Raw genomic sequence first — 227,786 nt, forward strand, 5'->3', positions numbered from 1 at the left:
CGGACCGCCGCACGACGACACGGTGCTGGTCCGCGCCCGCGTCGGACGGGCCGGCTGACCGGGCGGCCCACCGGCGCCCTCACCTCGACGACTTACCCGCGGAAACACCTTTCCCAGCCCGTCGCGCTGATCCACCATGGGCATTTGTTACCGGCAAGTGAACCGGCGCCCCCCTGCGGGGCGGGTCGGCCATGCCTCGGGGGACGAGGAGACGCAAGGGTGCCAGAGCTCCACAACGCACGTCCGCTGCGCGCACAGGGGCAGCAGGACGACTCCGCCCTGTCGGACGCGGAGCTCGGGGAGCGGATCCGGTCCGGTGCCCCGCGCGCCCATCCGGCGATCCAGGAGCTCAAGCGCCGGCACCTGCCCGCGGTCCTCGCCTACGCCCGGCTCTGCGGCCGGAACCAGACCGCCGGCAACCAGCTGGCCGCCGAGGCACTGCGGCTGGCCTCGGAGGAGGCCGGCCGCGGCATCGAGCCGCGCGGGCACTGGCGCCACCATCTGCTGGTGCTCGTCCGGCGCGTGGGCACGGACTGGGCCCGCGGCGGCCGCCGGGACAGGCTCTCGGCCGACTTCGCCGCCTGGATCGACCAGACCGACGCCGCCGGGACCGGTGCGGTCCCGGCGGCGGGGACGTCCGCAGCCACCGTCTCCGGCCGGCAGGCGGCCGGCGCCGCGCCCGAGGTCTCCGCCGCCGTGCTCACCGCCTTCTGTCGGCTGCCGGCCCTGACCCGGGGAGCGCTCTGGTACACCGTGGTGGACCAGGAGCCGGACTCCACGGCCGCCGGGTATCTGGGCGTCCGCGCCGATCTCGTCCCCGATCTGCGGCTCCGGGCGCCGGAGTCCATGCGCCGGGCCTTTCTCCAGGCGTTTCTGGAACGGGGCGACAAGCGGTGCCTGGGCTACCGCAGGATCATCGAGGCGGCGGCCCGGACCGTGGACCGGAGGCGGAGCGAGGATCTGACGCTGCATCTGGCCGAGTGCCCGCGCTGCACCCGGGCGGTCGCCGAGCTGACCCGGATGACCGACAACCCCCGGATGGTCTTCGCCGAGCATCTGCTGGGCTGGGGCGGCGCCGAGTACACCGCACGTCTGCCGGTGTCCGGAACGCAGGGGGTGGTGTCCGTGGTGCCCGGGGCGGTGCCCGCCGCCGGCATGCCAGGGCCCGGGTCCGACCAGGGCCCGCCAGGGCCCGCGCCGGCACCGGGCAGCGGGCCGGCGTTCGCGGCCGGCCAGACGACGGCGTCGGCCCCCGGGCGTCCCCCGCAGCCGCCCGCCGGCGCGGCGCCGGGGTGGCGCACGCGCCTTCCCTCCCGGACCGTCATGCTGATCGCCGCCGCCGTCGTGGTCCTGGGCTCCGCCGCCACGGGGACCGCCCTGGTGGCCTCGTCCGGGGACTCCGGCGGGTCGCGCGAGCCGGCGGCGTCGGCACCCACGGCGGAGGGCGCGTTCCCCACCGCCGCGGCTCCGCCGCCGGTCCCGACCCTGTCGACGAGCCCCAGCGCCCCGCCCGCGGCACGGCCCACGCCTTCTCCGACGCGCACACCGCCCCCGGCCGAACCCCCGGCACCCGCGCCGACGGGGAGCGCGGTGCCGATTCCGGCGCCGATCGTCCCCGGAGCGGGCTACCACCCGGTGGTCAACGCGGGCACGGGTCTGTGTCTCGACGTCGAGGACGGGGTGATGGCCAACCGGACCGACGTCATCACGACCGAGTGCAACGGCGCCACGACCCAGCGGTGGCGGCTCGAGCCGAACGGCCTGCTGCGCAACAGCGGGGATCCCGGCTTCTGCCTCGACTCTCGCGGGGACACCGACCGCGGCGCCGGGATCTGGTCGTGCTCGTCCGCCGACGGCCGCAACGGCCTCAATCTGCTGTTCGACGTCGACGGCGCGGGAGTGGTCAGCCCGCGGATCGACCCGGACTTCGCCCTCGAACCCCACGATGGTTCCCTGGGGTTCGACGGGCTGGACGGCGACGCAGACCAGCGGTGGAACGCCGGCACGTCACGGTAGGCGGGTCGCGGAGCATCCGCTCAGGCCGTGCGGACCCTCAGGGTGCCCGTGGCTCCGTGGCCCCGCCGAGGCCGCCGACGGCGGCCGTGCGGTCGTCACCCGGCTCCGCCCAGGCCAGGCTCCGTCCGGAGCCGGAGCCTTTCGGTCCTCCCCTCGGCGGCCGAGGTGGCGGTTCTTCAGGGGCCCCGCCCCGTCCGACGGGTGACGGCCATTCGGCCGTGTGCGGTTGCAGGCCCGGTGGCCCCGACGTCGTATCGGGACGAACGCTCCTGACGCAGACGACGCCCGGTGCCGCGGCGGCAAAGGATGACCATGCACATACCCCGATCCCCCGCCGGCCGCGGGCGCTTCGCCGCGGTCGCCGTCGCGGCCACGATCTGCGCCTGCGTGCTGAGTGCCCCTGCCCCCGCCCCGGTCGGCGCCCCTGCCCCCGCCCGTTCCCCCGTCCCGGGGCCGGCCGACGGGCCGGCCCCGGCGGACGCGGCTCCGGCCCTCGTCTGGAGCCCCTGCGCCGAGGCCCCCGGCTTCGACTGCGCCACAGCGAAGGCACCGCTCGACTATCGACGGCCCGCGGGGCGAGCGGTGGATCTCGCCGTCATCAGACACCGGGCGACGGGCCCCGCACCGCGCCTCGGCACCCTCTTCTTCAACCCCGGAGGCCCCGGCGGAGCGGGCACCCAGGCCCTGCCCCAGTGGTACGAGCTCTTCCCCGAGGAACTCCGGCAGCGCTTCGACATCGCCAGCTGGGACCCCCGCGGGGTCGGCGGGAGCACCGCGGTCCACTGTTTCCCCACCGCCGACGAGGCGTACGAGTGGCTGGAGCGCATACCCTTCGGGTTCCCCGTCGGCGAGAGCGAGACGGAGGCCTGGGTCGACGCCTACTCCGACCTCGGCCGGCTCTGCGAGCAGCGCGACCCGGAGTTGCTGCGGCACGTCTCCACCACCGACACGGCACGCGACCTGGACCGGCTCCGGCAGTCCGTGGGAGACGAGAAGCTCAGCTTCCTCGGGGTGTCGTACGGAACGTTCCTCGGTGCCACGTACGCCAATCTCTTCCCCGACAAGGTCCGGGCGATGGTCCTGGACAGCAACATCGACCCGCGGGCCTGGGTGGACGGGGCCGCCGGTGCGAACCCGCGGCTGACGACGTTCCTTCGGGAGGACGTCGACCTGGGGTCGGCCGCGACCCTGCGTCAGTTCCTCGACCACTGCGGGCGCACCGGTGCCGACCGTTGCGCCTTCTCCGCCGGGAGCCCAGAGGCGACCCGTGCGAAATTCGAACGGCTTATGACGCGCCTCCAGGAGCGCGCGCAGGGGTCGTGGACGTACGCCAGGACCGTCACCACGGTGCTCAGCGGCCTCTACGCCATCGACCCCGGCTGGTACGACCTGGCCTGGACGCTGGAGGACCTCTGGGCGTGGCGGCCCCCGCAGGAACCCGTCGCGCCGGAGGGCCCGTTGCCGTACCCGGCGTTCGAACAGATCGAGGCGATCCGGTGTTCCGAGAGCCCCAATCCGCGCGATCCACGGCGGTTCCCCGAACTGGCGGAGTTCAGCTACGGCCGCGCCGGTGACCTCGGCCGGGCCGTCGCCTGGGCGAGCGAGCCGTGTGCCACCTGGCCGGCGACGGCCGCCTCCCGTTACGCGGGCCCGTGGAACCGTCCCACGGCGAACCCCGTGCTCGTGGTGAACACCGTGTACGACCCTGCGACCCCGTACCAGGGCGCGCTCGCGATGACCCGGCAGCTCGCCAGCGCACGCCTGCTGACCGTCGAGGGGTACGGGCACTCGTCCGTCGTCAACCCGAGTCTGTGCGTGGACGACCACGAGCGCCGCTACCTCGTCGACGGCGTCCTCCCTCCGGCGGGGACCGTATGCCGGCAGGACGTGCGTCCGTTCAGCGAGTCACGCCCCCGGGGCGGCGTCGGCACCGGCGGTGGCGGAACGGCCGGCGGCACGAGGGCGGTCGCGCCCGGCGGGAACTGAGTTGACGGGCCGTGGGCCGGGCGGCTTCCATCGACCTGCTCCGGCCCCACGGCCCGGAGCCCGCCGCCCTCGCGACCCGCGCTGCGGTCGGGGCGTCTGCGAGGAGAGGAAGGCATGACCGTCAGGACGACGCGGGACGGAACGACGCGGATCGACGAGACGCTGGTACGACGGCTCCTGCACCGGCAGTTCCCGCAGTGGGCGGGCATGCCCGTCACCGCGGTGCCCTCCGCCGGCACGGCCAACGCCATGTTCCGCCTCGGACGGGACATGGTCGTGCGGCTGCCCTGCACCCCGGGGTCCGCCGACGACGTGGACAAGGAGCACCGGTGGCTCCCGCGGCTCGCCCCGAACCTCCCCACGGCCGTGCCGGCACCCCTCGGCAAGGGCGTGCCGGGCGGCGGATTCCCGTGGCCGTGGTCGGTCTACGGCTGGCTGGACGGCGAGAACCCGGTGCCCGGCCGGCTCGCCGCGCCGCTGCCGCTCGCCGGGGACCTGGCGGGCTTCGTCGCCGCGCTGCACCGGATCGACCCGGCGGACGCGCCCGCCTCGTACCGAGCGGAACCGCTCTCCGCACGGGACGCCGACACCCGCGCCGCGATCGGGGCCCTGGAGGGGATCGTCGACGCGGGCGCGGCGGTCGCAGCGTGGGAGGCATCGCTGCGGGCCCCCGGCCGGGACGGACCGCGCGTCTGGGTCCACGCGGATCTCCAGCCGGGGAATCTGTTGCTCGTGGGGGGACGTCTCGGCGCCGTCATCGACTTCGGCTGCCTGGGGCTGGGCGATCCGGCGGTCGATCTGATCGTGGCGTGGTACGTCCTGACCGCCGAAGCGCGCCGCCCGTTCCGCGCGGCTCTGGGCGTCGACGAGGCGGCGTGGACGAGGGGGCGGGGATGGGCGCTGTCGATCGCGCTGATGGAGCTGCGGCACTACCGGGACACGAATCCGAGGATGGCGGCCATCGCCCGGCACGTCGTCCGCGAGGTCGTCACGGACCACGGGGCACGACGGCCGGACGGGCGGGAGCCGGACGGGTAGCGCCCCGGGCGGGAACCGCGCCTTCCGGCAGTGGCCCGGACGGGGGCCGGAACCTCCCGTCCGGTCCGTTCGGATCCGGACGGAACGGGAGGGCCGGAGTCAGCACACTCGAGGCGGGCCGGGCCGGGGCCCGGCCCGCCTCGGGTGGACGGCACAGCGGCCGCGTCCGGGCGTCTCGGTGAGGCCGCGGCGGTGGGCCGGTGCCGCGACCGGCGATGGCCGCCCGTCGAGGGGGCGTCCGGTGCGTGCGACCGCAGGGAGGCCGGAAGCCTTGTGGCGAAGCTGCCGGGGCTTCCGGCCCGCGCTGCGAGGGACGCGTGCCGGACGGCGACGGCGCAGGCCCGCCGGGGAGACGCGCTAGCGGCGCGTCAGGCAAGGTTCGCCCGTCAAGGAGCGGCGTCCGGTGCACGGGGCCTCCCCCGGCCCTCGGGGCCGATGGGGTGGGGTCTCCCCAGGCCCTCCCGGGCCGATGGGGTGGGGTCTCCCCAGGCCCTCCCGGGCCGAGGGGGTGGGGTCTCCCCAGGCCCTCCCGGGCCGAGGGGGTGGGGTCTCCCCAGGCCCTCCCGGGCCGAGGGGGTGGGGTCTCCCCAGGCCCTCCGGCCGAGGGGGTGGGGTCTGCCCAGGCCCTCCGGCCGAGGGGAAGAACGCAAGGCCCCGGATCGACCCCGTAGTGGGCCTACTCGGTTGATCCGGCAACGCCGCGAGTCGCCGTGCCGGGCGCCGCGACGGGGCGAACGTCGCCTGACGCGGCACGTAGGGCGTGTTGCGCAAGTCCCTCCTGGCCCGCGACGCCTGGCACGCACGCTCGCTGCGTTGTCGGAGTCATCCAAGTACGTCCAGTACGAGGATGATCCTCCGCCTTGCGATCTTCCCCTCGGCCCGGAGGGCCTGGGGAGACCCCATGCACCAGACGCCGCAGGCCCCGGCCCTACGGGCGGACGGAGCTACTTACGCAACACGCCCTAGCGGCGCGGGAAGCCGCGTCCCCAGGACTCGAAGTCGACGACGCGGCCGCGGCCGTCGCGCAGCGTGGCCGTGTCCCGGCTGTCCCAGATGTGGTTCCGGCGGCCCTGGTAGACGTCGTGGCGGGTGTCGAAGCCGCGGCCCGTGTGGACACGGACGCTGGAACGGGCGGGCAGGCGCAGGTCGTCGAAGCGGTAGCGGTTGCCGTCGCTGTCCGACAGGGTCCATCCGTCGAGGTCGACGGCGCGGCGGCCGTTGTTCGTCACCTCGACCCACTCCGCGTTCAGGCTGCGGTTGGAGCGGAAGTCACGGCGCGGGCCGTTGTGCTGGACCTGGCCGATGGCGACCGGGGAACGCCGGTCCCGGCCGAACCGGTCACCGCCGAACCGGTCACCGCGCCGGTCACCGCCGAACCGGTCACCGTCGAATCTGTCGCGGTCGAAGCGGTTCCGGTCGTCGTGGTGGCGGCTGTGGCCGGCGTGACGGTCGCGCCCGTCGCGGCGGTCGTGCCCGTTGTCCGCGGAAGCCGGCACGGCCATCGCGCCGACGATCGCGCCGGACGCCAGGGCCGCCGCCACGAGACGACGGACGTTGCGGGAAGCAGACATGTGGATGCCCTTCACTTCAGTGCCCACCCGGCCTGCGGGGCCGGCGGGCGGACCATGCTCTCGGCCTGTGCCGAGGTCGCACACACTCGCCGGACAGAAACTCCCGTAAGCTCCCAAACCACCCTGTGTTACGAAATGCGGATATTTCCGTAACTCTCGGCTGCATACGGCATGAACCACGGCGACATGAGCCGACAAACCCTCTGCACCGTACAGCGACCCGTACAAGCATCAACAACAAGCGGTTGCCGCCCTCGCTCGCCACCCCGTACGCCACCCCACCCACCGGGCGGCACGGACGCGGCGGCGTGTAACAGACCACGTCCGCGGGCCGGGCGCTCCGGACCGCCCGGCCCGCGGTCCCGCTCGCTGGTCGAGTCCGACGGGCGGTGGCACCCTGAGAGGGGATCGGGCCCGAGGAGATACGGGAGGGCCGATGGGACGAGACGTCCCGGCGCTGGTGTTCACCCGTGACGACCGCCGTCGGTACCGGAACAAGATGCAGGACTGTCTCGACACCTTCGCACTGATGCTGAGCGAGTCACGGTTCGAGTCGGAGCGGCCGCAGGTCGGCCTGGAGATCGAGCTGAACCTCGTGGACGGCGCGGCCGAACCGGCGATGCGGAGCACCGACGTGCTCGAGGCGATCGCCGATCCCGCCTGGTCCAGCGAGCTGGGCCGGTTCAACCTGGAGATCAACATCCCACCGCGCCGGCTGACCGCCGGCGGCCCCGACGCCTGGGAGCAGGAGATCAGGGACGCGCTCAACCACGCCGAGGACCGGGCCGCGCAGGTCGGTGCGCACCTCGCGATGGTGGGGATCCTGCCGACGCTGCGACAGAAGGACGTGGGCGAGGCGGCACTGTCCGAGAACCCGCGCTACCGGCTGCTGAACGAGCAGGTGTTCGCCGCCCGCGGGGAGGACCTGCGGATCGTCGTGGACGGTGTGGACCGGCTGCAGACCTACGCGGACACGATCACACCAGAGGCCGCCTGCACGAGCACCCAGTTCCACCTGCAGGTCTCGCCCGACGAGTTCGCGGGGTACTGGAACGCGGCGCAGGCCGTCGCGGGCGTGCAGATCGCCCTGGCCGCGAACTCCCCCTTCCTGTTCGGCAAGGAGCTGTGGCGCGAGACCCGTATCCCGCTCTTCGAGCAGGCGACCGACACCCGCCCCGAGGAGATCAAGGTGCAGGGCGTGCGGCCGCGGGTGTGGTTCGGCGAGCGCTGGATCACGAGCGTCTTCGACCTCTTCGAGGAGAACCTGCGCTACTTCCCCGCGCTGCTGCCCCTGTGCGACGACCAGGACCCGGGGGAGACCCTGGAGGGCGGCGACATCCCGGAACTCGCCGAACTCACGCTGCACAACGGGACGATCTACCGCTGGAACCGCCCGGTGTACGCGGTGGCCAACGACCGGCCCCACCTCCGGGTCGAGAACCGGGTACTGCCCGCCGGGCCGACGGTCGCCGACGTCCTGGCCAACGGCGCGTTCTACTACGGGCTCACCCGCGCGCTGGTCGAGGAGGAGCGCCCGGTGTGGTCGCGCATGTCGTTCTCGGCCGCCGAGGACAATCTGCACACGGCCGCCCGCCACGGGATCGACGCCCGGCTGTACTGGCCGGGCATGGGGGAGGTACCGGTCGCCGAACTGGTGCTGCGGCGACTGCTGCCGCTGGCGCACCGGGGTCTGGAGCTGTCCGGCATGGACGCGCAGTGGCGGGAGCCCCTGCTGGGGATCATCGAGCAGCGCTGCGTCACGGGCCGCAACGGCGCGGTCTGGCAGGCGGAGATGTTCCACCACATCGACAGCACCACCCATATGACCCGCCACGAGGCACTCCGGCGGATGACGAGGCAGTACATCGACTACATGCACCTCAACGCGCCCGCGCACACCTGGCCGGTCGACTGAGCACCGTCGCGCGTACGGGGCGGCCGCGAAGGGGCGGCACGGACGGGCGGCGCACGGAGGGACGGCGCACGGAGGGACGGCGCACGGAGGGACGGCGCGGGAACAGACGATCGGTTACCGTCGTGGGGACGGCCGCGGTCCAGCAGCACCGCGGCCCGCCGCGTCCCCGCCACGGATCCGAATGCCCCCATGCACGCTTCCCGCGCCGTTCCCACCGCTCTCGCCGGAGCCCTCGTCGCCGTGCTGGCAGCCTGTTCCCCCGCGGCCGGCGGTGCCCGGACGTCCGACAAGCCCGCGGCCGCCCCGGGGGCCTCGCCCGCCGCGGCCGAGGCCCCGAGGTCACGCCCGTCGGCCTCCGCCCCGCCGGCAACGTCCTTCGCCCCCGCGTCCACCCCGTCCCCGAGCGGGACGCCGGAGCCGCCGGGCAGCGCACGCACCCGGCCGGCCACGCTGAGCATCCCGTCGATCGGCCTGGCGGACCTGCGCGTCGTCCCGTACGAGGGGACCACCGACGACTGGCCGGGAACGCGCATCCAGGACCGCGGGGTGGCCGCCAGCCCGTACGGTGAGCGGGGCGGGGCCGGGCCGGGAGAGGTCGGCAACTACCTCGTCACCGCGCACCGGCTGTCCGCCGGCGGGCCCCTGCGGGACCTGCCGTCCCTGGGGGTGGGCGAATCGGTCCTGGTGGCCTCGGGAGGCAAGATCTACAAGTACCGGATCACCGAGCACCGGACGACGTCCTTCCGGTCCGCCCGGTCACTGGCCGAGCAGCGGGCCGCCGTGCCCGGCTTCCCCGGCAGGACCGCCACACAGCCGATGATCACGATCTCCACCTGCGCCACCCCGGAGGACAACGCGGAGGGGAACTTCTGGCGCGACGACCGGAACAACCCGGAGCACCGGATCGACCGGGTCGGCGTAATCGCGGACGTGCACGACACCACGGGCTGACCGGCCGGAGCGGGCCGCGGACGCCGTCAAGCTGCTCGGTCGCGGGGCGTGTTGCGTCGATCTAGAGTTGGACATACCAGACAAAACCATCTGGTATCCCCTGCCCGGTCCCTGGGAGGGCCGATGAACCGTATCTCGGTGACCGTGGACGGCGTTGCCTACCAGGACGACGTGGAACCGCGTCTGCTGCTGGTCCACTACCTGCGGGACCGCCTGGGACTGACCGGCACCCCCGTCGGCTGCGACACCGGCAGCTGCGGCGCGTGCACCGTCGAGCTCGACGGGCGCAGCGTCAAGAGCTGCTCGGTGCTCACGGTGCAGGCCGACGGAGGCGAGGTGACCACCGTGCAGGGGCTCGGCACCCCCACCGGGGGCCTCGACTCCCTCCAGCGGGCCTTCCACGAGAAGCACGCGCTCCAGTGCGGCTACTGCACACCCGGGATGATCATGGCGGCCCGGGAACTGCTGAGGGACAATCCGGACCCCACTCCCGACGAGGTCCGCCACGCCCTCGAGGGCAACCTCTGCCGGTGCACGGGCTACCAGAACATCGTCCACGCGGTGCTGGCGGCCGCCCGCCACGAGCAGGAGGCCACCACATGACCGCGCAGCCCGCGGACCGGACGCAGCGGGAGGTCGGCCGCCCCCGGGCCCGCAAGGAGGACGCGCACCTGGTCACCGGTCAGACCACCTGGACCGACAACATCAGCGTGCCCGGCATGCTCCACATGGCCGTGCTCCGCAGTCCCATGGCCCATGCCCGGATCGACCGGGTGGACGTGTCCCCCGCCCTGGAGCGGCCCGGTGTCGTCGCGGCGTTCAGCGGACGCGACCTCGCCGACGGTCTCGCCTCGATGCCGTGCGTGTGGCCGGTGACCGAGGACATCGTGATGCCCGACCACCCGCCGGTCGCCGTGGACGAGGTGCGCTACGCGGGTGACCCGGTCGCCGTGGTGATCGCCCGTGACCGCTACGCGGCGGCCGACGCGCTCGAGGCGGTGGACGTCGACTACACCCCGCTCGAACCGGTGCTCGACCTGGAGGCGGCGCTCGCGGAGGGCGCACCACTCGTGCACGCGGACAAGGGCACGAACCGGTGCTACGTCTGGCCGCTGACGACCGGTGAGGACTGGGACTCCGCGCGGGCCCGGGCGGACGTGGTGGTCTCCCGTCGGTTCCTCCAGCAGCGGCTCATCCCCAACGCGATGGAACCGCGCGCCGTGGTCGTCATGCCGATCGCCGCGTCCGGCGAGTACACCATGTACTCCGCCACCCAGATCCCCCACATCGTGCGGGTGCTGATGGCCATGGTCACCGGCATCCCCGAGCAGAAGCTGCGGGTGATCGCCCCGGACGTGGGCGGCGGCTTCGGCTCCAAGCTCCAGGTGTACGCGGAGGAGGCGGTCGCCCTCGCCGTGGCGCGCACGCTCGGCCGTCCGGTGAAGTGGACCGAGTCGCGCTCCGAGGGCTATCTCGCCACCCACCACGGCCGGGGCCAGATCCAGGACGTCCAGATCGCGGCGACGCGCGAGGGGAAGCTACTCGGGCTGAAGGTCGACCTGCTCGCCGACCTCGGCGCGTACCTGATGCTGATCACACCGGGGACCCCGCTGCTCGGCGCGTTCATGTACCCGGCGATCTACAAGATGGACGCCTACGCCTTCACCTGCACCGGCGTCTTCACCACGCGGACACCCACCGACGCCTACCGGGGCGCGGGCCGCCCGGAGGCGACGTTCGCGATCGAGCGCATGATGGACGAACTCGCGGCGGAGCTGGGGATGGACCCGCTGGAGCTGCGCCGGCTCAACTGGATCGGCCACGACGAGTTCCCGTACACCTCGATCGCCGGGCTCACCTACGACAGCGGCGACTACGAGGCGGCGACGGAGAAGGCGCTGGCGCTGTTCGGCTACGAGGGGATGCGGGCCGAGCAGCAGGAGCGGGTGCGGCGCGGCGACCCGGTGCGCCTCGGCATCGGCATCTCGACGTACACCGAGATGTGCGGGGTCGCGCCGAGCCGGGTGCTGAGGGACCTGCGGTACGCGGCCGGCGGCTGGGAGACGGCGAACGTCCGCATGCTGCCGACGGGCAAGGTCGAGGTCGTCACGGGCACGAGCCCGCACGGTCAGGGCCATGTGACGTCCTGGAGCCAGATCGCGGCCGACGTGCTGGGGGTGCCGTTCGAGGACGTCGAGGTCGTGCACGGCGACACCCGGGCGGCGCCCCAGGGCATGGACACCTACGGCTCGCGCTCCCTCGTGGTCGGTGGCACGGCGGTGCACGAGGCGGCGCAGAAGGTCGTGGAGAAGGCACGGAAGATCGCGGCGCATCTGCTGGAGGCCAGCGAGGACGACCTCGACTTCGCGGAGGGCGTGTTCTCGGTGAAGGGCTCCCCGGACGCGCGGCGGACGATCCAGGAGATCGCGTTCGAGGCGTTCTCCTCGCACGACCTGCCCGAGGGCATGGAGCCGACGATCCACGCCGACCACGTCGTGGACCCCGACAACTTCTCCTACCCGCACGGCACGCACCTCTGCGCCGTGGACGTCGACACGGAGACGGGCCACACCCGGATCCGCTCCTATGTGTGCGTCGACGATGTAGGCCGGGTGGTCAACCCGGTGATCGTCGAGGGCCAGGTGCACGGCGGCCTCGCCCAGGGCATCGGCCAGGCGCTCTACGAGGAGGCCGTGTACGACGCCGAAGGGAACCTGACGTCCGGGACGATGGCGGACTATCTGGTGCCCTCGGCGGCCGACCTGCCCGAGTTCACGACCGAGCGCACCGAGACACCGGCCACCACCAACCCGCTGGGTGTGAAGGGCGTCGGGGAGGCGGGGACGATCGCCTCCACACCGGCGGTCGTCAACGCCATCGTGGACGCGCTGCGCCCCCTCGGGGTGACGGACGTGCCGATGCCGTGCACCCCCGAGCGGGTGTGGCGGGCCATCCGGCAGGCCCGGGGTGAGGAAGGCGCCGTGCCCGCCGGGGGACGGCCGGAGGGCACGGCACCGACGACGGGCCAGGCGCCCGCCCCGGGCGAGGAGGGGTTGGCATGATCCCCGCGGCGTTCGACTACAGGCGGCCGGAGTCGGTGGACGAGGCCGTGACCGCGCTGGCCGACGGCGGTGAGGAAGCGAAGGTCCTCGCCGGCGGCCAGAGCCTGCTCCCGATGCTGCGGCTGCGGCTCGCCTTCCCCGAACTGCTGGTGGACGTGGGCAGGATCGACGAACTGCGGGGGGTCCACGAGGAGGCGGACACCCTCGTCATCGGCGCCATGACCACGCATCACGACGTGCTGGCCGACCCGCTGGTGCGGCGGCACGCGGGCCTGCTCGCCGCGGCGACGGAGACGGTCGCCGACCCCGCCGTGCGCAACCGGGGGACACTGGGCGGCTCCCTCGCCCACGCGGACCCGGCCGCGGACCTGCCCGCGGTCGTCCTCGCGCTCGACGGCGAACTGGTCGCCGCCGGCCCCCGGGGCCGGCGCACCATCGCGGCACGCGACTTCTTCACCGACTACCTGCAGTCCGCGCTGGGCCCCGACGAGCTGCTGGTGGAGGTACGGCTCCCGAAGTCCGGGGACTGGGGATTCCGGTACGAGAAGTTCCACCGGACCGCGCAGGCGTGGGCGGCGGTCGGCGTCGCGGTCCTGGTCCGCTCGGACGGCGGGCGGATCGCAGAAGCCCGGATCGGGCTCACCAACATGGGGCCGACCCCGCTGCGGGCCGCCGCCGCCGAGGCGGCGCTCGCGGGAGCGGAGGGCCCCGAGGAGGTGGCACGTGCCGCGGAGGCCGCGGCCGAGGGCACCAGCCCCTCGACGGACCTGTGGGGTTCGTCCGAGTACCGCGAGCACATGGCCCGGGTACTCACCCGGCGGGCGGTGCTCGCCGCGGCCGGGCCGTCGTGACGGGTGTGCGGCACCGATGAGCGAGACGGCGACCGGGTCCGCGGGGGAGGCCGGCGACGGCGGGGCACGACGGGCCGCCGGAGCAACCGCCGTCCTTCCCCAGGGGCCGGACGAGGTGCGGCGGCGGCTGGAGGACGTCGGCTACCTCGTGGACGAGGGCCTCGCCACCGCCTGCTTCCTGGCGCTGAGGCTGCACCGCCCGGTGTTCTGCGAGGGTGACGCGGGCGTGGGAAAGACGTCGCTCGCCGGTGCGCTCGCCAGGATGCTGGAAGCGCCGCTGATCCGGTTGCAGTGCTATGAGGGGATCGACGCCTCGCAGGCCCTGTACGACTGGGACTTCCCGCGGCAACTGCTGCACCTGCGCGCGGCGGAGGCGGCCGGGGTCACCGACGTGGACCGGCTGGAGGCGGAACTGTACGACCGCTGTTTCCTCGTCGAACGGCCGCTGCTGCAGGCGCTGCGGACCCAGCCCTCGGTACTGCTCGTCGACGAGGTGGACCGGGCGGACGACGAGTTCGAGGCGTTCCTCCTGGAGCTGCTGTCGGAGTACTCGGTCACCGTTCCCGAACTGGGCACGCTGCGCGCCGAAACCCCTCCCGTGGTGGTGCTGACGTCGAACCGGACCCGAGAGGTGCACGACGCTCTCAAGCGGCGCTGTCTGTACCACTGGTTCGACCACCCCGCCTTCGCCCGGGAGCTGGCGATCGTCCGCAGCCGGCTGCCGGCGGTGTCGGCCAGACTGGCCGAGCAGGTCACCGCCCTCGTCCAGGCCCTGCGGTCGGAGGAACTGGTGAAACCGCCGGGAGTGGCCGAGACGATCGACTGGGCCGAGGCGCTGGACGCACTGGGTGCCACGGAGCTGGACGCGGAGCTGGCCGTGGCGACGCTCGGCTCGGTGCTGAAGTACCGCGAGGACACGGAGCGGGCCCGATCCATGGACCTGTCCGCGATCCTCGCCCTGCGGGCTACGGGGGCGTGAGGAGGATGGCGGCGGTGGACGGCGGTACCGCGGTGCTGGTGGGATTCGCGCGCGCGCTGCGCGCCGCGGGACTGGACGCCGGGCCGGACCGGGTGCAGACGTTCCTGCGGGCACTCGACGTCCTGGGGCCGCGGCGGCGGAACGACGTGTACTGGGCGGGGAGGCTCACGCTGTGCGGCGGCCAGGACGACCTCGACCGCTACGACCGCGTGTTCGGCGTCTACTTCGGGCCGCGCGACCGCCCCCCGGCGCCACGCGCCCGGCCGCTGCCGCCCGGGGCCCCTCCGCCGCGGCTCGCCGTACGGGAGACGGACCGCATCCCCCGCGGAGGCAGCGGGGAGGAGGACCGGCGGCCGGGCGCGGCGGCGGCCCTCGCCAGTCCGGTGGACGTGCTGCGGCATCGCGATGTCGCCGCGCTGACGGCCGCCGAACGCGAGCAGGTGCGGCGGCTGCTGGCCGCGTTCGCGCTGCGGGGCGAGCCGCGTCGCTCCGCGCGGCTGCGCCCGGCGCGGCGGGGTGTCGTCGACCCCCGGCGGACGGTGCGGGAGTGGCTGCGCCGCGGCGGGGAGCCGGCCCGGCTGCGCCGGCGGGCGCGTGCCGAACGACCCCGCCGGGTGGTGCTGCTGGTGGACGTGAGCGGGTCGATGGCCCCGTACGCGGACGCGTTGCTGCGGTTCGCGCACGCCGCGGCGCACGGCGGGCCCGCGGCGTCGAGGGCGGCCACGGAGGTGTTCACGATCGGCACCCGGCTGACGCGGGTGACCGCCGCGCTGGGGCACCGAGACCCGGACACCGCGCTGGCGGCGGTCGCCGCCGCCGTCCCCGACTGGCGCGGAGGCACCCGGCTCGGCGAGATGCTGAGGGCCTTCCTCGACCGGTGGGGCCAGCGCGGGATGGCGCGGGGCGCCGTCGTCGTGGTGCTGTCCGACGGCTGGGAGCGCGGCGATCCGGCCCTCCTCGCCGCCCAGATGCGGCGGCTGCACCGGCTGGCGCACCGGGTCGTGTGGGCCAATCCGCGCAAGGCCCGGCCCGGTTACGCGCCGTTGGCGGCCGGGATGGCGGCGGCCCTGCCCAGCGTCGACGCGTTCGTCGAGGGACACAGTCTGGCGGCGCTGGAGCACCTCGCCGCGGTGGTGAGAGGAGCCGAGGATGCGTGAGATCCTGCCCGCCCTGAGCCGCTGGTACGCCCGGGGCGAGCCGTTCGGACTGGCCACGGTCGTGTCGGTGAGCCGCAGCGCGCCGCGCGGGCCCGGCGCGGCGATGGCCGTCGGCCCGGACGACGAGGTCGTGGGCAGTGTGTCCGGCGGTTGTGTGGAGGGCGCGGTCTTCGAGATGGCGCAGGAGGTCCTCGCCGACGGTGCGGCGCGGCTGCACACCTTCGGGTACAGCGACGAGGACGCGTTCGCGGTCGGGCTGACCTGCGGTGGTGAGATCACGCTGCTGGTGCGGGCCGTCTCGCCGGGCACCGACGCGGTGTTCGGGGCGGTGGCCGACTCGGTCGCAGCGCACCGTCCGGTCACGGTCGCGACCGTGACCGACGGCCCCGCAGCGCGCGGCGCCACCCTGGCGGTGTGGGCGGACGAGGTGGCCGGGTCGCTCGGCTCCGAGGGGCTGGACGCCGCCGTCGTGGCCGACGCGCGCGGCGGGCTGGCGCAGGGCTCGACCGGTGTGCGGCACTACGGGCCGCGTGGACAGCGCCGCGAGGACGACGTCGCGGTCTTCCTGCACTCGTTCGCTCCGCCGCCGAGGATGCTGGTGTTCGGGGCCATCGACTACGCGGCCGCCGTCGCCAGGATCGGTGACTTCCTCGGCTACCGGGTGACGGTGTGCGACGCGCGTCCGGTGTTCGCCACGCCAAAGCGGTTCCCGGAGGGCGTCGAGGTCGTCGTGGACTGGCCGCACCGCTATCTGGACCGGACCGAGACCGATGGGCGCACGGTCATCTGCGTACTGACGCATGATCCGAAGTTCGACGTGCCACTGCTGGAGCAGGCCCTGCGCCGGCCGGCGGCGTACATCGGCGCCATGGGCAGCCGCCGCACCCACGACGACCGCGCCAAGCGGCTGCACGAGGCCGGGCTCGGCGAGGGGCAACTGGCCCGGCTGCGCTCGCCGGTGGGCCTTGACCTGGGGGCCCGTACTCCCGAGGAGGTCGCCGTGTCCGTGGCGGCGGAGATCGTGGCACTGCGGTGGGGTGGGAGCGGCGCGCCGCTGACGGAGACGGCCGGCGCGATCCATCCGGCCGGGCCGGTTCCCGGAGGCGGCGCGACGCGGGCGGGATCCGCCGGTGATGACGAGGAACGGAGCTGAGCATGGAACTGCGGCACGAGTTCACCGTCCCGGTACCGGTCGAGGAGGCGTGGCGGACGCTTCTCGACATCGAGCGGGTGGCGCCCTGCCTGCCGGGCACGACCGTCCAGGAGTTCGACGGCGAGAAGGTCACCGGCACCGTGAAGGTGAAAGTGGGCCCGGTCACGCTGACGTACCGGGGCACCGCCGTCTTCGAGGAGAAGGACGAGGCGGCACATCGGATGGTGCTGAAGGCGAACGGCAAGGAGCTGCGGGGGCAGGGTACGGCACGGGCGACCGTCACGGCCGGGCTCACCGCGTCGGACGAGGGAACGGCCGTGTCCGTGCGCACCGACTTCGCCGTGACCGGGCGGCCTGCCCAGATCGGGCGGGGCGTGATGGCCGAGGTGGGCGACAGGCTGGTGGGCCGGTTCGCGGACTGCCTGTCCGAGCAGCTCGCCGGGGCGCCCCGCGCGGACGCCGGGGCTGGCACGGCGGCCGGAGCGGGGGCGGCCGCGGCCGGGCCCGCGGTGCCGGGAGCCGGGGAGCCGCCCGCACCTGCCTCGGCCGCGGCGGAGCCCGGCGGCCCGGCCGTGCCCGGGGCGCGTGCGGAGGCAGGGCCGACCGAAGCCGCCGAGCCCATCGATCTCCTGCGGACCGCGGGCCTGCCGGTCACCAGGAGGATCGTCCCGGTGGCGCTGGCTGCGGGGGCGGCCGCCGCAGCGGTGGCCGTGGCCGTCCGGTGCCGGCGCCGGCGGTGCTGACCGTCAGTCCGTGCGGGTCGCGAGCAGGGCGAGGAGCAGCGGGATCCGGGGCGAGCCGTCGGGCAGCCGCCACCAGCCGCCGGGTGTGCGCACCATCTCCGGCCAGCGCGGCCAGGGGAGTTCGTCGCTTTCCCGCAGCCTGGTGATCCCGAAGCCGGCCCCGGTGAGGGCGTTGACGATCTCGTCGATCCCGTGCATCCACTCGAAGCTCTCGGTCGTCCCCCGCACGGCCGGCCCGTCGGTGTACGTGTACGTCGAGTCCCGGCGGATCGCGCCGCGTCCGCCCAGGTAGTCGTGGCGCAGCAGGAGTGCGGAGCCCTCACCCGGCGCGGGCTTGGGGCCGAGGGAGCCCAGCAGCGGGTGGAACTCGACGAGGTACAGCCGGCCGCCGGGACGCAGCAGTGCGGCGGCCGTGGCGGCCCAGCGGTCGAGGTCCGGCAGATAGCACAGCGCGCCCTTGCCGGTGTAGACGACGTCGAACCGCCGTTGGGTGCCGAGCGCTTCGGCCGCGTCGTAGACGTTGGCCTGGACGTAGTCGACCGCAAGACCTGCGTCGGAGGCGAGGCGGCGGGCCGCGGCGACCGACGCCCCGGAGATGTCGAGCCCGGTGGTGCGGGCACCGCGCCGGGCGAAGGCGAGCGTCTCGGTGCCGAGATGGCACTGCAGGTGCAGCACGTCACGGCCGCTCAGATCGCCGAGATCCGCCCATTCGAAGTCGCCGAACCAGCGGTCGGGGTCGGCGTCCCGCTGCCCATTCCCCGTGAGCCCGTAGAACGCGCTGGCCAGGTGCACGGGGGTGCGGGCGTCCCAGTTGGCTTCGTTGGTCCGCATCATCCGCCGCAGGGCGGGGTCCAGGGGTGCGTCGTGTTCGGCTGCTTCGGTCACGGGGACCATCCAACCGTCCGCGGCCGCCCCGACGGGCACGCCCGGGCGGCCTTTTCCGGACAGTCTCCACTTGACGAATCCGTTTGCCATGGCGGCAAATGGATCCATGGCGGAGAACGATTTCGACGAGGTGCTCACGGCCGTGGGACCGCGTCTGCGGGCCCTGCGGCAGGCGCGCGGCAGCACGCTGGCCCAGATCGCCGAGACTACCGGGATCTCGCTGAGCACCCTGTCACGACTGGAGTCCGGCGGGCGGAAGCCCACGCTCGAACTGCTGCTGCCGCTGGCCCAGGCGTACGGCGTGCCGCTGGACGAGTTGGTCGGCGCCCCCGCCGTCGGTGACGTGCGCATCCGGCAGCGCCCGTTCACCCGGAACGGGCAGACGTACGTGCCGCTGACGCGGTACCTCGGAGGTATGCACGCCTACAAGCACATCGTGCCACCGCGGACGAAGGACAAGAGCGCGCGCCCCGAGCAGAAGGTGCACGAGGGCTACGAATGGCTCTATGTGCTCACCGGACGGCTGTGGGTGGCACTCGGCGAGCACGACCTCGTGCTCGGCGCGGGCGAGGCCGCGGAGTTCGACACCCGCACGCCGCACGGCTTCGCCAACGCCGGGGACCGGCCCGTGGAGTTCCTGTCGCTGTTCGGGCCGCAGGGAGAGCGGATGCACGTACGGGCACGCCCGGCCCCGGGCTGATCCGCCCGTCAGGGCCGTCAGGGCCGTCAGGGCCGTCAGGGCCGTCAGGGCCGTCAGGGCCGTCAGGGCCGTCAGGGGAGGGTCGAGTCCCCCATCCGCCGTCGACCCTGACTGCTCCCCCGGTCGTCGCCGACGCATACTCCGCACTCAGGTGGACCGTCGGGTTGGCGAACCTCGGGTGGATGGATCAGCCGGCACGGCAGCGACCGGGGGCGGTGCGGGGCGCACGGGCTCGCGCTGCGCGGATCCGGCAGATGCCGGGCGAGGGCCAAGCTCTCCTCGGTTGAGTTCTCGCGGTATTCCGTTGCGCGAACAGTCCGGCATGGGTTCTGCTGGACGGCCACGACCGGTCGTTCTTCAAGAGCAGCGCGGAGACAGACGGCTTCCTGGCCGCTCGGGGGATCACCGTGACACGGGAGGACCGGGAGGAGACGGTGCGCGCACGAGGCGCGCACGGGAATCAGCGTCGGGCAGCCGTGTGTTGCCCGGGGCTCGGCTGACCGCCGGGCCCGCAACGGGCGAGGAGAAGGGTGCCGGAATGCTGGGAGTGGAGAATCTGCCGACCTATGCCGTGGGGGCGGTGCTGATCATTCTGCTGCCGGGGCCGAGCTCTCTGTTCACCCTGTCGGTCGCCGCACGGCTGGGGGTCAGGGCGGGCTGTCGCGCCGCGGCGGGGGTGTTCCTGGGCGAGACCCTGCTCATGGTGGCGACGGCCGCCGGGCTCGCTTCGCTGCTGCAGACCAACGCACTGCTGTTCGCCATCGTGAAGTACGCCGGCGCCGGCTACCTGACATGGATCGCGGTCGGCATGATCCGGGCGGCGTGGGCGATGTGGCGGCGCCGCAACGAGCAGACCGAGGAGACTGCCGCGGCCGCCCCGGACCCGTCGACGGGCGGAAGGCTGTTCCGGCGCTCGTTGGTGATCACCGTCCTGAACCCGAAGGCGATCTTGTTCTTCATCTCGTTCTTCGTGCAGTTCGTCGATCCCCGGTACCCGTACCCGGGGCTGTCCTTCGCGCTACTCGCGCTCGTCTACCAGGTCATCAGCATCGCGTACGTGACCGCGTTGATCCTCGGCGGTACGTACCTCGCCACGCAGTTCCGCCGCCGCCGGAAGCTGTCAGCGGGCCTCACGACGGGGGCTGGCGCGCTGTTCCTCGGTTTCGCGGCGAAGCTGGCCACGACGAGCAACTGAGCGTGGCCCCGGTGCCCGTACGCCCTGGCCGCTGCACTCGGCGGCCCGGGCGCAGCGGGCAGGCGAGGGCACCCGGCCTCTTGCGAGGTGCACGGCTTCACGGTTCGTCGTGTTCACGGTTCGTCGTGTTCCGGTTCGTCGTGTTCCGGTTCGTCGTGTTCCGGTTCGTCGTGTTCCGGTTCGTCGTGCGGCGAGTCCAGGCCGGAACAAGTCCAGGTCCACGGGTCTCGGACCAGGCGTACCGCACCGACCTGCTCGATCGTGACGCGGGCCGGCCACGACGAACCCCCGCCGCCCATCTCGTCCTCTGAATCGCGGCCGCCCAAGGCCAAGGCCATGAGGTTAGGGGCTGATCACCGCATCGCGCCCCGCACCGGCCTCGACGGCTGAGGGCACGCCGGAGGCGGCGGACGGGGCCGGGCTCTCGCGGTCTCCGCCGGTGGGGCGGCCGTGGCCGGGGCCGGCATCGGGCCGGGAGGCCGGAGGGCGGCCGGCGGAATGCCTGCCGAAGGTCAGACCGGTCCCCGTCAGGTCGGCCCGGATGCCCTCGCGTTCCACGGCGATGTCCTCGAGCCGGATGTCGCCGGCCGTCGTCCTCGGCAGTTCGAACGACAGCGAGAGCCGGTCGGAGAGCTGCGGTGGCCGGAGTTTCAGCAGGGCGCCGACCAGCCGGGGATCGATACCGGCCTTCTCCAGCAGCCAGGGATGGTCGACGACGACATCGACGAGGTTGACCTTCATCAGCCGCTGGAGGAAGCGCGGCGTTCCGGTGAGCCGGCTGAGTTCCTTCTCGCTGCGCAGCGCGCGTTCGATCTGGGACTCGGGAAGCCCCAGCCGCTTCACTACGGCCGGCAGGGCCAGCAGGGCCCTGACGCGGGCGGCCTCACGGCTGATGCGCGCTGCGGCCTCGCGGTGGAGGCGCAGGCCGGAGTGCCCGGGGTCCTTCCCCGGCCGGTAGCTGAACAGCCCGGGAACGTCGAGCCGCATGCCTTCGACGGTGGTCGACACGGCCCGCTGCCCGTCCCGCTCGATGCGGGCCTCCGCCCGGACCGTGATCTCCCTGCCGGCCACGGGCAGCGACCCGGCTATGTGGACCCCGCCCGGACCTGCACTGGTGAACTTCACCCGGGAGGCGCCGAGTTCACGGTTCAGGTCGTCGAAGGAGAGCAGGACGTCGCCGTCCATGCGGTCGACGACGGCGCCCCGCAGGGAACTCGGCAGATCGCCGACGATCCGGACGTCGCGCGCGGTGGCGTGGACCTCTGCGAGAGAGACCTTGTCGGCGGCCACGTCTGGCAGGGTGACGTCGACGCGGTCGATCCGCTGTCCGAGCACCTGGGTGAGGAAGGGGAAGCCGGCGATGTCGACGCCCGGGCGCGCGCCGAGACCGAGCGAGTCGCGGATCTTCTCCTCGGCCTTGTCCTCGGCGTAGGCGAGGGCCAGCCGGTCACCGGCGCAGAGGAGCGTGGCGCACACGACGGCGCCGACGGTGAGCTTCAGCGCCACCGGAAGTGCTCCGAACCGGCTCCTGCCGCGATGGTTGGGCGGCGACCATTCGCCGGGGGTCTCGTCCGACGGGATGCCGCGAGCGGGGGCACCACCGTGCGCGCGGGCCGTGGGATCACCGAGTTCGGCGAACTCCGGCTCCGGGTCGGCCAGTTGGGCAAGCTCCTCATACGGATTGCGGGAATGCGCGGTCATGCGTGTGGGGGGTCGCATCGACTCATCCCATCACGATCACCACCCTCGAACGCAAGTCCGGCCACCGTGGACCGCACCACAGTCCCCGGCCTCAGGCGCCCTTCCCCGGACGCGGACGGCGTCGGATCTCGGGTACGGCTCCCGGTGCCGGAGACCGTTCGAGGAACGGAGCCACGGGGAGAGCCGGGGCCGCAGGCCCGATCGGCTTTCGACGGAATTTCGAGGAACGCTCCAAGATGGTTTATCGTTCACATAGGCGTGGTCGCAGACCGCACCATCGGTGACGGTGCGCCCACCCCGTGAACGGCCCCGGCCGGCATCCCCCGACCGGCCGGGGCCATCTCCTCCTCGACGCGCCTCCCCCTGCTCCCGGTAGCACGTCTCAGCGCGTCAGCCCTCCGACGGAAGCACCACGGGCGTGGCCGCCAGGACGTCCTCGATCGCGGCGGCCTCCGCCGCCGGCTTGTCGGGACGGTGGCGCAGGACGCGGGCGAATCGCAGCGCGACGCCGGCGGGATAGCGCGAAGACCGCTGCAGACCGTCGTAGGCGATCTCGACGACGAGTTCGGGCCGGACCCGCACCTCGGAGCCGTCGTCCTCCACCGCCAGCTCCCGCAGCCACTCCGTCTGCCAGCGGAGCATCTCGTCGGTGAGCCCCTTGAACGTCTTGCCGAGCATCACGAGCCCCCCATCGGCGCCCCGTGCCGCCAGATGAAGGTTGGACAGCAGTCCGGTGCGGCGGCCGTGGCCCCACTCGGCGGCCAGCACGACCAGGTCGAGCGTGTGCACGGGCTTCACCTTGAGCCAGGAGCGGCCGCGGCGCCCCGCCACATAGGGCGCGTCGAGCCCCTTGACCATGACGCCCTCGTGGCCGCGGTCGAGCGTGGCGGCGAGGAAGCCCTCGGCACCTTCGAGCTGGGCGGGGGACGCGGGGTCCTCGACGACGTACCGCCGGACCCGCATGGCCTCGGGAACCAGCGCGGCCAGCTCCGCATGGCGCTCGCGCCCGGGCAGATCGAGGACGTCCCTGCCCTCGGCGGCGAGGATGTCGAAGAAGACGGGTGACAGCGGAACCGCCGCGGTGGCGGCGGCCACGTCCGTGCGGGAACCGACGCGGGAGGCGGTGTCCTGGAAGGGCAGCGGCCTGCCCGCCGGGTCGAGTGCGATCACCTCGCCGTCGAGGATGAAGCGGTCCCCCGGCAGCTCCCGCACCGTCTCCACCACGTCGGGCAGTCGGGCGGTGATGTCGTCGAGCGACCGCGTGTGGATACGCACCTCCCCGGCCGAGCGATGGACCTGGATACGGACCCCGTCGAGCTTCTCCTCCACGGAGCAGGCGCCCAGAGCCCGGACCGCGTCGGGCACCGACGCCGAGGTGTGGGCGAGCATGGGCTGTACGGGATGTCCCACACGGAGCCGGAAGGACGAGAGCGCCGTCGGCCCCTCCCCCAGTACCGCCTCGGCCACCCGGGGAAGTGAACCGTCGAGCATCACCGCCCGCCGGACCTCCCCCGCCGGTGCGCCTACCGCCTTGGCGACGCCCTCGAGTGCCACCGCGTCGAGGGCGCCCTGACGCACCTCGCCCGTCAGCAGCCTCAACAGGAACTCCTGTTCGGGCGGGGTCGCTGCGGCCATGAGACCAGCGACGAGCCGTCTGCGCTCCGCCTGGGCACCCGGCCCCGCGACGCCGGCGAGTGCCGAGAACGCAGCGTCGGTCTCCTCGACGGTCAGGACGGGCTCCCCGGCCGGCTCGGGCCGGTGGCCGAGGACGCTCCAGCCGACGCCGAGCCGCCCCTGAGGAAGCCGTCCGGCCAGATAGGAGATGACGAGCCCGGCCTCCTGCGGCCGGGCGTCGCGGAACAGGGACGCCAGGGCTTCGATCTTCCGGGTGCGTGACGGCTCGGCAGCGATCTGCCGGGACACATCGGCGAGGCGGGCCAGCAGCATGCGGCCATCGTGCCCGCCTCGGCCCCGGTCCGCACACCGGTGATCCCGGCCGGGGCCGGTGCGACCGGGACGGCGGGCGAAGTCGGCCTCGATCGGGCGACCGGGCCGAGTGGGCGCGGTACGCCACCGGCAAGCACGCGAACCCGAGCGCTCGTGCGGGCCGGACGAGCCCGGATCAGGGGCGGGGCCGCGCCTGCGCGGTCCTGGGGTTCCGGGGTTCCGGGGTTCCGGGGTTCCGGGGTTCTGCGGTCTGGACCGCTCGGGCGGGGCGCACGACCGGCGCAGGGACGCACCGGGCACGACGGGACTCCGGGCGGACGCTGCCCCTTGCGGCACGAGCCTCCTCCCCGTCAACCAACACCCGGTCGCCGCACCCGGTGGGCGTGCACGGCCGCGTCCGCCCACCGCGTGCGCTCCCAGCCGCCACACCGCCGCCACTCGCTCGCCCCCGGGAACCACGGGGAAGTTCCGGAAGGTTCCCTCTTCGCCGCTTGGATACCTCCCATCCTTCGCCCAACTCCCCTACTCTGCCGTGGATTTGCTTCACTTCCCACACAGGCAGGGGACCATGAGGAAGCTCTCGCGCATGACATCGGCATCAGTCGCCGCCGCCGCACTGGGGGTGGCCCTCGTACCGGCACAGGCACCCGCGGTGGCCGCGGCGGGCACCGAGGTGACGGCACCGGCGTACTCGTCGACGACCTCGGTCGGCGTCCACAACGCGTACGAGAAGTCGAAGTACCCCTATTTCGCCGACGCCTTGGACTCGGGTGCGGGAATGCTCGAAATCGACGTCTGGACCAATGTGTTCGGCAGATCCTTCCGGGTGGCCCACGACAATCCGGTGGGCAACGACAACAACTGTGTGAACGCCTCGACTGCCGCCGAGCTGCGCACCAAGTCCCGCAACAGGGATCTCAGCGGCTGCCTCTCCGACATCCGCGCCTGGCACGAGGCGAACCCCGGACACCGACCCATCCTGCTCAAGGTCGAGATGAAGGACGGTTTCCAGAACAAGTACGGCCGGGGCCCCGCCGCGCTGGACGCTCTGCTCACCGCCAGGCTCGGTGACGCGCTGTACCGGCCCGCCGAGCTGGCCGCGGGTCACCCGGACCTGGACACCGCCGTACGCGCGCGTGGCTGGCCCTCCCGCAGCGACCTCGCGGGGAAGTTCATCGTCGAACTCATCCCCGGCACGGTCGAGCAGGGGAACCCGTTCGACACACTGTGGACGGACCGGGAGTACGCCACCCATCTGCGGAACCTCGCCTCGGCCGGCCGGCTGCCCGAGGCCTCGGCCTTCCCCGCCGTACTCGGTGCGCAGGCCGGCGACCCGCGCGGCCGTTACTCGGACGCCTCCCTCCGCCCGTGGTTCGTCGTCTTCGACGGCGGCGCCTCCCTCTACGCGGGCGGCTCGATAGACACCGCGTGGTACGACCGGAACCACTATCTCGTCCTCATGACGAGCGCCCACAGCGTGCCGCCCGCGATCGACAGCACCAGCCCTACGGAGGCACAGGCCCGCGACCGCGTCGCTCTGCTGGCCGGCAGGCACGCGAGCGTGGTGTCGTCGGACTGGCACACTCTGCCCTCGGTCCTGTCGAGCGTCGTGCCCCGTGGTACCTCCGGCGGCACCCACCGGTCACAGCGGTAGGCGGGGACACCGACGGTCCTCCCCCCGGAGCAGACCGTTCGTGGCAGCCTTCAGCCGGCGTGCGACGGGACGGCCCGGCATCGCGGCGTCGTCCGGGCGGGTGCCCGAGGGCTGCCGGCCCGGTGGCACCGGCTCAGGGCCTCCCCGTCCCCGCCCGACGGGAGAGGGAGACTCCGGTCGGCCCCGGTCCGGGGCCGACCGGAGGGCGAACCCCGCACAGGTGCCAGGCGCGGCGCAGGGCCTTGAGATGCAAGCCTCAGAAGTCCGAGACCGTGATCCGACCCGGCTGCCGCGCGGCCACCGCCAGGTGTTCCCCCACCCGGTTCACCAGCAGCGTCATCTCGTAGGCGACCTGGCCGACGTCGGCCTCCGCGGCGCTGAGCACGCACAGGCAACTGCCGTCGCCCGCGGCGGTGACGAAAAGCATCGCGTCGTCGAACTCCACCATGGTCTGCCTCGCCCGGCCCGCGCGGAAGTGCCTGCCCGAGCCGCGCGCGAGACTGTGCAGTCCGGAGGAGACGGCGGCGAGGTGCTCCGCGTCCTCCCGGGCGAGTCCCGTGCTCGCCCCGGTCACCAGGCCGTCGTTGGACAGCACGAGCGCGTGCCGTATGTACGAGACCCTCTTGGTCAGGTCGTCCAGGAGCCAGTCGAGCCCCTTGTCCGCTGCCATGGCGTTCCTCCCCGTTCGTGTGTTCGCGTTCCCCCGCGTCGCCGGTAAGCCTCGCGCACTGTCCCCGTCCCGGCAAGGAGTCATCACGGGCGCACGGCAGCGGAGAGTTGGCTTTCCCTCACCACGGGTCGCGTCCGAGGATGGTTCCCATGGCGAGAAAGATGTCTCAGGACGAATGGCGGGCGTTCGTGTCCCAGGGCACGCGCACCGCGAAGCTGTCGACCGTCAGCGCGGACGGCGGCCCGCACATCGCACCGGTCTGGTTCCTCCTCGACGGTGACGACGTGGTCTTCAACACCGGGAAGGAGACGGTGAAGGGCCGGAACCTGACCCGCGACGGCAGGGTCGCCCTCTGTGTGGAGGACGACCGTCCGCCGTTCTCCTTCGTGGTCGTCCAGGGCCGTGCGGAACTGGGCGAGGACCCTGAGCAGTTGCGGCACTGGGCCACCCGGATCGCCGCACGCTACATGGGCGAGGAACGCGCCGAGGAGTACGGTGCGCGCAACGGGGTTCCCGGAGAACTGCTGGTCCGGGTACGTGTCGAGAAGGTCCGGGCCGTGGCGGACGTCGCCGGCTGACGACGTCTCACCCGACCGAGCCCGCCCACGGGCCCGCGGTCTCCACCGCCCGAACCCGCGCCTTCCTCACCCCACCGAGTCGAGCAGCCGGGCGGTGTGCATCCGCCCGGCGTACTCGACCAGCCGGACCAGCACCTCCTTCCCCGAATCACGGTCGCGCGCGTCGCACAGCACGACCGGCGTCCCCCGGTCGAGGTCCAGCGCGCGGGAGACCTCGTGCGCCCCGTAGGTCCGCGCGCCCGGGAAGCAGTTGACGGCGACGACGAACGGGATGCGCCGGTGCTCGAAGTAGTCGACGGCCGGGAAGCTGTCCTCGAGGCGACGGGTGTCCGCGAGGACCACCGCGCCGAGCGCGCCCTGCGAGAGCTCGTCCCACAGGAACCAGAAGCGGTCCTGACCGGGTGTGCCGAAGAGATAGAGGGACAGTCCCGAGCGGATCGTGATGCGCCCGAAGTCCATGGCGACGGTGGTGGTCGTCTTCTGGTCGACTCCGCCGGTGTCGTCGACGCTCTCGCCCGCCTCACTGAGCCGTTCCTCGGTGCGCAGTGGCCGGATTTCACTGACCGCTCCGACGAGGGTCGTCTTGCCGACGCCGAACCCGCCGGCGACCAGTATTTTCAGCGCGAGAGCGGCGGCGTCTCCGCCGATGCCGCCAGAGAGCTCGGGGGCCATCGATCACTTCTCTCAGTGGGTGTGCGCCGACAAGTGGCAGGAGAAACCCCAGGCCACGGTCGTTCCGGCCGCCTCGGGGAAGGCCGGCCGGGAGGGCCGACGCCAGCACATCTGTTCTGCGAACGTGAGCAGTATGGCAATCGGAACCACAGGTGGGGCGCGTGGATCGCTTTTTGCGCGATGTGACCGCTCCAGACCGAGAAGGTGTCCGAATCCATGCGGATTTCGTGTGGCCGCGACAGTTCGACGGGTGGAGGCTGGTTGTACGGACGCTATGGCGACGACGTTCTCCGACGACGCCGGCGGCGGCGTTTGGCACCGCCCCGGCAGGGCACCCGGAACGTCCCGTCCGTCGCATGCCCTACTTCCCCACGGGAGGCGATTCGCCGTGCAGGCCGACGACATCCGGGCCCCTCACGTGCAGGCCCCGCACACCACGCCCCGGCCGGGCCGGTCACGGCCACAGGCGGACGGCGTGACCAGGATCGTCATCGTCGGGGCCGGGTTCGCCGGCCACCGTACGGCCCGTGCTCTGTCCCGTTCCCTGGCCAGGGAACGGGTCGAGATCGTTCTGCTCAATCCCACCGACTACTTTCTGTATCTCCCCCTGCTGCCCCAGGTGGCCGCCGGGATCCTGGAGCCGCGGAGGGTCACCGTCTCCCTCGTGCACACCCTCCCGCGGGTGCGGCTCGTGCTGGGCGAGGCGACGCGGGTCGACCTCGCCGGGCGCCGCCTGCACTACACGGACCCGGAGGGCTCGCCCGGGGAGCTCGCGTACGACCGGCTCGTGCTCGCCGTCGGCAGCGTCAACAAGCTGCTGCCCGTCCCCGGCGTGAGCGAGTACGCGCACGGCTTCCGCGGACTGCCCGAAGCGCTCTACCTCCGCGACCACGTCGTCCGGCAGGTCGAGATGGCGGGCGCGGCGCCGCACGCCGACGAGTGCGCGGCGCGCTGCACCTTCGTCGTGGTCGGCGCCGGATACACGGGCACCGAGGTGGCGGCGCAGGGCAAGATCTTCACGGACGAGCTGCACGCCCAGATGTCACGGCCGAAGGAACCGTTCGGCCCGGCCTGGCGCTCTCCGGACACCCGGCCGCGGTGGCTGCTCCTCGACATCGCGCCCCGGGTGCTCCCCGAACTCGACCGGCGGCTGTCCGAGACCGCGGACCGGGTGCTCCGCGCCCGGGGCGTGGAGGTGCGCACCGGTACCTCCATCAAGGAGGCGACGCCGGACGGGGTGCTGCTGGACGACGGCGAGTTCGTCCCGACCCGGACCCTGGTGTGGTGCGTCGGTGTGCGGCCCGATCCGCTCGTGGCCGACGTCGGGCTGCCCGTCGACCGCGGCAGGCTGCGGGTGACGGCCGAGCTGAACGTGCCCGGGCACCCCGACGTGTTCGCCTGCGGGGACGCCGCCGCCGTACCGGATCTGACCCGCCCGCTGCCGGGCGGCGACGGCGCGGACGACGGGAACGGAACCGGCTACGAACTGACCCCGATGACCGCGCAGCACGCCACGCGGCAGGGCGATGTGGCGGCCGGCAACGTCGCGGCGTCGCTCGGATACGGCACCGCACGCGCCTACCGCCACCACGACCTGGGTTTCGCCGTCGACCTGGGCGGTGTCCAGGCGGCGGCGAACCCCCTCGGCGTCCCGCTGTCCGGACCGCTCGCGGGCGCGGTGACCCGCGGCTACCACCTGGCGGCGATGCCGGGCAACCGGGTACGGGTGGCCGCCGACTGGCTACTGGACGCCGCGCTGCCGCGCCAGGCGGTGCAGCTCGGCCTCGTCAGCTCCTGGTCGGTGCCGCTCGACACCTCGTCGCCCGAGCTGGCCCGGCTGCCCGGCCGGAACCGGAAGTGACGGCCTCACGACGGCACCCGAACCGGTCAACGGACCGCCTGTGAACGGAGTGACATGCGTAACGAAGAACTGACGGAACTGGCCCGGCAGTTGAGGGTGGATTCCGTACGGGCGGCCGATGCCGCGGGCTCGGGACATCCGACGTCCTCGATGTCGGCGGCGGATCTCGCCGCCGTGCTCCTCGCCCACCATCTGCGCTACGACTTCGCCGCCCCGGAGAACCCGGCCAACGACCGGCTGGTCTTCTCCAAGGGCCACGCCTCGCCGCTGCTGTACTCGCTCTACAAGGCAGCGGGCGCGATCGACGACGAGGAACTGCTGACGTTCCGCAAGCGGGGCAGCCGTCTCGAGGGCCATCCGACGCCGCGGCTGCCCTGGGTGGACGTCGCAACGGGCTCGCTCGGCCAAGGGCTGCCGGTCGGGGTGGGGATGGCCCTCGGCGGCAAGTACCTCGACCGCCTCCCGTACCGGGTCTGGGTGCTCTCCGGGGACAGCGAGATGGCGGAGGGCTCCGTCTGGGAGGCCGTCGAACACGCCGCCTTCGAGAAACTGGCCAATCTGAAGCTGATCATCGACGTCAACCGGCTCGGGCAACGCGGGCCGACCCGCCATCAGCACGACCTCGACGCCTACGCGCGGCGGCTCAGGGCGTTCGGCTGGCACACCGTCGAGGTCGACGGCCATGACGTCGCTGCCGTCGACAAGGCCCTCACCGAGGCGGTCGAGGTGGACGAACGGCCGACGGCCGTCATCGCCGCCACCCGCAAGGGCCGCGGCGTCGCCGCCGTCGAGGACCGGGAGGGCAAGCACGGCAAGCCGCTTCCCGACGCGGAGGCGGCGATCGAGGAACTCGGCGGCCCGCGGTTCGTCACGGTCCGGGTCCAGCCGCCGCCCGCGGCGGGCGCCCGGCGCGACCGGGACCTGGGACCGCTGGAACTCCCCCGGTTCGAGACCGGCACGGAGGAAGCCACCCGTACCGCCTACGGGCGCGCCCTGGCGGCGCTGGGTTCTGCGCGCGGCGACGTCGTCGCGCTCGACGCCGAGGTCGGGGACTCCACGCGCACGGAGTACTTCGGGAAGGAACACCCCGACCGGTACCTGGAGTTCTACATCGCCGAGCAGCAGCTCGTGGCCGGGGCGGTCGGCCTGCAGACGTGCGGCTGGGTGCCGTACGCCTCGACGTTCGCCGCGTTTCTGACCCGCGCCCACGACTTCGTCCGCATGGCCGCGGTGAGCCGTGCCGGCATCAATCTCGTCGGCTCGCACGCCGGCGTGTCGATCGGCGAGGACGGGCCCTCGCAGATGGGCCTCGAGGATCTGGCGATGCTCCGGTCCGTCCACGGGTCGACGGTGCTGTACCCGTGCGACGCCAACCAGACGGCGCGGCTGGTGGCGGCCATGGCGGATCTCGACGGGGTCCGCTACCTGCGCACCAGCCGAGGCGAGACGCCCGTCATCTACGGTCCCGACGAGGAGTTCCCGATCGGGGGCAGCAAGGTGCTGCGCGGCGGCGTGGGCGACAAGGCGACGATCGTCGCCGCGGGCGTGACGGTGCACGAGGCCCTGCGCGCGGCGGACGCGCTCGCGGCGGACGGCATTCCGGTCCGGGTCGTCGACCTGTACTCGGTGAAACCCGTGGACGTGGACACGCTCAACGATGCCGCCGGCGCCACAGGCTGCGTCCTCACGGTGGAGGACCACCGGCCTGAGGGCGGGATCGGCGACGCGGTCGCGGAGGCGTTCTCGGACGGGCGTCCCGCGCCCAGGCTCGCCCGCCTCGCCGTACGCGACATGCCCCTCTCCGCGACGCCGGAGGAGCAGCTGCACGCCGCCGGGATCGACGCGGAGTCCATCGCGGCGGCCGTGAAGCTGCTCGTGGAGAGGATCGTCGCCCACTGAGATGGGCCGGAGCGCTGCGACGCGGCAGTTCACTGGGCCCGGCGCGCCGCCGGCCGGACGGACTGCGCCGCGACGGGTCCGTCGGGGGAGCGCCCGCGTGTCCGCGACCCCGGGGGGCCGACGGGCGGCACCGCCACGGCAACGGCCGTGCGCCGGCGGCCGGTACACCGGCTCCTGCGGCGAGTCCACGTCCGGGCGCGTCCACCGTCGGCACTCGTCGCGCGGCCACCGCGAGGAGTTGTCGTGAACCGGGAGCACGGCGAGCGCGGGCACCGCTCGGACCGCAGGACCCGGCTGACCGTTCTCGTCGCGCTCGCCGCGAACCTCCTCATCGCGGCGGCCAAGACCGTCGGCGGTCTCCTGGCGTCGTCGCCCGCGCTGCTGTCGGAAGCGGCGCACTCGGTGGCCGACAGCCTCAACGAGATCTTCCTCCTCGCCGCCCTGCGCCGCAGCCGCCGGCCGGCCGACCGCCGGCACCCGTTCGGCTACGGCAAGGAGCGCTGGTTCTGGTCCCTGCTCGCGGCCGTCGGCATCTTCGTCATGGGCGGCTGTTTCTCGTTCTTCCAGACGTTCGAGGCACTGCGCGAGGGCGACCGGCCGGTGTCGGCCGGACACTACGCGGCAGGGCTCGCCGTGCTCGGCGTCGCGCTGCTCGCCGAGGGGACATCGCTCGTCCGCGCGCTCTACCAGTACCGCAGGGAGGGGGACGAGGCCCGGGACCCCGCGCACCGCACCGTGATCGCGGAGGACAGCGCCGCCGTGGTCGGGGTGCTGTTCGCCATGGCCGGCATGGGACTGCACCTGATCACCGGCAGGGTCGCGTGGGAGGCGGCGGCGTCCCTCGCGATCGGCCTGCTGCTGGTGTACGTCGCGTACCGGCTGGGGCGCGAGGCGCGGGACTTCCTCATCGGTGTCGCCGTCGACCCCGGCATGCGCCGCGCCGTCCGCGCCATGCTGGACGAGCAGCCGGAGATCGACAACGTGGCGGCCCTGCTGACGATGCGTCTGGGGGTCGACTCCGTGCTCCTCGCCGCCAGGGTCGATCTGGCGCCGGGGCTGGACAGCGAGGAGGTCGAACTCGTGAGCGAGAGGATCAAGGCGGCGGTCCTGGACCGCTGGCCGGAGGCGGACCAGGTCTTCCTCGACATCACGGAGGCGCCTCCGCACCCCGGCCGCTGAACCGGCGGGCGGCGCTCGCCGCGCGTGGTGGAAGCACGGTCGGGAGCCGCTGGTCCGGCGGCGGAACCCGGCGGCGATGCCGGGCAGGCGGACCCCGCCGGGCGAGCAGTGGGCCGGTCGCCCCGGACGCAAGCAGGGCGAGGGCCGAACGGAGGCAGGGCGCGGGCCGGACTCGATTGTCATACCCCTTCGCTACGGTGCGGGCATGGTGAACTTCGTATTGGTGGCGGGCGCTTGGCTCGGTGCGTGGGCGTGGGACGACGTCGTACCGGAGCTGCGTGCGGGCGGTCACGGCGTACGTCCGGTGACGTTGTCCGGCCTCGCGGAGAAGAGCGGTGTGCCGGCGGGCCAGCAGACCCACGTCCAGGACATCGTCGACGCGATCGAGCGGCACGACCTGCGGGATGTCGTGCTCGTCGGACACAGCTACTCGGGGATACCCGTCGGTCAGGCCGCCGAGCGGATCGGCGACCGGCTGCGGCGCGTGGTCTTCGTCGACTCGAACGTCCCGGTGGACGGCGAGTCGTTCGTGTCCTCATGGCCCGACGGCCGGGCGACGGTCGAGGCCTCGATAGCCGCGACCGGTGGCTTCTGGGCACCGCTGACCGCGGCCGACTGCACCGGGCAGGGGCTCGGTGACGAGCAGGCGGGGCGGCTCGTCGCAGGCGCGACTCCGCATCCCGGCGCGACGCTGACCGAACCGGCGGTGCTCGGGCGGGCGCTCGGCGAGCTGCCGGCGACGTACGTCAAGTGCCTGCTCGACGGGGAGGAACCGGGCCCCGATGTGGCCGAACTGCTGCGCGGCGAGCACTGGCGGCTGGTCGAGCTGGACACCGGGCACTGGCCGATGTTCTCCCGACCGCGCGAGCTGGCCCAGGTGCTCCTCGACGCAGCGGGCACATAGGACCCACGGCCGGGCGTCCAGGGTCCGACGAACCGCGCTCCCGCGTCGGAATCGGCGCGGGTGGCCCGCGCGGGCACGGCCTCGGGTCCCGGGACGGGCCGGGCGGGGGGTCCTGCGTGCCCTCCGGCGCGGGTCGTCCGCACCCGGACGGTCCGCGGGCCCGTTCAGGCTGTCCAGTGTGCGGGACGGTGGAGTCCGGACGGCAGCCGCGTCGCCGCGTCTCCCCTCGCCTGCTGGAGCTGCGGCTGGGTGAGGAAGATGCTGCCGGTGAGGTCGGCACCCGAGAGGTCGGTGTCCCTGAGGTCGGCGCCGAGGAGATCGGCCAGACGCAGATCGGCTCCGCCGAGGTCGGCGGCGATCAGGCAGGCGCCGCGCAGATCCGCGCCGTGGAGGTCGGCGCCCGCGAGCCCGGCCCCCAGGAGGTCAGCGCCCCTGCGGTTCTTCCCCCGGCCCGGCTCGGCCCCGGCCCTCGCCAGCGCGCTCGCCCCGAGCAGCAGTTCGCCCGTACGGCCGCGCAGCGCGGCGACGTCGGTGCCGAGCAGTTCCTCGGCGTCCCACAGTGTCACCGCCTCGATCTCATCGCGGAGGGCACGTGCGGCCGGGTGCACCGGACGGGCGGCCGGCAGCGCCAGAGCAGCGGTCAGGTACCACAGCAGTTCGTGCAGTTGGCGCATCACGGGGAAGACGTCGAACATCTGCCGGGCGCTGCCCGGGGCCGATCGCCAGCTCCGTCCCTCGAACGTCACCTGGGAGACCTTCTGGCCCGCGCCGAAGCAGTCGTACACGGTGCAGCCGGGGAATCCGCTGTCCCGGAGCCGGGTGTGGATGCCGCAGCGGAAATCGTCGCGAAGGTTGCCGCAGGGCCGGCCCGCGGGTTTGTCGACGGCGAAGTCGGCCGAGGCGGAGAAGGGCAGCACCACGCAGCAGAGGGCGAAGCAGTCACCGCAGTCGGCCCGCAGCGCCGAGGTGCCGGGAGGGGGTGCCGCGTCCTGGTGCGCTTCGGTCACTGAGCCCTGCCTCTTCCGTTTCCGTGGTGCGAACGGGATGCCACCGTCCAGTCTTCCCCATCCGGGAGGCCGTTCGTGTCCGGCCCCGCCCTTCTGCGGGCGTTTGCCGGGAGGGCCCCGGGCAGGCGCTCACACGTGCTTCGGAGCCCTTGCGTGCCCTGCGCGCCCCAGGCGCCTTCGGCTCCGGGCGACAGGCACCGTCAGCACCCCGCGAGGAGCTGAGAGTGAGCAAGCAGACGCACGAGCGCGGCAGGCGTCCCCACGACGACGCCCCGGACACGGCGGCCGCCTTCGCACGGCTGGCCCGGCTCGGCGACGGGCCGGAGCGAACCGCGCTGCGGGAGGAGCCGGTATGCGCCTGGCTGCCCATGGCTTGAGCTCTCACCCAGGTGGTCTCCGTGTGCTCGCGAGGGGGTGGCGGCGGGGCCGACCGGCATCCCATCCCGGGGCCTCCGCCCCGGCGCCCCGCCCCCGGCGAACCTCCGCACGGACGGCGGGTGACGGCGGGCGCCCCGCAGTTCATGCCGGGCCGTCCTCCGTGCGCGGGCCGTCCGGTCCCGCGCCCGCCGAGCCGGCCGCCCGCCGTCCGAGCCTGTCGACGGCACCGACGACGCGGTCCCAGAACCTCTCCTGGTCGAGGCCCACCGCGACACGGGCGTTGACCGGCCGGTCGAGGTAGCGGTGCAGATCCACGACGGTCGCCCCGCGCGTGAACTCCCCGCGGAGTTCGACGGCGACGCTCGCGTCGACACAGTCCACGATCTCCGGGTCGATGACCCGGGCCACCGCCACCGGATCGTGCAGGGGAGGCGCCGGAAACCCCCAAAGCCGCCGGTAGGCGGCGGCGAAGAACGTCATCAGCTCCGCGCAGATGCGTCCGAGGTCCGTGCCGAGACCCTCCAACCGTGCCAGCACGTCGGGGGTGACGAGTGCCTGATGGGAGACGTTGAGCCCGCACATGGTCACGGGCAGCCCGCTGCGGAAGACGATGTCGGCGGCCTCCGGGTCGACGTACATGTTGAACTCGGCGGCGGGGGTGCGGTTTCCACGTTCCGTCGAGCCGCCCATGAGCACGATCTCGCGGATGTGCTCCGCCGCGTCGGGATGGCGGGTGAGGAGCAGGGCGATATTGGTCAGCGGGGCGGTGGGGACGAGCGTGACGGGCTCCGGATGCCGGGTCAGCAGCCGGTGCATGAGGTCGACGGCGTGCTCGGGCACGGTGCCGACGGTCGGTTCGCGGAAGCTCGGCCCGTCCATGCCCGACTCGCCGTGGACGTCGTCCGCGACGTGGAGTTCCCGGACGAGGGGCCGGGCACAGCCGGCGGCGACGGGCACGTCGGTGATGCCCGCGGCGGTGCAGATGCGACGGGCGTTGAGCGTCGTCTTCTCCAGCACCTGGTTGCCGGCGACCGTGGTGATGGCGAGCAGGTCGATCGTGGGATCCCCGGCGGCGAGGAGGATGGCGACGGCGTCGTCGTGCCCGGGATCGCAGTCGAGGATGATCGGAACGGACACGTTGCTCCTCGGCGTCGGCGACGGCGCGGGAGTGCGCCGGCGGTAAGGGTGGCGCCGGTACCACGCCGGCCGGTACCGGCGCGGACACGGGGACGGACGGGCGGGCCTTGCGGGGAACGACGCCACCAGTGTGCCCCGGAGGGCGACACCCGGTGTGCTCCACCCGGACCTGCGGTCGGTCCTCGTTGCCTCCGCGGCCTCCGGCTCCCGGCCACACCGCTGCGATTCCCGGCCCCCACCCCCTCCCGATTCGCGGTCCGCACCCTCCCGACCTCCGGTCCGCGGTGGATGTCTCAGAGGGCTCTGAGGCCGTCGATCACCTCCCGCAGAATCCTTTCGTCCGGGAGTTGCGCGGGCGGAACGGGCATGGAGACCGTGACGTGCCCGCCCTCCAGCAGATCGCCGACGAGCACCCGCACGACTCCGACGGGCAGGTCGGCGTCCGCCGCGAGCTCCGCGACCGACTGGGTCTCGGTGCGGCAGAGGTCCAGGAGTGCCCGGTGCTCGGGCCCGAGCAGGCACTCCGCGGCCTTGTCCGCCGCCTCGGCGGCGGCGTCGACGAGCGCGATGAGGTCGAGGCGCCCGGAGTTCGGTCCCGGCTCCGTGCGGCCTCCGGTCATGGCGTACGGGCGGACGAGCGGGCCCGCCTCGGCGTCGTACCAGCGGCTGCCCCGGAGATCCGGGCCGCCGTCGGCGTCGTCGTTCATGTCGGTCGAGCCTCCCTGCGGGTCAGCCGGCGGCGGGCGGGGTCGCGGACATGCGCGGCGGGGTGCCGAGGTGCTCGCCGACGCGCTTCACGAGCCGCGCCATCTCGTAGGCGATCAGGCCCACGTCGGCGCTGACGGAGCTGAGGACGGCGAGGCAGGAGCCGTCCCCGGCGGCGGCGACGAAGAGGAACCCGTCGTCCATCTCGACCATCGTCTGCCGGACCCCTCCGGTGCGGAAGTGGCGTCCCGTGCCTTTGGCGAGGCTGTGGAATCCGGAGGACACGGCCGCGAGATGCTCGGCGTCCTCCCGGGTGAGGCCGCCGGACGCGCCCACGGCGAGACCGTCGCTGGAGAGCACGACCGCGTGGCGGACCTCGCCCACCCGCAGCACCAGGTCGTCGAGCAGCCAGTCGAGTTCTCCGGAGCGGGGGTGGAGGGTCCTCTCGTGGTCGATCATGCGTGGTCTCCTTCACTGCTGTGAGCGCTGCGGTGGGTGGGACTGCCCGGGGCGGCGCCACCACCGCGTGCCCAGCCGGCGCGGTAGGCGGTCATCCGGTCCCTGACCTGTTCCGGGGTGCGTTCCGGTGCCTCGTACGAGGCCTGTTCGGCCGGGTCCGGCTGTTCGGGCCGCGCCGCCTCGCGCAACTGCGGGACGAGGTTGGCCTGCCTCACGCGGCGCGGCAGGCCGCCCGCGTCCTCGGGAGTGGGGTGGTCTCCGCGGGCGGCGTCGCCCTGTGCCGGCGGCCGGACGCCGGGTCGTCCCGCGTGGGGGCCCTCGGGAGGTGGTGACGGGGCACGGTCGCGCAGCCGTAGGGCGATGACCCCGGGCGGCGGCGGGGCCGCTCCCCGGGACCGGGCTTCGGTGCCCTGCCGGCCGGGCCGGGCCGTCTGCGACTGGTCGTCGTGGGATGCCGGACGCGGTGCGGCGTCCGGCACGGCGAAGGGGGCGGAGTGCGTCACGGGCCGCGGCGTTGTGCCGGGTTCGGACTCGTGGCGCCCGGGCGACGGCGGGGCGGCGCCTGCCGGCCCACCCCTCTGCAGCAGGGCGGTGGGGAGCAGGACGACCGCGGTGGTCCCTCCGTACGGCGAGGTCCGCAGCTTCACCTTGATGTCGTGCCGCGCCGACAGCCGGCTGACGACGAAGAGGCCCAGCCGATCGCTGTCGAAGAGGTCGAGCGCCTCGGACTGCTCGATACGGCGGTTGGCATCCGCGAGGGCCTCCCTGCCCATGCCCAGTCCCCGGTCCTCGATCTCCAGTGCGTAGCCGTTCCCGACGGGCTCGCCGCTGACCCTGACCTTGGTGTGCGGGGGAGAGAACTGTGCCGCGTTCTCGACGAGTTCGGCGAGCAGGTGAGTGAGGTCGGCGACCGCCGCCCCGGCCACCGCGGCCTCGGGCAGCTGCCGTACCTCGACCCGCGCGTAGTCCTCGACCTCGGACACGGCGGCGCGGACGACGTTGGTGAGCGGCACGGGCACCCGCCAGGCCCGGCCCGGTGCCGCGCCGGACAGGATGATCAGGCTTTCCGCATGGCGGCGCATACGGGTCGTCAGATGGTCGAGGCGGAAGAGGTCTCCGAGCTCGCTCGGGTCCTCGGCCCGGCGTTCCATGCTGTCGAGCAGGGTGAGCTGCCGGTGGACCAGGACCTGGCTGCGGCGAGCCAGGTTGACGAACACACCGGAGATGCCGCGGCTGAGTTCGGCGCGCTCGACGGCAGCGCTGAGGGCGGCGCGGTGGACGGTCGACAGCGCCTCGCCGACCTCGGCGATCTCGTCCTGCGGCGGCGGCCCCGGCGGCGCCTCGGCCCGGACGTCGATGGCCTCGCCGGACCGGAGTCGGCGCATGGCGCGGGGCAGTTTGTGACGGGCGATCTCCAGGGCCGTGTTGCGGAGAGTGACGAGTTCGACGACGAGGGCGCGGCCGATGCGTACGGAGATGACGAGGGAGGCGGCCACCGCGGCCAGGCCGAGGAGGACCGCGGCGCCGGCGGCGGTGAACATGCCCTGTCCGACCGGGTCGGCCCGGTCCGCCGCGCCGCGCCGGGCGTTCGCCTCGATGTCCCGCATCCCGGCGCGGACCGCCTCGTGGGCGGTGTCCCAGGTGGTGACGGGCACGGCCGAGGCCGCGCGGCGTCCCGCAGGGGCGGCGGCGGTGGCGTCCTCGGCGGACAGGAGATCGCGGTAAGCGCTCCGCGCCGCGAGTTCGCGCCAGGCGGCCCGCTCACGCGGCCGCAGGTCGGCGACGGCGGACTCGGTGAGCGCACGACGGGTCTCCACGGCGCCGGTGAACCGCCGCAGCCTGTCGGCGGTGAACGACCTGGCGGACCGGGCGGCGGTGAGCAGTGCGTCCTCGCGGGCGAGCATCTCGCCGGCCCGGGCGAATTCGAGTCGCACCCGGGCGTCCGAGCCCGTGCCGGGGTCCTGGACGCCGGCGAGGGCGCCGACGACGCCGAAGCCGGTGCCGATGGCCGTCGTGTACTGCTGGTAGGCGCTGTCCCAGTCGGTGCTGCCGTCGAGCACCGATACGCGGAGGGCGGCGAGTCCGCGGCCCTGGGCGACGAACGCGGCCAGCCGCCCGGCGACGTCACGGGGCAGAACACCCCCGTCGGCGACGGTGTGGGACGGGTCGAGGGACAGATCGGCGAGCGCGGCGTCGGTGGCCCTGGCCTGCTGCCGGAGTTCGGCGGCGCGCGGGCCGTCGGGCGCGGCGATCTGCCGGAGGGCTGCACGCCGTTCGGCCTGGAGCGCGCCCACGGTCTCCGCGACGGGTGCGCGGACGCGGTCCTCGACGTCCTGGAGCTGCCGGAGCCGCGCGATGTCCTGCGCGGTGGTGACGGTGGCGAACCCCCAGAGGACCAGCAGGGAGACCACCGGGACCATCAGCAGGGAGATGATCTTGGCGCGTACGGTCCGGGGGCGCAGCCGTCGGCGCTCCCCCGGGCGCGGTGCCTGCCCGCGTGCGTCGGCCGGTCCGTGGGCGGAGCCGGGGCCGGCCCGCTCGTCCGCAGGCGGCCCTGCGTGGGCACGGCGCCCGCGGACGGGCAGAGCGCCGACTGCCGTCGCTGGTCGCGGGGGCGGCGTCTCGGCACCGGGCTTGCTGCGAGGTGTGCGCATGGCCTCCTCGTTCCGGGTACGGGGTGTGGGATGCGGTGCGACGGCCGTGCGGGGCGGGCGGTAGGTCCGCGACGGCGGACCGGCCCGGGACGTACCGGGGCGGGGGCGCCCTACGACATGGTCGGCGCCGGTGCGGCCACCTGGGGCTCGGTGGTCTCGGTGGGCTCTGTGGGCTCGGAGGTCCGCTCGGCCGAGGCGTAGGCGGCTCGTTCGTGTGCCGTCGGAGTCAGGGCGACGAAGGCGGAGGTGAGGAAGAGGTACGAGCCGAGGCCGACGGCCAGGGGGAAGATGAACTGCATCGTCGTGGCCCCGGGCAGCACCGCGGCCGAGGGCGCGACGTTCACGCTCACGGCGAGCATGCCGGTGTAGTGCATGCTGCTGACGGCCGCGCCCATGACGAGGGAGGCGACGGCGACCGCGCGCGGCGACCTGATGTTGAGCGCGGCCCACAGGGCGGCGGTCGCGGCGGCCACGGCGATGGCGACGGAGAGGGCGACGAGCAGCGGGTCATAGGTGACGTCGCCGTGCAGCCGGAGGGCCGCCATGCCGAGGTAGTGCATGCTGGCGACACCCAGTCCGGTGGTCAGCCCGCCCAGGAGCAGGGCGCGGACCCGGTCGCGGCTGTGGCCGACGGCGAAGACCCCCACGCCGACGACGGCCATGGCGACGGCCAGGCTGAGGATGGTGAGCGGGACGTTGTAGCGGATGTCGGTGCCGGTGACACCGAATCCGAGCATCGCGACGAAGTGCATCGTCCAGATGCCGGTGCCGATGGCGGAGGCCGCCGTGAGCAGCCAGTTGCGGCGGGAGCGGCCGGTCGCGTCGAGTGCGCGCACGGTGCACCGCAGCCCGAGGGCGGCGCCGATGCAGGCCATCGCGTACGACAGCACGGGGGTCAGCCAGCCGAGTGTGGCGTGGTCCAGGTGTCCCATGGCTCAGGGACGGTAGTCCCGATGGGAGCGTGTGGCGGTGGCGCATTTCGAAAGCTGCTGGAATATGACAGCCGATGTTTCAGGCACGATCGTGCCGAGGTCGAACGTGTGCACCACACGTCTGTTCCGGTGGTGATCGGCGAGTATGCCCGGGACTGCGGAATCATGGGCGCATGACCGACGACCACATGCATGTGCACGAGTTCTTCGGCGCCCGGGCCGCCGACCGGGAGGTCCGGTTTCCCGACGGCGGGCCCGCGTTCGTCGCGGGGGTCGCGGCACTGGATCCGGCCCCCGGCGACGCGGTCCTGGCCGCCGGCTGCGGCACGGGACGCGCGCTGCCCGTCCTGCGCGAGGCGGTGGGTCCGGCCGGTACGGTCATCGGCGCCGAGCTGACCCTCGAGATGCTGCAGGCGGCGGTCGGCGCCGGACGCGACCGCGATGCCACGCTGCTCCAGGCGGACGCGGCACGGCTGCCGCTGCGCACCGCGTCGATCGACGCGGTGTCCGCCTCCGGGCTGGTCGCGCACCTGCCGAATCCTGTCGGCGACCTGCGTGAACTGGCCAGGGTGGTGCGCCAGGGCGGTGCGGCAGGGCGGACGTCTCGCGCATCGGCCGGGCAGCACTGGCGGTCCGCCAGAAGCGCCGGCTGACGTCAGACGACCTGCGCGCCGAGTCCAACCTCCGCCCACTGCCGGCCGGTTCGGGCTGGCGGCTGGTCTCGCGCCGCGATGAGGAGGAGCGTTTCCTCGCGCTGGCGGTCAGGGAGGACTGACCCGGCACCCGAGTGGTCCGTCCACACACCGGGCGTGCGGTCCGTTCCGCCGCGGCAGCCGGCGATCCGGCGCAGCCGTCCTTCCGCAGGCGGCGGCAGCGACGGCGGTCGAGCGCAGCGGCCCGGTCCGCTCCGGGAAGCCGTCCACCCGTCCGTGGGAGGGCACCTGGTGCAGACGCCCCCGCAAGAGCGCAGGAAGACTTGTCATACCGGCGGGGTACACCGGAGGAGTGACGGTGCGGTGGAAGGGGGCCAGGGTGTTCGACAAGGTCATGAGCGGAATCCGCAGGCTCGCGGCGCGGAAGACGGGCGACGGCGCGGACGGTGCTGGTAGACCGCCGGCGAAGGTCGTCCGGCAGCGTCAGCCGAATCTCTTCGAGGCCGCGGCGGCGTACGTCTCCGCGTGCGCCGAGGACGACCAGCAGGGAATCGAGGAGGCGTCGGGCTGGGTGTCGCCCGAGGCGCTGTCGTTCGGGGTGAACGAGCTGGCCTGCCGGGCCGTGATCGCCCTGGCGCGCGAGCGCGACGAGTCGCCCCGGACGGTGGCCCGCAGTCTGCTCGGCCTGCCGGTCGCCTGACGGCACGGGCCCCGCCGCAGAGGGGCGGGGCCCGTGCCGGTTCGGCGGGACCCGCTCCCCGGGGGCCGGGGGCGGAAGGTGTCGCCCCAGTTTCCTGCCGCGAACCCTCGACGCCGGGGTTACCCAATGGTTAAGGTGCGCCGACGAACGATCCGATGGGGAGGATGCCGTGGCCGGGACAGACGAAGCGGCCGACGACGACGCGCTCTTTGTGCTGACTGCGCAGCTGCTCACACCCGCGCAGTTCCCCAGCGTCCTCGGCGACGACTACCCCGCGGCGTGCGCGGCCCTGGCGCTCGAACCCTGGGGCGGCGGCTACGGGCTGGTCCTCGGGCAGGACGCAGCGGGCGCCCGCTGGACGGTCGTGATCGACGACGTGTCCCTGGTGGCCGTGGCGATCGCGTCGTGGGACTGCGGGATGGAGTACGACCTCTCGCCCAGTGACCGCTCGGTGATCGCCGCGCTGCCCGGCTGGCCGCTGGCCGTCGCCACGGCCGCGCCGGGCGTGCCCGCGCCCCACGACCCCGGCGAGGAGGAGGCGGGAGGCCCGCCGCTGTGCCCGCCCGACACGAGTGGGTGGGGTCCCGCGCAGCGGCGGCTCGGCGCGGACGAGGTCGCGCTGCAGTGGGCCGTGTGGCGCGGGCAGGTGGCCGAGCAGATCACGTTCGCGCAGCCGGACGCCCCGGAGGAGGAGCGTGCGACGCCGCACGAGGGGGTGCGGCGGGTGCTCAAGGAGCTCCACGCCTATGTCGACGACGCGCCGCCGCTCGGGCGGGTGAGGTCGAGCTTCGCGCCGGACGGTGCGCGGATGCTGAGGGCGGACGGGCCCGGCTGGTCGCTGGTGGCCAGGACCGACGACATCGCCTTCGTGCTGCTGGACGAGGAGCCCGGAGAGGTACTGCCGGTGGGCCGTGGCGCCGAACTGCCCGGGCTGCTGGAGGCCCTGGACAGGATGGCGGTACGGCCGGCCTGAGGAGGGGCCGTACGGAAAGGCGGTCACGAGCCGGCCCACGGGCGGAGCTCCCGAGGAGCCGGCCCACACAGCCGAGGTGCCCGAGGTGTGGGCCGCGCCTATGGCCGGGCCACGATGCCGACCGCACGCCGGGGTGGCGCACCCACCCTTCCGCCGTCGGCTCGGAGGCCGCAGCCATGCGTCCGTCCCGTACGTCCAGGAGAGCACCGGTACTCGCCACGCTGCTCCTGGCACTCGCCTCGATGTCCATCGCCGGCGTCGGCCCGGCACGGGCCGGGACAGCGTCCGGCCACTGCGACGGTCAGGACCGGCTCGACGTGCCCGGCGCCGCGCACCAGCGATCGGACTGTCTCGGGGATCTGACGACGGCCGGGCTCGCGGGAACGCCGTACACCGACATGGCCGACCAGGCGGGACTGGCGGCGGCCGGAACACGTAACCCCTCAGGGGTGCCGCCCGCCCTGCAGCACCGGGGCCCGCCCGACATCGAGGCCGGTGGGCGCCGGTGCCCGGTCTCCCGCGCCGGCACGCGGCGAGCCCGGCCGTTCAGCGCCCGATCTGCTTGCGGTTGTTGATCCGGCGGAGCCGGCGGCGCTGCGAGGGGTCGAGCGCGAAGTACGCCACGGCGGGCACTCCGACGATCACCAGCAGCGACATCCAGAATCCGATCAGCGGGATCAGGAGAAGGCCGATGGCCACTCCCCCGACGGCGATCTTCGCACCTGTCGACATAGTCCTCGCAGCCTCCTTCGCGGCCCACGGGCCGCCGCTCCCTGATGTGACAACGCGTCCACGGCCCCGTCGGTTCCCTCGGGCGACCATGGCGTCCTCCGGGCCCCGGGAAGCCGCTCCTCCCCGTTCCGGAGCACGCGCCCCGGCCCTGGGGGGCAGCCGGGGCGGCGGGGGTGGTGGTGCAGGAACCAGCCCCGCCCCGAACCCGCGCGGCCGGCGAGACGACGTACTCGCGGCTGTCACCGAGGCCGTTCCCGATGCCGATCTCTCGGATCCCGCGTGGGGTGAGCTTTCCGGCCCCACGTGGTCCATCGAGCTCAGCATCGGCTCAGAAGACCCGGTGGACTCCGTCATGCTCCACATCCGGGGCTCCGGCGACGACGTGCTGACGCCCGTCCTCCGTCTTGCCGAGGCTCTGCGGTGCAAGGCGCTCGACTGCTCCGAAGGGGACCTGATCACTCCGGGGCAGACGTCGGGCCGGCACGCCTTCCAGCAGTTCCGCGATCGAGTGGTGGGACCCTCCCAGTGGCCCTGCGGCGTTCGTCGAGCGGCTCGAGAGCGGCGATCTTTCCCATTAGCTCGTCGATCCGGCCTCGTGAGATCAGCACTGCGGGCCAATGCGTCGGGCGCAGACCGGCGCGGCGGATGCTCGCTGGTGCGTCCTCAGCGACGGCGCGCGCCTGGACGCAGTGACGGCGTAGGAAGGTGCGATCCAACTGCCGAACTGGCCGCCGACCGCGATCTTGACGATCTTCTGGGCCTGGCCCTCATCGATGCCGTTGTAGGCGAGAAACCACCGGAGGGCTTGCATGCAATGCCCGTACCATCCGCTCTCGGCCTGGGTGCGGTCAGCCACCACGGTGACCAGGCGCGTGCACGCTCGCTCCCAGTACCAGAGGTCCGTCGAAGTCACCGGGGTATTGTCCGGTGGAGCCAAGGCCGCGAACCGCTCCGCCAGGTCCTCCAGCCAACCACGCCATTCCCGAAGGGCCTCAACGACCAGCGGGGCGGTCGCATCCGGGGTCGTCACAGAGTCGGACGCACAGCACCACACCTCGACGACGCCCCCGTCGACGTCACCCTCACCGACCGACCAGTTCCATCCGCAGGCCCATCGGCCGTACCGGCCCGTCAGGAACTCGGTGATGGGATACAACGAACGCCAGCGATCCTCGCGAGCGACTTCAGAGCTGGGCAGCAACGGCGCGACAAGGCCCACCAACTCCTCCGCAGCATCGGCGTCCATCTCGAACGGATGTCGAGCCGGATCCACATCTGCCCACGTCAGGGTGTGCGCCCACAGTTCACTCACCGTCCCACTCTGCCTTGCGCAGCCACCCTGACTCCACTCCATTCGAACGGCCGCGCCATCAGAGGGAAACGATCTTCGGGTAACCGAGAAACGATCTACGACCGCTTCTGTCCCTCCTGGTCGGGCCCACTCGTGAACACCCCTGCTCGGGAAACGAAAAGCCCAGCTCACGCAGACGGGGCGAGCACGCTGCGAGGCGTTGCTCCACCGAAGCGGCATCGGTTCGAACCAGGACGTCCTCACGCAACGGGGCCCCGCTGGCTACGAAGGTCCACGCCTTGCGCCTCTCCGCCATCCTCTCGGCGTCGGCCTTGACCAGCACCGTCACGCCCTGTTCAGCCAATGCTTCCACGATGGGCGGGGGCGCCGTTGTGGGAGCCCCCGCGCCTCGGTCAGTTCCAGGTCATGTTGATCTCGCGTTCGAAGTTGGCGTATCCAGCGCGCCGGAAGGCATTCGCCATCGGGACGTTGCCCAGGTCTGTGGACGCGCGGATGCGGGGGACGTCTTGCTCGGCAAGGACGCGGGTGCCCTCGGCGAGAAGGTCGTCGATGTAGCCATTGCCGCGGTGCGCGGGGAGGACCGCGATGTAGGCGATGATCGCGTTGTAGCCGTTGTGGGCCGGGACGACGAACCCCACTGGTTCTCCATGAGGCAGCGTTGCGATCCGCCACCAGTCTCGTGGGCTGGTGTAGCGCGCCAGTTCGTCCTCGTAATGCTTGACGGCCGCCTCTTGGGCGGACATCCGGGTCAGGTCGTCACGGCCATGTGCGTCCAGCGTCCCGTCCATAACCGAGGCCATCAGCGCCACGAGTTCCTTGGCATCGTGGACCGGCCGGAACGCGAGGCGCCCACCGGGATCAGGAACTGGCGATTCCGGACGCCATTCCAGACGCAGCCGTTCGACGAACAGCCGGGCACCAGTTCGTTCCAGTACCGTCATGCGATCCTCGATGACTTGCCTGGTTACCGCGTTCTCACGCCAGTCTGGCGGGACGAAACGGCTGTACTCAGGAGGACGCGAACCGTTGGGGAGGGTCGCGGCCATCGCTGTGCGCAGCAGTCGCACCCCGGTGTCCACGCGACCGGGAGCCGAGGCGCTGTCGTCGATGTCGAGGACATCCAGGATGAGCGGCGCGTCACTACCCGGCCGGCACCACCAGGCTGCCCTGGCCAGCAGGCGGTCACCGCGCAGGGCGACCCACATCCATTCCGGACGTCGACGGGCGGTGGCCAGGTCGTCGGCCAGTTCCTCGTCGAGGATGTAAGGCAGTTGGGAGAACAGGTCGAGTTCTTCGCGTCCGGTGATCGGACGCATGGTCAGGTTGTTCATTTTCACGGTCAAGGCACGCTCCGTTGAAGGCGCCCGTCCGCACCGGGGTCAGACGCGGTCCGCGCCCCGGGAGGACACAAGCGCGGTGATCATGGGGATCATGGGCTTATCCCTCCTCTCGCTGTCGTGGTCCCTCACCCTTGTGGTGGGGCTTCCGCCGTAACGTCTATCCAAGCGCGGCCCCGTCCGCAATCCCTTTTCGATCACCTTGCTTCCGACGGTGCCCAGGGCGTCCGGGGTCAGCGGTACGTTCCGATCACTGTGGTTCGTGGTGCGGGAAGACGGCTCACGCGGCCTGTCCCGGCGGCGGATTCGCGGAGTCGGACGCCTCGGCGCGAGCGGCAACGACGCCTGGCGCGTCGGACCGCTGACCGCCGAGGACATGGACCGGGACGCGGCCTCGCCGCATCGACGCCGCCGACCGCACACGCCGTCCCCGTCGACGCCGGCGCCTCACCGGTGCTGCCTCCCGGACCCGAGCGGCAGCTGCGGGCCTTCCTCGACGCCGTGGCGGACGCACTGCCGCGGACTCCCGCCGCCCCGCTCGCCGCAGGCTCCGGGGCGTTCGCCGCGGAGAAGCCGCAGCACCTGCCCGAGGCTCGTACCCGGGCGCAGGAGGTGGCGGCCGGTCATGACGCGGGCGCACGGCTGTCGTTGCCGACCCGGAGGCACTGGAGTTCCTGGCCGCGGACGCGGCCAGTACGGGCGCGGCGGATGCCGGCGGAGGCGCTGTCCGCGGGCCGTGGGCGGCGGGACCTCGGGACGGGCGCCCCGGCCGGTTCCGCGGTCGGCCCCACGGACGCGTACGCGGCTGCAACGGCGAGGGTCACGGCCGGACTCACCGCCGGGCTGTCGGTGGGGCAGGACGCGGTGATCCTGGCCGCGACGGTCTTCCGCAGGCGGTCGCCGAGCGGCTCGCGGCCGGGGTCGGGCGGGCTTCGAAGTCGCCGTACGTGCCTGGCGGTACGGCGGCGCGGCGGGACTGGCCGTACTGGACGGCGGGCCCGTCCCGGAAGACATCCTCGCGCGTGCGGCGGCGCACCTGCGCCGCGCCGAGGACCGGGCCCGCCTCGTGCGCAGGGGGCGCCGGGGAGCCGTGACGGTGCGCCGTCGGTGCGTGGCCCTTGTCGGGGGCGCCGGGCCGCACGACGATGGGCACGGACGCGGACCGGGAGGCCGAGTTGACGGACCCATGGGTGGCGCTGGAGCCCGGGGGCGACGCCGGGCGGCGCGTCGATGTGCTGCGCCGGGCGTACGAGCACTTCACGACGGCCGGCCGGGTGGAGGCGGGCGTACGGCCCGTGGTGGCCGAGTCGTGGCGGCGCTCCGCGCGGGCCAGGGTCGCCCCGGAGGGCCGGGCGAGCGTGGAACTGGGCGACGACGAACTGGCCGTCTACCGCGAGGGGCATCCGCTGTCGCGCGTGATGCCGGTGATCCGGGAGCTGACGGGTGCGTACGCCGTCGACGGCGAGCACCTGGTGGCGGTCTGCGACGCACAGGCCAGGCTGCTGTGGGTCGAGGGACACCGCGGGGCGCGGGAGCGGGCCGGGCGGATGAACTTCGTGGAAGGGGCGCGCTGGGCGGAGGCGGTGGCGGGGACGAACGCGCCGGGCACGGCACTCACGGTCGACCGGCCGGTGCAGGTGTTCTCGGCGGAGCACTTCCAGCGCCCGGTGCAGGAGTGGACGTGCGCAGCGGCCCCGGTCCACGACCCGCACAGCGGCCGGTTGCTGGGCGCGGTGGACATCACCGGCGGGAACCGTCTGGCGCATCCCCACAGCCTGGCGTTCGTCGGAGCGGTGGCGCGGGCCGCCGAGTCGCAGCTGGCGCTCCTGTCGCCGCGGCCCTCAGGCGACGCGGCGCAGTTGACGGCGCTGGGCCGGGACGAGGCCCTGCTGGTCGCGGAGGGCCGCAAGCTGCGGCTCAGCCGGCGGCACAGCGAGATCGTCGTGGTCCTCGCCCACCGCCCGGAGGGGCTGAGCGGCGACGAGCTGCTGCTGGAGCTCTACGAGGACGAGCACATCACCCCGGTCACGCTGCGGGCCGAGATGTCCCGGCTGCGCGCTCTGCTGGGCCCTCGGCTGCTGGGGTCCCGGCCGTACCGGCTGGCCGTGCCGGTCGACACCGACTTCGGCACGGTGGGGCGCCGGCTCGCGTCGGGCGCGGTCGCGGCGGCGCTCGGCGAGTACACCGGGCCGCTGCTGCCCGCTTCGCGGGCGCCGGGAGTCGCCCGGCTCCGCGAGCAGCTGCGGGACCAGCTGCGCACCGCCCTGATCGCCCGCGGCGACCCGGGCCTGCTGGCGGACTGGGCCTACAGCCCGTGGGGCGAGGGCGACCTCCCCGCGTGGCGGGCCCTGGCCGCCGTACTCCCCGAGGGCCGGCGCGCCGCGGCGCAAGCACGGGCCAGCGCTCTGGACCGCGAGTACGGGAACGGGGCGCGTGCCGGCTTCGGGGGGCGGTGGTGACGGCGTCGGGCACGGCCTCGTCCGTGGGCTCCACCGGCCGGCCGCGGCAGGGGGACGTACGCCCACGCCCTCCCGCGCGGCGATGCCCCCGTACCTGAAGAACCGGGCGCCGGTCGCCGGCGTCCGGGTCGAGTACAGCCTGGCCGGCGGAGCGCACGGCCGACCGTGAACTGCTGCCGATGACCGAGGCGCCGGACCTCGGCACCGCCCTGCGGTCGCCCCTGGGCGGAGGGCTCCTGCCCGGGAAGCACCGGCGGGGCACCGAGGACCGGCTCAGCGACTGACGACGCTCGTCCACACCGAGTCCAGCGACCGGAAGACGGCGGGCGCCGACACCGTCCTCGCGATCGCGGAGGAGACGGGGCCTCACCCGCTCAGGTGTCGGTCGCCTGACCGACGGAGCGCGCCGCCCGGGCGACGACCTCGTACGTCCCGACCACCGGGCTCCGGAACACCCGGCGGCTGGAGGACTGCCTCGGCGCCCGCGAGGTGGGCCCGGCCGAGGACGGTTACGACCGCCTCGCCGAGGTGAGCGCCGTTCCGCTCGGGGCCCGCACGAGGCGAGCGCCGGGGTCCGGGACGCGGTCCAGGGCGGGAACGCGCCTCCCTCGTCACCGCCCCGTGGTACCCGTGGCCTGACCTGCGGTTTCCGGCTCTCGGGCGAGGGCCGGACCACTCGAGGAGTGGTTCGTGAAAACAGTCACATTTAGGTCGTTTTTAGCCCGTTTTAGTGGATGGTGGTAAGTCCGACCACGTTCACCGGGCTGTACCGGCGGCCCGCCGGGGCACCGTTGCGACCGGCCGACGCCGAGAGGGAGTCTCATGGCACGCGGAACCCGCGCAACGGGCAACCGGCGGTTCGCTCTGCCCATCGCGGGCGGGGCGGTCGTCCTCGCCGCAGGCGGTCTGTACGCGGCGGGGCTGGCGGCCGGCGACGTCCCCGACGGCACCCGGGTGCGGGGCGTCGACATAGGCGGGATGAGCCGGCCGGAGGCCCGGCGGACCCTGGACCGCGAACTCGCGGGCACCTTCGCCGCCCCTCTCACGCTGAGGATCGGGGACCGGGTGGAGAAGGCCGATCCCGCCGCGCTCGGTCTGTCCGTCGACACGGCGGCGACCGCCGGGAGCGCCGTGAACGAGTCGCTCGACCCCGTCAGCGTCATCGGGAGGCTCTTCAGCGCGGAGAACCGCGACATCGAGCCCGTGGTGCGCGTCGACGAGGAGAAGAACCGGGACGCCGTCGCGCGCATGGGCGCGGCCGCCGAGCGGAAGGTGCGCGACGGCGCCATATCCTTCGAGAACGGCCAGGCGACGGCCGTCTCGCCGGTCACCGGCACATCCCTGGTGAAGGACCGTGCCCCGGACGCGCTCCGGGACGGCTACCTGCGCGCGGACCGCTCGCCCGTCGTGATGCCCGTGAAGCGGACGCCGCCGCGCACCGACCGCGCCGAGACCGAGCGGGCCATGAACGACTTCGCCCGGCCCGCGATGTCCGGCCCCGTCACGCTCACCCTCGACGGCAGGGCCGTCACCGTCGGTCCCTCGGCTCTCGGCCGCCATCTGACCGTGCAGCCCGGGGCCGGCGGCCGGCTCAACCCCGTCCTCGACGCCAAGGGGCTGCTCGGCGACCCCGAGGTCTCCGGTCAGGTGCGCCAGGCCGCGCAGGGTCCGCGGAACGCGGTACTCGGGCTCGACGGCGACCGGGTCGTCGTGACCGAGGAGGCCCGGGTCGGCCACGAGGTCGAGGAGCAGGCGCTCGGCAGGGCCGTGCTCCCCCTGCTGACCCGCGAGGGCGCGGCGCGCACCGCCGAGATCCCGGCGAAGGCCGTCCAGCCGGAGTTCACCGGCGAGTCGGCCGGCCGCCTCGGCATCAAGGAGAAGGTCTCCTCGTTCACCGTCGAGTTCCCCGCGGCGCCCTACCGGGTCACCAACATCGCCCGCGCCGTGGAACGCATCGACGGCTCCGTCGTCCTGCCGGGCAAGGAGTGGAGCTTCAACGGCACGGTCGGGGAGCGCACCAAGGAGAACGGCTTCGTCGACGGCATCATGATCAACGACGGTCGGTACGTGAAGTCCCCCGGCGGGGGCGTCTCCGCCGTCGCGACGACGATGTTCAACGCCGCCTTCTTCGCGGGCGTCAAGCCGGTGGAGTACGGGGCCCACTCGTTCTACATCGAGCGCTATCCGGAGGGCCGCGAGGCCACGGTGGCGTGGGGCACGCTCGACATGCGCTGGCTCAACGACTCGGGCAACGCCGTCTATGTGAAGGCCGAGTCCACGGACACCTCGGTCACCATCTCGTTCCTCGGCACCAAGAAGTACGACGAGGTACGCGCGACCAAGGGACCGCGAACCAACGTCAAGGAGCCGGGGACCCGCAAGGGCAGCGGCCCGGGGTGCGAGGTCCAGACGCAGCTCGAGGGCTTCGACGTCGCCGTGGGGCGCCACTTCGTCAAGGACGGCCGCGAGGTCGGCCGGGAGAACTTCACGACCCACTACACGCCGCGCGACGAGGTCGTCTGCACCCCGGAGGAGAACGCACCGGAGGCGGGCCGCCCGGAGGAGAAGACCGCCGCCGAGGCAGCCGGCGCCACCGAGCCCCACTGACCCGGGGCGGCACCCCTGGCAGGCCCTCCGCCGCCGGGCCGGAGGCCGTCGCCGGGGGGCCGGCGGGCCGAGGGGCCGAGGGGCCGAGGGGCGGGGGGCCGGACAGAGGGGACGAGCGCAACGGGGTTGCAACGTCCGTCTCCCTAGGTTCGGCGTCGAACGCGCCGTCCGACGGCGGACGGCGGCGACCCCGGGAGGCCTCCGAGATGACCCGCTACGCCGCGCCCGGCACCGAGGGCGCGATCGTCACGTACGCGTCCCGCTACGACCACTGGATCGGCGGCGAGTCCGTACCGCCCACCCGCGGCCAGTACTTCGAGAACCCGAGCCCCGTCAACGGCAAGGCGTTCACGGAGATCGCCCGCGGCACCGCCGAGGACGTCGAGCGCGCCCTGGACGCGGCGCACGCGGCGGCGCCCGCCTGGGGGCGCACGGCTCCGGACGTCCGGGCCAACATCCTGCTGAGGATCGCCGACCGGATGGAGACCCATCTGGAGGAGCTCGCGGTCGCGGAGACCTGGGAGAACGGCAAACCGGTCCGGGAGACCCTGGCGGCCGACATCCCGCTGGCCGTCGACCACTTCCGGTACTTCGCCGGTGTGCTGCGCGCCCAGGAGGGCTCGCTCAGCGAACTCGACGACGACACGGTCGCCTACCACTTCCACGAGCCGCTCGGCGTCGTCGCGCAGATCATCCCGTGGAACTTCCCCATCCTGATGGCCGTTTGGAAGCTCGCCCCGGCCCTGGCCGCCGGCAACGCGGTGGTGCTGAAGCCCGCCGAGCAGACGCCCGCGTCGATCCACTACTGGATGGGCCTCGTCGCCGACCTCCTGCCGCCGGGCGTCGTGAACATCGTCAACGGCTTCGGTGTGGAGGCGGGCAAGCCCCTCGCGTCGAGCCCGCGGGTGGCGAAGGTCGCGTTCACCGGCGAGACCACCACGGGGCGGCTGATCATGCAGTACGCCGCGGAGAACATCAGGCCCGTCACGCTGGAACTGGGCGGCAAGTCGCCGAACATCTTCTTCGACGACATCTGGTCGGCCGACGACGACCTCCGGGACAAGGCCCTGGAGGGCTTCACGATGTTCGCCCTCAACCAGGGCGAGGTGTGTACGTGCCCGTCGCGGGCGCTGATCCAGCGCGGCCACTACAGCGAGTTCCTGGACGCCGGCATCGCCCGTACCGAGGCGATCGTCCCGGGCCACCCCCTCGACACGGACACGATGATCGGCGCGCAGGCCTCCAACGACCAGTTGCAGAAGATCCTTTCGTACCTGGACATCGGCCAGCAGGAAGGCGCGAAGATCCTCACGGGCGGCCGGCGCATCGAGTACGACGGCGAACTGGCGGGCGGCTACTACGTACAGCCGACGATCTTCGAGGGCGACAACCGGATGCGTGTCTTCCAGGAGGAGATCTTCGGTCCGGTCGTCGCAGTCACCTCGTTCGCCGACTTCGACGACGCGATCAAGACGGCGAACGACACCCTGTACGGCCTCGGTGCCGGTGTCTGGACGCGCGACGTCAACCAGGCATACCGCGCCGGCCGGGCGATCCAGGCGGGCCGGGTCTGGACGAACTGCTACCACGCGTACCCGGCGCACGCGGCCTTCGGCGGCTACAAGCAGTCCGGCATCGGCCGTGAGACGCACAAGATGATGCTGGATCACTACCAGCAGACGAAGAACCTCCTCGTCTCATACTCGCCGAAGAAACTGGGCTTCTTCTAGACGCCAAAAAGGGCGCCTGACCAGGCACTTCACCTGTCAGGCGCCCTTCCCGGCGCGCATCTAAGTCACGGGGTGAAGTGCAGAGGCGGGCGCAGAGGCCAGGCCCCAGGTAATGCGACACGACCTGCGGGGGACACGGTCTGTGTAGCAACAAGGATGAGAAGACCAGATGGTCCACCTCCCTCTCGTGGACGTCATGTCGCTACATCGCGCCGCCTTGTGAGGCGTCCTCCTTCGGCAGGCCCTTCACGGTTACGTGCTGCTGTGCTGGTGCTGTTCGGGGAGCAGGCTCTCGGGGTGCACCCACAGCACCACGTTGTCCAGGCGCCCGTCGCCGGAACCCCTGCCCTCCCTCCCGAAGAAGTCGAGGATGTCCTGCTCCGAGTGGCGCAGGCTGAAATGGGTCAGGACGAACAGGGTCTCGGGATGCGCCTCGACCACGGGGCGGAGGCGGCTCCAGACGGTGTGCCCGACCCGATCCGCCCGCTCCAGCTCGCTGTCGTGGAGGAATGTGCACTCGGTGACGATCACCGGATACGTGAACAACCAGGGGTTCCGTTCGAACACGCTGACGTGGGTATCGCCGAGGAAAGCGAACAGCGGCCGCAGCACCTCCTGTTCGACCTCGGTACCTTCCCTGCGTCGCTGCGCCACGATCCGCCCGAACTCCCCGCCCCGCCCCTCCTCGACCAGCAAGCGGCGCAGCTCCTCGTACTCGGGCCGCAGCGCCTTGCCGACCTCGGAGACGGCGTACCCCACGCAGGGCACCTTGTGCTCGCACTCCACCACCCGCACACGATGTGCCCGCCGCCCGAAGGTGAACTCGTCGCCCTGCCGTACCCCGTGCAACCGGTAGCCGCCGGCAAGGTCCGGGTCGTACCCCGCCCCGTGGTTCAGCTCCGCCGACGCCCGCAGAAAGGACTCCACGTAGGGCACGGCTCCGGCCGGCAGGTAGATGTCGGTACCCGCCCGGGAGGCGAGGAAGTCCAGGTCTTTTACGTGGTCGTGGTGGGTGTGGGTGAGCAGTACCGTATCCACCTGGCGTCCTTCACAAAGCCCCGCGTCCAGACTGCACCGCAGCTCGGGGATGTGGAAGAACGTCTTGTCGTTCGCACGCGAATAGCCTGTGAGGGTGAACGTGGTACCGGGTATCTTCCAGGTCTTCCACTGACGGAACGGATGTCCCCGTTCGAGCCGCTCGGGATTGCCTGCCGACGGCTTCGGAGCCTGCCTCATGGATGCGCCCTTCCAATACCCGGAGTGAACCGGTCCGTCCCCTGGCGGACCACGGACGGCCGATCGTAGCGAGACCGCCAGAATGGACACCACGCATATCTGCACCAGCCGCCACCCACGTCGGGTCTCCCCGACGATGCCGCACGCACGCCATGTCAAGGGGCATGCTCATCTATCGACTGATTCACGAGCAAGATCGACAAGCGGCGGCGTGTGGCAGGATCGACTGTCAGTTTCCGAAGTTGCGTGCATGGGTGAGCGGGGGATTCGTTGCCGAGTGCAGGGAACTGCGGATGCCCTGACGCGTCGAAGTCGCCTGCGCTACGGTCGTTTTGGGCCGTAGTCGTGTGCGCGACGAGGGGGCTTCCGCATGGCAGATGGGCCGGGTTGAGCTGCCCCGCAAGTGCCTGCCTCACGGCCCTGGGGATCCTCACATCTGCGGCTGTGCTGTTCCTCTCGACCACGACGGGCAGAACTCCACATGGAATTGTCCCCATCCGCGGCTATCCAGATCTGGCCAGTGGTAGAGGCTCCGGCAGACGTGGTAGTTGCATCCGCCTGAAATATACAGCTCGGTCGCAGCAGCAGGCGGCCCGTCCTTCGTGACGGCGAATATATGCGGAGCGGCTTCCTTGAACGCCGCCGTGCTGCCGGTCAGAAACAGGGTCTCGGCGTGGACGTGCTGGTGTAGCAGGTTCCTGTGCTCCGGATTGCTGGGGGCCGCATAGTCGATCTCGGGGGTGTCGGCCGGCAGATCCCTCTCCGGCACGCTCGCTGTGCGCAGTTCGCGGGGAGCGTTCCCTGCACGAATGCGTGCCCGCAGCTTCTTCCATTGGGAGGGCCGGAACTGTACCGCCCGGTGGACCAACACAAGGTCGAGGGGCATCTCCTCCTCGTCGGCCCCCTCGAACTCCCCTGCCGGGGTGCGCGTCGGCAGGTAGACCAAGGACCGCGGGGATCGCGCCGCGAGCAGCCACAGAGCGCCGATACGTCGACCGTCTGCACGGTCCACATACATGTTGTATGAGTCTTTGAATTTGTAGAGTGCCCCGTTTCTCAGTGGTTTCGACGGACTGATCACTCTGTATTCCTCGTCCCCGAGTCGCACCTGCTGCACAGTGATCTTCAATCGCAGGCTGTCTCGTGTGAGGGCGGCCCTCGATGCAGTCATCCCATTGACTCCCTCTGTCGATTCGACCTCTCGCATCACTGTCCCAGCCGGAGACGAGGAAGGTCCCCGGGACGTAGATGGGGCCCGACATCTTCGCAACCCCCGCGGCCGACGCAGGAGGGGGCTCGTCCGGGGCCACCTTCTGCATCCCGCATCCGGGACGCGAGGAGTCGGGTCTCAGGCCGGATCGGGACCGGACCAGGCCTCTTGGGCCCTGAATGCCTCGACGAGTGACCGGCGGCTGCTCACGCCGAGCTTCCGATACACCTTCTGGAGTGTGTTGTCGACTGTTCTGCGCGACAGGAAGAGCTCATCCGCGATCTCGTTGCTGGAAAGCCTGCGTGCGGCGAGGAGGGCGATCTCCGACTCGCGCTCGGTCAGGGGGAGGCCGAACAGGGATTGCCCCTGGCGGTGTGCTCCGGGGAGGGTCCCCTGGACGCGGGTGGCGGCGGTCTGCGCCAGCCGATCGGCGTCGGCGGCAGCGCGATGCCTCTGGTCGTTCCGCAGCACCGCCGCGGCCTGGGAGGCGCTCTCGACGGCCAGCGCGTGGGCGCCGAGTCGGCTCAGCGTGGCGGAGACGGAAAGGAGACGGTCCGCATCCTCCGCTGCCACGGCCGCGGCGAACTCGGCACGTGCCGGGGCGAACGCTCCCTCCATCTGGGGGGAGAGCTCGCCCAGTTCGCGGGCCGCCTCGTCCGCGAGGCCGAATCGCGCGAGGTCGGTGAGCAGGAGGGTGCGCGAAGCGGTCTGGCCGGCGGCGTGGGCCGTCCGGACTGCCCTCCGCAGCACTTGTCGTGCTGCGGTCATATGGCCCCGCAGAGCCAGCAGCCACGCCTCGCCGAGCTGATCCTCCCCCGCGAGGAGGCCGCCGGGCGGGTGCTCCGCCGCTCTGGCCGCGGCGCGGGCCGCAGCCGGTTCGTCGCCAAGGGCCGCTGCGGCGGCCGCGATGCCGGAGTACGCCAGCCCGAGGACCTTGGTGTGCCCTGCCGACTCCGAACACGCGACGGCCTCGGCGAAGTACCTGCGCGCCTCGGCGGCCCGGCCCGCAGCCCAGGCGCACCTGCCGCGGTGGAAGGCGAGCCAGGTCGTGGTCAGCGGGGTCGATGCACCTGCGGCGGCCGTCACCTGTCCGGCGAGGGCCTCTGCCTCCTCCAACCGACCCAGCTCCACGAGGGCGTACACCCTCAGTACGTCCATCGCGTGCCGGTGCACCGAGAGGGCGCTTTGGTCCGCCGAGAGGAGGCTCCGCTCGCAGTGGTCAGCCGTGTCCAGCCCCTGGGCCGCCCGCCCCACGGCCGTCAGCGCCAGTACCCTCATGCTCAGGACCATGGTTGGAGAGCCGCTGCCGGTGGGTGAGTGGTCCGTCAGCGCGAGACCTGCCACGGGGTGCCCGGCCACGGCGATCAGGGCGCCCGCCACATCGCGCAGCACGGTGCGCTCGGCCGGGTCGACCAGGTGCGCACGGGCCTGCCGCCCGATCCGCAGCACCTCGGTGATCGGTTTGCCCGCCCAGAACAGGTTCAGCATCCTGGTACGTGTCGCGGTCGCGGTTTCGCCCCGGGGGGCCGAACAGGCCAGGCGTTTCAGTGTGGCTTCGGCCTGTCTCCAGTCGCCGAGCTGGAAGTGGCTCTCCGCCAGCATGTGGCGGGTCGCTGCCGAGTGCTGGTCCTCTGACAGGGAGGTCAGGAACGCGATGACCTGCTGGTAGTCGTGACAGCGACGGGCCAGCCCCGCCGCATGGGTCAGCAGGCCGGGTTCCGCGATGTCGACGGCCGCCTCCCAGACAGCGATCCGCAGCACGTCCCCCCTTCGTCGGAGGCCGCGACCTCTCACCCACTCGGCGTGCTCCCTGAGCAGCCTGCGGCGCCGCAACGCGCCCATCCGCGAACGCAGTACCTGTCCGTACACGGGGTGTGCCAGGGTGGCCTTCAGCCGTCGGCCGTCCTCATGGACCCGGATGGCGTTCGACGCTTCCAGTCTCTCCAGGACGTCGGCTCCCGCCAGCGCCCGCAACTCGCTCACTCCCACCGGCTCGGCGAGGGCGAGCAGGTCCAGAGCCGTGCGACCCGTCGGGCCCGCCACGGCGAGCCTGTCCTCCACGAGCCGGTCGAGTCGCGGTGTGCCGAACTCCTCAGGGCTCGTCGCCCGCCAGAGTTCCCCGTCGTGGGTGAGCCGCCCCCGGGCCAGAGCGCCGCAGACCAACTCGTAGAGGTAGAGCAGGTTGCCGCCGCTGGCCCCGTACAGGTACCGCACGGTCTGCTCCCCGACGGTGCCGGACAGTACGTGCTCCAGGACTGTACGGGTTCCGGCGCTGTCGAGATCGCCCAACTCGACCCGGACCAGTGTGCCGATCCGCTCCCGGACCGAGACGGAGCAGTTGCGGGGCACGCCGTCCTGGAACGTCGCGAGCAGAAAGGCGTCGCCGGCGTCGAGCAGGCGACCGATCACGAACATCGACGTCGCGTCGAGGAGATGGAGGTCGTCGACGAACAGCAGGTAGCGGCCCGGTCCGGAGCCGAGCGCCGCCCGGACGCTGCGGTAGGCGGAGACCGGATCGCAGGGTACGGCCTCCGCGGCCGTGAGGTGGGCGAGCGCGCCCAGCGGTATCTCGCGCGCATGCGCGGTGGCCAGGGCCCGACCGCCCCGGTGCCCCGCGCGCAGCGCGTCGGCATAGCACTCCTCCGCCAAACGGGACTTGCCGACACCGGACGGCCCCTCCACGACGAGTCCCCTCACGGTGGGATCGTCCAGCGCATCAAGGAGCGCCTTGCGGTGCGCCTCCCTGCCGACGAAAGGCCACACCGCTCCACCGGGCGCCACCGGGTCCCGTTCCTGCATGCCGTAGACAGCCATTCTGATCCTTTTTCCTGTCTTGCCGCAGCCTGCCACAGCCGTCCGCGACACGACCAGTGAGGCCCGAGGGGTGGAAGGAGTATCCGCCGGCCGACGCGGCGGAACGCGTCCCACCCGGACGCGCGGGTCGAGCAGAGTCGGCCGGCGTGGCCGTGGTGCGGGGCAGGACGGGTAATTGTTGCTCTCCCGCCGCCGTCGGAGCCCGCAGACCATGGCTTCAGCACCGGCTTCCACCGCGACGGAACGGCCGGCGCAGGTCGGCTTCCCGAACCCACGCGAGGCACGGCGACGCTCGCACCTGCGAGAGCGCCCACCAGGCGCTTCGCCGTCCGTTCCGCTCGCGCGCCTCGCGGGCTGGGATTCCGCGGGACGGCCGGCCTGGCGAGAAGCGGAACCGTTCGATGGAAAGCCCATGACGTTTGACGGGAGAACAGTGTGAGTCCACTGGACAGACGGCGATTCCTCCGAGGGGCGGGGGCTGCCGCCGCCGTGGGGGTGGCGGGGTTCGTGGGGACCGAAATCCTCCAGGGCTCCGCCTCCGCGGCGGTGATCGAGCCGACGTTCAACATCAACCCCTTCCAGTTCGGGGTGGCCAGCAGCCCCCTGAGGAACGTGATCTGGACGAGGCTCGCCATCCTCCCCCTGGCCCGCGACGGCAGAGCGGGCATGCCCGACGGGGACATCCCCGTCCGCTGGAAGGTCGCGCGGAACCGCGACGGCAGCGGCGTCCTCGCCGAGGGAACGGCGTACGCCCTGAGTGGGAACGGGCACAGCGCCCGCGTCGAGGTGGCCGCGCTCCCCCAGGCAACGGCGGTGTTCTACTGGTTCGAGTACGGCAACTGGCGGTCCACGGTGGGGCGGCTGAAGACTGCCCCCGCCGCCAACAGCAACCCGTCCGCGATGACGGCCGCCGTCATCTCGTGCGCGAACTTCGAGCACGGCTTCTTCCACTGCTACGAGCACATCGCCGACCACGAGGTCGATGTGGTCATCGCGACGGGCGACTTCACCTACGCGGACTCCTACAACCCCGGCTACGGCTCCAAGGCGAGGAGCCATCTGCCCGCCGGGGAGTGCTTCACGCTGGCCGACTACCGGCTGCGGCACTCCCAGTACCGTGCGGACCCCCAGGAGCAGGCGATGCGGGCTTCCGCGGGGATGGTCCTCACCCTGGACGACCACGAGGTGGACGACGACTGGGCCGGGAGCACGCCCGACTACTTGGAGGACGCGGCAGCCAACAGCGGCCCGGGCACCTTCTGGGAACGCCGGCACAACGCCCTGCAGGCCCACTGGGAGAACACCCCCCTGCCGTTCATGATGAGGCCGGTCCGCAGCCTCATGCCCAACAGCTACCAGACCCTGAACTGGGGGCGCCTCGCAGACCTCCACCTGCTCGACACCCGGCAGTTCCGCTCGCGTCAGGACAAGGGCCGGCGGTTCGAGGAGAACCGATACATGCTCGGGCCGGACCAGTTGGCCGCGCTGGGCGACAGCTACCGCGGGGCCCGGTGGGACCTGCTGGTCAACCAGGTCGTCATGGCCGGTTGGACCCACGGAGGGCCGGGGACGGAAAAGGCATCGGACTCGTGGGACGGCTATCGGGCAGAGCGCCGCCGGGTGATCAGGCAGTGGTCCGACAGGAGGGTGGCCAACCCTGTCGTGCTGACCGGTGATGTTCACTTCGGCGGCGCCGACAGCGTCTTCGATGACTTTGACGGACTGTCGACCAAAGCCCCCGAAATCATCAGCTCCTCCATCACCTCCGGTGGTGACCTGGAGGGGGACTGGGCAGGGAGTCGGGTCGTGCTCGACGCGCTGCCCCTGCACATGTACCACCGGCGCCGGGGCTGGACGAAACTCGACATCACTTCCCAGCGCATCCACATCCAGTGGCGGGGAACCGAGGTGGTCAGTGCCCGCGCCGCGCAACCGGACCGAATCTTCCAGTCCGCGGACATCAGCGCCGGCCAACACGACTTCTCCAACACGAGCTGGTGAGAGGAACCTTCCAGTGAACTCAGCAACGGAATCCACCCGCTGGCGGAAGACGGCCGGCCTGTCGGCTGCGGCTGCGCTCCTGTTGGGCCTGACTGCCGCCGGACCCGCGGCGGCGGACCCGATACCGCCGGAGAGCCGGAAGTACCTGTTCGAGATCGACTGGGTGAAGTGCATCGATCAGACCGGTGCCACCGACTGGTACGAGGACGAGATCTACGCGAAGGTCGTGGACACCGCACCGGGGGGCAACAACGTCATGTACACCGACACGGTCGGAGACCTGGATCCGGGCGACACCGCGATGTTCGACCACTACTCCCGGGTCATCGCACCCAAGAGAGTCCACGTCAACAGGTCCGGTGATCTGAATCCGCGGGACGGGGACGCCTGGTCGGAAAGCCGATGGGGAACCACGGCTCCGCTGAACTTCTCCGTGGCGCTGTACTCGGAGGACCCGGCGTTCGACAACCACATCCAGACCCGGCAGTTCGCCTTCACGGCGGCGGGCCTGGCGCGCGACATATCCGCCCCCGACGGGACCGCGGTCTACACGCGGACCTTCGTGGGCGAGGGGGGCGAGTTCCAGGTCCGCATCGCTGTACACCGCATGTGGTGAGGGGACCCGCGTGAGCGTTCCCCGCGGGGCCGCTCCGCCTGCGGTCCATCGGTCACCGACGGACCGCAGGCGGCGGGGCGTCGACCCGGGCGGCGGGTGAGAGGGACCGGCCACAGTCCCACCCGACCCGAGGGGCACCGGCGCGTGAGGCGGTCGGGCCACCCGAAATCCGCGGACACCGGCATCGCCGGCCCGCAACAGAGGTCTGGGGCGGATGCATGCGCCTCCACCAACCGCGCACCAGCAACGACCGCGTACACCAGGTGAGGCCGTGACCGGTCGTTCCCGAAGAGAAGGAAGCGTACACATGCAGGAGTGGGTTGTTCCCGGGTACTCGGAGTCGGGGGAGCTGGGGTCCGGGAGCAGCGGCCGCGTCGTGCGGGCCGTGCACGAACGCACCGGGACCCCGGTGGCGGTGAAGTACCTCAGCGACGCACTGCGTGCGGATCCCCGTTTCCTGCGCGAGTTCAGGAACGAGGCCGGGCTGCTGGCCGCCCTCGGTTCCCCATATGTGGTCGGCCTCCACGAGTACGTCGAGGGCCCGCAGGGCTCCGCCATCGTGATGGAGCTGGTGGACGGCATCTCCCTGCGCGCGCTGCTGCGCCGGAAGGGCGCGACCGCCCCGGAGGCCGCGCTCACCGTCCTCAAGGGATCGCTGCTCGGCCTCGCCGCCGCACACCGGACCGGTGTGATCCACCGCGACTACAAGCCGGAGAACGTTCTGGTGGCCGCGGACGGGACCTCCAAGCTGGTCGACTTCGGGATCGCGGTACGCGAGGGCACCGCCCCCGGCGTTGCCGGGACTCCCCTGTACATGGCACCTGAGCAGTGGAACGGCCTGGCAGCCTCCCCGGCGACCGATGTCTACGCCGCCACGGCCACCTTCTACGAGTGCCTGACGGGTGAGTATCCGTACGCCGGTGGGACGGCCATCGAGTTGGCGGTCCAGCACATGAGCGCGCAGATCCCGGCAGACATGGCCCCGGAGCCTGTCCGTACGCTGATCCGACGGGGTCTGGCCAAGCACCCGGAGCAGCGGCCTGAAACGGCGGAAGCCTTCCTCGCGGAGCTCGAGGAGGTGGCCGCGACGGTCTACGGCGCGGAATGGGAGGAGGAAGGACGGCTCAGGCTGGCGGCTCTGGCGGCCCTGCTGCTGCCGACTGGTCCTCCGGTTCCCCACCCGCCCACCGGAAGCACCACGCTGGCCACCACCGTGCTGTCCGGGCGGTCCGGTGGGCGGCTTGGCTCCGGTCTGCGGGGACCGCTGGCCGGTGCCGGGGTGGTGCTTGCGTCGGTGCTGGCCTTTCTGCTGCCGGACGGCGGCGACCAGCAGGCGGCTGCCGAGTCCGCCGCCACCACGCGGGCCCGCCCGGGAGTGGTCAGCAGTCCGATCACCGACCGACCCGTGCCGGGCTCCGGGTCGGGGATGCCATCGTCATCGCCGAGCGCCTCCACAACCGCGTCACCGTCCGGGACCGGTTCGCCTTCGGCCTCCGACCCCCCGCTGGTGGCCGGCGAATCACCTGGTGCCGCCGGGACCCCGGGCGCCGACACGACTCGGCCCATCGGGTCGGCGTCGATGTCGTCGTCCACGCCGGCGACGACCAAGACCGCGCCGCCGCCCGCCTCAAGCACCCTGCCCGCCCCACCGGCCGCAGAGGTGACCTCGTTGTCCGTCGCGACGCTGCGCCAGTCGGGCTTGACGACGGCGGACGCCTCCATCGTGGTCGGTACGAGCGGGACGGGACCCGTGACCCTGACCGTCGCCTGGCACGCCTCTTCCAAGGGTGGCACCCTGGGGGCTCAGGACGGCGCCTCGCAGACGTTCCGGCTGAGCGGCGAGGACTCCTACACCGTCACCGCCTCGCACGACTTCCGCGACAACGCCTGCTACTGGGGCGTCGCCGCCGCAAGCCCCGCGTCCGCTGCCGGCGACACCTCTCGGCAGATAGTGACGCAGAGGTGTGATGTCCGATGACGGTGTTCCCCGGCCCCGGGGCGGCTCGAGACCCGGGGGCGAAGGGCCGCGCGGGCACGGCGAGCGACGACGGTTACAGCGCGACGGCACTGGACGACGCCTGGTTCGAGGCACCGGATGCGCCGACCGTACCGACGGGGTCCGGAGACGGCGGCCAGGTGCACACGGTGCGGCTGCCGCACCCCGGCCAACCCGCGGTCACGGCCCCCTCGCCGCCTGCAGACCGTGCGGCGCCCCCGTACGGCCTCCCGAGTTCCCCGGACGGCGGCCAGCGGGGAACCACCGACCGTCGGTCGGGACCTCCACGGCCCGTGGCAGCCGCGCCTCGTCGAACGAACGCCGAAGTCCTCCGATTCGGACGGGAGCCCACGGGACCGGTGGCCACCGACGCGGGCGGAAACACCGTGCCCGCCGCGTGGCAGGAGCCCCTTCCCGGGCGCGCGCGGAGCTCACGGCACAGCACACCCCGCCGCCGACGCCTGCGCGGGTGCGCTCTGGTTCTCGTCCCGCTCGTCGCCGTGTCCGGCTACCTCCTGGCGCAGCGGCTCGAGCCGTCCCTCACCGTCGAGGAGGTGTCCGTGGAGACCGCGGCTACGGTGCCGGCCTGTGGCGGCACGGCGGACATCGTCGGTGTCGTGCGGACCGACGGGCATGCCGGAACCCTCGCCTACCACTGGCTGCGCAGCGACGGCACCACGTCGGGCACCCTGCTCGAGACGGTCACCCGAGGGCAGCGGGAGACGCGACTGCACCTGCTGTGGACCTTCCGTGGCCGAGGCCGCCACGAGGCCAGGGCGGAGCTCAGGATCGACTCGCCCTCGGGCGTGTCCCCGGCGGCCGTCGAGTTCACCTACACCTGCCCCTGAGCGCCGGAGTACCACTGCCGTCCGGTACATCGGCGCACGGACTGCCCGAGCACCGCATGCCGTCGCCGGCAAGAGCGGTCTGTCGACCCGCGGGCGCGAACGGCACCGCTGAGAGGAATCGAGAACGGAGATGGACGAAGGGATGGAACCCGCTGTGACTCGCAGCCGGCACTCGTACGGAGGGCGCAGGAAACGTCCACGTCAGGACACCGCTCCGATCGCGCCGGCTTCAGCGACGAGCCGGAGAGTCTGCTTCCTCGGCGACTCCATCGTCCTGGGAGTCGGTGACCCTACACATCGCGGATGGGTAGGGCATGTGCCACGGTTGGCGGCCGGGGCCGGAGTTGACCTCACCGCCTACAACCTGGGCATCCGGGGGCAGACAACACCGTTGATCGCGGAGAGGTTTCCCGAGGCTCTGGCGCGGCTGCCGCAGGGGCAAGGTCACCTCGTTGTCAGTGGCGGGATAAACGATACGGATCTTGCAGGGGGACGCGTGCGATCCACCACGGCTGAGTCCGTGGCGGCGTTGCGGAGGTTGCTGGGCGCGGCATCGAGCGCCGGGATCGACACACTGGTGGTTTCGCCGACTCCCGTCGCCGACGCCGGGCATCAACGGAGACTGGAAGGCCTGAGCGAGGCCTTCTCGGCACTGACGACCGCCATGGGTGTGCCCTATGTGGATGTCATGTCCATCCTCTCTTCGAGGCGGGAATGGGGCGAGGCAATGACCGTCGGTGACGGGTACCACCCGGCCGAGCGTGGATACAGGCATCTTGCCTCGACCATCTGGGCCGCCGGTATGTGCTGCTGGCTCGATCAAGACCTGCGCCATCCTCGATGAACTCGGCGGGATCGCCTTCCCCCACGCGAAACTCGCCGTCCGCGTCCACCGCCGCCGCAAGAAGACCAGCCGGCGCGAGAAGACCAGCCGGCGCGAGACGCGCGAGAATGTCCACGCCGTCACCAGCCTCGACGCCCACCAAGCCACGCCCGCCGACCTAGCCGCCGCGATCCGCGGGCACTGGGGCATCGAGAACTCCTCGCACCACATCCGAGATGTCACCTTCGTCGACGACGTCTCCACCGTGCACACCGGCACCGCACCCCGCGCCATGGCCACCCTCCGCAACCTCGCCATCGGCACGCTGAAACTCCTCGGAGCCGACAACATCGCCAAGACCACCCGAGCCATCCGCGACGAACCGGGGCGAGCACTCCCGATCCTGGGCATCTTCAACACCCCGGACCCTCACTGAACTTGATCAAGCCCTGACCTGGTTCCGGCGCCGGGGCATCGCCCACACCATCCCTGAACGAACCGACCACTGAGGAGAGCACGACATGCGACGACTTATCCGCCTGAGCCTGGCCACAGGGGCGGTCACTGCGCTCGGAGGCGGCCTGCTTGCGGTCGCCGAGACGGGGTCGGCTGCGGTGCCGGGATCGGCCCTGACCGCACCCGAATCCGCGCTGGCCCAGGCCGCGACCTCGGGGCCGACCCCGGCCCCGACCCCGACTCCGGCCGCCGCCAAGCCCGACTTCAACGGGGACGGCCGTGCGGACATCGCTGTGGGAAACCCCAACGCTACTGTTTCGGGGCAAACGAGGGCCGGGCAGATCACTGCGTTTTACGGGGGTGCTGATGGTCTGTCCTTCAGCCGCCGCCAGGTCATCACGCAGAACACCCCCGGTATGGCCGATGAGGCCGAGGAGGACGACCGCTTCGGCTACGCGCATGCGGTCGGGGACTTCAACGCCGACGGATACAGCGACCTCGCCGTATCCGCGCCGCATGAGGGAGGCTTCGTCGGCCGCGTCTTCGTCCTGTGGGGCTCGCCGGGCGGACTCACCGGTGGCACCGCCATCTCCCGGCCTTCTACAACGGTAAGTTCTTGGGGATACACGATGACCGCCGGCGACTTCGACGGCGACGGCCGGAGCGATCTCGTGGCGACCGGGCACAGCAACGTCGTCTTTACGTACGACAACCTGTCTCCGTCTCCCGGAAGCCGTAGCGTCAGCAGCCGACTGCTGCCGATCTCGACGGCGTTGGGCGGAGTGGAGGGGCTCACCGCGGGTGACGCAAACGGCGACGGTCGGGACGATCTGATTGCCAGAGGCATGTCCGCCGCCAACGAGGTGCGCGACACACACTTCTGGGTGCCGGGAACGGCTGCTGGCCTCGCCGTCCCCCCTCATACGCGGACGCTGCCTGCCGGCGAATCGGTCGCCATCGGCGACATCAACGGTGACAGTTACGGTGACATCGTCGTCGGTCTTCCCTGGGACGACAGCGACAACCCCGGGGTGCCTGGGCACTACCCCCCGGGCACAGTCCCGGGCGGCAAGGTCACGGTCCGCTACGGATCCGCCTCCGGCCCGTCGTACTACGGGAGGACAATCACTCAGGGGACAGACAACATCCCCAGCAGCGCATCACCGAACGGGGACCGGTTCGGATATTCGCTGAGTCTGGGGGACATCAACGGGGACGGCAAGGCGGACCTTGCGATCGGTACCCCGGGCAAGGACATCAACGGGGTGGAAGGAACCGGCGCCGTCACGGTGCTGTACGGCACCGCTGCCGGGCCCAACACCTCGTTCAAAATCCAGCAGTACGCCCAGAGCAGCCCGGGCGTCCCCGGCGACGACGAACCGGGCGACGGTTTCGGAGATTCCCTGGGTCTGACAGACGTCAACGGTGACGGCAAGGCCGACCTGACCATCCGCGCCCCCCAGAAGGGACAGAATTCCCTCACCACTCTTCGCTCCAACGGCCAGTCCATCACCACGGTCGGCGCCACGGTCTTCAATCCCCATGCACTCGGCGTCACACAGCAGTTGCCGGGGACCAACAGCTGATCACCCACGTACCTTCGGGCATCCGGTGCCCGGGGAGCCTATGGCCACCCCGGGCACCGGACTGCACCCGGGTCTGTTCGGCATATCTGGAAAGTCTGCCCGCTCATGTGGTCCAGAGGTGGGCATCCATGCACAGGGGGATGTTGTGGAAGCGACGGTATTTCAGGTGGGAGACACGGTCAGTCACTTCACCGAGGCCGGGCGCGTCGGCGTGGTGGTCCGCGTCCGGCGGCCCTGGTGGACCTTCTTCGGGCGCGTGTACTGGGTGGACTGGAGCAGGGGTGCCTGTCCCGAGCCGTATGCCTACGGCCTGTGGCACGCCCCACGGCGGGACAATTCGGCGTGAACGACGCCGAGTACCTGACGTGAACTACGACGTGCGGCGGGCGGCCCTCATCCGGGCCGTGCCGTGGTGCCCGCCGCGTATGTCACCGCGGTCGCGCAGCTCGGCGGCCCGATCACGCTCATCTGGGACAAACTCAACGTCCACAAAGCCGCCGACCTACAGGCATGCCCCGCGTCTCGGGACCGGCTCACCTCCGGGCGGGTGCGTTGATTCCTGAGGGATGGGGTAGGAGCCGCTTGGTCAGCTGCTGGAGCAGCCCGCCCTCGCCGGTCAGCTGCAGGCCCTCGGCCTGGGCGCGGCCGACCAGCTCATCGATGAGCTGGTCGTCCACCCCCTTCGCCGGCTGCGGCTCAGCCGCCTCGACGGACTCGGCTTCGGTCACGTTGTCGCTGGTCATCGATGCATCTTCCTTGATCAGGAGTTACACCGATCGTTTTACACTCCCCACTTGGACGCTCTGGCCGGCCCGGCGCGCACTCGTACTACAGCCTCAGATCTTGTGACTGGTGATCGGTGCCGATCGTTGTCCGGTCATGCTGATGGATGTGAGTGCGGAGCACGTTGAGGGTTTCGGCGGACCGTCGTCTCGCCCACCTTGGCGGCACGGGCGACGGCCCGGATCCCGCCATGCCCGAGCAGCCGGGCCTCCGTCGCACACATCAACCGGCGCTGCCGCTCGTTCAGATGCGGCAGCAACACCTCGAATGCACGGCGAGTTGACCGCGCACCCCTTCCGGAAACGCCATACCAGATCAACGACGCCAGCAGACGGAAGCGACACCTTGTTTCTCTACGGCTTCAATGAACGCGACAGCGCTGGTAGGCGGCACCGAGCATGACCTTGCGGACCGCCCTACCAGGCCGGAGTGGTGGTCGCCGATCACGAGGCGGATCCCGGTCAGACCGCGTTCGCGCAAGTGGCGCAGGAACTCGGTTCAGAACACCTCGGTCTCGCTGCCACCGACCATCACTCCCCAGCTGCTCCGGGCCGATCACGAGAACGACGGAGCTCTGGGGCTGACATCCCCCTCTGAGCACCCCACCGGACCTTCAGCCTGAGTGTGTCGCTTGCCAGGACAGGTGGAGACATCGAGGATACCCATGTGAAGTCGATGCCGGTGTCCGAAGTCGGCCTGTCGCTGGAGCTCCTGGAGGAGCTGGCCGCTGGCCCCGGAAGCCCGAGTACATGCTGACGATCAGCACCATTGCGGCGATCGCGACCGCACTGGTGATCGGCCTGGCTGCCAACCACTACCGGTGCCGACAAGCGCTGGAGGGCGGCGATGAGACATCCGTCCGCGACCCCCTGAAAACGCTCGCTGTCCTCCTGGTGGCCTTCGTCATGGTCATGGCCGCGCAGTCGTACGACACCGCCAGCCAGGCAGCGTCGTCCGAGGCCCACCGGGTCGACCAGCTCTATGAGGTGGCGGACTACGCCCCGGAGCCCCAGCGCGAACGGCTGCAGGCCGCCGCCGTCTGCTATGCGCGCGCCATCCTGGCGTACGAATGGCCGCAGATGGACAAGAGCCATCGGATGGACTCCGAGGCCTCCGTCTGGTCGTCGGACTTCCGCCGCCACTTCAAGGAGTTGGCCCACAAGAACGCCAATACCTTCGAAATACTGGTCGACGTCGACGACCAGCGTTCCGCCGCCCGCCAGACCCGGCTACACGAGGCCTCTCCGGCGATTCCGCCCACCCTCTTCTGGTTCATGACCATCGCACTCGCCGCAACGATCGGGGCCTTCGCCTTCGGATTGCCGTGCAGACGCAGGCCCTCGCACGTCATACTGCTGTGCGTCCTAGCCGCGCTCTTCACCGGCTCCCTGCTCATCGTCGAGGACATCGACCGGCCGTTCTCCGGATACATCCGCATCACCAGCGAAGCCATGGCGGACACGACCGGTGACATCAGCAGCGACTTCGCCCAGGACCACCCGGGCCGCCCCCTGCCGTGCGATATCCGGGGCGCCCGTACAGGGCAGACCGACTCTCCGGAACGGTAGACCGACTCTCCGGAACGTCGCAAGGCGGAGTGGCATTGCCGATCCGGGCTGTGGCCTGGCACCGGGCCCACGACCGGACGTCGATCCCGCGTGGGCGTCTGGTCAGCCGTCACCCAGCACACATGGGAAGGGCCCCACCCCGGGACGAACTGGCGGCTTCTAGGGGTCGTCGAAGTCCATCGCACCCCTCGAGCCGGGGTGTTGCAACGACTCCTAGAAACCGCCGACTGGGGTGGGGCCTTCCTGTTTGCGCTGCTCGTTCAGGCTACTCCTGGACGTTTCGGCGACGCCGCATCCACCACACCAGGGCCGCGCCGGTGGCGGCGATCGCCGCGGCGATGCCGGAGATCAGACCGATCGGGGTGCCCGATCCGGTGTCGCGAGGCCGCCGTCCGGGTCCGGCCGGTTCGCCGGAGGCGTCACGCCCCCACTGCCGCCGGTGTCACCGTTGCCGGGCTTGGTCGGGTCCGGGCCCGGCGACGTGGGCGGATCGCTCGGGTCGGTCGGCGTCGGGTCGGGCCCGTCATCTGTCAGGGCGGCGCCGTTGCCGCCCAGGAACGCGGTGTCGCTGTCGCGGGCGGAGGTCTCCGTGCGCACGGAGTCCTTCGTCGCGCGGGGCAGTTCACGGTGCTGGGCGGTGAACTCGACGCCGGTGATGTTCCGCTTGGGGACCTTTGCGAAGTCGATGCCGCCGACGAAGAACGTGTAGATCCGGCCGTCGCCGAGGGGCCATTCGTAGGTGAAGTCGCCCTTGGTGAAGGACTTCACCATCTCCTGCCACACGGTCCGCTTGTCCCAGTGGGCGTTCTCACGCGCAGCGGCCACCGCCGTCAACACCGCGCGTACAGCGCGTTGTTGACACTCCGTGTGATGACTCCGCGAAGATCCTGCGCGGGCAGCGCGGTTCGGTAGGTTCTGGCCATGACCACACTCCACTCCGACTACGACTCCACCCGCCACCCCGACCTCCTGGTCTGGCTCACCGAACGCCAGGCCGCCTTCGAACGCTGGGCTCGGGAAGCCGGCGGCGTCGACAGGTTCGACTTCTCCGACGCCTCCCTCGATGCCTTGGAAGGCCTGGTCAAGGAGAAATTCGCCGAGTCGGAGGAGATCACCGCACTGCGCCGCTCCCCCTTCATCCAGGGTGCCGTGTGGTACATCGGCGAGACCCTGCGCCGACGGCGCGAGGGCTGGGTATGGAAGTTCGAACCGGACGTCACCTTCGGCCTGCTCCCGGCGTTCTATCCGGCGGTCCCGGACTCCGCATATTTGGACACCCCCTGCGTCGGCGCACCCGACGCCAAGCCCGGCGAAGACTGGTACCCCCTGAACACGCTGCGCCGACTCCTCGCCACCGAAGACGAGTTCGACAACCCGATCGACGAACGACTCGTCGGCATGATCGAAGGCTGGTACGACGAAGACGAGGAAGACGACGAGTAACTGGCGCCCGCAGTGCGGGCGCCAGGCCGTGTCTGATGAATTGATCTCGTGGTGGGTCGTGGTGAGCTGACGGCTCGGCGTCGCCGAGGGGGACCTCCTGCCCGTCCGTACCGTGTACAAGTTCCTCACCGACGGGCGGCCCGTGCAGTTGTCGACGAGCTCGGAACCGTACGGCCTCAGAGGCGGCACCCTCGTCGTTCTGCCCGACGACGGGCCGCACGCTGGTGCCGGCGTCTCGAACCGCATGGCCGAGATCGGCATCATGGTCAGTCATGCCGTCGCACAGCCCGAGCCGACCTGTAGGCCCGCCCGTCGTTTGTGCGCCGACTCGCCGCTGCCACGGGGAAAAATCGGTCAGGGCCCCTGTGCCGACCAACAACCGTTCGATCTTCACGAGGAGCCTACGCACGAACTGCGGCGAGATGGGCACAGGCCGGGTTGCGGTTGCCGCGCGGCGCTTGAGCGAGTGCACCTCGTACGCCGCGCCGTCGTCCGTCCAGTCCTTTCCCGCGGTGACGACACCGCCCGACAGGTTGAGCACTCCCCATCCAGTCTTGGGTAGGTGGCACTGGTCGAGCCGGAGGTGAATGACCTCCGCCGGCCGCATGGCCGCGTAGGGCCTGCCGCCACTCCTCGCTCGGCTCTTGGGCCCACGCGTTCTTGTTGAACGCCCACGAGTACAAGGTGCGCCGGAGCACCCGCGGCTCCGGATACGTTGCGCCAGGGTGCACCAGGGCGGGCGTGATGGTGGCGAATGCGTCGGCCAGGGTCCGGCGGGTGTTTCCCGGCGTACGGTCCCACCGCTGATCGAGTCACGCGGTGTGCCGGGTAGGTCCAGGATCCGGGAGTTGGACCAGCCGCCGCACATCAGAGACGGCAGCAGGGTGTCCTCGAGTTCTTCCTGGGCCAGATCCACCAGCCCCAGCCACTTCACCCACCGGTTCCGGGCGGCCTACGGCGTCACTCCGCGCGAATGGCGTCGGCACCGTGTCCAGGACCCGCCACGCACCGCACCGGAAACGCCTGGCACGATCCGGTCGGCGGACTGAGGACCAACCCGGCCGACCGGGGATCAGGGGGCGTCGAGGACGCGCAGGGCGAGTCCGGCGGTCGGTTTGGGGCCGAATGAGGTGGTCTTGCGGGGCAGTAGTACGCCCGCAGCGGCGAGCGTGCGGACGGATTCCTCTCTGACCGCGGGTAGCAGGACGGCGATTCCGCTGCCTGGTGTCGCCGTGGAGGCAACGGCGTGACGCATGTCGTGCACGTGGTGTACGCCTCCGGGGAGGTCGAGTACCGACCAGGTCAGGTCCATCAAGAGGTGGTCCGACACGGCGGTGGGCACATCCCGCCATTCGGCGGGATGCCCCTCGAGTGCCGCGTCGAGGGATCGCGGGTCCGGGGCGGTGAGGCTCCAGGCCCTGCCTTCTGCGGTGATGAGAAGTTCGCCGGGCATCGGGTGCCGGGCTCCCTCGGGCAGTGGGCGTACGCGCATCGCCTCGGCGGCTGCGGCGATGGCCTTGTCGGGTTCCAGGCCGGGGACGACCCGGTGGATCGCCTTCAGCTGGAGCGGGTGGGCCGTCTGGTCCACCAGCAGTGCCAGGCTTCGTGCCCACGGTCCGCCCGGGTGCCGGTCGTTGAGCCGGAGGCAGGCCGCGTAGCGATGATGGCCGTCGGCGATGAGCGCGCCGGCGCCGGCCAGGTGACGGCTTACGGCGGCCTGTTCGCGGGGGTCGGTGCAGGCCCAGACGGTGTGCGTGATCAGGCCGATGCGGGCGGCGGCCAGTGGCGGGCGTCGGGTGATGTCGTCCATGGCGGCCGGCCCCGGGGCCCCCGGGGCACGGTAGGTGAGCAGCAGCGGTTCGAGCTGTGCTTGCAGACCTTGCATGTGGGCTGCTCGCTGCCCGACCACGTGGGCCTGGACGTCCTCGTGGGGGAGAACTGCGGCAGGGGTGGCAGTCGGCAGGTCGAGTTCGCCGATGACGCCGCGGAACAGGATCTTCGCGCCAAGGTGTTGCTGGTAGACGTAGAAGGCGGGGCGCTGGTCGCGGACGAGGATGCCGCGGTGCATCCAGCGCTCCAACCGCTGCCTGGCAGCGGTCCCGGGATCTGACGAGTACACGAGCCGCGCCAGGTGGTGGCGACGGTGGCGCGGTGCACGGGCACGGGAGGGGCCGACGTCGTCGTGGGGCGGGCAGAGGACGTGGGCCAGGTCCCCTGCGGTCGCGGGGTTGTAGCGGACGGCTCGGAATGGCCGGAGCCGTACGCCGGGGACGGACGGCTGGGCGGGAGTGGGCATGGGGGCTCCTGGGAGAAGCGGACGCGGCCGAGGAGGGGCGGGCATCGGGTGCCCGCCCCTCTCGGCAGGGCTGGTTCGTCAGGCTGTTGCCGGTTCGGTGTGCGCTTCGCGCACGGGAGGTGAGAGCCGACCGGTGCGGTGCAGCCCGTACAGGGCTGCGGCACAGACCAGACCGAGGGCGAGCAGGGAGATCCACGGCAGAGCCGGCATGCCGGCCGCGCGGGCCGCGTCCAGTGCGGCTCCCGTGAGCAGGTTGCCCAGCGTTATGCCGATACCGCAGATGGTGTTGTAGAGCCCGTAGTGGGTGGCGACGAGCCGGTCACCGGAGAGGCGGACGATGGTGTCCATCTCGAACGGATACGCGATCATCGTGCCGAGGGCGAGCAGCAGCGCGGCAAGGGTGGGAGGCACCGCGGCGAGCAACCACAGGGCCGGCCCGCCTTCGGGTACGGGCACGGCGGTGGCGAGCACCAGAGGGACGAACGCGGCGCCCATGGTGAGCAATCCATAGGTGAGTGCTTGGCCGGGTGCCATCCGGGCTTTGCACCATGCGGTCACCTTCGTCTGGAGGAGGATCGTGCTCAGGCCGGAGGCGGCGAAGAGCACCGCGACCGCGCCCGTACCGAACGTGCCCTGTCCGCCCAGCCGCCGCACTTCGAGGGGCAGCGCCAGATAGACCTGGAAGGACAGGACGTAGGAGCCGATCATGGCTGTGGAGAACAGCAGGAAGGGGCGGTTGGCCAGAATTCCACGCCACTGGGAGAGCACGCCCCGTCCGCCGCCCGTCCGTTTCGCCTCGTCTGCCCGGCGTGCGGGCAGACTACGGATCTGCACGGCACTGAGCAGCGCGAAGATTCCGGCCGCGACCAGGCATGTGACCCGGAAGTCGACGCCGGTCAGCACCATGCCGACGAGCGGGCCGAGCAGGATGCCCGCCTGGTAGAACACATTGAACAGGGCGAAGGCTTCGACACGCCGTTCCCCGGCGTCTGCGGCGAGGTAGGCGCGGACGGCCGGGTTGAACAGTGCCCCCGCCAGGCCGGTCGCTGCGGAGGCGGCCAGGAGGGCGGGCAGGGAGTCCACGAGACCGAGGGTGGCGAAACCGACGGTGCGCAGGACACAGCCGGCCACGATCAGCGGCTTGTAGCCGAACCGGTCGGCGAGGGTGCCGCCGACCAGGAACATGCCCTGCTGGCTGAAGTTCCGTACCCCCAGGACGAGGCCCACGATCCATCCGGCCAGCCCGAGCGTCCCGGAAAGGTGGGCGGCGAGGTACGGCATCAGCATGTAGAAGCCGAGGTTGATGGTGAACTGGTTCACCATCAGCAGCTGGACGCTCCGTTCGTAGGAACGGACCTGTGCGAGGGTGCCCTTCACCGCCGCTCGTCCTCTGCCTCGTCCTGCGAGGTGGACGCATCGGCCGGAAGGACGTCCTCCGTCTGCGCGGTGCCGGCCGGCAGCGTCAGGGGATCCACGACCGTCGTACAGCGGGTCCAGCGGGAGACTTCCTTCTCGTCCGCCCGCCCGACGACTTCCGGCTCCAGGGGTGGCGGGCCTTCAAGAAGGCCGTGCGCGGCGCAGTAGTCGTCGTCGTACACGGTGCCCAGGTAGCGCTGGGGGCCGTCGGGGAAGACGGCCGCGATCCGCGCGTCCCCCGGCAGCGTGCGTGCAAGCCATCCGGCCACCAGCGCGACCGCGCCCACGCTCCAGCCTCCGGTCGCGTAGTGGGAGGCGGCAAGCTGCCGGCAGGTCCACACCGCTTCCGCCGGAGCGACCCAGTGGATCTCGTCGAAGTTGCCGTAGGCGACGTTGCGGGGGTAGATGCTCGAGCCCAGGCCGCGCATCAGCCGTGGCCGGGCGGGCTGTCCGAAGATCGTCGATCCGACGGTGTCCACGCCGACGACCGTCAGTCCGGGGTACAGCTGGCGCAGGACGCGTGAGACGCCAGCGGAGTGACCGCCGGTGCCCACGCTGCACACGAGCACGTCGATGTGGCCGAGATCGGCGGCCAGTTCCAGGGCGAGTGGGGTGTAGGCGGTGGTGTTGTCCGGGTTGTTGTACTGGTCGGGGCACCAGGAGCCGGGGTGCTGGGCCGTCAGCTGTTTCACGCGCTCGCGTCGGGCTTCCTGCCAGCCCCCGGTGGGATGGGGCTCGGACACGAGATTGACCTGTGCCCCGTACGCGGCCAGCAGCCGCGTCATCGACATCTCCAGTCCGGGGTCGGTGACGAGGGTGACCGGGTGGCCGTGAACCATGCCGGCCAGTGCGAGCCCGAGACCGAGGGTGCCGCTGGTGGATTCGATGATCCTTGCACCCGGTCGCAGGTCGCCCCGGGCACGGGCGCGCTCGACCATGTGGAGCGCGGGACGGTCCTTGATGCCGCCGGGGTTGAAGCCTTCGAGCTTGGCCCAGAAGCCACGTCCGTCCTGGGTGAAGGGCTCCGCCACCCGGAGCAGGGGCGTGTTGCCGACGAGTCCGGACAGGGCGTTGCGCGTGGGGGGTGTGGTCGCAGCATGAGCGGGAGTGGACATCTGTGAGCTCTCGTTCGTAGATGGCTGATCGGGTCGCATCTCGCCTGCCGCGCTCCCGGGCAGAGTCCTGCTCGAGGAGGGCAGCGTCGGGCGGCGGCCGGTCGTCCCGGCCGCACGGACGAGTTCTAGATCCGCCAGCAGCACACGTCGGCGAGCGTGCGGCGCCCACTGGGTACGGCGTGCTGTCCGGACCGAGACCGCTGAGCAACCGGGGGCGCCGCGCCGAGGGGGTCGACGAAGGTCACGAGGGCAGGAGCGTCAGCTGCCGCCCTGAGCGAGGGCGTTTCCTGCCCCGCCCTCGATTTCGGGGCCGTTGCAAGGCACACTTCCGCGGAATGGGGCAGCGCCGGCCGGTTGTCGGTGAGTGCGTCGGCGGCAGGCGTTTTCGGCGTCAGTGTCGCGGTCGCAGTGTGGGCGTGGCCTTCTTCATGGGCGTGCGAATGGTCGGCGCAGGTGATGGCGACGATCGCCAGAGCGGCGAGAACGCAGGCGATGAGGACGGCGCGCATTCGAGCGCCAGTGGCGCCGAGGGTTTCGAGCGGGTGGAACGACACAGTTCCTCCGTGCGGGATCTTCCTTCTCTAAAAGGCTCTGGAGAGAAGGAAGCAGGGACAGAGATCGGTCACTCGGGGAATGCCGCCGGTGGCCCGTTCGAATTTCGTGGACCTTACGGGGACGGTCGGCCCGAATTACATCGGGCACACCGCGGGACCCCTATCGGCCACGTGGTTCAACGGTCTGCCGAACGGCTCGAGGGGAGATCCGAGTCCTAGGTCCGCAGGATCGCCGTCGTTCTCTCGCCTGCCGGGGGCAGGTCTCCTCCCCGGCCTTCGGCCAGGAGGGACCGGTACTGCGCGTGGTCCGCGAGTGCGGTGTCACCCGACACGCTCGCGCAGGGGGTGTGCAAGGGTGCGCCCTGCTGCGGCTGCACGGGCATGCAGTCCTCGGCCGGGTGGGGGGCGCTGTCATGCTCCTCGGCCGGGTGGGGGGCGCTGTCATGCTCCTCGCCCCCTGCCGTCGGCGATGGCTCCCCCAAGGGAGCAGCAGGACCGTCGAACGCGAGAGGCGACATCGACGCCGAGAAGGACGCGCCGTTGGAGAGGTGATGGGCGGCGCTCTCGGTGCTCACGCCGTGCGCGTACACCAGCCCCACGATGAGCAGGGCCAGCCAAAGCATGTGCAGCGGACCGCGGGAGTTCCCGGCCCGCGGCACACCGATGGGTGACCGCGCCGTAATCATGCCGTGATCCTAACGGGTGCCGTAGGCCCCATTGCAACTCCCCCGGAATAAACGGTAAGCCAAAGAGAACATATGGTGCACGCACGGCAATGGAGGAAAGTGACGTGCGTCGCACGGGCGTAGGCTCGAGATAAAAACTCAATGACCATTAAATGAAAAGTCGGGCAGTGTGTCCCCTCACACCGGCCGGACGTAGGTGACGAAGCGTCACATCTTGGGCCGCGGAGAGAGGGTGGTGCTCCTGGGCAGGACGACGGCGGCGTCCTTCCGCTGCCCGGTGCGGTTGCGGCGGCGAGCAGGTGGCGGTGTCCGTCGACGCCGATGTGGCCCCCGGCCCGGGTCGCGGCAGCGCGGGCCCTTCGCGCGGGTGTCTCCAGACGGGCGCCGAACTGCGTTTCCTGCCCCTGGACTTCGCCGCCGGTCACCCACGGTGCCTCACCGTCGCGGACGGCGGCGGCGTCATGTCCCCTGGCGTGGTGTAGTTGATCATTCGGAAGTGCCGGGCAGGCTGGTGGTGTTGTCCGGACAGGGGCTGTCCATGAGGCGGAGAGGACCGCCCACGGAGTCGCTCCGCTGCGCCGGCTGCTGAAGGCGGCCCGCTGCCGCATCGCGCGTTGCGATCGTGGAGCGCGAGTACAGCTCTGACGAACTCCCCCCGGAACTCAGCCACCGGTCGGCAGGGGCCCGAACCCGGGGAGTGGAACGCCGGCACGCGCCGCGTCTCTCCGGCGTGAGGCCCTGACCGCAGCACCCGTCCGCCGCCGTGGCGAGGAACCGGGCCGGGGGAGCGGCATCCGGGACCCTTCCCGGGTGACCACTTAAAGTGACACCACCTCACACCTGATCCCAGGAGCGTGATCCGTGCGCTGGAGACTCCCACTCGGACTGAGTCGCAACTTCCGGTTGCTCTGGTTCTCGGTGGTCGTCTCCGGCCTGGGCGACGGCATGCGCTACGTGGCCCTCCCCCTGCTCGCGTCGCACCTGACGTCGGACCCCCGCAAGATCGCCCTGGTGTTTCTGGCCGATCAGCTCCCCTGGCCCCTGGTCATGGTGGCCGCCGGGGTGACCGCGGACCGCTTCGACCGGCGCCGGATCATGGTGGCTCTGGACTCGGCGCGTGTCCTGGTCGCGGCATGGCTGGCCGTGATGGTGGGGCTGGAGCATGTGACACTGGCTGTGATCTGCGTCGCCACCGCGCTGTTGGATCTCGGGCAGAGGTTCTACCTCGGGGCGGCGGCCGGAATCGTCCCGATGACCGTGCGGCGGCTCGACCGGGACCGGGCGAACGCCGCGTTGGCCGGGGGGTCGGTGACCGCCACCCTCCTGCTGGGCAACCCCCTGGGCGCGCTCCTGTACGACATGCATCCGGTGCTGCCGTTCGGTGTCGACGCGCTGTCGTTCCTCTGCTCCGCGGCACTCGTCTTCTCGATCCGCGGACGCTTCCGCGCCGAGCGGCCCCCCGAGAGCACCGGCCCGGTCGGGCACCTGCTGCTGCGGCAGTTCACCGACGGACTGCGCGCCCTGTGGAAGCAGCTCCTGCTGCGAAGGATCACGCTGCTGAGCGCCCTCTACGACATGGTCGGCATGTCGCAGGTGGCGATCGGCATCCTGTTCGCCCGGACCGAGCTCGGCCTGAGCGACACCGGCTTCGGCCTGCTGGTGGCGACGTTCGGTCTGGGCGCGCTGATCGGCTCCGTGTTGGTGGGGCGCTGGGCGAACCGGTTCGGCAGGGGGCGCCTTCTGCTCGGGTCGCTGGTCATCGCTGCGGTGGCGTCACTGGGCCTCGGTCTGGTCGACGCATGGCTGCCGGCCGGGGTGTTCGTCCTGCTCTACGGTGCGTCGACGACCGCGTGGCGGGTCAACGCGACCACCGTGCGCCAGAACCTGGTGCCCAACCGTCTGCTGGGCCGGGTGACCATGACCCAGAAGCTGCTGGTGCGCTGCGGGGCGATCGTGGGCACGGTACTCGGCGGGCTGGTCGCCCACCACTTCGGCCTGCGTACCGTGTTCCACGTCGGTGCCGTGCTCCTCCTCGCGGGCGTGGTCGCGGGCGGACGCCGCCTGGTGGCGAGGGCATAGGCCCCGCCGACGGCCGGGCCGCGGCGGGCCTACCGGACCTCCGTGTCCCGGCCGGTGCACGACGGACCGGGGACGTAGTGTGTGACGGTGCGTCACAAAGAGAGGTCCACCAGGACACGGTGGACCAGGAGACAGACGATGACGGTCGCCACGACCGCGCTCGGCATCTCCATGGTCTTCCTCGACGCCCTGATCGCGAATGTGGCCCTGCCGGACATCCAGCGGGACTTCGGCGTCGGCGAGTCGGGCCTGCAGTGGGTGGTCGCCGCCTACTCCATCGGTATGGCGGCCTCCATCATGGCCGGGGCCACCGCGGCCGACCGGTTCGGCCGGAGGCGCCTGTTCGCCGGCAGCGTCACCGTGTTCACGGTGGCTTCCGTGGCCGCGGGACTGGCCCCCGGGCTCACCGCGCTGGCGATCGCGCGCACGATGCAGGGGATCGCCGCGGCCACCGTGACCGTGACCTCGTTGGCACTGGTGAGCGCCGCCTTCCGGAACGACGACGAGCGGGCTCAGGCCATCGGCTTGTGGATCGGTGTGGCGAACGTCGCGACCGCCTCGGGCCCCGTGATCGGCGGCGCACTGACCGAGACCTTCGGATGGCGTGCCGTCTTCATGGTCAACGTCCCGGTCGGGGCGCTCGTCCTGCTGTTGACCGGCTATGTCGCCGAGTCCCGTGAGCAGCGGGTCCGCGGGTTCGACATGGGCGGTCAGGTGCTGTTCGTCGTGGCGGTCGGCGCGCTCGCCTACGGGCTGATCCAGGGCCAGCAGCTCGGGTGGGGGTCGGTCGAGATCGTGACCCTGCTGACCGTGGGCGTGGGGGGATGCGCCGTCTTCGCCTGGTACGAGTACCACCGCCGGGACCCGATGATGGACGTCCGCCTCTTCAGCCGCCGTGCCTACGCCGTGGGCATCGTCACGCTGTTCTCGGTGTTCTTCAGTGTGTACGGAATGCTGCTGGTGATCACGCAGTACTTCCAGAACGTGGAGGGTTACTCCCCGCAACGCGCCGGCCTGCTGATCCTCCCGCTCGCCCTGACCATCATGCTGCTTTCGCCCGTCGCGGGCCGGTTGTCCGCACGGTCCGGGCCACTGGTGGTCGCCCGGACCGGCCAGCCGCTGCTGGTCGTCGGGCTCAGCGTCGTAGCAGTGGGGATGCCGGTCTCCGTGGGAGTCGTGATCGCGGGGTTGTTCCTCTCCGGCATCGGTGTCGCACTGGTCGCCACCCCGGTCACCGCCCTCGCCATGGAGTCGGTACCGGCGGACCGGTCCGGGATGGCCTCGGGCATCATCAGCGCCCAGCGGGCCGTCGGCTCGACGTTCGGCTTCGCGGTCCTCGGCAGCGTCCTGGCCGTCTGGCTGGGACACACGCTCAGCGACGATCTCCGCCAGGCGGTTCCGGATGCCTCGGCCCGCCGCGCGGTCGCCGACCGGATCGTCCAGGAGGCCAACCCCCATGCCTACGTCGCCGAGATCGGTCCCGGCCGGCCACTGCCCGCCCCCTCCCCCGGCATGCGTGAGGCCATCGCCGCGGCGGCGAAGCAGGACTTCGTGCAGGGGTGCCAGATCAGCGTCGGGGTCGGGGCGGCGATCTGCGCGGTACCCATGGTGCTGCTCTGGACGGGCGCCCGGCGGTACGGGGACCGTCGTGGGACACCGTGAGTGCCCGCGCGCCGGGCCGTTCCGCCGCGTCGGATCGCGGTCCGACACCCAACGCCGCCACCTCGCCCACGACATCCACGGCGATCCTGACGTCCATGAACGACACCGTCCAGCCGGGTGCTCGGGGGCCACTTCCGGCTGTACGCGTTGCGGTTCCGCTCCGCGGCGGGCCCCCTCGGCCACGACCCCGACGGCAACCGCACCTCGGCGAGCCTCGCCGGCACCCGGTCTGCGGCGGGACGAATGGGCCTTGTCGCCCCGAGAAGGTCAGGCCGGGCACGTGGCCTCGTTCCGCTTCGCAGAAGGAAGTGGTGTTCGGGACTTCGCCGTTGCGGCCGGGGCCCACAGCGCAGTGACGGATCAGCGTTGCAACCACTCGTCGAGAAGCGCGGCTTCGGCGTTGCTGAGATGGGGCAGTTCGGGGACGAGAGTGCGGAAGGCCACGACGACGGCCGCCGGATCCCGGGCGGGGACAGCGGGCTCGTCCACCAGGATGGCGCGGGTGATCGCGTCGAAGACGGCGTCGGCCAGGTGGGGGTCGCTCCGCCCCGGCGGCAGGGTGAGCAGGGTGTGGACGGCTCCGACGCCCGCCGAGCGGATGAGGTTGACGGCGCGCTCCTCGCTCACCCGAAGCCGTCCGGCGGCGGCGATTCGGTGGACACGCTCGGCGAGGACCCGCACACCCTCGGCCTGAGCCGGGGTGTCACGTGCACGGGCCGGGTCGAGCAACAGGCCGAAGACGTACGGATTGGCCAGCCCGAAGCTGATCTGCAGGTTCCATCCGGCGCGGAGGTCTTCCACGGGGTCGCCGGAGGGTGCGGTGGTCTGCTTGCCCGCCACGTGTTCGGCGAAGACGTGCTCCGCGGCGGCGTCCAGCAGATCGCCCTTGTCCTGGAAGATCCGGTAAAGCGCAGGAGGCTGCAGCCCGGCCTCATGAGCGACCCGGCGCGTGGTCACCGCGGCCGGCCCTTGCTCACGCAGCAGGCCGGCCGCAGCTTTCACGATGCGGTCCCGGGTGATGTCGCGCCGCTGCGTGTTCGATGCCATGGAGACGATGGTATCGCTTACGCGTGACAAGCGATGCTTCCACCGATACCACCATCTCTCCGCTACCCAGGTTCCCTCGACTCAACTGGTGGAACGGCCAGATCGTGGCCAGGTGGGTACGCGGCTTGCGTCCATCGGAATTATCATTGATAACGTAGATTCAGTTCCATTGGAAACGCATGAGATGGGAGCCACCAGTGCTGATCATCACGGGAGCCACCGGCCGCCTCGGGGCGCTGATCGTCAACCGCCTCCTGGAGCGGCTGCCGGCCGACAGGATCGGCGTCAGCGTCCGCGATGCGAGCAGGGCCGCCGAGTTCGCCGAGCGCGGCGTCCGCGTCCGGGCGGGGGACTTCACCGAACCCGACAGTCTGAAGCACGCCTTCGAAGGCGCCGAGCGTGTCCTGGTCGTCTCCGCGGCCATCCGGGGCGGCGCCGCGTTGGCCGCCAACAGCGCCGCCGTCGACGCGGCACGGGAAGCGGGCGCCCGAAGCATCCTCTACACCAGCCACCAGGCAGCCTCTCCCACGTCGCTCTTCCCGCCGCAGCAGGTCCACGCAGCCACCGAGGAGCACCTCGAGCGGCAAGGGGTCCCCTACACCGCCCTTCGCAACGGGTTCTACGCCTCCACCTTGGAGCCCTACATCGGCGCGGCACTGGAGACGGGCACCCTCGCCGTGCCGCAGGACGGCCCGGTGTCCTGGACGGCCCACGAGGACCTGGCGGAGGCGGCGGCCCTGGCGCTGGCCGAAGAGGGAGCACTCGAAGGGATCACCCGGCCGCTGACAGCCCGCCACGCGCTGGACTTCGCCGACGTCGCCGAAATGCTCGGACGCATCACCGGCCGGACGATCACGCGAGTCGTCATGGACGACGACGACTGGATATCCGCAGCAGTCGCCGGCGGGATGCCGCGGCCGGCTGCGGAGTTCGCCTTGACGATGTTCGCCGCGTCGCGCAACGGCGAGTTCAACGTCACCGACCCCACACTCGGAACCGCCATCGGCCGTCCCGCGAGGACCGTCCACGAGGCCCTGGAGGCCCTCGTACGCTCCCGGTGAACCCACCGGCCCCGGGGGCCGGGCGGGTCGGCATCGCCGCCGCGCCACCCGCCAGGCCCGGCGACGGCGGCCGGACCCGGCCCTGCGGGCGACACCGAAACATGCCGATTCCGACGGGACCGTCCCGGCCAACCTCCCCGACGGACGGTCCGCAGCGGCGGTGGACCCGGTGTGGCCGACGCGCCGTCCCGGCCGTGGTGTCGGCGGCATCGCGGATCGCGGCGGACGTGGACGGCCCTCCACCAGATCCTGGCCGAGGGCCGCCCACGGGCCCGCACCGGGCACGCCGACGGGCAGGCACCCTGCTTGGTTCAGGGCTTGGCCACGAAGACGTGCGCGGCGGTCGGCACGGGGAGTTCGGCGGTCACCCGGCCGTTGCCGACCGTCACGCCGCCGGGCGACGACGTCACGCTCACGACCGCGCCGGGCCGCAGTCCGGCGTACCGCACGGCGTGTATCAGCCGGGAGTCGGTCTGAACCGGTTCCCCGATGCGGTGTACGACCGCGCTGACGCCGTCCGGCCCGGTCTTCAGGTCGCTGAGGCTGACCGTGGTGCCGGCGTGGGGCGGATCGGCGGCGCCTTCCTCACCGAGCTCGGCGAGGCCCGGGATCGGGTTGCCGTACGGCGAGTGTGTCGGATGCCGCAGCAGTTTCAGGACGCGGCGTTCGACGGCCTCGCTCATCACATGCTCCCAACGGCATGCCTCGGCGTGGATCTGCTCCCACTCCAGCCCGAGCACGTCGAGGAGCAGGCACTCCGCGAGCCGGTGCTTGCGCATGACACGCACGGCGAGTCGGCGACCCTCGTCGCTCAGCTCGAGGTGCCGGTCGCCGGCGACGCGCAACAGGCCGTTGCGCTCCATGCGGGCGACGGTCTGGCTGACCGTCGGGCCGCTGTGCCGCAGGCGCTCGGCGATGCGGGCGCGCAGCGGGACCGCGCCTTCCTCCTCGAGCTCCAGGAGAGTGCGGAGGTACATCTCCGTGGTGTCGATGAGTCGGGACATGCCGGACGTCAGGCGGGCGTCTCGGCGGTGACGGTCAGCACCGCGCGGCCGAGGGTGTGACCGGCCATGGTGAAGCCGAGGACGGCCGGGGTGGCATCGGCGGGGACGCCTATGGAGGCGACGTCGAGGGCGTGCACCACGACGAAGTAGCGGTGCGGGCCGTGCCCGGCCGGCGGGGCGGCGCCGATGTAGCGGGCCAGGCGGGCGTCGTTGGGCAGTTGGAAGGCACCTTCCGGCAGGCCCGCGCCGGTGTCGTCGCCTGCGCCCTCGGGCAGCTCGGTGACCGTGGCGGGGATGTCGGCCACCGCCCAGTGCCAGAACCCGGACCCGGTGGGAGCGTCGGGGTCGTAGACGGTGACGGCATAGCCCTCGGTGCCGTCGGGAGCGCCACTCCAGGACAGCTGCGGGGAGATGTCCTTCCCGCCGGGCAGGGCGGAGGCGTGCTGCTCCGGCGGCCAGGCGGCCCCGTCGGTGACGGTGGCGCTGGTGACGGCGAAGGAGGCCGCTTCGGGGAGGCGGGCGAAGGGGTCGTTGGCGTGCATCGCGTCGGTTCCTCTCAGAGCTGTGTGCTGGGGGTGGCGGTACGGCCGGCCATCGGGCCCCGAGGGCGACGGAACGACACCCGTCGGCGCCCTACCGACCATCACCAAATCGACAGTAACACAGATAATCGATTATCTATCACATCGTCTATGCTGTGGACATGACTCGTACGGCTCCCAGCTCGGCCCCCGCCGGGAAGCAGATGCTCTCCGAACAGGTCTACGCACACCTGCGCGACGCGATCCTTCGCGGTGACCACGCCCCTGGCGACCCGCTGAAACCGCAGGACCTCGCCAAGGAACAGGGCGTAAGTCTGGCCGTCGTACGCGAGGCGCTCGTACGGGTGGTCGGCGAGGGCCTCGCCGACCGCCTGCCCAACCGCGGCTTCGCCGTCCCGGCCTGTTCCGACCGCCGCTGGCAGGAGATCGCGGAGGCCCGCCGGACCGTCGAACCCGTCGTACTGCGGATGTCCATCGAGCGCGGGGACGTCGACTGGGAGGCTCGTGTGCGCGCCGCCCACCACCGCCTGGCCCGCACCCCGGCGTACCTGCCGGAGGAGGGCGAGTACTACAGCAGCGCGTGGTCCGAGGCCCACCGGGTCTTCCACCGAACGCTGCTGGAGGGCTGCGGCAACCCCGTCCTGCTCCAGACGTTCGACCGGATGTGGACCGCGAGCGAACTGGCACGCCGCTGGTCGGCGCACCGCAACCCCGGCCGGGACGGGGCCCTGGAGCATCGCCGGCTGGAGGAGGCGGCACTGGCCCGCGACGCCGACGCCGCGTCCGAGCTCCTCATCCGGCACCTCACCCAGACCGCGGACGTCATGGCCGACCCCATGTGAAGGTCGGTCAGGAATCACCGAACAGATCGCGGTCACACAACGAACCCGGGCGGTCGACCGGGTCCACCGGGCCCGAACCGTTCACGCGTACGCCGACACCGAGGTGTCGGCGTACGCGTGAACGGTTCGTCGCGGTCCGCCGAGTTCCGGTCGGTAGGCGCCTGGGCTCACCGGGTCAGAGGCCTCGTCCTCTCACATCTCCGCATCGCGGGCGAGCTCGGCGATGTCATCTGCACCGGACGGCGCCGCCCGTGGCCTGCGCCCTCTGGCACCACTCCACGCGCGTAGCTCCGAGAAGGTCCCCGATGGAGCACGTGCGTTTCCCTCCTCTTCCTTCCGCAGGCCACCGTCGTCAGGAGGCACTCGCCACGGGGAGGGGCGACGCTCCGGCCGCCGCGACCGGCCGGGTCCCCCAGCGTTCGTCGCCCACCCCGGAACTCGCCTTGAGCACCAACGGCCGCACTTCGCCGGAGGAGGTGGCGACGGGAACGATGACCTGGTCGGACAGGGGCTTGGACTGGATCGCCCCGCTCTCACTGATGACGAAGGTCATCCGCGATCGCTTCTCCGGGTCGTCGGACGCGCAGGGCCGGATCCCGACGACCGCGCTGTCTCCGCCGACCTTGAGGCAGAAATCGGAGTCGGCCTCGTTGTGCAGGTGTCCGTCGGTGTCGAAGGTCCATCGTTGGGTCGCCCCGGAGCCACACGGCGCGGCGACGGCACTGACACGTTTGTCCACCACCTGGTTCTCCACGTCCAGGCACAGCCCGGTGGACGCATGGACGATCTGGGAGGGCTCGCCGACAGGTACCGGCGCGGGTGCCTTCCGGCCCGGACCCGGAGTCGGACCTCCCGCCGGCGATCCGTCGGCGGAACGGGAGGGCGTGGAGGACGGAGACGGGTCGGCCGGCTGGCTCGGCTGGGGGCGCACGAGACCGGTGACGTTCCAGCTCCCGGGCATGACGTCGTGAGCGGTCACCGCGGCCACCGCCGCCACCGCGACCACGGCGGCCATGCCGCCGGCGGCCTTGACGGTCCGGTGTCCCGGGACGGATCGACGAGCGGGCCCGGGACGGCCGGGACCGTTCGAGTCCTCACCGAGTGCGGCATGAACGTCGAGCCGGCTCTCCCGTCCGTCAGCGCCGGGCGCAGTGCTCTGCTCGAGCGGCTTCGGCTCGGGGGTGCCGCGCATCGGGACGCGCTCGGTGTAGGCGGCGCCGCCCCACATCAGCAGCCCCTCGGCCAGCAGGGTCCGTGGACTCCCGGACAGCCCGGTGAGTCCGGACAGCAGGACCTCGCAGTCGGTGCAGCGTGCCAGATGTGCGGCCAGATCCGGGTGCCGGTCGCCGCCGCGCGCCTGCGCGGCGGCTTCGATGATGCGCCTGAACCCACGGCACTCCGCGGTGCCGCGGCGCGACAGGTGCTCCTGCGCGTAGGCATCCCGCATGGCGACCTGCGCCTTGGCTGCGAGATCGGGGACGACACCCGAGGTGGTGCCCAGGTGCGTGGCGACTTCGGAGTACGGCTCGTCGTCGACGACCGCGTACCACAGGGCGGACCGCAACCGCTCCGGCAGCTGGTAGAAGGCCCTGATCATGGCGTTGGGCGCCCTGGATCCGCCGCCGACGTCCGCCGTGTGCACCCAGGCCAGGAAGTCGGGCCTCAGCCATTCCCGTCGGTCGTCCAAGGCCCAGACGAACGCGGCTTCGCCTACGTGCGTCAGCGCATGGTGGCGCCAGGTCCCTGACGGATCGACCCCTTCACAGACTTCCTCCACCGCCCGGAAGAACGCCTCGTCGGCGAGCTGCCTGCCGGCCTGGCCGCTGACGGTGTGGAGCTGCGCGTAGCCCACGACGGCGGGGAGGTGTCTCCGCCGCAGCTCCCGGACGGCCGGCCCTTCGCCTTCGGTACCGGAACGCAGGCGCTCGACGAGGTCGGCCTCCGAGAGGAGACCGGGGGTCGCCCTTTCCCGGGGAATGTGTTCATCTTCGGTGTCCGAACGCGTCATCGCAGGGCCTCGCTTCCTCGAATCTCCCACGCCGGTCGGGCAAGGGCCCACATGGCACGAGAACGTCCTGGCACGGCCGGGCCTGCACCCGGCCTGAGGGTGATCCCGCAGAGAAGGGCACAACCTTCATACGGAGCCGGCGTGCGCACTGTTCAGCGTCACCCGATCTGTCAACCGGACGCCCACGTCTCGCATGCGGTGGTAACGCCGCGCGACGACAGCCACGGCGCCTCGCCGCGTTGTCGAATCATCCGAATACACCCAGTATGAGGACGACGCTCCGCCTTGCGATGCACCGCATCCGACGCCGCGCGCCGGCCCCTCGGGGGGATGCGGGACAGCCCTGAGCGTCGTACGTGCGACAGGAACGGACGCGTGGAGAGGGTCGGGCTCATGGCGTGGATCGGTGCTCTGGGGGCGGTAACCGTGGCGGGCGCGGCAGGCGGGTACCTCGGGCTGGTGACCGGGGCACTGCCGCTGGACTTGGGCGTGGGCCGGCGCGCACGGCCGCTCGGACCGCAGACCGTCGATATCGCGGCATCGCGTGAGGTGGTCTTCGACGTCATCGCCCAGCCGTATCTGGGACGAGCTACCCGAGCGATGCGCGAGAAGGTCACGGTGCTGGAACGGGGCAGCGACATGGTGCTCGCCGCCCATCGCACCCCGGTCGCGGGCGGGCGGCTGACGGCGACGACGGTGGAGACCGTGCGGTTCACCCGCGCGGAGCGCGTCGACTTCCGTCTGGTGCGCGGGCCGGTGCCCGCCGTCACCGAATCGTTCACCCTCACCGGGCACGGGTCCGGCACGCGGCTGGTCTACGAGGGTGAACTCGCCACGGATCTGTGGCGGGCCGGGCAATGGTGGGGCGGCCTGGTCGCCCCACGGTGGGAGGCGACCGTCGCGGCCTCCCTGGGCACCGTCCGACGAGAGGCGGAGCGACGCTCGGCTCTGCGGTGAGCGGCCTCCGGTGCACGCGCCGGTCCGGAGGAGCGCCCCCGACCGTCCCGGCACCACCCGCCTCGCAGGCGGGGCGGAGAGCCTGATCGTGACGACACCCGATGAGTGGAGGAAGGCCTTTCATGGAGGAGTTCCGCGTGACCCGGGCACCCGCGCCTCCGCACAAGTCGGACCGCGACGAGGTGTTCGTGGAGTTCACCAAGTCCATCTGCCCGCTGTGCAAGACACCCGTCGATGCGCAGGTCAACATCCGCGAGGACAAGGTCTATCTGCGGAAGCGGTGTGGTGCACACGGTGAGTTCGAGGCTCTGGTCTACGGGGATGCCGAGGAGTACCTGTCGTCGGCCCGGTTCAACAAGCCCGGCACCATCCCCCTCGCCTTCCAGACCGAGGTGAAGGACGGCTGCCCCAGCGACTGCGGGCTCTGCCCGGAGCACAAGCAGCACGCCTGCCTGGGGATCATCGAGGTCAACACCGGCTGCAACCTGGACTGCCCGATCTGCTTCGCCGACTCCGGCCACCAGCCGGACGGCTACTCCATCACCCGCGAGCAGTGCGCCCGGATGCTCGACGCGTTCGTGGAATCCGAGGGGGAGGCTGAGGTGGTGATGTTCTCCGGCGGCGAGCCCACCGTCCACAAAAACATCCTCGACTTCATCGACCTGGCCCAGGCCCGCCCGATCAGGAACGTCAACCTCAACACCAACGGCATCCGCCTGGCCACCGACAAGGGCTTCGTCGCCGAGCTCGGCGGGCGCAATCAGGTGCCGGGCAAGTCGGTGAACGTCTACTTGCAGTTCGACGGCTTCGACGAGCGCACCCACCTGGAGATCCGGGGCCGTGACCTGCGTTCGTTCAAACAGCGTGCCCTGGACAACTGTGCTGAGGCGGGGCTGACCGTCACGCTCGTCGCCGCTGTGGAGCGTGGGCTGAACGAGCACGAGCTCGGGGCGATCATCGAGTACGGCATCGGCCATCCCGCCGTACGATCCGTGGCCTTCCAGCCGGTCACCCACTCCGGCCGGCACGTGGAGTTCGACCCGCTGCAACGGCTCACGAACCCCGACGTCATCCGCCTCATCAACGCCCAGCGCCCCAACTGGTTCCGGAAGGGCGACTTCTTCCCCGTGCCCTGCTGCTTCCCGACCTGCCGCTCCATCACCTATCTGCTGGTCGACGGTGAAGCGGGCAACCGAACGGTCGTCCCCATCCCGCGGCTGCTCAACATCGAGGACCACCTCGACTACGTCACCAACCGGGTGATGCCCGACGCCGGGATCCGCGAGGCCCTGGAGAAGCTGTGGTCGGCCTCCGCGTTCATGGGCACCCCCACGACCGGGGAGAAACTGCGGGCCACCGCCGAGGCCTTGGGCTGTGCTGGGGGCGCCTCCCGTGCCGAAGGCTACGGGGGAGCCTGCGGCATCGACCTCCCCGAGGCGGTGAAGGACCTCGACGAGAAGGCGTTCATGGTGGTCGTTCAGGACTTCCAGGACCCCTACACCCTCAACGTCAAGCAGCTGATGAAGTGCTGCGTCGAGGAGATCACCCCCGACGGACGCCTCATCCCCTTCTGCGCCTACAACTCCGTCGGCTACCGCGAACAGGTCCGCGCGCAGATGTCCGGCGTCCCCGTCGCCCCGGTCGCGCCGAACGCCCTGCCGCTCGCCGAACGCCTCACCACGACGCCGTACGGCTCCAAGACCGCGACCACCCCCGGCGCAGAAGGGACGCTCCCGTCATGACTCAGCCGCCCACCGGTGAGGAGCTGAAAGGGTGCTGCGCCGCCGCGTACTCCTCCGACGTCGTCGCCCTGCTCCTCGGCGAGTCGTACCATCCCGGCGGCACCACCCTGACCCGCCGCCTCGCCGACGGCCTCATCCTGACCTCGCGGGCACGGGTCCTCGACGTCGCCTCCGGCCGCGGCACCACCGCCCTGTTGCTGGCCGACGCCTACGGCGCCGACGTCGACGGTGTGGACTACGCGCCGGCGAACACCGCCCTCGCCCAAGGCGCCGCACAGGCAGCCGGCCTCGCCGACCGGGCACGGTTCACCACGGGGGACGCCGAGCACCTGCCGTACCCCGATGGCGTCTTCGACGCCGTGGTGTGCGAGTGCGCCCTGTGCACCTTCCCCGACAAGACGCGCGCGGCAACCGAGTTCGCTCGAGTCCTGCGGCCCGGTGGCCGCCTCGGCATCTCCGACGTCACGGTCGACACCACCCGGCTTCCGCCCGGGCTCACCGGCCTCGGCGCCCGGATCGCCTGCATCGCCGACGCCCGGCCGCTTGGGGAGTACACCGGGATCCTGGCCGGCGCGGGACTGCGCACGCTCCGTACCGAGCGCGTCGACCAGGCGCTGGTGCGGATGATCGACCAGATCGAGGCCCGGCTGAACCTGCTGCGCATGACCGCGCCGGCTCGCCTCGCTGCCGCGGGCGTCGATCTCGACGCTGCCCCTGCCGTCCTGGGGGCCGCCCGTTCGGCAATCGCGGACGGTGCCCTCGGCTACGCGCTGCTGATCGCCGAACGCACGCCGTGGTAGCGGCGGGACCGCGACGCCGTGACCGTCCTCATCCTCCCGTTCGGCGGCTCACCTGGCGTTGAAGGTCCTGGAGGTCCCTGACGAGTGACGAGCGCACCTCGCGCTCCATGATCGGCCCGGTAAGCCGGTAGAGCCCGGAGGCGTCACCGCGTACGCGGATGCGGGCGCGCGTGCCGCCGTCCGGGAGCGGGGCGAAGGCGTAGGTCACGTGCGTAGGTCACGTGCGTCGGCATCGGACCGGCGACCGAGACCATGTCCGGCAGCCGAGGCGGCTCGTATGCGGCGACCCCTGTCCGCTTGCCCCTGAGCAAGGGATCGTGCTGGTGAAGGTGCCGGTGCCGCGGGACGGCACTGTGCCACCGGCCCGTCGGGCGCCGCTTCTCTCGGCGGTCGAGGACACGGTCATCCGTCGGAGCTCCCGCGCGAAGATCCCCGGTCCGAGGACGCCGCCTGTCGACGTCACCGATTCGTAAGGCCCCGGCCCGCTGCCCGCTCGAGCCGCCACTACTACCATCGCCACCGGTCCCGACCCTTCAGGAGTCCTCCTTGCGCGCCCGCGTCCTCCTCCCCGCCGCCCTTGCCGCCGCCCTCCTCACCCTGACCGCATGCGGCTCGGACGAAGGTTCCGCGCCGGCCGGCGACACGGGTGTCCCACCTTCCAAGGCGTCCTCCCCCACGGGTTCGCCCGCCGGCTCCCCCGACAGCGGCAGCGGCTCGCTGGGCGCAGACGTCCCCGAGGCACTGGACTTCACCGCCACCACCGTGGACGGCAAGCCGTTCGACGCGAAGACCCTCGCGGGCAGGCCCACCGTGCTGTGGTTCTGGGCACCGTGGTGCCCGACGTGCAAGGGCCAGGCCGCCGAAACCGCCAAGGTCGCCGCCGCCAACCGGGGCAAGGCGAACGTCGTCGGCGTCGCGGGCCTGGACAAGGGCGCCGCCATGCGCGACTTCGTCTCCGACACCGGCACCGACACCATCCCCCACATCTCCGACGAGAAGGGCGAGGTGTGGAAACGGTTCGAAATCACCCAGCAGAGCTACTACGTGATCCTCGACCGGACGGGAAAGACCGTCTACGAGGGCGTACTCCCCGGCGGCAAGGGCCTGGCGGAGAAGCTCTCCGCCCTCACCGGCTGAACGCCTCATGGCCGACCTGCCCCTGGCCGTCGCCCTCGGCGCCGGAATACTCGCCGCCGTCAACCCGTGCGGCTTCGCCCTGCTCCCCGCCTACCTCTCCCTGCTCGTCATGGGCGACGACACCCCCAGCCGCACCGTCGCCGTCGGCCGGGCACTCGCCGCCACCACAGCGATGACCATCGGCTTCGCCGTCTTCTTCGGCACCTTCGGACTCGTCATCCAGCCCGTCGCCGGCCAGGTCCAGCAGCACCTGCCCTGGTTCACCATCGCCTTCGGCCTGTTCATCACCGCCGCCGGAGCGTGGCTCCTCGCAGGCCGCCAACTGCCCACCCCGGCCCCGAAACTCCGTCGCGCCCCCACCGTCACACGCTCCATGCCCTCCATGGCACTGTTCGGCATGGCGTATGCCACCGCCTCCCTCGGCTGCACCATCGCCCCCTTCCTCGCCATCGTCGTCTCCGCCTTCCGCAGCGGCTCCACGACGGAAGGCGTTGTCCTGTTCGCGGCCTACGCCGCCGGGATGGGCCTGATCGTCGGTGCGGCCTCCCTGGCCGTCGCCCTCACCCGCACCGCCGCCGTCACCCGACTGCGCCGCCTCGGCGCGATCGCCCCGCGCCTCGGCGGCGGGCTGCTCCTCCTTGTCGGCGCCTACGTCGCCTACTACGGCTGGTACGAGATCCGTGCCCTGGGCGACCCCACCACCACGGACCCGGTCATCGACGCGGCGACCGGCATCCAGCGGGCCGCAGCGGACGCCCTGGATTCAGCCGGGCCGGCCGTGCTCGCCGTGCTCTTCGCGCTCCTGCTCCTCACTCCCCTTCTGGTTCGGCGCCGCAACCGCACGAGCCGGGACACCGGCTCGCAATCGTGATCAGGGGCATTTCGACGAGCATCGCCGGCGCCCGGCCGTAGAGGCGGTACCCGTCGTCCTCGGCGGGGCGTGCCCGGAAACCCGCATCTGGTCGAGCCCGGCAGAACCGGCCCCTCCGCGTCCTGCGTCGGCAGGCGGATCGTCCTGAAGGTGGCGGCGCACCGGCCGGCCCACGGCAAGCAGGCTCCGGCCGATGACGGCCCGGAAGCGCGGCCTGTCCTGGATCCTGACCGGAACGCTCGAAGCGCAGGCCAGGGACGTTTCACCGCCGGCAAGGGCCGGGGAAGGGTGGTCGTCCACCGGACATCTCGCGCCCAGCGCCTTCCGTGTACCCGAAACATGTTCTAGTTTGCAGGCATGTGGATGACGTGGACACGTCGAACACTGGTCGGCTTGGGCCTCGCGGCCGTGTTGACACTGGGTGCGCCCCCGGGCGCGCAGGCGCACGAGGAGCGCGAAGTCGCGTTCCCCGACGGCTCGGGAAGCGTTCCCGCGTACCGCGAGGGCGAACCCGACCTCCTCGTCTGCAAGACCGACAGGACGGCCTTCGAGCGGCGCGTGTCCCGGTTCCCCGCTGCGCTGCGCGAGCGGAATCTCCGGCTCTACGAGCGGTGTCTCGGCGAGGGATTCCGGCATCTGCAGCAGGCGGTGGACGCCGTCGACAGGCCCGGCATGAACATCGCCGTCCTGCCCGGCCGCTACGAGGAGGAGCCCTCCCAGCCGGAGCCCGAGGGCGACTGCGCCCGGCTCAAGGCCCGCAAGTCGGCCCTGGGATATCAGATCCTGTCCTACGCACAGCAGCAGCAGTGCCCCCACAACCAGAATCTCGTGGCCGTCCTCGGCAAGCGGGACCTGCAGATCGAGGGAACGGGCGCGGGCCCGCTCGACGTGGTCGTGGACGCCGGCTACCGCAAGCTCAACGCGATCCGGGCCGACGGCTCCGACGGAGTCTACTTCCGCAACTTCACCGCCCAGCGCTCCACCTTCAACTCCCTGTACGTGCTCGGTGTGGACGGGTTCGTCATCGACCGGGTACTCACCCGCTGGAACGACGAGTACGGCTTTCTGACCTTCGCGAGCGATCACGGGCTGTACCGCGACTGCGAGTCGTACGGAAACGGTGACTCGGGGATCTACCCGGGCAGCGCGTCGGACATCAACAGCGGGCGCGGCCACGACGTGCCGCGCTACTCCATCGAGATCACCGGCTGCCGCAGTCATCACAACCTGCTCGGCTACTCGGGAACCGCGGGCGATTCGGTGTGGGCCCACGACAACGAGTTCGACCACAACATGGCCGGCGCGTCGATGGACAGCGTGTTTCCGGGCCATCCGGGCCTCCCCCAGAACCACGCCCGATTCGAGCGCAACCTCATCCACGACAACAACCAGGACTACTACCGGTACGTCAGGGACGGCACGTGCGCGAAGCCTCCCGCCGAACGCGGCTACGAACAGGGCGTCGTGTGCCCGCAGACCTCGGTCCCTCCCGGAACCGGAGTGCTCGTCGCCGGGGGCAACTGGAACGTGTTCGAGGGCAACTGGATCTACGGACACCAGCGCACCGCGTTCCATCTCAACGCCGTTCCCGCCTTCCTGCGCGGTGAGGACGCCTGGTCCCGTCAGGCCGACACCTCGCACCACAACCGGTTCCGTGACAACCACCTGGGCAGGGCGAGGAGCGGCGAGTCCAGACCCAACCGGACCGACGTCTGGTGGGACGGCCAGGGCACGGACAACTGCTGGCAGGACACGGGGGACAGCAGCCCGCGGGCCCTGCCCCGGTGCCGGGACGACACCGGGGCCGTCCTCGGCGGATCGCACCGGATCGTGGGCGAACCCATGAAGGTCGTCCAGTTGCTGGTCTGCTCCGACTACAGCGTCCAGGCTCGACGGCTCCCGGCGGGCTGCGACTGGTACGGGGCCCGGGGCTTCGCCCGTATCGAGGTGCAACTCGCGCTCGGCGTCGCCACCGTGCTCGCCGTGGTGGGAGGGGCCCTGTGGTGGCGCAGGCTGCGCGGGAACCGCCTGGTCACCGTTGCCACCGCGCTCGGCGCGGCGGGACTCGTCCTCGACGTCGCGAGCGAGACGACGGCACTCGCCCCGACGGTGGCGGGACCCCTGGCGCTGCTACTGATCGGGGTCTGGCTGACCGCCACCGGACTGGCGCTGCGGCACGGCAGCCGGGCCTTCGGGACGACGACCGTGGTGCTGGGTCTGCTGACGCTGCTGGACGCGTTCGAGCGGGCCTTCGTGATGATTCCGTGGACTCCCCTCGGTCCGGCGTGGCTGCGAGGTCTGCTGGGGCTCGTATGGGTCCTGTGGGCGGTGGCCGCCTCGGCACACACGGTGGCGCGGGACCGGTCCGCATCCTCGCCCGCGGACGACCCGGCGCGGGTCTCCCCGTGAAGGCCGGGGGTGCACGACGCGTCCCGGGAACGGCCGCGATGATCTGGGCGGCGGCCGCGACCCTCGCCCTGGGGGCGGCCTGTACGGAGCGGCCCACCACCCACCACGGCCCCGGAACGAACCACGATGTCGCCACAGACGGCGCCGGAACGCTCCTGGGCACCCCGGGCACGGGCCACCACGAGCGGCTTCGGCAGGTGCCCGCCGCGAACGCTCCCACCGTCTCCCTGACCGTCCGGGCTGACGCGGACGACGGATGGAACGTCCGCATCGACGCCGGGCGCTTCCGCTTCACCCCCGACAGCGTGGGCGGTGCGGCCGTCCTGGGCAGCGGACACGCCCACCTCTTCGCGGACGGCAAGAAGGTCGCACGCGCGTACGGCCGCTGGCACCATCTGTCCGCCGACGACGTGCCTCCCGGCACCAAGACGCTCTCCGTCCGCCTCTACGCGGACGACCACACGGCGTGGGCCGTGGGCGGGGTCCCCGTGCAGGCCACCGCGCGCCTGCCCGGGCCCCCTCCCGACGACCGTCCGGTAGCGGAACAGCCCGACAGAACGGCCGACTTCACCGTCGCCGCGGGCGTCGTCAGACCTGAGCCGGGCCGGATCGAGCTGAGAAGGGGCGACCTGCTCGCCATCCGTGTCACCAGCGACACGGACGACGAACTGCACGTGCACGGCGTGAACCGCACGGCGGAGGTCGAGGCCGGCCGCACCACCACACTCCGGGTCGTCCTGGACCGTTCGGGGCTGTTCGAGGTGGAGATGCACCGGTCCGGTCTGGTGCTGACGCAGCTGGCCGTCCGATGAGCAGTTGGACCGGCCTCGCCCACGGCGTCGGCGCCGGGCACGACCTGCCGATCCCCGCCTTCCACGCCTACGCGGGAGCGTTCGCCGCCCTGCTCGTCTCCTTCCTCGCACTGGGACTCCTCTGGCCCCGCTCGCGTTTCCGGGGCGACCGCGCCGGCCGTCCCCTGCCGGCCCGCGTGCAGCGCTGGGCGAGGGCACCCGCCCTCCGTGCCGGGCTGCGCGTACTGGGGCTCGCCGCCACCGCCGCGGTCCTCCTTCATCTTCTGCTCGGCCCGGACGACCCCGAACGCAATCCGGCCCCCGGCACGGTCTACGTCCTGTTCTGGGTGGGCCTGGTCCCCGCCTCGCTCCTGCTCGGCCCCGTGTGGCGGCTCCTCAACCCGCTGCGCACGCTGCACACACTGGGCTGCCGGGTGGTTCACCGCTCCCCGGCGGAGCCGTTCCGCCGGCTCCCGCAGCGAGTCGGCTACTGGCCCGCGGCAGCCGGACTGCTCGCTTTCACCTGGCTCGAACTCGCTTCTCCCGCCCCGGCCTCGGCCTCCGCCCTGCTCGCCTTTCTGCTCGCTTACGCGTCCGTGCAACTCGCCGGCGCCGCGGTCTTCGGCAGTGACTGGTTCGACCGGTGCGACGCGTTCGAGGCCTACTCCGGACTCCTCGCGCGGCTGGCCCCGATCGGCCGTCGCGCGGACGGGCAGCTCGTCGTGCGGGGCCCGCTGCACGGTCTCGACGGCACTCCCCCGGCACCGGGGCTCGTGGCCGTCATGTGCGTGCTGCTCGGCAGCACCGCCTACGACGGCGCGTCCGGCACACCATCATGGATCACCACACTGCAGACGTCGCCACTGGGCCGCACCGCCACGGCCACGCTCGGGCTTCTGGGCGGCACGGCCGCCGTCGCCGCCCTCTACGTCGTCGGTGCCGGTGCGGCCCGCCTCATGGCCGGGCCCGTGCGCCGACCGCTCACCACGTTCGCCCACTCCCTGCTGCCGATCGCCATCGGCTATCTGGTCGCCCACTACAGCTCGCTCCTCGCCACCGAGGGTCCGCGCACCGTACTGACCGCGATGGGTTCCGGGGCGGCCGGCCCGCCCGGGCCTGAACCTCCGTTCAGCCCCGGGGGCCTTGCCACGCTGCAGGTGACGTCCGTGGTCACCGGACATGTCCTGGGCGTCGTCGCGGCACATGACAGATCGGTACGCGTCCACCCTCCGGAGCGGGCCCTGGCGGGAGAGGTCCCCCTCCTGGTGCTGATGATCGTGTACACGCTCGGAGGCATCGGGCTGCTCATCAGCTGACCGGGGAGACCCCGGCGGAAAGCCGCCGGCCACCAACCCGCAGGGGCACCGACCGCCGCCCCGGACGGACCGGACCACTCGACGTCATCCAGGAGGTACGTGTGAAGCCCGTACTCAGACCCACCCGCACCCGACGGTTCAGCACCGTGGCATGGGTCACCGCAGTGCTCGTCGGGGCGACCTCGGTCGCCGTCCCCGCGCCCCGGGCCGACGCCGCGGTGGGCAGCGCCACCGTGCCCGCGGCCGCCACCGGGAGGGTTCTGGTGATCGGCCTGGACGGGGCGAACCTCGACCGCGTCAAGGCCGCCGACGCTCCGAACCTCCATTCCCTCATGGCACAGGGGATGACCGCCCCGAGCACCCTTCCCACCGTGCCCATGGCCCTCACGTCCTCCGGCCCCGGCTGGTCCACGGTCGCCACCGGCGTGTGGCCGGACAAGCACAAGGTGTGGGGCAACCTCTTCCTCCTCGCGGACTTCGACAGCCACCCGGACTTCCTGACCCGCATCGAGCGCTCCCGTCCCGCCCTCGCCACCTATGCCGCTGCGGGCTGGGAACCTCTGGCTTCGGCGCGCAAGGGCGGCCCCGTGTTCTCCTCCGCCGTCGACAAGCGGCTGAGCCTCGACGGCTCGACCAACGGCAACCGCACCGAGGACGGCAAGGTCGCCGTCGCGGCGGCCGAGGAGTTGCACGGGGGCGATCCCGACGCCGCATTCGTCTACTTCGGTGAGATCGACTCGGCGGGCCACGGCCACGGTGCCGCCAGCACGCAGTACCTGGACGCCATAGCCAGGACCGACCGGAACGTCGGGATGCTGCTGGGCGCCGTCACCACACGGCCGAAGTACCACGAGGAGAACTGGCAGATCCTGGTCACCACGGATCACGGTCACACCGACAAGGGCGGTCACGGCGGTTTCACCGTCAAGGAGCGAGGCACCTTCGTCATCGCCACGGGCCCCGGCATCTCCCCGGGCTCGGTACGGCACGACGTACGGCAGGTCGACGTCGCCGCCACGGCGCTCTCGCACGTCGGCGTGGCGGTCGACGGCCTCGACGGACGGCCCCTGGAGACAACGGGCGAGGACGCGTTCGACACCGTGCGCCCCCTGTTGCGCACCCGCGTCGACGAGTCCGGTGTTCCGGCGGGGACGCTCGGATTCACCCACACTCCCCCCGACGGCTGGCGGGTCGACAACTCGGCGATGGGCGGGGGTGGTGTGGCGGAATGGCGCGGATGGACTTTCGCCACGGACGAGTTCTGGTCGCAGACGCAGTGGGGCCAGTGCCGGGAGACGAACGTCCGCTCCCGCGACGTCTTCGCCGTCGCCGATTCCGACGAGTGGTCCGACCGGTCCACAAAAGGCTCCTTCGACTCCACTCTCATCAGCCCTCGTTGGGCCACGACCGGCGGTTCAGCGGTCACCCTGAGCTACCGATCGCACTACCGCCACTGGCCCGGACAGCGGGCCGAGGTCCGGGTCTCCTTCGACGGGGGGCCCTGGACGACGGCCAGGAGCCATACCCGTACCGCCCTGGCCTCCGGCGAATCGATTCACATCGACGTGCCCGCGGGCGCCACTGACATCCGGGTGGGCTTCCGCTACCGCGGAGGCAACGACTGGTACTGGGCGGTGGACGACGTCCGCGTCGGCCCGGCGCGCTGAACTGCCGCGTCGGAGGTCCGGCCCCGCCGAGGCGGGGCCGGACCTGACCGGTCAGGCGATGAAGTCCCGCACCTTCGTGTAGTTCCCGTGGTCGTCGTTCATGCTGTTGTGGGACTTGCACCCCACCGACGTGTTGGTCGCACCGCTCAGTTTCGCCGACTCGTCCGGGTTGATGGCGGCGTCACATGTGGACCAGAGGGTGGCGTAGTTGACGGCACCCGGGGTTTCGTCGTCGGCGTTGAGGCTCTTCAGGAAGCTGCTCCCGATGACCATTTCCTTGCACGAGGTGTAGAAGGAGCAGAACAGGCTGACGTCCGTCCCGTGGTTCACTCCGGCGACCGAGACGAAGTCGTCGACGTACGAGGTGCCGCCGTGGTACTTGAGGTACCAGCGGGAGTTCAGCGCACCCATCGAGTGGACGACGACGTCGACCTTCTCGGCGCCCGTGGCGGCGAGCACCTGCTGCACCTTCGCCGCCAGCTGCGACGCCGTGGTCTTGTTGGACTGCTTCCAGTCGTAGGACCAGGTGTGCAGCTCCGATGCCGCGTACCCGTCCGCCTTGAACTTGCCGATCCAGGTGTTCCAGGTGCTGGCCGAGCTGCTGAGGCCGTGCACGAACAGGACCGGGTTGCGCGTCGCCGCATGTGCGGTAGGCACGGCGACGAGGGGTGCCAGAACCGCAGCGGTGGCTGCGACAAGCATTGCGGTGCGTCTCATGTGTGACTCCGATGTCTGGCCATGACTGGTCCGTGTAAGACCTCGGGCATGGCGTGGAGGTGGGGGACACCGGCCGGTGGCATCGGGGAATCTGACACAACATCAGTAGTTACCGCAAGGTAACTGCACAGATTTTTTGGTCCGGGCGGCAAACGCGGTGCCCGAGGGGCAACGGCTGCGGCGGGGCAGGCAGGTACGGATCAGACGTGGGGGTGCCGGCGACGCAGCTCCCGCGGACTGGTCCCGAAGCGCTGGCGGAAGGCGGTGCTCAGGGCACTCGCGGAGGAGAACCCCATGGCGCATGCCAGTTCGCTGATCGTCATGTGCGCGTACTCGGCACATTGGAGACGATCACGGACCACGCGCAGGCGTTCCTCACGGATCAGCTCGCGCGGGGTGGTCCCGGCTCGCTGCAGGGCGAGTTGGACTTGGCGCAGCGACCAGCCGAGCGCTCGCGCCATGGAAGTACCGGTGAGTCCCGGATCGGCGGCATGGCCCCGTGCGTAACGGCGGACGACCGCCTCGACCTCGGCCAGGTGATCCGGAACGTCCGGGCGGTCGTCACCCGCGGCGAGCATGCACAGCAACTCGACCGCGCGGTCCGTGACGGCGTCGAACTGCGTGGCGTCGAGACGCGTGCGCTCGTCGTGGAGGCCGACCACCATGCCGTGCAGGACGCGTCCCAGCCCCGTGGACAGGTCGACTCCGGTGTCCAGGGGGGCCTTCCGGTTGAGCGGACCCTCGATCTCGCAGGCGGGTATGGACAGGATGACACCCCTCAGCGTCGAGTCGTGCAGCAACTCGAACGGGGCGTCCAACGTCATCAGTCTTCCGCGGCCCGGAGTCAGCCGGACCTGCCGGCCGTCCTGCCGAAGGGTCAGCTCGCCCTCGAGCGGGAACACGAACCGGTAGTCCGGAGCGGGCGCCTGGCGCACCAGCCGGGGCGTTCTTTCGTACTCGACCCGATCACTTCGCCAGGTGATGAGGTCGTACGTGTCGCTGCGCTGGCTGGTCATCTCGCCGCTGAAGCTGTCCGGGCGGGCGTACCTGAAGTCCAGCCGGGTGTGGTGGAAGTCGACCTGCTCGCTCCACGAGTCGGCCCGTTCCCGCGGCTCGACGTCGGCCGTTGTCTGTTCGACCACGGTGTACGTTCCGCCACGCAAAGCGCCCCTCCGCCGTCACGCGTCCTTGTCCGCACCGCCAGCCGATCCGACGGTTCCAGCGGCCATCCGCGCGGGCATCGTAGTGCAGACGGCCGGATTGTGTACCCATCGAGGCGCCGCCCGGGAACACCGGGGCAGTCCGCCGCCCGCCCCGGGCTCCTCCAGGCCCAATGCGTCTGACGGCAAGTTCTCTGCGCGTGAGAAGTAGTACACGCGTCCGACCGGAACTAACGTCAGGCGCTCCCGCAGGGTTCAAGCCGTCTTGAGGACTTCATGACTGAACAGATACCGGATGCGGTGGTGTGGTGCCTGGCCCTCGGCCTGCTCGCACTCACCGTGCTCCTGGTGCGGCAGCGCGGGATCAGCGCGCGGCGGAGGAAACGGAACGAGGAGCTGGCGGACGGCCTGCGAACCCGGGAAGAGGAGCTCCGCCACCTGATCACCGTACGGCTGCCGGCCCTGGAGGAGTCGGCGGGCCAGTCCGTACCCGCCGCCGGACTCCTCGACAGCCGACTGGCGGAGACGGACTTCGCGAAGTGCCTGGACGGCGTGCTCGAACGGTTCGCCGAGGCCGTGGAGAACGCACAGGCCCGGGCCGACCGGTCGGCGAAGGCGGCACTGAAGTCCTCGATGCGCTCGATCCAGGCCCTGGCCAGCGAACAGCAGGTGGCCATCTCGGAGATGCAGGACCGCCACGACCACCCCGACGTCCTGCGGGACCTTCTGGAAGTCGACCACGCCAACGCCCAGTTCGGCCGCCGTGCCCAAGCCATCGCCGTGCTGTGCGGATCCTGGCCCGGGCGGCAGCGGACGGCGTCCGGGCTGGTCGAGGTGGTACGCGGAGCCACGTCGCGGATCCGTGACTACCGGCGGATCCGTATCCGCGGCGAGGTCGACATCGCTGTCGAGAGCCGGGCCGTGGAGCCCGTGGTCCTGGCCGTCGCCGAGCTGCTGGACAACGCGGCGCGCCACTCACAACCCACCACCCAGGTGGAGGTGGGCATCCAGGCGGTGCACAACGGCGCCTGCGTCGTGATCGACGACGCGGGAGTCGGAATGGACGCGCAGGCATCGGAGCAGGCCTCGGTGCTGCTGTCCGGCAGGCGCACGGTGGACGTCACCCGGCTCGAGGACCCTCCGCAGTTCGGCTTCGCGGTCATCGGGGTCCTCGCCCGCCGGTACGGGTTCAGCGTCCACGTGGACACCCAGTCCCCGTACGGTGGCGTACGAGCCGTCGTGTTCCTCCCGAGCGTCCTGCTCACGCGTCCGGAGACCTCCGACGGGCTTTCCCATTCCCCCGCGCCCGTGGCTGCGGCCCGCGGCGCGGCCGGTCCCGCCTGGTCGGCCGAGCCGGCGGCCCCCGCGGCGACAACCGCGGGGGGACTGCCGAAGCGACGCCGCCGCGCCGCTCAGCATCCGGCGACGGCACAGCAGGCGCCGGGCCCCGCCGAGGAGGCGGAGGCCGACACCCGGTCCGCCGAGGAAACCGCCAGGCGGATCGGTGCGTTCGCACGCGGCACTCTGCACGGCCGTGCCACCGAGGCCGCGCTCCACGAAGACGAAGGGAACAACCGAGGATGATCGAGCCCAGGAACAGCGATGTGGGCTGGATGCTCGATGAGGTCCTGAAGGTGCCCGAGGCCCTGCACGCGATCCTGCTCTCGTCGGACGGCATGCTCCGGGCCCACTCCGCGGACATCGGCAGGGACGATGCCGAGCGGCTGGCGGCCGGACTCTCCGGCCTGCAGTCCATCAGCCGCAGTACGGCCGAGTTCTGCGGTCACGACGACAGCCCCTGGCGGCAGACCCTCATCGAGTTCGCCCACGGCTACGTGTTCCTCGTCGCCGCCGGCGAGGGCGCCTACCTCGCGGTCTCCACGACGGAGAACGTGGACATGGAGGCGGTCACGTACCGCATGCACAAACTGGTCGACCGGCTCGGCAAGGAGATGACCAGTCCGGCGCGGCATGGAACCGGCATCCGGGCATGACTCCCCCGAGGAGCCGCCCCGGCGGAAGGCTGGTACGGCCCTACGTGGTCACGGAGGGCCGCGCTCACCCGAGCCGCGGCACCCTTGACCTCGTCACCCTCCTGATCGCCGCCGTGGGGCCGTCCCTCGCCGGTCTGGGGCCCGAGAAGCGGCGTATCGCGGAGCTCTGCAGACCGGGGGCACTGTCGGTGGCGGAGGTGGCCGGGCATCTGTCGCTGCCGGTCAGCGTCACGAAGGTCCTGGTGGCCGACCTCCTGGACAGCGGACACATCGTCACCCTCGCGCCGGTCCCGGCCGCTCTGCCGTCCGATGCCCGAATCCTGCAGGAGGTGCTCGATGGGCTCCGCGCCCGCCTCTGAGTCCGAAGACGTCTATCTCCGACCGGGCGTGCAGACCGCGGTCAAGATCCTGGTGGTCGGCCACTTCGCGGTCGGCAAGACCACCTACGTGGGGACGTTGTCCGAGATCCGTCCGCTGCGCACCGAGGAGGTGATGACCGAGGCAGGCGCCCTGGTCGACGACCTCGCGGGCACCCATGACAAGACGACCACCACGGTGGCCCTCGACTTCGGCCGCCTCACGCTCAGCGACACTCTTGTGCTGTACCTCTTCGGCACCCCCGGGCAGCAGCGGTTCACCGAGCTCTGGCGTGACATGACCCGGGGCGCACTCGGGGCACTCGTCCTGGCAGACACCCGCCGCCTTCAGCATTCGTTCGACGTCATGGGCGTCCTGGAGGAACTCGGCCTGCCCTACGCGGTCGCCCTCAACGAGTTCGACGGTGGACCCCGGCACACGCTGAGCGAGGTGCGCGAGGCCCTCGATCTGCTGCCGGAAACCCCCCTCGTCCGCTGTGACGCCCGCGACCGCGACTCCTCGACCCGGGCACTGGTCTCCCTCGTCGAGCACCTGCTGACCCGCATGAGCGAACTGGAGCACGCATGACCCCTGAATCGACGCCCGACCCCGAGTCCGGCTGCCCCCGCCACGAGCTGCTGTACGGGCCCGGCTTCGCAGCGGATCCGGCCGCCGCCTACCGGCGCATGCGGCAGGCCGGACCGACCGCCCCGGTCGAGCTGTCACCCGGGGTGCGAGCCACCCTCGTCACCGGCTACGACGCCGCACTCCACGTGCTGCGCAGTCCCGAGAAGTTCTCGAAGGACTCCCGCCGCTGGCGCGACATGGCCGACGGCACCGTGCCTGCGGACAGCCCGGTCGCGCCGATGATGGCCTACCGGCCGAACGCCCTGCTGACCGACGGGCCGGAGCACCGGCGGTTGCGCGAGGCGATCACGGACAGCCTGGGGGGCGTGGAGCCCAGCGCCCTGCGCGGCTATGTCGGGCAGAGCGCCGACACGCTCATCGACCGAATCGCCCTGGACGGGGAGGCGGACCTGCTCGGCGCGTACGCCCGGCCCCTGCCGCTTCTGGTGCTCAACCAGCTCTTCGGCTGCCCGCCTGAGTACGGCGACCGCCTGGTCGAGGGAATGGCCGGCATCTTCGAACTCGTCGACGCCGAGAAGGCGAACGAGCTCCTCACCCGAACCGTCGGCGACCTGATCGCGCTCAAACGCGAGACTCCGGGGAAGGACGTGACCTCCCGGCTCATCGCCCATCCCGCGCGGCTGACGGACGAGGAACTCGTCCACACCCTGGTCCTGCTCATGGGCGCCGGCACCGAACCCGAGCAGAACCTGATCGCGAACAGCCTGCGCCTGCTGCTGTCGGACGACCGGTTCGCGGGCAGTCTGTCGGGCGGCAGCCTGCCCGTGGAGGACGCCCTCGACGAAGTGCTGTGGACCGACCCTCCCATGGCGAACTACGGCGTCCACTTCCCGGTGCACGACGTCGTGTACGAAGGGACCCTGCTCAAGGAGGGCCACCCTGTCGTCATCAGCTTCGCCGCCGCGAACACGGACCCCGCCCTGGTGGTCGATCAGCGCACCGGCAACCGCGCCCACCTGGCGTGGAGCGCAGGCCCGCATTCCTGTCCCGCACAGGGCGCGGCCCGGCTGATCGCCGCCGTGGCCATCGAGAAGCTCCTCGACCGGCTTCCCGACATGGAACTCGCCGTGCCGGTCGGGGATCTCGAGTGGCGGCAGGGCCCCTTCCACCGCGCGCTCGCCGCTCTGCCCGTGCGTTTCCAGCCCGTCGCCGTCACCCGCTCCGAAGAGGATGAGCGGCCTGCGGGTGACGGCGGGTCCACGGGGCCGGGCAGGCACGCCTCCGCACCGCCCGGAGGGCGCCGGAGTGCGCCGGTGGCCACTGCGCCCAAGAGCCGCTGGGCCCGGCTGCTGGCCTGGTGGTGGGGCGAGTGATCAGGTCAGGCGTACGGGGAGGGACTGGTGGCCGTTGGAGATGAACGACTCCACGGGCAGCAGTTCCTCCGAGGGCGCGGCGAGAGTGAGCCCGGGGAAGCGTCCGAACAGCGCGGGAAGTGCGATGCGGGCCTCCAGGCGGCCCAGCGGGGCGCCGAGGCAGTGGTGCACCCCGTACCCGAAGGCCAGGTGATCCTTGTCGACCCGGGTGACGTCGAACCGATCGGCGTCTTTCCCGTACCGCTCGGGATCGCGCCCCGCAGCAGCGTAGGCGGCGAGGATGGCCTCTCCCGCGCGGATCACCGTCCCTTGCGGGCCTCCGAGTTCACCGAGCTCGATGTCCTCCACGGCGTACCGCAACGGCAGACTGGCCACCGGCGCGTCCGCACGCAGGGTCTCTTCGACGGCGTCGTCCCACGTGGCCCGGCCCGCACGGATGTGCGCGAGCTGCTCGGGGTGGGTCAGCAGGGCGTGCACGGCGTTGTCGATGAGGTTGACCGTGGTCTCGTGGCCCGCACCGATCATGAGCACCAGGGTGTCGAGCAGTTCCTGTTCACTGAGCCCGGCGCTGCTCCCGTCGTCGCGGGCAGCGAGGAGGTGGGTGGTCAGGTCGTCACCGGGCGACTCCCGCTTGGCCTCGACGAGTTCCCCCATCACGGCGTAGAGACGCGCGTGGTTGGCGGTGACCTCGTCGGGCTCCGCGGAGGTGTGGAAGAGACTGTCCACGACCTCTCGCATGTCCACGGCCTTGTCGCGGGGCAGACCGAACAGCTCACTGATCACCTGGATCGGCAGCGGGTAGCAGAACTCCTCGCGCAGATCGACCACCTCACCGTGCCTCCCGACCTCGGCGACACGGTCCAGCAGCTTGCCGGTGATCTCCTCGATGCGCGGTCGCAGCGCGGCCGTCCGCCGCGCGGTGAAGGCGCTGGAGATCAGGGTGCGCAAGCGCTTGTGCTCACTGCCGTAGGCGGTGAACATGTTCTGCACGGCGACCCAGGTGAACAGCGGCCAGTCCGGCGAGATCTGTCCGTTGATCCAGAGCGGCCAGTGCCGGCGCGGATCCTTGGACACCCGCACGTCGGTGAGCAGCCGCTTGAGGAGTTCGGGACTGCTGACCGCGAACGCTCCCACCGCGTCGGGGAGTTCGACGCGCGCCACCGGCCCTCTCTCACGCATCCGAGAGCCTTCACCGTGGATGTCCCGGCCCGCCGGGTCTATCGCCATCGGGCACTGATCTGGCATGGAACGCCCCTCCGGTACTGGACTGTGAACACGTTCAGTGATGCTACTTCCGCGTAGAGCAGTCGTTCCCGGGTTGCTCGGGGGCATGCGCGCTGTGGCAAGTTCCCTGCGCACAGCGGAAAACGCCGAACCGGCCCGCCCTACGCGGAGGGCCCGTCCTACGCGGAGGTGGTGAAGCGGGCTCGCCACGGATCGCGCAGCAGTGCGATCTCCGCCATGTGGTGGATGAGTTCGAGATTGCCCCCCGCCATCACACTGACGAACGGTTCGTCCGGGTCGGAGCCGTACGGATACTGCGAGAAGCCGACCGTGTCGAGCTGCTCGTCGGTGAGGGCGGCGACGCTGTCGCGCCAGCGGTCGATCAGCGCCCAGAACCGTTCGAGCGCGAGGCCGGCGGAGGGGGTGAAGGCGACCAGCTGCTCCGGCATCCGACGCCGTTCACCGAAGGTCCACTCCCACTGGCCGGCGAAGCAGGAGTGCAGGTGCCCCAGCCGCCACGCGATGGTGGTGATCGGCGTCGCGTCGGGCTCCGGTGTGCCGGTGTGGGCGAGGACCTCTTCCACCCGCTCGATGCCGACGCTCCAGTCCTCGGCGATCCTGGCGATCGTCATGCCGCCGGCGGCCTGCCGCGCGACCTCGGCGTACTCGCTCGCCGGGATGTCCGGGGCACCCTTGTCGAGCACCCACTCCCCCGGCCCGTAGGCCCTGGGCGTCATCGCCTCGCCCCGACGGCGGATCGACCAGGAGCCGGGCACCGGCTCCCACAGGTACTCGTCGTCGCCGAGCCCCGTCAGCCGCACCCGGGCCATCTCCCTGGCCTGGTCGAACTGTGCGAGCAGCAGGCCCAAACGGTCGGTCCTTGCGCCCTCGGTCTCCATCCCGGGCTCCCCTTCGCGGTGGCTGTTCGTGACTCGTCGCGTCCAGCGTGAAGTTAACGGGCCGTCTCGCGTGGCGCGACCGAGTTCCCGGCCCAGGCAACAGTTCAGAGGCGGACGTCCCAGCCGACCGTGGACCTCAGCGTCCTCGCGATCTCCGGGTCGCGCACCGCGGCCGTCGGGTTCTCGACGGTGACCGACAGTTTGTGGGTCCGCAGGTCGAGCAGCCACAGGAACAGGTCGGACACCCGCACCCGGGTCCGCCCCGCGAGCGGTTCGTTCTCGCGGAGCACGAGCTGCGCACCGCGCGGGACATGCCGGCCGCCAAGCGGGCCGTTCTGTTCGCCGCGCAGGTGGAGGTCGAGCCGGCCGATGTGCTGCGGCGTCTCGGACGGCTCGACGAGGCCGCCGGACTGCTCACCGCGCTGCTCGAACCGGGCGACCGGCACGGCGCGGTGCACGCGGGCGGAGCGCACCGGCTGGTCGGGCTGCTCGGGCTGGTCGCGGAGGAACGCGGCGACGGCGATGCCGCCGAGGAGCACTACGTCCTCGCCCTGGGGCTGCTCGAACGCAGTGGGGCGAGTGGGGACCTCGCCGATCTGTGCCGGCTGCTCGGCGACCTGCTGCGCCGGGCCGGCCGCACCGAGACCGCGCTGGACGCGTACCGCACGGGTCTGGGCCATCGGGCGTCGCCGGGCACGACGCCCCTGGGCCCCGCCCCGGCGGCGCCGACGCTCCTTCAGCGGTAGCGGAACGTCCGCACCGGGTGCTCCAACGGCCGCCGTCGTTCGCCGAACCGGTCCAGCGTGGCCGACGCACCCGGCGGTGCCGACCGGATCGGGCACCGGAGATTGCGCGCGTTCGACGCCCGGGGACCGGAGTCGGTCCGGTGAACGCGCTCGGGAACCGGCCGGGGTCCGGGCTCAGCGTTCGTAACGGGTGGGCGGGAAGGGGTCACGGTCCTTCCTCGCGGCTTCGCCCGTGGGGATCTCACCCGCGCCGGCCTCACGGTCGACCTCGTCCTGCGCCGCCCGGTACTCGGCCTCCGGGTCCTCCGGCGCCCCGGCAGGCAGACCCGCTTCCGCCCGGTCGCGCGCCGTGCGCTGTTCGAGCGCGTCCTCGTCGGGCCGCCGGGGCATTCCCCTGCCGTGGCCGTGGTCCGGGTCGCCCTCGACCGCTCGGTTCGGCTTGTGGTGTGTCATGGGTGAGCCCTCCTTCCGGCGCGCACCCGGGCGTTCGTGCGTACGCGTGCGCCTGATCTGTCGTTCCTTCTCATCCTGCGCGCCTCCGGCCGGCTCGTCATCCGTACCGCCCGTGCCCCGGGAGCACGGGAACCGGGTGGTGCACGAGCGGGGCTCGCGCGGACACGAGGCGTGACGCGGCGGCATGCCCGGCGCGGGACGGCCGGGACGCTTCGGCGGCGGCCGGCCGTTCCGTACCCGCCCCGGCGCCGCGTCGGGACGCGTACGGCGCACGCGCGGGCGCCCGCGTCCTCGCCTCGCGACGGTGGCCACGACGGCGCTCGTGGGCTCGCGTTCGGTTCTCGCCGTCGGCGCAACCTGCGGTGGAACGTTGAACTTTCGACCCCTATCATGGCGTTTGTGTACCCGCGGCTCGGTCTCCGCAGCCTCGCTCCGGCCGCCGCCCTGATCGTCCTCGGCGGCGCGCCCGTGACCGGCGCGGCCGGACACCACTCCGGAACCCACGGCAGCCCGGGCGCCGCCGGCGCCCGGGACCCCTACTTCCCCACCCTGGGCAACGGCGGCTACGACGTCCGGCACTACACGCTCACCCTCGACTACGACCCGGGGTCGCACCGGCTCACCGGAACCGCCGAGATCACCGCCCGCGCCGCCCAGGACCTCAGCGCCTTCAATCTCGATCTCCACGGGATGGCCGTCCGCTCCGCCGCCGTCGACGGGACGCCCGCCGTCCACACCCGGGCCGGCGACGAACTGACCCTCCGGCCCGCCCACGACGTCCGCCGGGGCGACGTCTTCCGGGCCGTCGTCCGCTACGACGGCGCACCGGGCGAGCTCACCGACTCCGAGGGCACCCGCGAGGGCTGGCTGAGAACCGAGGACGGTGCGATCGCGCTCGGGCAGCCGCAGGGATCCATGACCTGGTTCCCGGGGAACCACCACCCCGGCGACAAGGCGACGTACGACATCTCCGTGACCGTCCCCGACGGCCTGACCGCCGTCTCCAACGGGGACCTGCGCTCCCAGCGGCCCACAGCCGACGGCCAGGGCACCACGTTCGCCTGGCACTCCGCACAGCCCATGGCCACATACCTCGCCACCGTCGGCGTCGGTGCGTACGAGATCACCAGATCCCGGCCCGGGACGGCCGGCATACCCGTGTACACCGCAGCGGACAGGACCGTCGCCGGGCGCGTCCGTGAGTTGCTGGACCGAGTCCCCGAGCTCACGAACTGGTCGGTCGACAAGTTCGGCCCCTATCCGTTCTCCTCCACCGGCGTGATCGTCGAACGCGAGGGCGATGCGGACTACGCGCTGGAGACGCAGAACCGGTCGGTCTTCACGGAGGACTCGTTCGACCCCGCGACGCTCGTGCACGAGCTGGCCCACCAGTGGTACGGCGACTCCGTCACCCCCAGGACCTGGCGGGACGTCTGGCTGAGCGAGGGCTTCGCGACATACGCGGAGTGGCTCTACCTGGAGGAGTTCGAGGACACTCCCGTCCGGGCGAGCTTCGAGGACGCCTTCGGCTCCGACGACAACTGGGCCTTCCCGCCCGCCGACCAGCCCGGGGCCGGTCAGCTCCTCGGGGACCCGGTGTACGAACGCGGCGCGATGACACTGCAGAAGGTCCGCGAGGCGGTCGGCGACACCGTGTTCTTCTCCGTTCTGCGCGGCTGGGCGGCGACCCACCGCCACGGCAACGCCTCCACACAGGACTTCACCGCGTATGTGGAGCGCATGTCGGGCAAGGACCTCGGCGCGCTGTGGGACGTCTGGCTCTACGGCGACGGCCGGCCGTCGAGGCCCTGACGCCGCACCCGCCGCGCCACCGGGGGCTGCGCCGGACGCCGGCACGCGGGGACCGGGCGTCGGCGTACCGACGCCGGGCGACCGCACCCGAGTGCCGGACGCCGGCACGCGGGCACCGCGCGGTCCCGCCGGAAAGGCCCGTGTCCCAGAAGGCGGGGAGTCCGCCTTCCGGGACGCGCGGCGAGACGTCCGCCGGCGCCGGACCGCCGGGGACCGACGACCGGGTACGGAACGACCGGGTCAGATCACGGTGGTCAGGCCACCGGCGCCGGGTAGGTCGGGTACTCCACCCCGGAGACATGCTGGACGACGCGGATCACCTGGCACGAGTAGCCGAACTCGTTGTCGTACCAGAGGTAGAGGATCGCGCTGTCGCCGTCGACCTTCGTGGCTCCGGCGTCGACGATCGACGCGTGGCGCGAGCCGATGAAGTCGTTGGAGACGGCGTCGGGCGCGGTGATGAAGTCGATCTGGCGCTTCAACGGCGAGGTCAGCGACACGTGGCGGAGGTAGTCCAGGACTTCCTCGCGCGTGGTCTCGCGGCCGAGCCGCAGGCTCAGGATCGCGATCGAGACGTCCGGGACGGGGACGCGGATCGAGCTGCCGGTGATCGGCGCCTTGAGGTCGGGCAGCGCCTTGGCCACGGCGGAGGCGGCGCCGGTCTCGGTGATGACCATGTTGAGCGGCGCGGAACGGCCACGACGGTCGGCCTTGTGGTAATTGTCCAGCAGGTTCTGGTCGTTGGTGAACGAGTGGACGGTCTCCACGTGACCCCGCAGGACACCGTACTCGTCCGCCATGGCCTTCAGCGGCGGGACGATCGCGTTGGTGGTGCAGGACGCGCAGGAGAGGATCTGCTCGTCCGGCTTGATCGTGTCGTGGTTGACGCCGTGCACGATGTTCGGGACGTCGCCCTTGCCCGGGGCGGTCAGGACGACCTTGTCGATACCGGGGCGGAGATGCGTCGACAGGCCCTCGCGGTCCCGCCACTTGCCCGTGTTGTCGATGAGGATGGCGTCCTTGATGCCGTAGGCCGTGTAGTCGACCTCCGACGGGTCGCCGGCGTAGATGACCTTGATCTCGTTGCCGTTGGCGACGATCGTGCTGTTCGCCTCGTCCACGGTGATCGTGCCCTGGAACTGGCCGTGGATCGAGTCCCGGCGCAGCAGCGACGCACGCTTGACGATGTCCTGGTCACCGCCCCGGCGGACGACGATCGCGCGCAGCCGGAGGCCGTTGCCGGAGCCGGCCTTCTCGATGAGCAGACGGGCGACGAGCCGGCCGATGCGGCCGAAGCCGTACAGCACCACGTCGCGCGGCTGACGGCGCTCGATCTTGTTGTCGCCCGTGGCACCGGCGACGGCCTCCGCGGTGAAGTCCTCCACCGAGAGACCACGGCCGTCGGTCCGGTACGTGGCGGCGAGCATGCCGATGTCGATCTGGGAAGGCCCGAGGTCGAGCTCGGTGAGGGCCTGCAGGAAGGGAAGCGTCTCGGTGACCGAGAGCTCCTCGCCGGCGATCTGGCGGGCGAATCGATGGGTCTTCAGGATGCTGACCACCGACTTGTTCACCAGGGAGCGGCTGTGCAGCAGGACGGTGACGTCCCGCTCACGGTGCAGCTTCCCGATGATCGGGATCATCGACTCCGCGATCTCCTCGCGATGCTTCCAGTTTGTGAACGAGTCCTCGTTGACAGTCACAGATTTATCTTTCGAGCTAGGCGGTGCTCATATGCTAACCCGCCCTTCATCTGGCCCTTCAGAGGGTCTCGTTCGAGAGTGCACGACCGCCGCACTTGCACGGAGCACAACACCTCACAACGGGCATATCGAAGGATCCGACCCCTCTCCGGTCGCAGAACGTGCCGGTTAGGCGACGCTCCGGGACGGACATCGCCGTCGGGCGGGACGTTACCTAGGCTTGCGCTTAGGGGCACGCGCAACCCACGGGGGTCCCGGGCGCGGGACGCGCAACGCGCACCGGGCCCGCGCAGCGGGACACAGGGCAGGCCACCGAGCCGTGAACGACGAGCAGGCGCTCTGACCGGAGTGCACGTCCTCCGCAGATCGGAGCTCCACGGAGCGAGAAGACGATCATGAGCGACAGCAGGGCGGACGACGTCTACCAGCCGACCGGTGACAACGAGGAACAGGGCGACGCGGCCCACTTGGACCTCGAGGACGTGCTGGACGAACCGGACTACGACCAGATACTCGACCAGGGCTACTCCCCGCCGGAGAGGCCGTTCGGCGTCAACAAGGTGGGTACGACCGCGGCGGAGCAGCGCGAGGGCGAGACGCTCGACCAGCGGCTGGCGGTGGAACTCCCCGATGTCGCCGCGTACGACTGGGACGGCATCGGCGACCTGCCGGGCGGCGAGGGCGAGCCGATCGACGACGAGGTCGGCTCCTGGCGCGCGGGGCGGCTCGTCGCCCCCGACGAGGGCACCCGGCCGGACACGGACAAGCAGCTCTTCGCCTCCGACGTGGGCATCGACGCGGGAGCCGCCGGCGCGGAGGAGGCGGCGGTGCACGTCGTGTTCGAGGAGGACGGCAGCGAACCCTACGACGACGGGCCGTGACCGGGTGCGGCGGCTCGGGGTGTTCCTCGCACGCCGCCAGGTGTGCCGTCCGGAAAGCGGGGCACGCGGATGACCGGGGACGGGAAAAGCGAGTTTCTTCCCGGAATTCCCGTCCGCCGCCGAGGAACACCCCGAGGTGAGGAGCACCGGTGAGTGAGCACATGTGGGCCTACGTACCGACCAGCGGGCACAACCGCGACGACGACCTGACGGGTTATCGGGTGGAGGCGACCGACGGGGACATCGGCAAGGTCGACAAACACTCCAACGAGGTCGGCTCCCAGTACGTCGTCGTCGACACCGGGGTGTGGATCTTCGGCAAGGAAGTACTCCTGCCGGCAGGCACGATCACGGTCGTCGACCACGACGAGAGGCGGATCATCGTGTCCCGCACGAAGGAGGAGATCAAGTCCGCGCCGGAGTTCGACAAGGACAAGCATCTCGGCGACCCGGCCTACCGCGACCAGCTCGGCGGGTACTACGGCTCCGGCCACTGAGCCGCCGGACCACGCCGTCCGCTGGGCACGTCCCGTACGCCGGGGCGTGCCCAGCGGGCTGTGCGCACCGGCCGACCGTAGGCGGTCCACCGGCCCCGGTCACAGGACCGACAGGACGCGCCAGGACGAGGAGGACGCGCCATGAGCAGGGAGAGCCCTCGAAACGGTCCATCGCGATGATCAGGAGCAGGAGCGCGGGCGGCATGAGCACGGCGGTGAGAATCATGGGCGTCTCCTCGGGGGCTGGTGCTCGCTTTGCCACTGGAGGACAGGGGGAACGCCCGTGTTCGTGAAGTTTCATTGACCGCTCACGGGCCGGGGCACCGACCCGGGCCGCACCGGCACGACGGGGCGGCTGGGCTGCCGAGTCCGTCCTCGTGGGCCTGTCCGCGCGGCGCACGCCGGGGCTGGAACCGCCGCCACCGGGGCGGCGACCTCACCGGCGCGGGTCTCGCTCACCCCCGGCCGGCCGGTGCGCCGGGCCATGGGATGCCACTGCGGTGAAGACCGTTCCGCCGTCGTGGGGTTGAGGTACCGAGCCGTCGCCGCGGCCTCGCGGGTGGGCCGAACCGCCCACGAGCCGCCGCAGTCGGCGGGTGGCCGGGCCATCAGGTCATCCGTCCCGGACTATTGACTCTTTGTGTGACAGTCGCGATCCTCGTCGCACCGCTTGCACGGGTCATGACAAGGGGATCTCGGCGGAAGGTCCCGGCTCCGGACGGACTCGGCCCCGGCCCGGTCGTCCGCTCACCGAAGGCTTGAGTGATGACGATGAAACGGCTCTCGCGTCGCCGCCGTGGACCCCTCGCGGTGGTGACCCTGCTCCTCACCGCGCTGGCACTTGTCCTCGGCACGGCCCCCGGGTCCTCGGCCGAGTCCGGCTGGTGGGTGCCGGCCGCCCGGCCCGCGCCCGACTCCGGGATCAATGTCACGGGCGAGCCCTTCAAGGGCACCGGCCCGGACGGGAAGGTGCGCGGCTTCGTCGACGCGCACAACCACATCATGTCGAACGAGGCGTTCGGCGGACGGCTCATCTGCGGCAGGGCCTTCTCGGAACAGGGCATCGCCGACGCCCTCAAGGACTGCCCGGAGCACTACCCCGACGGCTCCCTCGCCGTCTTCGACTTCATCACCAAGGGCGGGGACGGCCGGCACGACCCGAACGGCTGGCCGACGTTCAAGGACTGGCCCGCCCACGACTCGCTCACGCACCAGCAGAACTACTACGCCTGGATCGAGCGGGCCTGGCGCGGCGGCCAGCGCGTCCTCGTCAACGACCTGGTGACCAACGGCGTGATCTGCTCGGTGTACTTCTTCAAGGACCGCGGCTGCGACGAGATGACCTCCATCCGCCTGCAGGCTCGGAAGACCTACGAGATGCAGGCGTACATCGACAGAGTCTACGGCGGACCCGGCAAGGGCTTCTTCCGGATCGTCACCGACTCCGCGCAGGCCCGGCAGGTCATCGAGCAGGGCAAACTGGCCGTGGTCCTCGGGGTGGAGACCTCCGAGCCGTTCGGCTGCAAACAGATCCTGGACGTCCCGCAGTGCGGCCGGGACGACATCGACCGCGGTCTCGACGAACTCCACGAGCTCGGCGTACGAAGCATGTTCCTCTGCCACAAGTTCGACAACGCGCTGTGCGGCGTCCGGTTCGACTCGGGCACGCAGGGCACCGCGATCAACGTCGGCCAGTTCCTGTCCACCGGCACGTTCTGGAAGACGGAGAAGTGCGCGGGCCCGCAGCACGACAACCCCATCGGCCTCGCCGCCGCGCCCGGTGCCGAGAAGGAGCTCCCGCCGGGGGTGAAGGTGCCGTCGTACTCCGCGGACGCGCGGTGCAACACCCGCGGACTCACCGAACTCGGCGAGTACGCCGTGCGCGGCATGATGAAGCGCAAGATGATGCTCGAGATCGACCACATGAGCGTCAAGGCCACGGGACGGGTGCTCGACATCCTCGAGGCCGACGCGTACCCGGGTGTGCTCTCCTCGCACAGCTGGATGGACACCGACTGGACCGAGCGCGTGTACCGGCTCGGCGGTTTCATCGCCCAGTACATGCACGGTTCCGAGCACTTCAGCGCGGAGGCCGAGCGCACGGACGCGCTCCGCGAGAAGTACGGCGTCGGATACGGCTACGGCAGCGACATGAACGGCGTCGGAGGCTGGCCGGGGCCGCGGGGTGCCGACACCCCCAACCCCGTGCGCTACCCCTTCCGCAGCGCCGACGGCGGCTCCGTGCTCGACCGGCAGACCACCGGCCAGCGCACCTGGGACCTCAACACCGACGGCGCGGCGCACTACGGCCTCGTCCCGGACTGGCTGGAGGACGTACGGATCGTCGGCGGCCAGGGCGTCGTGGACGACCTCTTCCGGGGTGCGGAGTCCTACCTCGGCACCTGGGGCGCGTCCGAGCGGCACAGGGCCGGGGTGAACCTCGCCGCCGGCGCACCGGCCTCGGCCAGTTCCTCGGAGTGGAGCCTGTTCACCAGTTACGCCCCCGCCAGGGCCGTCGACGGCAACGCGAGGACCCGCTGGGCGAGCCACTGGAACGACGACCAGTGGCTCCGGATCGACCTCGGCGCACCGACCCTGGTCAAACGGGTCACTCTCGACTGGGAACGCGCCTACGGGAAGTCCTACCGCGTCGAGGTGTCGTCGGACGGGACGAACTGGCGGCCGGTGTGGTCCACGACGGCAGGTGACGGCGGCCTGGACACCGCCCGGTTCGACGGGACGACGGCCCGCCATGTGCGCATCCACGGGCTGGAACGCGGTACCAAGTGGGGCTACTCCCTGCACGAGGTCGGCGTCTACAGCGACTGAGCCGCGGACGGGGTGCGCACAGCGGCCGGGGCCGGCCGGATCGGCTGATCCGGCCGGCCCCGGCCGCTTCCCCGCAACGCGTCACGAGGCCCCGGGACGGGGCGCGCTGGGCACGGAACAGCACGGCAACCGAGCACAGCACAGGAACGAGGGAACCGCATGGCACGGATGCCGTCGGCCGCACGGCGCCGGCAGCTGATCGAGGCGGCGATCCGGGCGATGACCCGTGACGGCGTCCCCAGGACGACGACACGCTCGATCGCCGCCGAGGCGGATGTGTCGCTGAGCGTCTTCCACTACTGCTTCGACTCCAAGCAGGAACTGCTGGAGTCGGTCATCGAGGCGATCACCGAGCACTACGTCGCGGTGGTGCGGGAGGCGATCCGGCCCAAGGCGACCCTGCGTGAGACGGTCCGCGCGGGGTTCCAGGCCTACTGGGACCATGTCTGCGCCAACCCCGGTGAACACATGCTCACCTACGAGCTCACCCAGTACGCCCTGCGCCAGCCGGGGTTCGAGCAACTGGCACGCCGTCAGTACCAGCTGTACACCGACACGTTCACCGAGCTCATCGACCAGCTGCGGCACGACATGGGGCTCGAGCCGAGCGTCCCCGTCGCGGTCCTGGCGCACTACCTGGCCGTCATGACCGACGGGCTCACCCTGAACTTCCTGGTCCTCGGCGACGCGACCGCCGCCTCGGACGTCCTGGACACGATCGCCGACCAGGTCGTGCATCTCTTCCGCACCGAGAACCGGCCGACCGCCCCCGGGGCCACCTGACGGCCGGTCGGCACACCCCGCCTCGGCCCGCACACATTCCCCGATCGCGGCCGCACACGGACCGCACGGAACTGCGCCCGACGGGGCCGCCCCACCGGCTCGCCCGACAGCTCGTTTTCATGTTTTCCCATACATTGGGGAATATGCCGGTTCCACCTCGCCGCTCGCAGAGCCGCCGAGGCCGCGGCGGAAGGAGGCCGTGGACGCGCGGCGGTCCGGCCCGCGCCCTGGCCGCCGCCACGGCGGCCGCTGCGCTGGCCGGTCTCACGGCCTGCGGGACGGCCGGGGAGGCGGGCGAGGACGCGGGCGGCACCTCGGGCGCGGACGGCTTCACGATCGGGCTGCTGCTCCCGGACGTCCACACCGCACGCTGGGCGACCGCCGACAAGCCCCTCATCCAGGCGAAGGTCAAGGCGCTGTGCCCCGACTGCAGGCTGCTGCACGCCTACGCCTCCGCGGACGTGGCCACTCAGCAGCAGCAGATCGAGTCCATGATCGCGAAGGGGGCAAAGGTCCTGATCCTCGACCCCGTCGACGACAAGGCACTGCGGTCCTCGATCGCCCGGGCCCGGGACGCGAACGTGCCGGTGGTCTCGTACGACCGCCTCGCCCAAGGGCCCATCTCCGCCTACTCCAGCTACGACTCGGAGGAGATCGGCAGGATCCAGGCCCAGGAGCTCCTCAAGGCGATGGGACCCAAGGCCCGCGGCGGCCAGATCGTGATGATGAACGGCGACCCCACCGACCCCAACACCCGGGATCTGCGCCGGGGCGCACTGTCCGTGCTCCAGGGCAAGGTGAAGATCGCCAGGTCCTACTACACCGGCGGTTGGATACCGGAGAACGCCTTCCGGAACATGTCCGCCGCGATCGCCGAACTGGGCCCGGACCGCATCGACGGCGTGCTGTCGGCCAACGACGGGCTGGCGGGCGGTGTCGTCACGGCGCTCAAGGCGGCCGGGGTCAAACCGCTGCCGCCCGTCACCGGACAGGACGCCGACCTGTCCGCCGTCCGCAGGATCGTCAAGGGCGAGCAGTACATGACCGTCTACAAGTCCTTCGAGGCGGAAGCCGAGGCCGCCGCGGAGATGGCCGTCGCCCTGGGACGCGGCGAGAAGCTCGACGACGTCGCCCGGGACCGGGTGCGCAACGACACCGACGACGACATCCCCGCGGTCCTGGGGCCCCTGGTGCCCGTGACCGCGGACAACATCGAGGAGACGGTGGTCGAGAACGGCCTCTACACGGTCGACCAGATCTGCACCCCGGCGGTCGAGGCCGCCTGCCGGAAAGCGGGACTCACCGGATAGCCGGCCGGAGGCCGCTGTCCCCGGGGCGGCGTCCTGCCGGAGCGACGGACGGGACGGGCGAAGGAGATGGTTCACGTGCCGAGCGCCCCACTCCTGGCGATGCGGGGGATCAGCAAGCGGTACGGCGCCGTGTGGGCACTGACCGACATCGAGCTGGAGATCCACGCCGGCGAGGTCGTCGCCCTGGTCGGCGACAACGGGGCGGGCAAGTCCACGCTGGTCAAGGTGATCACCGGGGTCGGACCCGCCGACAAGGGCGTCATCGAGTGGAACGGCCGCCCCGTGAGGATCTCCCGCCCCCGTGACGCCCAGGCCCTGGGCATCACCAGCGTCTATCAGGACCTCGCCCTGTGCGAGACGCTCGACGTCGTCGGCAACATCTTCCTGGGGCACGAACTCGGCGGGAGCGGGATCCTCGACGAGGTGTCCATGGAGCGACGGGCCCAGGAGCTGGACGTCCTGGAGTCGCTGTCGACGCGCCTCCCCAGCTTCCGGGTGCCCGTCGCCTCGCTTTCGGCGGGGCAGCGGCAGACGGTCGCCATCGCCCGCGCGCTGCTCAGCGAACCCAGGCTGCTCATCCTGGACGAGCCCACCGCCGCGCTGGGGGTCAGACAGACCGCCCAGTTCCTGGACCTGATCGAACGGCTGCGGGACCGAGGGCTCGGAGTGCTCCTGGTGAGCCACAACCTCGGCGACGTCAAGGCGGTCGCGGACCAGGTCGCGGTGCTCCACCTCGGCCGCAACAACGGCTTCTTCAGCGTGCCGACCACCTCCCAGGAGCAGATCGTCTCCTCCATGACCGGCGCCACCAACAACGCCGTGACCCATCGCCGGGACCGGTGGGGGGAGGTGCTGTGGTGAAGCGGACCGGGGCGTCGGAGCGCACGGGGGCAACCGGCCCCGGCGAGGGCGCGCCCCGGGGCACCCCCGCGCGCGCCGACCGGGGCCGCGCGGACGCCGACAGGGGTTTCAGGAGCCACGCCGGGGACTTCGCCCGCCGGATGCGCAGCGGCGAGTTCGGCGCGGTCCCGGGAGTCGCCGCCGTCGCCCTGCTGTGGATCATCTTCCAGAGCCTGGACCAGCAGTTCCTCTCTCCGCGCAATCTTTCCAACCTCAGCATCGACATCGTCGGCACGGGCATGATCGCGCTCGGCCTGGTCTTCGTGCTGCTCCTCGGCGACGTGGATCTGTCCGTCGGCTCCGTCAGCGGGCTCACGGCCGCCGTATTCGCCGTGCTCAACGTGAACCAGGGCATGCCGGAGTGGGCGGCCGTACTCGCGGCCCTGGTGGTGGGCGCGGCGGTCGGCGCCGCCCAGGGCTTCTTCTCGGCCCGGCTCGGCGTCCCGGCCTTCGTCGTCACACTGGCGGGTCTGCTGGCCTGGAACGGGCTCATGCTGTACGTGCTGGGCGCCAGCGGCACCATCAACCTCCCCGAAGCGGGCTTCGTCCACGCCCTGACCAGCTACTACTTCCGGGAGACCGCGGTCGCCTACGGGCTGGCCGCCCTGAGCGTGGCCATGTTCTTCCTGGCGTCGTACCGGGACTCCCGCCGGCGCCGGTCCGTCGGTGTGATGTACCGGCCACTCGGCGTCGTCGTCGTGCGCACCGCCGCGGTGGCGGTGGTCGCGTTCGCCGCCGCGTACATGCTGAACCGCTTCCAGGGCCTGCCGCTCGCCCTGCTGATCTTCCTGGTCTTCGTCGTCGGCCTGGACTTCGTGTTGCGTCGCACCTTCTACGGCCGCAAGATCGTCGCCATCGGCGGCGGTCGCGAGGCGGCCCGCCGCGCCGGGATCAACGTGGTGTGGCTGCGGATCTCGGCGTTCATGGTGTCCGGGACGCTGGCCGCGGTCGGCGGGCTCTTCCTGGCCTCCAGGGTGGCCGCGGTCGGCCAGACGTCGGGCTCCAGCATCCTCCTGATCAACGCGATCGCCGCGGCCGTGATCGGCGGCGTCAGCCTGTTCGGCGGACGGGGGACGACATGGTCCGTGCTGCTGGGCATGCTCGTCATCCAGTCGATCGCGTCGGGCATGGTCCTGCTGGGCATCCCGACGCCGATGCAGTCGGTGATCACGGGATGTGTGCTGCTCGCCGCGGTGGTCCTCGACTCGTTGGCACGGCATTCGCAGAAGGCGCACGGCAGGGCGTGACCCGGCCGGTGGGGAGGCGCCGACCGCGGCACTCGGCGGCGGGCCGGACCGCGGGCCGGTGGCCGGGGAGCCGGACCGCGGAGGAGGTCCGGCGGCGCACGGGACCGCGGGCCCGTGGCCGGGGAGCCGGACCGCGGAGGAGGTCCGGCGGCGCACGGGCGTCATGGACGGTGCGGGGAGGTGCCCGGGAGGCGTCCGGCCCCTGCGGCTACTCGGCGGCTCGGGGGTACGCCGCGTGCTCGGCGTGCTCGGCGAGCGCCCGGTAGACGCCGGTGACGGACGGCCCTCGGCTTTGCGCCGGACGCGTCTCATGCCCGACTGTCGGGCGTACCCGATGCGGATGCCCGCGCCCGGAGCGTCCGCGTCGGCCGGGGGCGGGGAACCGGGCCGCCACGGCTGCCCCGGCCCACGGGCGGCCGGGGTGGGCACCGGCCGCGCGCCGGACAGAGGTCGAGGTGACGTCGCCCGCCCGGACGTCGCCCGCCCGGACGCCTCCCTCCGGGTTCCCCGGGGCGGCCGGGTGGGCGCGCGGCGGCCGACTGGACGTCAGGGCCTGACGTCCACCAGGACTTTGCCGACCGCGCGGCTCTCGACCGCTCGGTGCGCGTCGGCCGTGCGGTCGAGGGGAAAGCGGATCAGCGGCAGGCCGTGCTCCTCGCCGACCGGCAGCGCGCCGTCGCGCACTGCGGCGGCGACGTCCTGGGCGGCCGCGGCGCGTGGCTCCGGACCGGCCGTGTAGAGGACCAGGAACTGGAAGCGTGTGTTCAGCACCATGTTCTGCAGCACGTTCAGTTCGACCGGCTTGCCACCGTCGTTGGCGTAGGTCGAGATCGTGCCGCGGGTTCGCAGCACGGCCAGGTCCAGTGCGAGGTTCGCGCCCAGCGCCACCTCTGCGACGATGTCGACGCCGTCCGGGGCGATCTTGCGGATCTCGGCGGCCGGGTCGCCCTCGCGGTAGTTGATCACGTGGTGGGCTCCGGCGGCGGTGGCCAGCCGGGCTTTCTCCGGGCTGCTGATCGTGCTGATCACGGTGGCGCCGGCCCATCGGGCGAGCTGGATCACCGCGTGCCCGACCGCTCCGGCCCCGCCCGCGGCGAGCACCACCTCTCCATCGAGCGCACCGGGCCGCAGCCGACGCGGCCCGTCCTCGGCGACGGTGAGCGCGCGGTGCGCGGTCAACGCGGGGACTCCGAGTGCGGCGCCGATGTCGAAGCCGGCCTCGTCGGGCAGCGGCACGGCCTGGCCGGCGGGTACGACGGTGAACTCGGCGGCGGTGCCGGTGGGCCGCCCGGCGGCCGCCATGAACACCCAGACCCGCTGACCGACCCGGCTCCGGTCGACACCCTCACCGACGGCGTCGATCGTGCCGGCGCCGTCGAGGTGCGGGGTGACCTCGGAGAAGTGCTTGGGGTGGCCGGCGCCGGAGCGCGCCTGCCAGTCGGTCGGGTTGACCCCGGACACGGCGACCCGGACGCGAACCTCGCCGGGGCCCGGCGACGGCAGGTCACGGTCGACGAACTGGAGAACGTCGGGGGCGCCGTTGTCGCGGTAGATGATGGCCTTCATGATCCGTCCTTGGAGCCTGGTAGAGCGGGCTTTCCGGCGTGACCTGGCGGTTCGTCAGGGTGTCCGGCGTGGGGCGTGGTCGCGGCCCGGGCCGCGTTTGTTCCGGTCAGCCGATGGGGACTTCGTTGGAGCGGGACTCGATGGCACCGAGGGTGGCGAGGGTCGCGGCGTCGAAGGTGATCTCGCTGACCGCCATGTTGGCCTCCAGGTGGACGGCGTTGGCGGTGCCGGGGATGAGCAGCACGTTGGGAGCGTGGTGCAGCAGCCATGCGAGGCCGACTTGGGCAGGCGTGACGCCCAGGGACTCGGCCACGGCGAGCACCGCCGGCTCGTCGGTGACCTGGGGCAGGCCGGGGATGGCTCCGCCGAGCGGGAAGAACGGCACCCAGGCGATGCCCTCCGTCTCACACAGCCGCAGCACCTCCTCGTCACCGCGGGAGACGAGTCCATACGCGTTCTGCACGCAGACGATGCCCGCCGGCAGGGCACGGCGCAGGACGTCGAGGGTGATGCCGCTCAGACCGATCGCACCGATCTTGCCCTCGTCGCGCAGGGCGGTCATCACCGCGAGCTGGTCGTCGAGGTCGACGACCTGGTCGCCCTCGGGACGCAGCCCGGGGCCGGAGTCGAGGCGCCGCAGGTTGACGACAGCGAGCCGGTCGAGACCGAGACCGCGCAGGTTGTCCTCGACGCTGGCGCGCAGTTGCTCGGGCCGCTGCGCCAGACGCAACGGCAGATCCCCGCCCGGGTTGGGGTCGGCGCCGACCTTCGTGACGACCAGGACGCCGTCCTCGGGGTGCAGCACCTCGCGGAGCACGTCGTTGGCGAAACCGAAGCCGTAGAACTGGGCGGTGTCCACGTGGTCGACGCCCAGCTCGATCGCGCGGCGCAGCAACGCGACGGCCTCGCCGCGGCGGTCGTGCAGGCGCTCGAGCTGCAACGCGCCGTAGCCGATGCGGAAGACGGTGCGGGCGGCTAACGAAGCGGTCGCGGTAATCATGACGCTGTCTCCTCGGTCGGTGTTCGCAAGGCGGTGTACAGCAGTTCGGCCTGGTAGAGCGCCATGACCCGGTGGGCGATCGGGGTGGCGCGCTCCCGGGCTCGGGGCGGCTCGTGGTGCTCGACCTTGACGAGCCAGGCCGTGACGCAGTCGCGCAGCATCGCGCGCATCCGGTCGGTCATGTCGACGACGATGCCGTGGATGGCCGGGTCGGTGGTCGCCTCACCCCAGGTCTGCACGCCGACCCGGGCCTCGGCGGGGTCGATGGCGGCGATCAGGCGGGAGAGCAGTTCGTCGGGGCCGGGTGGGGCGTCGGCCGCGGCGTACTCACCGAGGACGTCGGCGCGCTTGGCGAGTACGTCGCGGGCGGCGGCCCGCACCAGGTCGGCCTTGTTGCGGTAGTGCGCATAGATCGAGCCGGCCGAGAGGCCGCACTCGGCGGTGATGTCGGCGATCGAGGTCCGCTCCAGCCCGTTGCGGCTGAAACAACGGACAGCGGCCTCGGCGATCTGAGTACGCCGGAGTTCCTTGCGCGCGTCGGTGAGCCGAGGCACCGCACCTCCCACAAAAAGAATCATGGTTCTTCTTGTGGAGGACGTTAGCAGAATCGCTGTTCTGTATGGGGTGGGTGCATCTCGTATGAGCAGACCCGGTCGTGACGGCCTAGTGCCGCGTCAGGCAAGGTTTGCCCGTCAAGGAGCGGCGTCCGGTGCGGTAAATCGCAAGGCGCCGGATCGACCTCGTAGTGGGCCTACTCGGTTGATCCGGCAACGCCGCGAGTCGCCGTGCCGGGCGCCGCGACGGGACGAACGTCGCCTGATGCGGCACTGGAAGCCGCTCGTGCGCGGCATCCCGCCCATCTGGCCCCGGCGCCGAAGGCTCGCGAAGCTGCACGCCGACAAGGAACGGCGGCGTCGATGCAGAGGCTGTTGAACACCACGAGCACCACGGCCACGACACTGACACTGGCGTTGCTCGTCCTGCCGGGCCGGTGGGTGCAACGTCGGTGGTGGGGGTACTACTCGGAGCCACAATGGCCATGGGGCGCGCGCTGCGCGTAGGAGGCTCGGCCGCCTTGTACCACTGGAGTATCAGGCTGGTGCTGGTCGCCCAAAAGCGTACTCCTCTGCGCTTGGTCCGTCTGCTCCACGAAGCGGAGAGCCATGTTCTGGTCTACCGCGTAGGAAGCGGCTTCTCCTTCCCGCACCGACTCCTGCAGGACCGTCTCGCCCAGCCTGGAGCCGATCTGCTGCTGTTGGAGACGATTGGCGCCCGTGAAGGCCGTGAGCCCGGCATGGCCCGCGCTAGATCAGTCAAGGGCCGCTGAGCGTCTTCAGCGCCGGCGAAGCGCGGCGTCCAACCCGTGACCACCCGACACCGGATCGCCCACGGCCCGGACGAGGCGAGTTCGGCGAGGCGCCCGGCCTGTTCGCTCTTCGGCCCGAGGGCGGTGAGCACCGTCGGCTCGGCGGCCGTCCGCTTCTCCCCGGCCAGCAGCTTGGCAGGGGGTCGCCCCAGCGGTCGCCGTCCCCAGCGAACACGTCCCGCCGGCGCAAGAAGCGATGCAGGTGCTCCAGGTGTGGCGAACCCACCGCAGCAGGCCTCTTACTCAGCGCTGACCAGGCAGAACAGGCACGTCACCGAACCGGAATCAAGATCGCTCCACTACCGCCGGTTCCCGCTCCGACACTCCCCGAGGGCCTACTCGAACCGTGCGGTGTCACCGGCGCCCCGGCGCACGATCTCCGGTTCGCCACCGGAGAAGTCGATGACGGTGGTCGGCTCGGTGCCGCAGTCGCCCGAGTCGAGCACGGCGTCCACGACGTGGTCGAGCCGTTCCTTGATCTCCCAGCCCTGCGTCATCGGCTCGTCCTCGCCCGGCAGGAGGAGGGTGCTGGACAGCAGGGGCTCGCCGAGCTCCTCGACGAGCGCCTGCGCGACGACGTGCTCGGGGATGCGGACGCCCACCGTCTTCTTCTTCGGGTGCAGCAGTTGGCGCGGCACCTCCTTGGTCGCCGGCAGGATGAACGTGTAGCTGCCGGGGGTGGCCGCCTTGACCGCCCGGAAGACGTCCTTGTCGACGTGCACGAACTGGCCGAGCTGGGCGAAGTCCCGGCACACGAGGGTGAAGTGGTGGCGGTCGTCGAGGTCGCGGATCGAGCGGATCCGGTTGATGCCCTCCCGGCTGCCGAGGCGGCAGCCCAGGGCGAAACAGGAGTCCGTCGGGTACACGACGAGGCCGTCGGACCGGATGGTGTCGGCCACGGTGTTGATGGTGCGGCGCTGGGGGTTCTCGGGATGGACGTCGAAGTACTTCGCCATCCGGCGAGTGTAGGTGATCAGGGCCGATCCTCCCCGGTCGGGCGGAGAAGTTCGGGAGCGCGGGCGGCCGGCCGCGGGTGGGACGGGGCAGGATTCCGGAGAATCGCCGGTGCGGGGCGCGTGCGCGGGAGCACGCTGGGCATGCCCGACTGCGGGTGCCCCCCCGGCACGTACGTGCGGAGGGGCAACCGGACGAGCGGCGACTGACGAGCGATCATGGCGAGTGCACTGATCGCGCCCACCGATGCGGAGGAGTGGAACGGATGCCGAACGAGCGCGCAGGACAGCCGGCGCGGCCTGAGGACCTCATCGATGTGCCTCGGCTGGTGACGGCGTACTACGCCCTGCACCCCGATCCGGCGGACCCCGCGCAGCGGGTCGCCTTCGGCACCTCGGGGCACCGCGGGTCCTCGCTCGCCACGGCCTTCAACGAGGACCACATCGCCGCGACCAGCCAGGCGATCTGCGAGTACCGGAGCCGGCAGGGCATCGACGGGCCGCTGTTCCTCGGTGCCGACACCCATGCACTGTCCGAACCCGCGAAGGTCACGGCGGTCGAGGTGTTCGCGGCCAACGGCGTCACCGTGCTGGTCGACGAGGCCGACGGCTACACCCCCACCCCGGCCGTCTCGCACGCCATCCTCGTCCGCAACCGCGGCCGCGCCTCCGGCCTGGCCGACGGCGTGGTGGTCACGCCGTCGCACAATCCCCCGTCGGACGGGGGCTTCAAGTACAACCCGCCGAACGGCGGCCCCGCCGGTTCCGAGGCGACCGGCTGGATCCAGGACCGCGCCAACGAGATCATCACCGGCGGGCTGAAGGACGTACGGCGCGTCCCCTGGGCCCGGGCGCTGGCAGCCGCGACGACCGGACGGTACGACTTCCTGGGTTCCTACGTGTCCGACCTGCCGTCCGTGCTCGACCTCGACGCGGTGCGCGCCGCGGGTGTGCGCATCGGGGCCGATCCGCTCGGCGGGGCTTCCGTGGCGTACTGGGGCCGCATCGCCGAGGAGCACCGCCTCGATCTGACCGTCGTCAACCCGCTCACGGACCCTGCGTGGCGCTTCATGACGCTGGACTGGGACGGCAGGATCCGCATGGACTGCTCCTCCCCGTACGCGATGGCGTCGTTGATCGAGCAGCGCGACCGGTTCCAGGTCGCCACGGGCAACGACGCCGACTCCGACCGGCACGGCATCGTCACCCCGGACAGCGGGCTCATGAACCCCAACCACTATCTGTCCACGGCGATCTCGTACCTCTACGGCCACCGCGCCCAGTGGCCGGCCGGAGCGGCGGTCGGCAAGACGCTGGTGTCGTCGAGCATGATCGACCGGGTGGCGGCCGACCTCGGCCGGGAGCTGCGCGAAGTACCGGTCGGTTTCAAGTGGTTCGTGGACGGGCTGCTCGACGGCTCACTCGGCTTCGGCGGTGAGGAGTCCGCCGGCGCCTCGTTCCTGCGGCGGGACGGCTCGGTGTGGACGACCGACAAGGACGGCATCGTGCTCGCCCTGCTCGCGTCCGAGATCCTGGCCGTGACGGGGGCGTCGCCCAGCCGCCACTACGCCTCGCTCACCGAGCGGTTCGGCGAACCGGCGTACGCCCGGGTCGACGCTCCCGCGACCCGTGAGGAGAAGGCCGTGCTGAGCCGGCTCTCCCCCGAGCAGGTGACCGCGGACACCCTGGCCGGGGAGCCGATCACCGCGGTGCTGACCCGTGCGCCGGGCAACGGCGCACCGATCGGCGGCATCAAGGTGACCACCGCCAACGCCTGGTTCGCGGCGCGGCCTTCGGGCACGGAGGACGTCTACAAGGTGTACGCCGAGTCGTTCCTCGGACCGGACCATCTGACGAGGGTGCAGGACGAGGCCCGGTCCGTGGTGGCCGCGGCTCTGCGCGGCTGAGCCGGGGCGGGCCTCCCCGCCGACCGGCGGGGAGGATCAGTGGAGGTGCCGCTCCCAGTCGGCGGGCACGGCGCCGGCGGGGCCGGGAACCGGTTGCGCGAGCGGGTGGGCGGTGGGCTCGGCGAGCGGCGGACCGCCCTCGTAGTACTGCTCGGTCCGGACGTTCCAGAACCAGTCCTCGCCCGGCTCGAAGCTCGTCAGGTACGGGTGTCCCGCGTCGACGGCGTGGCGCGTGCCGTGCTGCGAAGGGGACGAGTCGCAGCACCCGATGTGCCCGCACTCGGCGCACCGGCGCAGATGCATCCACCAGCCCGGACCGTCCCCGGCGAGGCACTCGGCACAGCCGGTGCCGCTGGGTCGTGCGGTCGGGTCGATCCCCGGAATCCGGTCGTCCGCCATGGCGCCGCTCCTCGGTCGTTCCACGGTGTCGCCGGCGCGGTCCGGCGGGCGCGGCCGGCGCTCGTTCCCCCCAGGCTCGCGCCGGGTGGGGGTGATCGCCAGTCGCGGGAACCAACCGGCGCCCCGATCCCTCCGAGGCGACCGGGCCGGGCTGTCAGAGCGGCGGTTCGTCGCCGGAGGGCCGGACGAGGGGCAGGCAGACCCGGAACCGGGTGTCGCCCGGGTGCGAGGCGACGCGGATGTCACCGCCGTGCTTGTTGACCACGATCCGGTACGAGATGTCGAGTCCGAGGCCCGTGCCCTCGCCGACCGGTTTCGTCGAGAAGAACGGTTCGAAGATGCGGGGGCGGATCCCGGGATCGATGCCCGTGCCCGTGTCCCGTACCTCGACGTACGCCTTGCCGTCCTCGTGCCAGGTGGCGAGGGTGAGGGTGCCGTCGCCGTCCATCGCGGAGAGGGCGTTGTCGATGAGGTTCGTCCACACCTGGTTGAGCTCCGCGCCATACCCGGGGACGAGCGGCATGTCCCCGGCGTACTCCTTCTCCACCCGCACCCCTGCGGGGATCTTCGCCTTGAGCATCACCAGGGTGGCGTCGAGGAGCTCATGGAGGTCGACGGGCTGCTGGGCGGCGCGGTCGAGTTGGGAGTACTGCCGGGCCGCTTCCACCAGTCCGGAGATGCGGCGGACCGCGTCCTCGATCTCGCCCATCAGCATCTCGGTGTCGACCGTGTAGTTCAGCCAGGCCACCGCCGACCGGCGGTTCCCGTCGGACAGTTCCGCGGTGGCGTCGGCGAGCCAGTCGGCGTCGATGCCGCCGGAGACCAGGGTGGGGGCGATGTCCCAGGCGTTCTCCAGCCCTGCCTCCTCCAGCCAGTCGCCCAGTTCGTCCTCGGCGTCGGCCGCCTCGATCGCCGTGAGCTGGCGGGCGTCCCGGGCACGCCGCACCGCGGCGTCCTGCATCTCCACCAGCTCGTGGAGGCGCTTGCCGTCGACGCGGCCGTCGGCGATCAGCGCCAGCTTGTGCCGCATGCGGGTCACCCGGTCACGCAGGGTGTCGGTGGCGCGGACCGCCGCTGCTGCGGGGTTGTTGAGCTCGTGGGTCAGGCCGGCGGTCAGCGAGCCGAGGGCGAGCAGCCGCTCGCGCTCCCCGACGATGATGTCGCTGGCCCGGAGCCCGAGGAACAGTCCTTCGAGCAGATGCAGGGCCATGGGGAACCAGGTCCCGACGGCGGCGGCGAACTCGGACGCGGGCAGGACGAACAGCTCCACGTCGGTCACCGCACGCATCGTGTTCGGGTACACCTGGTCCACGCGGTCGCCGAGGTAGGCCTGAGTGGCCCCGCCGTAGGCGCCGCGCTGCTCGCTGCGGGTGAGTTCGATCTCGTCGCCGTGGAGCTGACGGCTGATCGCGACGGTGCCGGAGAGCAGCACGAAGAAGCAGGTCGCGCTCTCCCCCTGGGCGTACACGGGTGTTCCCGCCTCGCGCACCTCCACGCGTCCGCGCTCGGAGAGCCAGGCCAGCTGGTCGTCGTCGAGCGCCTCGAAGAGGAACAGGGTGCGCAGTTCGTCCGGGGTGAGCGCCTCCCGTGGGACCGGGGCGGTCATTGGGCCTCCAGATAGCGGTGCACGAGCGTGACGGCCATCGCCCCTTCGCCGACCGCCGACGCCACGCGCTTGACCGACTCGGCGCGGACGTCCCCCGCCGCGAACACCCCGGGCACGCTGGTCTCGAGGTGGTACGGCGCCCGCGCCAGCGGCCAGCGGGGCGACCGTCCGCCCGCCTCGGGGAGGTCGGGGCCGGTCAGGACGAATCCCCGGTCGTCACGGGCGACCAGTCCGTCCAGCCACTGCGTCTGCGGTTCGGCCCCGATGAACACGAACAGCCAGGTGGCGTCGACCTCCCTGAGGGCCCCGGTGCGGTTGTCCCGCAGGGTCAGCCGCTCCAGGTGGCCCTTTCCGTCCCCGGCGGCCACCTCGGTGCACGGATGGATGTCGATGTTGGGCACGGCCTCGATCTGCTGGATCAGGTAGGCGGACATGGAGTGGGTCAGGTCCGGGCCGCGCAGCAGCACATGGACCCTCGCGGCGAAGCGCGAGAAGTACACCGCCGCCTGCCCTGCGGAGTTGGCGCCGCCGACGATGTACACGTCGTCGCCGCGGCAGCTGGCCGCCTCGAAGGCCGCCGAGCCGTAGAAGACGCCGGCGCCGCAGTAGCCGTCGAGCTGTGCGCCCGCGAGGCGCCGGTAGGTGACCCCCGTGGCGAGGACGACGGTGTGCGCGCCGACCGAGGTGCCGTCCGCGAACCTCAGGACGCGTCCGGACCCCGCGGCCTCCAGCGCCACCACCTCGGTGGCGCTGAGTATCTCTGCGCCGAACCGGGACGCCTGCCGTCGCGCCCGGTCGGTGAGCTGCGCGCCGGTGACCCCGTCGGGGAAGCCCAGGTAGTTCTCGATCCGGCTGCTCTGCCCCGCCTGGCCGCCGGTGGCACTGCGCTCGACGAGCACGGTGCGCAGCCCCTCGGAGGCGGCGTACACGGCGGCGCCCAGCCCGGCCGGGCCGGCGCCGATGACGACGACGTCGTAGAAGTCGGCCGCGGGGCTGGTGCGCAGGCCGACGTGGGCGGCGAGTTCCGCCTCCGTGGGTGCGTGCAGGACCCTGCCCTCGGCGGTGACGACGAGGGGGACGTCCGCCGGTGTGAGCCCGGCCGCCTCGAGCAGCTGAGCGCCCTCGGGCTCGTCGGCGGCTATCCACCGGTACGGCACGAGGTTGCGCGCGAGGAACTCCCGTACGGCGAAGGAGGGGGCGGACCAGCGATGACCCACCAGCCTCGTCTCGGGCGTCTCCGGGTCGGATGTCGCGTCCCAGATGTCGACCAGGGTGTCGAGCACGGGGTAGAGGTTCTCCTCCGGCGGGCTCCAGGGCTTCAGCAGATAGTGGTCGAGATCGACGACGTTGATCGCGTCGATCGCCGCGCCCGTGTCCGCGTACGCGGTGAGCAGCACCCGCCGCGCCCGGGGGAACAGGTCCATGGCGGCCTCCAGGAACTGGACGCCGTTCATGGTGGGCATGCGGTAGTCGGCGATCATCACGGCGACCGCCTCGCCCCGCAGCCTGACCTCGCGCAGGGCTTCGAGGCCCTCGTCGCCCGAGGTGGCGCGCAGCACGCGGAAGCGGCCGCCGTAATGGCGCCGCAGATCACGGGCGATGGCCCGGGAGACTCCTGGATCGTCGTCGACGGTCAGGATCGTCGCCTTAGCCATCTCCTCATGATGCGCCCGCGGTCCTGCGGGCGCCTGCCGGAACAGCGTCCCCTGGGCGTCCCCCCGGTGCGGGCGGATGCCGGGCGTGGGCTCTCCGCGGGCGCTCGGAGAGACGTACGGGCCGGGACAGGCGCCGGCGGGGCTCTGCGCCGGGGCGATCCGGCCGCCGGGGCGAGGCGTACGCGTTTACTGCCGCAGAGCCGGACGGACTGGGCTGCATGGTGATCGAGCTCGGGAGCGGGGGCGCCTTGCGTGCTGCCGGCCCGGTCCCGCCACGCCTCCGTCCGCTCCCTGGAGCGAGACGCACGCCCCGGCGTCGACGCGGTCACCCGGCACGTGGCCGAACGCGACCCCGCCGCGCGCCGCCGGCTGTGACACCCGCCGTTTGCGGCTGGTGACGGAGTTCCTACCGGCACCCCCACCCAGCCGAGGTTCCCTTCGGCCGACCGGGTTGGCTGAGGTGCGGCTGGGGGTTTCCCATCGCATGATCGAGAAGCTGCCCGTCGACAAGGCGGCCCGGCAGCGCATCCTCGGCGGCAACGCCGAGGCCCTCTTCGACCTCAGGAGCCGTCCGTGACCACGACGCACGACCCCGTCGCCGCAGCCGAGCGGTGCACCCCTGCGTACCGAAGGAACCCGCACCCGGTCTACTCGGCCCTTCGTGAAGCGGCGCCCGTCTGCCCGATGACACCGCCGCACGGCGTCAAGACGTACCTGATCACCCGGTACGAGGACGCCCGCGCGGCCCTGTCGGACCCCCGGCTGAGCAAGGACATGTACGGGGCCATGGACGCGTACCGGAGGATCTTCGGTGACTCGTCGGTGGCACTGGACGACAACATGCTCAACTCCGACGCGCCCAAGCACACCCGGCTGCGCAAACTCGTCAACTCCGAGTTCACCCCGCGCCGGGTCGAGGCCCTGCGGCCGAAGATCCAGGACATCGTGGACCGGCTACTCGACGCGTGCCCGACTGGGACACCGTTCGACCTGCTTCCGGCCTTCGCCTTCCCGCTGCCCATGACCGTGATCTGCGAGCTGCTCGGCGTGCCGCCGAAGGAGCGGTCGCTGATGCAGGAACTGTCCACGACGGTGGCCCAGACAGGCCTCAGCGAGGAGTCCAAGCGGGCCCAGCAACAGGCGGATGAGGATTTCCACGCCTACTTCACCGAGCTCATCGCACGCAAGCGCAGCAAGCCGGGTGACGACCTGCTCAGCGCGCTCGCCGCGACCAAGGACGGCGGGCTCACCGAGAACGAACTCGTCTCCACCGCGTTCGTCCTGATGTTCGCCGGCCACAAGACGACCGCGTACCTCATCGGCAACGCCGTGTACCACCTCCTCGCCAACCCCGCGCAACTCCGCACCGTGCAGAAGGACCCGGAGCTGATCGGCCCGGCGGTGGAGGAACTGATCCGCTATGACAGCTCGGTCGAGAGCTCGACCTTCCGGTACTCGACCGAGGACATGGAAATCGGCGGCACCCGCATCCCCAAGGGCGCCCTGGTCCAGATCTCGCTCCTCTCCGCCAACCGCGACCCGCTGAAGTTCGAGAACCCCGACGAGTTCGACGTGCACCGCCAGGGCACCGCCGCCCACATCGGCTTCGGCCACGGCAGCCACTACTGCATCGGAGCGCCGCTGGCCCGGCTGGAGACGCAACTCGCGCTCAGCAGCCTGTTCAGGCGGTTCCCGAAGATCACACTCGCCGACCCGCAGGCCGAACCGGCGTGGATGGAGGTCCCGTTCCCGGCCTTCCGCGGCCTCACGAACCTACCGGTCGTCCTCCAACCCGCCGCCTCCTGAACGCCGGCGGTCTGAACGAACAACGTCCGGCCCTGGTGCCACCCGGTACGGGTCGTCTTCCCAACACTTGGCGCCGTGTCGGCGCTGAGAGGGCGCGACACAGGTCGGGGGAGCGTCCGAGCCTCACATTCCGCACGAAAGAGAGTCACCGTCATGGCAGACGCACCCGAAGGCACACCGATCTGGGCCGACGCGATGTTCTCCGACCTGGAAGGGGCCAAGGCCTTCTACGGCGAGGTCCTGGGCTGGACGTTCGGCGAGCCGTCGTCGCAGTACGGCAACTACACGCAGGCGTACGCGGACGGCAAGGCCGTCGCCGCGGTGGCACCGCCCATGCCCGGGCAGGAGGGGCACTCCCAGTGGCGCCTCTACCTGGCGTCCCCGGACGCCGCCGCCACCGCCGGGAAGATCCGGCAGAACGGCGGCACCGTACTCATGGAGCCGATGCAGGTCGGCGACCTCGGGACGATGTGCCTCGCGCAGGACCCGAGCGGTGTCGCCTTCGGCGTCTGGCAACCGGGCACGCACAAGGGCTTCGAGGCGACGAACGTCCCCGGCTCGTTTTACTGGGCGGAGGTCTTCACCCGCGAGCCCGGGAAGTCCGACGCGTTCTTCCCCGCGGTCTTCGGCTACAGCGTGAAGGCAGTAGCCGAAGAGAGTGACGACCTCATCGCCTTCGAGCTGCGCGGACAGCCCGTTCTCGGACGCATGAACATGACCGACAAGGGAGGCTTTCAGCCCGGCACACCTCCGTACATCCAGGCTTGCTGGTCCGTCGCGGACTGCGACGTCGCGGTGAAGGCGGCCCAGAAGCTCGGGGGCAGAGTGGTGTTCGGGCCGAGGACCATGCCGTTCGGACGACTCGCGGCCGTCATGGACCCGCACGGCGCGCCGTTTGCCGTCATCGACACCACCACGACTGGCCGGTAGCCGGCCCTCTGCTGACCGGTGGAAGTCGCCGCCGAGCCCAGCGCCCTTCCAGCGGGATGACGCCGCGGTCAAGCGTGGCTGATGGTGACATGACGAAGCCCGTGCCGCGGGTGTGGTGAGTGCGATCACCACACCCGCGGCAGTGGTGAGAGTCGGCGCCGACGGATGGACTGACGATCTCGGTCGGACGCGGGGGAAGCCGGACACCCGTGCGTCGAGTGGGTGGAATCCAGCCGCCGTCCCAAGAGCAGGGGGGTCTTTGCGCGAAGTGATCTTGTCCGGTCCGGACTGATCCGCATCATGCAATGCCCCCTGGCCTCAAGAGGAGCAGAGGGTGAAAAGAGTCCTGCGGACAGGGTGGGCGGCTTTCAAATAGCCGCACCCAAACAAGAGACTAATTCATCCATTCGGCTCAGCATGGTTGCGCTGCTTGGGTGGCGGCGTGACAGTTGAGGCACCAGGCGCTGAGCGCCGCCCATAGCGGGCATGTGCGGCCATTGCGTTCCACCCCTCACACCTCGTCCACCAATAGCGAGGAAGCGAGTGGTGGATCCTGACCGCACAGAGAGGAGATGTCATGAGCAGCTCTTCCCGAATACGTGTCGTCCTTCGCGTCCAGCTTCACGAGGGCATGGGAGCGAAGTATGCGTCCGCTTACAACCTGGTCCGCGACGACATAGCAAAGGCTGATGGATACATCAGCAGCCAGCTGTGTCAGTCGGTATCCGAGCCAGACACGTGGATCCTCACCAGCGAATGGGCGTCGCCGGACGACTATCAGGCATTCGTGGAGGACGAGGGCTTTACGGCCCGTCGCGCTTCAATGCGCGCATGTGTTCGCGACGGGAAATCTTCGCAGTACGCGGTCGTATCTGAGTGAAGCCCGCAGCGAACAAGCGGCCGTCTCCCAGAGCGTTCGGGAGGCGGCCGCTCCCGTCACAACCACCGTGGCCGCCGACTCAAGGCGCGATATCACTTAGCCCCTGGCGTGGGATGATGCTACTTCGTACAGCCGAGGATGAAACTCGAGAACGTTCGCAGCGGCTTCTTCCAGGAGAGTCTGGATCTCCGGATCAGCCATCATGGCATGGAAGTCCTCCTCGGTCTCCCATTGGGAGTAGTTGACGACAGACTTGCCGTCCAGGCTGGCGTGAAAGTTCGCGCAAATGAAACCCGGCAAGTGCTTGATTGAGCCTTCCGTGGCCTCCGCCAGCAGGGCAAGCACCTCTTTCTGGTGCTCGGGCGAGACTTTGAGAACGTTGACGAGTGTGACTACTGGGCGACTGGAATCGATGTGAGCGATGGCCATGGATCATCGATTCCCCGAATGGCAAGCACTCTCGGCACCATCCAGAGAAATATCCCACGAACGAGTGACTTCACCTACCTCTAGAGCCGTCTGACTCGCCCCTCACTCGTTCGAGCTGACCTCACGCTCCGATCAGCCACCTGCGTCTTCCGCAACAAGCGCGTCCGGCGGCCGGGGGTCCGTGCCGAGGCGAACCATCCAGCCAAGTGGCCGACATCGCTTCGCCGGAGGAGCTCGAATCGCAGTGGTGAGTCCGATGTGTTCAGTGGTCGTAGGCGATCAGGGATCGTTTGATCTCGGTGTTGGTGGTCCAGTTGTGCCGGATGCCGACGGCGAGGGCGAGGAGTGGTTGTCCGGTGCGGGCGAAGACTCCGGCGGGGGTTCTGCCGCCGTGTTGTTCCAGGCTGAGCTGGCCTTTGAGGGTATCGATCAACCGCAGGTCGTCGTGCCGGGTGGACACCTGCCGGGCCAGCGCCTCGATGACATGGCTGATCAGCGGCCCGTCGGCGACCAGCCGCTTGTCCTCACGCTTCGCCAAGTCGTCCACGGCGCCGCATAGGGGCATGGTCCGCCACCTCCTGCGGAAGGTCCATGGCAGGCCGGACCTCGGTGTCGTCTCCCGTTGGCCGATGCCCCCCGGACGGGGCGCGGAATCCGCCCCTGGTCCGGGCCCCGACACCAATGGCCCAGCATTTCTATACGAGACGGTGCCGTATAGAAATACGCTGCGATCATGTCCACACCGCCGGGCGCACCCCCCGCCCCACCCCGGGTTCCGGAAGCCGTTCACCGACGCCGCTGGCTCATTCTGGCCGTATCGATGTTCACCGTTTTCGTCGTGGTGCTGGGCCACTCGGTCCTCAACGTGGCGGTCAAGACCATCGCCTCCCCGGCGCCCGTGGGTATCGGCGCCACACAGGGGGAGCTGGAATGGGCCATCAACTCCTACACCCTCGTCTTCGCCGCCCTGCTGTTCACGGCCGGTCTGATCGGCGACCGCGCGGGCCGCAGGAGGACCCTGCTGTTCGGCATGGCCGTGTTCGGCATCGGCTCGGCGCTGGCCGCGTTCTCCGGCTCGTCCGGCGAGCTCATCGCCTACCGCGCGGTGATGGGCCTCGGCGCCGCGTTCGTGATGCCGGCGACCCTCGCCGTCCTCATGAACGTCTTCGAACGGGACGAGCAGCCCAAGGCTCTGGGGATCTGGGCGGGCGGGGTGGGCATCGCCATCGCCCTCGGTCCGCTCACGGGCGGGCTGCTGCTGGAACACTTCTGGTGGGGTTCGATCTTCCTGGTGAACGTGCCGGTGGTGGTCGTCGGCTTCGTCGCGATGGCCCTGCTCGTCCCCGACTCCCGGGACCCCGAACCCGGCCGGATCGACCCCGTCGGCGTGCTGCTGTCCATCGTCGGGCTCGTCCTGCTCGTCTACGGGATCATCCACGGCGGTGAACTCGCCTCGCTCTCCGACCGGTCCGTGCTGCTGCCCCTGGTCGGCGGGCTCACCGTGCTGGCGGTGTTCGTGGTGTACGAGCACCGCATCGACCACCCGGCACTGGACTTCTCGTACTTCAGGAATCCCGCGTTCTCCGCCGCGATCACCGCGACCGCTCTCGCCTTCCTCTCGATGATGGGCGTCGCGTTCTTCTCGGTGTTCTACCTCCAGAGCGTGCTCGGCCACAGCCCGCTGCAGGCCGGTCTGCTGGTGCTGCCGCTCGCGGTGGCCCAGTCGCTGTCCGCACCGCGCGCCCGGCTGGCCGTCGCCCGGTTCGGGGCCAAGGCGACCTGCACGGCCGGAATGATGATGATCTCGACCGGGCTCGCCTGCTTCGCCTTCTTCGACACCTCGACCCCGCTGTGGGCGCTGGAGCTCGCCTTCTTCGTGCAGGGCGCCGGCATGGGGCTTGTCATGTCACCCGTCACGGTCACGGTCATGCAGGCGCTGCCGAGGGAGAAGGCGGGCGTGGCCTCCGCGATCAACAACACCTTCCGGCAGGTCGGCGGGGCGCTGGGCGTGGCCGTTCTCGGCTCCCTGCTGTCGGCCGCGTACCGGGGCGGGATCGAGAGCACCCTGGAGCGCGCCCCCGGCGTCCCGGACGAGGCGAAGCACGCGGCGGGCGAGTCGCTGGAGGCGACACTGGCCGTCGCCGAACGGCTCGGCCCCGCCGGACAGCTCCTGATCGCGCCCGCGCACCAGGCGTTCCTCGTCGCCATGCACCTGGCGGCGCTGTGCGCGGCGACGGTGACGCTCATCGGCGCGGTCGTCGTGGCCATGTATCTCCCCGGCCGGCGGAAGCCCGCGGACGCACCGGCCCTGCCGGACGAGCGCCCGGCGGCGGGGGTGGCCCGGGGATGACCGGCAGAGAACCTGCGGTGGACGACACGTCGAGATCAACGGAGACCACAGTGACCACTTCCACATGGGCGGATTTGCCGACCACGGTGCGCCTCCGCCTGGAGGACGACCTCAAGCCGATCGGGCCGCCCTCGCTCGTCGCTGACGACTTCACACCGGGCCTGCGGGTCCGGTTCCCGACCGACGACGGCACCGTGTTCGTCAAGGCGATCCGCTCGGACTCGGGGCCCGCGGCTTCCTACCGGACGGAGGCTGCCGTCAGTAAAGTGCTCCCCGCTGGGATCAGCCCCCAGCTACTGATCTCGCTCGAGTGTGACGGTTGGGTGGCCCTTGCCTTCCACTTCCACGCAGGACGCCACGCAGATCTGACCCCTGGCTCTCCCGACCTGCAACCAGTCGTCGACGCCGTTGGCAGGCTCCACGTACCGCTGACACCGAACCCGCTCCCCGGCGCCCCGCACATCACGACCAACCCCGTTCTCCAGGAAGCCGACCACAGGCGTTTCCCCGGCGATACGCTGCTCCACTGCGACCTGGGTGCCAAGAACCTCGTGATCGCCGAGGACGGCCAGATCAGGATCATCCGCTGGGCCCGCCCTCACCGAGGACCGGCGTGGATCGACACCGCATTCCTGATACCGCAACTCATTCTCGCCGGACACACCGCCCAGGAAGCCGAGAAATGGGTGGACCAGGTCCCGGCCTACCAACAAGCCGACAAAGCAGCGATCAACCTCTTCGCGGCCGCCCTGACCGGGTACTGGCTCAGCCGCGCGCCACAGCCCCCCTCGAACCGCGCTCACTCCCGTGACCGGATCATCGACGCCGCCCGCGCATGGGTCAGACACCGGTCGTTTGTCTGACCCAGGGCCGTCCATCGGCACCGCCCACGCGGAAGGGCCGCAGCTTCGCCCTGTCGGGTGCCTCCCGAACCTGCCGGCCGTACTCCGACCCGCAGCCTCCAGAACGCCGGCGGCCTGAACGCCGCCGGGCGAACCCGTACCCCCGAGCCGGGCTCGCGCCGCGGCTCCGTGCCACGGTGCCCCGGGGCGCGCCGGTGGGTACGGTCGGACCCATGCAACGGGTCGGCGCGGTACTGATCGACATCGACGGTGTGCTCACCGTCTCCTGGAAGCCCCTGCCGGGGGCGGTGGAGGCGATGAAGCGCCTGCGGGAGCGACGCGTCCCGCTGGCGCTGGTCACCAACACCACGTCGCGCACCCGCGAATCCGTCGCCAGCGCACTGGCCGGCGCCGGCTTCCCGGTGACCGCGGACGACATCGTCACCGCGCCCGCCGCGACCGCCGCGTATCTCGCCGCGCGGTTCCCCGGGGCGCGGTGCCTGCTGCTCAACAGCGGTGACATCGCCGGGGACCTCGAAGGGGTCACCGTCGTGGGCTTGGAGGACGAGGCCCCGGCGGACGTGGTCGTCGTCGGGGGCGCGGGTCCCGAGTTCGGCTACGCGGCGCTGAACCGCGCGTTCGCCCATCTCCAGCGCGGCGCACGCCTGGTCGCCATGCACCGCAATCTGTACTGGCGGACCGACGCGGGACTCCAGCTCGACTCGGGCGCGTTCCTGGCGGGCCTGGAACAGGCGGCCGGCACGGAGGCCGAGGTGCTCGGCAAGCCGTCGGGGGCGTTCTTCGCCGCGGCCCTGGCTCGTACCGGCGCCGATCCCGCCGGGACGCTCATGGTGGGCGACGACATCGAGTCCGACGTCCTCGCGGCACAGCGCCAGGGGCTCACCGGGGTCCTGGTCAGGACGGGCAAGTACCGCCCCGAGACCCACCGGGACGCGTCGGGGACGCCGGACCACGTCCTGGACTCCTTCGCCGATGTGCCGGGGCTGCTGGAGCGGCTGGAGCGGCTGGAGGGGCGGGACGGCTGAGCATCCCGGGGCGCCGTTCAGGAACGGCGCCGGGACGGGCGTGCCGCCGACTCCGCTCTCCGCGAACCCGCCTCCCGCACCGGAGGACGAGGTGTTTGGGTCTCCGCATGGAGATCCTGGTTCTGGGTGGAACGGCCTGGGTGGGCCGCGAGTTGTCGGCACGGGCGATCGAGCGCGGCCATCGGGTGACCTGCCTCGCCCGGGGCGAGAGCGGGGCCGTCGCCGACGGAGCCCGGCTGGTGGCCGCCGACCGGCGTGACCCCTCGGCGTACGAACCGCTGCTCGACCGCGAGTGGGACGCGGTGTTCGAGGTGTCGTGGCAGCCGGGCTTCGTCCGCGGCGCCCTGGACGCCCTGGCCCTCCGGGCCCGGCACTGGACGTACGTGTCCTCGGTCAGTGCCTACAGCTCGCACTCCGCCGCCGACGCGGACGAGTCCGCGGCACTGCTGCCTCCGACGGATCGCGACGAGGTGGACCGCGCGATGTACGGCGAGGCGAAAGCCGCCTGCGAGCAGGCCTCGCGGGCCGCCGTGGGCGACCGCCTCCTCATCGCGCGCGCCGGTCTGATCGGCGGCCCCGGTGATCACAGCGGGCGCTCCGGCTACTGGGTGGCCCGGGCAGCCCGCGCACCACGAGAGCCGCTGCTCGTTCCCGACGCGCTGGGCATGCCCACCCAGGCGGTCGACGTGCGGGACCTCACGGACTGGCTGCTCGACGCCGCGGAGAAGGGGACGACCGGCACCTACGATGCCGTCGGCCCGGTCGTTCCGTTCGGCGAGTGGATCGAGCTGTCCCGCGCCGTCGGCGGGCACACCGGGGGGTTGGTGCCCGCCGACGCGGCATGGCTGCTCGCCAACGACGTGGCCGGGTTCATGGGACACGAGTCCCTCCCGATGTGGCTGGACGAGCCGGGCTGGGAGGGCTTCTCGGCGCGGAGCGGCGCTGCGGCCCGGGCCGCGGGTCTGCGTCACCGGCCTCGGCAGGAGTTGCTGGCGGACCTGCTGGCCTGGGAGCGGGAGAAGGGCCTCGACCGGGAGCGCCGCGCCGGTCTCAGCGCCGCGCGGGAACGGGAGCTGATCGACGCCCTGCGCGCGGCCCGGGCGTCGGATGACGCGCGGGACACGAGCGGAACGCACGACACCGCGTGATCACGCAGGGCGCGCGGGTCACCGGGCCCTGCACGGAATGCGGGGCCGTGACGGTGTACGAGGTGGGTCAGTGGATCGACCGCGGGAGGGTGTGGTGGGGCAGCGAGGGCTGGTGCGAGCACTGCACCCACGCGTGGTGCGAGCGCGACCGCGGTCCGGTGACTCCCGATCGGGTCAGAACGGCGTTGCTGAGGGCGCACGGACCGGTGAGGCTCGGGCTGGCGGACGCCCGGAGCGGTCTGGTGCCGGTACTCAGGGCACTGCGCATGACGGGGGACCTGACCGTCGCGGAGGCACGCGCCCGAGCCGACGAACCGTCCGGTCCCGGCCTCTTCGGCACTCGGGTGGAGATGGAGTTCCTGGCACTCGCCCTTCGCGACCGCGGTGTGGCCGTGGTCGTCGAGTGCTCCGGCGGACTCGGGGCGACGTGACGGCCCGCCGTGCCGGCCCCGGCGCAACCCCGTCGCAACGTCGCCGGGGGTTGACTCGGCCACCACGCCGCGCCGGAGTGCCGCGGCGGGGAAGGGGCGGAACGTGTATCTGCGTCATACGGAGCGCCCGGTGCGCGGGTGGGCACCTCGGCCCCCGGATCCCGCGTCATGAGCGCCGGAGCGGATGCGCTCGCGCCCGTGGAGCTCACGCCCGCCGCGGCCGGCCTCGTACGCCGGCTGACCGCGGCCCACGGGCCCTTGATGTTCCACCAGTCGGGAGGCTGCTGCGACGGCAGCGCCCCCATGTGCTACCCGGCGGGCGAGTTCCGCACCGGCGGCTCGGACGTGCTGCTGGCCGAGCTCGTGGTCGAGGGCGTCGACGCACCGGTGCCCTTCTGGATGTCGGTGAGCCAGTACGAGGCGTGGCGCCACACACGTCTGATCGTCGACGTCGTCGAGGGGCGAGGCAGCGGGTTCTCGCTGGAGGCCCCCGAGGGTGTGCGGTTCCTGATCCGCTCCCGGATGCTCGGCACACCCTGACCCCCCTGGCCTGATCCTCGACTCCCCGGTGCGGCGGCGAGAGGGCGGGCCACGTGCCGGGAAGGGGGCTCCCCCGGACCGGGCGGCATCGGGGCTCGTGCGGTGGTGCCGCGCCGCGCCACCGCGCGGGACGGCGCGGCGGTGGCTAGCGTGACTCGCGGGGAGGAGCCCCCGACCCGCGACACTCCGCACAGCAAGTCCGCACAGAAGAGAGTCACCGTCATGGCAGACGCACCCGAAGGCACACCGATCTGGGCCGACGCGATGTTCTCCGACCTGGAGGGGGCCAAGGCCTTCTACGGCGAGGTCCTGGGCTGGACGTTCGGCGAGTCGTCGTCGGAGTACGGCAACTACACGCAGGCGTACGCGGACGGCAAGGCCGTCGCCGCGGTGGTACCGCCCATGCCCGGGCAGGAGGGGCACTCCCAGTGGTGCCTCTACCTGGCGTCCCCGGACGCCGCCGCCACCGCCGGGAAGATCCGGCAGAACGGCGGCACCGTACTCATGGAGCCGATGCAGGTCGGCGACTTCGGGACGATGTGCCTCGCGCAGGACCCGAGCGGTGTCGCCTTCGGCGTCTGGCAACCGGGCACGCACAAGGGCTTCGAGGCGACGAACGTCCCCGGCTCCTTCTGCTGGGCGGAGGTCTTCACCCGCGAGCCCGGGAAGTCCGACGCGTTCTTCCCCGCGGTCTTCGGCTACGGCGTGAAGGCCGTGGCGGACCCCGGGATGGACTTCAAGGTGTTCGACCTGGGCAGGGATCCCGTCCTCGGACGGATGAGCATGACGGACGAGGAGTTCCCGCCCGAGGTGCCCTCCTACGTCCAGGTCTACTGGACCGTCGCGGACTGCGACGCCGCGGTGGAGAAGGTCCAGGAGCTGGGCGGCAGGCTGGTGTTCGGGCCGATGTCGATGCCCTTCGGCCGGTTCGCGGCCGTGATCGACCCCCAGGGCGCGCCGTTCGCCGTCATCGACACCACCACGACCGCGGGCGAGATGCCGACGTTCACCTGACGCGCGGAGGGACGCCCGGCACCGCACCCCGACCGGTGCCGGTTGTCCGCGTGCGCCGGGATCCGGCCGGCTGTGCGCCGGCGCGGTCCGGTCCGGCGCGGGTGCCGTCGACGACGCCCGGCCGGCCGAGGGGCCTGTTCAGCGGCGTGTGAAGGTGCCCAGGCCTGTCTCGTCGAGGTACTCGACGCGCAGGGTCCGCGCCGCCGTGCTCCCTTCTCCGAAGGAGAAGGTGACGCCCGTCCGCCCCACGGCGTTCTCGCCGGCCGTCTCGAAGCTGAACGTGTCGCCGTCGTAGTGGCGCAGCGGGAAACGCTTCGGCTCCGGGCCGAGTTCGAGCACGAGACCGTCCGGACCGGTGGTGACGGTGGCATCGCCGTAGTAGGCGTTGCCGTACGTTCCGGTGTAGACGCCGTCGGGCCGGGCGGCCTTGGCGGCGGCGGGCGGATCGGCGTAGTCCGTGGGCGACACACCGGCGTCGTCCATCTCGGTGTAGAGCGCGGCGAACAGGGCGAGCCAGTCGCGCGTGGGCTTGCCGTACTGGGCGGTGTCGAAGAAGTCCTGGGCGACGGCGTCGGCCAGCCCGACGGGCTTGCCGTTGGTGAGCACGACGATCCCGAGCTGCTCACCGGGCAGCATGGTCACATTGGTGTTGGCGCCGAGCTCGAAGGCACCGGAGTGACTGAGCCGCAACCGGGCCTGGTTGTCGTAGTTCACGTTCCAGCCCAGCCCGTAGAAGCCGGTGCGGCCCGCGGGGGCCGTCGGCGGCTGGGAGACGATCTCGGGCAGATGTGTGTGCCGCAGGCTCGCCGCGTCGATCAGCTGCCTGCCGTCGAGCCTGCCTCCGGCGAGTTGGAGCCGCAGCCACCGCATCATGTCGGCCGCGGTGGAGCTGACCCCTCCGGCGGGTGCCTGGGCGTCCGCGTCGCGGACGTACTTGGCCTGCCAGGTGCCGTCGGGCCCGGGTACGTGGGTCACCGCCTTGTTCGCGGCCTTCTCGTAATCGGCGAAGGTGGTGCTGGTCGAGTCCATGCCGGCGGGCCGGAAGAGGGTGTCCTCGGCGAGCTTCTGCCAGCTGACGCCCTCCGCGCGGGCGACGGCCTCCGCACCGGCGGTGAAGCCGAAGTTCGTGTAGGCGTACGAGGCGCGGAAGGGGGCGAGCGGCTCGTCGCGGAGACGGCCCAGGATGTACGCCTGGTCGTAGCCCAGGTCCTCCAGCAGGTCTCCGGCGTGGTCGGGCAGGCCGCTGCGGTGGGACATGAGGTCGGTGACGGTGACATGCCCGGACACCCAGGGGTCCTTGAGGGCGAAGCCGGGCAGGTGGCGGGTGACCGGTTCGTCCCAGGCGGCTCCCCGGCCGTCCGCGTCCTTGTCGGCGACGGCCCCGGCGACGACGGTCGAGCCGATCGGCTTCGAGAGCGAGGCCAGCTGGAAGACGGTGTCGGGGTCCACGGCGGGGGGCTCATCGACGTGCCGCTTGCCGAAGCCCTTCAGATACAGCACGCGATCCTGGTGCACGACGCCCACCGCGACGCCGGGGACGCCGGTCTGCTTCATCATGTCCTGCACGACGCCGTCGAGCCGGGCCACGGCGCGGTCCACGTCGGCCCGGGTGAGCAGCGGCGGAGGCTGGTCCGTCGGCGGTTTCGGTACGGCTTGCGACGGCGGTGGTGTGGGGCTGGGCGAAGGGTCCTGACCGACGGCACCCGAGGTGAGGACCGTCGCCGCGAGGAGCAGTGCGGCCAGGCCCGATGCGGCGAGCCTGCGGCCGCGGCGCGGCCGCAGGCCCTTCGCGGCGTGCATGAACCCATTGAACGCCCGAAACGGGACCCTGTCGTCCGGAGACCGGCCGCCGCGGCATCCGGCCCTCCCACGGGTGGGGCACGCTGTGCGGTGTGCGGCGGGGACGGGAGGCGGAGCACGGGCCGCTGCGCCGGTCCCCGGCGGCATGGGGATCAGGCCCGGTTCAGCACTGGCCGAGTCCCCGGGCGGCCGGGTCCTCTTGCAGCGCGGTGGCCGTGACCCAGCCCAGGCCCCCGGACTTGAGCCCGAGCCGGACCCATAGCGCGCTTGTCGAGCCGTGAGCGGTGGTGGTTTCGCCGTGGCCGTAGCACGTTGCCGGGTACCGGTCTCCCGCCGCCACGGAGCTGATCCCGGGGCTGGTGGACGAGGGGGATTCGCGGACCGTCTCATCCGCGAGGGCGGTCATCACGGTTGCGTCCTTGTCTGTGAGGTCGGTCGGGGAGGAGGTCGGGGAGGGCGATTCCGTCCGCGCCGGGTCCGGGCCCGGCGCCACGGTGAGCGTCACGGTGGCACCATGGGGAACCTGCTCCTCCGCGGCCGGGTCCTGATCGAGGACCGTGCCGGGCGCGGCGCCGCCGGAAAGTCCGTCGTTCGTCTGTACCCGGAATCCCCGATCCTCGAGGATCTGCGTGGCCTCCTGGACCGGCCTGTCCGTCACCGCGGGGACGCGGGCTTCGGCATTCTCGGTGCCGGGGACCTTCTCGGCGCCGGGATCGTCCCGCAGCGGTTTGTCCTGCGCGCCGTCCGTCCCGGCTCGCCGTTCCAGACCCGCGTCCTCGTCCTCGATGTCGACCAGTTCGTACGCCGTGACCGGCCGTTCCTCGGCCACTGGTTCGATCTTGACGACCTTCTCGGGGTCGTATGCCCTCCACTTCTTGCCCTTGTCCTGGAACGTCACGTCGGCGCTGTCGACGTCGTGCTCGAAGGTACCGAGGGGGTTGCCGCAACTGCACTGCACGGCCGGTTTGCCGTAGGCGTCGACCAGGACGGCGATGCCCGCTTCCAGCAGGGCGTCGAAGCCGACCGCCTTGCCCTTCTTGTAGTCGTGGTTTCTCACCAGCGTGTCGTTGCGCAGCACCACGGGCGTGAGCTTCTTCACGAAGCCCTCGATCTCGTCGACGCCCATTCCCTGCGCGGTGGCCCACTGCACCGCCTTGCGGCGGTGTGCCGGGTCCTTGAGGAAGCGGACGAGCTTGTTCTTGTCGCAGCTCCTACTCCTCCGCGATCCTCCGTACAGGCCGGGCTGGTCGCCCTTCCTCGTCCCGCCCCCAAGGGCCAGGGTCTCGCCCACCAGGGCGTCCGTCCCCAGGCGGAGCGCCTCCTCGAAGAACGGCGCGGCGGTCGGAACGCCCCGGGCCACCGCCCGGACGGCGACCTTGGCGCCTTGGGCGGCGACCTTGCCGCCGATGCAGCCGGTGGTCATGACGGCGAGGCCGACCAGGATCGCCGCGAAGGCGACAGCCGTCCGCCTGATCCTCTGTGCACGTTTCATGTCCATTCCCTTTCAAACATGGTCGGTTCAACTCGTTGGTCGGGTCTGCCAGCCGCTGGCCGGGGTGCGGCGCGGGGTGTGTCCGGCGCGCCGTCGAGGAGGCGCGGGCGTTTCTCGCCGGCCGCGGGCAGTCCGATGCCCAGGCGCAGGCAGGCGTTGTGCCGCAGGTCGGTGCGGGAGGCCAAGGGGCCACCGCCGCCACGGCGGGCCGGGCGGGAGGCGCGGGAGGCGCGGGAGGCGCGGGAGAGGATGCGTGCGGTTGGCAGGCGGTGCCGGCCAGGACCGGGAGCACTGCGGCCGGGACGGCCACAGGACGTGGATGCGAGCGTGCATGCGGTTCTTCCCTTGACTGGTGCCCCCGTCGGTGACGGGATGGTCGTTCGCTCGGCCGGTCCGCGCCGCGCCCGGCCGGTGCTGCGGAGCGCGGGGCCGAGCGGCCGGTGCACGCCGATTGATGCACCCGGTGCGCGGCAGTTGGTGCCGGTTCGGTCAACACCACGGCGTTGCTGCTGGTGATGGGCTTATGGTGGGTTTTCCGGTCCGGTCCGGACCGGACACTGCGGTCTGCTGGAGGCGGGGTATGGGGGAGGCGGAGCCGACACCGCGGCGGGTGTTCGCCGGCCGGCTGAGCGAGTTGCTGGGACTGGCGGTGGATCTTCCGGTCAAGAGCGCGGTGGCCGAGGCCAACCGGCGCCGTCCCGCCGGGCGGGGTCGGCCGATCTCCGGGCGCCGGGTCAGCGACTGGAAGCAGGGCCGGCACCTGCCCGAATCCGAGGTGGCGTTCCTGGTCCTGGTCCGGGTGCTGCTCGAGCACTGCCGCGGCCGGCGGATCCCTGCCGACGAGGTCGGTGCAGGACTGCTGGACGAGGAGCAGTGGCGACGCTGGCTGCGGGCCGCCCGGGCCTCCCAGCCCGACGCCGCACCCCCGGCCCGGCAGGGCACCGCACAGGGCCGGCCGGCCGAGCAGCCGGCGCCCGCCCTGGGCGTGTCCGAAGCGCCCACCCGCAGTCGGGACGAGCGCCCGGTCCACCCACGTGCTGTCGACCGGATCGGCATCGGCCAGGGCCTGTCCGGCGAGGTGAGTGCCGGCAACGGCCCGCGCAGAACGTCCGGAGCATCAGTGCTTCCCCCGGACCGTGGTACGCGGGACCTCGTCGTGCGCGCCTGCGGGAGACCGGCGGAGCGGGAGGAGTTCGTCGGGCGTGCGGCCGAACTCGCGGCCCTCGCAGAGCGGATCGAGGCTGCGGCGCGCGGCACCGGGTCCGTGGTGCTGCTCGCGGGCCCGGCGGGCGTCGGCAAGAGCACCCTCGCGGCCGAGGCACTGCGCCGCCACACCGGTTCCGCAGGCTTCACGGTCGTACGAGGCCATTGCCCCAGAGACGCGGTAGCGCCACCACTGTGGCCCTGGCAGCGAGCACTGCGTCTTGCGGGAGTCGCCCCTGGGGTACCGGCGCCGCGAAACGCCGGGTCGCCGCCGGGAGCCGCCGGGGCCGCGACGGGGCAGCAGTCGTGGGGGGGCGACGGGGCCGGCCACCGCGGCAGCGGCGCGGTTCTTGGAACTGGCCGGGATGAGTGAGGCGCTGGCCGTGGCAGCCTCCGAACGCCCGCTGGTCGTTCTGCTGGAGGATCTGCACTGGGCCGACACCGCCAGCCTCGATCTGCTGCGGCACGTGACCGGTGAGGCGTCCGAGTGCGGGTTGTTCGTGCTCGGCACCTTCCGGGAGCCCGGGCCCGAGGAAGCCTCCGGAGCGCTCGCGGACCTGGGCCGCTACGGGGCCGCCGTGCTGCGGCTGGCGCCGTTCACCCAGGAAGAGGTCGCGCAGTGCGTCGGCGAGCCGAGCGCGGCGGAGTGGTACCGGCGTACCGGTGGGCTGCCGCTGCTCGTCGCGGCACTGCGCACGCACGCAACCGACCTCAGCACCATCGTCAGCGGGCTGCTGACCGGGCTCACCACCGAGCAACGGGACGTCGTGCGTGCCGCAGCCGTGCTCGGCGAACTGCTGAACCCAGCCCAGCTCGCCTCGGTCCTGCCGGAGTTGGGCGAGACCGTCGTCGCCCAGTCGCTGGCGGCGGCCTGGCACGCCGGTGTCCTCACCGCGGCAGAGACCACCGATACCGGACGCGCCTACCGCTTCACCCACGATCTGGTACGCGACGAGGTGCTCGGCCGAACCGCCCCCGGCGTCGCCCGCGCCCTGCATCGAGCCGCCGCGCGGGCACTGGAGCAGGCCGGGGACGGGGCCGAGGCGGCCCGCATCGCGGCGCACTGGCGACGGGCCGGCAAGGAGGCCGGCCACCGTGCCGCCGCCGCGCGCTGGTCCCGGATCGCCGCGGCCCAGGCCCGCGAACGGCACGCCTACGCCGATGCCGCCCGGCACCTGGCGGACGCCGCCGCCGTACTCGCACCGACGGACCCACAGCGCGCCCCGGCTCTCATCGAACTGGCCCGCGCCGAGTACCTTGCCGGGCGCTACGACGCCGGCCTGCGCCACTGCACCGAAGCGGCCGACGCGGCGAACGCAACCGGCCGGCCGGCGCTGCTCGCCGATGCCGCCCTGGTGCTGCAGGGCGTCACATTCCCGCAGGCCTCACGGACGATCAGCCGACTCTGCAGGGCGGCGCTGGCCGTCGAGGACCTGCCGAGCGCTGTGCGCGCCCGGCTGCTCGCCCAGCTCGCCACCGCTTCGGCCGATCTCGGTTCGCTCGAGGTGGCGGCCGAGCACGCCCGCGCCGCCCTCGCTCTGACCGAGGCCACTGGTGACCTGCGAGCCGAACTCGACGCGGCTCGAGCCATGGAGATGACCCTGGCCCATCCGGACGACGTCGCCGAACGCCTGCGCCTGGGCGAGCTGACCGTGTCCCACGCCGAGCAACTCGGCGACCCGCTCGCCTCGGTGCTGGGCCAAGAGTGGCGTATCCAAGCCGGATACCTGATGGGCCGGCTGGACCTGGTGGACGATGCGATCCGCGGCGTCGAGGCGATCGCGGCCCGTTCCGGGCTACCGCTGACCCGCTGGCATCTGCTCCGCGTCAGCGCCGCCCGCGCCGCGCAGGAAGGACGGTTCGCCGCTGCCCGCCGGTGCAACGAAGACGCCGCCGAACTCGCCCTGGCCAGCGGAGACCAGACCGCGATCGTCATGAACCACGTGCTGTGCCAGCAACTGGCCCTGCTTCGCGGCGACGCCGCGGAACTGCCCGAGGAGATGTGGCGTGACCTCGACCGGGCGCCGAGACAGCCGCTGATCCTGTCCGCGCGGGCGCGGGCACTGTTCCTCACCGGGCGGCTGGACGAGGCGCGGGAGGCCTACACCCAGCTCCGCCCACTGCTGCCGATCCCGATGACGAACCCGACGTGGCCGGCGGTGCTCCTGCATCTGGTCGACCTGATCGAGCTGATCGGCGATGGCGAGGCCGCGCGACTGGCGTATGACCAGCTCGCGCCGTTCCGGCCCTATCCGGGAGCGCTCGGGACGCCCACGGCCTACTTCTCCGGTACGGTCAGTCGCGAACTCGGACGTCTCGCCCTGGCCGCCGGCCGCCCGGCCGAAGCCGAGGCGCTGTTACGCGAGGCGCTGGTCCGCAACCGGGCCCTCGGCGCCCGGCCGTACGTGGCGCTGACCTGTCTGGAGCTCGCCGCCGTCCAACGCGACCGGGGTGCCCTGGCAGAGGCGGCAGCCCTCGCCGGGGAAGCGCTGGCCATCACCGATCAGCTCGACCAGCCCGGACCGTCCGCCGCTGCCGTACGCCTCATCAACGAGATCGCCGCCCTGCGAGCCGACGCCGACCCCATGGCTCCCCGCGAACGCGAGGTCGCGGACAACGAACCGGCCGAGTACCTCGCGGGCCGGACACCGGGCGGGGCGTGCCACTCCTGAATCGGTGTCCAGGCCGCCTGCCGTCCACAGCACCGCTTCACGGACGCCGCACTGACCGCCCTGGGGCCGATGGTTTCGACGCGGCGGACCGGGACGTCGCCCGGCTGTCCCCGTGCTCGCCACCACGTCGCCATGCCCGGCCGTTACCCCCTCCGGCACACCGGGACGCCCGGCGGGCTGCGACCGCTGGGCACCCCCGACACCGCCGGGCAGGATGGAAAGCACGGCCCGGACGGCCTGCTGTGGCGTCACGCCGCGGCGCGCGGTACCCCGGACCGTGCCCGTTGTCCGGTTCGCGGTGGCTTCACCCAAGGCGTGCCGAGGAGTAGACCCGAGCGTTTCTGCCTAGTGCCGCGTCAGGCGAGGTTCGCCCGTCAAGGAGCGGCGTCCGGTGCATGGGGTCTTCCCGGGCCCTCCGGCCGAGGGGGTGGGGTCTCCCCAGGCCCTCCGGCCGAGGGGGTGGGGCCTCCCCAGGCCCTCCGGCCGAGGGGGTGGGGCCTCCCCAGGCCCTCCGGGCCGAGGGGGTGGGGCCTCCCCAGGCCCTCCGGCCGAGGGGGTGGGGCCTCCCCAGGCCCTCCGGCCGAGGGGGTGGGGCCTCCCCAGGCCCTCCGGGCCGAGGGGAAGATCGCAAGGCCCCGGATCGACCTCGTAGGGGGCCTGCTCGGTTGATTCGGCAACGCCGCGAGTCGCCGTGCCGGGCGCCGCGACGGGGCGAACGTCGCCCGATGCGGCACTAGCCTGCGGGCATGACGGACCCTGACTTCGACGACGAGACGGACTTCGACAACGCCGACCGCGGCTTCATCGCCTCGCTGGCGAACCCGAGGATCACCGGCGCCGACGGCTCTCCGGTGTGGGACGCCGCCGCCTACGGCTTCCTGGCGGGGGACTGCCCGGACACCGCGCATCCGAGTCTGTGGCGACAGGGGCAACTGGTGGCCCGGCACGGCCTCTACGAGGTGACGGAGGGGATCTACCAGGTGCGCGGCCTGGATCTTTCGAACATGACGCTGGTCGAGGGCGACACCGGTGTGATCGTGATCGACCCGCTGATCTCGGTGGAGACCGCCGCCGCGGCGCTGGCACTTTACCGTGAGCACCGCGGCGACCGCCCGGTCACCGGGATGATCTACACCCACTCGCACGGCGATCACTTCGGCGGTTCCCGTGCGATCGTTCCGGACGGTTCGGTGCCGGTACTGGCGCCGTCCGGCTTCCTGGAGCACGCGGTCAGTGAGAACGTGTACGCCGGCACCGCGATGACGCGCCGCGCCGCGTTCATGTACGGCAGCGGGCTGCCCAAGGGCCCGGCGGGGCAGATCGGGTGCGGGCTGGGCACCACCACCTCCACCGGCACGATCAGCCTGGTGGCGCCGACCGTCGACATCACCCGTACCCGGCAGCGGGAGACCGTCGACGGGGTGGAGATCGTCTTCCAGCTCACCCCCGGTACCGAGGCGCCCTCGGAGATGAACTTCCTCTTCCCCCGGAGGCGGGCACTGTGCATGGCCGAGAACGCCACCCACACCCTGCACAACATCCTGACCCTGCGCGGCGCGGTCGTCCGCGACCCGCGGGTCTGGGCGCACTACCTCAGCGAGGCCGAGGAGCTGTTCGCCGACCGGGCCGACGTGGTCTTCGCCTCCCACCACTGGCCGACCTGGGGCCGCGAGGCGATCGGCGCCTTCCTCACCGCCCAGCGCGACCTGTACACCTACCTGCACGACCAGACCCTGCGCCTGCTCAACCAGGGGCTGACCGGCACGGAGATCGCGGAGGAGGTCACGCTTCCGCCGGAGCTGGAGCGGACCTGGTCCGCACGCGGCTACTACGGCTCGGTCAGCCACAACGTCAAGGCTATCTACCAGCGCTACATGGGCTGGTACGACGGCAATCCCGCCCACCTGTGGCAGCATCCGCCGGTGGAGCAGGCCCGCCGCTTCACCGCCGACTACGGCGGCATCGACGCGATCACCGCCAAGGGCCGTCAGTACGCCGCGGCCGGCGACCTCCGCTTCGCCGCCACCCTGCTCAACCACGCCGTCTTCGCCCACCCCGACCACACCCCGGCCCGCGAAGCCCTCGCCGAGGTCTACGACCGGCTCGGCCACGGCGCCGAGAACGGCACCTGGCGCAACTACTACCTCACCGCCGCCATGGAGCTGCGCGGCACCCTCGCCAAGGTGGCGGTCGACATCAACGACCCCGAGATGGCCATGGCCCTCACCATCGACCAGCTCATCGACTCCCTCGCCATCCGCGTCAACGGCCCCCGCGCCTGGGACACCCGCCTCACCCTGGACTGGCGGCTCACCGACCAGAGCCGGGCCTGGCGCCTCACCCTCTCCAACGGCGCCCTCACCTACCGCGCCCGCGACCTGAGCGCCGCGCCCGCCCGACCCGCCGACCTCACGCTGACCCTGACCAAGCCCCAGCTCCTCCGCGTCCTGGCCGGCCGCGGCCTGGACGGGGCAACCGTCGACGGTGACCCCGCCGTCCTGAACCGGCTCTTCTCCCTCCTCGACACCCCCGACCCCCAGTTCGCCGTCGTCACCCCCTGACACACCCGCGCTGGGAACGCCCACACCCACGATGCAGGGCACGCCGCGATCCGCTTCCCCGCGCGCCGCGGCCGGCCGGCCCGAGTGCGCGACACCTCGAGACGCGAGACCACCAGTCCCCGCCCCCGTCCCGGAACCGGTCGGGTCCGGCAAGTGCCGTCGTGCGCGGGGCCGCCCGTGAGCGGACGGAGGCCCGCCGTCGTGCGGCCGAACCGTCAGGGCTTGAGCTTGCCGACGACCTCGGCGGTCGCCGAGACGCCGTCGTGGATGGTGGGCGCCATGCTCGTACCCGCGAGGAAGAACCCGAGCAGGCCGCACACGAGTGCGTGCGAGAGCTTCAACCCCCCGTTGCGGAGGAAGATCACCGCGAGGACGAGCAACAGCAGCACCACTGAAACCGAAACGGCCATGGACCGGCCTCCCTCCGCCGCACCCGGTGTGCGGCATTCGGGCGCCAGTGTGGCGGAGCAGCGGCGCCGGACGGCCGACTGGCGTGTCCGCCGATCGGGTGGTCATCAAATCCGTTGTTGACTACGGGCGTTGTCGTGGACCAGCGGTCGCGGGCGAGGAGGAAGGGCCACAGACCGGCGGGGCCGTCGGTGTTGACGAGGCCGGCGCGCGCAGCGAGCGGTTCGTGCCACACGGCGTCGCGGGCGGCACCCGAAGCGTCGGGGTTGGCCCAGAAGCGGACGCGCCCTCGGGAATGCGCTGTGGAGACGCTGGAGTTCAGCCGGGCGCGGTCGGCTTGCGGGAACGACCCGTCGCCTGACGGGTGGAGCTCTGGGGCCAATTGCCGGACACCAGCGGGATGAAGCAGGCGGGAGCCGGTCCGGGACGGCGAGGTCGTCGAGGCGACCGTGGTAGAAGGCGTGGCGAACGCGCGGGACCTCCACGGGGCGCCGGCGCCGCAGGAGTGTGCGGTCGTGGCCGGCGGCGAGCAGCCCCGCGCCGGGCGCGGCGCCTTCGTCCTCCGTGACCGCGACCAGCGCCGCGGTCACGGAGGCGTCGAGCCCTGCGGTCAGCTCTCCGCAGACCGGCCGGCCGGGGCGGAGAGCGGACCGCTGCCCCTTGCTCGTGCGTACGGCCCGGCCGGGACGACTCCCGGCCGGGCCGTACACCTTGGAGCGTCGGTCTGCCGCGGTGGAGGCGACGGAGCCGATCGGAGTCCGTTGGTCCCGGTCCCGGGCCCGCGCGTCACCTCGGGCCGGGCAGCGAGACGAGTTCCGCCAGCGCCTCCTTGTGACGGCCCGGGGCGCCGAGGGCGATCTCGTCCGCCTTGGCCCGCTTGAGATACAGGTGCGCCGGGTGCTCCCAGGTCATACCGATGCCGGCGTGGAGCTGGACGCACTCCTCGGCGGCGCGCACCGCCACCCGGGAGCAGTGCGCCTGGGCGACGGAGACCGCGAGCGGCACCTCGGCGCTTCGGGTCGCGAGCGCGTCCGCCGCGTTGCGCGCCGCGGCGCGCGCTCCGGCGACATCGAGCCACAGTTGCGCCATCCGGTGCTTCAGTGCCTGGAACGAGCCCACGGGCCGGTTGAACTGGTAGCGGTCGCGCGTGTACCGGACCGTCTCCTCCAGGCACCACTCCGCGATCCCCAGCTGCTCCGAGGCGAGCAGCCCGGCGCCGGCGAGCAGTCCGCGGCGCACCGCGGCGCGGGCCTGCTCCACGTCCGCGAGCCGGGTGCCCGAGCCCTCCGCGGTGGTGACGGAGGCGAGGGGGCGGGTGAGATCGAGCGGAGTGAGCGGTTCGACCGTGGCGTCCCCCCGCCCCACGGCGTGGAGGCCGTCCGCCCGGAGCACGAGCAGCACATCGGCGGCCGCGGCGTCGGCGACACCCGTCACGGTCTTTCCGCTCGGGAGGCCGGCCCCTGCGGAGGCGGAGAGCGGGAGGGCGAGGACCGCGACGGTCCGGCCGGCGGCAAGCCCCTTCAGAAGCCCCGTCGCCTCGTCGTCCGCCCCACCGAGCGCGAGCAGCGTCTCGGTGGCGATGACCGAGCTGGTGAGGTACGGGGCGGGGGTGACCGCCCGGCCGAGCTCCTCGAGGACGACCGCGGCCTCTCGGTGACCGGCGCCCTGGCCGCCGAGCTCGTCGGGCACGAGGAGTCCGGCCGCGCCGATGCCTGCCGCGAGCGACTGCCACAGCCCGTCGTCGTAGGGCGACCCCGACTCGGCACGGGCGAGGGTGGCCGTGTGGTCGGAACGTCCGGTGAGCAGGGAGCGAACGGCGGCCCTCAGGTCGTCCTCGGTCTCGGAGTAGAGGAGGTCGGGCTGTGTGCTCATCGCGCGAGGTCCTTCCAGGGGACGTCCTTGTCGTTGCGGGGTTCGGCGGGCAGTCCGAGCACCCGTTCGGCGACGATGTTGAGCAGCACCTCGCTGGTGCCGCCCTCGATCGAGTTGCCCTTGGAGCGCAGATAGCGGTAGCCCGCGTCACGGCCGGTGAAGTCGACCAGCTCGGGGCGGCGCATGGTCCAGTCGTCGTACAGCAGGCCCTCGTCGCCGCGGAGTTCCACCTCGAGGCCGCTGATCTCCTGGTTCAGCCGGGCGAAGCCGAGCTTCATGCCCGATCCCTCGGGGCCGGGCTGGCCCGCGGCGAGCTGCTGGCGCAGTCGTTCGCCGGTGAGCCGGGAGACCTCGGCCTGCACCCACAGGGTGAGCAGCCGCTGGTGGAGGTCGTGGGTGCGCAGCTCGGGACGCTCGCGCCAGGTGCGGACGACGGGCCCGATCATTCCGCCTTCGCGCGGCAGGCGCATGCCGCCGATGGAGACGCGTTCGTTCATGAGGGTGGTCTGGGCGACCTTCCAGCCCTCGCCGACGGGGCCGAGCCGGCGGGCGTCGGGGATCCGCACGTCGGTGAGGAAGACCTCGTTGAACTCGGCCTCACCGGTGATCTGGCGCAGCGGCCGGACCTCGACGCCCGGGTCACTCATGTCGCAGAGGAAGTAGGTGATGCCCCGGTGCTTGGGAGCGTCCGGGTCGGTGCGGGCGATGAGGATGGCCCAGCGGGCGAGGTGCGCGCTGGAGGTCCACACCTTCTGCCCGTTGACCACCCAGTCGCCTTCGGCGCCGTCCCGGACGGCGCGGGTACCGAGCGCGGCCAGGTCGGAGCCGGCGCCGGGCTCGCTGAACAGCTGGCACCAGACCTCGTCGCCGACCCAGAGCGGCCTCAGGAACCGCCGCTTCTGCTCCTCGGTGCCGTACGCGAGGATCGTGGGCGCCGCCATGCCGAGGCCGATGCCGATCCGGCGGGGGTCGTTGTCGGGAGCGCCGGCGGCTTCCAGTTCGGCGTCGACGACGGCCTGCAGCGAGCGGGCCGCGCCGAGTCCGCCGAGTCCGGCCGGGTAGTGCACCCAGGCCAGACCCGCGTCGAAGCGGGCCTTGAGGAAGTCGGTCCGCCCGGTGGTGGCGGGCGGGTGTTCCGCGAGGAACTCGCGGGTGCGCAGACGCAGTTCGGCGGCGTCGGTCATGCGGCCGCTCCTTCCGGGAGGACGACGAGGCGTCCGGTGGTGGTGCCGTCGGCGACGCGCTGGACGGCGTCGGCGGCGCCCTTGAGGGCGACCCGGTCGCTGACGAGCGGCTTGATCAGTCCCCCGGCCGCCAGGTCGGTGAGCGTCTCGTGGCAGCGGAGCACGGCCCTGGGGTCCATCCGGTTGTAGAGGCCCCAGTGCAGTCCGACGATCGAGTAGTTCTTCACCAGCGCGTGGTTGAGCGCCGGGCTGGGGATACCGCCGCTCGCGAAGCCCACGACGAGGATGCGGCCCTCGAACGCGACGCACTTGGCGGACTTGGCGTACGCGTCGCCGCCGACCGGGTCGAAGACGACGTCGGCACCGCGGCCGCCGGTGGCGTCCTTCACCGCGGCGACGATGTCGTCCTCGCGCCGGTCGATGACGAGGTCGCAGCCGAGCTCGCGGGCCACGGCGGCCTTCTCAGGTCCGCCGACGACGCCGATGACACGGGCGCCGGCGGCCTTGCCGAGCTGTACCGCGGCGCTGCCGACGCCGCCGGACGCCGCGTGCACGAGCAGCGTCTCGCCCTCCCGGAGGTTCGCGCGGCGGTGCAGTCCGAACCAGCCCGTCTGGTAGCCGATGTGCAGTGCCGCGGCCTCGGCGTCGTCGAGGGCGTCGGGAGCGGGCAGCAGCGCGGCCTCGTCGGCGACGGCGTACTCGGCGAACCCTCCGTACGGCAGGGCCGGGGTGGCGATGACGCGGCGGCCGTCCTCGGTCTCACCGCAGATCTCCACCCCGGGGGTGAAGGGCAGCGGCGGCGTCACCTGGTAGTGGCCGCGGCAGAGCAGCGCGTCGGGGAAGTTGACGCTGGCGGCCCGCACCCTGAGCAGGACCTGCCCTTCGCCGGGCTGCGGGCGGCCGGCCTCCTCCAGGCGCATCACCTCGCCCGGCTCGCCGTTCCGGTGCACTCGCCATGCCTGCATTCGGGCCTCCGCGGTGTGTAGGGCGTACCACTGCTCTGCGCATACTAAGCGGTCGCTTGCCCTCCTGGGAACAGCTGCGTCCGGCCGGGGCACCCGGCCACCGGCCCCTCCCCCCGTTCCCGGCCGGACCACTCCCCGCTCCCGGCCCTTCCACTGCGCCGCGCCCCACGACCGCCACGCTCCGCCGGGAGCCCCGCCGCACGGCGGCGACCGTCCGCGCCTCCGCCCGTCCCCCGCCCCACGGCCGCACGCCCCGCCCGTGCGGCCCCGTCGCGGGACGGCGGGCGCGGGAGCACGCTGGAAAGGAGGCCGTCTCCCGGAGGACGTGTCCATGAACGCCATCACTGACACCGAGGCGGGGCGCCGTCTCGCCGCGTTCTTCGACAACCCCGTCGTCGGGATGCTCCCGTGGATCATGTTCTCGGTCCTGGCCGGCCCCGGCCGGTTCGAGTTCGCCGTGGGGGTCTCCCTGGCGATCGCCGTCTTCGTCCTCGTCGTGGACCGGCTGAGACGCCCCGGCGCCTCGGTCAAGATCCTCGAGGTCGCCGACGTCGTCTTCTTCGCGGCCCTCACGATCGTCGGCCTCTTCGCCTCGGTGGGAACGCTGCGCTGGCTGGAGACGTACTCCGGGGAGCTCTCCAACTTCGCCCTGGTGGCCATCGCCTTCGGCTCGATCGCGGTCCGCGAGCCCTTCACCGTGCAGTACGCCCGCGAACGGGTGGACCGCTCGCTGTGGAACACCCGCGGCTTCCTGCACACCAACTACGTGATCACCGCCGTGTGGGGGCTCGCGTTCCTGGTGGCGGCGGTGGCGGGGCTCATCGGTGACCTCGTGCTACGCCAACCGGACAACGTCTGGACCAACTGGGTCATCCAGATCGGGGCGATCATCGTCGCCCTGCGCTTCACCGAGTGGTACCCACCGGTCGTACGGGAGCGCATCCACGGCGGCAGGCCGTCCCGCGGCGGCCCGACGTCCGTGGGCTCCCTGTTCATGCCCTTCGCCGGCTATCTGGTGCCCGTGGGGATCGTCGTGCTGGCCCTCGGCTCCGGGCCGGCCTGGCTGGGCATCGCCCTGATCGTCCTCGGAGCCCTGCTCGTACGGGCGTTCAGGCTCGACGCGAACGGCGAGCGGGCCACGGAACCGCGCCACGACACCGAGTGAGCGCTGCGGCGGGAACCGCCCGGCACCCACGGCCGCCTCATCGCGAGACGGTGTGCCCGGTCGCCGGGGTGCGGCGACGCCCTCCCGGCGGGAGCCCGCCGAAGACCCGCCCGCCCGGGGCCCGGGCCGCTACCGGCCGAAGAGTTCGAAGGCCACCGCCGGCACCCCGCCGAACCGGGGGGCCACCGCCTGGGCGCTGCCCACCAGGAACTCCCGGCAGTACGCCTCCGGGTCCTCGTCCGTCAGAACCTCGATGTAACTGCGGTGTTGCAGCAGCGACCGCACCGAGCGCTCGAGCCCGGCCGTGGCGTCCACGGCGTGGGTCGGGGTCGACGAGCCGGCGATCGCCACCCATCGGACGCCGCTCCAGGGCTGCAGGCCCTGCTCGGTGAGGAGTTCGGGGAAGATCCAGCGGTTGCCCGCGTCACCGGCGGCGTCCAGCACGGCCCGGCCCACGGCACGATGGTCCGGCGAGTTCCAGGCTCCGCCGACGGCCGGGCCCCAGGTGTCGCGGTGGTTGAGGGTGACGACCAGCTCGGGGCGGTGCCGACGGATCGCGGCCGCGATGTCGCGGCGCAGCGCCGTGCCGTACTCGATGACGCCGTCCCGGTGGTCGAGGAACTCGACGGCGCTCACACCGACGACCGCGGCGCTCGCCCGCTGCTCCCGCTCGCGCAGCGGCCCGCACTCGGCGGGGTCGACGGTGTCGATCCCGGCCTCGCCCCGGGTGGCGAGGAGGTACGTCACCTCCTTGCCCGCGTCGGTCCAGCCGGCGACGGCCGCGGCGCAGCCGTACTCGAGGTCGTCCGGGTGGGCGACGACGGCGAGTGCCCGCTGCCAGTCGTCCGGTACCGGTACGAGCTGAGGTTCGGTCAGTTCGGTCATACGGGCAGCGTATCCGCAGTGGTCGCGCGTCCCGGAGTGGTTTCCGGGCAACGGTGGGGGTCGTGCCGCCGCCGTGCCCGCCCCGCCCGCCGGCGCCGGGGCACGGCACTCTCGTCACACCTCGTCGCGGACCAGGGCGAGCAGCCGGTCGAGCACACGGGAGCCGGACGCCCGCACGCCGTCGTGTTCGTACTCGTCGGTGACCCACGTGCGCAGTCCGCGGATGGCGCGGGCGGTCGCGAGGGAGTGGGCGGTGTCGACGTACATGTCGTCGTGGTAGACGGCCGCGGCCACCGGGACCTCGTTGGCCGCGAGGCGCTCGGTGTCGTACAGCGCGGGCCAGTCGGTGCGGGCGGCCAGGATCTCGGCGGCGTCGCGAAGGGGCCGCAGGGCGGGGTCGGTCTCGAAGTGCCAGGGGTGGACGGACTCGCCGGTGAAGAGCAGCGGTCCGTCCCCGGCCAGCGCCTTCTCCGCGTCGAACTGCGGGAACTCGGCGCGCACCCGCTCGGCCGCCCAGGCCGTGGGGGCCTGGCCCTGGGCGTAGATGGCCTCGTGCAGGACGGCGTACAGCGGATGGGCCGCGTACGACAGCGCGGCGAGGACGCCCTGCTGGAAGGCGTCGGAGAGTTCGTCGCCGCGGGCCGTGCGGACGAAGGCGTTCTCCAGCAGGTAGTGGAGCTGGTGGCTGCCGTCGCCGGTGCCGAGCTGGATTCCCAGCGACTGGAACGCCTCGGTGGTGAGCAGGTAACCGCCGGGCAGGACGGTCCGCCGGGCGGCGAGGTGCTCGGCGATGCGCCGGGCCCGCTCGACGTCCTGCGGGTAGCGGGCGTAGTGGGCGTCGTTCTTGCGCTGGATACGGGGGTACGCGGCGCGGTAGACGTCCTCGGCCCGGGCGTCCAGCGAGGGCAGGCCGCCGGTGATCAGGACGGCCTTCAGCCCTTCCGGTGCGGTCGAGAGGTAGTGGGTGGCGCAGAATCCGCCGAAACTCTGGCCGAGGACGGTCCAGCGCGCCCCGCCGGTCAGCCGTGCGCGGACCGCTTCGCAGTCGCGGACGATGCTGTCCGCCCGGAAGTGCGAGAGGTAGCGGGCCTGCTCCTCGGGGCCGCCGCACAGCGGCAGCGTCTGCCGGTTGGCGGGCGAGGACAGTCCGGTGCCGCGCTGGTCGAGGAGGAGCACGCGGAACTCCTGCACCGCGCGTGCCAGCCAGGCCTGCTTGCCGGGGAAGCGCCGCGCCCCGAAGCCTGGTCCGCCCTCCAGGTACACCAACCAGGGCAGGTCCGCTCCCGCCCGGCCGCTGGAGACGACCTCACGGCCGTAGAGGGCTATCTGCTCCCCCGAGGGGTCGGCGTGGTCGAGGGGAACGGTGAAGTGGCGGTCCGTGAGGACGAGGCCCGGCTGCCGGTAGCTGGTCACTGCGCGCTCCTGCCGTGTGGTCGCTGATGGTGCGTTCCCCGCCCGCCCAGTGCATCACACGGCCGGGCGGGGGTCGCACCGAGGATCGGCCGGCCGGGCCGCGAGGCCGGGGAGGATTGGAAGGAATGTCTACTGATCGAGGGGGCGGCACCGACCAGACCCCGCAAGGTCGGGGAGGGAGACGCTGTTCCGCATCGCCGACCACCCCGAGTGGGCCGCCCGCTTCGGCCGCGGCCCGTGTGCGCACCGCGCGCGGCGCGCCTTAGGGCTGTCCCGTAAGCCCCAGCGGGCGCACGACGACAGCTGCGGCACCTCGCTGCGTTGCCGGATCGCCCGAATACGCCCAGTATGAGGACGACCCTCCGCCTTGCGATGCACCGCATCCGACGCCGCGCGCTGATCCACCGGTGATGACGGGACAGCCCTTAGCGTGGACGCATGATCCGGTTCGAGGAGGTCGGCAAGGTCTATCCGGACGGGACGGCCGCCGTCGACGGGCTGTCCTTCGAGGTCGCCGAGGGCGAACTGGTCACGCTCGTCGGCCCGTCGGGTTGCGGCAAGACCACCACGATGATGATGGTCAACCGGCTGATCGAACCCACGTCCGGGCGGATCCTGGTGGGCGGCGAGGACATCTCCCGGGTCGACCCGGTCCGGCTGCGCCGCCGGATCGGCTACGTCATCCAGCAGGTCGGCCTCTTCCCGCACCGGACGGTCCTCGACAACACCGCGACCGTGCCGTCGCTGCTGGGCTGGAAGAGGCGCCGGGCCCGGGCCCGGGCCGCCGAACTCCTCGATCTGGTGGGCCTCGACCCGAAGACCTTCGGAGACCGCTACCCCGAGCAGCTCTCGGGTGGTCAGCGCCAGCGGGTCGGGGTTGCCCGGGCGCTGGCGGCGGACCCTCCCGTGCTGCTGATGGACGAGCCTTTCGGCGCAGTCGACCCGGTGGTGCGGGAGCGGCTGCAGAACGAGTTCCTGAACCTCCAGGCGACGGTCCGCAAGACCGTGCTGCTCGTCACCCACGACATCGAGGAGGCGGTGCGGATGGGCGATCGCATCGCCGTGTACGGGCAGGGGCGCATCGAGCAGTTCGACACGCCGGGCGCGGTGCTCGGCACGCCCGCGACCGACTACGTGGCCCGGTTCGTGGGCGCGGACCGGGGGCTGAAGCGGCTCTCGGTGACCGGGATCGAGGAGGACGGCCTGGAGCAGCCGCCGATCGCGCGCCTGGACGAGCCGGCCGATGCCGCGGCGGGCCGGCTGCGGGCGGCGGACGCTCGCTGGGCTGTCGTGCTCAACGCCGGGGGCGATCTGCACGGCTGGGTGTCCGCCGAGTCCCTGGCCCGGGCAGGTGGCCGAGGCACGGTCGGCGATCTGGCGCGCCGGATGGAGGCGTGGGTGCCGCTGGGGGCACCGCTGAAGCAGGCGTTCAGCGAGATGCTGCAGCACGACGCGGGATGGGTGGCGGTGGTGGACGGAACCCGTTTCGTGGGGGTGCTGACTCCGGCGAAGCTCCACGAGGCACTGCGCCGTTCGGTGGACGCCGAAGCCCGGGGAGTGGCCAGGGACCAGGTGGACTTCGACTCGGTGGCGGACGCCTGAGCCACTCCGGGGGTGTCCGTCCCGGCCGGCGGGGAGCGGCCTTCCGCGCCGCCCGGAAGAGGGGTGGGGCGCGGCTCACTGCGGGAGAAGGCCCTTGGACCGCAGGTACTGCCGGGCGACGTCCTCGGGCAGCCGGCGCCAGCTGTCCACCTGCTCGTTGAGCCGGGCGAGGTCCTCCGTGGTCAGGACCTCGTTCAGCTCGTCGAGCGCCTTGTCGACGCCGGGGCCGCCGGCGCGCGCCCGGTTGACGACGGGCACGATGTGGTCCGCGTTCTGGAGGTGCTTGTCGTCCTTGAGGATCACCAGGCCGAAGTCGTCGAGGGTGGCGTCCGTGGTGGTGGTCAGGACCATCTGGTCCTGGCCCGACTGGACGGCCTGTTTGGCCTGGGTGGTGCCGACGCCCTTGGGGTCGATGCCGCTGATGCGGATGCCGTACGTCCTCTCCAGCCCGGGCGCGCAGTACGGCCGCCGCACGCACTCGTCCCCGGCGGCGAGGCGCACGGGGATCCCGGATCTTCCGAGGTCGCTGAGGGTTCGGAGGTCGTGGGCGCGGGCGAACTCCTCGGTGACGGCGAAGGCGTTCTGGTCGACGGCGCGTCCCGGGTCGAGGACCTTCAGCCCGCGCGCGTCGGCCAGCGGGCGCAGCGCGCTCATGGTGGCGTCGAGGTCGGGCGAGCCGACGGCCGGCGCATCGGGGCCGTGGGCCCTGGCACCCAGCCAGTCGGCGAAGGTGGCGGCGTACTCGGGGACCACGTCGATCTGGCCGCTCTCCAGGGCGGGTTCGTAGATCTCCCGGTTGGTGACGGAGATGATCTTCGTCTGGTAGCCGGCGTGCTCGAGCAGCAGGGAGTACATCTGCGCCAGCAGGTCGCTCTCGGTGAAGCCGGCGGATCCGATCGTCAGATGCCTGCTGTCCCCGGGCGGGGCCGTCACCTGTCCGCGGTCCTCCAGGGACGGGCCCGTGGTGCAGGCGGCCGCCAGGGCCAGCAGGGACGTGCCGAGGTGCAAGGGGAGCCGCCTCATGACGACCGCCGCCCGGTCCAGTCCGGTGCGGACCGTTCCACGGCGACGAAGACCCCTTCCACCACCAGGGCGAGGGCGGCGACGAGAACCGCACCGGCGACCACCTGCGGGGTGGAGGCGAGATTGAAGCCCGCCGTGATGATGCGGCCCAGCCCGCCGCCGCCCGCCAGCGCCGCGACGGTCGCGGTGGCCACGAGCTGGACGGCCGCGATCCGTACGCCGGTGAGGACCAGCGGCGTCGCGAGCGGGAGTTCGACCCGGAACAGGGTCTGGCTGCCCGTCATGCCCATCCCCCGCGCGGCACGTACGACGTCCCGGTCGACACCGCGCATGCCGACGTAGGCGTTCGTCAGCAGCGGCGGCACGGCGAACAGCACCAGCGCGACGATGGTGGGCCAGTCGCCCCATGTGCCGATCGGGCTGAGCAGCAGCAGGACGAGGACCGCGAAGGTCGGCACGGCCCGGCCCACGTTGGAGATGTTGACGGCGAGTGCGCCGCCCTTGCCGAGGTGGCCCAGGACGAGGGCGACGGGCAGCGCGATCGCGCAGCTGATCACCAGACACACCGAGGTGAGGTAGAGGTGCTGGCCGAGCCGGCGCCACACACCGTTCTGGCCCGACCAGTTGGCGGCGCTGGTCAGCCAGTCCCAGGTCTGTGCGAGCGTGTTCACGCGGCGGTCCGCCGCGCGGGTCGCATCCACGGCGTGAGCATCCGCTGGACGCCCAGCAGGACGAGGTCGGCGGCCACGGCGATGAGTACGCAGAGCACCGAGGCCGTGAGCACCTGGGCCTTGAAGTAGGTGTTCATCCCCGAGTAGATGAGGTTTCCCAGCCCGCCGAAACCGACGATCGCGCCGATGGTGACCAGCGAGACGGCGGACACGGTCGCGATCCGCAGCCCGGCCATCGCGGCGGGCAGGGCCAGCGGCAGTTCGACGGCGAGAAGCTGCCGCGTCGGGCCGTAGCCCATGCCGCGTGCGGCCTGCCGGGTCTCCGCGGGGACGGAGCGGAGCCCCGCGAGGACGTTGCGGACCAGGAGGGTGAGGGAGTACAGCACGAGCCCTGCGACGACCAGTGACGCGGACAGCCCGTACACCGGGAGCAGCAGCGAGAACATCGCCAGGGACGGGATCGTGTAGAGGATCGTCGTCACCCCGAGCACGGGACCGACGGCCCAGCGCCACCGCCGGGCCGCGACGGCCAGCGGCACGGCGAGGAGCAGCGCCAGCGCCACGGAGGCGAACGTCAGCTGGAGGTGCTGGAGAGTGGCGTCCCAGAGGATCTCGCGGCGGGTGGAGAGATAGGCGCCGCAGACCCACTCGTTGCGTGCGAGGCAGTCGTCGGGAGTGGCCGTCACCCGTCCATTGCAGCCCGGGGACCCGGCTCGCGCGCGCTGTGCACAGCTGTCCGAGTGCGCGGCGGTGCTGCCGGGACGGCCACCGGTCCGGAGCGTGGGACCCCGCCCGTCCTCCGGGCGGACGGCGCCGGGGCGCGGACGCACCGGACGCACTGCCCGGCGGCGTCCCCGGACGGCGGGGCCGGGGTGACGACGTCGCCGGAGACGCAGGAGGACCGGACCGCGGCCGGTGCCGAGGCCGGCCCGGCCCGGCCCGGCCTAGTGCCGCGTCAGGCAAGGTTTGCCCGACAAGGAGCGGCGTCGGGTGCGGTGGATCGCAAGGCGCCGGGTCGACCTCGTAGTGGGCCTACTCGGTTGACTCGGCAACGCCGCGAGTCGCCGTGCCGGGCGCCGCGACGGGGCGAACGTTGCCTGACGCGGCACTAGCTAGGGCGTGTTGCGAATGTAGCTCCGTCCGCCCGCAGGGCGGGGCCTGCGGCGTCTGGTGCATGGGGTCTCCCCCGGGCCCTACGGGCCGAGGGGGTGGGGACTCCCCCCGGACCCTCCGGCCGAGGGAGTGGGGACTCCCCCCAGGCCCTCCGGCCGAGGGAGTGGGGACTCCCCCCGAGCCCTCCGGCCGAGGGGGTGGGGTCTCCCCAGGCCCTCCGGGCCGAGGGGAAGATCGCAAGGCGGAGGATCACCCTCGTACCGGACGTACTCGGATGACTCCGACAACGCGGCGAGCGTGCGTGCCAGGCGTCGCGGGCCAGGAGGGACTTTCGCCACACGCCCTAGCCGGCCGACGCCTGGGCCGCGCGGTCACGGGTGGCGGACTCACCGCGGGCGGGACCGCGGGCCCGCCCGAGGGCCCGCGGTCCCGCCCGGCGCGTCAGATCTTCTCCTCCTGCGACCGTCCCACGCACAGGGCCCAGATGATCGCGATGTAGAGGGCGATCGCGACCAGGGACCACAGCGGGTAGTACGGCAGGGAGAGGAAGTTGACGACCAGCAGCACTCCCGCGAGGGCGATGCCGAGGATCCGCGCCCACAGAGCGCCCTTGAAGAGGGCGAATCCGGCCGCGATGGCTACGATCCCGAAGATCAGATGCAGCCAGCCCCATGCGGTGAGGTCGAATCGGAAGACGTAGCCGGGCGTCGCCACGAAGACGTCGTCGTTCGCGATGCCCATGATTCCGCGGAAGAAATCGAGGAATCCGGCGATGATCAGGACCACTCCCGCGAACATCGTCAGGCCTCCGGCCCAGGCGAAGTAGCTCTTGGAGTGTCCGGTGGTCGGTTGGGTCATGATGTCCCCTCGTCCTCAACTCAGGAGCTTGTCCTTGGCTCGCTGGAACTCCTCCTCGCTCAGGTCACCCTTGGCCTTGAGCTCGGAGAGCCGGGCAAGCTCGTCCCCCGGGCCGGCACCCTTGGCGGTCTGCCGGATGTACGCGTTGAAGGCTTCCTGCTGCTCCTGCGCGTGCGTGATCTCGCGCTTGCCCATGTCCTTGCCGCGGACGATCACGTAGACCAGCACGCCGAGGAACGGAATCAGCAGCATGAAGATCAACCAGGCCGCCTTGGCCCAGCCGCTCATCTCGTGGTCACGGAAGATGTCCACGAAGACACGGAAGAGCAGCACCAGCCACACGACCCAGAGGAAGATCCACATCACGGTCCAGAACGCGCCCAGAACCGGATAGTCGTAAGCGAGGTAGACCGTGTCGTCCATCTCCGTCCTCCTGCCGTTCCCGTCGGACCTCGGGTGTCCGCTCGCCGTCAGTGTGGGGCGGCGGGCGAGCGGTTCCCTCACCCCGCACGGGTGAATCGGCGGCCCGGCAGGACCGCGCGGGGTGGCGGCCGCGCACCGTGTCGGTGCGTGGGCGGGACGGCCCCGTACCCGACGATGAACCGGTCCGTGTTGCCTGGTGACCGGGTGGGTGATGAGCGCGTGAGCGGCGGGAACGCCTTGACCGGGGTGGCCGTGGCGGTGGTCACCGCGGGGTATGCGCTGGTGTCGCGGCGCATCGCCGCCACCGCCGTCACCGCGCCCCTGTTCTTCACCGCCTGCGGTGTGCTCATCGGCCCCGCCGGACTCGGCCTCTTCGGCCTCGAGCACAGCGCGGGCCCGGTTCTGGTCCTGGTCGAAACGGCACTGGCGCTGGTCCTGTTCACCGACGCGATGAGCCTGCGCGGACGCCAGCTGCACCAAGGCCGCTTCCTGCCCGTGCGGCTGCTGGCGATCGGACTCCCGCTGACGATCGCGGCGGGCTGGCTGCTCGCCTGGCCGCTGCTGCCCGGGCCGACCGTGTGGGAACTGGCGCTGATCGCCACGATCCTCGCGCCCACCGACGCGGCGGTGTGCCGTACCGCCCTCTCCTCACCCCGGGTGCCGCCGCTGGTGCGCAGCGGTCTCAACGCGGAGTGCGGCGTCGGTGACGGCATCGTCCTCCCGGTCTTCGTCCTGCTGCTCGCGGCCCTGCCCGGCGCCGCCGAGGAGGACCACGTGGGTGTCTTCTGGCGCTCGCTGGTGCTCAGCGCGGCGCTCGGGGTCGCCTGCGGCGTCGCGGCGGGCCTGCTGCTGGGGCGGGCCCGTGCCGCCGGGTGGGTGAGCGGGGAGGGGAACCAGCTGATGATCCTGGCCACCGTCCTGGCGTCCTTCGCGCTCGCGCGGCTCGTCGACGGCAGCGGCTTCATCGCCGTCTGGGCGGCGGGTATCGCGTTCGCCGTACTGGTGCGCCGCGGCGGACCGGCGGACGACTCCCCGGACGGGGCGCGGAGCCGGAGATTCGCCGGGGGCCACGAGTTCACCGAGAACGTGGCCGCGCTGCTGGCGGCGATGAGCTTCCTGGTGTTCGGTGCCGTGCTGCTGGGGCCGGCGCTGGAGTACCTGGACTGGCGGACCGTCGTGTACGCGCTGCTCAGCCTCACGGTGGTGCGGATGGTGCCGGTCGCGCTCGCCCTGGCCGGCACCGGGCTGCGGCCGCCGACCGTGGCGTATGTGGGCTGGTTCGGGCCGCGGGGACTGGCGTCGCTGGTCCTGGCGCTGCTGGTGGTGAAGGAGTACGGCGCCGCGGCTGCCCTGCCCGGCCGGGTCGTGGCCGTCACCGTGGGGCTGAGCGTGCTGGCGCACGGGGTGACGTCGATCCTGCTGAGCGAGCGGTACGGATCCTGGTACGAGAAGGCGTCGCGACGCGATCCGGAGCTGCGGGAACGCGTGTCCGACGGCGAGCGGGGCGGTTGACGGTCCGGGCGCGGCGTCGCCCCCTGCGGGGGCCGGGCGGCGTCGGGCCCGCGCCGGGCACGGCAGGCGGCGGCCCGCGCGGAGCGGGCATCCCCCTGCGGGGGCCGGGCGGCGTACGCGGACCGGGCCGGGCGCATCCGGCCGAACACCGCCCGGAGCCGCGTCCCACGGGCCGTGCGGCGGTCTCAGTCGGGCAGCAGGCGCAGCTCCACCACGCGGAGGCCGAGGTCCTGGAAGCGTACGAGCAGCCCGTACAGATGTGCCTCGTCGGTGACGGGCCCGTACAGGACGGTCTCCTCAGGCACCGTCACTTCGTCGAGCTCGGGAAAAGCACCGGCGACGGCCGGTGACAGATGACCGGAGATGCGGAACTCGTATCGCATGCGAGCACTTCCCCGTGCGCTGAGGGCTCTTGCCGCATGGTCCCGCCGCGCGCGTCCTGACCGCATCACCCGGGCGAGGTGACCCGGCGCGCGAACTGGCCGCCCGACCGTGCGGCCTCAGAGCAGTCCGGCGTCCCTGGCGCGGCGTACCGCCTCGCTGCGGCGGGACACCGACAGCTTGCGGTAGACGCTCTTCAGATGCGTCTTGACGGTGTTGACGGACAGGAACAGCTCGGCGGCGATCTCGTCCGTCGACATCATCTCGGCGGCGCAGCGCAGGACGTCGCACTCCCGGGGACTGAGCTGCTCGACGAGCAGTGGAGCCCCGGCGGCCGAGTCCCCGGAACCCGATCCGCCGCCACCGGCCCTCTGCTCCGTCTCTCCGGACCGGCCCGTCAACCAGGCCCGCGCGTCGGCCAGTCCGGGAGCGCGGGCGAGGACGTGCCGCAGCCACGGGCCGGACTCCGTGAACGGGGCGCGAAGTCCGTGCGTCCGCGCGGTGCGCACGGCGCCGGCGACGAGCGTCGCCGCTCTCGCGGTGTCCCCCTCGACCGCCGCCAGCTGGGCCTCGAGCAGCTGCGCACGGACCCGGACCGCCGGGGGGACACAGTCGCCTGCGGGGAGCCCGGCGAGCAGCCGGCGCGCCTGTCCGCCGTCCCCGGCCGCGAGATGGGCGGCGGCCGACGCGGCGGTGAGGGCGGGGACGCCCGGAGGTGCCTCCTCCAGTGCGGCGAGCGCGGCCGCCGCGTCACCGCGCACCAGGTGGACGGAGCAGCGAGCCACGGCGATCCGGCCCGCCGCCGCTCCCCCGGCGACGGCGGGACCGTCGGCGGAGACGGGTGCGTCGTCGAGCGCCGACAGTGCCGCCGCCGCGCGCCCGTGGGCGAGTTCGAGGCGGGAGCGCAGCACCGCGGCCTCGGCGGCGGCCGGTACGTCACGGACGGGCGCGTGGGTGCGGGCGGCGGCGAGATACCGGCCGGCAGCCGTGAGGTCGCCGCGGTCGGCGGCGACCGAGGCGAGCGCGAGATGGCAGCGTGCCGTGCGGCGGTCGACGGGAATGCCGTGCTCCTCCGCGGCCTTGAGTCCGTCCCGGGCGTGTGCCTCGGCCTCTCGCAGCAGTCCGTCGGCGGCCTCGGCGAGGGCCAGCGCGCCGAGGCAGTGGTAGCGGACCGTCCAGGTGTGCTCGTCCGTGGCCGCGGCGAGTGCGGCGGCGAACGCCTCACGGGCCTCGGACCGGTGCCCGGTGGCCAGCAGGGCGCGGCCGCGGCCGTACCGCCGGAGTACCTCGATCTCCGGGTGCCGGGCGAGCACGTCGGGGTCCACCCGGTCCATCAGCGTCCGCACCTCGCGGTCGGGGTCCGGCGTGCCGTGGTCCGGGCCGGTCTCCTCCGCGGCCCGCTCGGCGTCGTCGCCGTCCCCGACCGAGGCGGGCGCCCGGAGGTTCGCGGTGCCGGTGTCCGCGCCGGTGAGAAGCAGCAGCAGAGCCCGGGTGAGCAGGCTCTCGGGTGTGTCGTCGCCGTGGGGACGGACCCCCGCGAGGTGTTTGCGGCCGGCGGCGGCGTCACCGCGGGCCAGTGCGCAGACGGCCGCGGTGAGGGCGGGCGCGGTGCCGGGCAGTCCGTCCGGCATCCCACTGAACAACCGTTCGAGACGGTGGCTGTCCGGTCCGGTGAGGAGGCGCCCGGCGGCGAGCCTGTCGACGAGGAGACCGGCGGCGTAGGGCCAGTCGTCCGCCGCTGCCGCGTGCTCGATCGCGTCGGTCACCCTGTCGTGTCCGTCGAGCCATCGTGCGGCCTCTCGGTGCAGGGGCCCGCCGAGGGCCGGGCTGCGGCTGCGCAGATGGGCCCGGAGCACTTCGGCGAACAGCGGGTGGCAGCGGTACCAGGAGGTGTCGCCGATCGGCTCGACGAAGGCGTTGTCGCGGACGAGCCTGCCGAGGATGTGCTCGCCGTCGTCCCGTCCGGTGAGGGCGTCGGCCAGTCCCGGGTGGACGTGGGAGAGGATGCTGGTCCGGATGAGCAGGTCCTGGGTCGCCGCGGGCTGGGCTGCCAGGACCTCGGCCGTCAGATAGTCGGCGACGGCGTTCTGCGAGGCGGCGAAGGACTGGGCGAAGTGCTCGGCGTCCTCCGCGCTTTGCATGGCCAGGGCGCACAGCCGCAGCCCGGCGGCCCAGCCCTGGGTGCGGTCGGTGAGGGCGCCGACGCTCTCCTGGGAGGGCGTGAGCCCGTGGCAGCGCAGCAGTTGCGCCGTCTCGCGCGGGGTGAAGGCCAGTTCGGACCGGCGGATCTCGCAGACCCGGGCCTCGGCGCGGTAGCGGTGGAGGGGCAGCGCGGGATCGACCCGCCCGATGAGGACCAGCCGCAGGGACGGCCCGGCATGGGCGAGGAGGAAGTCCAGCTCGGTGGAGACGCCGTGGACGCCCGCGTGTTCCAGGCCGTCGAGGACGAGCACGACCGGTTGGGGCAACTGGGTGAGGGCGGAGGCGAGCCGGACGATCAGCGAGTGGTCGACGTTGTCGGCGCTCGACGGGCTGCCGACACCGTCGGGCAGTGGCACCCGGTGGTAGCGGAAGGCGCCGAGCACGTAGGCCCAGAACACGCCCGGCGCGTTGTCGTCGCTCTCCACGGTGAGCCAGACGACCGGGCCGGGGGCGAGGTCGGCCTCGCGCCAGGAGGCGGCGAGGGTGGTCTTGCCCGCGCCGGCGGGGCCCGTGATCACGGTGAGGGGGCCCTGGGCGCCCTCGGTGAGCCGGTCCAGGAGACGCTGCCGGGCCACGAAGGCAGGCGGTACGGCGGGTACCGCGAACTTCGCGGCCAGCAGCGGGTCGCCGCTGGGGTGCAGTTGGGCGTCCTCGGCCATGGGTTCCACCGCCGTGCCGTCCGTTCGTCAGCCAGCCCTCATGATCCCAGCGGCCTTCCATGATCGCCAACGGCGGCGTCGGTGCCGCACTGAACGTGTCCCGCGGCCTGCGACCGGCCGGCGAGGCGGCAGGGGCCCGGGAGGAGGGGGACCTCGCGGCGCACGGACCCGGCGCGGACGGCCGCGGGACGAACGGGCCCCGAACCGGGCGCGAGCCCGACCGGGGCCTCGCAACGCACCGGCCCCGGAACGACCGCCGACGTCCGGAACCGGCCCGGGCAGGCCCCGCGGCGTCAGAAGAGGCGGCCGCCCCCGCGCGGTTGTGCAATGGCGGTAGGACGCACACGGACCGGAGGTGCCATGGACGACGACGGCAGGACGCGCGTGGTCCGGAGCCGGCGCTGGAGCGCGCGGCTGGCGATCCTCGCGGCCGCCGCGACCGTCGTGCTGCTCGTGGCCTCCGGACTCGGCGGCATCGCGATGGTGCTGCTGGTGCTCGCCGGGACGGTGGTGACGGCGGCGGCCCTGTGGTGGGCGCTGACCCGGCGCGGGCCCGTGCGGGTGCTGGCGGTCCTGCTGGCGCTGGCCGCCCCGCTGACCGTCATCTGGCTTCAGGCCCGTTCGGGGGTGCTGTGGGTCATGGTGCTGTGTCTCGTCCTGGGGGCGGTGGCCGCCTCGGCCGGCTGGGAAGCCCTCGCCCTGGACGCCCGGCGCAAGGCCCAGCCCACGGTGGCCGCGGAGCGTCCCGCACGCCCGTTCCTGATCATGAACCCGCGCTCGGGCGGCGGGAAGGTGGAGCGCTTCGGGCTGAAGGCGAAGGCGGAGCGTACGGGGGCGGAGGTCTTCATGCTGGATCCGGAACGTCCGAGCGACGTCGAGGCCGTGGCCCGGCAGGCGGTCGCCGCCGGCGCGGACCTGCTCGGGGTCGCCGGCGGGGACGGTACGCAGGCGCTGGTGGCGGGGGTGGCCGCGGAGCACGGGATGCCGTTCGTAGTGGTCCCCGCCGGAACCCGGAACCATTTCGCGCTGGACCTGGGACTCGACCGGGACGACCCCTCGCGGGCACTGGAGGCGCTGACCGACGGGGTCGAACTCGTCGTCGACCTGGGCATGGCCGGCGACCGGGTGTTCGTCAACAACGCCTCGTTCGGGGCGTATGCACTGGTCGTGCAGAGCGACGCCTACCGCGAAGACAAGGTCGGCACCGCCCTGCAGTTGTTCCCCGACGTGCTGACGCACCGGGCCGGACCGCGGCTCACCGTGCGGGCCGCGGGGACGACGCTCGACTCCCCGCAGGCGGTCCTGGTCAGCAACAACCCCTACCGCGCCGGGGACCGGACGGCTGTCGCGCGCCGCGACCGCCTCGACCGGGGCGTCCTGGGCGTCGTGAGTGTGACGGTGGAGAGTGCCGCCCAGGCCGCCGGGCTGCTGCGCGGCGAACGCTCGGCCGGGTTCACCACCCTCACCGCCCGCGAGGTCGTCGTGGCGGCCGACGCGCCGGAGGTGCAGGTCGGCGTGGACGGGGAGGCCCTGACGATGCCCGTGCCGGTGCGCTGCACCATCAGGCCCGGCGCACTGCGGGTGCGCGTCCCCCGCCACCGGCCCGGGGTCCCCCTCGCCCGGCCACGGCTGAACTGGCGCCGGCTGGCGATGCTGGCGCTGGCGCGCTGACGCGGCCACCGGGCGGGTCCGGGCCGTCGACGGCACCGCGGCGGACCGGGCCTCTCCGACCCCACGACGCCGCGCGAGGGCACGCCCCGGGCACGGTGGGACGCGGCACCAGGCACCCGAACCACGCACGGCCCGCCACCGGCGCCCCCCGGCAGGGCACACCCTGCTCGGTGACGCGTCCGAGATACCACGCACGCCCCGGGCACGGTGGGACGCGGCGCCACGCACCCGAACCACGCACGGCCCGCACCCGCACCCGCACCCGCAGGGCGGACGCGGCCCGGCCCGCACACCACGGACAAGGCACGACGCACCACCAGGCACGCAGACCACGCACGGCCCGCGTCCGCCCCCGTGGGGCGGACGCGGCACGGTGACGCGCCCCGCGACGCCGCGTACGCCTACGGCGCACGCTCCGGTTCACGCCTCCCGCGCGAACGCCTCCAGGATGCGCTCCGCCGCGAGGGTGGCGGTCAGTTCCCCGTCGCGGACCTGCTGTTCGAGGGCGGGGCCGAGGGCCCGTACGGCCGGGTGGCCGCGGAGACGGCCGAGGAGTTCGTCCCGGACCATCGCCCACGCCCACTGGACCTGCTGGTCGCGGCGCTTGGCGTCGAGGTGGCCGCCCGCGTCGAGCAGGGCGCGGTGCTGCTCCAGCCGTTCCCAGACCGTGTCGAGCCCGCTCGACTCCCGCGCGCTGCAGCTCAGCACCGGCGGGGTCCAGACGGCGTCGGCCGACGGGGTCTCCCCGGATCCGGCGGAGTGGTGGGCGGGGGGACGCATCAGCCGCAGCGCGCCGGCCAGTTCGCGCGCGGCGGTGCGGGCGTCGCGCTCGTGCGGCCCGTCGGCCTTGTTGACCGCGAGGACGTCGGCCAGTTCCAGGACGCCCTTCTTGATGCCCTGGAGCTGGTCGCCGGTCCGGGCGAGGGTGAGCAGCAGGAAGGAGTCGACCATCCCGGCGACGGCCGTCTCGGACTGGCCGACGCCGACGGTCTCCACCAGGACCACGTCGTAGCCGGCGGCCTCCATCACCACCATGGACTCGCGGGTCGCCTTGGCCACGCCGCCGAGCGTGCCGGCCGACGGCGACGGCCGGACGAAGGCCGCCGGGTCCACGGCCAGCCGCTCCATCCGCGTCTTGTCGCCGAGGATGGAGCCGCCGGTGCGGGTGGAGGACGGGTCGACGGCCAGCACCGCCACCCGGTGGCCGAGCCCGGTCAGCATCGTGCCGAAGGCGTCGATGAAGGTGGACTTCCCCACCCCCGGCACTCCGCTGACACCGATCCGCCGTGCGTTGCCGCTGTGCGGCAGCAGTTCGGTCAGCAGCCGCTGGGCCGCGGCGCGGTGGTCGGGCCGGGTGGACTCGACGAGGGTGATGGCGCGGGCCACGGCCGCCCGCTTCCCGTCGAGCACACCCTTGACGTAGGCGTCGATGTCGACTTCCCTGGCCATCCGCGGCTACAGCTCGTCGTGGCCCAGCGCCGCGGCCAGGCGCTCGACCAGGTCGTGGGCGGCGTCGGGGATGACCGTGCCCGGCGGGAAGACCGCCGTCGCCCCCATCTCCAGCAGGGTCGGCACGTCCTGCGGAGGGATCACCCCGCCCACGACGATCATGATGTCGTCGCGGCCCTCCTCCGCGAGCTGCTCGCGCAGCGCCGGGACGAGGGTGAGATGTCCGGCCGCGAGCGACGAGACGCCCACGACGTGCACGTCCGCTTCGACCGCCTGCCGGGCCACCTCGGCCGGGGTCTGGAACAGCGGGCCGACGTCCACGTCGAAGCCCAGGTCGGCGAACGCGGAGGCGATCACCTTCTGGCCGCGGTCGTGGCCGTCCTGGCCCATCTTGGCGACGAGGATGCGCGGACGGCGCCCCTCCGCCTCCTCGAAGCGGTCGACCAGTGCACGCGTGCGGTCCACGGAGGGGGACTCTCCTGCCTCGTTGCGGTACACGCCGGAGATCGTACGGATCTGGCCCGCGTGCCGTCCGTACACCTTTTCCAGTGCGTCGGAGATCTCGCCGACGGTGGCCTTCGCCCGGGCGGCGTTCACGGCGAGCGCGAGCAGGTTGCTCTCCAGGCCGGCCCCGGAGTCGCGTCCGGCGGCCTCGGTCAGGGCGCGCAGCGCGTCCTGGCAGACGGTCTCGTCGCGCTCCTCGCGGAGCCGGCGCAGCTTGGCGATCTGCTGGGCGCGCACCGAGGAGTTGTCGACCTTGAGGACGTCGATCTGCTCGTCGTTCTCGACGCGGTACTTGTTGACCCCGATGACGGGCTGCCGCCCGGAGTCGATACGGGCCTGGGTGCGGGCCGCGGCCTCCTCCACGCGCAGCTTGGGGATGCCGGCGTCGATGGCCTGCGCCATGCCGCCGGCGGCCTCGACCTCCTGGATGTGCTGCCAGGCCCGGTGCGCGAGGTCGTACGTCAGCCTCTCGACGTACGCGCTGCCGCCCCAGGGGTCGATGACGCGGCAGGTGCCGGACTCCTGCTGGAGCACGAGCTGGGTGTTGCGGGCGATGCGGGCGGAGAAGTCCGTCGGCAGGGCGAGCGCCTCGTCGAGGGCGTTGGTGTGCAGCGACTGGGTGTGGCCCTGGGTCGCCGCCATGGCCTCCACGCAGGTGCGGGTGACGTTGTTGAAGACGTCCTGCGCGGTGAGCGACCAGCCGGAGGTCTGCGAATGGGTGCGCAGTGACAGCGACTTGGCGTTCTTCGGCTCGAACTGCTTGACCAGCTTGGCCCAGAGGAGCCGGGCCGCGCGCATCTTGGCGATCTCCATGAAGAAGTTCATGCCGATCGCCCAGAAGAAGGACAGACGCGGCGCGAAGGCGTCCACGTCGAGGCCCGCGTCCCGCCCGGCGCGCAGGTACTCCACACCGTCGGCGAGGGTGTACGCCAGCTCCAGGTCGGCCGTCGCTCCGGCCTCCTGGATGTGGTAGCCGGAGATGGAGATGGAGTTGTAGCGCGGCATCCTCTGCGAGGTGTACGCGAAGATGTCGGAGATGATCCGCATCGAGGGCCGGGGCGGATAGATGTAGGTGTTGCGGACCATGAACTCCTTGAGGATGTCGTTCTGGATGGTCCCGGCCAGCTTCTCGGGCGGTACGCCCTGCTCCTCGGCCGCCACGATGTAGAGCGCGAGTACGGGCAGCACGGCGCCGTTCATCGTCATCGACACGGTCATCCTGTCCAGCGGGATGCCGTCGAAGAGCTGCCGCATGTCGTAGATGGAGTCGATGGCGACGCCCGCCATGCCGACGTCACCGGTCACGCGCGGGTGGTCGCTGTCGTAGCCGCGGTGCGTGGGCAGGTCGAAGGCGACCGACAGGCCCTTCTGGCCGGCGGCGAGGTTGCGCCGGTAGAAGGCGTTGGACTCCTCGGCCGTGGAGAAGCCCGCGTACTGGCGGACCGTCCACGGCTGGTTGACGTACATCGTCGGGTACGGGCCGCGCAGATACGGCGCCACGCCCGGGTAGGTGCCGAGGAAGTCCAGGCCCTCCAGGTCGCGGCCGGTGTAGAGGGGCTTGACGCCGATGCCCTCCGGCGTCTCCCACAGCAGGTCGTCGGCGCTGCTGCCGGTGGCCTCCTTCACGGCGGCGCGCCACTGCTCCTCCGCGGCCTCGGCGGGCGGGGTGCACTCGCCGAGGGCGACCTCGGAGAAGTCGGGGATCTGCGTCACGGGGCCACTCCCATGCGGTCGAGAACGGAGGACAGGACGCCGACGGCGTCGCAGCCCGCGAAGACGTAGGCGTCGACACCGGCGTGGCCGCCCGGCCGTCCGGCCAGGAAGACCTGCCGGGCACCGGCGGACCTGAGGGCCTTGGCGACTTCCTCGGCCTGCTCCTCGTACAGTGCGTCGCTGGAGCAGAGGCAGGCGACGGCGGCGCCGCTGCGCGCGAAGGCGTCAGCCGCCGTACCGGCGTCGACCGTCACGGGGTCGTGGACCGGTTCGACGCCGCCCGCCTGGAACAGGTTCGAGGCGAACGCGGCGCGCGCGGTGTGCGCGGAGGCGGGGCCGAGCGCGGCGAGGAAGACGCGGGGGCGGGCGCCGGTCGCGGCCAGGTGCGCGTCGGAGCGGGCGCGCAGGGCCTCGTAGTCCTCGTCGCGGCGGACACGGGGCAGGCCGCCCTCGTGGCGGGGCACCTCGGGCGCGGGCTCGCGCACGACGGGCTTCTCGGCGAGGAACGGGAACTCGCTGACGCCGGTGACGGGTTCACGGCGCTCGGCGAGCCTGCGCCTGCGCTCTTCCCAGGTGGCGGCGATGCGTTCGCCGACCAGGCCGGAGCGCAGGGCCTCGCCCTGACCGCCCGCGCGCTCCAGCTCCTGGAAGAACGCCCAGGCGGCGTGGGCGAGTTCGTCGGTGAGCCGCTCGACGTACCAGGAGCCGCCCGCGGGGTCGGCGACCCGGCCGAGGTGCGACTCCTCCAGGAGGATCGAGGAGGTGTTGCGCGCGATGCGGCGGGCGAACGCGTCCGGCAGGCCCAGTTCGTGGTCGAAGGGCAGCACGGTCACGGCGTCCGCACCGCCGACGCCCGCGCCGAGGCAGGCGATCGTGGTGCGCAGCATGTTCACGTACGGGTCTCGGCGGGTCATCATCACCGGAGACGTCACCGCGTGCTGGCGCTGGGCCGCGCCCGCGCCCCCGGAGACACCGGACACCTCGGCGACGCGGGCCCACAGCCTGCGGGCGGCGCGCATCTTGGCGACGGTGAGGAACTGGTCGGCGGTGGCGGCGTAGCGGAACTCCAGCTGCCGGAAGGCGGTCCCGGCCGCCAGTCCGGCCGCGGTGAGGGCCCGCAGGTAGGCGACGCCGGTCGCGAGCGAGGCGCCGAGCTCCTGGGCGGCCGAGGCGCCTGCCTCGTGGTAGGGCAGCGCGTCCACGGTGAGCGCGCGCAGTTGCGGGTACCTGTCGTGGACGCGGCGGGCGAGCTCCGCGGCCGGTTCGGTGTCCACGGGGTCGCCGGTACGGGCGGACAGGCCCAGCGGGTCGGCGCCGAGGTTGCCGCGCGCCTCCTCGCGCGGGACGCCGCGCTCCTCGTACAGCCGCAGCAGTTCGGCGGCGGCGGCCGCGGTGTCCGCGCCGGCGTCGAGGACGACCGGCGCGAGGTCGAGGTAGACGCCGTCCAGGGCCTGGGCGAGGCCCTGCACGGGCACGCCCGCGGCGCCGACGGTGAGCCAGAGCGAGGTGACGCCGTTCTCGAGGTCCGTGAGCACGGCCTCGTTGGTGCGGCCGGCCTCGGGCCGTCCGTGGCGCTGGCGCACGTCCCAGCCGCCGACGGGCCGGCCACCGCGCACATAGGGCGCGAAGCCCGGATAGCCGGCGTCGGGCGCGGAGTCCCGCGCGGTGTAGAGGGGGCTCGCCACGAGCCCGTCGTCCAGGGCTGTCGTCAGCGCCTCTTCGGCCGCCGCACCCGACACGTCCTTGCCCGATTTGCGCAGCACACCCTCGACGAGGCGCTGCCACTGCTCATGGGTGGCGTCGGGGAACTCGGCGGCGAGCGTAAGCCCGTCATCAGGCAGAACCGTCATGCTCGGATGCTAGGGCAGGGTTACGGATGAGCAGCAGAGGAGACGGCTGTGACCTTGCTCGCTGAATTGGCACTCAGTGCCGCCAAGGCAGCCCGACACGGGCGGGATGTCCGGTGTGCACCCGCGCGAACCGCACCTGATACCTCGTAAGCGGATATTCTGCGCGAATCGCCCTCAATGGCCCGCGAGCAGTTTCACCGCGATGACGCTGACCCCGATGACGGTGTCCACGATGCCGGAGAGGAGTGCGCTGAGCGGGCCGTTGCCCATGCGCAGTCCGGTCCGCCAGCCCCACAGGAACAAGGCGACGACCTCGACCGCCGCGCTCAGGAGCAGCGCGGTCCCCAGGTCGAGCGCGCCCAGCGCCGAGACGCCGATCAGCGCGAGGGGCCCCACCGCGGTGAGCAGCAGCGGGCTGGAGACGTACAGCGCGGCGCGGATCTCCTGGAGGGTCGCGGAGCGCCCGGTGAGCGCCCGGTGCGACTGCTCGTCGGCGACGAGGGTGGCCAGCCAGATCCCGAGCGCGGTCACGGTCACGGTGAGGGCGGACTCCAGGAGCTCAGGGTGTGCCGTTTCGGCGAGGGCGACCACGACGGCGGTGAGGGTGATGGTCGCGTAGATGCGTTCCTTGAGCCGCGCCGCAGCGGTGTCGCCCGCCCGCGCGGCGGTGGCCGCCGCCTCCGGAGCCGCCCCCGGGCCCTGCTGTCCCGACGCCACCATCGATCACCGGCCCTTTCCGATGGCACACCGTAGGGGCCGGTGGCAGGCTCGGGCGCGGCGCAGCGCGGTGGTTGGGCCGCTCGGGGGAAGCGCGCCGCGGCCCGGCGGCGGGGGACGGCCGTCGGGACGCCGGGGGACGGCACGCCGGGAGCCGTGTGCGGCGTGTCGCGCCCGGCACCAGCGCCCCGGCGCAGTGCAGCGACCAGTACCGCGCGGTGAAGCGATCAGCACGCTGACCCGCGTGGATCACCTGGAGGCACGGGCGGAAGGCGCGCGGTCGGGCGCGGGTGCAGCCGCCAGTACCCCGTGCGGGCGCCCCTCTCGCCGCCCGGCACCGATCCTCACGTCAGCGCCCCGTGCCGCGCGGCACGGCGACATCCGTGAGCAGGGAGCCCCCGGGGGCGGCCTCGGGCCAGGACTTCTGCTGGGTGAGCACCGCGATGGCCGCGGTCGGGAACTTCTCCTCGACCCGCTGGAGGGTGTCGCCGAGACCTTCCGACGCCATCAGCAGAACGAACTCCTCGAGGGCCGGGTTGTGGCCGACGAGGAGCAAGGTGGCCACGTCGTCCGGGGTCTCCCGAACGACGGCGAGCAGGTCCGCGGCGTCCGCGCCGTAGAGCCGGGGGTCATGGCGCGTCCGCGGACCGGCGGGGAGCTCCCCGGCCGCGAGGTCCCAGGTCTCGCGGGCCCGCACGGCGGGTGAGCACAGCACCAGGTCCGGGACGCAGTCGGCGTCCCTCAGCCAGCGGCCCGCGGCGGGTGCGTCGCGCTGCCCGCGCTCGGCCAGCGGCCGTCGCACATCGGCCACACCGGGCGGCCGGGCGGACTTCGCATGCCTGAGGACGACCAGTCGTCGGAGAGTCATGGGGCCTCCACCCGTCGGGCCTCCACCCGTCGGTGAGCGGCGACAGTCTGTGCGCCGCAAGCCTTCCACCCCCCGGCGGCCCGGGCCAGTGCACGCACGCGGTTGACGCTACCCCGCTGCGGGGAACGCGCGCGAGTGCTCCCCGGACGAGGGCCCGGGGGCCGGGACCCGGGGCCCGCACCACCAGCGAGCCCGGGGCCCTGGCGGGAGCCGGGGGAAGCCGGAGGGGCGGCTTCCCGGCCGGAGGGGCGGCTTCCCGGTGTGATCGAGCCCAGGACCCGCACCTCGCGCGCCCGGTGCACGCCGGCGCGTTGCCCGGCAGGCCGTGCGGGGAGCCTCCGTGTGACCGCGCCGTCGCATCGCCACCTTCTACCGCTGGGGAGCGCAGGGTCCCTCACGACGTCTCAGGCGGGCAGCGGCCTGCGATCGGCCCATGGGCGGGCCTTCTCCAGTTCGGCGGCGAGGGACAGCAGCGTCGTCTCGTCGTCACGACGACCGACGAGTTGTACGGCCAGGGGCAGTCCTCCGGCGGTGAACCCTGCCGGGACCGAGGCCGCGGGGTTACCGGTGACGTTCCACAGCGCGCAGTACGCGATCATCGGCATGGACCGCAGGGCCGCCCGCACCGTTCCCGTGCCCGTCAACCGGCCTTCCACGGGCGGGAGTCCGGCGATCGTCGGGGTGAGCAGCACGTCGACCCCGTCGAACACGCGGTTCGCCTTGACCGCCGTCCTCTCCCCCTGGCTCATGGCCCAGCGCGTGACACCGGGCCGAACCCAGGTGCCGAGACGGACGGTCTGGCGGGTACGGCGCTCGAGTCGGGCGTAGTCGTCCACCGCGGACGCCTCGGTGCGCAGACCGGCGAAGAACTGCGGCACGAAGGACGCGGTGGGGTCGGGGTAGTGGGGGTCGATCTCCTCGACGTGGTGGCCCAGTTCGGCCAGCAGACCGGCCGTCCCCGTCACGGCCTCGACGACCTCCGGCGCCGGCCGCACTCCTCGCGCGGCGGGCCGGGTCGACCAGCCGATCCGCAGCCGGGGCGGTTCGGCGGCCGCGGCCGCGGCGAAGGAGCCGGCCGGTTCGCGGGCGCGGAACAGGTCCCCGGGGAGGGAACCGCGGATCGCGTCGTGGACGAGGGCGGAGTCCTCGACCGAGCGCGTCAGCGGACCGAGTACCCCCAGCCCCCACCACAGGTGCGGCTGCGGCGCGGTGCTCACCCGCCCGCGGGTGGGCTTCAGGCCGAACAGACCGCAGCAGGCGGCCGGGATCCGGATGGAGCCGCCGCCGTCGCCACCGATGGCAGCCGGAACCAGTCCGGCCGCGACCGCCGCCGCCGAGCCGCCGCTGGATCCGCCGGGCGAGCGTTCCCCGGACCAGGGATTGCGGGTGCTGCCGTGCGCCGACGACTCGGTGAACGGGAACAGCCCGAACTCGGGCATGTTCGTCTTGCCGAGGACGACCGCACCCGCGGCGCGCAGCCGTCGCACGACCTCGGAATCCGCCGGCGCGGGGCGGGTGTTGGCGGCGGTGCCGAACGTCGTCACACGACCCTCGACGTCGTTCTCCTCCTTGATCGCCACCGGTACGCCGTGCAGCGGGCCGCGCTCGTCCGCGGCGGTGGCGTCCCTCCGGCCGGCCTCGGCCAGCGCCTCCTCGGCCATGACGGCGGTGAAGGCGTTGAGGGTGACGTCGTACCGTTCGATGCGGGCGAGCAGCAGTTCGGCGAGCTCCCTTGCCGACACCTCGCCCGAGCGGACGGCCGCCGCCTGTCCGGCGACGCCCGCGTACGCAAGATCGTCCGTCATGACCGGGAACGTACATCCCGGCGCCGCCCCCGAAGAAGCGCCCCTCACATGTGATGCCGATCACATCACGATGGCCGGGACGGCGAGGCGGGGGGCGCCGGGGTGGGGAAGGGACGTCGAGGGGAGCCGGGTGGTCGGGGCGGCCTGTGCACCGAGCCGCGCGGACGGCGCTCCGCCCCGCCCGCCCCCACTCCCTCCCGATTTCTCGGTCCCGGGCCCGACCAGGTACTCACGCCCAGGTCTGCGAGTAGTACTCCCGGTAGTTCCTGCGGCCCTGGGCCGTCTGGATCCAGCGGCTGACGACGAGCAGGACCAGGCTCGCGCCGATGACGCCGATGCCGGGGGCGACGGCGCCGAGGGGGCCGAGCTCGGCGGCGATGTCCGTGACGATCCCCGGCCCGGACCTACCGCCCCACGGTGGAGCCGCACCGCCCCCGGCGGCTCCCGCACCGGGCGCGGGGCTCTCGGGTGCCGGAGCCGACGGATCGGCCGGGGCGGCGGGCCGCCCGTCCGACCCCGCGCCGCCCTGCGCTCCGGGGGCCTGACCGATGAGTGCCACCCCGAGCGAAGCCATGGCGGTGGTGACCGGCTGGAAGTAGGTGGTGCCGCCGCTGTCGCAGTCGCCGGTGCCACCCGAGGTGACGCCGAGCGCGATGCCCTGGGCGAACAACGGGCCGCCGCTGTCCCCGGATTCGGCGCAGACCGTCGTCTCGATCAGCCCGCCGACCGTGCCCTCGGGGTAGTTGACGGTCGCGTTGAGCGCGGTCACCCGTCCCGAGCGCAGTCCCGTGGTGCTGCCGCTGCGGAAGACCTCCTGGCCGACGGAGGGGTCGGCGGCCCCGCTGATCCGCACGCCCCTGTTCTCCCCGATCGCCACTATGTCGGCACCCGCCGGGTCGGGCACGGAGCTCTCGTCGTACCGCACCAGGGAGAAGTCGCCGCCGGGGAAGCTCCCGGCGACCGTGCTGCCGACCCGGTCGTTCCGTCCGCGGTCGCCGAACCACGTGGTGCCCACGGGCCCGCAGTGGCCGGCCGTCAGAATGAACGACCGCTGCCCGTCCGTGACGTTGAAACCGGCGGAGCAGCGGCTGTTCCCGCCGAACATCGGCGCGGCGCCGTTCAGACGGGTGGTGAAGGTGCCCGGGTTGCGTTCCATGCGGACGAAGCCGCCGATGTCCTCGGCGAGTTCCGTGAGCCGTGACCAGTCGGAGGCGGAGACCGTGCGGTCGGCGCGCACCACGACCTCGTTGGTGCGGTAGTCCACCACCCATGCGGTGCCCGGCACCCGGGGGGCTCCGCGCAGGGTCTCGGTGGCCGAGTGGAGTTCGTCCATGCTGTGGCGCACGGTCTTGGGGTTCGCCCCGGCCCGGCGCACCTCGGCCGCCGCGCCGGGGTCGGTCACCGCGACGACCGGGCGGCCGTCGGCCCCGATCCAGCTCCCGGCGGTACGGGACGTGCCGAGCCGTTCGACCACTTCCCCACCGGGGTCGGCGGCCCGTGTGGTGGGTGCCGCGGCCGCGCCGGGAGGTCGTGTCTCCCCGGCCATGGCATCGGAGACCATCAGCGAGCCGCAGACCAGCCCGCCGACCGCCGCCAGCCGGGCGATCCGCTGAAGGTTTCGTCGTGCGTGCCTCATCCGCGGCCCCAAGGTCGTACCGACACGGTGTCACCAGGTGTACGGGGCCCAGGAAGCGGCCTGGACCCCACCGTCTATACGCGGCTCGGCGCGGCGTCGTTCAACCGGGGTGTCCACGGACTCGCGGAAGGGGCGCTCAAGGCCCCGCTTGACCAGGGAGAACCACTGACGCAGCAGCTCACCGGCGATGAATGGGACCGCAGCGCCCGATACAGCCACGAGTCGTGCTCCAACACAGCTGGCTGGACAGACGCACAGCAGCCGACGGCACACCCCTGCCTCGCCATGGAAACGACGCCCGAAGAAGCCCGTCTGACCCGGATCAGGGCCGGCCGGGGCCCGTCCGGCCGTCGGGGCCCGCCTTCCGGCGGTACCCGGAGGCGCGGTCAGACGCCCCTTGGCGAGCGGCGACCCGGCATACCTCCTGCGCGGCGCCCGGGGCCTCGAGGAGCATCGTCCCGGCCTCCCGCCCCTCGTGGTGAATGCGCAGCCGTGCGCCGTCGGCGATGACGCGCAGCTCGGGCCAGGGATGCCGCCACAAGAGGGCCGAGCGCTCCCACATCTGCACTCCGTGGTTGGTCACCAGGAGTTGGTACTGCGGGCCCTCATGAGCCGAGGGCGGAGAGTGCTCGGTGTACGGGGGCCGGACGGTATAGGTGCCGACAAGGCTCTCGCCGGGTTCCAGGGCCTCGTTCCGGATACCGCGCTGACGGCCGATCCGCGACCCGGTCCAGCCCCCGAGTCCCGCCGCCGCCAGAGCGGCACCCACCGTGGCCCAACCAGGCAGGTCGGCCCGGCTTCCGAAACCCAGGACCGCCAACGCCGCGACGAGTGCCGTCACGACGGCGCCCGACAGCCTGGCTCCTCGGACGCGCCGGTCCCCGCCCTGGTCCATGTGTGCGGCCCTTTCCGTGTGGTCTCGACAGTCCCGGTGCGGTCCTGGCGGCCGTGATCCTGGCTGTCGACTGTCTTGGCCGCCGGTGTTCTCGGCTCCCGGACGGGCTGCCGACGTCCTCGTGCACTTCGGGACACCGGGATGATACGCAGGGCCGAGGCGTGCCCGGTCGCAGGGCTCCGACCGTTGCTTCGAGCGCCGGATACCGGCGGCTGCCGACATGCCCGGCAGGACGGCCGTCAGGAGTCCCGGGGGACGCCCCCCTGCGTCTGACGGGACTGCCGGGCCCGGAGGACCGCGGCCGTCCGGGCGCACCACTCGGACGTCTCCTGTTCGAAGCGCAGGCCCCGCAGACAGGTCAGGTACGGGCCGACGCGGTCCGCGGTGGCGAGAAAGGCGTCCTCGTCGAGTTCGCCGCGCAGCCGTCGCAGGAAGCGCTCGAAGAAGTCGGTCTTGGCGGCGGCCGTGGCGGCTCGTTCGTCGAGCTGTTCGATCACGGGTGCCATGGGTGCGCTGTCCACGGCCTGCACCTTGACCAGGAGGTCGTCGCGGATGAAGGACGGTTTCGCGGCGGTCTCCGCGAAGCGCGCCAGTTCCTCAAGACCCTCTTCGGTGATGGTGAACAGCCGCTTCGGCGGACGGGACTCCTGGATCACCTGGCGGCCCTCGACCAGTCCGGCCCTCTCCAGTTTCGTCAGCTCGAGATACAGCTGCTGCGGAAGGGCGTGCCAGAAATTCGCCACCCCGAGGTCGAAGGACTTCGCGAGCTGGTACCCGCTGGACTCCCCGTCCAGCAGTGCCGCGAGCACCGCATGGCGCAGCGCCATGACTCCGCCTCCCGCTCCGTGTCGTTTCCCGGTCCGTGCCGTCGTCAGCGTACTCAACGGCATGAGTAGTCACTTCGTTGAGCGGACGGCTGGGCTGAGGTGCGTCGACGGACCGGCTCCACGCCGAGCCGTGCGCCCGTCGCCGGAACGCCCCGGGGTGGCGGGCGCGCGCCGGTCTCGCCGGGTGAACAGGTCAGCCGACGGGGCCGGTTCGGGCCGTGGCCCGTTCCCGCCGACACGCTCAGGGCCTTCACGGGTCCGTGCCGGGCGGGTACCCGTACTCGCCGTAGAGCCGTACGAAACGGGCCGGCACGATGGTCCGGCGCGGGGTGAGGCCCCGGGCCGTCCGCTCGTACAGCCGCACCTGTTCCCGCCCACCCGGACCGATCGGCTGGACAAGTCTGCCCCCGACGCGCAACTGCCCGACCAGTGGTTCCGGCACTTCCGGGAAGGCCGCCGAGACGACGACGGCGTCGTAGGGCGCCCGTTCCGGTGAGCCGAGCGTGCCGTCGGAGGCGGTGACCGAGACGTTGCCGACGCCCGCCCGGGACAGCCTGCGGCGGGCCTGGCCCGCCATGTCGGCCCAGCGCTCCAGACTGACGACCTCCCCGGCGAGGCGGGCCAGCACGGCGGCCTGGAAACCGTAGCCGGTACCGACCTCCAGGACTCGCTCGCCACCGGTCAGACCGAGCGCCTCCACCATCAGTGCCACGAGGCTCGGCTGGGTGGTCACCTGTCCGTGCGGAAGGGGAACGGGGATGTCGAGACAGGCGGAAACGGCCTCCGCACGGGGGACGAAGTCGGCCCGATGGACGCTTCGCAGGGCTTCGAGGACACGCTCGTCCCGCACGCCCGCGGCCCGGGAAGCCCGGACCAGGTCCTCGGGACCCGGCCCTTGGCCCCACCCGTGTCGGTCCTCTCGCTCCGGGGACGGCCCTGGCGACGCGCCCCATGAGGACTCCGACCGCGGCTCCGGCGACGACCCGGGAGACGGCTTCGGCCGCGGCCGCCGGGACATCACGGTGCCCCCTGTCCGGTGCGGTCACCGGGCCGCGGCCCAGGGGCTTCCGCATACGACAGCCTCATCGCCGCTCCTCGCCGCCCGGCTCCCCCGCCGTTTCTCTTCGATGATGTACCCGGGACACCCTGCCGCTCCAGGCGCACGGGCGTCCCGAGCGCCTCGGCAGGCACCGCGCGCCGGGCAGATGACGGACGCGGCGCACGCCGCGCCTTCGAGGTCACGCCTGCGGTCGGCCGCGGACGCCGCCTGAGCGGGTCCTGCCGCCGGGGCCGCTTCCGCCCAGTGCTTCAGCCCCGCGTGAGACCGAGTCCCACGGCCGGGTCCCACGACGGAAGGTCCGGCGGACGCCCGGCGCAGGGATCGGTGGGCATCATGTGCCGCGACTTGCTCCTCGAGGGGTCCGCATCATGTGCGGCGACTGGCCGCACAAGGGTTCCTTTCCCGCCATGTTGGCGCGTACTGTGCGCATCCCCGGCACCCGTCCGCCGGGGAACCGCGGTGCACCTCCCCCTTGCGCACCGCCGCGAGACCCCGCCCGCATACGCACGGCGGGGCCTCGCCGCGTCCCGCCCCGGCACCCGGCACCCGGCACTCCCCGGTCCGCTCCTTGGCCGCCCTCGGCGGACCCCTCGCGTCCCGCAGTCCGCCTCATTCCGGCCAGTCACCGCGTCGGGCCGGTGACAGCACGAGTGCGCCGATGTTCGGCCACCGGCCGAATCACCGCCGGGCGCGCACCGCCCGGCGGCGGCCCGACCGGTCCCTCACGGTCCGACGGGGGTCGCTACGCCGCCGGTGCCCGGCTCTGCGGGTGGGCGGGAGCCGGCCCGTACCCGTACCCGTACCCGTACCCGTGCCCATGCCCGTGCCCGTGCCCGAGAGCGTGCCCGTGCCCGGGAGCCGGCCCGTACCCGTGCCCGGCTGAGGCGGCCACGACGACACGGGACTCGGCCCGCGTCCCGTTCACCGTCACCGCGAGCATGACCGTCCCGGGGCGCAGTCCGGTGAGCAGGCCCGTCGACGGGTCGTACGCGGCGATGTACCGCGGTCCCGCCCGGCCGGGATCGCCCACGTACACGTTCGGTGAGCCACTCCAGTCGGCGCTCATCGGGAAGCGGGCCGGCACCTCGCGGACGGCCGCGCCCTGGCCCTGCCGGACGACGGCCGTGACGGGCTCGCCGGTGGCGACCGGCAAGGAGGCCGGGGCGTCGAGGGTCAGTCCGTCGACGTGCGCGCGGGTCTGGACGGTCAGCCAGTCCGGCCCCCCGGCCCACGGCGACTGCCGTGCCGCCGCCTGTTCGGCACGCGACACCCGGTCGACGCCGACAAGCGACCATCCGGTGAAGCCTCCCTCGTCCACCGGAGTGGAGGGCGCCTTCCCGGAGTTGCCGTTGATCAGGTATGGGACGCCGTCGACGCGCTCCGCGTGGAAGGTGCCGACATGGCCGCCGATGAAGGCCGCCCCCTTGCCGGTCGCCCGCCGGAAGGCGGTGAGCCAGCTCTCCAGCAGCGCGGCCTCCTTGCGGTCGCCGAGCTGGCTGGCCTGCTGCGGTGTGGGGTCGCGCGGCGGCACGTGCTGGACCACCATCACCGAACCGACGCGCGGATCGGCGGCCGCAGCGTCCAGTTGCTCGCGCAGCTCCCTGATCTGGGCGAAGCCACCACCACGCAGTGCGAGGCTGGAGGTGTCCAGGGTGACGAACCGGGTGCCCCGGTGGTCGAACGTCCGCTGCGCGGGCCCGAACTCGGCCACGAAGTTGTCGATCCTGCCACCCATGACCTCGTGGTTGCCCGGTATGTAGTACCAGGGCAGCGCGCCGCCGAGCTCCTCCTCGAGCACGGTGCGGGCGAACGCCAGGTCCTCGGGCGAGCCCTCGTCGACCAGGTCGCCGTTGACGACCACGAAGTCGGGCCGGGCCGCTCTGATCTCGCGCAGGGTGCGGCGGGCCTGGGCCACGACGGGGCTGTCGGGGCTGCGGGCCACGAACTGAGCGTCGGAGACGACCGCGAACCGCCAGTCCCGGCTCCGGGTCCCGGCCGCGGTTCCGACGAGCGGGTCCCGGTGCGGCGGCTCGGCGGGCAGCTCGACGGAGGGCGGGACCTCGGCGGTGAGGTCGTCGACGACGATCCTGCCCGTGTACGAGCGGTTGGCGGCGGTCTCGGCGAGGTAGAAGCGGTGGACCCGCAGGGGGTAGGAGACGCCGGCGGGTACCGCGAACTCGACGTGCCGCCAGCCGGTCCAGGTGATGTAGGGCCCGCGGAGCAGCTGGTCGGACCCGGCCGAGTCCTTCAGGTGCAGCGTCGGCCAGGCGCCGTTTCCGTCGCCGTTGACCCAGAGCCCGAACGACTGCGGCTGGCCGTCGACCGGAATATGTCCCGGCGGACTGGCGTAGGCGGCCCGGGTCGCGGTGGACCGGGTGAAGTCGTAGGCGATGTCCAGGCCGGTGCCGGTACGCCCGTCGGCCGTGGGTGCGACCGATCCTGAGGCACGGGCGGCGGTGAACGTCCAGCGCCCGGCGTCGTCGAACGACGCGACCTCCCGGGCGGCCAGGCCGACGGTCACGGCGATGACCGTGCTCCTGCCCGCCACCGTGGCCGTGACACGGCCGGCCGCGGGCTCCGCCGCGCGTGCCCTGACGGTGAACCCGCCCTCGGCGTCCGGGGCGACGTCGAAGAGGGTGCGGTCGTAGTCGAGCCGGACGTCGGCGGGTTCGACGGGGGCGCTGGTCCCGTGCGCGTCGAAGCCGAGGACGCCGAAACGCCCGGACGCCTCCGCGTCGGCGAGAGCCACGCGCGGCTCCGAGGCGCGAATGCGGTCCAGGTCGTCGAGGACGGTCAGCCGGATGGATCCGCGGGCGTTCCCGCGCCGCGCGGTGACGTGCGTGTCACCGCTGTGCCGGGCGGTGAACACCCCGTCGGCGCCGACCCGTCCGACCAGGGGGTGGTCCGTGTACCAGCGCGGGGTCCCGCCGGCGGGCCCGTACGTCTCGTCGTACCCGGCGGCGGTGAGGCGGCGGGTGAGTCCGGGGAAGACCCGTTCGGGGTGGCCGCCCCTGACGGGGTCGGCGGTGGGCGCGGTGCCGGGGTCCACCGCCGTCTCGACCCGGTAGCCCCTGAGCTCTCCGCTGCCGTCGGGCGCGGTGAGGGCGAGGCCGTTGGGCACGGTCCGTTCGGTGCCGTCGGAGGGGCTGTTCTCGACCTGCACGGTGTCACTGCCAGGCTCGCGGGCCACGAGGGTGGAGGAACCGCCGCCGTCGAGGTTGACGGCGTTGTGGGCGCCCGCGCGCCGCATCATCAGGGCGAGTTCGGTGAGGGTCACCCCGCCGCTGTCGGCCTGGCGGCCGTCGACGGTCAGTATCCGCATGATGCCGCCGTCCCGGGAGAAACCGACCGCGGTACGGGGCGCGGCGGTGTTGTTCCCACCACCCTCGTGGTCGACGGGTACGCCGTCGACCACGAGGAGTTCATTGGCGCCGATCGCGGTGCGCGGAACCTGCCCCGTGGCGGCGCGCGGGCGGTACTCCAGGGTGACCGGGTCGCCGACGGCGAGTGCGCCGAGCGCGTCCGCGCCGGCGTCCCGGCCGACGAGCACGGTCGTACCGGGCGGCACCGGCCCCTTGCCGGGTGGACCGGCAGGAGCGGTCACCCTGCCGTCCGTGACGGCGACTTCGGCGGTGCGCTGCGCGCCGTCGACGGTGAGGGCCCGGTCCGCCTCGCCCCACTGGGCGTTGTACGCGCCGACGCCGTTCGCGGGGACGTTCGCCGCGTTGAGCGCGGCGAGAGGGCGGGTACCGGCGGGCAGGGTCAGTGTGCCGTCGAAGTACAACCGGAGCACCCGGCCGACGTCACCGGGACCGAAGCCGAGGGCCCGGTGGTGGCCGGTGGAGGACGAGTTGAGCAGGCGGCCTTCCCGGAGGGCGATGCCGTCGGGGGCGCCGGTCTGGTTGATGTCGAAGAAGTCCCCGTTGATCGCGGCGACGGTACGGCGTCCGGGGCCGGCATCGTGCTCGGCGGCCATCTGGGACACCGTTCTCCGGGCGGCGACCTTGCCCGGGTGGAGATAGTCCACCCTCGTACCCCGGGTGAGGTCGACGGACAGGGAGTCGACGCGGAGCCACTTGTCGGACTCCAGCCGGTCGTACGAGTTCAGTTCGACGCCGGGGGCGAGCGGGCGACTGGTCCGGGCCGTCTCGAACCCGTCGCCGTCGGCGACGGTGAAGCTCTCGAGGCTCCTGCCGCCCGGGTCCGCGCCGGTACGGTCGGCGGCACTCGGGGCCGGCGGAGAGACGGGCCGCAGCATCCGGGCCGAGGTCCGCGGAAGGGGGCCGGGCGGGGATGCGGCCCCGGCTGCGGCCGGCCCTGCGGCTCCGACTGCCAGGGCCGAGCACACTGCCACGGCGGTCGCGCTTCTTCTCAGTCCAGGTGAAAGCACGGCGACTCCGGTGAAGGCTGGCGGCCACGCGCGCCCGGTGCGCACGTGACGGCGCTTCAGCATCGCGGCGCGAGTGACGCCTCACCAGAGGGCGTTGGAGACATCGGGGCGAACAAAAGGCCGCGGCGCCGGCGCCCGCGCCGCTCTCCGTGCAGGCGGAAGCCGCCGCCGGTTCACGGTTGGGGCCCCGGGGCCACCGCTCCTGACCGGCGTCTCGGGCCACACCGGCGCGGGACGGCCCCGTCGGAGCGAGGGCCGGTGCACCTTGCCGGAAGAGGGACGTGCGGAAAGGCAGAGGCGCCCCCGTCGCCGCCACGGTGGCGGGAACAGGGGCGCGCGTTCACGGTTCGGAGCCCGGCGGCGGGCACGGAGGCACCGGCCGCGCCGGGTGGGGGGAAGGGACCCGGGGCGGCGCCGGGCGGGGATCCGGCCCGCTCCGCGAGAGGCCCGGCGGCTCAGTAGGCGGAGTCGACGTTGTCGATGGAGCCGTAGCGGTCGGCGGCGTAGTTGGCGGCCGCGGTGAGGTTGGCGACCGGGTCGGTCACGTCGTGCTTGGTGCCCTTCACGTGGTAGGCGTCGAAGGTCGGCTGGATGACCTGGAGCAGCCCCTTGGACGGGGTGCCGTTCTTGGCGTTGACGTCCCAGTTGTTCTGCGCGTTCGGGTTGCCACCGGACTCGCGCATGATGTTGCGGTGCAGGCCCTCGTAGCTGCCCGGGATGTCCTCGGACTCCATGATGTCCAGGGCCTCACGGATCCAGCCGTCGAGGTTGTCCTTGTACTGCTTCTTTTCCTTCTTCGCCTTCTTCGCCGGAGCCTCGGCCACCACAGTCCTGCCGGAGGCGGCGCTCGCCGAAGCCTGCTCGGCGGCGTGCGCCGGCGACGGGGCCAGCGTGAGAGCCGCTGCCACGGCACCGGCGGTGGCGACGCCGGCGACGGAGAGCTTGCGGAGACGGGCGATGCGGCCGGTGGTGGACTGCGTGCGAGCGGTCATGCGGGAGGACTCCAATGATGGACTGCGTGGGGAGGAACCATGGGCGGTTCGGCAGGAGCTGAGCGATCGGCGCGGGTGGCGACCCGCTCGGCCCGGCACTCACTCCCCGGAACGTCAGCCATCGTGGAGGGCCCACCTGCCCGAACGCAAAGATGTGACGTACTACCGTTCTACGGAGAAATGTCTGATTTGACGTATCGAGCGCGTCTCCTGAAGGCCGCCCGGCCCTCAGTTCCACTACCGCCCTTAGGACGTGACGCGCCTCCTATGCCCGGCATCACACGGACGCGCCGTTCCCCACCGCCCGACACGACCCGGAGTGGCCGTGCGCTCACGCACCGCCGACCGCCGCCCACCGACCACCGACCACCGACCACCGGGGGGACGTCGACCACCGGGGGGACGTCGACCACCGGGGGCACGTTCCGGATGACGTTTCGGTTGCGACCGGGGCGGGTGTCGTTCCCCCTCGCCGGGGTCGGTCGTTTCCCAGGCATGAACGCAATCGGCAGGGAGACCGCACTCGCACCGGCCGCGTCCTGCGTCGACGCTTACTGGCTCGACTCCCACAGGCACGACCAGCTCAGCTGCCTCGTCCGGGTCCAGGCGCGGCAGGACGCCCGCGGCGGAGGCTCCTCGGACGCGCCCCGCCCCGAGGAGGACGGGGACCGGCCCTCACCCGGGTCCCCGTCGGCACACGAACGAAGACACCCCGCCGAGCCGTGGATCGTACCGCCCGGCCTTCCGCCCCGGCTTCCGTCACCGCCCCCGCCCCTCGGTGCCGACGGCTGACTCCGACCCGTGCCGTGCCGCGCCCCCGGAGCTTGGGGGCACGGCACAGCCCTGCTGCGGACAGCAGCACCACCGGCAGAGCCGGCGCTCGCCCCGGCCGCCTCCGTCGAGACTCGATCGGCGGGCCGAACCGCGACCCGGAGTGCCCCTCGATGGCGCCGGCCTCCTGGACGACGGCGTCAACGATGCGTCCCGGCAAGGGCCCCGCACCAGGGCCGATCATGTGACAGTACGACAGGTGCGGCAGGATGACTCGCGCGCCGGACGGATCCGAACGGGCCGGCGCGACGCACAACGGCATCCCGACACGCACAGGTGGCTCGTGACGACTCATCACATCCGACTCACTGCGGCAGGCGCACCCCGCCGCACCCTCCCGCATGCACCGGGGGGTACGAAGTGACCCGGGCCCTCACCCTCCACGACCTCATCGTCGCCGGCATCGCCCTGGCGGCCGGCACAGCGGCCGCCGTACTGCTCCGGGTGATCCTGAGATGGCTCGGGGTACGGGCCGGGAGAACGAAGTGGAGCGGCGACGACATCATCGTCGACGGTCTGCGGACGATCGTCCCCTGGGCCGCGGTGACCGGTGGCGCGGCGGTCGCCGCCTCGGCGCTCCCGCTGACGGCCCGGGTGGGGCGCAACGTCACCATGACGCTGACGGCGGTGCTGATCCTGGCGGCGACGGTCACCGTCGCGCGGGTCGTCGCCGGAATGGTGCAGGCCCTGGCGCAGTCCAGGTCCGGTGTCGCCGGTTCGGCCACCATCTTCGTGAACATCACCCGCGTCGTGGTCCTGGCCATGGGCTTCCTGGTGATGCTGGAGACTCTGGGTGTCTCCATCGCGCCACTGCTCACCGCGCTGGGGGTGGGTGGTCTGGCGGTGGCGCTGGCCCTGCAGGACACCCTGGCCAACCTCTTCGCGGGCGTGCACATCCTCGCCTCCCGCACGGTGCAGCCCGGTCACTACATCAAGCTCAGCAGCGGTGAGGAGGGCTACGTCGTCGACATCAACTGGCGCAACACCGTCGTGCGTACGCTCTCGCACAACCTCGTGATCATCCCCAACACGAAGCTGTCCGGCACCAACATGACCAACTACCACCGCCCCGAGCAGCACATGTCGCTCAACGTGCAGGTGGGCGTCGGCTACGACAGCGACCTCGAGCACGTCGAGCACGTGACCGTCGAGGTCGTGAAGAGCGTCATGGCCGATGTCGAGGGGGGTCTGCCCGACCATGAACCCCTCATCCGTTTCCACACGTTCGGCGACTCCCGGATCGGGTTCACGGTGATCCTCGGGGTCGGCGAGTTCAGCGACCAGTACCGGATCAAGCACGAGTTCATCAAGCGGCTGCACAAGCGCTACCGGTCGGAGGGCATCAGCGTGCCCGCCCCCCGGCGCATCGTCTCCGTCCACCAAGCGGAGATCCCGCAGCCCGAGTTGCCGATCCCCGGTCCGCGCGTCGCCACCGACGCGATGACCACGCCGGTGAGTCCGACGCCACCGGTCTGACGCGGCGAGGCGGTCCGCCCGCACTCCGCCGGCGCGACCCGGCGGTCCGCGTCGCCTGCCCGGGGGCGACGCGGCCACTCGGACGCCGCCGCGCCGTCTCGGACCGGCCGCAGCGGTGACCGGTCCGGGGCGACGCGACCGGGCACCACCGCAGGTCCGGGTCTTCGCCGGGCGCCACGTCCGGGGCGCGCTCCCGCCGCGCCGGACATGGCGCCTCCGTGTCCCGGACGCCCCGGCACGGGCGCGCCCCGCCGGACGGGCCGGTACGGGTTCCGGCCCCCTGGCAGCAGGCAACGGCCCCCGGCCGTTGCGTGGAACGGCGGCGGCGCTCAGGCGCGGTCCACCGCGTCCCGGTCCGACAGCAGCTTGCCGTCCCCCTCCACCGCCGTGTCGCCGACCGGACCGTCCGCCGCCGGTTCCGGGGTCTGCCGCACCACCGGAGCCGTCCCCGCCGGCCGGCCGCGACCGGTGAGACGGGTGGCGAGGGGTTCGGTGAAGCGGGCGGTGAGCGGACCCATGACGACGAGGATGAGGACGTACGCCGTGGCGAGCGGGCCCAGGGCCGGCTCGATGCCCGCGGTGACGGCGAGACCGGCGATGACGATCGAGAACTCACCGCGCGCCACCAGCGTGCCGCCGGCGCGCCAGCGCCCCTTGACACCGACCCCGGCCCGCTTGGCGGCCCAGTAGCCCGTCGCGACCTTCGTGCAGGCCGTGACGGCGGCGAGGGCGAGCGCGGGCAGAATGACCGGCGGAATGCTCGCCGGGTCGGTGTGCAGGCCGAAGAACACGAAGAAGACGGCCGCGAACAGGTCCCGCAGCGGGCTGAGGAGGGTGTGGGCGCCCTCCGCCACCTCGCCGGACAGGGCGATGCCCACGAGGAACGCGCCGACCGCCGCGGATACCTGCAGCTGCTGGGCGATGCCGGCGACCAGCAGCGTCAGCCCCAGCACGACCAGCAGCAGCTTCTCGGGGTCGTCGCTGGAGACGAAGCGCGAGATGACCCTGCCGTAGCGCAGGGCGACGAACAGCACCGCTCCGGCCGCGCCGAGGGCGATCGCGAGGGTGACGCTGCCCGTGGCGAGGCCGGCCCCGGCCAGCAGGGCCGTGACGATCGGCAGGTACACCGCCATCGCCAGGTCCTCCAGGACGAGGATGCTCAGGATGACCGGCGTCTCGCGGTTCCCGATCCGCCCGAGGTCGCCCATCACCTTGGCGATGACACCCGAGGACGAGATCCAGGTGACCCCGGCCAGGACCACCGCGGCCACCGGCCCCCAGCCGAGCAGCAGCGCCGCGACGGCGCCGGGCACGGCGTTCAGGGTGAAGTCGACCAGCCCGGCCGGATACTGGGTCTTGAGGTTGGACACCAGGTCGCTGGCCGTGTACTCCAGGCCCAGCATCAGCAGCAGCAGGATGACGCCGATCTCGGCGCCGATGGCGACGAACTCCTCGCTCGCGCCGAGCGGCAGGAGACCGCCCTCACCGAAGGCGAGACCGGCGAGCAGGTAGAGCGGGATCGGGGAGAACCGGAGGCGCCCGGCGACACGGCCCAGGAGGCCGAGGCCGAGGATGATCGCACCGAACTCGATCAGGAAGAGGGCGGAGTGCACGCGGGTCACTCCCGTCCGAGGATGGCCGCCGCCGCCTCGATGCCCTCACGGGTACCGATGACGATCAGGGTGTCGCCGCCGGCGAGCCGGAAGTCGGGCGTCGGCGACGGGGTCGCCTCCGCCCTGCGCAGCACCGCGACCACGGACGCGCCGGTCTCCGTCCGCATCCGCGTGTCCCCGAGTACGCGGCCGTTCCAGTGCGAGTGGGCGGACAGTTCGATGCGCTCGGCGACGAGGCCAAGGCCCGTGGTGTGGAGCACGTTGGGGCTGTGGTGGTCCGGCGTCAGCGCGTCGATGAGCGATGCGGTCTCCCCCGAAGAGAGGTGCAGGGACTGGGCGCAGGCGTCGGGGTCGTCCGCGCGGTAGACGTTCACCGTCCGGGTGCCGTCCCGGTGCGCGATCACCGACAGATGGCGGTGCTCACGCGTGGTGAGGTCGTACTGGACACCGATGCCGGGCAGTGGCGTGGTGCTCATCCGTGAGGCAGGCACGGCCCATCCCCTCTGGTCTTGCGGACAGATGTGCGGACCGCGGCACCCCGTTCGGGGACGCGCGCGGCGACGAGCAATGTTGCCACCTCGCCGCGGAGCTCGAACACGGGTGTCGGCACGTATGGACGCGGAGCCGCGCCGCAGCGAGGCTGGTCCGGGCGACACGGGACCCGCCGCGCCCCGGATCGCGCGGGGGAGGCCCGTCACCGGCGGGGAGACCGTAGTGGAGGTGGAAGCCCACCGAGAAGGGCGAGCGCATGTCGCCGTACCGGCGGATCCTCCTCCTCAAGGCCGCCGTTCGGGTCGTGGCGGTCCTGCTCCCGTCAAGCCGTTGCGGTCGAGCTCTTCTCGGATCCGGCCGAGCCACTCCGTGCCCAGTCGGCGCCCGTCGGGGAGTCGGTCGCCCCGATCCCACCGCCACGTTGTGACCATCGCCAGCACGAGGGTCCGGCACACGCGCAGCAAGTCCCGGTCGACACCCGGGTAGTGCTCGCCGACTTCCTCGGGCGCATGGGCGAGATCGAATTCGACCGGCCCACGGCAACACGTCTCGAGGTCGATGAACAGCAACCCGTTGCTCGTCGCGAGCACGTTGCCCGGGTGCGGCTCGCCGTGCAGCAGTTGCTCCGCGCCGCCGTGCCCGCCGACGACTCTCCTCAGGTTGCGCAACGTGTCGCCGAGCAGCCGCCGGTCCGCGTCGGCGAGCGCCGGGGTGTGGTCGCGGTCCGCCACGAGTTGCCGAGCCTGCTCGACCCGGTCCGTGAATCGCGGCGTCGGGACGTCGATCTCGCGCATGCCGGCGTGCAGCCGCTCGATCGCACTGGCGTAGGCGGCTGGTGAGAGCTCCCGAGGAGTCACGGGTTCGTAGTAGGTCCACAGCGTGACCACGAAGCGGCCCCGCTCATGGACGCGTGGCTCCACCCGAGGCTCGAGAGCGGCCACGGGGCATCCGGAATCGGTGAGCCGCTGGGCGAGTTCGACCTCGAACTGAGCGACCTGACGCGCTGCGGGTGCCACCCGGGCCAGGACGTCACAGGGCAGCAGGCGCAGAGTGAGCTTGTTCGAGTCATGAAGAACGATCGCGTCGTCGGCTGTCAGGCCGAGTGACGAGGCCGTCGAGACGGCCGCGGCCACCGCGTGCGGGAGCTCTGACGCCTGCATCGCCGCCTGGCTCCTCTCCCCCGGGCGCCGACCATGGCTGTGCGGGCTGCGAACCATACCGAGCGGGTGCCGCGTCAGCCAGGGCCCGCCCCGTCGCGACGCCCGCCCTGCGAGCCCCGGACGTCCTGCGCACCCGTGCACCCCGCGCGCCGGGTGGCGGCTACGCCGCCATCGCGCCGTCCCCGCCGAGCGCGTGCAGTTCGGGCAACAGCTTGTCCTCGGCCCATGCCAGAAAGTCGTGCTGGGTGCTGCCCCCGATCTGCACGAGGGCGACCTCGGTGAAACCCGCGTCGACGAAGCCGCGCACCGCCTCCACGACCGCCTCCGGGTCGTCTCCGCAAGGGATGGCCTCCGCCACGTCCTCGGGCCGCACGCACCGGGTGGCCGCTGCGAACGAGTCGGGGTGCGGAAGTTCCGCATTCACCTTCCAGCCCATGCCGAACGACTTGAACTGTTCGTGCGCGCGACGCACGGCGACGTCACGGTCGGTGTCGTAGCAGATGGCCATCTGCCCGACGCGGGGCTTGCCCGCTCCCCCGGCGCGCGCGAAGGACTCGGTGAGGGAACGCGCGGGCTCGACCGCGATCATGAGGTCGGCGAGCCGCCCCGCGAGTCCGCAGGAGCGGTCGCCCGAGACGGCGACGCCGATCGGCGGCGGTTCGTCCGGCAGGTCCCACAGTTTGGCGGAGTCCACGGTGAAGTAGCCGCCGCGCCTGCTGACGTGCTCCCCGCGGAACAGTTCCCTGATGATCCCGACCGCCTCGCCGAGCATCTCCAGGCGCATGTCGGCGGGCGGCCAGTCCCCGACGACGTGCTCGTTGAGGTTCTCCCCCGATCCCAGTCCGAGCCGGAACCGCCCCTCCGACAGGATCTGGAGCGTTGCCGCCTTCTGCGCCACGACCGCCGGGTGGTACCGCATCGTCGGGCACGTGACGAAGGTCATCAGCGGGATCTCGGAAGTGGCCTGCGCCGCCGCGCCGAGGACGCTCCACGCGTACGGCGAGTGCCCCTGGGCACGCAGCCGGGGAAAGGCGCGGTCGGAGGTCACGGAGAAGTCGAACCCGACGTCCTCCGCGTGCATCAGGTGATCGACCAGCTGTCGGGGGCCGGCCTGCTCGGTCATCATCGTGTATCCGATTTGCACCATATTGCCTGGTTGCCCCTCGCCAGTGCCGGGAAACTCCGCCGCCGGCCCCCATCGCGAAAGCCTTGGGGCAGTGGTGCGCCCCGATGGCATCGATGACCTCCGCCGCGATGAAGCGGCCCGGCCGACGACGGTGAAGGCATATGCTTTTGACATGTGCCCGAGAGCGGTTCAGCCGTCGCGGGGCAGCAGCGGGCCGAGGACCACCGGACGATGACCTCAGCGCGGGATGGAGTCGTTGCCTTCGGCGTGCTCCTGCTGGAGGCGGACGGCGTCGGCGACGACTGGTGCGGGCCGTCAGCCACCACCTTGCCACCCGCTCATACCGCTCCTCCCGGCGCTCCGTCGGCACCCGGCCCGTACGTACCGGAGCCGCCACGGTCCTCGAAGGGCGAGGCGACCACGGACCCGACCGAGCAGATCAGCGCGTTGAGGTCGATGCGTACGAGGTCGACGCCCGCGATCCGCAGGGTCAGGTCCCCCTTGATCACCACGCCGCCCGCGAGCAGCCGGTCCAGCAGGTCGACCAGCTCCCACTGCCGTTGTGCGAGCGGTCCGGCCTCCAGCGGTGGCGTCCGGGCGTCCCACGGCACGGCCGGTTCCGTCGAAGACGTCACTCCGCCCCACTCCCCTCGGCGTTGGGCACGGCCGTGGTGACGGCGAAGGAGTACGGCGTGCGTCCCCGAGGGACGGATACCGATACCGACGGGCTGGTATCCACAGGCGCTCGCGTACCCGGAGTCCTGTCGGCCACGCGCGCGGATGCGGCTCAGGGCCCGTGGGCATCCGAACTGCCTGCTCATGCCGCACGGCGGGGGCGTGGTTCCGCTGGGACGGCTCCGGTCCGGACGGCCGCCGTCCTCGTTCAGTCGGCGGGCGGCAGCAGGGTGCCCAGGGGGCCGAGGTCCAGGTTGAGGTCCTCCATGGTCAGCCCGTACTGGGCGCACAGATCCGTCATGCGGTCGTGGAGGATCATGAGCGTCGCCCCCAGCCGCTCCTCCTGCTCGTCGGTGAGGTCGCCCTGGTCCACCCGGTGCAGCGCCTGACGTTCCATCAACTGGCGGAGCAGTTCCACGAGCGTGAGGACGAGCCGCACGAGGTCCCGCTCCACCGTGTCGGGGTCGGCGCTGATCCTGCGGGCGGGTGACGGCGCGGCCCGGCCCGGCGCGGGCAGGTCCTGGGGAGCGGCGGGCAGCAGGCGGAAGGCCCGGGCCGCGGCTTCGGCGACCTCGTCGAAGCGGCGGCCCCGCTCCCCCTCCGGCTCAGGGGCCACCGTCACCGCCCCCTGGCGTGCCACCGCTCTCCGTCGCGCGCCCGGGGAAACCACCGCCCGCCGGGGCACCGAGCCCGGGGAATCCACCGCCCGCCGATGCACCGCCGCCCTCCGACGAGCGGATCGACATGATGAGGGCGCGGAGGGAGATGCGCACGAGATCGATGTCCGCGATGGACAGGACCACGTCCCCGGTCAGGACGACGCCCCCGCTGAGCAACCGGTCCAGCAGGTCGATGAGGGCGACCTGACGGTCCGGCAGGGAGGACCCGGCCTCCGAGGTCCGGGGAGACGTCGCCGGCAGCGGGCGGGGTTCCGTCACGTCTCCGCGCCCCGCTCGTTCCCGGCGGGCGAGTTCGAGCGCGCCGCAGCCTCTCCGGGCTCGCCCTTCGCCCGGACGGCGTTCCCCTTCGGCCGGGCCGCCTCACCTGACTCGCGCCCAGCCGGAGGGCCCTCGCCTCGTAGCGCCTGCGCCGGCCCGGCAGGCTCCGCTTCCACCGGCTCCGCCGTGTCCGGCGGGGTGGAGAACGAGTACGGCGCCCAGGGGCCGGTGAGTTCGACCCGTACCCCGTCCAGGCCCTCCGTCGCGCGGCTCACCTCGTCGCGGAACTCATCGGCCCGGTCCCGCGGCACGAGATAGGCGTCGTTGAGGACGTTCTCGCCCGGTGCGGCCGCGAGTTCGCCCTGCTGCACACGATGACGGGCCCGACCGGCGGCGTACCGGCGCCCCGTCTCCTCGATCCGCTCGGCCGCGGTCCGGGCCGCGCGGTGGGCGGTGTCCCGGACGGTGCGCTGGGCCTTGCGGGTACGCAGGTACGCCCGCCCCGGGCTGAGCTCCTCGGATCCCGCGGGTCCGGCGGGCTCGGAAACAGGCGAGGCCGACGGCTCGACGTAGATCTTGACGCCCCACTCCACATGGGCGGCGAGGTGGGACAGCCGTTCCGCGAGCGACTCCCCCTGCGCGTCCAGGGCGCTCCTCGCCCGCTCGTCGTCCAGGTACACGGTGGCCAGGCGCAGCGGGAGGACGGTGGTGCGGGCGGACAGCCGCTCGATCACGGCGTGGTGGGCGCGCGCGACGGACTCCAGCCATCGCAGGTCCTCCAGATGCCGCTTGAGGGCCTCCTCCTGGAAGTCCTCCGACGACACGGGGCTCACCGCGAGCAGCAGCCCGGCAACTCCGCTGAGGGGGAGCAGGCGTACGGGCCCACCGGCGACACCCGCGAGCCCGGCGACGGCCTCCCCCAGGCCGGGCGCCTCCCGCAGCACGGCGTAGACGTAGCTGACGCGGTCACTCATCGCGTGCCTTCCTGGTGCGCCGGGCCGGCCGGGACCGCCTCGGCGGCTCCTCCTCGACGAGTTCGGCCTCGGCGGGCTCCTCCTCCGCCTCCTCGTCGACGACGGACTGCTCCCCGGCGACGGGACGGCGCCCGCCCTCGGGCAGTGGCTCGCCCCGGCGCAGGGCCTCGACCTCGGCCCTCAGCCGCCGGTTCTCCTCGGCGAGCGAGCGCTCACCCCCGCGCGCCCGCGAGGACAGCGCGGGATCGTGCTCCCACCAGTCGATGCCCATTTCCTTGGCCTTGTCGACCGAGGCGACCAGCAGGCGGAGTTTGATGGTCAACAGTTCGATGTCGAGCAGATTGATCTGGATGTCGCCCGCGATGACGATGCCCTTGTCCAGGACCCGCTCCAGAATGTCCGCCAGATTGGCGGTGGAGCCCTGCCCGTACGGCGCGGCCCTGGACGGATAGGACCCCGTCCTGCCGGCCAGCGGATCGGTCACGGCAGACCCCGCTCCTGCCGGAACGCCCTGATCTCCTCCAGCCGGTCCAGCAGCTCGTCCTCGCGGCGGTCGAAAGTCTCCTCGTCGATCTCCCCGGCGCGCAGCTGCGCCTCCAGGGCCGCCAGCTCCCGCTGCACGGGCTCGGGGTCGTAGTACTCGTTCTCCGCCGCCTCCAGCACCCGGTCCATCACCCAGGCGACACCGCGCACCGGTGCCAGCGGAAGGGTCACGATCTGCGTGAGCAGGCCCATGGGATCACCCTCAGACGAAACTGTACGGGGGGAGCGGGCCGTTGAGCCGGAACTCGAAGTCGTCCCCCATCTGGTTCGCGACGCTCATCTCGGTGGCGAGGAAGAGTTCCTCCTGCTCCTCGGCCACCAGGAAGGAGACGCTCAGGAAGTCCTCGCCGGCGGGCTGGGAGGTCTGCTGGTCCCGGGCGAAGGGACGGAGCGCCTCGACGACTCCGGCGGCCAGGGACGCGTGGCGCGCTTCCACCTCCCGGGCGACCAGCTCGCCGAGCGCCAGGGAGACGTCGGGACCGGCCGTGCCGCCGCGGACCGCGTCGTTGAGTTCCCGCGCCTCGGACGAGTCCTCGAGGATCTGCCTCAGGAGGGATTCCTCGTCCTGCTTGACCTTCAGGTTGTACTCCGCACAGCCCTCCAGCGCGCCGAGGCGGTCCGCGTACTCCGTCGCCCGCTCCTCCAGGGCCTCCCTCACGGCGTCGTCGTCCGGCGCCGTGAGTCCGAACCGCAGGGGCAGCACCGTGCCGTCGGCGACGAGACGGTCCTGGACCGCCTGGTGCGCCGTGAGGTCACGGCGCTTGGGACGCAGGTCCTCGGGAGCGTCACTGACGACCGCCGTCAGTGATCCGGACGTCACGGTACGCAGTGGGGACGGCGGGTCGCCGACCCCGGTGACGCCGTCCAGCCGGAGCGGATGCCGTTTGCCGACGACGGAGTACACGTAGACGGCCATGGGTCACTCCTCCTCGCGTTCCCTCGAACGCCGGGGCCTGCGGGTCGCCGCGCGCCGCTTCCGTGCCACGGGCTCCCGTTCCTCCTCCTGATCGTCCCGCTCGTCCCGCTCGTCCGCGCCGCCGTCCCTGAGGCTGTCCGTCACGGCCTCCACGGCCCCGGAGAGCGCGCCCTTGGACTTGCCGTGGGCCCCCTTCTCGACGGTGTCCCCCACGAGGTCGGTCAGCTGCGACGGCTTCTTGCCAGCCTCCAGGTCGAGGCGGTTGCACGCCTCGGCGAAGCGGAGATACGTGTCCACGCTGGCCACGACGATGCGGGCGTCGATCCTCAGAATCTCGATACCGACGAGCGAGACCCGCACGAAGACGTCGATGACGAGTCCGCGATCCAGAATGAGTTCCAGGACGTCGTAGAGGCTGCTGCTGCCGCCCCTGGAGACACCGCCTCCGCCCTGCGGCACCACGGTCATGGCGCCTCCCTTCACCGGGCCGACCGCTCAGGGCCTGCGGTCGATCTGCCCTCTGGTGTATCTGCGCTTCCGTTCGTAGGCCACCAGGTCACCCTCCTTGTCCAGGGTCACCCGGTAGCTGGCCATCACGCTGGTCGTCTCGGGGATCCTCTCCAGTTCCACGACCTCCACATCGGCCTCCCAGCCGTCCTCGGTCGGTCTGAGGGCCGACACCGATTCGGGGGGCCGTCCAAGCAGCTGCGCCAGCTGCTGCGCCGCGGAGCGCATGGCCCAGGCGGCCTTGTCCTTGCGCTTCCGCTTCGCGGGCTGCTCTGCAGGGGCCATGTCGTTCTCCGGGGACGGAGCGGGCGCCACATTCCACATGTGAACCTACAATTTCACTATATACACATATGAGTTGTGTGTGGGGTGGTGTCCTGCGGGGGCTGCGATCTTCCCTGCCTTCCTCAACGCCCTTTGCGAAGGGATCAGTTCATGAACGACACGACCAAGATGGCTCTCGCGGCGGCGGTTGCGGGTGGATACCTGCTGGGGCGCGCGAAGAAGGGACGACTCGCCTTCGCCATGGCGACGTACATCGCGGGGCGCCGCTTCGGCCTGGATCCGCAGCAGCTGGCGGCGGAAGGGCTGCGCAGGCTGAGAGACGTGCCACAAGTGGCCGAGCTCAACGAGCAGATACGGGGCGAGCTGCTGGACGCCGGACGCAAGGCCATCACGGCGACGGCGGACCGCAAGCTCGCGGATCTGGCTGACTCGCTCCATGAGCGCACGCTCCACCTCGGGGAGAAGGGCGGGGAGGAGGAGTACGAGGAGGACGAATACGAGGACCAGGAGGACCAGTACGAGGAACCCGAGGAGGAGGAAGAACCCGAGGAGGAAGAGGAAGAAGCCGAGGAGCCCGAAGCAGAGGCGGAGGAGGAAGAGGAGGAAGAGGAACCGGAGGAGGAAGAGGAAGAGGAGCCGCCACGCCGCCGGAGGCCCGCGAGGGGACGGCAGCAGCCCGGCCCGCGCAGGACGGCCGCCAAGAAGGCCCCGGCCCGGCCCGAGAGGCGAGGTGCGGCGAAGAAGGCACCCGCCAAGAAGACCACCGCCAAGAAGGCGACACCCAAGAAGGCCGCCGCCAAGAAGACCGCGGCGAAGAAGACCGCGGCGAAGAAGGCACCCGCCAAGAAGACCGAGCCTAAGAAGGCACCGGCGAAAAGGACCACCGCCAAGAAGGCGACACCCAAAAAGGCCGCCGCGAAGAAGGCATCGCCCAGGAAGGCGCCCGCCAAGAAGACCGCGGCGAAGAAGGCGGCACCGCGCAGCACGTCGGCCAAGAAGACGGCCGGACGGCGGAGGTAGGGCCATGGCCAAGGCAGCACACAGCTCCAAGGGCGGCGAGGTCTCCGGCCTTGATCTGCTGCGCGACGAACTGGTCGACTTCCTCGGCGCCCAGGTCGAGAGTCTGGCGGACAGGGCCGGGGACAAACTCTCGGATCTCACGGACCAGTTGCTCGACGCGGCCGAGAACGGCGGCCCGCTGCCCGGCGGCATCATGAAGGCCGTCATCGGGAGCAAGGCCAAGGACGTCAAGGACAACGTCGTGGGCAAAGCCCAGGATCTGCTCGGCGGCGGCAAGGGCAAACGCAAATCCGGCGGTGGCAAGTCCACGGACATCCTCGAGGTCCACGACGTGGGCGTGCCGATCCGAACGGCGTACGACCACTGGACGCAGTACGAGGCGTTCAGCGACTTCACCAAGGGTGTGCGCAGCGTGTCGAAGGACGGCGACGACGTGCACAGCGACTGGAAGGTGAAGGTCGGGCCCTCGACCAGGGGCTGGAAGGCGACCGTTCAGGAGCAGATACCCGACGAGCGGATCATGTGGACGTCCGAGGGCGCCAAGGGCACCACACGCGGCTGCGTGAGCTTCCACTCCGTGACGCCGTCCCTCACCCGGATCGTGCTCATCGTCGAGTACTACCCGTCCGGGTTCTTCGAGAAGACGGGAAACCTCTGGCGCGCCCAAGGCCGACGGCTGCGGCTGGACTTCAAGAAGTTCGTCCGCCACGTCACCTTCGCCGAGGAGGAGCCCGAAGGATGGCGTGGCGAAATCCGTGACGGTGAAGTCGTGCGCAGTCACGAAGAGGCACTGGAGGACGAGGAACAGGAACAGGGCGAGTACGACGAGGAAGGCAACGGGGACGACGAGGAGGAGAACGAGTACGAGGACGAGGACCAGGAACCCGAGGACGACGAGTACGAGGACGAATACGACGAAGAGGCCGAGGACGAATACGCCAGATGAGGTTTGACGGCATTCGTCCGAGGTAGCAGCAATGGCGTAGCGGACGAACCGTTCGGACGCTCAAGGGGCTGATGTCACATGGCTGCACAGGGAAAGAAGATTCGCGGCAAAGCCCAGGAGACCGTCGGCAAGGCCAAGCAGAAGGCCGGCGAGGTCACGGGCAACGAGGATCTCCGCGCGAAGGGGACCTCCGACCGCTTGGCGGGTGAGAGCAAGGAGAAGGCCGCCGAGGCCGAGCAGACGGCCCGCGGCACCGCCGAAGAGCTGAAGGGCAAGGCTCGCAAGAACATGTGAGGGCCTGCCTGCACGGGACCGGAACCCGGGCGCCCGCAACCGGTGCCGTCCCGGGTACCGGTCGCGTTCGCCCAACGGACCTCCCCGCCGGGAGGTCCGCGACGCGTTCCGTCACCGGAGGCGGGCAAGACCTGCTCATCCCCCGCGCTCTCCCTGGCGGCGGCATCCAGAACGGCCGCCGAGACGGCGCGGGGCTCACCGCTCTCCGCGTCCACGAGGAGGAGCTCCTCCTCCACTCCCACGCTGCGCACGGCACGCGCTCCCTCGCCGGTACGGGCGGTCAGGAGGGCCCGGCGCCGAGCGCGTCCAGGGCCTCTCCGAGTGAGGTGACGGTACGGACCGACGTACGCGGGCCGGCTCTCTCGAGCAGCTCCCGCACGGGCGGCGAAGGAGCGGCCACGTAGAGTGACGCCTCTTCCTGGAGCTTCATCAGGAGGGCGAGCATGGCCGGGTCGGCGGAGGTCACCGACTTCGTGTCCACCACGATGGCCCGGCCCTCGCCGGCCACGTCGTCGAGCTGCCGCGATACGCCGGCCAGCGCGTCCGGCCCGAGATCACCGCCCAGGGTGACGACCCAGGCGTTTCCACGCCGGCCGCAGCTGAGGACGCCGAGCGCGGTGCCCGGGGCCGATGGAGTGTGGTCACGTTCATGCATCCCCCACGTCTAGCAAACTCGCCGGCCGACTTCCAGACGGACCGGCGTCCGCACATGCCCCGTCCGGCGGTCGCGTGGGCACATCGTCCACCAGAGCCCTTGACGGCACACCGGCTGCCCTCCCAACGGGGATTCCTTCGCCGTCCGTGCGCGCCCCGCGCCCACTTGCCGTGCGAGTGGCCCCGTCCCGGCCCCGCTCGGCCGCGGACCACGGCCGTCGCCCCGGCGGCCCACTGCGACACGGCTGATCCCTGTGGCGCCGGGGAACGAAACAGCACGTGTACGCGGTGCCGGAGGGGGCACGCGCCAGTCGGGGACCCGGATGACGCGGGCGTGGATACGCGTGCGCGTCCATTCGGAACGAGTCAGGTGTGCACTGCGCGAAACAGGTGAAGGGGGACGCATGGACAAGATGAAGCTGAAGAGGAAGGGCAAGGTCCCGCTCGTCTACAAGCCGGTCGGCTTCGCCCTGGGCTGGGGCGGCGGCGCGCTCGCCGGACTGGCCTTCCGGAAGGCGTGGAAGGCGTTGCGCCACGAGGACGACGCGCCCGACGCCCTTGACCCCGACCGGAAATGGGGCGAGATCCTGCTCGCGGCCGCCGTGCAGGGTGCCATTTTCGCCGTCGTGCGCAGCGTGGTCGACCGGTCCGGCGCCAAGGCCGTGCACCGGGCGACCGGCGTCTGGCCCAGCGGCGACAGGACCGGTAGGGACCACTGATCTTTTCGTAAGTTCGGTGGGCGTGGTGGGTGGATGGTCAGGCCTGTGTGGGCGAGGAAGGACCACGGCAGTCGTGGGTTGTGGTTGACGCGGTGGATGCCTTGTTCGGTGGCGTCGGCGACATCGGCGAGGTGGTCGCCGGCGAGGTTGGCGAGCTCACGCTTCTTGAGTGAGGACCACAACAACTCCATCGGGTTCAGCTCGGGAGCGTAGGCGGGTAATCGCTCCAGGGTCAGCCAGTCCTGCTCGCGCCGCCCATGCCTGCATCGCCCGGGTCCAGTGGGCGGACAGGCCGTCCCAGACCAGCACCATTTGCTCGCCGCGGTAGAACGCCTTCATCTGTTCCAGGACCTCAATGAGGGCGGTGGTGTCGTAGCTGCCGGGCTTGAGGTGGAAGCACAGGCGGACCCCGCGTTCGGGGTCGGTGGAGTGGTAGCCCAGGGCCCCGGCCATCGACGCGCGCTTCCAGTTCAGGCGGTGTCGCAGAAGAGGGGTTCGACCTAGATCGTGATCTTCATGTCTGGGATGCTGCTTGCCGCCGGTAGTCACTGGTGCGTGATCGTGACTGGTGGCGGCGGCGCCAGTCGGACCAGGCAAGCCGATGGGCCGCGTCGCGGAGAGCTGGACGACGAGCGCGATGAACAGACGGAAAAGATCAGCAACCGTTTCTACACGCGGTAGGCGAGCACCCCGATCATGCCGGCTCTCTCGTGATAGGCATTATGGCAATGCGTGACCCAGTGGCCGGGGTTGTCGGCGTCGAAGTAGCAATTGACCGTCTGGCCAGGCAGGACGATCACGGTGTCCTTGCGCGGGCCGGAGAGATCCCCGACGAAGAATGAATGGCCATGGAAGTGCATGGGATGCCACATGCCGGTCTTGTTGGTGTAGCTGATGCTCACGCGCCGACCCTCCGTCAGACCGGCTAGAGGAACGCGGGGATCGTACTTCTTCCCGTCCAGTGCCCATACATACGGGTCCATCTGGCCCGTCAGGGAGAGCCGGATGGTCTGATCGGCCTTCTGATCGTCGAGTCTCACGGCAGGGGTCGATCTGAGGTCGGACAGGTTTCCCCCTCCGACGAGTTTTCCGTCCAGTTCGGCCGGGCGCACTGAAGGCTTGGGCGCCTCCCCGGCGCCGGTCCTGACGAGAGAGAACGCGGACGCGCCCTTACCTTCCGCGAGGGCAACGAGTGGGAATACGCCGTCTTTCAGGGTGACCAGGACGTCGTACCGTTCACCCATACCCAGGAGAATGCGGTCTGCCTCCACCGGCTCGACGGGACTTCCGTCGGTGTGCGTCACCGTCATCCTGTGCCCGCCGAGGGCAACGAGGAAAGCGGTGTCGGCACCCGCATTGATGAGTCGGATCCTGGCACGCCGGCCAGGCTTGGAGGAGAACACCACCGGCGCGGACGGAACTCTCCCATTGATCAGGTAATAGGGATAGTTCAAGTCTCCGGGATCACCTCCCAGAAGCCGGCTATTCGCGTCCGAGGGAAGCGTCACGGCCTCCATGAGGGCTTGCGGTTCCCCCTTGGCGGCCATGCCTCGTTTCAACTGAGCGTACACACTCTCGGGTGTGAGTCCGTTGACACCGTCGATCCAGTCGTCGAATACCACGGTCCAGTCTTCGTCGTACGACCTCGGTTCGTCCGGGTCCTCGATGATCAGCGGTCCGTACAGGCCGTGGTCGAACTGAAGGCCGTCGTGGGGGTGGTAGTAGTAGGTTCCCGGTGTGGATGCTACGTACTCATAAAGGAATGAGTTTCCCATCCCGATCGGGTCCTGCGTCACATAGGGGACTCCGTCCATGTTGTTTCTGATGTCCAGGCCATGCCAATGCACGGTGGTGGGTGCTGGCAGGCGATTCGACACGTCGGCCCGTACGGTGTCGCCGGGCTGCAGCCTCATTTCCCGCCCTGGTACTCTGCCTTCATAGCTCCAGGCGTTCACGACGACGCCTCCGAGGTCCACGGGCCCGACGGTGGCAGCCATGGGAAACCGGTAGAATTTCCCGTTCCTGTAGCGCGCCTGATCGGCTCTCTGAACCTGGGGTCCGTCCGGCTGGACATAGTTCGTGGCCGATGGTGATGCGCCGCCCTCGCCCGGCTTGCCGCTCTGCGCACACCCCGCCAAGAAGGAAAATCCAGCTGCGCTCAAACCTGCCTTGAGCAGGGGTCTTCTACCGACAGCCGCCATAAGGGCATTTCCTTCGATCTCGGGACAACCGGTCGTCACGCTACTCGATCGAATGGTGTCCCGCCGTGGGACGCGGCCGACCTCAGTAGTGATCCTCACCGTCACTCCGCCGCAACGGGAATCCTCCGCATGTCCCTTTACTGATCTTTTCGTAAGTTCGGTGGGTGTGGTGGGTGGATGGTCAGGCCTGTGTGGGCGAGGAAGGACCACGGCAGTCGTGGGTTGTGGTTGACGCGGTGGATGCCTTGTTCGGTGGCGTCGGCGACATCGGCGAGGTGGTCGCCGGCGAGGTTGGCGAGCTCACGCTTCTTGAGTGAGGCGGCCCGCACGAACCGCCCGTCGAGCCGGTCTCTCACCCACATCGCCGTCGTACCGCCCGGGTTGCTCGCCCGCGCCATCTGCACGGTCAGAGACGGGATTTGCTCACCCAGAACGGGCACGGAGCGACAACGGGCACCTCGACAACTGCATCGGTCCTCGAACAGCCCCGAGCATGCCTGTTGATCACGCCGCCGTACCGGGAAACTCCAAGATCCCCGACAGAGTCAAGCTAGGGCGGGCCGGGTCCGACCTCGCCTGACGCGGCACTCGGCAGTCCTTGCGGAGCGTCCGGCCGGGCGGAACGAGCTTCCCCGCGGTTCCCCGGGTCTCCTGCCGCCGCGCCGGGGCCGACCTCGCCGACACGCACTCCCCGCACACGCGGAGGACGGCCCTTCGCACCGGCTCGACGTAGGCCGCGTCGGCGGCGGTGACCGCTGCCGTGCGGCGAAGCCGCACGGTGGGTGCGGCGGGAGGTCCCGGGGTGCGGAGCTCGGGCGACGCGTTCCGTGTGCGGGGGCCCACCCCGAGAGGGCCCGTCCCGCCCCCGCATGCCGGATCAGAGCACCCGGACGCCGATGAGGCAGGTGGCGTCGTCGGTGTCGGACTTGCTGTGGGTGAGCAGATGGTCCAGTCGCCGGTCCAGGGTCGCGGAGGCGGTCTGGGCGGTGCCGAGCAGCTGGGTCAGGGAGTCGTGGACGGAGGTGTCCCGGCGCTCGACGAGGCCGTCGGTGTACATCAGGAGGGTGTCGCCCGGATCCAGTTGGACGTCGGACTCCTCGTACTGGGCGTCGCCGAGGGCGCCCAGGAGCAGGCCGCCGGGCATGGGAAGGGTGGTGGCGCCGGCACCGCGTACGAGGACCGGGGGCAGATGTCCTGCCCTGGCCCAGCGCAGCATGCGGGACTCGGGGTCGTACAGGCCGCAGACGGCGGTGGCGGTGATGTGCTCGGTCAGATGGTGCGCCACGGTGTTGAGCCAGGACAGCAGTTGGGCCGGGCCGGCGCCGGTGACCGCGAGGCCGCGCACGGCGTTGCGGAGCACCACCATGCCGGTGGCCGCCTCGATGCCGTGGCCGGCGACGTCGCCGACGCACAGCAGGATGCGTTTGGACGGCAGCACGACCGCGTCGTACCAGTCGCCGCCGACGAGGGACTCCGATTCGGCCGGGCGGTAGCGGACGGCGACCTCGAGACCGGGGGCGTCGAGCGGTGCGCGGCGTGGCGGCATGATGGCGTGCTGGAGCTGGAGGGCGAGCCGGTTGCGCTCGGCGGACTCCTTCTCGGGGGGCGTGTTCGAGCAGCGACTCGGCGACCGCCTGGGTGTCGCCTGAGGCCAGTACGGCGCTCGGCCATGACCAGCTCGGCCACCACCGCCAGATCGCGATGGCCCTGCATCAGCCCGGAGATCCGGGCGAGGTTGGTCTTGAGCCAGTCCTGCTCCTCGTTGGCGCGGGTGGTGGCGCGCAGGGACTCCACCATCGCGTTGATGTTGTCCTTGAGGTCGCCCACCTCCCCCGGCGCCTCGACCGTGATCGACCGGGTGAGATCGCCCTCGGCGACGGCGCTGGTGACGCCGGCGATGGCGCGGACCTGGCGGGTGAGGTTCCCGGCCGGCTCGTTCACGTTCTCCGTGAGCCGCTTCCAAGTGCCGGAGACGCCCTCGACCTCGGCCTGGCCGCCCAGCCGCCCCTCGCTGCCCACCTCACGGGCGACCCGGGTCACCTCGGCGGCGAACGACGACAGCTGGTCGACCATCGTGTTGATGGTCTCCTTCAGCTCCAGGATCTCCCCCCGCGCGTCCGGCGTACCGTGCCGCGGTCCTTCGTGCGCACCGCGCCCGGCTTGTCGGAAGAGGGCCGAGCGGTGGCGGACCGGGGCTCGGGGCTGGGCCGGGGACGTCCTCCGGCCCCGCGGATTGAGCGCGGTCGCGGGAGGGTTGGGACGTCCTCCCGCCCCGCGGACTGAGCGCGGTCGCGGGAGGGTTGGGACGTCCTCCCGCCCCGCGGCAACCCGCACGGGCGGGAGGGGCCGCGGTCCGTCCGGCGGCCGTCAGGCTTCCGCGCGGTGGACAGCCGTAGGTGTCCTCGCGGCAGTCGGTTCGGCTCCGGTGGAGGAACGGGAACGGAGGGGGCCGCACCGACCGGTCTGGACCTGGTGGTTCCCGGTCCAGACCGGCGGAGGGGATGACGACGGCCGGCCGCGGCCGGCCGTCGTCGCCCCTTCCACGACCGATGAGCTCCCCCGCCGGTCTCACGACCGGGACTTCGTCTGCGCGTGACCGGCTGTGTGGCGGTTGCCGTGCCATTCGCAGATCAGGACGGTGGCGTCGTCCTTGAGCTTGCCGTGGTGGTGGTCGAGGACCGCGTGAATGAGCCGCCGCAGGGTCTCCGGCACGGGCAGTCCGTCCGCCTGACGCCTGATGACGAAGTCGACGAAGCGGCCGAGACCGAACTCCTCGCCGTCGGCATCGCGGGCTTCGGTGATGCCGTCCGTGTACAGCACGAACCGGTCACCGGGCTGCAACTGCTCACGGCACACCGTGAGCGGCATGCCCAGTTCGGTGCCCAGCGGGTGGCACGGCGGGCACTCCGGATGCGCGACCCAGCGGCCGTCGCGGATCAGTACCGGTGGCAGATGACCGCAGGTGACCCACGCCAGGCGGCCGGTGACCAGATCGAGGTCGGCCAGGAGGGCCGTGGTGTAGCAGGCATGGTCGAACTGCTGGACCAGCAGCTGCTCGACCGCCTGGCACACGTCCGCCAGAGAGGCGCCGTGACGCCGCCGGTTGCGGCACACGGCCATCGCCAGGTTCGCGGTCAGGCCTGCCGTCGTGTCGTGCCCCATGGCGTCGAAGACGGCGAGGTGCGCCACATCGGCGGCCAGAGCGTAGTCGAACGCGTCCCCGGCGGTCTCGTACGCCGGTTCCATCTGCGCGGCGATGGTGACCGTGCCGTTGGCGAAGGTCCGGGGCGGCATCAGGGTCCACTGCATCTCGGCCGAGACCGTCATGGGACGCACCCGGGTGAGTCGGGCGAAGGAATCACTGTTGGCACGTTTGGACACCAGCAGAAGACCCACCAGCGACGCCAGCGCCTCCATCGTCTCCGCGGCGTCGCCGCCCCCGTCCGGCCGGGCATCGGCGCGCAGCACCCCGAGGCGCTCGGTGCCGTCCAGAACCGGCAGCCAGTACTGCTCCCGGTCCCCGGTCACGGTGGACAGCGTGTGGGCGGTCATGAACGCCCTGCCCGCCATGGTGGCGTCGATACGCAGCTCCTGGCCGCCCAGGCCCGCGTCGATGCCACGCCCGGTGACCTCTCTCAGGAAGTCCTGTTGCAGATCGGCGACGAAGACACGGACGTCGCCCAGGCCTGCGCGCCGGGCACCCTCGGACACCAGGGCCGGCAGCTGCTCGAAGGTGGCCAGGTGGGAGGCCTTGAGCAACCCGCTCAGCATGCGGCTGGAGTCGTGCGTCGCCATGACGGGCCCATCGGGAGGGGAAGGCCCGCGTCCGCCCGTCGGCCTCGACGTACGAGAGGGCCACAGTCCTGCGGTGCGGCAGACGACGGCGAACAACGCGCCTGCGTCTTCAGCCTACGCTCGCCCACGGGGCGGGGACCGGCCCGGCGTCCGGGGGTTCGGAACGGGCCCGGGGCTCTCCGCGATCGCGGGCGGCGGCGGTGCCGGGCTCGGAGGTCCTGCGGCGTATCGCCGACGCCTCGGCCCGCGCCCCGACTCCGCGAGCCAGCACTCGGACCGCGAGGTCAGCGCGCTTCGGTGTCCGGGCCGGCGGCGCGGTCGGCCTCGTCCGCGACGAGCAGGGAGAGCAGTGCCGCCACCGTGAGTCCGGCCTCGGCCGGATGCCGCAGCACCTTCGCCTGCTCGATGCGGTAGTTGTTCGTGCGCCCCTCACGTGTGTGGGACAGATACCCCGCCTGCTCCAGGTCGGCGATGATCTTCTGGACGGCGCGCTCCGTGAGCCGGCAGTGCGCCGCGATGTCCCGGATGCGCACGCTCGAGTTGTCGGCGATGGCGGCGAGCACACGGGCGTGGTTGGTGATGAACGTCCACCCGTTGTGCGGTTCTGGCACTGCACCCATGGCTTGATCCTATGGCCGAGGAGGACGCAGGAGAAGACACGAACTGAGTTTCGTGTAACTCTTGACGGGTCACATGCTCGGGAGTGACTTTGGAGGGGGAAGACCGGTGGACTTGGGAGAGGCCGCCATGGCAGAGCACGAGTACGTACACGGATCCGGACGGTGGGGTGCGGCGACAGCGGCTGCCGCGATCCCGGCGGCCCCGCCGCCCTTCACGACGGACACCTACCCCGGGAGCGACGGGCGCCTGGTGGTGGTGCTCCGAGGCGAGCTGGACTTCGACACGGCTCCGGCGCTGAGGCTCGCCCTGGAGGAGGCACTGGGACGGTCGCGCACCGGCCTGGAGCTGGACCTTCAGGGTGTGCCCTTCCTGGACTGCTCGGGACTGAACGTGCTCCTGGGGATGCGGGACGACGCACGGGACCGGGGGAAATCCATGGCCCTCGGCGCCCGAAGCCCCGCTGTGGCACGGCTCCTCGACCTGAGCGGTACCGCCTCCCTGTTCCCCTCTCCGCGGTAGGGGTGATCGAGCCACCGAGCGCTCGGCGAACGCGCACGGGCGGGCACGCGCCGTGACCGCCGGTGCGGATCGCACCCGGCGGCGAGCCGGAGCGTACGCACGGCACGGGGCCCGGACCCGCCGTGCGGGAACCTGCTCGCCCTCCACGGGCGGCCCCCACCGGCGCGTGTGGCTGTGCTCGCCGCCGCACCGGCGCCCCGCGGTCCGCGGGCCGGACGGGGCCGCGCCGGACCGCGGCAGGGTCTCCGGCGGCGGTGCACGGCCCGGCAAATGGCCGACCGGATGCTAACCCCCGCCCACCCGAGGGCATACCGACGTGATGACGCAAGACCCCATGGACTCACCGGACGCCGCCCACCAGCGCCCCGAGCACATGAGCGACGAAACCGTGCATGCGCTTGGATCACTGTCCAAGGCGCTGGAGACCACGGAGCGGGCGCGAGGGCACCTCTACGCCTTCCACCAGTTGACCGGCAGCGCCGACCTGGAGCTGGACAACGCCGTCCGCCTGCTCCGCGAAGCCGGTCATTCCGGCCATGCCGACGTGGTCGAGCGGGAGATCCTGGGCCGCAACGTGATCCCGGGGCACTGGACGTTCCAGATCATCGAGGCCTACAACAGGACCTACTACCGGCCCTTCGCCGACGTGGAACGCGACGTGGTGCGCAATCTCGCCGACGGCCGTGACCATCTGTACGAAGCCGAGATGAAGGAAGCCCGCCGGTCCCGCGGCCACCCGGACCACACCGCGCGGCCGCCGACCACGAGGTGACGGTCTTCACGCCACCGGCGCGGGAATGTCATGAGCAACGGCACGGTTGCGCCTGTCGCTCCGGCGGAGACGTTCGGCCCGCCGGTCCGAATCGCCCGCCCCACCGCCGGAGCGCCCGGATCTCCCGCGAGAGGGGAAAGGGATGGCCCGCACCGACAGGCGCCCCGTCGTGACACTCCGGTCGTCGGCCGGCACCGGTCATACCTATGTGACCCGCAAGAGCCGGCTGAACGACCCCGATCGGCTCGTACTGCGCAAGTACGACCCCGCAGCCGGCCGGCACGTGCAGTACCGCGAAGTGCGCTGACGCCCCGCCCCCACGCGAAGGAAGGAAGAGCGATGAAGGTACGCAGGTCGCTGCGCGCGCTGAAGGCCAGGCCCGGCGCCCAGGTCGTCAGGCGCAGAGGGACGACGTTCGTCCTCAACAAGAAGGAGCCGCGTTTCAAGGTCCGGCAGGGCTGACGGCGTCTCCGGCACCCGGCCGCCGCGGACGTCGCGGACGTCGCGGCGGCCGTTCCCTCGTGGTCCGGAAAGCTCCCCCGTGGGGCACCCGGCTCGGCTGACCTCCGCCGGGGAGCCTCCTGGTCAGGCGCCGTCGGGAGCGAGGAGGAGGACGACCTCGACGGTCTTGCCGCCGAGGTCGGGGGTGACCGTGACACTGCGGCTGAGGCGCTGGACGAGGGGCCAGCCGAAGCCGCCCGGGGTGGTGACGCGGCGGCGCGCCGCGGTGCTGGGCGGCGTGGGCGAGCGGTCGGTCACCCTGATGCGGACGGTGCCGCCGTCGAGCTCCGCGTGGAAGGCCGCGATGCCGCCCCCGTGCCGCAACGCGTTGGTGACGAGTTCCGAGGTGACCAGCAGGATGTCGCCGACCACGTGCGGCGGCAGAGGCGCCCCGGCGTGTCCGTCGAGGAGCCTGCGCACCCGCTCACGGGCGGCGGCGGCCGTACCGGGTCGCTGCTCGTGCGTGACCGGCACGGGCGGGGGACGGTGTCCGTGGGTGCCGGGCCCCGGTGCGGAAGGGGCTGCACGCGTGCCCCTCGGCGTGCCGGGAGGCTGCTCATGGCCGTCGGCGGGCTCGATCGCCGCGCTTCCCCCTCGCGGCGTCGCCACGTCCGCCGCTTTCTGCTCGCGATGCACCGTGCGCCGCTCCGGTACGCCGTTCACCGGACGTTGTGACCGTTGCTGCGTGCTCTCCGGATCTCGTCCAGAGCGGCGGTCGTCGTGGGGGCGATGGTGAAGAAGCGGGCCGTGTCGGTCAGGTCCAGCAGCCGCTGGACCGTCGGGTGGGGCTGGGCGAGCACGAACGGGACACCGGCCGCCGTGTGGCACCGGTGCGCCTCGATGAGCGTGTGGAGGAACGAGGAGTCGGCGAAGGTGACCCGGGACAGGTCGGCGACGACGCCGAGGGCGGTGCCGTCGAAAGGCGTGACGAGCGCCTCAGCCAGCGTCCCGGCCTCGTCCGCGTCGAACTCACCGCCGGCCTGTACGACGCGTACGCCGTCGACCGAGGTCGCGGTCACTTCAAGGTCTTCGCTCATCAGGGCATTGTCCCAGTTCACGAGCGGCGTGCGAAGAGCGGGGTGTTTCCCCGGCCCGTACCGCACCGCCCGTCCCGCCCGTGGGCGGGACGGGCGGTGCGGTACGGGCCTTGCCCTGTGCGGCCGATTCCCCGGGCGCCAGGGCGGCGGCAGCGGGCCGCCGGCTCCGGTGAAGTGAGGTCGCCGTGATGCTCGCCTGCTCCGTGTACGGTCGAGGCACCCCGCTGCGAACGCTCCGCCGACGAGGTCCTGCCGGGCGGGCACGGGTGGCCGCTCGTCCAGCGGCTCTGCCGCTCCGTCGAGATCACGCCCTCCCCCCGGCGGCAAGACCATCGACCTCGATTCTTCGGTGGCGTGACGGCGTCGCCGTGTGCGGCTGGCTGCCCGGTATGTCCCGTGCCGTGTCGGGACTGGCCGTCGCGTGACGCTGCGGGGCGTCGGGTTCCACGGGCCCCGGGGGTGCTGCGGTCCTCTCCTCTCCGGTGTCGTCGGGGTGGTGGCCGGTCGTCAGGTACGGGCCGGGAGTTCGGTGGCGCGCTTCCAGGCGGCGGTGAACGCGCCGGCCCAGGGCCAGGTGCGGTCAAGGTGGAGGGTGCGGCGGCGGGCGTGGGAGGTGAGGCGGGCGGGCAGGTGGTAGAGCTTCCTGCGGATCGTCTCCGGTTCGGCGGCGGCGAGTTCGGGCTCGTCGTGCAGGAGGAGGAGCCGGGTCCAGGTGTCGAGGTCGGCGGCGAGCGTGGCGGCCAGCACCCAGGCGGCGTTGAACTGCCAGGATTTCGAGGGCAGCAGCCCGAGGCCGACCCGCTTGATCGCTTTGACGCGGTCCTCGACCTCGGCGTGATCGCGGTACAGGGCGTCGACGAACCAGACCTGGCCGGAGCCGGGTACCCCGGAAAGTCCCTGGTGGGAGGGGATGTTCGTGGCGACGATCTGGTAGCGCCAGCCGGTGCGTTTCTCGAAGGCGGTCAGCTTCTTCGCATCCCGGCGCGAGGGCTTGACCCGGCGCACGATCAACCGCATCCCCTGGGGCCAGCCGGTCAGGTCACGGACCCCGGTCAGCTCAGCGACCTGGTAGGACAGCCATTCGCCGTCGGGGCCCTTGATCTCGTGCAGTTGGCCGTCTTGCCGCAGCGCCGCCGTCCATACCTTCTCCGGCAGCCGGGCGATGGCCTTCTCGTCGGCGTCGTTGATGGCCCAGCCGGTCACCCAGCGCACCCGGCGCCGGCTGGTGGTCAGGCTCTGGAGGTGGCCGAGGACGTCGTGGCTGAAGGCCGCGCCGTCGATCCGTATCAGCAGCTTCGACCACAGCGGCAGCGGGAGCTGCCGAAACGCCGAGGCCAGGACACTCTTGTGGTCGTCGACATCGTTCGGCGGCGCGTTGCCGGGTCGCAGCAGCATGGCGACACACTCGCGGGTGTTGGCCACCCACGCTCCCAGCGGCATGTGGCCGAAGCTGCCCTTGAAGGTGCCGGCCGCACCCTCCTTCTTGCTGCTACAGGTCACGATGGTGGCGTCGAGGTCGAGGACGTACCAGCCGGTGAGTTCTCTGCCGCACACCGCGATCCAAGGGAAGCCGCCGGGGCGCAGGGCGAGCAGGGTCCACACCATGCGCCGGACCACGGCGCGCACGCGCTCGATCCGCGCCGCCACCGGACCGTCGATCGCCTCCAGAGTGCGGCGCAGGGTGCTGTCCGAGACCGGCCGCGGGAACAGGCTCTTCCAGTGGTGCTGCAGTTGCTCGGCTTCCAGGATGTTCGTCGCGCCGAGCACGATCGCGCAGGCCAGCTGGACCAGCGCCATGCCCCGGTCACGCCAGCCAGGCCCAGTGCCCTTCGGCAGCGCCGCGCTGAGCACGGTGGCCAGGCCGACGCGGTCGGCGACCTTCCGCAGCAGCACCACGCCCGCGTGGCCGGTCAGGTTCTTGCCATCGGCCCGCACGGCAAGCCGGTGATCCCATTCGGTAGCCTGCACCTGTTGGGTGTCTCTTCTCTGCGACGGTTTTGATCTAGGAAATCCAGATCATCGCAGGTGGCAGGCACCCTTCTTCTGTCGGGGCATCAAGTCACGGCCGTAGCTGAATACATGAGGTTGAGGGAGACGAGCTGGAAGTAGGTTCCCCCTACGCCTTCGACACGGACCGGATTGCCTCCGGTGAGACGGCATACCTTGCCCGTGTAGATCCGACCGTTGCAGTTGCCGCTCACCGGCGTCAGCGCACCGGTTCGGCGCGGGCGGCCGCCCGGTGGGCGCGGCGCTGTTCGCGTTCGATGCCCCCGTCAGGCATGAGCGGCTCGGGAGAGTGGGACACCGCGGACAGCAGAGGCCGCAGGTGGTCGTAGCCGGCCGCGCTGACCTCACCGGGATCCAGCCGCCCCAGAACGGTGCGCAAGGTCTTCTCGCTCGGGATCCGGTAGCGGCCGAGCAACGGATGGCAGGGCAGACCGAAACCCTCTCTGCCAGGTAGCGGTGTCCCTTGTACGACAGCGACACACTCTCCACCACAGGCCGACCAACCCGAAGATCACCTCACCCACCAGTCAACGTGACAGCACCCCAAAGAACGCCCGGAGGGCGGACACGGTCTCGTCGGGAGCCTCGACCTGTGGGTAGTGACCGGCAGCAGGCGGGCCGGCGAGTTCGGTCACGGTCGCGTGGGGCATGCGCTCACGGATGCGGGCCAGCACGTGGGCCCCGCTGACAGGATCGTCCGGTCCCCAGACGAACAAGGTGGGGCCCTGGTGCGTCTCCAGGGCCGAGATCCACCGGGCCTGGTGCATGCGTCGCTCGTCGATGTAGCGGAGCAGGCCCGGCGCCAGCAGATGACCCCGATCTTGCGCTACGCAGTTCCACATGGCGTGCAGGTCCAGGTCGGAGACAGGCCGGTTCAGGACGCGGCGCATTGACGCGCGGAAGCCGCGTTCGCTGATGAGAGGGGCGAGCAGTGGACCCAGGGGGCTGTGCAGGAGTCGTTGGATGCGGATCGGGCGATGGAGATCGGGATAGAGGCCGCCGTTCAGCCAGGCCATAGCGGTGATCCGTTGGGGGGTGCGGGCGAGAAGCTCCTGGGCGACGCTGACTCCGTAGTCGTGGGCGACCAGCGCGGTGTCGCCGATGCCGAGCAGCGACCAGAGGTCCTCCACCAGATCGGCCTGCTCCAGGAGCGAGTACATGTGCTTCCGAGGCTTGTCGCTGTGCCCGAAGCCGAGGAGGTCCAAGGTGGTGACCCGGTGCCCCGACTCCGCCAGTGCGGGCGCGGTGATGGACCAGTCGTGGGACGACGTCGGGAACCCGTGCAGGAGCGTGACGTGTGCCCCGCTGGGAGGGCCGTCCTGACGGACGAACAGTTCGTGGCTGCCTGCGCGGCCTTTGAGGGTGAGGCGTGTGCCGCCGGCGTACCACTGATCGGCGGTCTGCATGATTGTGTCGGCCATCAAAGGCTCCGTTCCTGGGCAGCGATGCCGTCGAGGAGGCACCGCAGGCCGAAGTCGAACTCCTCGTCACCGTCCGGGCCTCCGAGGAGCGCGGAGTGCGTGGTGACGAGTGGGTGCCGGCCTGCGGGAAGGGACGTGAACAGGTCGGCCATGGCCGCACGCTGCTCGGCGGTGCGGGCCGCGCCGCCGGTGTCCAGCACCACGGCACCGACGACGTAGTGGGTCACGGTGAGGTAGATCCGCACTGCCGGCGCGGGCGGCCATCCGGCCTGCGTCAGCAGCCTCAGGCCGTGTTCCCGGGCTCGCAGGGCGTTCGGGCCCAGGAGCTGGCCACGGGGTATCAGAGGGACGAGGGCCTTGTGCGCACGGATCACGCGACGGTACTCACGGGCCCCCGCTTCCGTGTCGGCCCGCCAGTCAGGGCCCGGCCCCGGGAGGCCGACTTCGCCGAGCATGTGGTCGACCAGCTCCACGAGCAGCTCATCGCGGCTGGCCACATGCCGGTACAGCGAGGTGTGCCGTACGTCCAAGCGGTCGGCGACGGCTCGCATCGTGAGGGCGTCCAGGCCCTCACGATCGGCGATCTCGAGAGCCACGTCCATGATCGATCCGAGAGTGAGGCCGCCTGCCCGGGGGCGCCGCCCGGCTCGTGCAGCGTAGCGCTGTTTCCACCAGCCGGCCGACCCCACTACCAGGTCCTGGCCACCCCCCTCGGCCTCCGGCGCGGACGCGCACGAGCCCGTCATCCGAAGAGGTCGGGGTCGGTGCGGACGATCTCGTCCCACAACGGCTGGAAGGAGAACCAGCCGGCGAGCGGGAAACCGGTCTGCTCCCGGGTGTGGCGCGCCGCCTCGGGGCTGATGAGCCTGGGGGTCCCGGCTGCCTCCGCCAGGAGTTGCGCCTGAGCGCTGCGTTCCATGCTGATGAACCACCAGGCGGCCTCGTCGACGCTCTCGCCTACGGTGAAGACGCCGTGGTTCTGGTGGATCGCCGCGCGCTTGTTTCCCAGCCCTTCGGCCAACAGCCTTCCGGAATCCTCCTCGATGACGACCGCACCCGCCCCGTCGCGCACCACCACGTGGTTCTCATAGAGGGCACAGGCGTCCTGGGTGATCGGGTCCAGGACCCTGCCGAGGCTCGACCAAGCCTTGCCGTGAACCGCGTGGGCGTGGCAGGCGGCGACGACGTCGGGCCGGGCATGGTGGATAGCGGAGTGGATGACGAACCCGGCCTTGTTCACCGGTCTCCGCCCGTGCCGGACGGTGCCCTCGTGGTCAACCAAGATCAGGTCGGAGACCTTCACGTGGCGGAAGGACATCCCGAAGGGGTTGACCCAGAACATATCGGGGAACTCCGGGTCGCGCACGGTGATGTGCCCGGCGACACCCTCGGCGAAGCCGAGCCTTCCGAAGACCCGGCAGGCCCCCGCAAGCCGCTGCTTGCGGTGCTCCCTCTCGTCCGCGGGATCGTCGAAGCGGAGTGGGAGGGCGAGCTCGAGGTCCTGCTGCTCCGGCCGGAACGCACTGGTGATGTCGGTCATGGCGAGCTTTTCCGCTCCTCGGAAGTACGAATGAAACGCGTCGGATGGACGCATATTATGCGTCCATCCGACGCGTAACAAGGGTGTGGAAGCTCGTGCGCGGTGAAGATGACCGGCGTCTCAGGGGCGGCCTACTTGAACTGGCGGGCCGGCGCGAGCATCTTCTCCAGCTCCTGCCTCACCCTGATGCGTGTGCTGATCGGCTCGGAGAGGAACTTGTGGCACTCCGCCCGGCGCGGGGCGAGCCGGCTCGCCCGCTCCTACCGACCGGTCGACGTCCTCTCGTACCCGATTCGGACGGGTCGCTCGGTGCGGGGCATGGGCAGGACCGCGAGCGCGGGGCTCTACTTCCATGCGCGGCCGGGACGCCGTTCGGCGGGACGGGGATCTCCGGTTCCTCGCGGAGTGTGGGAACGAGGACGAAGCGGGGGGTGTGGTACTTCGCGGTGGCCTTCCCACCCCGCATGCGGCAGGCGCTGCCAGCGGGCGCGTCACAGTTCGGGCAGTCGTGACCTTCCACCGCCTCGGTGATCAGCTCCAGGCGGGTCAGGTCGCGCACAGCGGCCCGCCTTGCCGGCCACGCCCGCCGCCGATGGCTACGGATCGAGCGTACCTGGCCCTGGGCGAACGCGTTCACCACCGCCTGGCGGCGACTGACCGGCTTCCCGGCCGCCACCTGACCCACCAGCACCCGCCCCAACGAGGACCGGAGAGGAGAAGACCGCACCATCCCGGGAGACGTGGAACCCCGGCGCACCCCGCAGCGTCACGCGACGGCCCACCCTCGAACAGCAGAGGACACTACGGGCGAACCGCCGAGCTGACCAACGACCAACCCCAACTGAGGGATCGAGGTCAACGGCGACGGCACCGGAGAGTTCCGCGTGTCAGGGTCGCAGCTGACCGGCTTCAACCATGGAGCGGAGAGTCTCGGTGAGACCTGAGTCGAAGGAGCGGGGGCTCCAGCCGAGCTCACGCTGTGCCCGGCTCGAATCAGGTCGAACCTCATGGCTGACGAAGGACAGTTGCCCTCTGGCAAGGAGCGGCGGCTTGTGGGTTACCTTTGCGACGGCCTCTCCCATCTCGGCTAGGACGTAGGCGAACCATCGGGGCATCACGCGCGGTAGTTTGGCGCTCGGCCACGCATCGTGCACGGCACGGGCGAGCTCGGCGAGACTCAGGTACCGCTCGCTGGCGATGTAGCGGCTCCCGGCCTCGGCTTTTTCGGCCGCGAGATGCAAGCGCGCGCAGTCGGCGGCATGCACTACGGGGAGCCCGCCCGGGAGAAGCATCGGGATCTTGTTTGTCGCGAGATCCACAAGGAGCCTGTTGAGCCCAGGAGTGATCACCGGTGCCGGGCCGTAGACGCCAGCCGGGTGGATGAAACGAGCCGGGAGGCCGACATCGAGCGCTTCGACGACGAGACGGTCTGCAGCCTGCTTCGAGCGCTCGTAGTGCGTATTCTTCGGATGCGCATCGATGCGCATCTCGTCGAACGTGCCGTGCCTGGGCCACTCGAAGACGTCAATGGTGCTGGTGTAGACAAACGTGTCGACGCCGACATCGAGCGCTGCCCTCACGGCGTTCCGTGTACCGCCCACATTGACCTGCTCAAAGACCTCTGTGTCACGCTGCCACTGCTCCGGAAGGCCTGCGGCATGGAAAACCGCTGTCGCGCCGGCGGTGGCCCGTCGGACGGCAGTCGGGTCGGTAATGTCGCCCTCCACCAGTTCGACCTCTGGCGGCAGGACCGCCCTCGCCTGGAAAGCCGACCGCACCAAGGCACGGACTGGACGATGCCGGGCGAGGAGCTCGGTGACGATGGCACTGCCCACAGTGCCGGTCGCACCCGTGACGAGCGTAGTCATCAATTTCTCCATCAAAGATATTGTTTGGCCGGGTTCTAAATATGGGAGATACCCGAAGGTGGCGAACCGAACCCGAAGGGTCGGTTCGCACAGGCAGGAGATCCGGTCGTTCGCAACCACGACGAAGGCGCTGCTGGAGCTTCGAGACTGGCTGCTGGCAGAGAAAGTCATCCTCGTGGTCTCGGAGGCCACAGGCGAATACTGGCACATGGCATTATACTTGCTATAACCTCGATTCTTCGGTGGCGTGACGGCGTCGCCGTGTGCGGCTGGCTGCCCGGTATGTCCCGTGCCGTATCGGGACTGGCCGTCGCGTGACGCTGCGGGGCGTCGGGTTCCACGGGCCCCGGGGGTGCTGCGGTCCTCTCCTCTCCGGTGTCGTCGGGGTGGTGGCCGGTCGTCAGGTACGGGCCGGGAGTTCGGTGGCTCGCTTCCAGGCGGCGGTGAACGCTGCCGCCCAGGGCCAGGTGCGGTCAAGGTGGAGGGTGCGGCGGCGGGCGTGGGAGGTGAGGCGGGCGGGCAGGTGGTAGAGCTTCCTGCGGATCGTCTCCGGTTCGGCGGCGGCGAGTTCGGGCTCGTCGTGCAGGAGGAGGAGCCGGGTCCAGGCGTCGAGGTCGGCGGCGAGCGTGGCGGCCAGCACCCAGGCGGCGTTGAACTGCCAGGATTTCGAGGGCAGCAGCCCGAGGCCGACCCGCTTGATCGCTTTGACGCGGTCCTCGACCTCGGCGTGATCGCGGTACAGGGCGTCGACGAACCAGACCTGGCCGGAGCCGGGTACCCCGGAAAGTCCCTGGTGGGAGGGGATGTTCGTGGCGACGATCTGGTAGCGCCAGCCGGTGCGTTTCTCGAAGGCGGTCAGCTTCTTCGCATCCCGGCGCGAGGGCTTGACCCGGCGCACGATCAACCGCATCCCCTCGGGCCAGCCGGTCAGGTCACGGACCCCGGTCAGCTCAGCGACCTGGTAGGACAGCCATTCGCCGTCGGGGCCCTTGATCTCGTGCAGTTGGCCGTCTTGCCGCAGCGCCGCCGTCCACACCTTCTCCGGCAGCCGGGCGATGGCCTTCTCGTCGGCGTCGTTGATGGCCCAGCCGGTCACCCAGCGCACCCGGCGCCGGCTGGTGGTCAGGCTCTGGAGGTGGCCGAGGACGTCGTGGCTGAAGGCCGCGCCGTCGATCCGTATCAGCAGCTTCGACCACAGCGGCAGCGGGAGCTGCCGAAACGCCGAGGCCAGGACACTCTTGTGGTCGTCGACATCGTTCGGCGGCGCGTTGCCGGGTCGCAGCAGCATGGCGACACACTCGCGGGTGTTGGCCACCCACGCTCCCAGCGGCATGTGGCCGAAGCTGCCCTTGAAGGTGCCGGCCGCACCCTCCTTCTTGCTGCTACAGGTCACGATGGTGGCGTCGAGGTCGAGGACGTACCAGCCGGTGAGTTCTCTGCCGCACACCGCGATCCAAGGGAAGCCGCCGGGGCGCAGGGCGAGCAGGGTCCACACCATGCGCCGGACCACGGCGCGCACGCGCTCGATCCGCGCCGCCACCGGACCGTCGATCGCCTCCAGAGTGCGGCGCAGGGTGCTGTCCGAGACCGGCCGCGGGAACAGGCTCTTCCAGTGGTGCTGCAGTTGCTCGGCTTCCAGGATGTTCGTCGCGCCGAGCACGATCGCGCAGGCCAGCTGGACCAGCGCCATGCCCCGGTCACGCCAGCCAGGCCCAGTGCCCTTCGGCAGCGCCGCGCTGAGCACGGTGGCCAGGCCGACGCGGTCGGCGACCTTCCGCAGCAGCACCACGCCCGCGTGGCCGGTCAGGTTCTTGCCATCGGCCCGCACGGCAAGCCGGTGATCCCATTCGGTAGCCTGCACCTGTTGGGTGTCTCTTCTCTGCGACGGTTTTGATCTAGGAAATCCAGATCATCGCAGGTGGCAGGCACCCTTCTTCTGTCGGGGCATCAAGTCACGGCCGTAGCTGAATACATGAGGTCCATGCCGGCCTGGGCGTCGTCTGAGACCGGCACGCCGCCGCCGAACCCGATGGCTCCGACCCAGGTGGTCCCGGGTTCTCGGTGCCGTCGCTTCCAGTGACGGCACCAAGAACCCGTCGCACCGGCGGTACGCCGCCATGCCGCCATCGCCCGGCCCGCGCCCCGCGCCTCCGCGTTCAGAACCCGGTGGTGCCGGTCCGTCACCGGCACCACCGGGGCCCGGTGGCGCCGAGCCCCCGTCCGGGTGCCCCGGCCTCGCTCGTCACGACCGGCATCGAGGCTCCGCGTTCCGGTGCAGACATCCGCCAGGTCGCAGGCCGCCGCTTTTACCCGCCCCTTCGGATTGCGTCAAGTCCCGATTGTTCGGAACGAGACCGGGCCCCCTTAGCTCCGGCCTACTTGTGGTGCGGGCCTCGCCGGACGGAGAGGCGCAGCACACCGCAGCGGAAACGAAGCACGCCGGGAATTCCCGGCGATCGTCCGCTCCGGAATTCCTCCCGGACCGACCGGGGAGGCCACTCATTCTCGGCACGAAGAGGAGTAGTTCGATGACACGTATCGTTCACAACCACAACGAGGAGCGTCCCAGGCGCCGAGGTTTCCGCCTGGCGGTGATTTTCGCCTCGGCTGCCGCCATTTCCGGTGCCGTGGCCCTCCCCGCGGCCGCCGCGACCCCGGCGACGGCCCACCCCGTGGCGCCCGCGGCGCTGGTCACCGACGGTGGTGCGGGCGGCGCCGGTGGTGCCGGTGGCGACAGCGTCTTCGGCGGCGGAGGTTCCGGCGGCTCCGGTGGTGCCGGTGGGGGCAGCGTCTTCGGTGACGGCGGCGAAGGGGGCGGCGGTGGTGACGGCGGAGACAGCGTCTTCGGCGGCGGCGGAGGCGGGGGCGGAGGCGGGGGCGGCGGAGAGAGCGTCTTCGGCGAGGGCGGCGACGGCGGAGACGGCGGTGACGGCGGAGACAGCGTCTTCGGTGACGGCGGCGAAGGGGGCGGCGGCGGCGACGGCGGAGACAGCGTCTTCGGCCCGGCCGGCGACGGCGGTGCGGGCGGCGACGGCGGCATCAGCATCTTCTGATCGCCCCCGCCCATGGCGACCCGCGGCCGCCACCCGGGGTGGAGGCCGGCCCGGCCTCCACCCCGGGTGTGAGCCGGTGCACGGAACGGGGGCGGCACCGCTTCTCTCGTCCTGAACTCTCCCACCCTCCCTCGTCTTGATCTGTCTTGGAATGGAGCATCCCCCAATGTCCAGGAAAATCTGGAAACGTTCGATCGTTCTGGCGGTGGCCTCGGTGGCAGTCGCGACCGGGGCCGCGTGCGCCGCTCAGGCGCCGCAGAGTCCCGCGCGGGGCACCGGCCTCTCCGTCGATGCCGCGGTCCTCGGCAGCGGGCCCGCCGAGGACTGCGGCAAGGGCGGGGAGGGCGGCAAGGGGGGCGAGCCCGGCAAGCCTGGTGAGCCGGGCAAGCCCGGCCGGCCCGGCTGTGCGGATCCCGAGGACCTCAAGGACCTGGAGGAACTCGGTGATCTCAAGGACCTGGAAGGCCTCGAGGACCTGAAGGACCTCAAGGACCTCAAGGACCTCAAGGACTTCGAGGAGTTCGGCGAACTGCCCGACAAATCGAAGGACGAGCTTTCGGTGGTGGACAAGGTGCGGATCGTGGTTGCTCTGCTGGCCGACGAGGCGACGACCGCCGAAGTCGCCGAGAAGTACGACGTCTCGAAGAAGGAGGTCGAATCCTGGAAGGAACAGGTCCTCGACGGTGACTGGGCGGCCCTGATGAAGTAGGCGGCCGGCCTCTGCCCCCCTACCGCACGGCGAGCGGTACCCGGTTCGGCGACCGGAGAGAACGAGCGCGCAGGGAGGGACGGTTCGGCCCCGGCCGGCCCGCCCGGGTCAAGTGGCCCGGGCGGGCCGGCCGTTGGCGTGGGGCCGCCCGCACCCCCGGTCCTGTCGGAACCGGCGCATCCGCGCGCCCGCAAGGGCCGCACACTCCCGCGCACGCCGGCGATTCGCTTCGATGCCCTGGCACGGCCCCCATTACCGCGGGTCGGGAAAAGCGTCAAGCTCCGAATTCTCGCGGCGTGACGGCACCGGGCACGGCACGGCCTACTTGATGCACACAACACAGCCGGCCCTTCCGATTCCTTCCGTCTTTCGCTCGCATCACTCGACGGGGAAAGACAGCGGCACGGAACCGTATGCGGGATCGAGGGTCGGCGTTTCTCCGGAGAAAGGGGATGTTCATGCGATTCGGAAGTGTGGGTTCTTGGGCCGGTCGGCTCGGTCTGGTGGTGGCGGCCGGGCTGCTCGGTGCCGGTGTGATGGCCCCTGCCGCGATGGCTGCACCGGCTGCCCCGCAGTCGGCGGTGCCGACGGCACCACAGGCTGCCGCACGTCTTCCCGCGGGCGACGGTGGCGGTCCCTTCGACATCGAACTGGGCGACGACGGCAATGTCCAGGTCGGCGACCGGGCGTGCGTGGGCAACTGCGACGACCGCGCCAACGGCTCGGAAGGCGAGGACGGTGGGTTCTGCGCGGGTCTGTGCAACGGCAGCGCCAACGGCGGCAACGGCACCACCGGCGACTCCGGCCAGGACGGTGGGGACGGTGGCGACGGCGGAATCTGCGCGGGCATCTGCCACGGCAGCGTCACCGGTGGCGACGGCGGGGGCGGAGGCGACGCGGCCGGTGAGGGCGACGGCGGCTCCGGCGGGACGGGGGGCGACGGCGGACTCTGTATCGGCATCGGCTGCGAGACCAGCGGCGCGGGCGGCCGTGGCGGCGACGGCGGTGAGGGCTGACGTCGCGGGCGGGACGTCAGCCCGATGCCGCGTACGCCCCGCGGAATCGCGCGGCCTCTCCCGGAGGTCCGGCCCCGGCCGACGGGGTCTGCGGGACCCCGGAGCCGTCGACGGGGCGCGCGGACGGCCTCTGCCCCGGCGGTGTCCTTGGGCCTCCGACCCGTTGGAGGTGCAGGAGCGAGACACCGGTGCGCCGGTCTCCGCCGACCCCGGTGGACCGGCGCACCCCGACGGCCGGGACGCTACGGGCGGCGCCTGTGCAGGTAGTAGCCCCCGGCCGCGCCGGCGAGCGCCAGGGCTGCGACCGCTCCCACGACCGTGGCGGGGAGTCCGCCGGGGGCTTCGGTGACCGGGGCCGTCCCGGGCGCCGCCGCGCTCCCCGAGGACGATGAGGCGGCGACCGCCGGCGACTTCTCATCCGTCGTCCCGGTGCCGGCGCCCGGTGTCGCCCGCCGGTCCTGGGGGGCCGGGGCGCCCGAGGCGTCCGACGCCGTGTCGTCGTCCTCTGCGCCTCCGCCGCTGCTGCCGGAGTCGCCGCCGGAACGGGCGCCGGTACCGGTACCTGTCAGGAGCACATCGGAGCAGGAGTAGTACGTGTCGGGGGTGTCGGAGTTCCGCCAGATCGTATAGAGCACGTGCCTGCCGGTCCGGGCGGCGGGAAGCGAGCCCTCGATACGGTAGGCGCCGTCCCGGAGCACCGGGTCGGTGGCCTTGAGGAACGGTTCGCGTTCCAGGTCGTCCCAGGTCAGCGCCGTACTCGGGTCATAACCCTCCTTGGTGAGGTACACGCTGAAGGTGCCGCGGTGCGGGATCGTAGACGCGTAGGTGAGGGTGAACCGGTCCCCCGTTTCCACACGGGTGACGGGCCAGTCGGCGCGTGGGGCGTCGAGACCCCGGTAGGCCCCGATGCCCGCGCTGCACAGCTGCCCGTCGGGGATCACCCGGCGGTCGTCGCCCGCCACGTCGGCCACGCGGATGTTGTCCCATTCTTCGAGCACCGCTCGCCCGCCCGCGTCCACCGCGGCGGCGCAGGCGGCCGACTCCGTACGGCCGCCCTCAGGGCCACAGGCGACCGCCCGACTGACGGGATCCGTGGGAGCGCCGTGGGCGGCGGCGGGGGCGGCGCCGACCGCGACGAGGACGAGCGGCGCGCCGACGAGAAGCGCGACCGCGGCCGCGGCTGTGCGGTGGATGAACGGCATCGCTGGGCGGACCTCCCGGGGATCGTGCCCGGGAGTACGGTCCCGGCGGGCTCGGCGTTCATCTCGGTCCGCGGCGGCGCCCGGCACGCGGCGAACGGACGGCGCGACGTCGAGGCCGGCGGTCGAGCGGACGGCTATGCGTCGTCGTCGGC

At 71.9% G+C, this 227,786-nt stretch carries 196 protein-coding genes and 14 pseudogenes (1 of these 210 running past the window's edge); 98 read left to right on the top strand and 112 right to left on the bottom strand.

The features are described from left to right. Positions 1–219 precede the first annotated feature (219 nt). From FEF34_RS01800 to FEF34_RS01810, 3 genes are all read left to right on the top strand, one after another. Positions 220–2,016: an RICIN domain-containing protein gene (locus FEF34_RS01800; RefSeq protein ID WP_138051550.1), complete on the top strand. Its 1,797-nt coding sequence runs from the start codon at positions 220–222 to the stop codon at positions 2,014–2,016. A 312-nt stretch (positions 2,017–2,328) separates the two neighbouring features. Continuing rightward, positions 2,329–4,002, top strand: coding sequence for an alpha/beta hydrolase (locus FEF34_RS01805; protein WP_138051551.1), 1,674 nt, complete (start codon positions 2,329–2,331; stop codon positions 4,000–4,002). Positions 4,003–4,116: 114 nt separating this feature from the next. After that, entirely contained in the window at positions 4,117–5,040 is a 924-nt protein-coding gene (locus FEF34_RS01810; protein ID WP_138051552.1) for an aminoglycoside phosphotransferase family protein, read from the top strand. Positions 5,041–6,002: 962 nt separating this feature from the next. Here the strand turns inward: FEF34_RS01810 and FEF34_RS43870 are convergent. Further along, the gene (locus tag FEF34_RS43870) at positions 6,003–6,611 is read right to left on the bottom strand and encodes a lamin tail domain-containing protein (protein WP_325063611.1); all 609 of its coding nucleotides are present in this window, start codon (positions 6,609–6,611) and stop codon (positions 6,003–6,005) included. A gap of 436 nt (positions 6,612–7,047) precedes the next feature. Between FEF34_RS43870 and FEF34_RS01820 the strand changes: the two genes are divergently transcribed. From FEF34_RS01820 to FEF34_RS01860, 9 genes are all read left to right on the top strand, one after another. Next, positions 7,048–8,526 carry a glutamate-cysteine ligase family protein gene (locus FEF34_RS01820; protein WP_138051553.1) on the top strand — a complete coding sequence of 493 codons (1,479 nt, stop codon included), beginning with the start codon at positions 7,048–7,050 and terminating at the stop codon, positions 8,524–8,526. A 189-nt stretch (positions 8,527–8,715) separates the two neighbouring features. Further along, positions 8,716–9,477, top strand: coding sequence for a class E sortase (locus tag FEF34_RS01825; RefSeq protein ID WP_138051554.1), 762 nt, complete (start codon positions 8,716–8,718; stop codon positions 9,475–9,477). A gap of 123 nt (positions 9,478–9,600) precedes the next feature. Then, on the top strand, positions 9,601–10,080 hold the full coding sequence (locus tag FEF34_RS01830; protein WP_138051555.1) for a (2Fe-2S)-binding protein: 480 nt from the start codon (positions 9,601–9,603) through the stop codon (positions 10,078–10,080). After that, entirely contained in the window at positions 10,077–12,539 is a 2,463-nt protein-coding gene (locus FEF34_RS01835; RefSeq protein WP_138051556.1) for a xanthine dehydrogenase family protein molybdopterin-binding subunit, read from the top strand. The genes FEF34_RS01830 and FEF34_RS01835 overlap by 4 nt, the downstream gene beginning before the upstream one ends. Beyond that, positions 12,536–13,390 (top strand): FAD binding domain-containing protein, encoded by an 855-nt coding sequence (locus tag FEF34_RS01840; protein WP_138051557.1) that lies wholly within the window; start codon positions 12,536–12,538, stop codon positions 13,388–13,390. Before FEF34_RS01835 ends, FEF34_RS01840 begins: the two co-directional genes overlap by 4 nt. A gap of 16 nt (positions 13,391–13,406) precedes the next feature. Continuing rightward, the gene (locus FEF34_RS01845; protein ID WP_234042218.1) at positions 13,407–14,369 is read left to right on the top strand and encodes an AAA family ATPase; all 963 of its coding nucleotides are present in this window, start codon (positions 13,407–13,409) and stop codon (positions 14,367–14,369) included. A 5-nt stretch (positions 14,370–14,374) separates the two neighbouring features. Next, positions 14,375–15,526 carry a vWA domain-containing protein gene (locus FEF34_RS01850; RefSeq protein WP_138051558.1) on the top strand — a complete coding sequence of 384 codons (1,152 nt, stop codon included), beginning with the start codon at positions 14,375–14,377 and terminating at the stop codon, positions 15,524–15,526. Then, complete coding sequence (locus FEF34_RS01855; protein WP_138051559.1) at positions 15,519–16,679, top strand: XdhC family protein; 1,161 nt, start codon at positions 15,519–15,521, stop codon at positions 16,677–16,679. Before FEF34_RS01850 ends, FEF34_RS01855 begins: the two co-directional genes overlap by 8 nt. 2 nt (positions 16,680–16,681) lie before the next feature. Continuing rightward, on the top strand, positions 16,682–17,422 hold the full coding sequence (locus tag FEF34_RS01860) for an SRPBCC family protein (RefSeq protein WP_138051560.1): 741 nt from the start codon (positions 16,682–16,684) through the stop codon (positions 17,420–17,422). Between the two features lie 3 nt (positions 17,423–17,425). On the opposite strand, the gene FEF34_RS01865 is transcribed toward FEF34_RS01860, so the two are convergent. Next, positions 17,426–18,256 (bottom strand): class I SAM-dependent methyltransferase, encoded by an 831-nt coding sequence (locus FEF34_RS01865; RefSeq protein WP_234043038.1) that lies wholly within the window; start codon positions 18,254–18,256, stop codon positions 17,426–17,428. A 157-nt stretch (positions 18,257–18,413) separates the two neighbouring features. Here FEF34_RS01865 and FEF34_RS01870 point away from each other — a divergent pair, with 157 nt between their 5' ends. Next, positions 18,414–19,007 carry a helix-turn-helix domain-containing protein gene (locus FEF34_RS01870; RefSeq protein ID WP_138051561.1) on the top strand — a complete coding sequence of 198 codons (594 nt, stop codon included), beginning with the start codon at positions 18,414–18,416 and terminating at the stop codon, positions 19,005–19,007. A gap of 91 nt (positions 19,008–19,098) precedes the next feature. On the opposite strand, the pseudogene FEF34_RS44100 reads toward FEF34_RS01870, so the two are convergent. After that, a pseudogene (locus FEF34_RS44100) lies at positions 19,099–19,225 on the bottom strand (oxidoreductase); the annotation flags it as partial. A gap of 320 nt (positions 19,226–19,545) precedes the next feature. Here FEF34_RS44100 and leuE point away from each other — a divergent pair. Further along, positions 19,546–20,202, top strand: a complete 657-nt coding sequence (gene leuE, locus FEF34_RS01875) for a leucine efflux protein LeuE (RefSeq protein WP_138051562.1) — start codon at positions 19,546–19,548, stop codon at positions 20,200–20,202. A 113-nt stretch (positions 20,203–20,315) separates the two neighbouring features. Here leuE and FEF34_RS40975 read toward each other — a convergent pair whose 3' ends face one another. From FEF34_RS40975 to FEF34_RS01890, 3 genes are all read right to left on the bottom strand, one after another. Beyond that, a complete protein-coding gene (locus FEF34_RS40975; RefSeq protein ID WP_234042219.1) occupies positions 20,316–20,540 on the bottom strand; it encodes a hypothetical protein in 225 nt (74 codons plus the stop codon). Between the two features lie 4 nt (positions 20,541–20,544). Next, complete coding sequence (locus FEF34_RS01885; RefSeq protein WP_234042220.1) at positions 20,545–21,903, bottom strand: LmeA family phospholipid-binding protein; 1,359 nt, start codon at positions 21,901–21,903, stop codon at positions 20,545–20,547. A 390-nt stretch (positions 21,904–22,293) separates the two neighbouring features. Continuing rightward, positions 22,294–23,850 (bottom strand): ATP-dependent DNA ligase, encoded by a 1,557-nt coding sequence (locus FEF34_RS01890; protein WP_138051564.1) that lies wholly within the window; start codon positions 23,848–23,850, stop codon positions 22,294–22,296. 568 nt (positions 23,851–24,418) lie between these two features. Here FEF34_RS01890 and FEF34_RS01895 point away from each other — a divergent pair. Further along, complete coding sequence (locus FEF34_RS01895; RefSeq protein WP_138051565.1) at positions 24,419–25,504, top strand: phosphatidylinositol-specific phospholipase C domain-containing protein; 1,086 nt, start codon at positions 24,419–24,421, stop codon at positions 25,502–25,504. Positions 25,505–25,760: 256 nt separating this feature from the next. Here FEF34_RS01895 and FEF34_RS01900 read toward each other — a convergent pair whose 3' ends face one another. Further along, positions 25,761–26,174, bottom strand: coding sequence for a roadblock/LC7 domain-containing protein (locus FEF34_RS01900; RefSeq protein WP_138051566.1), 414 nt, complete (start codon positions 26,172–26,174; stop codon positions 25,761–25,763). 149 nt (positions 26,175–26,323) lie between these two features. Between FEF34_RS01900 and FEF34_RS01905 the strand changes: the two genes are divergently transcribed. Next, a complete protein-coding gene (locus FEF34_RS01905) occupies positions 26,324–26,752 on the top strand; it encodes a PPOX class F420-dependent oxidoreductase (RefSeq protein WP_138051567.1) in 429 nt (142 codons plus the stop codon). A 66-nt stretch (positions 26,753–26,818) separates the two neighbouring features. Here the strand turns inward: FEF34_RS01905 and FEF34_RS01910 are convergent, their stop codons facing one another. Beyond that, on the bottom strand, positions 26,819–27,424 hold the full coding sequence (locus FEF34_RS01910) for a GTP-binding protein (RefSeq protein ID WP_138051568.1): 606 nt from the start codon (positions 27,422–27,424) through the stop codon (positions 26,819–26,821). 475 nt (positions 27,425–27,899) lie between these two features. On the opposite strand from FEF34_RS01910, the gene FEF34_RS01915 reads away from it, so the two are divergent. From FEF34_RS01915 to FEF34_RS01930, 4 genes are all read left to right on the top strand, one after another. Continuing rightward, positions 27,900–29,285 (top strand): NAD(P)/FAD-dependent oxidoreductase, encoded by a 1,386-nt coding sequence (locus tag FEF34_RS01915; protein ID WP_138051569.1) that lies wholly within the window; start codon positions 27,900–27,902, stop codon positions 29,283–29,285. Between the two features lie 54 nt (positions 29,286–29,339). Beyond that, on the top strand, positions 29,340–31,184 hold the full coding sequence (locus tag FEF34_RS01920) for a transketolase (RefSeq protein WP_138051570.1): 1,845 nt from the start codon (positions 29,340–29,342) through the stop codon (positions 31,182–31,184). A 243-nt stretch (positions 31,185–31,427) separates the two neighbouring features. Beyond that, positions 31,428–32,363: a cation diffusion facilitator family transporter gene (locus FEF34_RS01925; RefSeq protein ID WP_138051571.1), complete on the top strand. Its 936-nt coding sequence runs from the start codon at positions 31,428–31,430 to the stop codon at positions 32,361–32,363. 205 nt (positions 32,364–32,568) lie between these two features. Beyond that, on the top strand, positions 32,569–33,267 hold the full coding sequence (locus tag FEF34_RS01930) for an alpha/beta fold hydrolase (protein WP_138051572.1): 699 nt from the start codon (positions 32,569–32,571) through the stop codon (positions 33,265–33,267). Between the two features lie 164 nt (positions 33,268–33,431). On the opposite strand, the gene FEF34_RS01935 is transcribed toward FEF34_RS01930, so the two are convergent. Beyond that, the gene (locus tag FEF34_RS01935) at positions 33,432–34,274 is read right to left on the bottom strand and encodes a pentapeptide repeat-containing protein (RefSeq protein ID WP_138051573.1); all 843 of its coding nucleotides are present in this window, start codon (positions 34,272–34,274) and stop codon (positions 33,432–33,434) included. Positions 34,275–34,492: 218 nt separating this feature from the next. Here FEF34_RS01935 and FEF34_RS01940 point away from each other — a divergent pair. After that, positions 34,493–34,648 (top strand): annotated as a pseudogene (locus FEF34_RS01940) (B/F/G family RNA polymerase sigma-70 factor); the annotation flags it as partial. A gap of 145 nt (positions 34,649–34,793) precedes the next feature. Here FEF34_RS01940 and FEF34_RS01945 read toward each other — a convergent pair. The 5 genes from FEF34_RS01945 to FEF34_RS01965 form a co-directional block, all read right to left on the bottom strand. Continuing rightward, positions 34,794–35,789 (bottom strand): nucleoside hydrolase, encoded by a 996-nt coding sequence (locus FEF34_RS01945; RefSeq protein WP_138051574.1) that lies wholly within the window; start codon positions 35,787–35,789, stop codon positions 34,794–34,796. 293 nt (positions 35,790–36,082) lie between these two features. Further along, a complete protein-coding gene (locus FEF34_RS01950) occupies positions 36,083–36,496 on the bottom strand; it encodes a DUF742 domain-containing protein (RefSeq protein WP_138051575.1) in 414 nt (137 codons plus the stop codon). Between the two features lie 22 nt (positions 36,497–36,518). Then, on the bottom strand, positions 36,519–36,953 hold the full coding sequence (locus FEF34_RS01955) for a roadblock/LC7 domain-containing protein (RefSeq protein WP_138051576.1): 435 nt from the start codon (positions 36,951–36,953) through the stop codon (positions 36,519–36,521). Then, the gene (locus FEF34_RS01960) at positions 36,950–39,607 is read right to left on the bottom strand and encodes a sensor histidine kinase (RefSeq protein WP_138051577.1); all 2,658 of its coding nucleotides are present in this window, start codon (positions 39,605–39,607) and stop codon (positions 36,950–36,952) included. The genes FEF34_RS01955 and FEF34_RS01960 overlap by 4 nt, the downstream gene beginning before the upstream one ends. A 110-nt stretch (positions 39,608–39,717) precedes the next feature. After that, positions 39,718–40,539 carry an MHYT domain-containing protein gene (locus FEF34_RS01965; RefSeq protein ID WP_138051578.1) on the bottom strand — a complete coding sequence of 274 codons (822 nt, stop codon included), beginning with the start codon at positions 40,537–40,539 and terminating at the stop codon, positions 39,718–39,720. Between the two features lie 173 nt (positions 40,540–40,712). On the opposite strand from FEF34_RS01965, the pseudogene FEF34_RS01970 reads away from it, so the two are divergent. The 4 genes and pseudogenes from FEF34_RS01970 to FEF34_RS42420 form a co-directional block, all read left to right on the top strand. Continuing rightward, positions 40,713–41,314 (top strand): annotated as a pseudogene (locus tag FEF34_RS01970) (class I SAM-dependent methyltransferase). A gap of 257 nt (positions 41,315–41,571) precedes the next feature. After that, positions 41,572–41,892, top strand: coding sequence for a hypothetical protein (locus FEF34_RS01975; RefSeq protein ID WP_138057225.1), 321 nt, complete (start codon positions 41,572–41,574; stop codon positions 41,890–41,892). A 169-nt stretch (positions 41,893–42,061) separates the two neighbouring features. After that, entirely contained in the window at positions 42,062–42,865 is an 804-nt protein-coding gene (locus tag FEF34_RS01980) for a hypothetical protein (protein WP_138051579.1), read from the top strand. A 176-nt stretch (positions 42,866–43,041) separates the two neighbouring features. Next, positions 43,042–43,320 (top strand): annotated as a pseudogene (locus FEF34_RS42420) (tannase/feruloyl esterase family alpha/beta hydrolase); the annotation flags it as partial. A 91-nt stretch (positions 43,321–43,411) separates the two neighbouring features. Here the strand turns inward: FEF34_RS42420 and FEF34_RS01990 are convergent. The 4 genes from FEF34_RS01990 to FEF34_RS02015 form a co-directional block, all read right to left on the bottom strand. Beyond that, complete coding sequence (locus tag FEF34_RS01990) at positions 43,412–43,597, bottom strand: hypothetical protein (RefSeq protein WP_138051580.1); 186 nt, start codon at positions 43,595–43,597, stop codon at positions 43,412–43,414. 455 nt (positions 43,598–44,052) lie between these two features. Next, the gene (locus FEF34_RS42425; RefSeq protein ID WP_138051581.1) at positions 44,053–44,313 is read right to left on the bottom strand and encodes a DUF5958 family protein; all 261 of its coding nucleotides are present in this window, start codon (positions 44,311–44,313) and stop codon (positions 44,053–44,055) included. Continuing rightward, a complete protein-coding gene (locus FEF34_RS02005; protein WP_234042221.1) occupies positions 44,199–44,909 on the bottom strand; it encodes a hypothetical protein in 711 nt (236 codons plus the stop codon). Before FEF34_RS02005 ends, FEF34_RS42425 begins: the two co-directional genes overlap by 115 nt. A 392-nt stretch (positions 44,910–45,301) precedes the next feature. After that, complete coding sequence (locus FEF34_RS02015; protein ID WP_138057226.1) at positions 45,302–46,225, bottom strand: GNAT family N-acetyltransferase; 924 nt, start codon at positions 46,223–46,225, stop codon at positions 45,302–45,304. A gap of 1,196 nt (positions 46,226–47,421) precedes the next feature. Between FEF34_RS02015 and FEF34_RS02025 the strand changes: the two genes are divergently transcribed. The 3 genes from FEF34_RS02025 to exaC all read left to right on the top strand — a co-directional run bounded on the left by FEF34_RS02025 (position 47,422) and on the right by exaC (position 53,042). After that, positions 47,422–48,705 (top strand): GAF domain-containing protein, encoded by a 1,284-nt coding sequence (locus FEF34_RS02025; protein ID WP_234042222.1) that lies wholly within the window; start codon positions 47,422–47,424, stop codon positions 48,703–48,705. Between the two features lie 822 nt (positions 48,706–49,527). After that, positions 49,528–51,312 (top strand): VanW family protein, encoded by a 1,785-nt coding sequence (locus tag FEF34_RS02030; RefSeq protein WP_138051582.1) that lies wholly within the window; start codon positions 49,528–49,530, stop codon positions 51,310–51,312. Positions 51,313–51,518: 206 nt separating this feature from the next. Further along, positions 51,519–53,042: an acetaldehyde dehydrogenase ExaC gene (exaC, locus tag FEF34_RS02035; protein ID WP_138051583.1), complete on the top strand. Its 1,524-nt coding sequence runs from the start codon at positions 51,519–51,521 to the stop codon at positions 53,040–53,042. Between the two features lie 252 nt (positions 53,043–53,294). On the opposite strand, the gene FEF34_RS02040 is transcribed toward exaC, so the two are convergent. From FEF34_RS02040 to FEF34_RS02050, 3 genes are all read right to left on the bottom strand, one after another. Beyond that, positions 53,295–54,278 (bottom strand): MBL fold metallo-hydrolase, encoded by a 984-nt coding sequence (locus FEF34_RS02040; protein ID WP_138051584.1) that lies wholly within the window; start codon positions 54,276–54,278, stop codon positions 53,295–53,297. A gap of 430 nt (positions 54,279–54,708) precedes the next feature. After that, positions 54,709–55,449 (bottom strand): hypothetical protein, encoded by a 741-nt coding sequence (locus tag FEF34_RS02045; protein WP_138051585.1) that lies wholly within the window; start codon positions 55,447–55,449, stop codon positions 54,709–54,711. A gap of 177 nt (positions 55,450–55,626) precedes the next feature. Next, a complete protein-coding gene (locus FEF34_RS02050; RefSeq protein ID WP_171052782.1) occupies positions 55,627–58,302 on the bottom strand; it encodes a helix-turn-helix transcriptional regulator in 2,676 nt (891 codons plus the stop codon). 507 nt (positions 58,303–58,809) lie between these two features. On the opposite strand from FEF34_RS02050, the gene FEF34_RS02055 reads away from it, so the two are divergent. From FEF34_RS02055 to FEF34_RS02090, 8 genes are all read left to right on the top strand, one after another. Further along, positions 58,810–60,303: an alkaline phosphatase D family protein gene (locus FEF34_RS02055; protein ID WP_171052783.1), complete on the top strand. Its 1,494-nt coding sequence runs from the start codon at positions 58,810–58,812 to the stop codon at positions 60,301–60,303. Between the two features lie 13 nt (positions 60,304–60,316). Further along, a complete protein-coding gene (locus FEF34_RS02060; protein ID WP_138051588.1) occupies positions 60,317–60,919 on the top strand; it encodes a hypothetical protein in 603 nt (200 codons plus the stop codon). 307 nt (positions 60,920–61,226) lie between these two features. Continuing rightward, complete coding sequence (locus FEF34_RS02065; protein ID WP_138051589.1) at positions 61,227–62,897, top strand: serine/threonine-protein kinase; 1,671 nt, start codon at positions 61,227–61,229, stop codon at positions 62,895–62,897. Positions 62,898–63,415: 518 nt separating this feature from the next. Then, the gene (locus FEF34_RS02070; protein WP_138051590.1) at positions 63,416–63,763 is read left to right on the top strand and encodes a hypothetical protein; all 348 of its coding nucleotides are present in this window, start codon (positions 63,416–63,418) and stop codon (positions 63,761–63,763) included. A gap of 142 nt (positions 63,764–63,905) precedes the next feature. Continuing rightward, entirely contained in the window at positions 63,906–64,607 is a 702-nt protein-coding gene (locus FEF34_RS02075) for a GDSL-type esterase/lipase family protein (RefSeq protein WP_234043039.1), read from the top strand. Then, positions 64,540–65,022 (top strand): hypothetical protein, encoded by a 483-nt coding sequence (locus tag FEF34_RS02080; RefSeq protein ID WP_234042223.1) that lies wholly within the window; start codon positions 64,540–64,542, stop codon positions 65,020–65,022. Before FEF34_RS02075 ends, FEF34_RS02080 begins: the two co-directional genes overlap by 68 nt. A gap of 85 nt (positions 65,023–65,107) precedes the next feature. Further along, a complete protein-coding gene (locus FEF34_RS02085; RefSeq protein WP_138051592.1) occupies positions 65,108–66,628 on the top strand; it encodes an FG-GAP and VCBS repeat-containing protein in 1,521 nt (506 codons plus the stop codon). Between the two features lie 166 nt (positions 66,629–66,794). After that, positions 66,795–66,974, top strand: coding sequence for a hypothetical protein (locus FEF34_RS02090; RefSeq protein ID WP_138051593.1), 180 nt, complete (start codon positions 66,795–66,797; stop codon positions 66,972–66,974). Between the two features lie 226 nt (positions 66,975–67,200). Here the strand turns inward: FEF34_RS02090 and FEF34_RS02100 are convergent. From FEF34_RS02100 to FEF34_RS44455, 3 pseudogenes are all read right to left on the bottom strand, one after another. Beyond that, positions 67,201–67,371, bottom strand: a pseudogene (locus FEF34_RS02100) (transposase); the annotation flags it as partial. Between the two features lie 173 nt (positions 67,372–67,544). Beyond that, positions 67,545–67,720, bottom strand: a pseudogene (locus tag FEF34_RS44105) (ISAzo13 family transposase); the annotation flags it as partial. 55 nt (positions 67,721–67,775) lie between these two features. Then, a pseudogene (locus FEF34_RS44455) lies at positions 67,776–67,960 on the bottom strand (transposase); the annotation flags it as partial. A 200-nt stretch (positions 67,961–68,160) separates the two neighbouring features. Between FEF34_RS44455 and FEF34_RS02110 the strand changes: the two are divergent. Next, positions 68,161–68,979, top strand: a complete 819-nt coding sequence (locus tag FEF34_RS02110; protein WP_138051595.1) for a bestrophin-like domain — start codon at positions 68,161–68,163, stop codon at positions 68,977–68,979. A gap of 348 nt (positions 68,980–69,327) precedes the next feature. On the opposite strand, the gene FEF34_RS02120 is transcribed toward FEF34_RS02110, so the two are convergent. Further along, complete coding sequence (locus tag FEF34_RS02120) at positions 69,328–69,804, bottom strand: hypothetical protein (protein ID WP_138051596.1); 477 nt, start codon at positions 69,802–69,804, stop codon at positions 69,328–69,330. A 96-nt stretch (positions 69,805–69,900) separates the two neighbouring features. Between FEF34_RS02120 and FEF34_RS02125 the strand changes: the two genes are divergently transcribed. The 3 genes and pseudogenes from FEF34_RS02125 (at position 69,901) to FEF34_RS44110 (ending at position 71,471) form a co-directional block, all read left to right on the top strand. Continuing rightward, positions 69,901–70,422 (top strand): hypothetical protein, encoded by a 522-nt coding sequence (locus FEF34_RS02125; RefSeq protein WP_138051597.1) that lies wholly within the window; start codon positions 69,901–69,903, stop codon positions 70,420–70,422. A gap of 70 nt (positions 70,423–70,492) precedes the next feature. Further along, a pseudogene (locus FEF34_RS42435) lies at positions 70,493–70,717 on the top strand (hypothetical protein); the annotation flags it as partial. A 589-nt stretch (positions 70,718–71,306) separates the two neighbouring features. Beyond that, positions 71,307–71,471, top strand: coding sequence for a helix-turn-helix transcriptional regulator (locus FEF34_RS44110; protein ID WP_407698335.1), 165 nt, complete (start codon positions 71,307–71,309; stop codon positions 71,469–71,471). Between the two features lie 23 nt (positions 71,472–71,494). Here the strand turns inward: FEF34_RS44110 and FEF34_RS02145 are convergent, their stop codons facing one another. The 5 genes from FEF34_RS02145 to FEF34_RS02165 form a co-directional block, all read right to left on the bottom strand. After that, entirely contained in the window at positions 71,495–72,718 is a 1,224-nt protein-coding gene (locus tag FEF34_RS02145) for a DUF1015 family protein (protein WP_234042224.1), read from the bottom strand. A 78-nt stretch (positions 72,719–72,796) separates the two neighbouring features. Then, entirely contained in the window at positions 72,797–74,095 is a 1,299-nt protein-coding gene (locus FEF34_RS02150) for an MFS transporter (RefSeq protein WP_138051599.1), read from the bottom strand. Then, a complete protein-coding gene (locus FEF34_RS02155) occupies positions 74,092–75,249 on the bottom strand; it encodes a PLP-dependent cysteine synthase family protein (protein WP_171052784.1) in 1,158 nt (385 codons plus the stop codon). The genes FEF34_RS02150 and FEF34_RS02155 overlap by 4 nt, the downstream gene beginning before the upstream one ends. 125 nt (positions 75,250–75,374) lie before the next feature. Then, positions 75,375–75,803 (bottom strand): hypothetical protein, encoded by a 429-nt coding sequence (locus FEF34_RS02160; RefSeq protein ID WP_138051601.1) that lies wholly within the window; start codon positions 75,801–75,803, stop codon positions 75,375–75,377. Positions 75,804–76,018: 215 nt separating this feature from the next. Further along, positions 76,019–76,489, bottom strand: coding sequence for a hypothetical protein (locus tag FEF34_RS02165; protein ID WP_138051602.1), 471 nt, complete (start codon positions 76,487–76,489; stop codon positions 76,019–76,021). Positions 76,490–77,350: 861 nt separating this feature from the next. On the opposite strand from FEF34_RS02165, the gene FEF34_RS02170 reads away from it, so the two are divergent. Next, positions 77,351–78,568: an MFS transporter gene (locus FEF34_RS02170; RefSeq protein WP_138051603.1), complete on the top strand. Its 1,218-nt coding sequence runs from the start codon at positions 77,351–77,353 to the stop codon at positions 78,566–78,568. 138 nt (positions 78,569–78,706) lie between these two features. Further along, positions 78,707–80,230, top strand: a complete 1,524-nt coding sequence (locus tag FEF34_RS02175) for a DHA2 family efflux MFS transporter permease subunit (RefSeq protein ID WP_138051604.1) — start codon at positions 78,707–78,709, stop codon at positions 80,228–80,230. 360 nt (positions 80,231–80,590) lie between these two features. Here FEF34_RS02175 and FEF34_RS02180 read toward each other — a convergent pair whose 3' ends face one another. After that, entirely contained in the window at positions 80,591–81,277 is a 687-nt protein-coding gene (locus FEF34_RS02180; protein ID WP_138051605.1) for a TetR/AcrR family transcriptional regulator, read from the bottom strand. A 197-nt stretch (positions 81,278–81,474) separates the two neighbouring features. Here FEF34_RS02180 and FEF34_RS02185 point away from each other — a divergent pair, with 197 nt between their 5' ends. Beyond that, complete coding sequence (locus tag FEF34_RS02185; RefSeq protein ID WP_138051606.1) at positions 81,475–82,338, top strand: NmrA family NAD(P)-binding protein; 864 nt, start codon at positions 81,475–81,477, stop codon at positions 82,336–82,338. Between the two features lie 311 nt (positions 82,339–82,649). Here FEF34_RS02185 and FEF34_RS02190 read toward each other — a convergent pair whose 3' ends face one another. Continuing rightward, complete coding sequence (locus FEF34_RS02190) at positions 82,650–83,342, bottom strand: metal-dependent transcriptional regulator (RefSeq protein ID WP_138051607.1); 693 nt, start codon at positions 83,340–83,342, stop codon at positions 82,650–82,652. An 8-nt stretch (positions 83,343–83,350) separates the two neighbouring features. Then, positions 83,351–83,884 (bottom strand): YbhB/YbcL family Raf kinase inhibitor-like protein, encoded by a 534-nt coding sequence (locus FEF34_RS02195; protein WP_138051608.1) that lies wholly within the window; start codon positions 83,882–83,884, stop codon positions 83,351–83,353. Positions 83,885–84,045: 161 nt separating this feature from the next. Between FEF34_RS02195 and FEF34_RS02200 the strand changes: the two genes are divergently transcribed. After that, entirely contained in the window at positions 84,046–84,726 is a 681-nt protein-coding gene (locus FEF34_RS02200) for a GntR family transcriptional regulator (protein ID WP_138051609.1), read from the top strand. 352 nt (positions 84,727–85,078) lie between these two features. On the opposite strand, the gene FEF34_RS02205 is transcribed toward FEF34_RS02200, so the two are convergent. After that, positions 85,079–86,734: a ricin-type beta-trefoil lectin domain protein gene (locus tag FEF34_RS02205; protein WP_138051610.1), complete on the bottom strand. Its 1,656-nt coding sequence runs from the start codon at positions 86,732–86,734 to the stop codon at positions 85,079–85,081. Between the two features lie 375 nt (positions 86,735–87,109). Between FEF34_RS02205 and FEF34_RS02210 the strand changes: the two genes are divergently transcribed. The 3 genes from FEF34_RS02210 to FEF34_RS02220 all read left to right on the top strand — a co-directional run bounded on the left by FEF34_RS02210 (position 87,110) and on the right by FEF34_RS02220 (position 90,233). Further along, positions 87,110–87,691 carry an SRPBCC family protein gene (locus FEF34_RS02210; RefSeq protein ID WP_234042225.1) on the top strand — a complete coding sequence of 194 codons (582 nt, stop codon included), beginning with the start codon at positions 87,110–87,112 and terminating at the stop codon, positions 87,689–87,691. Positions 87,692–87,813: 122 nt separating this feature from the next. Continuing rightward, the gene (locus FEF34_RS02215) at positions 87,814–89,433 is read left to right on the top strand and encodes a radical SAM protein (protein WP_138051611.1); all 1,620 of its coding nucleotides are present in this window, start codon (positions 87,814–87,816) and stop codon (positions 89,431–89,433) included. Next, the gene (locus tag FEF34_RS02220; protein WP_138051612.1) at positions 89,430–90,233 is read left to right on the top strand and encodes a class I SAM-dependent methyltransferase; all 804 of its coding nucleotides are present in this window, start codon (positions 89,430–89,432) and stop codon (positions 90,231–90,233) included. The genes FEF34_RS02215 and FEF34_RS02220 overlap by 4 nt, the downstream gene beginning before the upstream one ends. Positions 90,234–90,261: 28 nt before the next feature. Here FEF34_RS02220 and FEF34_RS02225 read toward each other — a convergent pair whose 3' ends face one another. Next, positions 90,262–90,441: an SRPBCC family protein gene (locus FEF34_RS02225; protein WP_199800631.1), complete on the bottom strand. Its 180-nt coding sequence runs from the start codon at positions 90,439–90,441 to the stop codon at positions 90,262–90,264. Between the two features lie 338 nt (positions 90,442–90,779). On the opposite strand from FEF34_RS02225, the gene FEF34_RS02230 reads away from it, so the two are divergent. The 6 genes from FEF34_RS02230 (at position 90,780) to FEF34_RS02255 (ending at position 98,424) form a co-directional block, all read left to right on the top strand. Next, positions 90,780–91,370 (top strand): TlpA family protein disulfide reductase, encoded by a 591-nt coding sequence (locus FEF34_RS02230; RefSeq protein ID WP_138051613.1) that lies wholly within the window; start codon positions 90,780–90,782, stop codon positions 91,368–91,370. Positions 91,371–91,377: 7 nt separating this feature from the next. Beyond that, the gene (locus FEF34_RS02235; RefSeq protein WP_138051614.1) at positions 91,378–92,241 is read left to right on the top strand and encodes a cytochrome c biogenesis CcdA family protein; all 864 of its coding nucleotides are present in this window, start codon (positions 91,378–91,380) and stop codon (positions 92,239–92,241) included. A 363-nt stretch (positions 92,242–92,604) separates the two neighbouring features. Then, on the top strand, positions 92,605–94,650 hold the full coding sequence (locus tag FEF34_RS02240; RefSeq protein WP_138051615.1) for a right-handed parallel beta-helix repeat-containing protein: 2,046 nt from the start codon (positions 92,605–92,607) through the stop codon (positions 94,648–94,650). A gap of 38 nt (positions 94,651–94,688) precedes the next feature. Continuing rightward, on the top strand, positions 94,689–95,462 hold the full coding sequence (locus tag FEF34_RS02245) for a hypothetical protein (protein WP_138051616.1): 774 nt from the start codon (positions 94,689–94,691) through the stop codon (positions 95,460–95,462). Continuing rightward, complete coding sequence (locus tag FEF34_RS02250; RefSeq protein WP_138051617.1) at positions 95,459–96,757, top strand: hypothetical protein; 1,299 nt, start codon at positions 95,459–95,461, stop codon at positions 96,755–96,757. Before FEF34_RS02245 ends, FEF34_RS02250 begins: the two co-directional genes overlap by 4 nt. A 101-nt stretch (positions 96,758–96,858) precedes the next feature. Beyond that, a complete protein-coding gene (locus FEF34_RS02255; protein ID WP_234042226.1) occupies positions 96,859–98,424 on the top strand; it encodes an alkaline phosphatase family protein in 1,566 nt (521 codons plus the stop codon). A 51-nt stretch (positions 98,425–98,475) separates the two neighbouring features. Here FEF34_RS02255 and FEF34_RS02260 read toward each other — a convergent pair whose 3' ends face one another. After that, positions 98,476–99,141 carry an esterase/lipase family protein gene (locus tag FEF34_RS02260; RefSeq protein ID WP_138051618.1) on the bottom strand — a complete coding sequence of 222 codons (666 nt, stop codon included), beginning with the start codon at positions 99,139–99,141 and terminating at the stop codon, positions 98,476–98,478. Positions 99,142–99,341: 200 nt separating this feature from the next. Next, positions 99,342–100,283 carry an AraC-like ligand-binding domain-containing protein gene (locus FEF34_RS02265; RefSeq protein WP_138051619.1) on the bottom strand — a complete coding sequence of 314 codons (942 nt, stop codon included), beginning with the start codon at positions 100,281–100,283 and terminating at the stop codon, positions 99,342–99,344. 294 nt (positions 100,284–100,577) lie between these two features. On the opposite strand from FEF34_RS02265, the gene FEF34_RS02270 reads away from it, so the two are divergent. The 5 genes from FEF34_RS02270 to FEF34_RS02290 are packed head-to-tail and all read left to right on the top strand — an operon-like array spanning position 100,578 to position 104,613. Further along, entirely contained in the window at positions 100,578–101,885 is a 1,308-nt protein-coding gene (locus FEF34_RS02270; protein ID WP_138051620.1) for an ATP-binding protein, read from the top strand. Beyond that, positions 101,882–102,295, top strand: coding sequence for a roadblock/LC7 domain-containing protein (locus FEF34_RS02275; protein WP_138051621.1), 414 nt, complete (start codon positions 101,882–101,884; stop codon positions 102,293–102,295). Before FEF34_RS02270 ends, FEF34_RS02275 begins: the two co-directional genes overlap by 4 nt. Beyond that, on the top strand, positions 102,292–102,654 hold the full coding sequence (locus FEF34_RS02280) for a DUF742 domain-containing protein (RefSeq protein ID WP_138051622.1): 363 nt from the start codon (positions 102,292–102,294) through the stop codon (positions 102,652–102,654). Before FEF34_RS02275 ends, FEF34_RS02280 begins: the two co-directional genes overlap by 4 nt. After that, on the top strand, positions 102,632–103,240 hold the full coding sequence (locus FEF34_RS02285; protein WP_138051623.1) for a GTP-binding protein: 609 nt from the start codon (positions 102,632–102,634) through the stop codon (positions 103,238–103,240). Before FEF34_RS02280 ends, FEF34_RS02285 begins: the two co-directional genes overlap by 23 nt. Continuing rightward, positions 103,237–104,613 (top strand): cytochrome P450, encoded by a 1,377-nt coding sequence (locus FEF34_RS02290; RefSeq protein WP_138051624.1) that lies wholly within the window; start codon positions 103,237–103,239, stop codon positions 104,611–104,613. Before FEF34_RS02285 ends, FEF34_RS02290 begins: the two co-directional genes overlap by 4 nt. Here the strand turns inward: FEF34_RS02290 and FEF34_RS02295 are convergent, their stop codons facing one another. The 3 genes from FEF34_RS02295 to FEF34_RS40980 all read right to left on the bottom strand — a co-directional run bounded on the left by FEF34_RS02295 (position 104,614) and on the right by FEF34_RS40980 (position 107,026). Beyond that, on the bottom strand, positions 104,614–105,792 hold the full coding sequence (locus FEF34_RS02295; protein ID WP_234042227.1) for a cytochrome P450 family protein: 1,179 nt from the start codon (positions 105,790–105,792) through the stop codon (positions 104,614–104,616). Between the two features lie 224 nt (positions 105,793–106,016). After that, complete coding sequence (locus FEF34_RS02300) at positions 106,017–106,736, bottom strand: DinB family protein (RefSeq protein WP_138051625.1); 720 nt, start codon at positions 106,734–106,736, stop codon at positions 106,017–106,019. Positions 106,737–106,840: 104 nt separating this feature from the next. Further along, positions 106,841–107,026, bottom strand: a complete 186-nt coding sequence (locus FEF34_RS40980) for a hypothetical protein (protein WP_171052736.1) — start codon at positions 107,024–107,026, stop codon at positions 106,841–106,843. On the opposite strand from FEF34_RS40980, the pseudogene FEF34_RS02305 reads away from it, so the two are divergent. Then, positions 107,018–107,482: pseudogene (locus FEF34_RS02305) on the top strand (transcriptional regulator); the annotation flags it as partial. The gene FEF34_RS40980 and the pseudogene FEF34_RS02305 sit on opposite strands and share 9 nt — an antisense overlap. Positions 107,483–107,656: 174 nt before the next feature. Here the strand turns inward: FEF34_RS02305 and FEF34_RS02310 are convergent. Continuing rightward, positions 107,657–107,935: a hypothetical protein gene (locus FEF34_RS02310; protein WP_138051626.1), complete on the bottom strand. Its 279-nt coding sequence runs from the start codon at positions 107,933–107,935 to the stop codon at positions 107,657–107,659. 390 nt (positions 107,936–108,325) lie between these two features. Here FEF34_RS02310 and FEF34_RS02315 point away from each other — a divergent pair, with 390 nt between their 5' ends. After that, the gene (locus tag FEF34_RS02315) at positions 108,326–109,747 is read left to right on the top strand and encodes a M1 family metallopeptidase (protein ID WP_138051627.1); all 1,422 of its coding nucleotides are present in this window, start codon (positions 108,326–108,328) and stop codon (positions 109,745–109,747) included. Between the two features lie 254 nt (positions 109,748–110,001). On the opposite strand, the gene FEF34_RS02320 is transcribed toward FEF34_RS02315, so the two are convergent. Then, a complete protein-coding gene (locus FEF34_RS02320; protein WP_138051628.1) occupies positions 110,002–111,447 on the bottom strand; it encodes a glyceraldehyde-3-phosphate dehydrogenase in 1,446 nt (481 codons plus the stop codon). A 395-nt stretch (positions 111,448–111,842) separates the two neighbouring features. Here FEF34_RS02320 and FEF34_RS02325 point away from each other — a divergent pair, with 395 nt between their 5' ends. From FEF34_RS02325 to FEF34_RS02355, 7 genes are all read left to right on the top strand, one after another. Next, positions 111,843–112,328, top strand: a complete 486-nt coding sequence (locus FEF34_RS02325; RefSeq protein WP_138051629.1) for a DUF5709 domain-containing protein — start codon at positions 111,843–111,845, stop codon at positions 112,326–112,328. A 161-nt stretch (positions 112,329–112,489) separates the two neighbouring features. Then, on the top strand, positions 112,490–112,825 hold the full coding sequence (locus FEF34_RS02330; RefSeq protein WP_407698336.1) for a ribosome maturation factor RimM: 336 nt from the start codon (positions 112,490–112,492) through the stop codon (positions 112,823–112,825). 771 nt (positions 112,826–113,596) lie between these two features. Then, positions 113,597–115,654, top strand: a complete 2,058-nt coding sequence (locus tag FEF34_RS02335; RefSeq protein WP_407698337.1) for a discoidin domain-containing protein — start codon at positions 113,597–113,599, stop codon at positions 115,652–115,654. A gap of 159 nt (positions 115,655–115,813) precedes the next feature. Further along, complete coding sequence (locus FEF34_RS02340; protein ID WP_138051631.1) at positions 115,814–116,437, top strand: TetR/AcrR family transcriptional regulator; 624 nt, start codon at positions 115,814–115,816, stop codon at positions 116,435–116,437. Positions 116,438–116,580: 143 nt separating this feature from the next. Next, positions 116,581–117,747 carry a sugar ABC transporter substrate-binding protein gene (locus FEF34_RS02345; protein ID WP_138051632.1) on the top strand — a complete coding sequence of 389 codons (1,167 nt, stop codon included), beginning with the start codon at positions 116,581–116,583 and terminating at the stop codon, positions 117,745–117,747. A gap of 66 nt (positions 117,748–117,813) precedes the next feature. Beyond that, positions 117,814–118,608 (top strand): ATP-binding cassette domain-containing protein, encoded by a 795-nt coding sequence (locus tag FEF34_RS02350; protein WP_138051633.1) that lies wholly within the window; start codon positions 117,814–117,816, stop codon positions 118,606–118,608. Next, entirely contained in the window at positions 118,605–119,894 is a 1,290-nt protein-coding gene (locus FEF34_RS02355; RefSeq protein ID WP_138057234.1) for a sugar ABC transporter permease, read from the top strand. The genes FEF34_RS02350 and FEF34_RS02355 overlap by 4 nt, the downstream gene beginning before the upstream one ends. 546 nt (positions 119,895–120,440) lie before the next feature. Here FEF34_RS02355 and FEF34_RS02360 read toward each other — a convergent pair. From FEF34_RS02360 to FEF34_RS02375, 4 genes are all read right to left on the bottom strand, one after another. After that, positions 120,441–121,460 carry an NADPH:quinone reductase gene (locus tag FEF34_RS02360; protein ID WP_138051634.1) on the bottom strand — a complete coding sequence of 340 codons (1,020 nt, stop codon included), beginning with the start codon at positions 121,458–121,460 and terminating at the stop codon, positions 120,441–120,443. Positions 121,461–121,566: 106 nt separating this feature from the next. Next, on the bottom strand, positions 121,567–122,460 hold the full coding sequence (locus FEF34_RS02365) for an aldo/keto reductase (protein ID WP_138051635.1): 894 nt from the start codon (positions 122,458–122,460) through the stop codon (positions 121,567–121,569). Further along, the gene (locus FEF34_RS02370) at positions 122,457–123,014 is read right to left on the bottom strand and encodes a TetR/AcrR family transcriptional regulator (RefSeq protein WP_234042228.1); all 558 of its coding nucleotides are present in this window, start codon (positions 123,012–123,014) and stop codon (positions 122,457–122,459) included. Before FEF34_RS02370 ends, FEF34_RS02365 begins: the two co-directional genes overlap by 4 nt. 1,147 nt (positions 123,015–124,161) lie before the next feature. After that, positions 124,162–124,782 carry an L-threonylcarbamoyladenylate synthase gene (locus tag FEF34_RS02375; RefSeq protein ID WP_138051637.1) on the bottom strand — a complete coding sequence of 207 codons (621 nt, stop codon included), beginning with the start codon at positions 124,780–124,782 and terminating at the stop codon, positions 124,162–124,164. A gap of 263 nt (positions 124,783–125,045) precedes the next feature. Here FEF34_RS02375 and pgm point away from each other — a divergent pair, with 263 nt between their 5' ends. After that, positions 125,046–126,686 (top strand): phosphoglucomutase (alpha-D-glucose-1,6-bisphosphate-dependent), encoded by a 1,641-nt coding sequence (gene pgm, locus FEF34_RS02380; protein WP_138051638.1) that lies wholly within the window; start codon positions 125,046–125,048, stop codon positions 126,684–126,686. Between the two features lie 36 nt (positions 126,687–126,722). Here the strand turns inward: pgm and FEF34_RS02385 are convergent, their stop codons facing one another. From FEF34_RS02385 to FEF34_RS02395, 3 genes are all read right to left on the bottom strand, one after another. Next, positions 126,723–127,085 carry a UBP-type zinc finger domain-containing protein gene (locus FEF34_RS02385; protein WP_138051639.1) on the bottom strand — a complete coding sequence of 121 codons (363 nt, stop codon included), beginning with the start codon at positions 127,083–127,085 and terminating at the stop codon, positions 126,723–126,725. Between the two features lie 154 nt (positions 127,086–127,239). Further along, positions 127,240–128,691 carry an ATP-binding protein gene (locus FEF34_RS43880; RefSeq protein ID WP_138051640.1) on the bottom strand — a complete coding sequence of 484 codons (1,452 nt, stop codon included), beginning with the start codon at positions 128,689–128,691 and terminating at the stop codon, positions 127,240–127,242. Further along, the gene (locus tag FEF34_RS02395) at positions 128,688–130,346 is read right to left on the bottom strand and encodes an FAD-dependent oxidoreductase (protein WP_138051641.1); all 1,659 of its coding nucleotides are present in this window, start codon (positions 130,344–130,346) and stop codon (positions 128,688–128,690) included. The genes FEF34_RS43880 and FEF34_RS02395 overlap by 4 nt, the downstream gene beginning before the upstream one ends. 573 nt (positions 130,347–130,919) lie before the next feature. Between FEF34_RS02395 and FEF34_RS02405 the strand changes: the two genes are divergently transcribed. The 3 genes from FEF34_RS02405 to FEF34_RS02415 all read left to right on the top strand — a co-directional run bounded on the left by FEF34_RS02405 (position 130,920) and on the right by FEF34_RS02415 (position 133,962). Continuing rightward, positions 130,920–132,152 (top strand): cytochrome P450 family protein, encoded by a 1,233-nt coding sequence (locus tag FEF34_RS02405; RefSeq protein ID WP_138051644.1) that lies wholly within the window; start codon positions 130,920–130,922, stop codon positions 132,150–132,152. Positions 132,153–132,305: 153 nt separating this feature from the next. Continuing rightward, positions 132,306–133,082: a VOC family protein gene (locus FEF34_RS02410; protein ID WP_138051646.1), complete on the top strand. Its 777-nt coding sequence runs from the start codon at positions 132,306–132,308 to the stop codon at positions 133,080–133,082. Between the two features lie 577 nt (positions 133,083–133,659). Next, positions 133,660–133,962 carry an antibiotic biosynthesis monooxygenase family protein gene (locus FEF34_RS02415; protein WP_138051647.1) on the top strand — a complete coding sequence of 101 codons (303 nt, stop codon included), beginning with the start codon at positions 133,660–133,662 and terminating at the stop codon, positions 133,960–133,962. Positions 133,963–134,058: 96 nt separating this feature from the next. On the opposite strand, the gene FEF34_RS02420 is transcribed toward FEF34_RS02415, so the two are convergent. Together FEF34_RS02420 and FEF34_RS42450 are read right to left on the bottom strand one after the other, a co-directional pair. Further along, positions 134,059–134,391 (bottom strand): antibiotic biosynthesis monooxygenase family protein, encoded by a 333-nt coding sequence (locus tag FEF34_RS02420; protein WP_138051648.1) that lies wholly within the window; start codon positions 134,389–134,391, stop codon positions 134,059–134,061. A 262-nt stretch (positions 134,392–134,653) separates the two neighbouring features. Continuing rightward, positions 134,654–134,824: pseudogene (locus FEF34_RS42450) on the bottom strand (IS982 family transposase); the annotation flags it as partial. Positions 134,825–135,124: 300 nt separating this feature from the next. Between FEF34_RS42450 and FEF34_RS02430 the strand changes: the two are divergent. From FEF34_RS02430 to FEF34_RS02460, 7 genes are all read left to right on the top strand, one after another. Continuing rightward, positions 135,125–136,741, top strand: coding sequence for an MFS transporter (locus tag FEF34_RS02430; protein WP_171052787.1), 1,617 nt, complete (start codon positions 135,125–135,127; stop codon positions 136,739–136,741). Between the two features lie 50 nt (positions 136,742–136,791). After that, on the top strand, positions 136,792–137,604 hold the full coding sequence (locus FEF34_RS02435; protein ID WP_138051649.1) for a hypothetical protein: 813 nt from the start codon (positions 136,792–136,794) through the stop codon (positions 137,602–137,604). A 212-nt stretch (positions 137,605–137,816) separates the two neighbouring features. Beyond that, positions 137,817–138,629, top strand: a complete 813-nt coding sequence (locus tag FEF34_RS02440; protein ID WP_138051650.1) for an HAD-IIA family hydrolase — start codon at positions 137,817–137,819, stop codon at positions 138,627–138,629. Positions 138,630–138,736: 107 nt separating this feature from the next. After that, entirely contained in the window at positions 138,737–139,777 is a 1,041-nt protein-coding gene (locus FEF34_RS02445; RefSeq protein WP_138051651.1) for an NAD-dependent epimerase/dehydratase family protein, read from the top strand. A gap of 47 nt (positions 139,778–139,824) precedes the next feature. Next, a complete protein-coding gene (locus tag FEF34_RS02450) occupies positions 139,825–140,208 on the top strand; it encodes a hypothetical protein (protein ID WP_138051652.1) in 384 nt (127 codons plus the stop codon). A gap of 168 nt (positions 140,209–140,376) precedes the next feature. After that, complete coding sequence (locus FEF34_RS02455) at positions 140,377–140,748, top strand: DUF779 domain-containing protein (protein WP_138051653.1); 372 nt, start codon at positions 140,377–140,379, stop codon at positions 140,746–140,748. Between the two features lie 222 nt (positions 140,749–140,970). Continuing rightward, a complete protein-coding gene (locus FEF34_RS02460; protein ID WP_138051654.1) occupies positions 140,971–141,762 on the top strand; it encodes a VOC family protein in 792 nt (263 codons plus the stop codon). A 138-nt stretch (positions 141,763–141,900) separates the two neighbouring features. Here the strand turns inward: FEF34_RS02460 and FEF34_RS02465 are convergent, their stop codons facing one another. Continuing rightward, positions 141,901–143,562 (bottom strand): serine hydrolase, encoded by a 1,662-nt coding sequence (locus FEF34_RS02465; RefSeq protein WP_138051655.1) that lies wholly within the window; start codon positions 143,560–143,562, stop codon positions 141,901–141,903. Positions 143,563–143,725: 163 nt separating this feature from the next. Beyond that, entirely contained in the window at positions 143,726–145,054 is a 1,329-nt protein-coding gene (locus tag FEF34_RS02470) for a PASTA domain-containing protein (protein WP_171052788.1), read from the bottom strand. Positions 145,055–145,634: 580 nt separating this feature from the next. On the opposite strand from FEF34_RS02470, the gene FEF34_RS02475 reads away from it, so the two are divergent. The 3 genes from FEF34_RS02475 (at position 145,635) to FEF34_RS02485 (ending at position 151,490) form a co-directional block, all read left to right on the top strand. Continuing rightward, positions 145,635–146,630: an AAA family ATPase gene (locus tag FEF34_RS02475; RefSeq protein ID WP_138051657.1), complete on the top strand. Its 996-nt coding sequence runs from the start codon at positions 145,635–145,637 to the stop codon at positions 146,628–146,630. After that, the gene (locus FEF34_RS02480; RefSeq protein WP_138051658.1) at positions 146,623–148,929 is read left to right on the top strand and encodes an ATP-binding protein; all 2,307 of its coding nucleotides are present in this window, start codon (positions 146,623–146,625) and stop codon (positions 148,927–148,929) included. Before FEF34_RS02475 ends, FEF34_RS02480 begins: the two co-directional genes overlap by 8 nt. 746 nt (positions 148,930–149,675) lie before the next feature. Further along, positions 149,676–151,490 carry an alkyl/aryl-sulfatase gene (locus tag FEF34_RS02485; protein ID WP_138051659.1) on the top strand — a complete coding sequence of 605 codons (1,815 nt, stop codon included), beginning with the start codon at positions 149,676–149,678 and terminating at the stop codon, positions 151,488–151,490. Positions 151,491–151,705: 215 nt separating this feature from the next. Here FEF34_RS02485 and FEF34_RS02490 read toward each other — a convergent pair whose 3' ends face one another. The 4 genes from FEF34_RS02490 to FEF34_RS02510 form a co-directional block, all read right to left on the bottom strand. Then, positions 151,706–151,900, bottom strand: coding sequence for a hypothetical protein (locus FEF34_RS02490; protein WP_138051660.1), 195 nt, complete (start codon positions 151,898–151,900; stop codon positions 151,706–151,708). Between the two features lie 784 nt (positions 151,901–152,684). Continuing rightward, positions 152,685–153,770, bottom strand: coding sequence for an acyl-CoA dehydrogenase family protein (locus tag FEF34_RS02500; RefSeq protein ID WP_138051661.1), 1,086 nt, complete (start codon positions 153,768–153,770; stop codon positions 152,685–152,687). Then, the gene (locus FEF34_RS02505; protein WP_138051662.1) at positions 153,767–154,954 is read right to left on the bottom strand and encodes an acyl-CoA dehydrogenase family protein; all 1,188 of its coding nucleotides are present in this window, start codon (positions 154,952–154,954) and stop codon (positions 153,767–153,769) included. The genes FEF34_RS02500 and FEF34_RS02505 overlap by 4 nt, the downstream gene beginning before the upstream one ends. Further along, the gene (locus tag FEF34_RS02510) at positions 154,951–155,919 is read right to left on the bottom strand and encodes an NADPH:quinone oxidoreductase family protein (protein WP_138051663.1); all 969 of its coding nucleotides are present in this window, start codon (positions 155,917–155,919) and stop codon (positions 154,951–154,953) included. The genes FEF34_RS02505 and FEF34_RS02510 overlap by 4 nt, the downstream gene beginning before the upstream one ends. Positions 155,920–156,250: 331 nt before the next feature. On the opposite strand from FEF34_RS02510, the gene FEF34_RS02515 reads away from it, so the two are divergent. Beyond that, positions 156,251–157,084, top strand: coding sequence for a hypothetical protein (locus FEF34_RS02515; RefSeq protein WP_138051664.1), 834 nt, complete (start codon positions 156,251–156,253; stop codon positions 157,082–157,084). A gap of 129 nt (positions 157,085–157,213) precedes the next feature. On the opposite strand, the gene FEF34_RS02520 is transcribed toward FEF34_RS02515, so the two are convergent. Together FEF34_RS02520 and FEF34_RS02525 are read right to left on the bottom strand one after the other, a co-directional pair. Further along, positions 157,214–157,969, bottom strand: a complete 756-nt coding sequence (locus FEF34_RS02520) for a PIG-L deacetylase family protein (RefSeq protein ID WP_138051665.1) — start codon at positions 157,967–157,969, stop codon at positions 157,214–157,216. 114 nt (positions 157,970–158,083) lie between these two features. Further along, positions 158,084–159,382: an alpha/beta fold hydrolase gene (locus tag FEF34_RS02525; RefSeq protein ID WP_138051666.1), complete on the bottom strand. Its 1,299-nt coding sequence runs from the start codon at positions 159,380–159,382 to the stop codon at positions 158,084–158,086. A 438-nt stretch (positions 159,383–159,820) separates the two neighbouring features. On the opposite strand from FEF34_RS02525, the gene FEF34_RS02530 reads away from it, so the two are divergent. Then, positions 159,821–160,984, top strand: coding sequence for a betaine/proline/choline family ABC transporter ATP-binding protein (locus tag FEF34_RS02530; protein WP_138051667.1), 1,164 nt, complete (start codon positions 159,821–159,823; stop codon positions 160,982–160,984). 75 nt (positions 160,985–161,059) lie between these two features. Here FEF34_RS02530 and FEF34_RS02535 read toward each other — a convergent pair whose 3' ends face one another. The 5 genes from FEF34_RS02535 to FEF34_RS02560 all read right to left on the bottom strand — a co-directional run bounded on the left by FEF34_RS02535 (position 161,060) and on the right by FEF34_RS02560 (position 165,072). Then, positions 161,060–162,007 (bottom strand): ABC transporter substrate-binding protein, encoded by a 948-nt coding sequence (locus FEF34_RS02535; protein WP_138051668.1) that lies wholly within the window; start codon positions 162,005–162,007, stop codon positions 161,060–161,062. Beyond that, a complete protein-coding gene (locus FEF34_RS02540; RefSeq protein ID WP_138057236.1) occupies positions 162,004–162,678 on the bottom strand; it encodes an ABC transporter permease in 675 nt (224 codons plus the stop codon). The genes FEF34_RS02535 and FEF34_RS02540 overlap by 4 nt, the downstream gene beginning before the upstream one ends. Continuing rightward, positions 162,675–163,364 (bottom strand): ABC transporter permease, encoded by a 690-nt coding sequence (locus tag FEF34_RS02545; protein ID WP_138051669.1) that lies wholly within the window; start codon positions 163,362–163,364, stop codon positions 162,675–162,677. The genes FEF34_RS02540 and FEF34_RS02545 overlap by 4 nt, the downstream gene beginning before the upstream one ends. 868 nt (positions 163,365–164,232) lie before the next feature. Continuing rightward, a complete protein-coding gene (locus FEF34_RS02555) occupies positions 164,233–164,649 on the bottom strand; it encodes a DUF7144 family membrane protein (RefSeq protein ID WP_138051671.1) in 417 nt (138 codons plus the stop codon). 15 nt (positions 164,650–164,664) lie between these two features. Beyond that, positions 164,665–165,072 (bottom strand): SHOCT domain-containing protein, encoded by a 408-nt coding sequence (locus tag FEF34_RS02560; protein WP_138051672.1) that lies wholly within the window; start codon positions 165,070–165,072, stop codon positions 164,665–164,667. A gap of 204 nt (positions 165,073–165,276) precedes the next feature. Between FEF34_RS02560 and FEF34_RS02565 the strand changes: the two genes are divergently transcribed. After that, the gene (locus FEF34_RS02565) at positions 165,277–166,584 is read left to right on the top strand and encodes a cation:proton antiporter domain-containing protein (RefSeq protein WP_234042229.1); all 1,308 of its coding nucleotides are present in this window, start codon (positions 165,277–165,279) and stop codon (positions 166,582–166,584) included. 185 nt (positions 166,585–166,769) lie between these two features. Here FEF34_RS02565 and FEF34_RS02570 read toward each other — a convergent pair whose 3' ends face one another. After that, the gene (locus FEF34_RS02570) at positions 166,770–166,967 is read right to left on the bottom strand and encodes a hypothetical protein (protein ID WP_138051673.1); all 198 of its coding nucleotides are present in this window, start codon (positions 166,965–166,967) and stop codon (positions 166,770–166,772) included. 117 nt (positions 166,968–167,084) lie between these two features. Continuing rightward, a complete protein-coding gene (locus FEF34_RS02575; protein WP_138051674.1) occupies positions 167,085–169,826 on the bottom strand; it encodes a LuxR C-terminal-related transcriptional regulator in 2,742 nt (913 codons plus the stop codon). A 360-nt stretch (positions 169,827–170,186) separates the two neighbouring features. On the opposite strand from FEF34_RS02575, the gene FEF34_RS02580 reads away from it, so the two are divergent. Then, complete coding sequence (locus FEF34_RS02580) at positions 170,187–171,497, top strand: diacylglycerol/lipid kinase family protein (RefSeq protein WP_138051675.1); 1,311 nt, start codon at positions 170,187–170,189, stop codon at positions 171,495–171,497. A 420-nt stretch (positions 171,498–171,917) separates the two neighbouring features. Here the strand turns inward: FEF34_RS02580 and meaB are convergent, their stop codons facing one another. The 13 genes from meaB to FEF34_RS02645 form a co-directional block, all read right to left on the bottom strand. Beyond that, complete coding sequence (meaB, locus tag FEF34_RS02585; protein WP_138051676.1) at positions 171,918–172,946, bottom strand: methylmalonyl Co-A mutase-associated GTPase MeaB; 1,029 nt, start codon at positions 172,944–172,946, stop codon at positions 171,918–171,920. A gap of 6 nt (positions 172,947–172,952) precedes the next feature. After that, on the bottom strand, positions 172,953–175,163 hold the full coding sequence (scpA, locus tag FEF34_RS02590) for a methylmalonyl-CoA mutase (RefSeq protein WP_138051677.1): 2,211 nt from the start codon (positions 175,161–175,163) through the stop codon (positions 172,953–172,955). Next, a complete protein-coding gene (gene mutA, locus FEF34_RS02595) occupies positions 175,160–177,013 on the bottom strand; it encodes a methylmalonyl-CoA mutase small subunit (protein ID WP_138051678.1) in 1,854 nt (617 codons plus the stop codon). Before mutA ends, scpA begins: the two co-directional genes overlap by 4 nt. A gap of 174 nt (positions 177,014–177,187) precedes the next feature. After that, the gene (locus tag FEF34_RS02600) at positions 177,188–177,733 is read right to left on the bottom strand and encodes a hypothetical protein (RefSeq protein WP_234042230.1); all 546 of its coding nucleotides are present in this window, start codon (positions 177,731–177,733) and stop codon (positions 177,188–177,190) included. A gap of 346 nt (positions 177,734–178,079) precedes the next feature. Continuing rightward, a complete protein-coding gene (locus tag FEF34_RS02605; RefSeq protein ID WP_138051679.1) occupies positions 178,080–178,598 on the bottom strand; it encodes a SixA phosphatase family protein in 519 nt (172 codons plus the stop codon). 404 nt (positions 178,599–179,002) lie between these two features. Beyond that, entirely contained in the window at positions 179,003–180,403 is a 1,401-nt protein-coding gene (locus FEF34_RS02615) for an amidase (protein WP_138051680.1), read from the bottom strand. Between the two features lie 229 nt (positions 180,404–180,632). Continuing rightward, the gene (locus FEF34_RS02620; RefSeq protein ID WP_138051681.1) at positions 180,633–182,039 is read right to left on the bottom strand and encodes a S1 family peptidase; all 1,407 of its coding nucleotides are present in this window, start codon (positions 182,037–182,039) and stop codon (positions 180,633–180,635) included. A 30-nt stretch (positions 182,040–182,069) separates the two neighbouring features. Beyond that, on the bottom strand, positions 182,070–182,258 hold the full coding sequence (locus FEF34_RS40985) for a hypothetical protein (RefSeq protein ID WP_171052789.1): 189 nt from the start codon (positions 182,256–182,258) through the stop codon (positions 182,070–182,072). 103 nt (positions 182,259–182,361) lie between these two features. After that, on the bottom strand, positions 182,362–182,934 hold the full coding sequence (locus tag FEF34_RS02625) for a hypothetical protein (RefSeq protein ID WP_234042231.1): 573 nt from the start codon (positions 182,932–182,934) through the stop codon (positions 182,362–182,364). A gap of 239 nt (positions 182,935–183,173) precedes the next feature. Next, positions 183,174–183,761, bottom strand: a complete 588-nt coding sequence (locus FEF34_RS02630) for a PadR family transcriptional regulator (RefSeq protein WP_138051682.1) — start codon at positions 183,759–183,761, stop codon at positions 183,174–183,176. Positions 183,762–184,011: 250 nt separating this feature from the next. Then, entirely contained in the window at positions 184,012–184,779 is a 768-nt protein-coding gene (locus FEF34_RS02635; protein ID WP_138051683.1) for a protein-L-isoaspartate(D-aspartate) O-methyltransferase, read from the bottom strand. 784 nt (positions 184,780–185,563) lie between these two features. Beyond that, entirely contained in the window at positions 185,564–189,169 is a 3,606-nt protein-coding gene (locus tag FEF34_RS02640; RefSeq protein WP_234043041.1) for a phosphodiester glycosidase family protein, read from the bottom strand. Positions 189,170–189,666: 497 nt separating this feature from the next. After that, positions 189,667–190,203 (bottom strand): transglycosylase SLT domain-containing protein, encoded by a 537-nt coding sequence (locus FEF34_RS02645; protein ID WP_138051685.1) that lies wholly within the window; start codon positions 190,201–190,203, stop codon positions 189,667–189,669. 495 nt (positions 190,204–190,698) lie between these two features. Here FEF34_RS02645 and FEF34_RS02650 point away from each other — a divergent pair, with 495 nt between their 5' ends. Both FEF34_RS02650 and FEF34_RS02655 read left to right on the top strand, forming a co-directional pair. Continuing rightward, positions 190,699–190,995, top strand: coding sequence for a hypothetical protein (locus FEF34_RS02650; protein WP_138051686.1), 297 nt, complete (start codon positions 190,699–190,701; stop codon positions 190,993–190,995). Between the two features lie 399 nt (positions 190,996–191,394). After that, positions 191,395–192,510, top strand: a complete 1,116-nt coding sequence (locus FEF34_RS02655; protein WP_138051687.1) for a mechanosensitive ion channel family protein — start codon at positions 191,395–191,397, stop codon at positions 192,508–192,510. Positions 192,511–192,839: 329 nt separating this feature from the next. Here the strand turns inward: FEF34_RS02655 and FEF34_RS02660 are convergent, their stop codons facing one another. The 13 genes from FEF34_RS02660 to FEF34_RS02720 form a co-directional block, all read right to left on the bottom strand. After that, positions 192,840–194,123, bottom strand: coding sequence for a cation:proton antiporter (locus FEF34_RS02660; RefSeq protein WP_234042233.1), 1,284 nt, complete (start codon positions 194,121–194,123; stop codon positions 192,840–192,842). 5 nt (positions 194,124–194,128) lie between these two features. Beyond that, positions 194,129–194,599 (bottom strand): cation:proton antiporter regulatory subunit, encoded by a 471-nt coding sequence (locus FEF34_RS02665; RefSeq protein ID WP_138051688.1) that lies wholly within the window; start codon positions 194,597–194,599, stop codon positions 194,129–194,131. Between the two features lie 300 nt (positions 194,600–194,899). Further along, positions 194,900–195,775, bottom strand: coding sequence for a phosphotransferase (locus FEF34_RS02670; protein WP_138051689.1), 876 nt, complete (start codon positions 195,773–195,775; stop codon positions 194,900–194,902). Between the two features lie 160 nt (positions 195,776–195,935). Then, positions 195,936–196,922, bottom strand: coding sequence for a TIGR03557 family F420-dependent LLM class oxidoreductase (locus tag FEF34_RS02675; protein ID WP_138051690.1), 987 nt, complete (start codon positions 196,920–196,922; stop codon positions 195,936–195,938). 317 nt (positions 196,923–197,239) lie between these two features. Continuing rightward, positions 197,240–197,485, bottom strand: a complete 246-nt coding sequence (locus FEF34_RS42460; protein ID WP_234043042.1) for a gas vesicle protein — start codon at positions 197,483–197,485, stop codon at positions 197,240–197,242. A gap of 299 nt (positions 197,486–197,784) precedes the next feature. Continuing rightward, positions 197,785–198,192, bottom strand: a complete 408-nt coding sequence (locus tag FEF34_RS02685; protein WP_171053263.1) for a gas vesicle protein K — start codon at positions 198,190–198,192, stop codon at positions 197,785–197,787. Beyond that, entirely contained in the window at positions 198,182–198,496 is a 315-nt protein-coding gene (locus tag FEF34_RS42465) for a gas vesicle protein (RefSeq protein WP_234043043.1), read from the bottom strand. Before FEF34_RS42465 ends, FEF34_RS02685 begins: the two co-directional genes overlap by 11 nt. A 14-nt stretch (positions 198,497–198,510) precedes the next feature. Then, positions 198,511–199,488: a GvpL/GvpF family gas vesicle protein gene (locus FEF34_RS02695; RefSeq protein WP_138051692.1), complete on the bottom strand. Its 978-nt coding sequence runs from the start codon at positions 199,486–199,488 to the stop codon at positions 198,511–198,513. Beyond that, positions 199,481–199,972: a gas vesicle protein gene (locus FEF34_RS02700; protein ID WP_138051693.1), complete on the bottom strand. Its 492-nt coding sequence runs from the start codon at positions 199,970–199,972 to the stop codon at positions 199,481–199,483. The genes FEF34_RS02695 and FEF34_RS02700 overlap by 8 nt, the downstream gene beginning before the upstream one ends. Then, on the bottom strand, positions 199,969–200,223 hold the full coding sequence (locus tag FEF34_RS02705) for a gas vesicle protein GvpG (RefSeq protein WP_138051694.1): 255 nt from the start codon (positions 200,221–200,223) through the stop codon (positions 199,969–199,971). Before FEF34_RS02705 ends, FEF34_RS02700 begins: the two co-directional genes overlap by 4 nt. 10 nt (positions 200,224–200,233) lie before the next feature. Beyond that, positions 200,234–200,947 (bottom strand): GvpL/GvpF family gas vesicle protein, encoded by a 714-nt coding sequence (locus tag FEF34_RS02710; RefSeq protein ID WP_138051695.1) that lies wholly within the window; start codon positions 200,945–200,947, stop codon positions 200,234–200,236. Positions 200,948–200,950: 3 nt separating this feature from the next. Further along, complete coding sequence (locus FEF34_RS02715) at positions 200,951–201,415, bottom strand: gas vesicle structural protein GvpA (protein WP_171052790.1); 465 nt, start codon at positions 201,413–201,415, stop codon at positions 200,951–200,953. Positions 201,416–201,442: 27 nt separating this feature from the next. Then, positions 201,443–201,739, bottom strand: a complete 297-nt coding sequence (locus FEF34_RS02720; RefSeq protein ID WP_138051696.1) for a gas vesicle protein GvpO — start codon at positions 201,737–201,739, stop codon at positions 201,443–201,445. Positions 201,740–201,889: 150 nt separating this feature from the next. Here FEF34_RS02720 and FEF34_RS02725 point away from each other — a divergent pair, with 150 nt between their 5' ends. From FEF34_RS02725 to FEF34_RS02735, 3 genes are all read left to right on the top strand, one after another. Continuing rightward, positions 201,890–202,759 (top strand): histone H1-like repetitive region-containing protein, encoded by an 870-nt coding sequence (locus FEF34_RS02725; RefSeq protein WP_138051697.1) that lies wholly within the window; start codon positions 201,890–201,892, stop codon positions 202,757–202,759. A 4-nt stretch (positions 202,760–202,763) separates the two neighbouring features. Further along, on the top strand, positions 202,764–203,705 hold the full coding sequence (locus FEF34_RS02730; RefSeq protein WP_138051698.1) for an SRPBCC family protein: 942 nt from the start codon (positions 202,764–202,766) through the stop codon (positions 203,703–203,705). Positions 203,706–203,783: 78 nt separating this feature from the next. Then, the gene (locus FEF34_RS02735) at positions 203,784–203,999 is read left to right on the top strand and encodes a CsbD family protein (protein WP_138051699.1); all 216 of its coding nucleotides are present in this window, start codon (positions 203,784–203,786) and stop codon (positions 203,997–203,999) included. Positions 204,000–204,133: 134 nt separating this feature from the next. Here the strand turns inward: FEF34_RS02735 and FEF34_RS42470 are convergent. Further along, positions 204,134–204,250: pseudogene (locus FEF34_RS42470) on the bottom strand (carboxylate--amine ligase); the annotation flags it as partial. Positions 204,251–204,279: 29 nt separating this feature from the next. Beyond that, entirely contained in the window at positions 204,280–204,654 is a 375-nt protein-coding gene (locus FEF34_RS02740) for an STAS domain-containing protein (RefSeq protein WP_138051700.1), read from the bottom strand. 403 nt (positions 204,655–205,057) lie between these two features. Here FEF34_RS02740 and FEF34_RS02745 point away from each other — a divergent pair, with 403 nt between their 5' ends. Beyond that, on the top strand, positions 205,058–205,372 hold the full coding sequence (locus tag FEF34_RS02745; protein WP_138051701.1) for a DUF4235 domain-containing protein: 315 nt from the start codon (positions 205,058–205,060) through the stop codon (positions 205,370–205,372). Positions 205,373–206,040: 668 nt separating this feature from the next. Here the strand turns inward: FEF34_RS02745 and FEF34_RS02755 are convergent. From FEF34_RS02755 to FEF34_RS02780, 6 genes and pseudogenes are all read right to left on the bottom strand, one after another. Further along, complete coding sequence (locus FEF34_RS02755) at positions 206,041–207,369, bottom strand: multicopper oxidase family protein (protein ID WP_325063614.1); 1,329 nt, start codon at positions 207,367–207,369, stop codon at positions 206,041–206,043. 341 nt (positions 207,370–207,710) lie between these two features. Further along, positions 207,711–208,013 carry a hypothetical protein gene (locus tag FEF34_RS02760; protein WP_234042235.1) on the bottom strand — a complete coding sequence of 101 codons (303 nt, stop codon included), beginning with the start codon at positions 208,011–208,013 and terminating at the stop codon, positions 207,711–207,713. 437 nt (positions 208,014–208,450) lie between these two features. Then, positions 208,451–209,173 (bottom strand): annotated as a pseudogene (locus FEF34_RS02765) (PP2C family protein-serine/threonine phosphatase); the annotation flags it as partial. A 62-nt stretch (positions 209,174–209,235) separates the two neighbouring features. Continuing rightward, positions 209,236–209,691, bottom strand: a pseudogene (locus FEF34_RS02770) (HAMP domain-containing protein); the annotation flags it as partial. Between the two features lie 450 nt (positions 209,692–210,141). Beyond that, positions 210,142–211,368: a PP2C family protein-serine/threonine phosphatase gene (locus tag FEF34_RS02775; protein WP_325063615.1), complete on the bottom strand. Its 1,227-nt coding sequence runs from the start codon at positions 211,366–211,368 to the stop codon at positions 210,142–210,144. A 284-nt stretch (positions 211,369–211,652) separates the two neighbouring features. Continuing rightward, positions 211,653–211,988 (bottom strand): helix-turn-helix transcriptional regulator, encoded by a 336-nt coding sequence (locus FEF34_RS02780; protein WP_138051703.1) that lies wholly within the window; start codon positions 211,986–211,988, stop codon positions 211,653–211,655. A gap of 127 nt (positions 211,989–212,115) precedes the next feature. On the opposite strand from FEF34_RS02780, the gene FEF34_RS02785 reads away from it, so the two are divergent. The 4 genes from FEF34_RS02785 to FEF34_RS02800 all read left to right on the top strand — a co-directional run bounded on the left by FEF34_RS02785 (position 212,116) and on the right by FEF34_RS02800 (position 213,742). After that, a complete protein-coding gene (locus FEF34_RS02785; protein ID WP_171052791.1) occupies positions 212,116–212,508 on the top strand; it encodes an STAS domain-containing protein in 393 nt (130 codons plus the stop codon). A gap of 319 nt (positions 212,509–212,827) precedes the next feature. After that, a complete protein-coding gene (locus FEF34_RS02790) occupies positions 212,828–213,280 on the top strand; it encodes a hypothetical protein (protein WP_138051705.1) in 453 nt (150 codons plus the stop codon). Between the two features lie 142 nt (positions 213,281–213,422). Continuing rightward, entirely contained in the window at positions 213,423–213,587 is a 165-nt protein-coding gene (rpmG, locus tag FEF34_RS02795) for a 50S ribosomal protein L33 (protein ID WP_138051706.1), read from the top strand. A gap of 32 nt (positions 213,588–213,619) precedes the next feature. Further along, entirely contained in the window at positions 213,620–213,742 is a 123-nt protein-coding gene (locus FEF34_RS02800; protein ID WP_138051707.1) for a ribosomal protein bL36, read from the top strand. Positions 213,743–213,865: 123 nt separating this feature from the next. Here the strand turns inward: FEF34_RS02800 and FEF34_RS02805 are convergent, their stop codons facing one another. From FEF34_RS02805 to FEF34_RS02850, 10 genes and pseudogenes are all read right to left on the bottom strand, one after another. Then, positions 213,866–214,255, bottom strand: coding sequence for an ATP-binding protein (locus FEF34_RS02805; RefSeq protein ID WP_234042236.1), 390 nt, complete (start codon positions 214,253–214,255; stop codon positions 213,866–213,868). Positions 214,256–214,440: 185 nt separating this feature from the next. Beyond that, positions 214,441–214,818 (bottom strand): STAS domain-containing protein, encoded by a 378-nt coding sequence (locus FEF34_RS02810; protein WP_138051709.1) that lies wholly within the window; start codon positions 214,816–214,818, stop codon positions 214,441–214,443. A 507-nt stretch (positions 214,819–215,325) separates the two neighbouring features. Continuing rightward, positions 215,326–216,786, bottom strand: a complete 1,461-nt coding sequence (locus tag FEF34_RS02815) for an IS1380 family transposase (RefSeq protein ID WP_234042237.1) — start codon at positions 216,784–216,786, stop codon at positions 215,326–215,328. 241 nt (positions 216,787–217,027) lie between these two features. Continuing rightward, positions 217,028–217,261 (bottom strand): annotated as a pseudogene (locus FEF34_RS02820) (ISAs1 family transposase); the annotation flags it as partial. 91 nt (positions 217,262–217,352) lie between these two features. Continuing rightward, the gene (locus FEF34_RS02825) at positions 217,353–218,246 is read right to left on the bottom strand and encodes an alpha/beta fold hydrolase (RefSeq protein ID WP_234042238.1); all 894 of its coding nucleotides are present in this window, start codon (positions 218,244–218,246) and stop codon (positions 217,353–217,355) included. Next, complete coding sequence (locus tag FEF34_RS02830) at positions 218,246–218,848, bottom strand: TetR/AcrR family transcriptional regulator (RefSeq protein ID WP_171052792.1); 603 nt, start codon at positions 218,846–218,848, stop codon at positions 218,246–218,248. Before FEF34_RS02830 ends, FEF34_RS02825 begins: the two co-directional genes overlap by 1 nt. A 140-nt stretch (positions 218,849–218,988) precedes the next feature. Next, positions 218,989–219,786, bottom strand: a complete 798-nt coding sequence (locus FEF34_RS02835; protein WP_138051711.1) for a class II aldolase/adducin family protein — start codon at positions 219,784–219,786, stop codon at positions 218,989–218,991. A gap of 178 nt (positions 219,787–219,964) precedes the next feature. Further along, positions 219,965–220,516, bottom strand: coding sequence for a zinc finger domain-containing protein (locus FEF34_RS44460; protein ID WP_456113505.1), 552 nt, complete (start codon positions 220,514–220,516; stop codon positions 219,965–219,967). Positions 220,517–220,673: 157 nt separating this feature from the next. Then, positions 220,674–221,654 (bottom strand): NAD-dependent epimerase/dehydratase family protein, encoded by a 981-nt coding sequence (locus FEF34_RS02840; protein WP_171052793.1) that lies wholly within the window; start codon positions 221,652–221,654, stop codon positions 220,674–220,676. A 400-nt stretch (positions 221,655–222,054) separates the two neighbouring features. Next, positions 222,055–223,515 carry an IS1380 family transposase gene (locus FEF34_RS02850; protein ID WP_234042239.1) on the bottom strand — a complete coding sequence of 487 codons (1,461 nt, stop codon included), beginning with the start codon at positions 223,513–223,515 and terminating at the stop codon, positions 222,055–222,057. A 667-nt stretch (positions 223,516–224,182) separates the two neighbouring features. Between FEF34_RS02850 and FEF34_RS02855 the strand changes: the two genes are divergently transcribed. The 3 genes from FEF34_RS02855 (at position 224,183) to FEF34_RS02865 (ending at position 226,432) form a co-directional block, all read left to right on the top strand. Next, a complete protein-coding gene (locus FEF34_RS02855) occupies positions 224,183–224,707 on the top strand; it encodes a hypothetical protein (RefSeq protein WP_234042240.1) in 525 nt (174 codons plus the stop codon). 166 nt (positions 224,708–224,873) lie between these two features. Next, a complete protein-coding gene (locus FEF34_RS43595; protein ID WP_138051713.1) occupies positions 224,874–225,416 on the top strand; it encodes a hypothetical protein in 543 nt (180 codons plus the stop codon). 458 nt (positions 225,417–225,874) lie between these two features. Further along, positions 225,875–226,432 carry a PE-PGRS family protein gene (locus FEF34_RS02865; protein ID WP_138051714.1) on the top strand — a complete coding sequence of 186 codons (558 nt, stop codon included), beginning with the start codon at positions 225,875–225,877 and terminating at the stop codon, positions 226,430–226,432. A gap of 242 nt (positions 226,433–226,674) precedes the next feature. Here FEF34_RS02865 and FEF34_RS02870 read toward each other — a convergent pair whose 3' ends face one another. Further along, positions 226,675–227,634 (bottom strand): lytic polysaccharide monooxygenase, encoded by a 960-nt coding sequence (locus FEF34_RS02870; RefSeq protein ID WP_138051715.1) that lies wholly within the window; start codon positions 227,632–227,634, stop codon positions 226,675–226,677. 134 nt (positions 227,635–227,768) lie between these two features. Then, on the bottom strand, positions 227,769–227,786 hold the end of the coding sequence (locus FEF34_RS02875; protein WP_138051716.1) for a DUF6328 family protein. 510 nt of this gene lie beyond the right edge of the window; only the last 18 of its 528 coding nucleotides appear in the window; its start codon lies beyond the right edge, outside the window; it ends in the stop codon at positions 227,769–227,771.

The organism is Streptomyces marianii (assembly GCF_005795905.1).
In the GTDB taxonomy this organism is placed as follows: domain Bacteria; phylum Actinomycetota; class Actinomycetes; order Streptomycetales; family Streptomycetaceae; genus Streptomyces; species Streptomyces marianii.

What these genes read in the sequence shown, in the direction of transcription:
- FEF34_RS02520 (WP_138051665.1), bottom strand. Translation starts at nt 157,969, where the DNA reads ATGACCGAACTGACCGAACCTCAGCTCGTACCGGTACCGGACGACTGG.
- FEF34_RS02365 (WP_138051635.1), bottom strand. Translation starts at nt 122,460, where the DNA reads ATGATTACCGCGACCGCTTCGTTAGCCGCCCGCACCGTCTTCCGCATC.
- leuE (WP_138051562.1), top strand. Translation starts at nt 19,546, where the DNA reads ATGCTGGGAGTGGAGAATCTGCCGACCTATGCCGTGGGGGCGGTGCTG.
- FEF34_RS02490 (WP_138051660.1), bottom strand. Translation starts at nt 151,900, where the DNA reads ATGGCCGTTTCGGTTTCAGTGGTGCTGCTGTTGCTCGTCCTCGCGGTG.
- FEF34_RS02560 (WP_138051672.1), bottom strand. Translation starts at nt 165,072, where the DNA reads ATGGACGACACGGTCTACCTCGCTTACGACTATCCGGTTCTGGGCGCG.
- FEF34_RS02825 (WP_234042238.1), bottom strand. Translation starts at nt 218,246, where the DNA reads ATGGCCGACACAATCATGCAGACCGCCGATCAGTGGTACGCCGGCGGC.
- FEF34_RS02575 (WP_138051674.1), bottom strand. Translation starts at nt 169,826, where the DNA reads ATGGCCGAGGACGCCCAACTGCACCCCAGCGGCGACCCGCTGCTGGCC.
- FEF34_RS02250 (WP_138051617.1), top strand. Translation starts at nt 95,459, where the DNA reads ATGAGCAGTTGGACCGGCCTCGCCCACGGCGTCGGCGCCGGGCACGAC.
- FEF34_RS43595 (WP_138051713.1), top strand. Translation starts at nt 224,874, where the DNA reads ATGTCCAGGAAAATCTGGAAACGTTCGATCGTTCTGGCGGTGGCCTCG.
- FEF34_RS01830 (WP_138051555.1), top strand. Translation starts at nt 9,601, where the DNA reads ATGAACCGTATCTCGGTGACCGTGGACGGCGTTGCCTACCAGGACGAC.
- FEF34_RS02740 (WP_138051700.1), bottom strand. Translation starts at nt 204,654, where the DNA reads ATGCATGAACGTGACCACACTCCATCGGCCCCGGGCACCGCGCTCGGC.
- FEF34_RS02290 (WP_138051624.1), top strand. Translation starts at nt 103,237, where the DNA reads ATGACCCCTGAATCGACGCCCGACCCCGAGTCCGGCTGCCCCCGCCAC.
- FEF34_RS02295 (WP_234042227.1), bottom strand. Translation starts at nt 105,792, where the DNA reads ATGCGTGAGAGAGGGCCGGTGGCGCGCGTCGAACTCCCCGACGCGGTG.
- meaB (WP_138051676.1), bottom strand. Translation starts at nt 172,946, where the DNA reads ATGGCCAGGGAAGTCGACATCGACGCCTACGTCAAGGGTGTGCTCGAC.
- FEF34_RS02175 (WP_138051604.1), top strand. Translation starts at nt 78,707, where the DNA reads ATGACGGTCGCCACGACCGCGCTCGGCATCTCCATGGTCTTCCTCGAC.
- FEF34_RS01810 (WP_138051552.1), top strand. Translation starts at nt 4,117, where the DNA reads ATGACCGTCAGGACGACGCGGGACGGAACGACGCGGATCGACGAGACG.
- FEF34_RS02030 (WP_138051582.1), top strand. Translation starts at nt 49,528, where the DNA reads ATGGCACGCGGAACCCGCGCAACGGGCAACCGGCGGTTCGCTCTGCCC.
- FEF34_RS02675 (WP_138051690.1), bottom strand. Translation starts at nt 196,922, where the DNA reads ATGGTGCAAATCGGATACACGATGATGACCGAGCAGGCCGGCCCCCGA.
- FEF34_RS02375 (WP_138051637.1), bottom strand. Translation starts at nt 124,782, where the DNA reads ATGGCGAAGTACTTCGACGTCCATCCCGAGAACCCCCAGCGCCGCACC.
- FEF34_RS02500 (WP_138051661.1), bottom strand. Translation starts at nt 153,770, where the DNA reads ATGAGCACACAGCCCGACCTCCTCTACTCCGAGACCGAGGACGACCTG.
- FEF34_RS02695 (WP_138051692.1), bottom strand. Translation starts at nt 199,488, where the DNA reads ATGAGTGACCGCGTCAGCTACGTCTACGCCGTGCTGCGGGAGGCGCCC.
- FEF34_RS01900 (WP_138051566.1), bottom strand. Translation starts at nt 26,174, where the DNA reads ATGGCAGCGGACAAGGGGCTCGACTGGCTCCTGGACGACCTGACCAAG.
- FEF34_RS02615 (WP_138051680.1), bottom strand. Translation starts at nt 180,403, where the DNA reads ATGACGGACGATCTTGCGTACGCGGGCGTCGCCGGACAGGCGGCGGCC.
- FEF34_RS02330 (WP_407698336.1), top strand. Translation starts at nt 112,490, where the DNA reads ATGTGGGCCTACGTACCGACCAGCGGGCACAACCGCGACGACGACCTG.
- FEF34_RS01890 (WP_138051564.1), bottom strand. Translation starts at nt 23,850, where the DNA reads ATGCTGCTGGCCCGCCTCGCCGATGTGTCCCGGCAGATCGCTGCCGAG.
- FEF34_RS02440 (WP_138051650.1), top strand. Translation starts at nt 137,817, where the DNA reads ATGCAACGGGTCGGCGCGGTACTGATCGACATCGACGGTGTGCTCACC.
- FEF34_RS02705 (WP_138051694.1), bottom strand. Translation starts at nt 200,223, where the DNA reads ATGGGCCTGCTCACGCAGATCGTGACCCTTCCGCTGGCACCGGTGCGC.
- FEF34_RS02220 (WP_138051612.1), top strand. Translation starts at nt 89,430, where the DNA reads ATGACTCAGCCGCCCACCGGTGAGGAGCTGAAAGGGTGCTGCGCCGCC.
- FEF34_RS02665 (WP_138051688.1), bottom strand. Translation starts at nt 194,599, where the DNA reads ATGAGCACCACGCCACTGCCCGGCATCGGTGTCCAGTACGACCTCACC.
- FEF34_RS01855 (WP_138051559.1), top strand. Translation starts at nt 15,519, where the DNA reads ATGCGTGAGATCCTGCCCGCCCTGAGCCGCTGGTACGCCCGGGGCGAG.
- FEF34_RS02865 (WP_138051714.1), top strand. Translation starts at nt 225,875, where the DNA reads ATGCGATTCGGAAGTGTGGGTTCTTGGGCCGGTCGGCTCGGTCTGGTG.
- FEF34_RS02455 (WP_138051653.1), top strand. Translation starts at nt 140,377, where the DNA reads ATGAGCGCCGGAGCGGATGCGCTCGCGCCCGTGGAGCTCACGCCCGCC.
- FEF34_RS02360 (WP_138051634.1), bottom strand. Translation starts at nt 121,460, where the DNA reads ATGAAGGCCATCATCTACCGCGACAACGGCGCCCCCGACGTTCTCCAG.
- FEF34_RS02510 (WP_138051663.1), bottom strand. Translation starts at nt 155,919, where the DNA reads ATGCAGGCATGGCGAGTGCACCGGAACGGCGAGCCGGGCGAGGTGATG.
- pgm (WP_138051638.1), top strand. Translation starts at nt 125,046, where the DNA reads ATGCCGAACGAGCGCGCAGGACAGCCGGCGCGGCCTGAGGACCTCATC.
- FEF34_RS02785 (WP_171052791.1), top strand. Translation starts at nt 212,116, where the DNA reads ATGGCAGAGCACGAGTACGTACACGGATCCGGACGGTGGGGTGCGGCG.
- FEF34_RS02810 (WP_138051709.1), bottom strand. Translation starts at nt 214,818, where the DNA reads ATGAGCGAAGACCTTGAAGTGACCGCGACCTCGGTCGACGGCGTACGC.
- FEF34_RS02145 (WP_234042224.1), bottom strand. Translation starts at nt 72,718, where the DNA reads ATGCCCACTCCCGCCCAGCCGTCCGTCCCCGGCGTACGGCTCCGGCCA.
- FEF34_RS02085 (WP_138051592.1), top strand. Translation starts at nt 65,108, where the DNA reads ATGCGACGACTTATCCGCCTGAGCCTGGCCACAGGGGCGGTCACTGCG.
- FEF34_RS01860 (WP_138051560.1), top strand. Translation starts at nt 16,682, where the DNA reads ATGGAACTGCGGCACGAGTTCACCGTCCCGGTACCGGTCGAGGAGGCG.
- FEF34_RS44460 (WP_456113505.1), bottom strand. Translation starts at nt 220,516, where the DNA reads ATGGTGCGGTCTTCTCCTCTCCGGTCCTCGTTGGGGCGGGTGCTGGTG.
- FEF34_RS02505 (WP_138051662.1), bottom strand. Translation starts at nt 154,954, where the DNA reads ATGACCGACGCCGCCGAACTGCGTCTGCGCACCCGCGAGTTCCTCGCG.
- FEF34_RS02555 (WP_138051671.1), bottom strand. Translation starts at nt 164,649, where the DNA reads ATGACCCAACCGACCACCGGACACTCCAAGAGCTACTTCGCCTGGGCC.
- exaC (WP_138051583.1), top strand. Translation starts at nt 51,519, where the DNA reads ATGACCCGCTACGCCGCGCCCGGCACCGAGGGCGCGATCGTCACGTAC.
- FEF34_RS02395 (WP_138051641.1), bottom strand. Translation starts at nt 130,346, where the DNA reads ATGGCTAAGGCGACGATCCTGACCGTCGACGACGATCCAGGAGTCTCC.
- FEF34_RS02745 (WP_138051701.1), top strand. Translation starts at nt 205,058, where the DNA reads ATGGACAAGATGAAGCTGAAGAGGAAGGGCAAGGTCCCGCTCGTCTAC.
- FEF34_RS02645 (WP_138051685.1), bottom strand. Translation starts at nt 190,203, where the DNA reads ATGACCGCTCGCACGCAGTCCACCACCGGCCGCATCGCCCGTCTCCGC.
- FEF34_RS02310 (WP_138051626.1), bottom strand. Translation starts at nt 107,935, where the DNA reads ATGACACACCACAAGCCGAACCGAGCGGTCGAGGGCGACCCGGACCAC.
- FEF34_RS01885 (WP_234042220.1), bottom strand. Translation starts at nt 21,903, where the DNA reads ATGACCGCGCATTCCCGCAATCCGTATGAGGAGCTTGCCCAACTGGCC.
- FEF34_RS02240 (WP_138051615.1), top strand. Translation starts at nt 92,605, where the DNA reads ATGACGTGGACACGTCGAACACTGGTCGGCTTGGGCCTCGCGGCCGTG.
- FEF34_RS02755 (WP_325063614.1), bottom strand. Translation starts at nt 207,369, where the DNA reads ATGGCTGCCACCGTCGGGCCCGTGGACCTCGGAGGCGTCGTCGTGAAC.
- FEF34_RS01840 (WP_138051557.1), top strand. Translation starts at nt 12,536, where the DNA reads ATGATCCCCGCGGCGTTCGACTACAGGCGGCCGGAGTCGGTGGACGAG.
- FEF34_RS02415 (WP_138051647.1), top strand. Translation starts at nt 133,660, where the DNA reads ATGAGCAGCTCTTCCCGAATACGTGTCGTCCTTCGCGTCCAGCTTCAC.
- FEF34_RS02155 (WP_171052784.1), bottom strand. Translation starts at nt 75,249, where the DNA reads ATGTCCACTCCCGCTCATGCTGCGACCACACCCCCCACGCGCAACGCC.
- FEF34_RS02180 (WP_138051605.1), bottom strand. Translation starts at nt 81,277, where the DNA reads ATGGCATCGAACACGCAGCGGCGCGACATCACCCGGGACCGCATCGTG.
- FEF34_RS02350 (WP_138051633.1), top strand. Translation starts at nt 117,814, where the DNA reads ATGGTTCACGTGCCGAGCGCCCCACTCCTGGCGATGCGGGGGATCAGC.
- FEF34_RS02715 (WP_171052790.1), bottom strand. Translation starts at nt 201,415, where the DNA reads ATGACCGTGGTGCCGCAGGGCGGAGGCGGTGTCTCCAGGGGCGGCAGC.
- FEF34_RS02260 (WP_138051618.1), bottom strand. Translation starts at nt 99,141, where the DNA reads ATGAGACGCACCGCAATGCTTGTCGCAGCCACCGCTGCGGTTCTGGCA.
- FEF34_RS01920 (WP_138051570.1), top strand. Translation starts at nt 29,340, where the DNA reads ATGCGTAACGAAGAACTGACGGAACTGGCCCGGCAGTTGAGGGTGGAT.
- FEF34_RS01820 (WP_138051553.1), top strand. Translation starts at nt 7,048, where the DNA reads ATGGGACGAGACGTCCCGGCGCTGGTGTTCACCCGTGACGACCGCCGT.
- FEF34_RS02535 (WP_138051668.1), bottom strand. Translation starts at nt 162,007, where the DNA reads ATGAGGCGGCTCCCCTTGCACCTCGGCACGTCCCTGCTGGCCCTGGCG.
- FEF34_RS02790 (WP_138051705.1), top strand. Translation starts at nt 212,828, where the DNA reads ATGACGCAAGACCCCATGGACTCACCGGACGCCGCCCACCAGCGCCCC.
- FEF34_RS02410 (WP_138051646.1), top strand. Translation starts at nt 132,306, where the DNA reads ATGGCAGACGCACCCGAAGGCACACCGATCTGGGCCGACGCGATGTTC.
- FEF34_RS02245 (WP_138051616.1), top strand. Translation starts at nt 94,689, where the DNA reads ATGATCTGGGCGGCGGCCGCGACCCTCGCCCTGGGGGCGGCCTGTACG.
- FEF34_RS02270 (WP_138051620.1), top strand. Translation starts at nt 100,578, where the DNA reads ATGACTGAACAGATACCGGATGCGGTGGTGTGGTGCCTGGCCCTCGGC.
- FEF34_RS02235 (WP_138051614.1), top strand. Translation starts at nt 91,378, where the DNA reads ATGGCCGACCTGCCCCTGGCCGTCGCCCTCGGCGCCGGAATACTCGCC.
- FEF34_RS02625 (WP_234042231.1), bottom strand. Translation starts at nt 182,934, where the DNA reads ATGGACCAGGGCGGGGACCGGCGCGTCCGAGGAGCCAGGCTGTCGGGC.
- FEF34_RS02275 (WP_138051621.1), top strand. Translation starts at nt 101,882, where the DNA reads ATGATCGAGCCCAGGAACAGCGATGTGGGCTGGATGCTCGATGAGGTC.
- FEF34_RS02420 (WP_138051648.1), bottom strand. Translation starts at nt 134,391, where the DNA reads ATGGCCATCGCTCACATCGATTCCAGTCGCCCAGTAGTCACACTCGTC.
- FEF34_RS02835 (WP_138051711.1), bottom strand. Translation starts at nt 219,786, where the DNA reads ATGACCGACATCACCAGTGCGTTCCGGCCGGAGCAGCAGGACCTCGAG.
- mutA (WP_138051678.1), bottom strand. Translation starts at nt 177,013, where the DNA reads ATGACGGTTCTGCCTGATGACGGGCTTACGCTCGCCGCCGAGTTCCCC.
- FEF34_RS02065 (WP_138051589.1), top strand. Translation starts at nt 61,227, where the DNA reads ATGCAGGAGTGGGTTGTTCCCGGGTACTCGGAGTCGGGGGAGCTGGGG.
- FEF34_RS02125 (WP_138051597.1), top strand. Translation starts at nt 69,901, where the DNA reads ATGACCACACTCCACTCCGACTACGACTCCACCCGCCACCCCGACCTC.
- FEF34_RS02205 (WP_138051610.1), bottom strand. Translation starts at nt 86,734, where the DNA reads ATGACGCGTTCGGACACCGAAGATGAACACATTCCCCGGGAAAGGGCG.
- FEF34_RS01990 (WP_138051580.1), bottom strand. Translation starts at nt 43,597, where the DNA reads ATGTCGACAGGTGCGAAGATCGCCGTCGGGGGAGTGGCCATCGGCCTT.
- FEF34_RS02480 (WP_138051658.1), top strand. Translation starts at nt 146,623, where the DNA reads ATGAGTGAGGCGCTGGCCGTGGCAGCCTCCGAACGCCCGCTGGTCGTT.
- FEF34_RS02075 (WP_234043039.1), top strand. Translation starts at nt 63,906, where the DNA reads ATGGAACCCGCTGTGACTCGCAGCCGGCACTCGTACGGAGGGCGCAGG.
- FEF34_RS01835 (WP_138051556.1), top strand. Translation starts at nt 10,077, where the DNA reads ATGACCGCGCAGCCCGCGGACCGGACGCAGCGGGAGGTCGGCCGCCCC.
- FEF34_RS02485 (WP_138051659.1), top strand. Translation starts at nt 149,676, where the DNA reads ATGACGGACCCTGACTTCGACGACGAGACGGACTTCGACAACGCCGAC.
- FEF34_RS01825 (WP_138051554.1), top strand. Translation starts at nt 8,716, where the DNA reads ATGCACGCTTCCCGCGCCGTTCCCACCGCTCTCGCCGGAGCCCTCGTC.
- FEF34_RS02460 (WP_138051654.1), top strand. Translation starts at nt 140,971, where the DNA reads ATGGCAGACGCACCCGAAGGCACACCGATCTGGGCCGACGCGATGTTC.
- FEF34_RS01910 (WP_138051568.1), bottom strand. Translation starts at nt 27,424, where the DNA reads ATGGCCCCCGAGCTCTCTGGCGGCATCGGCGGAGACGCCGCCGCTCTC.
- FEF34_RS02315 (WP_138051627.1), top strand. Translation starts at nt 108,326, where the DNA reads ATGGCGTTTGTGTACCCGCGGCTCGGTCTCCGCAGCCTCGCTCCGGCC.
- FEF34_RS01965 (WP_138051578.1), bottom strand. Translation starts at nt 40,539, where the DNA reads ATGGGACACCTGGACCACGCCACACTCGGCTGGCTGACCCCCGTGCTG.
- FEF34_RS02465 (WP_138051655.1), bottom strand. Translation starts at nt 143,562, where the DNA reads ATGCACGCCGCGAAGGGCCTGCGGCCGCGCCGCGGCCGCAGGCTCGCC.
- FEF34_RS02040 (WP_138051584.1), bottom strand. Translation starts at nt 54,278, where the DNA reads ATGAGGCAGGCTCCGAAGCCGTCGGCAGGCAATCCCGAGCGGCTCGAA.
- FEF34_RS02720 (WP_138051696.1), bottom strand. Translation starts at nt 201,739, where the DNA reads ATGGCCCCTGCAGAGCAGCCCGCGAAGCGGAAGCGCAAGGACAAGGCC.
- FEF34_RS02190 (WP_138051607.1), bottom strand. Translation starts at nt 83,342, where the DNA reads ATGTCCCGACTCATCGACACCACGGAGATGTACCTCCGCACTCTCCTG.
- FEF34_RS02605 (WP_138051679.1), bottom strand. Translation starts at nt 178,598, where the DNA reads ATGACTCTCCGACGACTGGTCGTCCTCAGGCATGCGAAGTCCGCCCGG.
- FEF34_RS02635 (WP_138051683.1), bottom strand. Translation starts at nt 184,779, where the DNA reads ATGTCCCGGCGGCCGCGGCCGAAGCCGTCTCCCGGGTCGTCGCCGGAG.
- FEF34_RS01960 (WP_138051577.1), bottom strand. Translation starts at nt 39,607, where the DNA reads ATGCGCACACCTCGCAGCAAGCCCGGTGCCGAGACGCCGCCCCCGCGA.
- FEF34_RS02195 (WP_138051608.1), bottom strand. Translation starts at nt 83,884, where the DNA reads ATGCACGCCAACGACCCCTTCGCCCGCCTCCCCGAAGCGGCCTCCTTC.
- FEF34_RS02630 (WP_138051682.1), bottom strand. Translation starts at nt 183,761, where the DNA reads ATGGCGCTGCGCCATGCGGTGCTCGCGGCACTGCTGGACGGGGAGTCC.
- FEF34_RS02340 (WP_138051631.1), top strand. Translation starts at nt 115,814, where the DNA reads ATGGCACGGATGCCGTCGGCCGCACGGCGCCGGCAGCTGATCGAGGCG.
- FEF34_RS02775 (WP_325063615.1), bottom strand. Translation starts at nt 211,368, where the DNA reads ATGGCGACGCACGACTCCAGCCGCATGCTGAGCGGGTTGCTCAAGGCC.
- FEF34_RS01950 (WP_138051575.1), bottom strand. Translation starts at nt 36,496, where the DNA reads ATGAACGACGACGCCGACGGCGGCCCGGATCTCCGGGGCAGCCGCTGG.
- FEF34_RS01850 (WP_138051558.1), top strand. Translation starts at nt 14,375, where the DNA reads ATGGCGGCGGTGGACGGCGGTACCGCGGTGCTGGTGGGATTCGCGCGC.
- FEF34_RS02280 (WP_138051622.1), top strand. Translation starts at nt 102,292, where the DNA reads ATGACTCCCCCGAGGAGCCGCCCCGGCGGAAGGCTGGTACGGCCCTAC.
- FEF34_RS02445 (WP_138051651.1), top strand. Translation starts at nt 138,737, where the DNA reads ATGGAGATCCTGGTTCTGGGTGGAACGGCCTGGGTGGGCCGCGAGTTG.
- FEF34_RS02670 (WP_138051689.1), bottom strand. Translation starts at nt 195,775, where the DNA reads ATGCAGGCGTCAGAGCTCCCGCACGCGGTGGCCGCGGCCGTCTCGACG.
- FEF34_RS02570 (WP_138051673.1), bottom strand. Translation starts at nt 166,967, where the DNA reads ATGCGATACGAGTTCCGCATCTCCGGTCATCTGTCACCGGCCGTCGCC.
- FEF34_RS02600 (WP_234042230.1), bottom strand. Translation starts at nt 177,733, where the DNA reads ATGGTGGCGTCGGGACAGCAGGGCCCGGGGGCGGCTCCGGAGGCGGCG.
- FEF34_RS02300 (WP_138051625.1), bottom strand. Translation starts at nt 106,736, where the DNA reads ATGGAGACCGAGGGCGCAAGGACCGACCGTTTGGGCCTGCTGCTCGCA.
- FEF34_RS02580 (WP_138051675.1), top strand. Translation starts at nt 170,187, where the DNA reads ATGGACGACGACGGCAGGACGCGCGTGGTCCGGAGCCGGCGCTGGAGC.
- FEF34_RS02215 (WP_138051611.1), top strand. Translation starts at nt 87,814, where the DNA reads ATGGAGGAGTTCCGCGTGACCCGGGCACCCGCGCCTCCGCACAAGTCG.
- FEF34_RS02470 (WP_171052788.1), bottom strand. Translation starts at nt 145,054, where the DNA reads ATGAAACGTGCACAGAGGATCAGGCGGACGGCTGTCGCCTTCGCGGCG.
- FEF34_RS02735 (WP_138051699.1), top strand. Translation starts at nt 203,784, where the DNA reads ATGGCTGCACAGGGAAAGAAGATTCGCGGCAAAGCCCAGGAGACCGTC.
- FEF34_RS02285 (WP_138051623.1), top strand. Translation starts at nt 102,632, where the DNA reads ATGGGCTCCGCGCCCGCCTCTGAGTCCGAAGACGTCTATCTCCGACCG.
- FEF34_RS02015 (WP_138057226.1), bottom strand. Translation starts at nt 46,225, where the DNA reads ATGCGTCCGATCACCGGACGCGAAGAACTCGACCTGTTCTCCCAACTG.
- FEF34_RS02430 (WP_171052787.1), top strand. Translation starts at nt 135,125, where the DNA reads ATGTCCACACCGCCGGGCGCACCCCCCGCCCCACCCCGGGTTCCGGAA.
- FEF34_RS01895 (WP_138051565.1), top strand. Translation starts at nt 24,419, where the DNA reads ATGAGGAAGCTCTCGCGCATGACATCGGCATCAGTCGCCGCCGCCGCA.
- FEF34_RS43870 (WP_325063611.1), bottom strand. Translation starts at nt 6,611, where the DNA reads ATGTCTGCTTCCCGCAACGTCCGTCGTCTCGTGGCGGCGGCCCTGGCG.
- FEF34_RS02830 (WP_171052792.1), bottom strand. Translation starts at nt 218,848, where the DNA reads ATGGACGTGGCTCTCGAGATCGCCGATCGTGAGGGCCTGGACGCCCTC.
- FEF34_RS02870 (WP_138051715.1), bottom strand. Translation starts at nt 227,634, where the DNA reads ATGCCGTTCATCCACCGCACAGCCGCGGCCGCGGTCGCGCTTCTCGTC.
- FEF34_RS02840 (WP_171052793.1), bottom strand. Translation starts at nt 221,654, where the DNA reads ATGACTACGCTCGTCACGGGTGCGACCGGCACTGTGGGCAGTGCCATC.
- FEF34_RS02200 (WP_138051609.1), top strand. Translation starts at nt 84,046, where the DNA reads ATGACTCGTACGGCTCCCAGCTCGGCCCCCGCCGGGAAGCAGATGCTC.
- FEF34_RS01930 (WP_138051572.1), top strand. Translation starts at nt 32,569, where the DNA reads ATGGTGAACTTCGTATTGGTGGCGGGCGCTTGGCTCGGTGCGTGGGCG.
- FEF34_RS01955 (WP_138051576.1), bottom strand. Translation starts at nt 36,953, where the DNA reads ATGATCGACCACGAGAGGACCCTCCACCCCCGCTCCGGAGAACTCGAC.
- FEF34_RS02110 (WP_138051595.1), top strand. Translation starts at nt 68,161, where the DNA reads ATGCTGACGATCAGCACCATTGCGGCGATCGCGACCGCACTGGTGATC.
- FEF34_RS02050 (WP_171052782.1), bottom strand. Translation starts at nt 58,302, where the DNA reads ATGGCTGTCTACGGCATGCAGGAACGGGACCCGGTGGCGCCCGGTGGA.
- rpmG (WP_138051706.1), top strand. Translation starts at nt 213,423, where the DNA reads ATGGCCCGCACCGACAGGCGCCCCGTCGTGACACTCCGGTCGTCGGCC.
- FEF34_RS02515 (WP_138051664.1), top strand. Translation starts at nt 156,251, where the DNA reads ATGAACGCCATCACTGACACCGAGGCGGGGCGCCGTCTCGCCGCGTTC.
- FEF34_RS43880 (WP_138051640.1), bottom strand. Translation starts at nt 128,691, where the DNA reads ATGACCGCCCCGGTCCCACGGGAGGCGCTCACCCCGGACGAACTGCGC.
- FEF34_RS02710 (WP_138051695.1), bottom strand. Translation starts at nt 200,947, where the DNA reads ATGGCCGTCTACGTGTACTCCGTCGTCGGCAAACGGCATCCGCTCCGG.
- FEF34_RS01870 (WP_138051561.1), top strand. Translation starts at nt 18,414, where the DNA reads ATGGCGGAGAACGATTTCGACGAGGTGCTCACGGCCGTGGGACCGCGT.
- FEF34_RS02530 (WP_138051667.1), top strand. Translation starts at nt 159,821, where the DNA reads ATGATCCGGTTCGAGGAGGTCGGCAAGGTCTATCCGGACGGGACGGCC.
- FEF34_RS02780 (WP_138051703.1), bottom strand. Translation starts at nt 211,988, where the DNA reads ATGGGTGCAGTGCCAGAACCGCACAACGGGTGGACGTTCATCACCAAC.
- FEF34_RS02725 (WP_138051697.1), top strand. Translation starts at nt 201,890, where the DNA reads ATGAACGACACGACCAAGATGGCTCTCGCGGCGGCGGTTGCGGGTGGA.
- FEF34_RS02620 (WP_138051681.1), bottom strand. Translation starts at nt 182,039, where the DNA reads ATGAGGCACGCACGACGAAACCTTCAGCGGATCGCCCGGCTGGCGGCG.
- FEF34_RS02335 (WP_407698337.1), top strand. Translation starts at nt 113,597, where the DNA reads ATGAAACGGCTCTCGCGTCGCCGCCGTGGACCCCTCGCGGTGGTGACC.
- FEF34_RS01805 (WP_138051551.1), top strand. Translation starts at nt 2,329, where the DNA reads ATGCACATACCCCGATCCCCCGCCGGCCGCGGGCGCTTCGCCGCGGTC.
- FEF34_RS01865 (WP_234043038.1), bottom strand. Translation starts at nt 18,256, where the DNA reads ATGATGCGGACCAACGAAGCCAACTGGGACGCCCGCACCCCCGTGCAC.
- FEF34_RS02385 (WP_138051639.1), bottom strand. Translation starts at nt 127,085, where the DNA reads ATGGCGGACGACCGGATTCCGGGGATCGACCCGACCGCACGACCCAGC.
- FEF34_RS01845 (WP_234042218.1), top strand. Translation starts at nt 13,407, where the DNA reads ATGAGCGAGACGGCGACCGGGTCCGCGGGGGAGGCCGGCGACGGCGGG.
- FEF34_RS40975 (WP_234042219.1), bottom strand. Translation starts at nt 20,540, where the DNA reads ATGGCCTTGGCCTTGGGCGGCCGCGATTCAGAGGACGAGATGGGCGGC.
- FEF34_RS02345 (WP_138051632.1), top strand. Translation starts at nt 116,581, where the DNA reads ATGCCGGTTCCACCTCGCCGCTCGCAGAGCCGCCGAGGCCGCGGCGGA.
- FEF34_RS02730 (WP_138051698.1), top strand. Translation starts at nt 202,764, where the DNA reads ATGGCCAAGGCAGCACACAGCTCCAAGGGCGGCGAGGTCTCCGGCCTT.
- FEF34_RS01905 (WP_138051567.1), top strand. Translation starts at nt 26,324, where the DNA reads ATGGCGAGAAAGATGTCTCAGGACGAATGGCGGGCGTTCGTGTCCCAG.
- FEF34_RS02650 (WP_138051686.1), top strand. Translation starts at nt 190,699, where the DNA reads ATGAACGCAATCGGCAGGGAGACCGCACTCGCACCGGCCGCGTCCTGC.
- FEF34_RS02800 (WP_138051707.1), top strand. Translation starts at nt 213,620, where the DNA reads ATGAAGGTACGCAGGTCGCTGCGCGCGCTGAAGGCCAGGCCCGGCGCC.
- FEF34_RS02475 (WP_138051657.1), top strand. Translation starts at nt 145,635, where the DNA reads ATGGGGGAGGCGGAGCCGACACCGCGGCGGGTGTTCGCCGGCCGGCTG.
- FEF34_RS02045 (WP_138051585.1), bottom strand. Translation starts at nt 55,449, where the DNA reads ATGACTGCATCGAGGGCCGCCCTCACACGAGACAGCCTGCGATTGAAG.
- FEF34_RS02855 (WP_234042240.1), top strand. Translation starts at nt 224,183, where the DNA reads ATGACACGTATCGTTCACAACCACAACGAGGAGCGTCCCAGGCGCCGA.
- FEF34_RS02165 (WP_138051602.1), bottom strand. Translation starts at nt 76,489, where the DNA reads ATGATTACGGCGCGGTCACCCATCGGTGTGCCGCGGGCCGGGAACTCC.
- FEF34_RS02325 (WP_138051629.1), top strand. Translation starts at nt 111,843, where the DNA reads ATGAGCGACAGCAGGGCGGACGACGTCTACCAGCCGACCGGTGACAAC.